General features: G+C 62.6%; 214 protein-coding genes, 2 tRNA genes, 1 pseudogene and 1 riboswitch (2 of these 218 running past the window's edge). Of the genes and pseudogenes, 115 read left to right on the forward strand and 102 right to left on the reverse strand.

What is annotated here, in order from left to right:
• Together ACQK2M_RS04090 and ACQK2M_RS04095 are read left to right on the forward strand one after the other, a co-directional pair.
• Positions 1 to 761, forward strand: the 3' portion of a protein-coding gene (locus ACQK2M_RS04090; protein ID WP_425416742.1) for a 1-acyl-sn-glycerol-3-phosphate acyltransferase. Its footprint begins 139 nt before the window's first position; 761 of the gene's 900 nt are visible here — the last part of the coding sequence; its start codon lies off the left edge, out of view; its stop codon occupies positions 759 to 761.
• A gap of 138 nt (positions 762 to 899) precedes the next feature.
• On the forward strand, positions 900 to 1421 hold the full coding sequence (locus tag ACQK2M_RS04095; protein WP_425416743.1) for a hypothetical protein: 522 nt from the start codon (positions 900 to 902) through the stop codon (positions 1419 to 1421).
• Positions 1422 to 1450: 29 nt separating this feature from the next.
• Here the strand turns inward: ACQK2M_RS04095 and fsa are convergent, their stop codons facing one another.
• Positions 1451 to 2104: a fructose-6-phosphate aldolase gene (fsa, locus tag ACQK2M_RS04100; protein WP_223477424.1), complete on the reverse strand. Its 654-nt coding sequence runs from the start codon at positions 2102 to 2104 to the stop codon at positions 1451 to 1453.
• An 85-nt stretch (positions 2105 to 2189) separates the two neighbouring features.
• Here fsa and ACQK2M_RS04105 point away from each other — a divergent pair, with 85 nt between their 5' ends.
• Entirely contained in the window at positions 2190 to 4376 is a 2187-nt protein-coding gene (locus ACQK2M_RS04105) for a primosomal protein N' (RefSeq protein ID WP_425416744.1), read from the forward strand.
• A 9-nt stretch (positions 4377 to 4385) separates the two neighbouring features.
• Here the strand turns inward: ACQK2M_RS04105 and ACQK2M_RS04110 are convergent, their stop codons facing one another.
• The 4 genes from ACQK2M_RS04110 to ACQK2M_RS04125 all read right to left on the reverse strand — a co-directional run bounded on the left by ACQK2M_RS04110 (position 4386) and on the right by ACQK2M_RS04125 (position 6441).
• A complete protein-coding gene (locus tag ACQK2M_RS04110) occupies positions 4386 to 5261 on the reverse strand; it encodes an SRPBCC family protein (protein ID WP_425416745.1) in 876 nt (291 codons plus the stop codon).
• The gene (locus ACQK2M_RS04115) at positions 5258 to 5731 is read right to left on the reverse strand and encodes an SRPBCC family protein (RefSeq protein ID WP_425416746.1); all 474 of its coding nucleotides are present in this window, start codon (positions 5729 to 5731) and stop codon (positions 5258 to 5260) included. Before ACQK2M_RS04115 ends, ACQK2M_RS04110 begins: the two co-directional genes overlap by 4 nt.
• Positions 5728 to 6069 (reverse strand): ArsR/SmtB family transcription factor, encoded by a 342-nt coding sequence (locus ACQK2M_RS04120; RefSeq protein ID WP_425416747.1) that lies wholly within the window; start codon positions 6067 to 6069, stop codon positions 5728 to 5730. Before ACQK2M_RS04120 ends, ACQK2M_RS04115 begins: the two co-directional genes overlap by 4 nt.
• A 162-nt stretch (positions 6070 to 6231) precedes the next feature.
• Entirely contained in the window at positions 6232 to 6441 is a 210-nt protein-coding gene (locus ACQK2M_RS04125; RefSeq protein WP_425416748.1) for a DUF2061 domain-containing protein, read from the reverse strand.
• A gap of 128 nt (positions 6442 to 6569) precedes the next feature.
• Between ACQK2M_RS04125 and ACQK2M_RS04130 the strand changes: the two genes are divergently transcribed.
• The 8 genes from ACQK2M_RS04130 (at position 6570) to ACQK2M_RS04165 (ending at position 13195) form a co-directional block, all read left to right on the forward strand.
• Entirely contained in the window at positions 6570 to 7406 is an 837-nt protein-coding gene (locus tag ACQK2M_RS04130) for a helix-turn-helix domain-containing protein (RefSeq protein WP_425416749.1), read from the forward strand.
• Positions 7407 to 7477: 71 nt separating this feature from the next.
• Positions 7478 to 7870 (forward strand): DUF4345 family protein, encoded by a 393-nt coding sequence (locus tag ACQK2M_RS04135; RefSeq protein ID WP_425416750.1) that lies wholly within the window; start codon positions 7478 to 7480, stop codon positions 7868 to 7870.
• A 223-nt stretch (positions 7871 to 8093) separates the two neighbouring features.
• Positions 8094 to 8651 carry a F0F1 ATP synthase subunit delta gene (locus ACQK2M_RS04140; protein WP_425416751.1) on the forward strand — a complete coding sequence of 186 codons (558 nt, stop codon included), beginning with the start codon at positions 8094 to 8096 and terminating at the stop codon, positions 8649 to 8651.
• Positions 8651 to 10180: a F0F1 ATP synthase subunit alpha gene (gene atpA, locus ACQK2M_RS04145; RefSeq protein ID WP_425416752.1), complete on the forward strand. Its 1530-nt coding sequence runs from the start codon at positions 8651 to 8653 to the stop codon at positions 10178 to 10180. Before ACQK2M_RS04140 ends, atpA begins: the two co-directional genes overlap by 1 nt.
• A gap of 35 nt (positions 10181 to 10215) precedes the next feature.
• Positions 10216 to 11097, forward strand: a complete 882-nt coding sequence (locus tag ACQK2M_RS04150; protein ID WP_425416753.1) for a F0F1 ATP synthase subunit gamma — start codon at positions 10216 to 10218, stop codon at positions 11095 to 11097.
• Positions 11098 to 11111: 14 nt separating this feature from the next.
• On the forward strand, positions 11112 to 12575 hold the full coding sequence (atpD, locus tag ACQK2M_RS04155) for a F0F1 ATP synthase subunit beta (RefSeq protein WP_425416754.1): 1464 nt from the start codon (positions 11112 to 11114) through the stop codon (positions 12573 to 12575).
• Between the two features lie 9 nt (positions 12576 to 12584).
• The gene (locus ACQK2M_RS04160) at positions 12585 to 12779 is read left to right on the forward strand and encodes a hypothetical protein (RefSeq protein WP_223477412.1); all 195 of its coding nucleotides are present in this window, start codon (positions 12585 to 12587) and stop codon (positions 12777 to 12779) included.
• An 8-nt stretch (positions 12780 to 12787) separates the two neighbouring features.
• Positions 12788 to 13195, forward strand: coding sequence for a F0F1 ATP synthase subunit epsilon (locus ACQK2M_RS04165; RefSeq protein WP_425416755.1), 408 nt, complete (start codon positions 12788 to 12790; stop codon positions 13193 to 13195).
• 60 nt (positions 13196 to 13255) lie between these two features.
• On the opposite strand, the gene ACQK2M_RS04170 is transcribed toward ACQK2M_RS04165, so the two are convergent.
• The 12 genes from ACQK2M_RS04170 to obgE form a co-directional block, all read right to left on the reverse strand.
• The gene (locus tag ACQK2M_RS04170) at positions 13256 to 13756 is read right to left on the reverse strand and encodes a GNAT family N-acetyltransferase (RefSeq protein WP_425416757.1); all 501 of its coding nucleotides are present in this window, start codon (positions 13754 to 13756) and stop codon (positions 13256 to 13258) included.
• A gap of 44 nt (positions 13757 to 13800) precedes the next feature.
• Entirely contained in the window at positions 13801 to 14517 is a 717-nt protein-coding gene (locus ACQK2M_RS04175) for an aspartate/glutamate racemase family protein (protein ID WP_425416758.1), read from the reverse strand.
• Complete coding sequence (locus ACQK2M_RS04180) at positions 14514 to 15044, reverse strand: RNA pyrophosphohydrolase (protein WP_425416759.1); 531 nt, start codon at positions 15042 to 15044, stop codon at positions 14514 to 14516. Before ACQK2M_RS04180 ends, ACQK2M_RS04175 begins: the two co-directional genes overlap by 4 nt.
• An 8-nt stretch (positions 15045 to 15052) precedes the next feature.
• Positions 15053 to 16288 (reverse strand): divergent polysaccharide deacetylase family protein, encoded by a 1236-nt coding sequence (locus tag ACQK2M_RS04185; protein ID WP_425416760.1) that lies wholly within the window; start codon positions 16286 to 16288, stop codon positions 15053 to 15055.
• Between the two features lie 86 nt (positions 16289 to 16374).
• Positions 16375 to 17700 (reverse strand): S41 family peptidase, encoded by a 1326-nt coding sequence (locus ACQK2M_RS04190; protein WP_223477406.1) that lies wholly within the window; start codon positions 17698 to 17700, stop codon positions 16375 to 16377.
• Positions 17701 to 17702: 2 nt separating this feature from the next.
• Positions 17703 to 19001, reverse strand: a complete 1299-nt coding sequence (locus ACQK2M_RS04195) for a murein hydrolase activator EnvC family protein (RefSeq protein ID WP_425416761.1) — start codon at positions 18999 to 19001, stop codon at positions 17703 to 17705.
• Positions 19002 to 19101: 100 nt separating this feature from the next.
• Positions 19102 to 19587, reverse strand: coding sequence for a 23S rRNA (pseudouridine(1915)-N(3))-methyltransferase RlmH (rlmH, locus tag ACQK2M_RS04200; protein WP_425416762.1), 486 nt, complete (start codon positions 19585 to 19587; stop codon positions 19102 to 19104).
• Positions 19588 to 19621: 34 nt separating this feature from the next.
• On the reverse strand, positions 19622 to 19939 hold the full coding sequence (gene rsfS, locus ACQK2M_RS04205) for a ribosome silencing factor (protein ID WP_223477706.1): 318 nt from the start codon (positions 19937 to 19939) through the stop codon (positions 19622 to 19624).
• A 192-nt stretch (positions 19940 to 20131) separates the two neighbouring features.
• Complete coding sequence (locus ACQK2M_RS04210; RefSeq protein ID WP_223477403.1) at positions 20132 to 20785, reverse strand: nicotinate-nucleotide adenylyltransferase; 654 nt, start codon at positions 20783 to 20785, stop codon at positions 20132 to 20134.
• 8 nt (positions 20786 to 20793) lie between these two features.
• Positions 20794 to 22080, reverse strand: coding sequence for a glutamate-5-semialdehyde dehydrogenase (locus ACQK2M_RS04215; RefSeq protein ID WP_425416763.1), 1287 nt, complete (start codon positions 22078 to 22080; stop codon positions 20794 to 20796).
• Positions 22081 to 22169: 89 nt separating this feature from the next.
• A complete protein-coding gene (gene proB / locus ACQK2M_RS04220; RefSeq protein ID WP_425416764.1) occupies positions 22170 to 23288 on the reverse strand; it encodes a glutamate 5-kinase in 1119 nt (372 codons plus the stop codon).
• A gap of 4 nt (positions 23289 to 23292) precedes the next feature.
• Positions 23293 to 24327, reverse strand: coding sequence for a GTPase ObgE (gene obgE / locus ACQK2M_RS04225; RefSeq protein WP_425416765.1), 1035 nt, complete (start codon positions 24325 to 24327; stop codon positions 23293 to 23295).
• An 84-nt stretch (positions 24328 to 24411) separates the two neighbouring features.
• Between obgE and ACQK2M_RS04230 the strand changes: the two genes are divergently transcribed.
• Positions 24412 to 25236, forward strand: coding sequence for an endonuclease/exonuclease/phosphatase family protein (locus tag ACQK2M_RS04230; protein WP_425416766.1), 825 nt, complete (start codon positions 24412 to 24414; stop codon positions 25234 to 25236).
• Positions 25237 to 25245: 9 nt separating this feature from the next.
• On the opposite strand, the gene ACQK2M_RS04235 is transcribed toward ACQK2M_RS04230, so the two are convergent.
• The 3 genes from ACQK2M_RS04235 to ACQK2M_RS04245 all read right to left on the reverse strand — a co-directional run bounded on the left by ACQK2M_RS04235 (position 25246) and on the right by ACQK2M_RS04245 (position 26955).
• Positions 25246 to 25842 carry a GNAT family N-acetyltransferase gene (locus ACQK2M_RS04235; protein WP_223477398.1) on the reverse strand — a complete coding sequence of 199 codons (597 nt, stop codon included), beginning with the start codon at positions 25840 to 25842 and terminating at the stop codon, positions 25246 to 25248.
• Between the two features lie 111 nt (positions 25843 to 25953).
• Positions 25954 to 26223: a 50S ribosomal protein L27 gene (rpmA, locus tag ACQK2M_RS04240; protein ID WP_223477397.1), complete on the reverse strand. Its 270-nt coding sequence runs from the start codon at positions 26221 to 26223 to the stop codon at positions 25954 to 25956.
• A gap of 81 nt (positions 26224 to 26304) precedes the next feature.
• Complete coding sequence (locus ACQK2M_RS04245) at positions 26305 to 26955, reverse strand: 50S ribosomal protein L21 (protein ID WP_425416767.1); 651 nt, start codon at positions 26953 to 26955, stop codon at positions 26305 to 26307.
• A gap of 262 nt (positions 26956 to 27217) precedes the next feature.
• On the opposite strand from ACQK2M_RS04245, the gene ACQK2M_RS04250 reads away from it, so the two are divergent.
• A tRNA-Ser gene (locus ACQK2M_RS04250) sits at positions 27218 to 27307 on the forward strand.
• A gap of 97 nt (positions 27308 to 27404) precedes the next feature.
• On the opposite strand, the gene ACQK2M_RS04255 is transcribed toward ACQK2M_RS04250, so the two are convergent.
• The 8 genes from ACQK2M_RS04255 to ACQK2M_RS04290 form a co-directional block, all read right to left on the reverse strand.
• Positions 27405 to 27623, reverse strand: coding sequence for an acyl carrier protein (locus ACQK2M_RS04255; protein WP_425416768.1), 219 nt, complete (start codon positions 27621 to 27623; stop codon positions 27405 to 27407).
• Positions 27613 to 28197: a GNAT family N-acetyltransferase gene (locus tag ACQK2M_RS04260; protein WP_425416769.1), complete on the reverse strand. Its 585-nt coding sequence runs from the start codon at positions 28195 to 28197 to the stop codon at positions 27613 to 27615. Before ACQK2M_RS04260 ends, ACQK2M_RS04255 begins: the two co-directional genes overlap by 11 nt.
• Positions 28198 to 28208: 11 nt before the next feature.
• Positions 28209 to 29636: a class I adenylate-forming enzyme family protein gene (locus ACQK2M_RS04265; protein ID WP_425416770.1), complete on the reverse strand. Its 1428-nt coding sequence runs from the start codon at positions 29634 to 29636 to the stop codon at positions 28209 to 28211.
• Positions 29637 to 29723: 87 nt separating this feature from the next.
• Positions 29724 to 30686 (reverse strand): nucleotidyltransferase family protein, encoded by a 963-nt coding sequence (locus tag ACQK2M_RS04270; RefSeq protein WP_425416771.1) that lies wholly within the window; start codon positions 30684 to 30686, stop codon positions 29724 to 29726.
• Positions 30667 to 31677 carry a hypothetical protein gene (locus ACQK2M_RS04275; RefSeq protein ID WP_425416772.1) on the reverse strand — a complete coding sequence of 337 codons (1011 nt, stop codon included), beginning with the start codon at positions 31675 to 31677 and terminating at the stop codon, positions 30667 to 30669. Before ACQK2M_RS04275 ends, ACQK2M_RS04270 begins: the two co-directional genes overlap by 20 nt.
• Positions 31674 to 32111: a lasso peptide biosynthesis B2 protein gene (locus tag ACQK2M_RS04280; RefSeq protein ID WP_425416773.1), complete on the reverse strand. Its 438-nt coding sequence runs from the start codon at positions 32109 to 32111 to the stop codon at positions 31674 to 31676. The genes ACQK2M_RS04275 and ACQK2M_RS04280 overlap by 4 nt, the downstream gene beginning before the upstream one ends.
• Before the next feature lie 11 nt (positions 32112 to 32122).
• Positions 32123 to 32398, reverse strand: a complete 276-nt coding sequence (locus tag ACQK2M_RS04285) for a PqqD family protein (protein WP_425416774.1) — start codon at positions 32396 to 32398, stop codon at positions 32123 to 32125.
• Positions 32399 to 33523: 1125 nt separating this feature from the next.
• Positions 33524 to 35026, reverse strand: coding sequence for a CoA-acylating methylmalonate-semialdehyde dehydrogenase (locus tag ACQK2M_RS04290; RefSeq protein WP_425416775.1), 1503 nt, complete (start codon positions 35024 to 35026; stop codon positions 33524 to 33526).
• A gap of 101 nt (positions 35027 to 35127) precedes the next feature.
• Here ACQK2M_RS04290 and ACQK2M_RS04295 point away from each other — a divergent pair, with 101 nt between their 5' ends.
• Both ACQK2M_RS04295 and ACQK2M_RS04300 read left to right on the forward strand, forming a co-directional pair.
• Positions 35128 to 36021, forward strand: a complete 894-nt coding sequence (locus ACQK2M_RS04295; protein ID WP_425416776.1) for a LysR family transcriptional regulator — start codon at positions 35128 to 35130, stop codon at positions 36019 to 36021.
• A 74-nt stretch (positions 36022 to 36095) separates the two neighbouring features.
• The gene (locus ACQK2M_RS04300; RefSeq protein ID WP_425416777.1) at positions 36096 to 36965 is read left to right on the forward strand and encodes a metallophosphoesterase; all 870 of its coding nucleotides are present in this window, start codon (positions 36096 to 36098) and stop codon (positions 36963 to 36965) included.
• Between the two features lie 140 nt (positions 36966 to 37105).
• Here the strand turns inward: ACQK2M_RS04300 and ACQK2M_RS04305 are convergent, their stop codons facing one another.
• Positions 37106 to 37915 (reverse strand): SDR family NAD(P)-dependent oxidoreductase, encoded by an 810-nt coding sequence (locus ACQK2M_RS04305; RefSeq protein ID WP_425416778.1) that lies wholly within the window; start codon positions 37913 to 37915, stop codon positions 37106 to 37108.
• 23 nt (positions 37916 to 37938) lie between these two features.
• A complete protein-coding gene (locus ACQK2M_RS04310; RefSeq protein ID WP_425416779.1) occupies positions 37939 to 38766 on the reverse strand; it encodes an NAD-dependent epimerase/dehydratase family protein in 828 nt (275 codons plus the stop codon).
• Positions 38767 to 38967: 201 nt separating this feature from the next.
• Here ACQK2M_RS04310 and ACQK2M_RS04315 point away from each other — a divergent pair, with 201 nt between their 5' ends.
• The 11 genes from ACQK2M_RS04315 to ACQK2M_RS04365 all read left to right on the forward strand — a co-directional run bounded on the left by ACQK2M_RS04315 (position 38968) and on the right by ACQK2M_RS04365 (position 51364).
• Entirely contained in the window at positions 38968 to 39975 is a 1008-nt protein-coding gene (locus ACQK2M_RS04315) for a BMP family lipoprotein (RefSeq protein ID WP_425416780.1), read from the forward strand.
• A 109-nt stretch (positions 39976 to 40084) separates the two neighbouring features.
• The gene (locus tag ACQK2M_RS04320) at positions 40085 to 41611 is read left to right on the forward strand and encodes an ABC transporter ATP-binding protein (protein ID WP_425416781.1); all 1527 of its coding nucleotides are present in this window, start codon (positions 40085 to 40087) and stop codon (positions 41609 to 41611) included.
• Positions 41608 to 42696 (forward strand): ABC transporter permease, encoded by a 1089-nt coding sequence (locus tag ACQK2M_RS04325; RefSeq protein WP_425416782.1) that lies wholly within the window; start codon positions 41608 to 41610, stop codon positions 42694 to 42696. Before ACQK2M_RS04320 ends, ACQK2M_RS04325 begins: the two co-directional genes overlap by 4 nt.
• Entirely contained in the window at positions 42684 to 43637 is a 954-nt protein-coding gene (locus ACQK2M_RS04330; protein ID WP_223477378.1) for an ABC transporter permease, read from the forward strand. Before ACQK2M_RS04325 ends, ACQK2M_RS04330 begins: the two co-directional genes overlap by 13 nt.
• On the forward strand, positions 43634 to 44650 hold the full coding sequence (locus tag ACQK2M_RS04335) for a nucleoside hydrolase (protein WP_425416783.1): 1017 nt from the start codon (positions 43634 to 43636) through the stop codon (positions 44648 to 44650). Before ACQK2M_RS04330 ends, ACQK2M_RS04335 begins: the two co-directional genes overlap by 4 nt.
• Before the next feature lie 10 nt (positions 44651 to 44660).
• Positions 44661 to 45590: a nucleoside hydrolase gene (locus tag ACQK2M_RS04340; RefSeq protein ID WP_223477376.1), complete on the forward strand. Its 930-nt coding sequence runs from the start codon at positions 44661 to 44663 to the stop codon at positions 45588 to 45590.
• Positions 45591 to 45624: 34 nt separating this feature from the next.
• Positions 45625 to 46293 carry a cysteine hydrolase family protein gene (locus ACQK2M_RS04345; protein WP_223477375.1) on the forward strand — a complete coding sequence of 223 codons (669 nt, stop codon included), beginning with the start codon at positions 45625 to 45627 and terminating at the stop codon, positions 46291 to 46293.
• Positions 46290 to 46799, forward strand: coding sequence for a MarR family winged helix-turn-helix transcriptional regulator (locus tag ACQK2M_RS04350; RefSeq protein ID WP_223477374.1), 510 nt, complete (start codon positions 46290 to 46292; stop codon positions 46797 to 46799). The genes ACQK2M_RS04345 and ACQK2M_RS04350 overlap by 4 nt, the downstream gene beginning before the upstream one ends.
• Before the next feature lie 29 nt (positions 46800 to 46828).
• Positions 46829 to 47413, forward strand: coding sequence for an amino acid synthesis family protein (locus tag ACQK2M_RS04355; RefSeq protein WP_425416784.1), 585 nt, complete (start codon positions 46829 to 46831; stop codon positions 47411 to 47413).
• A 125-nt stretch (positions 47414 to 47538) separates the two neighbouring features.
• The gene (locus ACQK2M_RS04360; protein WP_425416785.1) at positions 47539 to 49614 is read left to right on the forward strand and encodes a hydantoinase/oxoprolinase family protein; all 2076 of its coding nucleotides are present in this window, start codon (positions 47539 to 47541) and stop codon (positions 49612 to 49614) included.
• A complete protein-coding gene (locus tag ACQK2M_RS04365) occupies positions 49607 to 51364 on the forward strand; it encodes a hydantoinase B/oxoprolinase family protein (protein ID WP_425416786.1) in 1758 nt (585 codons plus the stop codon). The genes ACQK2M_RS04360 and ACQK2M_RS04365 overlap by 8 nt, the downstream gene beginning before the upstream one ends.
• A gap of 72 nt (positions 51365 to 51436) precedes the next feature.
• On the opposite strand, the gene ACQK2M_RS04370 is transcribed toward ACQK2M_RS04365, so the two are convergent.
• The 14 genes from ACQK2M_RS04370 to ACQK2M_RS04435 all read right to left on the reverse strand — a co-directional run bounded on the left by ACQK2M_RS04370 (position 51437) and on the right by ACQK2M_RS04435 (position 67094).
• A complete protein-coding gene (locus ACQK2M_RS04370; RefSeq protein ID WP_425416787.1) occupies positions 51437 to 52513 on the reverse strand; it encodes a Gfo/Idh/MocA family protein in 1077 nt (358 codons plus the stop codon).
• A 1-nt stretch (position 52514) separates the two neighbouring features.
• Positions 52515 to 53381: a carbohydrate ABC transporter permease gene (locus ACQK2M_RS04375; protein WP_425416788.1), complete on the reverse strand. Its 867-nt coding sequence runs from the start codon at positions 53379 to 53381 to the stop codon at positions 52515 to 52517.
• A complete protein-coding gene (locus ACQK2M_RS04380; protein ID WP_425416789.1) occupies positions 53378 to 54319 on the reverse strand; it encodes a carbohydrate ABC transporter permease in 942 nt (313 codons plus the stop codon). The genes ACQK2M_RS04375 and ACQK2M_RS04380 overlap by 4 nt, the downstream gene beginning before the upstream one ends.
• Before the next feature lie 8 nt (positions 54320 to 54327).
• Positions 54328 to 55248, reverse strand: a complete 921-nt coding sequence (locus ACQK2M_RS04385; protein ID WP_425416790.1) for a sugar phosphate isomerase/epimerase family protein — start codon at positions 55246 to 55248, stop codon at positions 54328 to 54330.
• 58 nt (positions 55249 to 55306) lie between these two features.
• Entirely contained in the window at positions 55307 to 56575 is a 1269-nt protein-coding gene (locus tag ACQK2M_RS04390) for an ABC transporter substrate-binding protein (protein WP_223477366.1), read from the reverse strand.
• Positions 56576 to 56866: 291 nt separating this feature from the next.
• Positions 56867 to 57964 carry an ABC transporter ATP-binding protein gene (locus ACQK2M_RS04395; protein ID WP_425416791.1) on the reverse strand — a complete coding sequence of 366 codons (1098 nt, stop codon included), beginning with the start codon at positions 57962 to 57964 and terminating at the stop codon, positions 56867 to 56869.
• Positions 57965 to 58276: 312 nt separating this feature from the next.
• Positions 58277 to 59230 carry a hypothetical protein gene (locus tag ACQK2M_RS04400; RefSeq protein ID WP_425416792.1) on the reverse strand — a complete coding sequence of 318 codons (954 nt, stop codon included), beginning with the start codon at positions 59228 to 59230 and terminating at the stop codon, positions 58277 to 58279.
• Entirely contained in the window at positions 59227 to 59970 is a 744-nt protein-coding gene (locus ACQK2M_RS04405; protein ID WP_425416793.1) for a TSUP family transporter, read from the reverse strand. Before ACQK2M_RS04405 ends, ACQK2M_RS04400 begins: the two co-directional genes overlap by 4 nt.
• Before the next feature lie 6 nt (positions 59971 to 59976).
• Positions 59977 to 61293 (reverse strand): TRAP transporter large permease, encoded by a 1317-nt coding sequence (locus ACQK2M_RS04410; RefSeq protein ID WP_425416794.1) that lies wholly within the window; start codon positions 61291 to 61293, stop codon positions 59977 to 59979.
• Positions 61294 to 61303: 10 nt separating this feature from the next.
• The gene (locus tag ACQK2M_RS04415; RefSeq protein WP_425416795.1) at positions 61304 to 61837 is read right to left on the reverse strand and encodes a TRAP transporter small permease; all 534 of its coding nucleotides are present in this window, start codon (positions 61835 to 61837) and stop codon (positions 61304 to 61306) included.
• Positions 61838 to 61889: 52 nt separating this feature from the next.
• The gene (locus ACQK2M_RS04420) at positions 61890 to 62864 is read right to left on the reverse strand and encodes a TRAP transporter substrate-binding protein (RefSeq protein ID WP_425416796.1); all 975 of its coding nucleotides are present in this window, start codon (positions 62862 to 62864) and stop codon (positions 61890 to 61892) included.
• Between the two features lie 41 nt (positions 62865 to 62905).
• On the reverse strand, positions 62906 to 64168 hold the full coding sequence (locus ACQK2M_RS04425) for an NAD(P)/FAD-dependent oxidoreductase (RefSeq protein ID WP_425416797.1): 1263 nt from the start codon (positions 64166 to 64168) through the stop codon (positions 62906 to 62908).
• 60 nt (positions 64169 to 64228) lie between these two features.
• Entirely contained in the window at positions 64229 to 65395 is a 1167-nt protein-coding gene (locus tag ACQK2M_RS04430; RefSeq protein WP_425416798.1) for an enolase C-terminal domain-like protein, read from the reverse strand.
• A 1-nt stretch (position 65396) separates the two neighbouring features.
• A complete protein-coding gene (locus tag ACQK2M_RS04435) occupies positions 65397 to 67094 on the reverse strand; it encodes a thiamine pyrophosphate-binding protein (RefSeq protein ID WP_425416799.1) in 1698 nt (565 codons plus the stop codon).
• Between the two features lie 101 nt (positions 67095 to 67195).
• On the opposite strand from ACQK2M_RS04435, the gene ACQK2M_RS04440 reads away from it, so the two are divergent.
• From ACQK2M_RS04440 to ACQK2M_RS04490, 11 genes are all read left to right on the forward strand, one after another.
• Positions 67196 to 67894, forward strand: coding sequence for a GntR family transcriptional regulator (locus tag ACQK2M_RS04440; protein WP_425416800.1), 699 nt, complete (start codon positions 67196 to 67198; stop codon positions 67892 to 67894).
• 1 nt (position 67895) lies between these two features.
• Positions 67896 to 68606, forward strand: a complete 711-nt coding sequence (locus ACQK2M_RS04445; RefSeq protein ID WP_425416801.1) for an aspartate/glutamate racemase family protein — start codon at positions 67896 to 67898, stop codon at positions 68604 to 68606.
• Positions 68607 to 68646: 40 nt separating this feature from the next.
• On the forward strand, positions 68647 to 69345 hold the full coding sequence (locus ACQK2M_RS04450; RefSeq protein WP_425416802.1) for a fumarylacetoacetate hydrolase family protein: 699 nt from the start codon (positions 68647 to 68649) through the stop codon (positions 69343 to 69345).
• Positions 69346 to 69475: 130 nt separating this feature from the next.
• Entirely contained in the window at positions 69476 to 70531 is a 1056-nt protein-coding gene (locus ACQK2M_RS04455; protein ID WP_425416803.1) for a TRAP transporter substrate-binding protein, read from the forward strand.
• Positions 70532 to 70600: 69 nt separating this feature from the next.
• A complete protein-coding gene (locus ACQK2M_RS04460; RefSeq protein WP_425416804.1) occupies positions 70601 to 71182 on the forward strand; it encodes a TRAP transporter small permease in 582 nt (193 codons plus the stop codon).
• Positions 71179 to 72495 carry a TRAP transporter large permease gene (locus ACQK2M_RS04465; protein WP_425416805.1) on the forward strand — a complete coding sequence of 439 codons (1317 nt, stop codon included), beginning with the start codon at positions 71179 to 71181 and terminating at the stop codon, positions 72493 to 72495. The genes ACQK2M_RS04460 and ACQK2M_RS04465 overlap by 4 nt, the downstream gene beginning before the upstream one ends.
• Positions 72496 to 72592: 97 nt before the next feature.
• The gene (locus tag ACQK2M_RS04470) at positions 72593 to 73090 is read left to right on the forward strand and encodes a MarR family winged helix-turn-helix transcriptional regulator (RefSeq protein ID WP_425416806.1); all 498 of its coding nucleotides are present in this window, start codon (positions 72593 to 72595) and stop codon (positions 73088 to 73090) included.
• Positions 73087 to 74691 (forward strand): acyl-CoA dehydrogenase family protein, encoded by a 1605-nt coding sequence (locus tag ACQK2M_RS04475; RefSeq protein ID WP_425416807.1) that lies wholly within the window; start codon positions 73087 to 73089, stop codon positions 74689 to 74691. The genes ACQK2M_RS04470 and ACQK2M_RS04475 overlap by 4 nt, the downstream gene beginning before the upstream one ends.
• 78 nt (positions 74692 to 74769) lie before the next feature.
• On the forward strand, positions 74770 to 78234 hold the full coding sequence (gene pyc, locus ACQK2M_RS04480) for a pyruvate carboxylase (protein ID WP_425416808.1): 3465 nt from the start codon (positions 74770 to 74772) through the stop codon (positions 78232 to 78234).
• A gap of 180 nt (positions 78235 to 78414) precedes the next feature.
• The gene (locus ACQK2M_RS04485) at positions 78415 to 78699 is read left to right on the forward strand and encodes a FitA-like ribbon-helix-helix domain-containing protein (protein ID WP_223477347.1); all 285 of its coding nucleotides are present in this window, start codon (positions 78415 to 78417) and stop codon (positions 78697 to 78699) included.
• On the forward strand, positions 78696 to 79121 hold the full coding sequence (locus ACQK2M_RS04490) for a type II toxin-antitoxin system VapC family toxin (protein ID WP_425416809.1): 426 nt from the start codon (positions 78696 to 78698) through the stop codon (positions 79119 to 79121). The genes ACQK2M_RS04485 and ACQK2M_RS04490 overlap by 4 nt, the downstream gene beginning before the upstream one ends.
• A 3-nt stretch (positions 79122 to 79124) precedes the next feature.
• On the opposite strand, the gene ACQK2M_RS04495 is transcribed toward ACQK2M_RS04490, so the two are convergent.
• Positions 79125 to 79274, reverse strand: coding sequence for a DUF3309 family protein (locus ACQK2M_RS04495; RefSeq protein WP_223477345.1), 150 nt, complete (start codon positions 79272 to 79274; stop codon positions 79125 to 79127).
• 147 nt (positions 79275 to 79421) lie between these two features.
• Here ACQK2M_RS04495 and ACQK2M_RS04500 point away from each other — a divergent pair, with 147 nt between their 5' ends.
• Together ACQK2M_RS04500 and ACQK2M_RS04505 are read left to right on the forward strand one after the other, a co-directional pair.
• Entirely contained in the window at positions 79422 to 80189 is a 768-nt protein-coding gene (locus ACQK2M_RS04500) for a DeoR/GlpR family DNA-binding transcription regulator (RefSeq protein ID WP_425416810.1), read from the forward strand.
• Entirely contained in the window at positions 80186 to 81400 is a 1215-nt protein-coding gene (locus tag ACQK2M_RS04505) for an MFS transporter (protein ID WP_425416811.1), read from the forward strand. The genes ACQK2M_RS04500 and ACQK2M_RS04505 overlap by 4 nt, the downstream gene beginning before the upstream one ends.
• Here the strand turns inward: ACQK2M_RS04505 and ACQK2M_RS04510 are convergent.
• Positions 81390 to 82295, reverse strand: coding sequence for a LysR family transcriptional regulator (locus ACQK2M_RS04510; RefSeq protein ID WP_223477342.1), 906 nt, complete (start codon positions 82293 to 82295; stop codon positions 81390 to 81392). The two genes, ACQK2M_RS04505 and ACQK2M_RS04510, sit on opposite strands and share 11 nt — an antisense overlap.
• 95 nt (positions 82296 to 82390) lie before the next feature.
• On the opposite strand from ACQK2M_RS04510, the gene ACQK2M_RS04515 reads away from it, so the two are divergent.
• The 3 genes from ACQK2M_RS04515 to ACQK2M_RS04525 all read left to right on the forward strand — a co-directional run bounded on the left by ACQK2M_RS04515 (position 82391) and on the right by ACQK2M_RS04525 (position 86097).
• Positions 82391 to 83374, forward strand: coding sequence for an NAD-dependent epimerase/dehydratase family protein (locus ACQK2M_RS04515; RefSeq protein ID WP_425416812.1), 984 nt, complete (start codon positions 82391 to 82393; stop codon positions 83372 to 83374).
• Between the two features lie 224 nt (positions 83375 to 83598).
• Complete coding sequence (gene acs, locus ACQK2M_RS04520) at positions 83599 to 85548, forward strand: acetate--CoA ligase (RefSeq protein WP_223477340.1); 1950 nt, start codon at positions 83599 to 83601, stop codon at positions 85546 to 85548.
• A 132-nt stretch (positions 85549 to 85680) separates the two neighbouring features.
• The gene (locus ACQK2M_RS04525) at positions 85681 to 86097 is read left to right on the forward strand and encodes a hypothetical protein (RefSeq protein WP_425416813.1); all 417 of its coding nucleotides are present in this window, start codon (positions 85681 to 85683) and stop codon (positions 86095 to 86097) included.
• 303 nt (positions 86098 to 86400) lie between these two features.
• On the opposite strand, the gene ACQK2M_RS04530 is transcribed toward ACQK2M_RS04525, so the two are convergent.
• Both ACQK2M_RS04530 and ACQK2M_RS04535 read right to left on the reverse strand, forming a co-directional pair.
• Entirely contained in the window at positions 86401 to 87717 is a 1317-nt protein-coding gene (locus ACQK2M_RS04530) for a vWA domain-containing protein (RefSeq protein ID WP_425416814.1), read from the reverse strand.
• Positions 87718 to 88012: 295 nt separating this feature from the next.
• Positions 88013 to 88264, reverse strand: a complete 252-nt coding sequence (locus ACQK2M_RS04535; RefSeq protein WP_223477337.1) for a DUF1674 domain-containing protein — start codon at positions 88262 to 88264, stop codon at positions 88013 to 88015.
• Positions 88265 to 88375: 111 nt separating this feature from the next.
• Between ACQK2M_RS04535 and htpX the strand changes: the two genes are divergently transcribed.
• The 4 genes from htpX to purH all read left to right on the forward strand — a co-directional run bounded on the left by htpX (position 88376) and on the right by purH (position 94265).
• Positions 88376 to 89371 carry a zinc metalloprotease HtpX gene (htpX, locus tag ACQK2M_RS04540; RefSeq protein ID WP_425416815.1) on the forward strand — a complete coding sequence of 332 codons (996 nt, stop codon included), beginning with the start codon at positions 88376 to 88378 and terminating at the stop codon, positions 89369 to 89371.
• A complete protein-coding gene (locus ACQK2M_RS04545) occupies positions 89335 to 90771 on the forward strand; it encodes an RsmB/NOP family class I SAM-dependent RNA methyltransferase (protein WP_425416816.1) in 1437 nt (478 codons plus the stop codon). The genes htpX and ACQK2M_RS04545 overlap by 37 nt, the downstream gene beginning before the upstream one ends.
• Before the next feature lie 80 nt (positions 90772 to 90851).
• A complete protein-coding gene (locus ACQK2M_RS04550) occupies positions 90852 to 92546 on the forward strand; it encodes a heparinase II/III family protein (RefSeq protein ID WP_425416817.1) in 1695 nt (564 codons plus the stop codon).
• Between the two features lie 102 nt (positions 92547 to 92648).
• Positions 92649 to 94265 carry a bifunctional phosphoribosylaminoimidazolecarboxamide formyltransferase/IMP cyclohydrolase gene (purH, locus tag ACQK2M_RS04555; protein ID WP_425416818.1) on the forward strand — a complete coding sequence of 539 codons (1617 nt, stop codon included), beginning with the start codon at positions 92649 to 92651 and terminating at the stop codon, positions 94263 to 94265.
• Positions 94266 to 94316: 51 nt separating this feature from the next.
• Here the strand turns inward: purH and ACQK2M_RS04560 are convergent, their stop codons facing one another.
• Both ACQK2M_RS04560 and ACQK2M_RS04565 read right to left on the reverse strand, forming a co-directional pair.
• Entirely contained in the window at positions 94317 to 95687 is a 1371-nt protein-coding gene (locus tag ACQK2M_RS04560) for an MFS transporter (protein ID WP_425416819.1), read from the reverse strand.
• 19 nt (positions 95688 to 95706) lie between these two features.
• On the reverse strand, positions 95707 to 100518 hold the full coding sequence (locus ACQK2M_RS04565; protein ID WP_425416820.1) for an NAD-glutamate dehydrogenase: 4812 nt from the start codon (positions 100516 to 100518) through the stop codon (positions 95707 to 95709).
• Positions 100519 to 100700: 182 nt separating this feature from the next.
• Between ACQK2M_RS04565 and ACQK2M_RS04570 the strand changes: the two genes are divergently transcribed.
• From ACQK2M_RS04570 to ACQK2M_RS04585, 4 genes are all read left to right on the forward strand, one after another.
• Entirely contained in the window at positions 100701 to 100958 is a 258-nt protein-coding gene (locus ACQK2M_RS04570; RefSeq protein ID WP_425416821.1) for a hypothetical protein, read from the forward strand.
• On the forward strand, positions 100955 to 101833 hold the full coding sequence (gene pdxY, locus ACQK2M_RS04575; protein WP_425416822.1) for a pyridoxal kinase PdxY: 879 nt from the start codon (positions 100955 to 100957) through the stop codon (positions 101831 to 101833). Before ACQK2M_RS04570 ends, pdxY begins: the two co-directional genes overlap by 4 nt.
• Before the next feature lie 56 nt (positions 101834 to 101889).
• Positions 101890 to 102609 carry a carbonic anhydrase gene (locus ACQK2M_RS04580; RefSeq protein WP_425416823.1) on the forward strand — a complete coding sequence of 240 codons (720 nt, stop codon included), beginning with the start codon at positions 101890 to 101892 and terminating at the stop codon, positions 102607 to 102609.
• 107 nt (positions 102610 to 102716) lie between these two features.
• Positions 102717 to 103100, forward strand: a complete 384-nt coding sequence (locus ACQK2M_RS04585; protein WP_425419978.1) for a hypothetical protein — start codon at positions 102717 to 102719, stop codon at positions 103098 to 103100.
• Between the two features lie 4 nt (positions 103101 to 103104).
• Here the strand turns inward: ACQK2M_RS04585 and ACQK2M_RS04590 are convergent, their stop codons facing one another.
• Positions 103105 to 103533: a GlcG/HbpS family heme-binding protein gene (locus ACQK2M_RS04590; RefSeq protein ID WP_425416824.1), complete on the reverse strand. Its 429-nt coding sequence runs from the start codon at positions 103531 to 103533 to the stop codon at positions 103105 to 103107.
• Between the two features lie 126 nt (positions 103534 to 103659).
• On the opposite strand from ACQK2M_RS04590, the gene ggt reads away from it, so the two are divergent.
• Positions 103660 to 105246 carry a gamma-glutamyltransferase gene (gene ggt, locus ACQK2M_RS04595; RefSeq protein ID WP_425416825.1) on the forward strand — a complete coding sequence of 529 codons (1587 nt, stop codon included), beginning with the start codon at positions 103660 to 103662 and terminating at the stop codon, positions 105244 to 105246.
• Between the two features lie 7 nt (positions 105247 to 105253).
• On the opposite strand, the gene phaR is transcribed toward ggt, so the two are convergent.
• Complete coding sequence (phaR, locus tag ACQK2M_RS04600; RefSeq protein WP_223477326.1) at positions 105254 to 105850, reverse strand: polyhydroxyalkanoate synthesis repressor PhaR; 597 nt, start codon at positions 105848 to 105850, stop codon at positions 105254 to 105256.
• Positions 105851 to 106088: 238 nt separating this feature from the next.
• On the opposite strand from phaR, the gene ACQK2M_RS04605 reads away from it, so the two are divergent.
• The 3 genes from ACQK2M_RS04605 (at position 106089) to ACQK2M_RS04615 (ending at position 108542) form a co-directional block, all read left to right on the forward strand.
• Entirely contained in the window at positions 106089 to 107264 is a 1176-nt protein-coding gene (locus ACQK2M_RS04605; RefSeq protein ID WP_223477325.1) for an acetyl-CoA C-acetyltransferase, read from the forward strand.
• A 73-nt stretch (positions 107265 to 107337) separates the two neighbouring features.
• Positions 107338 to 108063 (forward strand): acetoacetyl-CoA reductase, encoded by a 726-nt coding sequence (gene phbB, locus ACQK2M_RS04610; RefSeq protein WP_425416826.1) that lies wholly within the window; start codon positions 107338 to 107340, stop codon positions 108061 to 108063.
• 59 nt (positions 108064 to 108122) lie between these two features.
• Positions 108123 to 108542 carry a hypothetical protein gene (locus ACQK2M_RS04615; protein ID WP_425416827.1) on the forward strand — a complete coding sequence of 140 codons (420 nt, stop codon included), beginning with the start codon at positions 108123 to 108125 and terminating at the stop codon, positions 108540 to 108542.
• Positions 108543 to 108545: 3 nt separating this feature from the next.
• Here the strand turns inward: ACQK2M_RS04615 and ACQK2M_RS04620 are convergent, their stop codons facing one another.
• The 3 genes from ACQK2M_RS04620 to ACQK2M_RS04630 form a co-directional block, all read right to left on the reverse strand.
• Complete coding sequence (locus tag ACQK2M_RS04620; RefSeq protein ID WP_425419979.1) at positions 108546 to 110372, reverse strand: ABC-F family ATP-binding cassette domain-containing protein; 1827 nt, start codon at positions 110370 to 110372, stop codon at positions 108546 to 108548.
• A gap of 131 nt (positions 110373 to 110503) precedes the next feature.
• Positions 110504 to 110758: a hypothetical protein gene (locus ACQK2M_RS04625; protein ID WP_223477322.1), complete on the reverse strand. Its 255-nt coding sequence runs from the start codon at positions 110756 to 110758 to the stop codon at positions 110504 to 110506.
• A gap of 64 nt (positions 110759 to 110822) precedes the next feature.
• Positions 110823 to 111494 carry a thiamine diphosphokinase gene (locus tag ACQK2M_RS04630; RefSeq protein WP_223477321.1) on the reverse strand — a complete coding sequence of 224 codons (672 nt, stop codon included), beginning with the start codon at positions 111492 to 111494 and terminating at the stop codon, positions 110823 to 110825.
• Positions 111495 to 111582: 88 nt separating this feature from the next.
• Positions 111583 to 111683: riboswitch (TPP riboswitch) on the forward strand.
• Between the two features lie 50 nt (positions 111684 to 111733).
• Between ACQK2M_RS04630 and thiB the strand changes: the two genes are divergently transcribed.
• The 4 genes from thiB to ACQK2M_RS04650 all read left to right on the forward strand — a co-directional run bounded on the left by thiB (position 111734) and on the right by ACQK2M_RS04650 (position 116826).
• Positions 111734 to 112735, forward strand: coding sequence for a thiamine ABC transporter substrate binding subunit (gene thiB, locus ACQK2M_RS04635; protein WP_425416828.1), 1002 nt, complete (start codon positions 111734 to 111736; stop codon positions 112733 to 112735).
• 33 nt (positions 112736 to 112768) lie between these two features.
• Positions 112769 to 114385 (forward strand): thiamine/thiamine pyrophosphate ABC transporter permease ThiP, encoded by a 1617-nt coding sequence (locus ACQK2M_RS04640; RefSeq protein ID WP_425416829.1) that lies wholly within the window; start codon positions 112769 to 112771, stop codon positions 114383 to 114385.
• On the forward strand, positions 114385 to 115128 hold the full coding sequence (gene thiQ, locus ACQK2M_RS04645) for a thiamine ABC transporter ATP-binding protein (RefSeq protein ID WP_425416830.1): 744 nt from the start codon (positions 114385 to 114387) through the stop codon (positions 115126 to 115128). The genes ACQK2M_RS04640 and thiQ overlap by 1 nt, the downstream gene beginning before the upstream one ends.
• 204 nt (positions 115129 to 115332) lie before the next feature.
• Positions 115333 to 116826, forward strand: a complete 1494-nt coding sequence (locus ACQK2M_RS04650) for a M48 family metalloprotease (RefSeq protein ID WP_425419980.1) — start codon at positions 115333 to 115335, stop codon at positions 116824 to 116826.
• A 119-nt stretch (positions 116827 to 116945) separates the two neighbouring features.
• On the opposite strand, the gene ACQK2M_RS04655 is transcribed toward ACQK2M_RS04650, so the two are convergent.
• From ACQK2M_RS04655 to tlpA, 7 genes are all read right to left on the reverse strand, one after another.
• Positions 116946 to 117812, reverse strand: a complete 867-nt coding sequence (locus tag ACQK2M_RS04655; protein ID WP_223477317.1) for an RNA polymerase factor sigma-32 — start codon at positions 117810 to 117812, stop codon at positions 116946 to 116948.
• A 190-nt stretch (positions 117813 to 118002) separates the two neighbouring features.
• On the reverse strand, positions 118003 to 118578 hold the full coding sequence (locus ACQK2M_RS04660; protein WP_223477316.1) for a CarD family transcriptional regulator: 576 nt from the start codon (positions 118576 to 118578) through the stop codon (positions 118003 to 118005).
• A gap of 359 nt (positions 118579 to 118937) precedes the next feature.
• Positions 118938 to 119276: a ferredoxin FdxA gene (gene fdxA, locus ACQK2M_RS04665; RefSeq protein WP_425416831.1), complete on the reverse strand. Its 339-nt coding sequence runs from the start codon at positions 119274 to 119276 to the stop codon at positions 118938 to 118940.
• Between the two features lie 151 nt (positions 119277 to 119427).
• The gene (locus ACQK2M_RS04670; protein ID WP_425416832.1) at positions 119428 to 120759 is read right to left on the reverse strand and encodes a GH1 family beta-glucosidase; all 1332 of its coding nucleotides are present in this window, start codon (positions 120757 to 120759) and stop codon (positions 119428 to 119430) included.
• Positions 120760 to 120810: 51 nt separating this feature from the next.
• A complete protein-coding gene (locus tag ACQK2M_RS04675; RefSeq protein ID WP_223477313.1) occupies positions 120811 to 121197 on the reverse strand; it encodes an RNA-binding S4 domain-containing protein in 387 nt (128 codons plus the stop codon).
• A gap of 12 nt (positions 121198 to 121209) precedes the next feature.
• Entirely contained in the window at positions 121210 to 124197 is a 2988-nt protein-coding gene (locus ACQK2M_RS04680) for a helicase-related protein (RefSeq protein ID WP_425416833.1), read from the reverse strand.
• Between the two features lie 606 nt (positions 124198 to 124803).
• Entirely contained in the window at positions 124804 to 125493 is a 690-nt protein-coding gene (gene tlpA, locus ACQK2M_RS04685) for a thiol:disulfide interchange protein TlpA (RefSeq protein WP_425416834.1), read from the reverse strand.
• On the opposite strand from tlpA, the gene argH reads away from it, so the two are divergent.
• The 4 genes from argH to ACQK2M_RS04705 all read left to right on the forward strand — a co-directional run bounded on the left by argH (position 125492) and on the right by ACQK2M_RS04705 (position 131141).
• Entirely contained in the window at positions 125492 to 126904 is a 1413-nt protein-coding gene (gene argH, locus ACQK2M_RS04690; protein ID WP_425416835.1) for an argininosuccinate lyase, read from the forward strand. The two genes, tlpA and argH, sit on opposite strands and share 2 nt — an antisense overlap.
• Before the next feature lie 97 nt (positions 126905 to 127001).
• Positions 127002 to 127175, forward strand: a complete 174-nt coding sequence (gene lptM / locus ACQK2M_RS04695) for an LPS translocon maturation chaperone LptM (RefSeq protein ID WP_425416836.1) — start codon at positions 127002 to 127004, stop codon at positions 127173 to 127175.
• 28 nt (positions 127176 to 127203) lie between these two features.
• The gene (gene lysA / locus ACQK2M_RS04700) at positions 127204 to 128469 is read left to right on the forward strand and encodes a diaminopimelate decarboxylase (RefSeq protein WP_425416837.1); all 1266 of its coding nucleotides are present in this window, start codon (positions 127204 to 127206) and stop codon (positions 128467 to 128469) included.
• 107 nt (positions 128470 to 128576) lie between these two features.
• Complete coding sequence (locus ACQK2M_RS04705) at positions 128577 to 131141, forward strand: TIGR02302 family protein (RefSeq protein WP_425416838.1); 2565 nt, start codon at positions 128577 to 128579, stop codon at positions 131139 to 131141.
• 21 nt (positions 131142 to 131162) lie between these two features.
• On the opposite strand, the gene ACQK2M_RS04710 is transcribed toward ACQK2M_RS04705, so the two are convergent.
• The 4 genes from ACQK2M_RS04710 to ACQK2M_RS04725 form a co-directional block, all read right to left on the reverse strand.
• Positions 131163 to 131951, reverse strand: a complete 789-nt coding sequence (locus ACQK2M_RS04710; RefSeq protein ID WP_425416839.1) for a hypothetical protein — start codon at positions 131949 to 131951, stop codon at positions 131163 to 131165.
• Positions 131952 to 132040: 89 nt separating this feature from the next.
• The gene (locus ACQK2M_RS04715; RefSeq protein ID WP_425416840.1) at positions 132041 to 132406 is read right to left on the reverse strand and encodes a response regulator; all 366 of its coding nucleotides are present in this window, start codon (positions 132404 to 132406) and stop codon (positions 132041 to 132043) included.
• Complete coding sequence (hpt, locus tag ACQK2M_RS04720; RefSeq protein WP_425416841.1) at positions 132406 to 132954, reverse strand: hypoxanthine phosphoribosyltransferase; 549 nt, start codon at positions 132952 to 132954, stop codon at positions 132406 to 132408. Before hpt ends, ACQK2M_RS04715 begins: the two co-directional genes overlap by 1 nt.
• Before the next feature lie 4 nt (positions 132955 to 132958).
• Positions 132959 to 133516, reverse strand: coding sequence for a hypothetical protein (locus ACQK2M_RS04725; RefSeq protein WP_425416842.1), 558 nt, complete (start codon positions 133514 to 133516; stop codon positions 132959 to 132961).
• A 175-nt stretch (positions 133517 to 133691) separates the two neighbouring features.
• Here ACQK2M_RS04725 and ftsE point away from each other — a divergent pair, with 175 nt between their 5' ends.
• The 4 genes from ftsE to ACQK2M_RS04745 all read left to right on the forward strand — a co-directional run bounded on the left by ftsE (position 133692) and on the right by ACQK2M_RS04745 (position 137108).
• Complete coding sequence (ftsE, locus tag ACQK2M_RS04730) at positions 133692 to 134351, forward strand: cell division ATP-binding protein FtsE (protein ID WP_223477302.1); 660 nt, start codon at positions 133692 to 133694, stop codon at positions 134349 to 134351.
• A 16-nt stretch (positions 134352 to 134367) separates the two neighbouring features.
• On the forward strand, positions 134368 to 135387 hold the full coding sequence (locus ACQK2M_RS04735; RefSeq protein WP_425416843.1) for a cell division protein FtsX: 1020 nt from the start codon (positions 134368 to 134370) through the stop codon (positions 135385 to 135387).
• A 94-nt stretch (positions 135388 to 135481) separates the two neighbouring features.
• Positions 135482 to 136210: a YdcF family protein gene (locus tag ACQK2M_RS04740; protein WP_425416844.1), complete on the forward strand. Its 729-nt coding sequence runs from the start codon at positions 135482 to 135484 to the stop codon at positions 136208 to 136210.
• Positions 136211 to 136355: 145 nt separating this feature from the next.
• On the forward strand, positions 136356 to 137108 hold the full coding sequence (locus ACQK2M_RS04745) for a lysophospholipid acyltransferase family protein (protein WP_425419981.1): 753 nt from the start codon (positions 136356 to 136358) through the stop codon (positions 137106 to 137108).
• Here the strand turns inward: ACQK2M_RS04745 and ACQK2M_RS04750 are convergent.
• Complete coding sequence (locus ACQK2M_RS04750; RefSeq protein WP_425416845.1) at positions 137089 to 137616, reverse strand: gamma-glutamylcyclotransferase; 528 nt, start codon at positions 137614 to 137616, stop codon at positions 137089 to 137091. The two genes, ACQK2M_RS04745 and ACQK2M_RS04750, sit on opposite strands and share 20 nt — an antisense overlap.
• Positions 137617 to 137659: 43 nt before the next feature.
• Here ACQK2M_RS04750 and ACQK2M_RS04755 point away from each other — a divergent pair, with 43 nt between their 5' ends.
• The gene (locus ACQK2M_RS04755) at positions 137660 to 138661 is read left to right on the forward strand and encodes a DUF2125 domain-containing protein (protein ID WP_425416846.1); all 1002 of its coding nucleotides are present in this window, start codon (positions 137660 to 137662) and stop codon (positions 138659 to 138661) included.
• Positions 138662 to 138698: 37 nt separating this feature from the next.
• Here ACQK2M_RS04755 and ACQK2M_RS04760 read toward each other — a convergent pair whose 3' ends face one another.
• The 4 genes from ACQK2M_RS04760 to ACQK2M_RS04775 form a co-directional block, all read right to left on the reverse strand.
• Positions 138699 to 139214, reverse strand: a complete 516-nt coding sequence (locus ACQK2M_RS04760; protein WP_425416847.1) for a DUF1993 domain-containing protein — start codon at positions 139212 to 139214, stop codon at positions 138699 to 138701.
• A 65-nt stretch (positions 139215 to 139279) separates the two neighbouring features.
• Positions 139280 to 140233 (reverse strand): prephenate/arogenate dehydrogenase family protein, encoded by a 954-nt coding sequence (locus ACQK2M_RS04765; RefSeq protein ID WP_425416848.1) that lies wholly within the window; start codon positions 140231 to 140233, stop codon positions 139280 to 139282.
• Positions 140234 to 140236: 3 nt separating this feature from the next.
• Positions 140237 to 141349 (reverse strand): histidinol-phosphate transaminase, encoded by a 1113-nt coding sequence (gene hisC / locus ACQK2M_RS04770; RefSeq protein WP_425416849.1) that lies wholly within the window; start codon positions 141347 to 141349, stop codon positions 140237 to 140239.
• 94 nt (positions 141350 to 141443) lie between these two features.
• Complete coding sequence (locus ACQK2M_RS04775) at positions 141444 to 142184, reverse strand: class I SAM-dependent methyltransferase (RefSeq protein WP_425416850.1); 741 nt, start codon at positions 142182 to 142184, stop codon at positions 141444 to 141446.
• Positions 142185 to 142309: 125 nt separating this feature from the next.
• Between ACQK2M_RS04775 and gloB the strand changes: the two genes are divergently transcribed.
• Positions 142310 to 143053 carry a hydroxyacylglutathione hydrolase gene (gloB, locus tag ACQK2M_RS04780; RefSeq protein WP_425419982.1) on the forward strand — a complete coding sequence of 248 codons (744 nt, stop codon included), beginning with the start codon at positions 142310 to 142312 and terminating at the stop codon, positions 143051 to 143053.
• Positions 143053 to 143505, forward strand: coding sequence for a cupin domain-containing protein (locus ACQK2M_RS04785; RefSeq protein ID WP_425416851.1), 453 nt, complete (start codon positions 143053 to 143055; stop codon positions 143503 to 143505). Before gloB ends, ACQK2M_RS04785 begins: the two co-directional genes overlap by 1 nt.
• Before the next feature lie 12 nt (positions 143506 to 143517).
• On the opposite strand, the gene ACQK2M_RS04790 is transcribed toward ACQK2M_RS04785, so the two are convergent.
• The 3 genes from ACQK2M_RS04790 to ACQK2M_RS04800 form a co-directional block, all read right to left on the reverse strand.
• Entirely contained in the window at positions 143518 to 144207 is a 690-nt protein-coding gene (locus tag ACQK2M_RS04790; protein ID WP_425416852.1) for a lysoplasmalogenase, read from the reverse strand.
• A complete protein-coding gene (locus ACQK2M_RS04795; protein WP_425416853.1) occupies positions 144194 to 145120 on the reverse strand; it encodes a DMT family transporter in 927 nt (308 codons plus the stop codon). The genes ACQK2M_RS04790 and ACQK2M_RS04795 overlap by 14 nt, the downstream gene beginning before the upstream one ends.
• 64 nt (positions 145121 to 145184) lie before the next feature.
• Positions 145185 to 145967 (reverse strand): DUF3108 domain-containing protein, encoded by a 783-nt coding sequence (locus ACQK2M_RS04800; RefSeq protein WP_425416854.1) that lies wholly within the window; start codon positions 145965 to 145967, stop codon positions 145185 to 145187.
• A gap of 240 nt (positions 145968 to 146207) precedes the next feature.
• Between ACQK2M_RS04800 and rpmB the strand changes: the two genes are divergently transcribed.
• Both rpmB and ACQK2M_RS04810 read left to right on the forward strand, forming a co-directional pair.
• Entirely contained in the window at positions 146208 to 146501 is a 294-nt protein-coding gene (rpmB, locus tag ACQK2M_RS04805) for a 50S ribosomal protein L28 (protein WP_223479807.1), read from the forward strand.
• Positions 146502 to 146592: 91 nt separating this feature from the next.
• Positions 146593 to 147234, forward strand: a complete 642-nt coding sequence (locus ACQK2M_RS04810; RefSeq protein WP_425416855.1) for a queuosine precursor transporter — start codon at positions 146593 to 146595, stop codon at positions 147232 to 147234.
• 32 nt (positions 147235 to 147266) lie between these two features.
• Here the strand turns inward: ACQK2M_RS04810 and ACQK2M_RS04815 are convergent, their stop codons facing one another.
• The 4 genes from ACQK2M_RS04815 to ACQK2M_RS04830 all read right to left on the reverse strand — a co-directional run bounded on the left by ACQK2M_RS04815 (position 147267) and on the right by ACQK2M_RS04830 (position 151894).
• Positions 147267 to 148295 carry an esterase-like activity of phytase family protein gene (locus tag ACQK2M_RS04815; RefSeq protein ID WP_425416856.1) on the reverse strand — a complete coding sequence of 343 codons (1029 nt, stop codon included), beginning with the start codon at positions 148293 to 148295 and terminating at the stop codon, positions 147267 to 147269.
• 3 nt (positions 148296 to 148298) lie between these two features.
• Positions 148299 to 150197, reverse strand: a complete 1899-nt coding sequence (cobT, locus tag ACQK2M_RS04820) for a cobaltochelatase subunit CobT (RefSeq protein WP_425416857.1) — start codon at positions 150195 to 150197, stop codon at positions 148299 to 148301.
• 22 nt (positions 150198 to 150219) lie between these two features.
• Complete coding sequence (gene cobS / locus ACQK2M_RS04825) at positions 150220 to 151206, reverse strand: cobaltochelatase subunit CobS (RefSeq protein WP_223479803.1); 987 nt, start codon at positions 151204 to 151206, stop codon at positions 150220 to 150222.
• A gap of 61 nt (positions 151207 to 151267) precedes the next feature.
• Positions 151268 to 151894 (reverse strand): J domain-containing protein, encoded by a 627-nt coding sequence (locus tag ACQK2M_RS04830; RefSeq protein WP_223479804.1) that lies wholly within the window; start codon positions 151892 to 151894, stop codon positions 151268 to 151270.
• A 155-nt stretch (positions 151895 to 152049) separates the two neighbouring features.
• Between ACQK2M_RS04830 and ACQK2M_RS04835 the strand changes: the two genes are divergently transcribed.
• Both ACQK2M_RS04835 and ACQK2M_RS04840 read left to right on the forward strand, forming a co-directional pair.
• Positions 152050 to 152337: a BolA family protein gene (locus ACQK2M_RS04835; RefSeq protein ID WP_425416858.1), complete on the forward strand. Its 288-nt coding sequence runs from the start codon at positions 152050 to 152052 to the stop codon at positions 152335 to 152337.
• A 32-nt stretch (positions 152338 to 152369) separates the two neighbouring features.
• Positions 152370 to 153038 carry a class IV adenylate cyclase gene (locus ACQK2M_RS04840; RefSeq protein ID WP_425416859.1) on the forward strand — a complete coding sequence of 223 codons (669 nt, stop codon included), beginning with the start codon at positions 152370 to 152372 and terminating at the stop codon, positions 153036 to 153038.
• On the opposite strand, the gene ACQK2M_RS04845 is transcribed toward ACQK2M_RS04840, so the two are convergent.
• The 3 genes from ACQK2M_RS04845 to ACQK2M_RS04855 all read right to left on the reverse strand — a co-directional run bounded on the left by ACQK2M_RS04845 (position 152961) and on the right by ACQK2M_RS04855 (position 154809).
• Positions 152961 to 153818, reverse strand: a complete 858-nt coding sequence (locus ACQK2M_RS04845; protein ID WP_425416860.1) for a DUF305 domain-containing protein — start codon at positions 153816 to 153818, stop codon at positions 152961 to 152963. The two genes, ACQK2M_RS04840 and ACQK2M_RS04845, sit on opposite strands and share 78 nt — an antisense overlap.
• Before the next feature lie 87 nt (positions 153819 to 153905).
• Positions 153906 to 154367 (reverse strand): c-type cytochrome, encoded by a 462-nt coding sequence (locus ACQK2M_RS04850; protein ID WP_425416861.1) that lies wholly within the window; start codon positions 154365 to 154367, stop codon positions 153906 to 153908.
• A gap of 13 nt (positions 154368 to 154380) precedes the next feature.
• Positions 154381 to 154809, reverse strand: coding sequence for a c-type cytochrome (locus ACQK2M_RS04855; protein WP_425416862.1), 429 nt, complete (start codon positions 154807 to 154809; stop codon positions 154381 to 154383).
• Positions 154810 to 155097: 288 nt separating this feature from the next.
• On the opposite strand from ACQK2M_RS04855, the gene ACQK2M_RS04860 reads away from it, so the two are divergent.
• Positions 155098 to 155271, forward strand: a complete 174-nt coding sequence (locus tag ACQK2M_RS04860) for a hypothetical protein (protein WP_425416863.1) — start codon at positions 155098 to 155100, stop codon at positions 155269 to 155271.
• On the opposite strand, the gene ACQK2M_RS04865 is transcribed toward ACQK2M_RS04860, so the two are convergent.
• The 3 genes from ACQK2M_RS04865 to ACQK2M_RS04875 are packed head-to-tail and all read right to left on the reverse strand — an operon-like array spanning position 155268 to position 158262.
• On the reverse strand, positions 155268 to 156524 hold the full coding sequence (locus ACQK2M_RS04865) for an HlyC/CorC family transporter (RefSeq protein ID WP_223479768.1): 1257 nt from the start codon (positions 156522 to 156524) through the stop codon (positions 155268 to 155270). The genes ACQK2M_RS04860 and ACQK2M_RS04865 overlap by 4 nt on opposite strands.
• A gap of 2 nt (positions 156525 to 156526) precedes the next feature.
• Entirely contained in the window at positions 156527 to 157651 is a 1125-nt protein-coding gene (aroB, locus tag ACQK2M_RS04870; RefSeq protein ID WP_425416864.1) for a 3-dehydroquinate synthase, read from the reverse strand.
• Positions 157648 to 158262, reverse strand: coding sequence for a shikimate kinase (locus ACQK2M_RS04875; protein ID WP_425416865.1), 615 nt, complete (start codon positions 158260 to 158262; stop codon positions 157648 to 157650). Before ACQK2M_RS04875 ends, aroB begins: the two co-directional genes overlap by 4 nt.
• Before the next feature lie 153 nt (positions 158263 to 158415).
• Between ACQK2M_RS04875 and ACQK2M_RS04880 the strand changes: the two genes are divergently transcribed.
• From ACQK2M_RS04880 to ACQK2M_RS04900, 5 genes are all read left to right on the forward strand, one after another.
• Positions 158416 to 158565, forward strand: coding sequence for a histidine kinase (locus tag ACQK2M_RS04880; protein WP_223479765.1), 150 nt, complete (start codon positions 158416 to 158418; stop codon positions 158563 to 158565).
• Positions 158566 to 158614: 49 nt separating this feature from the next.
• Positions 158615 to 159532 carry a site-specific tyrosine recombinase XerD gene (gene xerD, locus ACQK2M_RS04885; RefSeq protein WP_425416866.1) on the forward strand — a complete coding sequence of 306 codons (918 nt, stop codon included), beginning with the start codon at positions 158615 to 158617 and terminating at the stop codon, positions 159530 to 159532.
• Between the two features lie 82 nt (positions 159533 to 159614).
• Positions 159615 to 160580, forward strand: coding sequence for an acetyl-CoA carboxylase carboxyltransferase subunit alpha (locus ACQK2M_RS04890; RefSeq protein WP_223479763.1), 966 nt, complete (start codon positions 159615 to 159617; stop codon positions 160578 to 160580).
• 148 nt (positions 160581 to 160728) lie between these two features.
• Positions 160729 to 161667: a L,D-transpeptidase family protein gene (locus tag ACQK2M_RS04895; protein WP_425416868.1), complete on the forward strand. Its 939-nt coding sequence runs from the start codon at positions 160729 to 160731 to the stop codon at positions 161665 to 161667.
• Between the two features lie 5 nt (positions 161668 to 161672).
• Complete coding sequence (locus tag ACQK2M_RS04900; protein ID WP_223479762.1) at positions 161673 to 161897, forward strand: sulfurtransferase TusA family protein; 225 nt, start codon at positions 161673 to 161675, stop codon at positions 161895 to 161897.
• A 9-nt stretch (positions 161898 to 161906) separates the two neighbouring features.
• On the opposite strand, the gene ACQK2M_RS04905 is transcribed toward ACQK2M_RS04900, so the two are convergent.
• Positions 161907 to 162944, reverse strand: a complete 1038-nt coding sequence (locus ACQK2M_RS04905) for a CobW family GTP-binding protein (protein WP_425416869.1) — start codon at positions 162942 to 162944, stop codon at positions 161907 to 161909.
• A gap of 7 nt (positions 162945 to 162951) precedes the next feature.
• Positions 162952 to 164145, reverse strand: a complete 1194-nt coding sequence (locus tag ACQK2M_RS04910; RefSeq protein WP_425416870.1) for a D-alanyl-D-alanine carboxypeptidase family protein — start codon at positions 164143 to 164145, stop codon at positions 162952 to 162954.
• 179 nt (positions 164146 to 164324) lie between these two features.
• Here ACQK2M_RS04910 and ACQK2M_RS04915 point away from each other — a divergent pair, with 179 nt between their 5' ends.
• The 5 genes from ACQK2M_RS04915 to ACQK2M_RS04935 all read left to right on the forward strand — a co-directional run bounded on the left by ACQK2M_RS04915 (position 164325) and on the right by ACQK2M_RS04935 (position 170805).
• The gene (locus ACQK2M_RS04915; protein ID WP_425416871.1) at positions 164325 to 165485 is read left to right on the forward strand and encodes a M20 aminoacylase family protein; all 1161 of its coding nucleotides are present in this window, start codon (positions 164325 to 164327) and stop codon (positions 165483 to 165485) included.
• A 58-nt stretch (positions 165486 to 165543) separates the two neighbouring features.
• Positions 165544 to 165620, forward strand: a tRNA-Arg gene (locus ACQK2M_RS04920).
• A 181-nt stretch (positions 165621 to 165801) separates the two neighbouring features.
• Positions 165802 to 165981, forward strand: a complete 180-nt coding sequence (locus ACQK2M_RS04925) for a helix-turn-helix transcriptional regulator (protein ID WP_425416872.1) — start codon at positions 165802 to 165804, stop codon at positions 165979 to 165981.
• Between the two features lie 76 nt (positions 165982 to 166057).
• Positions 166058 to 166189, forward strand: a complete 132-nt coding sequence (locus ACQK2M_RS04930) for a hypothetical protein (protein WP_425416873.1) — start codon at positions 166058 to 166060, stop codon at positions 166187 to 166189.
• Positions 166190 to 166425: 236 nt separating this feature from the next.
• On the forward strand, positions 166426 to 170805 hold the full coding sequence (locus tag ACQK2M_RS04935; protein ID WP_425416874.1) for an NACHT domain-containing protein: 4380 nt from the start codon (positions 166426 to 166428) through the stop codon (positions 170803 to 170805).
• Between the two features lie 316 nt (positions 170806 to 171121).
• Here ACQK2M_RS04935 and ACQK2M_RS04940 read toward each other — a convergent pair whose 3' ends face one another.
• Positions 171122 to 171367 (reverse strand): helix-turn-helix domain-containing protein, encoded by a 246-nt coding sequence (locus ACQK2M_RS04940; RefSeq protein ID WP_425416875.1) that lies wholly within the window; start codon positions 171365 to 171367, stop codon positions 171122 to 171124.
• A 323-nt stretch (positions 171368 to 171690) separates the two neighbouring features.
• Between ACQK2M_RS04940 and ACQK2M_RS04945 the strand changes: the two genes are divergently transcribed.
• Both ACQK2M_RS04945 and ACQK2M_RS04950 read left to right on the forward strand, forming a co-directional pair.
• The gene (locus ACQK2M_RS04945; protein ID WP_425416876.1) at positions 171691 to 172356 is read left to right on the forward strand and encodes a hypothetical protein; all 666 of its coding nucleotides are present in this window, start codon (positions 171691 to 171693) and stop codon (positions 172354 to 172356) included.
• Positions 172357 to 172695: 339 nt separating this feature from the next.
• Positions 172696 to 173256 carry a hypothetical protein gene (locus tag ACQK2M_RS04950; RefSeq protein WP_425416877.1) on the forward strand — a complete coding sequence of 187 codons (561 nt, stop codon included), beginning with the start codon at positions 172696 to 172698 and terminating at the stop codon, positions 173254 to 173256.
• Between the two features lie 64 nt (positions 173257 to 173320).
• Here ACQK2M_RS04950 and ACQK2M_RS04955 read toward each other — a convergent pair whose 3' ends face one another.
• Positions 173321 to 173641 (reverse strand): hypothetical protein, encoded by a 321-nt coding sequence (locus ACQK2M_RS04955; protein ID WP_425416878.1) that lies wholly within the window; start codon positions 173639 to 173641, stop codon positions 173321 to 173323.
• A 330-nt stretch (positions 173642 to 173971) separates the two neighbouring features.
• Here ACQK2M_RS04955 and ACQK2M_RS04960 point away from each other — a divergent pair, with 330 nt between their 5' ends.
• The 4 genes from ACQK2M_RS04960 to ACQK2M_RS04975 are packed head-to-tail and all read left to right on the forward strand — an operon-like array spanning position 173972 to position 178694.
• On the forward strand, positions 173972 to 175186 hold the full coding sequence (locus tag ACQK2M_RS04960; protein WP_425416879.1) for a type IV secretory system conjugative DNA transfer family protein: 1215 nt from the start codon (positions 173972 to 173974) through the stop codon (positions 175184 to 175186).
• Between the two features lie 55 nt (positions 175187 to 175241).
• On the forward strand, positions 175242 to 175601 hold the full coding sequence (locus ACQK2M_RS04965) for a hypothetical protein (protein WP_425416880.1): 360 nt from the start codon (positions 175242 to 175244) through the stop codon (positions 175599 to 175601).
• Positions 175598 to 177775, forward strand: a complete 2178-nt coding sequence (locus ACQK2M_RS04970) for a type IV secretory system conjugative DNA transfer family protein (RefSeq protein WP_425416881.1) — start codon at positions 175598 to 175600, stop codon at positions 177773 to 177775. Before ACQK2M_RS04965 ends, ACQK2M_RS04970 begins: the two co-directional genes overlap by 4 nt.
• Before the next feature lie 28 nt (positions 177776 to 177803).
• Positions 177804 to 178694, forward strand: coding sequence for a replication-relaxation family protein (locus ACQK2M_RS04975; protein WP_425416882.1), 891 nt, complete (start codon positions 177804 to 177806; stop codon positions 178692 to 178694).
• A gap of 342 nt (positions 178695 to 179036) precedes the next feature.
• On the opposite strand, the gene ACQK2M_RS04980 is transcribed toward ACQK2M_RS04975, so the two are convergent.
• The 8 genes from ACQK2M_RS04980 to ACQK2M_RS05015 all read right to left on the reverse strand — a co-directional run bounded on the left by ACQK2M_RS04980 (position 179037) and on the right by ACQK2M_RS05015 (position 191439).
• Positions 179037 to 180302, reverse strand: coding sequence for a benzoate/H(+) symporter BenE family transporter (locus ACQK2M_RS04980; protein WP_425416883.1), 1266 nt, complete (start codon positions 180300 to 180302; stop codon positions 179037 to 179039).
• 83 nt (positions 180303 to 180385) lie between these two features.
• Positions 180386 to 181192, reverse strand: a complete 807-nt coding sequence (locus ACQK2M_RS04985) for an enoyl-CoA hydratase/isomerase family protein (RefSeq protein WP_425416884.1) — start codon at positions 181190 to 181192, stop codon at positions 180386 to 180388.
• A gap of 35 nt (positions 181193 to 181227) precedes the next feature.
• Complete coding sequence (locus tag ACQK2M_RS04990) at positions 181228 to 182751, reverse strand: AMP-binding protein (RefSeq protein ID WP_425416885.1); 1524 nt, start codon at positions 182749 to 182751, stop codon at positions 181228 to 181230.
• The gene (locus tag ACQK2M_RS04995; protein WP_425416886.1) at positions 182744 to 183259 is read right to left on the reverse strand and encodes a (2Fe-2S)-binding protein; all 516 of its coding nucleotides are present in this window, start codon (positions 183257 to 183259) and stop codon (positions 182744 to 182746) included. The genes ACQK2M_RS04990 and ACQK2M_RS04995 overlap by 8 nt, the downstream gene beginning before the upstream one ends.
• Positions 183247 to 184074 carry an FAD binding domain-containing protein gene (locus tag ACQK2M_RS05000; protein ID WP_425416887.1) on the reverse strand — a complete coding sequence of 276 codons (828 nt, stop codon included), beginning with the start codon at positions 184072 to 184074 and terminating at the stop codon, positions 183247 to 183249. Before ACQK2M_RS05000 ends, ACQK2M_RS04995 begins: the two co-directional genes overlap by 13 nt.
• Complete coding sequence (locus ACQK2M_RS05005) at positions 184071 to 187040, reverse strand: xanthine dehydrogenase family protein molybdopterin-binding subunit (protein WP_425416888.1); 2970 nt, start codon at positions 187038 to 187040, stop codon at positions 184071 to 184073. The genes ACQK2M_RS05000 and ACQK2M_RS05005 overlap by 4 nt, the downstream gene beginning before the upstream one ends.
• A 94-nt stretch (positions 187041 to 187134) precedes the next feature.
• A complete protein-coding gene (locus ACQK2M_RS05010) occupies positions 187135 to 188001 on the reverse strand; it encodes an AraC family transcriptional regulator (RefSeq protein ID WP_425416889.1) in 867 nt (288 codons plus the stop codon).
• 570 nt (positions 188002 to 188571) lie between these two features.
• Positions 188572 to 191439 carry a PAS domain S-box protein gene (locus ACQK2M_RS05015; RefSeq protein ID WP_425416890.1) on the reverse strand — a complete coding sequence of 956 codons (2868 nt, stop codon included), beginning with the start codon at positions 191437 to 191439 and terminating at the stop codon, positions 188572 to 188574.
• A gap of 185 nt (positions 191440 to 191624) precedes the next feature.
• Between ACQK2M_RS05015 and ACQK2M_RS05020 the strand changes: the two genes are divergently transcribed.
• The 5 genes and pseudogenes from ACQK2M_RS05020 to ACQK2M_RS05040 all read left to right on the forward strand — a co-directional run.
• Positions 191625 to 192116 carry a hypothetical protein gene (locus ACQK2M_RS05020; RefSeq protein WP_425416891.1) on the forward strand — a complete coding sequence of 164 codons (492 nt, stop codon included), beginning with the start codon at positions 191625 to 191627 and terminating at the stop codon, positions 192114 to 192116.
• Entirely contained in the window at positions 192113 to 192814 is a 702-nt protein-coding gene (locus ACQK2M_RS05025) for a response regulator transcription factor (protein WP_425416892.1), read from the forward strand. The genes ACQK2M_RS05020 and ACQK2M_RS05025 overlap by 4 nt, the downstream gene beginning before the upstream one ends.
• 18 nt (positions 192815 to 192832) lie before the next feature.
• Positions 192833 to 194191, forward strand: a complete 1359-nt coding sequence (locus ACQK2M_RS05030) for a sensor domain-containing phosphodiesterase (protein ID WP_425416893.1) — start codon at positions 192833 to 192835, stop codon at positions 194189 to 194191.
• Between the two features lie 455 nt (positions 194192 to 194646).
• Positions 194647 to 195519: a replication-relaxation family protein gene (locus ACQK2M_RS05035; protein WP_425416894.1), complete on the forward strand. Its 873-nt coding sequence runs from the start codon at positions 194647 to 194649 to the stop codon at positions 195517 to 195519.
• A 121-nt stretch (positions 195520 to 195640) separates the two neighbouring features.
• Positions 195641 to 195871, forward strand: a pseudogene (locus ACQK2M_RS05040) (integrase core domain-containing protein); the annotation flags it as partial.
• On the opposite strand, the gene ACQK2M_RS05045 reads toward ACQK2M_RS05040, so the two are convergent.
• The gene (locus ACQK2M_RS05045) at positions 195858 to 196556 is read right to left on the reverse strand and encodes a GntR family transcriptional regulator (RefSeq protein WP_425416895.1); all 699 of its coding nucleotides are present in this window, start codon (positions 196554 to 196556) and stop codon (positions 195858 to 195860) included. The pseudogene ACQK2M_RS05040 and the gene ACQK2M_RS05045 sit on opposite strands and share 14 nt — an antisense overlap.
• Positions 196557 to 196864: 308 nt before the next feature.
• On the opposite strand from ACQK2M_RS05045, the gene torT reads away from it, so the two are divergent.
• From torT to ACQK2M_RS05095, 10 genes are all read left to right on the forward strand, one after another.
• On the forward strand, positions 196865 to 197938 hold the full coding sequence (gene torT / locus ACQK2M_RS05050; protein WP_425416896.1) for a TMAO reductase system periplasmic protein TorT: 1074 nt from the start codon (positions 196865 to 196867) through the stop codon (positions 197936 to 197938).
• Between the two features lie 70 nt (positions 197939 to 198008).
• Positions 198009 to 199562: a sugar ABC transporter ATP-binding protein gene (locus tag ACQK2M_RS05055; RefSeq protein ID WP_425416897.1), complete on the forward strand. Its 1554-nt coding sequence runs from the start codon at positions 198009 to 198011 to the stop codon at positions 199560 to 199562.
• 16 nt (positions 199563 to 199578) lie between these two features.
• The gene (locus ACQK2M_RS05060) at positions 199579 to 200592 is read left to right on the forward strand and encodes an ABC transporter permease (protein ID WP_425416898.1); all 1014 of its coding nucleotides are present in this window, start codon (positions 199579 to 199581) and stop codon (positions 200590 to 200592) included.
• Between the two features lie 497 nt (positions 200593 to 201089).
• The gene (locus tag ACQK2M_RS05065) at positions 201090 to 202976 is read left to right on the forward strand and encodes a PEP-utilizing enzyme (RefSeq protein WP_425416899.1); all 1887 of its coding nucleotides are present in this window, start codon (positions 201090 to 201092) and stop codon (positions 202974 to 202976) included.
• Positions 202973 to 204055: a PEP/pyruvate-binding domain-containing protein gene (locus ACQK2M_RS05070; RefSeq protein ID WP_425416900.1), complete on the forward strand. Its 1083-nt coding sequence runs from the start codon at positions 202973 to 202975 to the stop codon at positions 204053 to 204055. The genes ACQK2M_RS05065 and ACQK2M_RS05070 overlap by 4 nt, the downstream gene beginning before the upstream one ends.
• Positions 204052 to 204933, forward strand: a complete 882-nt coding sequence (locus tag ACQK2M_RS05075; protein WP_425416901.1) for an FAD binding domain-containing protein — start codon at positions 204052 to 204054, stop codon at positions 204931 to 204933. Before ACQK2M_RS05070 ends, ACQK2M_RS05075 begins: the two co-directional genes overlap by 4 nt.
• The gene (locus tag ACQK2M_RS05080; protein WP_425416902.1) at positions 204930 to 205574 is read left to right on the forward strand and encodes a CoxG family protein; all 645 of its coding nucleotides are present in this window, start codon (positions 204930 to 204932) and stop codon (positions 205572 to 205574) included. Before ACQK2M_RS05075 ends, ACQK2M_RS05080 begins: the two co-directional genes overlap by 4 nt.
• A 177-nt stretch (positions 205575 to 205751) precedes the next feature.
• A complete protein-coding gene (locus ACQK2M_RS05085; RefSeq protein WP_425416903.1) occupies positions 205752 to 206264 on the forward strand; it encodes a (2Fe-2S)-binding protein in 513 nt (170 codons plus the stop codon).
• Complete coding sequence (locus ACQK2M_RS05090; RefSeq protein WP_425416904.1) at positions 206261 to 208639, forward strand: xanthine dehydrogenase family protein molybdopterin-binding subunit; 2379 nt, start codon at positions 206261 to 206263, stop codon at positions 208637 to 208639. Before ACQK2M_RS05085 ends, ACQK2M_RS05090 begins: the two co-directional genes overlap by 4 nt.
• Positions 208639 to 209346: a hypothetical protein gene (locus ACQK2M_RS05095; protein ID WP_425416905.1), complete on the forward strand. Its 708-nt coding sequence runs from the start codon at positions 208639 to 208641 to the stop codon at positions 209344 to 209346. The genes ACQK2M_RS05090 and ACQK2M_RS05095 overlap by 1 nt, the downstream gene beginning before the upstream one ends.
• Before the next feature lie 736 nt (positions 209347 to 210082).
• Here the strand turns inward: ACQK2M_RS05095 and ACQK2M_RS05100 are convergent.
• Genes ACQK2M_RS05100 through ACQK2M_RS05120 form a run of 5 tightly spaced genes read right to left on the reverse strand, consistent with a single transcriptional unit; the run spans position 210083 to position 216308 of the window.
• Positions 210083 to 210853 (reverse strand): citryl-CoA lyase, encoded by a 771-nt coding sequence (locus tag ACQK2M_RS05100; protein WP_425416906.1) that lies wholly within the window; start codon positions 210851 to 210853, stop codon positions 210083 to 210085.
• An 11-nt stretch (positions 210854 to 210864) separates the two neighbouring features.
• Positions 210865 to 211998, reverse strand: a complete 1134-nt coding sequence (locus tag ACQK2M_RS05105) for a CaiB/BaiF CoA transferase family protein (protein ID WP_425416907.1) — start codon at positions 211996 to 211998, stop codon at positions 210865 to 210867.
• Positions 211999 to 212011: 13 nt separating this feature from the next.
• The gene (locus tag ACQK2M_RS05110; RefSeq protein ID WP_425416908.1) at positions 212012 to 213982 is read right to left on the reverse strand and encodes a tripartite tricarboxylate transporter permease; all 1971 of its coding nucleotides are present in this window, start codon (positions 213980 to 213982) and stop codon (positions 212012 to 212014) included.
• A 49-nt stretch (positions 213983 to 214031) separates the two neighbouring features.
• The gene (locus ACQK2M_RS05115) at positions 214032 to 215099 is read right to left on the reverse strand and encodes a hypothetical protein (protein ID WP_425416909.1); all 1068 of its coding nucleotides are present in this window, start codon (positions 215097 to 215099) and stop codon (positions 214032 to 214034) included.
• A 54-nt stretch (positions 215100 to 215153) separates the two neighbouring features.
• Positions 215154 to 216308 (reverse strand): acyl-CoA dehydrogenase family protein, encoded by a 1155-nt coding sequence (locus ACQK2M_RS05120; RefSeq protein WP_425416910.1) that lies wholly within the window; start codon positions 216306 to 216308, stop codon positions 215154 to 215156.
• 108 nt (positions 216309 to 216416) lie between these two features.
• On the opposite strand from ACQK2M_RS05120, the gene ACQK2M_RS05125 reads away from it, so the two are divergent.
• From ACQK2M_RS05125 to ACQK2M_RS05170, 10 genes are all read left to right on the forward strand, one after another.
• Positions 216417 to 217229, forward strand: a complete 813-nt coding sequence (locus tag ACQK2M_RS05125; protein WP_425416911.1) for an IclR family transcriptional regulator domain-containing protein — start codon at positions 216417 to 216419, stop codon at positions 217227 to 217229.
• A gap of 308 nt (positions 217230 to 217537) precedes the next feature.
• Positions 217538 to 218539, forward strand: a complete 1002-nt coding sequence (locus ACQK2M_RS05130) for a TRAP transporter substrate-binding protein (protein ID WP_425416912.1) — start codon at positions 217538 to 217540, stop codon at positions 218537 to 218539.
• Positions 218540 to 218620: 81 nt separating this feature from the next.
• Positions 218621 to 219133 carry a TRAP transporter small permease gene (locus ACQK2M_RS05135; RefSeq protein WP_425416913.1) on the forward strand — a complete coding sequence of 171 codons (513 nt, stop codon included), beginning with the start codon at positions 218621 to 218623 and terminating at the stop codon, positions 219131 to 219133.
• Positions 219130 to 220434 (forward strand): TRAP transporter large permease, encoded by a 1305-nt coding sequence (locus ACQK2M_RS05140; protein ID WP_425416914.1) that lies wholly within the window; start codon positions 219130 to 219132, stop codon positions 220432 to 220434. The genes ACQK2M_RS05135 and ACQK2M_RS05140 overlap by 4 nt, the downstream gene beginning before the upstream one ends.
• Before the next feature lie 18 nt (positions 220435 to 220452).
• Complete coding sequence (locus ACQK2M_RS05145; RefSeq protein ID WP_425416915.1) at positions 220453 to 222024, forward strand: long-chain-fatty-acid--CoA ligase; 1572 nt, start codon at positions 220453 to 220455, stop codon at positions 222022 to 222024.
• A 71-nt stretch (positions 222025 to 222095) separates the two neighbouring features.
• Positions 222096 to 222908 carry a p-hydroxycinnamoyl CoA hydratase/lyase gene (locus tag ACQK2M_RS05150; RefSeq protein WP_425416916.1) on the forward strand — a complete coding sequence of 271 codons (813 nt, stop codon included), beginning with the start codon at positions 222096 to 222098 and terminating at the stop codon, positions 222906 to 222908.
• Positions 222909 to 222970: 62 nt separating this feature from the next.
• The gene (locus tag ACQK2M_RS05155; RefSeq protein WP_425416917.1) at positions 222971 to 223468 is read left to right on the forward strand and encodes a MaoC/PaaZ C-terminal domain-containing protein; all 498 of its coding nucleotides are present in this window, start codon (positions 222971 to 222973) and stop codon (positions 223466 to 223468) included.
• A gap of 365 nt (positions 223469 to 223833) precedes the next feature.
• Positions 223834 to 224697 carry an SMP-30/gluconolactonase/LRE family protein gene (locus tag ACQK2M_RS05160; protein WP_425416918.1) on the forward strand — a complete coding sequence of 288 codons (864 nt, stop codon included), beginning with the start codon at positions 223834 to 223836 and terminating at the stop codon, positions 224695 to 224697.
• A 20-nt stretch (positions 224698 to 224717) separates the two neighbouring features.
• A complete protein-coding gene (locus ACQK2M_RS05165; RefSeq protein WP_425416919.1) occupies positions 224718 to 226649 on the forward strand; it encodes a TRAP transporter permease in 1932 nt (643 codons plus the stop codon).
• Between the two features lie 32 nt (positions 226650 to 226681).
• Positions 226682 to 227476, forward strand: the 5' portion of a protein-coding gene (locus ACQK2M_RS05170; protein ID WP_425416920.1) for a TAXI family TRAP transporter solute-binding subunit. 231 nt of this gene lie beyond the right edge of the window; only the first 795 of its 1026 coding nucleotides appear in the window; it begins with the start codon at positions 226682 to 226684; its stop codon lies off the right edge, out of view.

A 227476-nucleotide genomic window follows, 5' to 3' on the forward strand; every position in this document is an offset into this window, starting at 1 on the left:
CGCTGATCCGGCCGGCGCTCTACAAGGTCCTCTATTACGATCAGGCCGTTCGCATGGCCGACGAGGTCGCGGAGCTCAGCGGCATCGAGTGTTTCGAATATGTCAGCCGAATGCTGGAGCTCGATGTCACCGTCGAGGGCAAGGAAAACCTTCCCTCCGAAGGCGCGTTCATCCTCGTCTCGAACCATCCGACAGGCATTGCCGATGGCGTCGCCGTTTACGACATGATCAAGGACACGCGTCCCGATCTCGTCTTCTTCGCCAATCGCGACGCGATCCGGGTCAACCAGCGTCTGTCGGAAATCATCATCCCGGTCGAATGGCGGACCACCGAGAAATCGCATGCGAAAAGCCGCGAGACGCTGGTGCGCACCAGCCGGGCCTTCTCGGACGGCCGGGCGATCATCCTGTTTCCCTCGGGCCGCATCGCCTATTGGGCGAAGGGCGGGCTGCATGAGCGCGCGTGGCAGGCGACCGGCGTGCACATGGCCAAGCGCTACAATGTGCCGGTGATCCCGATGCATATGAGTTCGCGCAATTCGAAGCTCTTCTACCTGCTGTCGCATCGCACGCCCGAATTGCGGGACATGACGGTGTTCCACGAGCTGCTCAACAAGAAGGGCCAGAACTTCCGCATGACGATCGGCAAGCCGATCGAACCCGACATGCTGGAAGGCGACGTTCAGGACCTGACGGTTCGCATGCAAAACCATTGCGAACATGTTCTGCGCGACGACGCCGAAGCCGAATTCGCCGGCTGATACCCTCCGTCTCGGCGGGCGCTTCCATCATTTCAGACCGATAGCCGCCGGGGCCGCATGTGCGCTCGCGCACAGACCCGTTCCCGTTTTCCACGCAAGGCTGGGCGCAAATCCCGTTCTCAGCCGGAGGAAAACCGGATGCACGTCGTCATTACACTTCTCGGTCTGCTCGGCGCAGGCCTTTTCTGGTGGTATCGCCTCAGGGCGGCGGGGGTTGCGGTTCGCACTATCGCCGATGCGGCGGGGCGCGCCCATGGCGCGGCGAAGAGACGCAGATTCCGCAATCGCGCCGCGGAAAGCCCTTTCGCGGCCATTGACGATCCCGTCGTCGGCGCGGCGACCGTGGTCATCGCGATGGCGCAGGACCAGGGCGTGTTCGACGACACGGCTGAGCATCGATTGCGCGAGACGCTGTTGCCGGTCGCCGGCAGTCCGGCCCTGGTTGACGAGGCGGTGATCTATGGCAAGTGGGCGGCCGGCCAATGCGCCGAAGCCAGCACCGCGTTGCGTCATGTCGCGCCCTATCTCAAGCAAACGCTGACGCCCGCCGAACGCGGACAGCTTCTGGCGATCGCGGAGACGGTCATCGACCCGGCAACGGGAACGTCGGCGCATCGCGAGCAGCTGTTGCGAACGCTGGTCGCGCGTCTCGAGGTCTGATGAAAGGCGGAGGCCGAAGCCTCCGCGGGTCAGGCGATGGACTGGCCGGTCTTCGCCCAGTCGGCCATGAAGGCCTCGATGCCCTTGTCCGTCAGGGTGTGCTTGACCAGCGCCTTCAGCGTCGCGGGCGGAACCGTCGCCACATCAGCACCGATCAGGGCCGCTTCCCTGACATGGTTCACGGTACGGATCGACGCTGCGAGGATCTCGGTCTGGAACCCGTAATTGTTGTAGATCGTACGGATATCGGCGATCAGTTCCATGCCGTCGATGGCGAGGTCGTCGAGACGCCCGATGAAGGGCGAAATGAAGGTCGCGCCGGCCTTGGCGGCTAGAAGCGCCTGGTTGGCCGAGAAGCACAGTGTCACATTGACCTTGCGGCCGTCGCCCGTGATCGCCTTGCACGCCTTCAGGCCGTCGAAAGTCAACGGAACCTTGATGCAGATATTGTCGGCGATCTTCGACAGGATGTCGGCTTCCTTCATCATGCCTTCGAAATCGAGCGCCGTGACCTCGGCGGAGACCGGTCCCTCGACGATATCGCAGATTTCTTTCGTGACCTCCTTGATGCTGCGTCCCGATTTCATGATCAGGGACGGATTGGTGGTCACGCCGTCGAGCAGTCCGATCTCGTTCAGCTCGCGGATTTCCTTCACATCGGCGGTGTCGACAAAAAATTTCATGGATTGCGCCCTTTTATGATCCCGTCTTGAGGGTTTTGCGATCGGGCTTCCGTTTAGACCAAAGAGTGGGCAAGGTCACGGGCAAATGAAGCAAGATTCGCTGCTCGCTCCCGATACAGTCCCCGTGCTCGTCCCGACTCCGTCGGAGCGGCCCTATACCTATGCGGTTCCGCAGGGGATGCGTGTCGAGCCGGGTTCGATCGTCGCCGTGCCTCTCGGTCCGCGGCTGGTGCCGGGTGTCGTCTGGGACGCGGACCACAAGGACGATGTCGATGCGAAGAAACTGCGCGCGGTTGAACATGTGTTCGATTGTCCGCCGCTGAGCGAGGAGACGCGCCGGTTCGTGGATTGGCTCGCGCGTTACACGCTCGCCCCGCCCGGCATGGTGGCGCGCATGGTGCTGCGGGTTCCCGCCGCTTTCGATCCCGAGCCGCCGACGCCGGGGCTGCGGCGCACGGACATATTGCCGGAGCGCATGACGACGGCGCGAGAGCGGGTGATGGAAACAGCATCGGACGGTTTCGGCTGGACGCGATCCGGGCTGGCGCATGCCGCCGGCGTGTCGCTGTCCGTCGTCGACGGGCTTCTCAAGGCGGGCTCCTTCGAGGAAATCGATTTGCCGCCGGTGCCGGTCGTGGCGCGACCAGATCCTACATACGGTGCGCCGCGGCTGTCAGGCGATCAGCAAGCGGCGGCCGAAACGATCGCCGCCCCCGTCCGCGAAGGCGGTTTCTCGGTGTCGCTGCTTGACGGCGTGACCGGCTCCGGCAAAACGGAAGTCTATTTCGAGGCAATCGCGGCGGCTCTGGAAAAGGGCAGGCAGGTTCTCGTTCTCCTGCCGGAAATCTCGCTGACGCATTCCTTCCTGGAGCGCTTCCACGACCGGTTCGGCGCGCCGCCGGCGGAATGGCATTCCGATCTGGCGCCGAAGACGCGCGAACGGGTGTGGCGGCAGGTGGCGGACGGGCGCGTGCGTGTCGTTGCCGGTGCGCGCTCGGCATTGTTCCTGCCGTTCTCCGATCTCGGACTGATCGTCGTCGACGAGGAACACGACCCCGCCTACAAGCAGGAGGAACGCGTCGTCTATCATGCGCGCGACATGGCCGTGGTGCGCGGCCATATCGGTGGTTTTCCCGTCATCCTGTCGAGCGCCACGCCATCGGTGGAAACCCGGTACAATGCCGAGACAGGGCGGTATCGCCACGTGAAGCTGTCACGGCGATTCGCCGAGGCCGCCCTGCCGGAACTCGCCACCATCGATATGCGCCGAACGCCGCCGGCGCGCGGCAAGTTCCTGTCGCCGCCGCTTGTGAAGGCGGTCGGCGCGGCGGTGGAGCGTGGCGAGCAGGCGATCCTGTTCCTGAACCGCCGCGGCTATGCCCCGCTGACACTTTGCCGGGTTTGCGGGCATCGTTTCGAATGTCCCGACTGTTCGAGCTGGCTCGTCGAGCACCGGTTCCGCGGCCAGCTTCTGTGCCATCATTGCGGCCATCACGAGCCGGTTCCCGAGGCGTGTCCGGAATGCGGCACACTCGATCATCTCGTCGCCTGCGGGCCGGGTATCGAGCGCATCGCGGAGGAAGTCGTCGAAGCCTTTCCGGATGCGCGCGCCATCGTCCTCTCGTCGGACATGCTGGGCGGCGTGAAGCGGCTGCGGCTCGAACTCGAGGCGATCGCAAAGGGCGAGGTCGATATCGTGATCGGCACGCAATTGGTCGCGAAGGGGCACAATTTCCCGAACATGACGCTGGTCGGCGTGGTCGATGCGGACCTTGGCTTGGCGAATGGCGATCCGCGTGCCGCCGAGCGGACGTTCCAGTTGTTGAGCCAGGTGACCGGCCGCGCGGGGCGAACCGGCAAGAAGAGCCTCGGTCTGATCCAGACCTTCCAGCCTGAGCATCCGGCGATGCGCGCCATCGTGTCGGGCGATGCCGACGCCTTCTACGCCAACCAGATCGCCGAGCGGGAGCGCGGTCAACTGCCGCCATTCGGCCGGCTTGCCTCGATCATCATCTCGGCCAACAGCCGCGCCGAGGCGGAAAATCATGGCCGGGCCCTGCGCGCCGCCGCGCCGTTCGGCGAAATCATGGTGCTCGGCCCGGCCGAAGCGCCGCTGGCGCTGATCCGGGGCAGGCATCGATTCCGCATCCTGGTGCATGGGCCCGAACGCGCGAACATGCAGGCTTTCCTGCGCGCCTTGATCGCCAGTGCTCCGCGTCCGCGCGGCTCGGTGCGCGTCAGCGTGGATATCGACCCGCAGTCGTTCCTTTGAGAGTGCCGTTCAGGATGTGATGAAGCGCTCCAGCTTGCCGAGCGTCTGGTAACCCAGTTCCAGGGCGCCGAAGCCCTTGGCCTGCTGGAATTCGGCCGCGGAGCTGAACACCATGCCAAGCGTGACTTTCGTCGCCCCGTCCTGATCCTCGAACGAGGCCCAGGCATCGGCATGTTTCGGTCCGTTTTCTCCCCACAGCAGGGCGTAGCCGAACCGTTCCTCGGGCCGGACCTCGTTATAGAGGTGGTGGTTCGGAAAGACCGTGCCGTCGGGGCCGATCATGTCGAACACCCATTCGCCGCCCTCGCGCAGATCGATCCGCTGCGTTCGACAGGAAAAGCCTTCCGGTCCCCACCATTGCGGCAGCGTTTCGGGGTTCATCCATGCGCCCCAGACCACGGACCGGGGCGCTTGAATGACCCGCTGCAGCACCATGGTTCGCTCGGCCACGCCGGCAAGATTGTCCAGCCCGGCTCCGAAGCCCTCGCGGTAGCCGGCTTCCATATCCCCGGCCAGCGAGGAAAGCTGGACCGTTACGACGAGCCGGGTGCGGTCGCCGTCGCCGGAGACAGCGGCCGTCACCAATGCGGCCGACTGCGTCGCTCCTTCGCACGAGATCACCTCGTAATTCACGCTGGACGCAGTCGGCTCCAATGCGAGCCAGCCGATTTCGCAACGGAAATCGGGCTGTCCGGCGACCTTGCAGAGCGATATCTCCCGGCCGCCGACCCTGGTATCGGCTTCAAGGAACTCCACGGTGACCGAGGGCGATGGCGGTGCCCAGATCGCCCGCGCGGCAGGGGCAGTCCAGGCTTCCCAAACGGCGGTTGGCGGTGCGGCGATGTCGCGCTCGAATGTCAGGGTGGCAAAGTCGCGGGTCGTCACATCAATTCCTTCGCGTAGGCTTCGAGCTGTGTCGCAACGGTGCCCCAGCCGTCGTAAAAGCCCATGTCCTCATGCGTCTTGCAGCTGTCGGGATTGCGATGCCGGGCGATCGCCGTGTAGGTCGTGCCGCCGTCCGGCGCATCCGCCAGCAGCAGGATCGCGGTCATGAAAGGATCGGGCGCGGGCTTCCAGCCCTCCGTGTAGGCATCGGTGAAAACGAGCTTCTCGCCGTCCACGATTTCCAGATAGACGCCCCGGTTCTCCATCACCTGGCCTTCGACATCGAATGTCGTGTCGAACTTCCCGCCGACCCGCAGATCGATATCCACCGCTGTCACCTTGTGCGGGAGAGGGACGAAGAAGTGGGGAATATGCTCCGGCTTCGTCCAGCATTCCCAGATCAGCCGCCGTGGCGCCGCCAAGGTGCGGGTAAAGCTCAGGTCGGTATTTGGGTCGAGGTCCGGTTTCACGTTTCGCGTTCCTTCATCAGAGTCATCACATAGGCATCGAGGCGGTCGAGCCGCGCCTCCCAGATGGCCCGCTGTTCGTCGAGCCAGCGGCGGACCGGTTGAAATGCCTCGGGCACGATGGCGCAGGTGCGCACCCGTCCATCTTTGGACGTGGTGATCAGCCCCGCTTCCTCAAGCACCGAGAGGTGTCGCATCACGGTCGGCAACTTCAGGCCCGTCGGCTCTGCCAGTTCCGTTACCCGTGCAGGCGCTTCGGCGAGCCGGGTGAGCATCGCCCGACGGGTTGGGTCGGCAAGTGCGTGGAAGAGCGGCGAAAGATCGACATCATGCTTAGCCATGTCGCTAACTATCATCCGGTGGACGAGCGCGCAAGAAAAACTTCGTCGATCGGCTAAGTAATGTGGTGAACGGTCGGGACCGAGCGGTCGGTGGTCACGGCGCTATCGGGAAAAAGCTCGCAATCAAAAGTGGCTACGGATCGCGCGCTGGTCGCTTCATCCTCACGCCCGCGCGCTGCGTCCCCACCGGATGCGGCCCCAGGCGCGTTCGTGCAGGAAATAGACTCCGATGCTCATCAGGCTGGCGGAAAAGGCGAGCGTGAGCGCTCCGCCGATCGAGCCGGTCTGCCAGAATCCGAGTGCGCACATCGAGATGAGGCCGAGGATTTGCCAGGTGACTGCCTTGGCGATGGTCCGGATTTTCGTGTCCATTTGCTGTTGCTTTCGGTTCGGGGTTGCATCAGCGACCTAGGCGTCCGGGGCAATGACGGCAATTTGGTATTTTCGAAACTATTTTCGCGAATGTTGATAATAATCACCATGAGCGGTAATTATCCAGCATGCGCAAGCAAGAACGGGCAGACCTCTTTCGAAAACGCGTCAGCGAACGCATGGCGGCGAGCGGTTTGTCGCGCAGCGGGCTGGCGCGGGAATGCGGAGTCGATCGGTCGACGGTCGCGCAGCTGCTGAACGGTGACGATCCGCGCCTTCCGAACGCGCATCTCGCCGCGGAGTTCGCTTCGGCGCTCGGCGTCAGCGCCGATTGGCTGCTCGGCCTGACCGAGCGCAGCGAAACCGCCGCCGACCTGCTATCGGCCAGCTTTCGCATCGCCGACGCCAACCGGACTCCGGCGGACGACCAGATCATCGCCTGGCACCGGGAAGCGGCCGGACACAAGATCCGTCACGTATCGGCGACGCTGCCCGAAATGCTGAAGACGGAGGAGGTGCTGGGCTGGGAGTACGCCGCCTTTATCGCCAAGACGCCGGAACAGGCGATGCAGTCTTTGCGCGACACGGTGGAGTGGCTGCGCGCGCCGGGCTGCGACTACGAGATCTGTGTCGCGCGCGACATGGTGGAATCGCTGGCGCGCTGCGAGGGCTACTGGAAGGGCCTGTCGCGCGACGTGGCGCGGCGGCAGATCGAGGCCATGGCGGAGACCTGCGCCCGGCTCTACCCGTCGCTGAGGGTCTATCTCTACGATAGCAAGCGCGTTTTCTCGGCGCCTGTCACGGTTTTCGGCCCCTTGCTCGCCGTTGTCTATGTCGGGCAGTTCTACATGGTGTTCCGCGAGACCCGCCAGGTGCGCGCCCTGACACAGCATTTCGACCAGCTCGTGCGCGAATCGGATATCGATGCGCGATCTGTTCCCGAAGAAATCCTGTCCTATCTCTGACGGGTGGTCTTTACCCCGCGTATCCCCGATACATATTGCGCAGGCAGAAACCGGAAAGCCGATATCGCGTCATGATCTCCATTATCCCTCCTCAATCGCCTGGCGAATGGCTGGCCTGGGCTTCGGCCCTCGTTACACTGTTTTTCGGACTGCTGTGCTTCTTCGCGCCGCGCCTTTCCTTCCGCATCATGCGGCTGAGAACGGAGGAAGGGATTCCGGAGGCGGTATCCGAGAGCCGGGCGACGATCGCGGGCTTCTATCTCGGCACGTCGCTCGTCGCGATCGCGTTCAATCAGCCCTTCGTCTGGATGGTGCTGGGCGCGGGCTGGGCCTTCACCGCGCTCGGGCGGCTGGTCTCGATCGTGTTCGATCGGGGCAACTCGTCGTTCAACTGGATTTCCATTTCCATCGAGGCGACGCTGGCCATTGCGCCACTCCTTTACGCTTTCGGAATCGTGCGCTAGGCGCTTCTTTTCGCGCCAAAATCGGCGGTTCCTGCGACAAAAGGCGGGTGCCGTCGTGTTGCACCCGCTAAAAGCATGTGCTAGACGGCTCGCAATTCGCAGGCGGGGTGCGACTGCCGTACCATGTTGCGATTCTGAAATATCAACAAGATCAATGCGTTGCGCACAGCCCATCGGCTCCGTTTTGCGTGCGCATCGAGGTTAGACAGAGAAGCGATCGCCAGTGGCCAAATCATCTCTCACTTCCGGAGTTGCCTCACGATACGCTCAATCCCTTTTCGATATCGCTTTGGACTCCGGTTCGCTGGGCAAGGTCGAGGAGCAGCTGGGCGCTCTTGAATCCCTGATCGCGGAAAGCGAAGACCTGCGGCGCCTGATCGGCAGCCCGGTCTTTTCGACCGGCGAACAACTCCGGGCGATCACCGCGATCGCCGACAAGGCCGGCCTCGACGGGGTTTTCGGAAACTTCCTGAAAGTCGTCGCGTCGAATCGTCGCCTCTTCGCCCTGCCGGGCATGATCAAGGCGTTCCGGGCGATCGTCGACGATCACAAGGGTATCGTTACTGCGCAGGTCACCAGCGCCTTCAAGCTGACCGCCGCGCAGGAAAAGGATCTGAAGGCGACGTTGAAGGACGTCGCCGGCAAAGACGTGGAGATCGACCTGACCGTCGATCCTTCGCTTCTGGGTGGACTGATCGTCAAGATCGGCTCGCGCCAGATCGACACGTCGCTTCGCACCAAATTGTCTTCAATGAAGCTCGCGCTTAAAGAGGTCGGCTGATGGATATTCGCGCCGCGGAAATTTCCGCAATCCTTAAGGACCAGATCAAGAATTTCGGACAGGAAGCTGAAGTTTCCGAAGTCGGGTCCGTGCTGTCCGTCGGTGACGGCATCGCCCGCGTCTACGGTCTCGACAATGTCCAGGCCGGTGAGATGGTCGAATTCCCCGGCGGCATTCGCGGTATGGCCCTGAACCTCGAAGCCGACAATGTCGGCGTCGTGATCTTCGGTTCCGACCGTGACATCAAGGAAGGCGACACGGTCAAGCGGACCGGCGCCATCGTTGACGTGCCGGTTGGCAAGGAACTGCTCGGCCGCGTCGTCGATGCGCTCGGCAACCCGATCGACGGCAAGGGCCCGATCAAGTCGAAAGAGCGCAAGCGCGTCGACGTCAAGGCGCCCGGCATCATGCCGCGCAAGTCGGTGCACGAGCCGATGTCGACCGGCCTGAAAGCCATCGACGCCCTGATCCCGGTCGGCCGCGGCCAGCGCGAGCTCGTCATCGGCGACCGCCAGACCGGCAAGACCGCGATCATTCTCGATACCTTCCTCAACCAGAAGCCGATCCACGACAACGGCCCGGAAAAGGAGAAGCTTTTCTGCGTCTACGTCGCCGTCGGCCAGAAGCGCTCCACCGTCGCCCAGTTCGTGAAGGTGCTCGAAGAGCGTGGCGCGATGGAATATTCCGTCGTCATCGCCGCGACGGCATCCGATCCGGCTCCGATGCAGTATCTCGCGCCGTTCGCCGGCTGCACCATCGGCGAATATTTCCGCGACAACGGCATGCACGCCCTGATCGGCTATGACGATCTGTCCAAGCAGGCCGTGGCCTACCGACAGATGTCCCTGCTGCTGCGCCGTCCGCCGGGCCGCGAAGCCTATCCGGGCGACGTCTTCTATCTGCACTCGCGCCTGCTGGAACGCGCCGCGAAGCTGAACGAGGATCATGGCGCTGGCTCGCTGACGGCTCTGCCGATCATCGAAACCCAGGGCAACGACGTCTCGGCCTTCATTCCGACCAACGTGATCTCGATCACCGACGGTCAGATCTTCCTCGAGACCGACCTCTTCTTCCAGGGCATCCGTCCGGCCGTGAACGTCGGCCTGTCGGTGTCTCGCGTCGGCTCCGCCGCGCAGATCAAGGCGATGAAGCAGGTTGCCGGCTCCATCAAGGGCGAGCTCGCGCAGTACCGCGAGATGGCTGCCTTCGCGCAGTTCGGCTCCGACCTCGACGCCGCCACGCAGCGCCTGCTCAACCGCGGCGCGCGCCTGACCGAACTCCTGAAGCAGCCGCAGTTCTCGCCGCTGAAGACGGAAGAGCAGGTCGCGGTGATCTATGCGGGCGTGAAGGGATATCTCGACACCCTCGCCGTTTCCGATGTCGGCAAGTTCGAGCAGGGCCTGCTCGCGCATATGCGTTCGGAAGGCAAGGATGTGCTTGAAGCGATCCGCACCGAGCAGAAGCTCTCCGACGAGATCGAGGAAAAGCTGAAGGCTCAGATCGACGCATACGCGAAAACCTTCGCGTAAGGGCGGACCGAAACTAGCAAACGGAACGATCCGGCATGCCTTCACTCAAGGACCTTCGAAGCCGCATTTCTTCGGTCAAGTCGACCCAGAAGATCACGCAGGCGATGCAGATGGTGGCCGCGGCGAAGCTGCGGCGCGCGCAGGAAGCCGCGGAAGCGGCGCGTCCCTATTCGCAGCGCATGGGTGCGGTTCTCGCGAACATCGCCCAGACGCTTGGCGACGCCGACGATGCGCCGAAGCTGATGGCCGGTACCGGCGCGAGCGACACGCATCTGCTGGTCGTCTGCACCGCTGAGCGCGGCCTGTGCGGCGGCTTCAACTCGTCGATTGCGCGTCTTGCCCGTGACCACGCCCGCAAGCTTCTCGGCCAGGGCAAAACGGTCAAGATCATCACCGTCGGCAAGAAGGGCTACGATATCCTTCGCCGCGACCTCGGCAGCCACATCATCGACCGTGTCGATCTGCGCGACGTCAAGAGGCTTGGCTTCTCCGACGCGGACGCGATCGGCAAGCAGGTGATCGACCTGTTCGAAAAGGGCGAGTTCGACGTCTGCACGCTGTTCTATTCCGAGTTCAAGTCGGTGATTTCGCAGTTGCCGACCGCGCAGCAGCTGATCCCCGCCTCCGCCGGCGGCGACAGCGACGCCGAAACGGGCGGCGATGCAGCCTATGAATACGAGCCGGATGCCGCCGCGATCCTTTCGGATCTGATCCCGCGCAACATCTCGGTACAGGTGTTTCGGGCGTTGCTCGAGAATTCCGCGTCCGAGCAGGGCGCGCGCATGTCCGCCATGGACAACGCGACGCGCAATGCCGGCGAAATGATCGACAAGCTGACGCTGGACTACAACCGCCAGCGCCAGGCCCAGATCACCAAGGAACTGATTGAAATTATTTCTGGCGCGGAAGCGCTCTAAGGAAAGGTAACACGATGGCAAAAGCAGCAGCGAAAAAACCGGCCGCCGTGAAGTTGGCCAAGGGCCCCGAAGGCAAGGTCGCACAGGTCATCGGCGCCGTCGTGGACGTTCAGTTCACCGACCATCTGCCGCAGATCCTCAACGCGCTTGAGACCGACAACAATGGCATGCGCCTCGTTCTCGAGGTCGCGCAGCACCTCGGCGAGCACACGGTGCGTTGCATCGCGATGGACTCCACCGAGGGTCTCGTGCGCGGACAGACGGTTGTCGATACGGGCGCTCCGATCCAGGTTCCGGTCGGCCCGCAAATGCTCGGCCGCATCATCAACGTCATCGGCGAGCCGGTGGACGAAGCCGGCCCGGTCAATGGCGAAGAGATGCGCGGCATTCACCAGCCGGCGCCGGAATATGTCGACCAGTCGACGGAAGCCGAAATTCTCGTCACGGGCATCAAGGTCCTCGATCTCCTCGCTCCCTACGCCAAGGGCGGCAAGATCGGCCTGTTCGGCGGCGCGGGCGTCGGCAAGACCGTTCTCATCCAGGAACTGATCAACAACATCGCGAAGGCGCATGGCGGCTACTCGGTTTTCGCCGGCGTCGGCGAGCGTACCCGTGAGGGCAACGACCTCTACCACGAGTTCGTCGAATCCGGCGTGAACAAGGAAGGCGGCGGCGAGGGCTCGAAGGCCGCGCTTGTCTACGGCCAGATGAACGAGCCGCCCGGTGCGCGTGCCCGCGTCGGTCTGACCGGCCTGACCATCGCCGAGTATTTCCGCGATCAGGGTCAGGACGTTCTGTTCTTCGTCGATAACATCTTCCGCTTCACCCAGGCGGGTTCGGAAGTGTCGGCGCTTCTCGGCCGTATTCCTTCGGCCGTGGGTTACCAGCCGACGCTCGCGACCGACATGGGCGCGCTGCAGGAACGCATCACCACCACGACCAAGGGTTCGATCACCTCGGTGCAGGCCATTTACGTGCCCGCCGACGACCTGACCGACCCGGCGCCGGCGACCTCGTTCGCCCACCTTGATGCGACGACGGTTCTCAACCGCTCGATCGCCGAGAAGGGCATCTACCCGGCCGTCGATCCGCTCGATTCCTCGTCGCGCATGCTCGACCCGCAGGTGGTTGGTGAAGAGCACTATGAAGTGGCCCGTCAGGTGCAGCAGACGCTGCAGCGCTACAAGTCGCTTCAGGACATCATCGCCATCCTGGGCATGGACGAGCTCTCCGAAGAGGACAAGCTGACCGTGGCGCGCGCGCGCAAGGTCGAGCGCTTCCTGTCGCAGCCGTTCTTCGTGGCCGAGGTCTTCACTGGTTCGCCGGGCAAGCTGGTCGATCTCGCCGACACGATCAAGGGCTTCAAGGGCCTCGTCGAAGGCGAATACGACCATCTCCCGGAAGCTGCCTTCTACATGGTCGGCTCCATCGAGGAAGCCGTCGAGAAGGCACAGAAGCTGGCCGCCGAGGCGGCCTGATAGGACGCCATGAGCCGTTGGGTCCCCATAGCCGAAACCGCCCTGGCGGGTGCCTTGGTCGGTTACATGATCGGGCCGGAGTCGCTCGAACAGTTTTTCGGCATGACGTTTCGCAACGGCGTCGCGTTCAACATACTCACGGGAACCGCGATCGGCGCGGTTCTCGGCCTGATCATGACCGTATCGCAAACACAGTCCGAGTGAACTGACCCATGGCCGAAGCTTTCAAATTCGAACTGGTCTCGCCCGAGCGGCTTATGGTGTCCGAGGACGTCGAGGAAGTCGTCGTCCCCGGCCAGGAAGGCTATTTCACGGTTCTCGCGAAGCACGCGCCGGTGATGGCCACGCTTCAGCCGGGCGTCATCGAGGTGAAAACCGCGGCCGGCCAGACGGAGCGTTACTGCGTGTTCGGCGGCTTCGTCGATATCCTGCCGGAAGCCTGCACGCTGCTCGCCGAATCCGCCGTCAATGTAAACGACATCGACCCCGCCGATATCGAACAGCGCATTTCCAATGCCCGTGAAGATGTCGAGGACGCCAAGGACGATGACAGCCGCTCCAAGGCGATGATGTATCTCGATCAGCTGACCACGCTGCAGGGCGCGATCCTGCCGGCCTGATATCCGGTTGCTGATTTCAGAGTACTGACACCGGCCCGCCAATCGCGGGCCGTTTTCATTTCAGACGGCCTCGAACTCCTGCGGGTATCGGACAGCGCCACGATATTTCGCGACCGCGTCAGGGACCAGTTCCAGCGCCTGGAAGGCCGGTCCCGGCCATGGCGTCTCCACATGGCTGGCCAAGTCCGATTTGAAGCCGAAGCGTCCGTAATAGACCGGATCGCCGAGAACGAAGACGGCGTGCCAGCCGTCCTGTCGCGCCCTGTCGATGGCGCGGTTGGTCAATTCGGTCCCGATCAGGAAATCCCGCCATTGCGGGTCGACGCAGAGCGGCGCAAGGGCAAGCGACTTGTCGGGGCCGTCTAGACGGCTCAGCAGGACATGGCCGACGATCATTCCATCGAGTTCGGCCACCATGGATATCGTCTCGACAGGCCCTTCGATAAGCTGGTCCACAAGTTCGGCCTCGGCTTCCCGCCCGAAAGCGCGGCGCTGGAGCGCGAGGATGGCGATCCGGTCTTCCGGCGCGCCGGTTCGGAACTTCGTCTTCTGCAGTATCATCGCGCGTCCGCTCCTTCGGCTTTGCGTTGTCCGCTTTCAGGTCGTCAGTCCTTCAATCCGATCAGTTCGCCCTGCAGCGCCAGCGACACCGCGGAGCGGGCATGCAATGCCGTCGTGTCGAAGACCGGCAGCGCGGCATTTGCGGCCGACACAAGCATGGTGATCTCGGTGCAGCCGAGAATGACGGCTTCGCATCCCGCCCACTTCATATGGTCGATGACCTGCCGGAAACGTGCGGCGGATGCTTCGTTCACCGTTCCGTGGCACAGTTCCTCGTAGATAATGCGATGGATGTCCGCGCGTTCCTCGTCGTCGGGGATCACGACGTCCAGATGGAAGCGGTTTTCCAGCCGGTAGCGATAGAAGCGCTCTTCCATGGTGAAACGCGTCGCCAGCAAGCCGACCTTCTTGTGGCCCGCGTTGACCACGGCTTCACCCGTCGGATCGGCGATATGCAACACCGGCAGGCCCGAGCCTTCCTCGATCTCGTCGGCAAGCTTGTGCATGGTGTTGGTGGCGATGACGAGGAAAGACGCGCCGCCCGCCTTCAGCGAGCGCGCCGCCTCAACGAGGATGCGGGCACATTCCCCCCATTTCCCCTCGTGCTGAAGGCGCTGGATATGCTCGAAGTCGACCGAGTGCATCAGGATACGCGCCGAATGCAGCCCGCCGAGCGCGCGATTCGCGGCGAGGTTCATCTCCCGGTAATAGATCGCGGTCGATTCCCAGCTCATTCCGCCGAGCAGGCCGATCAGCATCATGACGCCTTCGTTCCCGCCAGATGGCCGAAGGCGCGCACGACCTTCTCGTAGACCTCGCGCTTGAAGGGCACGATCAGCTCCGGCAGGTCGGCCATCGGCAGCCAGTCCCATGCCTCGAATTCTCGCTCATGCCCGTCCGGCGGCGGGTCGATCTGGATTTCACTCTCGTCGCCGGTAAAGCGGAAAGCGAACCATTTCTGCGTCTGGCCGCGAAATTTGCCCTTCAGCCCGATACCGATCATGTCGTCGGGCAGATCGTAATTGATCCATTTCGGGGCTTCCTCGATCAGCTCGGCCGACCGGATTCCGGTTTCCTCGTAGAGCTCGCGCCATGCTGCTGATTGCGGATCCTCGTTCTTGTCGATCCCGCCCTGCGGCATCTGCCAGAGCTTGGCATGGCCGGAATATTCCGTGTTGCCTTCCTTCGCGCGTTTGCCGGCCCAGACGAGCCCGTCGGCATTCAAGACCATGATGCCGACGCATGGGCGGTAGGGCAGGTCTTCCGCTTTAATCTTTTTCTTGGCCATCTCTTTGCCTATCGCGTCAGGGAGGAAACGCCGACGATCTCGAAGCCGCGCTTCTTCGCCGCATTGGCCCAGCTGGCCACGGTATCGACGGTAACCTCAAGCGCCGATCCGCTGCCGATCGCGTAGCCGGTGACTTCGGCGATCTTTTCGAGTTCCGCCAGTTTCGCCTTGATCGCCGCCGGATCGCGTGTGGCGTCAAGCGTCGCGTTTGCCGCGACATAGGGCACGTCGAGCGCGGCTGCGAGCATGCCGAGTTTCTCGCCCCCGCCGGTCCCGTCATTGAAATAGAGAAGGCCCCGCTCGCCCACTTCGCGCAGAACGGGCGTCATCGCCGCGTCGGCCGTTGCGAGCCGCCCGCCGAGATAATTCACGATGCCGGTATAGTTGGTGATCTGTCCGAGCGCCCAGCGGAGATTATCGAGGTTGTCCTGCCTTTCGGCGTTGACGGTCAGCGTGTGCGGACCGGGGTCGGTGTCGGGATATCCGAAGGGCTCCATCGGCACCTGGACGAGAAGCTCGTGGCCCTGCCGGCGCGCCTCTCGCATCCACCGTCCGAGGCTGTTGCCCTGTGGGGAAAACGCCAGCGTAATTTCCGGCGGCAGCTTTTCGAGCGCATGCAGCGTGCCCGTCTGCGACAGGCCGAGTCCGCCGATGACGATCGCGATCCGCTTGCCGCCGGCCTGAGACCAGGGCCGCGCATAGATGTCCATCGGGCGCCTGCCGTCGGACGTGCGGACGGGAAGCGCGCCCCATTCACTGTCTTCGACCGCACCGTCATCGGGAAGGTGGGCGACCTGGACCGGCTGTCCCACAGCCGCGTCGCCGGGATCGCGAATGACGATGACCTTCGGGCCGCCCTCGGAAAGCCGGCCTTCGGGAATATCAGGGCGCGGTTCCGGGATGGCGGTGGCCGTATCGCCTCCGCTGGCCGGCATTTCGCGGGGTTCACCATAAACGACTTCGACGCCCGTATCGTTACCCGGCACCGTGTCGGCGGACGCGACCGAGCCGGTGGTGCGTGAGTCGGCGACGTCCGGAGCGGCCGCGGCAATGACGATCGGTGCGGTATCGGGCAGTGTGTCGCGTTGCAGGAAGGAAAAGACGTTCAGGCCGGCCACGCCGGTGATGACGAGAGCCGTGACGAGGGGAAATCCCGGACGCGCCTTCGGGCTTCGCGCAGTCCGGCGCCTGGCCGTGGCAGCTCTTCTGCCGGTCTGTCCGAGAGGTGCGTTCAGGTCGTTCATTATCGATTGCCGCCGCGAATCAAAAGGCCACCGGAAACGGTGGCCTCTTGTAACATGGCTGTTTGTCTCTTTGGCAACGGCCTGCCTCAGTTCGGCAGGGCCTTGGCCGGATCCGGCGGAAAGGCCGGGTCGGTCTTTTCGCCGCGGATCAGCGAGAGGGCGAAGGCGAGCTGGTCATCTTCTTCGGGATCCTGCGGTACATAGGCGATGGAGCCCGAGCCTTCCTCGTCCTCCTCGTCACCCGTGATATGGCCGCGCAGATCGGACTCGCCGCGCGACAGGTCCCGACCGAGCAGTTCCTCGGGGATCGTCTGGTCGACGGAGATGTCCGGCGTGATGCCCTTGCCCTGGATCGAGACGCCGGCCGGCGTGTAGTAGAGCGCGGTCGTCAAGCGCAGCGCGCCGCTCTCGCCGAGCGGGATGATCGTCTGCACCGAGCCCTTGCCGAAGGAGCGCGAGCCCAGAACGGTGGCGCGGCGATGATCCTGCAGCGCGCCGGCCACGATTTCGGAGGCGCTGGCCGAGCCGCCATTGATCAGGACGACGAGCGGCTTTCCGCCGGTCAGGTCGCCCGGCCGGGCCGAATAGCGCCGCGTGTCGCGGTCGTCGCGGCCGCGCGTCGACACGATCAGGCCCTTGTCGAGGAAGGCGTCGGACACGTTGATCGCCTGGTCGAGCAGGCCGCCGGGATTGAGGCGCAGATCGAGCACGAAGCCCTTCAGCTTGTCTTCGCCGATCTCCTCGGTCAGCTTCTCGATGCCGTTCTGGAGATTGTCGAAGGTCTGCTCCGTGAAGGACATCACCCGCAGATAGCCGATGTCGTCCTCGGCGCGGTAGCGCACTGCCTGCACCTTGATGACATCGCGGATGACCGTGATTTCGAGCGGCTTGTCGGCGCCTTCGCGCAGGATCGTCAGCTCGATCGGGGCGTTGACCGGGCCGCGCATCTTGTCGACGGCCTGTTCCAGCGTCAGGCCACGGACTTCCTCGCCGTCGATCTTGGCGATCAGGTCACCGGCCAGAACGCCAGCCTTTTCGGCGGGCGTGTCGAACATCGGCGTGATCACCTTGACGAGTTCGTCCTCCATCGTGACCTCGATGCCGAGGCCGCCATATTCACCCTTTGTCTGGGTGCGCATGTCCGCGGCATCCTCGGCGTTCATGAAGGAGGAGTGCGGATCGAGCGAGGCCAGCATGCCGTTGATCGCGTTCTCGATCAGCTCCTTGTCTTCGGGTTCCTCGACATAATTGGCGCGCACGCGCTCGAAGATGTCACCGAAGATCGAAAGCTGCTTGTAGGTGTCTGTGCCGGCCGCATTCGCGGGCATCATGAGGCCGTTGCCGGACAGGACCAGCATCGAGGCGGCGCCCATCAGGCCTCCGGCGAACAGCAGCGATAACTTGCGCATCATTTTCAGGTCCTTCCAGAACCGATCGATTCCCACCACGGGTCGGGATCGACGGGTTTGCCTTTTCTTCTGAACTCAACATAGAGCGTCGGGTTCTCGTTTTCAGCAGCCGCCGCCGAAACACTTGCGAGATGAACCCTGCCCATCGTGCCTACCGGTTCCCCGGCGAGGACAAATTGTCCCTGATCCACATCGATGCGCTCCATCCCGGCCAGCACCACATGATAGTCGTCTCCGACATTCAGGATCAAGAGTTGACCGTACGAGCGAAACGGTCCCGCATACAGGACCCATCCGTCCGACGGAGCGGTCACCCAGGCACCCGGTTCGGCTTCGATCGTGTCGCCCTGCGCCTTGCCGCCAAGTCCGTCATTATCGCCAAATGCGGTAATTGTGCGGCCTCCGACCGGCTGCGCCAGCTTGCCGCGCAACTCCGAAAAAGCATAGGCGGGCGCGATGCGCGCCGCGGAAAGGTCTTGGTTTTCAGCGCGTTCGCGGCCTTCTTCCAGCCGGCGCTGTGCCTCCTGTCGCGCCGCGTCGGCGGCCTCGCGGGCCGACTGGATTTCCTTTTCGATCGACGCGATCAGATCCTGCAGCGTGGAGGCCTGCGCCGCGAGTTCGGCGGCTCGCTTGCGCTCCGCCGCCAGATCCTCGGCCCGGCGATCCTCGATCGCCTTCTTTTCCTCAAGCAAAAGTGAAAGCCTGGCCTGCTCTTCTTTCTGTTCGACGAGGGTGCCGCGCAGTTCTTCGCGCTCGGCATTGAAGGTCGCGGTCAGGCGGCCGAGTTCCTTCAGGTCGGCGATGAGGACGAGGGTCTCGTCGCGCATGTCGGGGACGACCGCGCTCAGCAGGATCGAACTGCGCACCGAGGATAAAGCATCTTCCGGCGTTACGAGAATGGCCGGGGGCGGGTTGAGCCCCATGCGCTGAAGCGCGCCGAGCACTTCGGCGAGAAGTGCCTTGCGCTCGCGCAGGCTGGCGCGGACGGCATCGGCCTCGCGTCCGGTGGCGACCAGCCGTTCCTCGAGATCGAAGACGTCCGCCGCGAGTTTCTTCTCTGTTTTCGCCGCCTGGATGATGGCGGTGTTGAGCGAGGCGCGGTCCTTGCGGATGCGCGCGACCTCCTGCTCCAGTTCCTCGCTGCGCTTTGCGGAAACGGCGTGTTCGCGGAGAATGTCGGCGAGTTCGCCGGCGTTTTGCTCCAGGCTCATCGCCAGGGCGTCCGGATCCTGCTGCTGCGCGACCGCCGGCGTTCCGGCGAGACCGGCGACCAGCAGGCAAACAAGGCGGGGCGGAAGGCGCATCAGGCGTCGTTTCGACGAATCATTGGCGGTGTGAACACGAGTCTATCGCGGGACAGCGGCAATGGAACCGGCAAGTTCGGCCAGAACATGGCGGCAGGCGTCAATCGCGATGATAGGGATGCCCGGACAGGATGGTCACGGCGCGATAGAGCTGTTCGGCGAGCATGATGCGGGCGAGTTGGTGCGGCCAGGTCTGGTTGCCGAAGGAGAGAACGAGATCGGCCCGATCGCGCAGCGCGGGGTCATGGCCGTCCGGGCCGCCGATGGCGAAGATCGCACGCGATATGCCGGTGTCGCGATAATCCGCGAGCCGGTCGGCGAATTTCCGCGACGCGAGCGATTTGCCGCGTTCGTCGAGAAGGATCAGGACTGTCGAGGGTTCGCGCGCCATGGCGGCGCATTTGGCGCTTTCTTCGGATTTTCGCAGCGCGTCGGTTCGGGCACGGCTTTCGGGGATCTCCGTCAAGCCGTCAAAATCGAGGCCCAGCGCCTTTCCGGCCTTTGCAAGCCGGTCAGTGTAACGCGACACAAGCTCAGCGTCGGGGCCGGGTTTCATGCGGCCCACCGCAAAAATCGTCAATCGCATCGCGCCTCAGGTGCTGTTGGAAATGCCCGGTTCCCTAATGAAGGGTGTCGGCCGCTTCCTCAGGCTCCTGCCACATCTTCTCAAGCGCATAGAAGTCGCGGACTTCCGGACGGAAGACATGCACGATCACGTCGCCGGCGTCGATCAGAACCCAGTCCGCAGCGGACAGGCCCTCTACCTTCGCGGTTCCATGACCCGCTTCCTTCAATGCACGCAGCAAATGGTCCGCCACCGCGCCGACATGGCGATGGGAACGGCCCGACGCGATTACCATGTAATCGGCCATCGCGGATTTGCCCTGTATGTTGATGGAAACGATGTCCTCGGCCTTGGAGTCGTCGAGACTTTCCATGACCAGTTCAAGAACCCGATTCGCAGCGTCGGTTTCGCCGATATCGGGGGTAGAAGGCGCGAGGTCGGCCTTCTTCAACGTCGTTGTTCTCAAGTGCTTCCTTTCAATTCGGAACAAACGAGGGGAAAGATGATTCGCCTTTCCCACTCCAAAGATAGGCACGAGGCGGTAACAGATTCAAGACAGATGCGTTCAAGCCTTCTTGCGGGCCGATACCTCGCCGTTGCGAATCGCGGTCGAAGACACCGGAGAACGCGGGCCGTGCAGGAAAGTCCATGCGGGCGCGGGGAGGGTCGAAAGCAGCGCGGCGTCGGATTCGTCGATGCGGGCATAGGCGAAGGATTTCGCCATTTTCGAGGAGAGGTAGGACAGGGTCGAGCCGGGCCTGTCGACCACCGCGATCGGGAAGGTGAGCGCGATGTCCTGCCAGTTCTGCCAGCGGTGGAAGCTAGCGAGATTATCGGCGCCCATCACCCAGATGAAACGGACGCGCGGATTGTAACGCCGAACGAGCGCCAGCGTGTCGGCGGTGAACCGCACCTGGTGGCTGGCCTCGAATGCGGTGACCTTGACCCTCGGGTCGCCATTGATTTTCTCGGACCAGGCGATGCGCTCGGCGAGCGGCGGCAATTCGGTCGTGTCCTTCAGCGGGTTGCCGGGCGTCACGATCCACCAGAGCTGATCGAGCCTGAGGCGGCGGATAGCTGTTTCCGTGACGAGCAGGTGTCCTTCATGCGGCGGATTGAAGGATCCGCCGAACAGCCCGACCGTCATGCCGGGTTCCACATGCGGCATGCGCAGATGGTGTCGGGCGACGCCCGGAAAAAGTTCCGCGGTGTCGCTCATGGTTCTGCTCAGGGGCGGATCTGGCCGGTGCCGCGCACCCGGTATTTGAAGGATGTCAACTGCTCGACGCCGACGGGCCCGCGCGCATGCATCTTGCCCGTCGCAATGCCGATCTCCGCGCCCATGCCGAATTCTCCGCCATCGGCGAATTGCGTCGATGCGTTGTGCAGGAGGATGGCGCTGTCGATCTCGTTGAAGAACTTCTCGACGACCGCGGCGTCCTCGGCGATCACCGCCTCGGTATGGTTCGACGAATAGGTGGCGATATGGTCGATCGCACCCTCGATGCCGTCGACCAGCGCGACCGAGATCAGCGGGCCGAGATATTCGGTCAGCCAGTCGGCCTCCGTCGCGCGTTCTGCTTTCGGCCACATGGCGCAGACATCCGCGTCGCCGCGAATGGCGCAGCCGGCGTCATCGAGGGCGTCGAGGATCGGCACGAGATGGGTTTCGGCCACCGCGCGATCGACCAGAAGGGTCTCGGCGGCGCCGCAGATGCCGGTGCGGCGCATCTTGGCGTTGACGGCGATGGCGCGCGCCATGTCGAGATCGGCCGATTTATCGACATAGATGTGACAAAGCCCCTCGAGATGGGCGAAGACCGGGACACGAGCGTCCGACTGGACACGTTCGACCAGGCTGCGGCCGCCGCGCGGGACGATCACGTCGATCGTGCCGTCCAGCCCGGTCAGCAACTCGCCGACGGCGGCGCGGTCGGTGACCGGAACGAGCTGGATGGCATCGGCGGGCAGGCCGGCTGTTTCCAGCCCCTCGGCCAGGCAGGCATGGATGGCGCGCGAGGAGTTGGCGGAATCGGAGCCGCCGCGCAGGATGACGGCATTGCCGGCCTTGAGGCACAGCGCGCCGGCATCGGCCGTCACATTGGGACGGCTCTCATAGATGACGCTGATGACGCCGAGCGGCGTGCGCACGCGCTCGATCTGCAGCCCGTTGGGACGGTCCCAGGCGGCGATGATCGCGCCGACCGGATCGGTCAGGCCGGCGATGGCGCGTATCCCGTCGGCCATGGCCTGCACGCGATCCTTCGTCAGCTTCAGGCGGTCCCGGAACGCGTCGGTCAGGTCGGACGTTTCCGCGCGCTCCATGTCGATGGCATTGGCGGCGAGAATGTCGTCGCAGCCGGCCTCGATCGCGTCGGCCATTGCCGCAAGCGCGGCGTCCTTTTGCGCGGTGCTGGCGATCGCCAGTGGCCGGCTCGCAGCACGGGCGCGCGCGCCCATGTCCGCCATGAGGGCGGGAATGTCCTGCGAGTTGATTTCGGCCCTGGTGAGCATCGGTCCTGTTCCTGTTATTGCGAGCGGATTGTTTAGCGCTCAATGCGGCGAAGGGCAATGAGGGTGGATCGCGGCGATGTTCGCCGCGGTCAGACCTTAACCACCATGTCGTCGCGGTGGATCATGGCGGCGCGGGGAGCATGGCCGAGAATGGCCTCGATTTCCGGCGTCTTGTGGCCGGCGATCAGGCCGGCCTCGTCGGCATCGTAACCCGCGAGGCCGCGCGCGACTTCCTCGCGGGAGCCCTCCAGCACGACGGCGAGCGTGTCGCCGCGCTGGAACGCGCCCTCGACACCGCGCACCCCGGCCGGGAGCAGGCTCTTGCCCGAGCGCAGCGCGCGCGCCGCGCCTTCGTCGACGATGAGCCTGCCCTGCGGCTCCAACTGGCCGGCGATCCAGCTTTTCCAGGCGGAGACGGGCGCGGTCGATGCGTGGAACAGGGAACAGGCCGCGCCGCCGTCGAGCGCCGAGAGCGGATTGTCCACCGCGCCTTTCGTGATGATCATCGCTGTGCCGGCCTGGGTGGCGATCTTTCCGGCCTCGACCTTGGTGCGCATGCCGCCGCGCGACAGTTCGGACGCGGCCTCGCCGGCCATGGCCTCGATCTCCGGCGTGATCGCCTCGATTTCGGCGAGGTGGCGGGCATCGGGATCGAGAGCGGGCGAAGCGGTGTAGAGCCCGTCGACATCGGACAGGATGATCAGGAGATCGGCATTCATCATGGTCGCGACGCGCGCGGCGAGGCGGTCATTGTCGCCGTAGCGGATCTCGTTGGTCGCGACGGTGTCGTTCTCGTTGATGACCGGGACCGCGCCCATGCGCAGAAGCGCGCCGATGGTGGCGCGGGCGTTGAGGTAGCGGCGGCGCGATTCCGTGTCGTCGATGGTGACGAGAACCTGTCCGGTCGTGATGCCTTCTTCGTCGAGCGCCTCGTCCCAGGCGCGCGCAAGCGCGATCTGCCCGACCGCGGCCGCGGCCTGGTTTTCTTCCAGTTTCAGGGAACCGGAGCGCATGTCGAGAACGGTTCGGCCCATGGCGACCGCGCCGGAGGAGACGACGAGGATCTCGTGACCGTCACGGCGCAGCGCCGCGATGTCGCGGGCGAGGCTGTTCAGCCAGGCGCGTTTCAGGCCGGCCTTGCGGTCGACGAGAAGCGCGGACCCGATCTTGACGACGATGCGCCGGTAGGAAGCGAGACGACCCTGCATCGCATCACGCCTGCCAGCGCGGATCGGGCTCCGACTGCTCCTCGGGCTTCCGTTCTTCCTCGATATGGGTCATCAGGGCGCGCAGCACCTCGTCGAGGCCGTCGCGGCTGACGGAGGAGAAGGGCAGGGGCTCCTTCTTCGCGGCTTTCTTCAGCTGTTTCGTCTTGTCGGCGATCGTCGCCGCGTCGACCGTGTCGATCTGCGACAGCGCGAGGATTTCCGGTTTCTCCGTCAATCCGTGGCCATAGGCCTCGAGTTCCTTGCGGACAGTCCTGTAAGCGGCCGCCGGATCTTCCTCCAGCGCAGAAACGAGATGCAGCATGACATTGGTGCGCTCGACATGGCCGAGGAAACGGTCGCCGATACCGACGCCCTCATGCGCGCCCTCGATCAGGCCGGGGATATCGGCGAGCACGAATTCGCGCGCATCGATGCGTACCACGCCGAGATTGGGATGCAGCGTCGTGAACGGGTAATCGGCGATCTTCGGCTTGGCGGCCGTGACGCTCGCCAGCAGCGTGGACTTGCCGGCATTGGGCAGCCCGACGAGGCCGGCATCGGCGATCAGCTTCAGGCGCAGCCAGATGGTGCGTTCCTGTCCTTCGAGACCGGGGTTGGCGCGGCGCGGCGCCTGGTTGGTCGAGGATTTGAAATGGGCGTTGCCGAAGCCGCCATTGCCTCCCTTTGCGAGCAGGAAGCGCTGGCCCTCCTCGGTCAGGTCGCAGATCAGGGTTTCGTTGTCTTCCTCGTAGATCTGGGTGCCGACGGGCACTTTCAGCGTCACATCCGCGCCTTTCGCGCCGGTGCGGTTGCGGCCCATGCCGTGCACGCCGATCTTCGCCTTGAAATGCTGCTGGTAGCGGTAGTCGATCAGCGTGTTCAGACCCTCGACCGCCTCGGCCCAGACGTCGCCGCCACGCCCGCCGTCGCCGCCGTCGGGACCGCCGAACTCGATATATTTTTCGCGGCGAAACGAGACCGAGCCGGCACCGCCGTCGCCCGACCGGATGTAAACTTTCGCCTGATCGAGGAATTTCATGGTTTTGTTATCTGCCTGGTACAAGTTTGCGATGCTCTATCGCATAGACGCGCTCCGCGCGACAATGAATTCGGGGATTCCTGCATGGCCTTCACGGTAGCCACCTACAACATACAGTTCGGCATCGGACTGGACGGCGCCTACGATCTGGAGCGTATCGTCGATGCCGTGAAGGACGCCGACATCATCGCGCTGCAGGAAGTGACGCGCGGCTTCATCCGCAATGAGGGCCGCGACATGGTCGCCGAGATCCAGGCGCTCATGCCCGACCGGTTCGCCGTCCACCACATGCCGGCCGATGTCGATTGCGGCAGCGCCGTCGAGGACGGCGTGGCGGTAAACCGGCGGTTCCAGTTCGGCAACATGATCCTGTCGCGTTGGCCGATCCTCTCCGCACGCGGCCACCTTCTGCCGCGCTCGATGCGCACCGCCTCGCTGAATTTGCAGCGCGGCGCGCTGGAAGCGCTGATCGCGACGCCTTCCGGTCCCTTCCGTTTCTATTCCGTCCATCTCGATCACATCGATCCGCAGGAGAGGCTGAACCAGATCGCCGCCCTGAAGGAAATCGCCTTCGCCGTTCCCCATACCGGCATGGCCGTCACCGGGCTAAGCGAATACGGTTTTCCGGAACTGCCGCATGCCGAGGATTTCGTCCTGCTCGGCGATTTCAACATGGAGCCGGATCTCGCCGAATACCGCGACATGCTCTCCGAAACGGGGCCGCTCGTCGATGTGACGGCGACCGATTCCGGCTGGAGCTGGGTCGACCCCGACGATCGCGAGCGGGTCAAGCGCCTCGATTACGGGTTTGCCACCCAGGGCTTCGCCGACCACGTGACGAAGGCGCATGTGGATCAGAGCGCGGAAGGCTCCGACCACATGCCCGTCTGGATCCATCTCGGCGCGTAAAGGCCGGGCCTATGCCTGTTTGCGGGCCAGCCAGTCGGCGCGATCGAGCGTGTAGCGTTCGACCGGTACGCGGCCGGCAGTGAGACTGTCGATCTCGTCGAGCCCGACGAAGGAAAAGCCGCATTTGGCGATCACGTTGCGCGAACCCGGATTGACCGTGCGACACACCGCATGGATGCGTTCGGCGTCGGTCGAGCGGAACGCCTGATCGACGAGGGCATTTGCGGCCTCGGTCGCGTAACCATGGCCCCAATAGGCCTCGCCAAGCCAGAAGCCGACTTCGAAGCCGCCGCTGCGATCGCGAATCTCGAGGCCGGCAAAGCCGATGAGGTGGCCGGTATCGGCCAGCGTGATGGCGTAGATATAGCCCTCATGCTCCCCGGTGAGGCAACCCTCCAGGAACACTTCCGCATCGCTCTCGCGATAGGGATAGGGCATGCGCGACGTCATTTCCGCGATCTGCCGATTGTTGGCGATCGCGGCCAGGTCCTCGACGTCGTCACGGTGCGGCGGTCGCAGCACGAGACGCGTCGTCACGAGAACGGGCGTATCGTAGCTCAGGTCCGGAAGATCGGGACCGTAAAGCTGCTGTGCTGGCTGGATCATCGTTTCGTTGCCTTGAATCGAGAAGGGGAGATGGTGGCGTCCCATCTCCCCTTGTATCGCGGCTTTCGCCAAATCCGGGTCATGAGACGCCGGACCATATGGTTGTCCGGCTTATTCCGCTGCGTCCTGCATGGGCATTACGGAAATATAGGTTCGGCCATTGGCCTTCGCCTTGAATTCCACCGCGCCTTCGACTTTCGCGAAGATCGTGTGATCCTTGCCAATGCCGACATTGACGCCCGGATGCCACTTCGTGCCGCGCTGGCGCACGATGATGTTGCCCGGGACGACTTTCTCGCCGCCGAATTTCTTCACGCCAAGACGTTTGGATTCGGAATCGCGACCGTTACGCGACGAACCACCGGCTTTCTTGTGTGCCATTGTCTATCTCCTGTCGCGCCAACTGCGCGAATTTCCGTTCTTATGGTGGCTACGGGGCGTTTTTACAACCCCGGCCGGCTATCACTTCGCGATCAGGGCCTTGGCCTGCTCCTGCCAGTCGCGGATCTGATCCGCGCTGAAGGGCATGTTCTCGTCCACCGTCGCGATGTCCGCTTCGCTGAGAGCGGCAATCTGCGCGTAGGTGGTGATGCCCTGCTCGTTGAGCTGGCTTTCGGCAACCGGGCCGATGCCCTTGATCTTGGTCAGCTTGTCGGCCTCGCCTTCCGGCGCGGTGAACAGCGACGCGGCAGCGGCCGGAGCCGCCTTTTCTTCCTTGGCGGCGGGCTTCGGTGCTTCCGCCTTCGGCGCGGGTGCTGCCTCGGCCTTTTTCGGCGCGGCCTTCTTGGACGGCTTGGCGCCACCGGTCAGGATCTCGGCGATGCGCACGGTCGTCAGGTGCTGGCGATGGCCGCGGGTGCGCTTGGAGTTCTGGCGGCGGCGCTTCTTGAAGGCGATGACCTTGCGCGCACGGCCCTGCGAGACAACCTCGGCGGTGACCAGGGCGCCTTCGACGAAGGGCGCGCCAAACGTCGCATCGGCGCCTTCGCCGACCATGAGAACTTCGTTGAACTCCACCATGTCGCCGGTCTCGCCGTCGAGCAGTTCGATCTGGAGCGTGTCTTCGGTAGCAACGCGGTACTGCTTGCCACCGGTCTTGATGACTGCGAACATTTTTTTTCCTTCAGTGTTCGGTCCGGCTCTTGCCACTCGCCGCTGGTGCGGTCCGGGCAGGCCGTCTTTTTGGTCAGTCGTGACGGTTTCGGTTCGGTTTCATGCCCGGTCATTGCCGGACACAAACAAAGCGGCGCGGATTTCCCGCGCCAGCGGCACCCCTATGATGCGGGTGCGGTGAAAAGTCAAGCTTTTCGACAGCGAAGGCTTGTCTTCGCCGCCATTGAGGGCTATGGACCGGCCCGCTCATCGAAGCGGTCACGGAGAGGTGGCTGAGTGGTCGAAAGCGCCGCACTCGAAATGCGGTATAGGGGTGACTCTATCGTGGGTTCGAATCCCACCCTCTCCGCCATAGACCAGGACCGAATGCCGGCTTCTCTTGGGAGCCGGGGCGAAAGTGCCAATTTCTCGACAGATTGCTCGGATGTGAGTCGCAGCCGGGCCGCATCCTAAAGCAGTTCGGCGACGGATCTGACCGACAGGATGGAGGCGATTTCCTCGGCGCGAAGCTGGCGGTTCGTTTCGGCCTCGATCGTGAGCACGATCGACATATGGGCCAGGCTGTCCCACGCCGGCAGGGTTTCCATCGTGTCGTCGATCGATACGTGACCGCCCTCGATCTTGAGGGCTTTCGCGACGATTTCGCAGGCGCGGTCGTCAGGCGTCATCGTTTTTCTCCGCCCAGGGACCGGCCATCCATTTGTCCTTGAAGATCTCGAAATTCAGGAAATCAACGACCTCGCCTGTCTGCGGGTTCTGGTTGCTGCGGTGCCAGCTCCCGACATGGTCGTATCCCAGCCGCCGGTAGTTGAATATGGATGCGGTGTTGCGCGCCTCGACGACACCGTAGAAACGCTCGACGTCGGAACAGGAAAAGAAGTGGTTCATGAGCTTGGCGCGTACCTCCAGGACGACCCCCTTGCCCCACCATTCGCGATCCCCGATGGCGACGGAATTGAAGGCCGACCGGTATCCGCGCATCTTGACCTTGTGAAAGCCGATGGATCGGCCGCCCGATTTGGGCGTGATCGAGAACGCGAACTTGGTGCGGTTGTCCGGAAGGGACATGGTTCTCGCCCATTTCCACGCGGAGCGCGGTTTTGAAGTCTGGAACAGGCCCGCGAGGATTTCCGGGTCGCGGCGTATCTCGCGGGTTTCGATCATGAACCGTATCGGGCCCATCGGCTCGAGGATGAACCGTTCCGTTTCGAGCGGCCGGGCGAGCTTGCTTCTGGTTGTCATGAAGAACGCGCTCACGTTTCGCCGGCGACGAGGTTTCGCACATCGGCCCGCACGATCTTGCCGCGATCGTTGCGCGGGATGGCGTCGAGCCTGTAGAGGCGGGACGGCACCGCGTCGGCGCGGGCCTGCGTCCTGCACCAGGCCTTGATTGCCTCCGCATCGAAGTCCGATCCCGGTTTGAGCACGACCGCGGCCGCAACGGCCTCTCCCGCGACCGGGTCCGGGATGCCGAAGGCGCAGGCCTCCGCAATATCCGCATGGCGTTCGAGCATCATGTCGACCTCCTCGGCCTGCACCTTGATGCCGCCGCGATTGATCTCCGATTTAATCCGGCCGGCCAGCACAAGATGGCCCTCGTCGTCGATTTCGCCCGTATCGCCGGTACGGAACCAGCCGTCGCAAAAGGCCTCCGTCTGCAGATCGGGGCGCTGCCAGTAGCCCAGCATGATCGACGGCGTCTGCACCAGGACCTCGCCGCGTCCCTGGCCGGAAATACGGCCGTTTGCGTCGCGCACGGCGAGTGCGCCGCCCCATATCGGTCCGACATAGCCGTCGCATGCCCGGTCGTCACGCAGCGAGCCGCCACCGATCCAGTTCGCGGTCTCGGTCATGCCGAACATGTTGAAGACATTGTCGGTGCCGCCCCATTTCGCGATATCCCGCCACTGGCCGATCGAAAGCGGGGCCGAGCCGACATGGATCCTGGTCATGGGTATGGATGGCGAGTCGGAAACGCGCAGGGCGATCTTCCAGAAAGACGGAACGGAACTCATGAAGCCGATCCGGCGTGCCTCGATGACAGAGGAGAGTCCGCGCATTTCCGACATGTCCGGAACCGTCCATATGTGGACATGCCCGCCGGCGAAAAGCGGCGTCAGGCAATTGCCGATGAGCCCGTGGCCGAAGAACACCGGCAGCACGCACAGGACCTGGCTCAACGCGTCGCACCCGATCTCCACGATGTTCAGGGAAATCCGGGCCAGCAGGCTGCGCCGTGAATGGACGATGCCTTTCGGACGGCCCGTGGTGCCCGATGTCATCAGGATCAGAGCCGGTTCGTCCAGTCCCAAAGGCAGGACTGCGGATGAACTGTCCGGGTCCGGTCGCGGCATGTCGCAACGGCGTTCGCCGATCCAGTGCCTCGCGCCGGTGGCTTCGATGACATTTTCCTGTTCCGCGCCGGTCAGCGCCGAATTGACGCCGACGGCGACGAAGCCGGCTTCCCAGCACGCGAAAAGCGCGATCAGGAAATCGATGCCGTCGGACTCCGAAACGACAATGCGCGCCCCGTGATCGAGGCCGAGCGCCGACAACTCGACAGCGCCCTTCCGCGCCGCTCGCCCGATATCGGACGCCGACATCTCGCTGCCGGTCCGTACATCGGAAATCCGGGCGGAAACGGGCAGCATCGACAGGACGGAAGCGGTTTCGGAACTCATTGTCTTTGTCTTGCGGTCCTGTTTTGCGTGACTGTATAGCTGAACCGGGATCGAAAATGAACTTGGCCGGATGGCCGGCTAACGCAGCTAACGGCTCATCGTTCTCTGTATCCAGCGAAAAGCATGCCTGCGCAGTCGCGACATGCGCGAATACGGGGCCTCGATGACGACCTGCGCGGTAATCATATCCATGCCGAGCGACGCGAGCGGGCCAAAGGTAAAACGGCTCGCCAGTTCCGCCGCGGCCGTCTCATCGAACATTTCCGCGATCAGGCGAAGGCAAAGGGCCGTTTCGACGCTCAGATGCAGGTCGGCGGCCAATTGCGGCAGTTTATCCCGGTCATTGGTGTCGAGTTTTCTGAAAGCCTGCAGCACATCGACCAGGAAGCGTATCTGGTGGAGTTTGTGGCCGAGCGTTCCATGGACGACGGCCAGAAAGAACAGGCACAACGGCGCTTCCGGGTCGTCAGCGTCGATCCGCATCAGATCGTCAAAGGAAAAGCTCACGCGCCGGCGCAGCCCCTCGTAATGAACGAGGTTTCCATGGACTTCGATCAGCAATGCCGGAACGTCTTCATGCAGCCATTTTTCTTCCTGGTTGGCGACGGTGTTGTCGAATGCCGCCCGCTTGTGCAGCCGGAAACCGCGATCCGTCAGGAACCCGGCGAACGCTTCGCGCGCGTCCGGTGAAACGAGAATGTCGATGTCGGTGAAGGGGCGGTCGCCGGGGACCGGATAGAGACGCGTCGCAAAGCTCCGGCCTTTCACCATCGTCGCGGCGATGCCGTTTTCGCGGATGAAAGCGGAGACATCGTTCGCCAGACCGCGCAGGCGCAGGGTCAGCGCGATGGTCGCTTCGACTTCGCGTTTGAGGTCGGAGACGATCTCCGGATCGCATATTCCGGCCAGTTTGCGCAGCACGACCGGCCCGACATTGTGATCGCTCGCCATCTGCGCGATCCGGGGAAGGTGCCCGGAAGGCACGTTCGGGACCGGCGCTTCGGGATCCGCCAGCCGGCATAGCAGCGCTTCAGTTTGCCTTGACGTCACGGCGCTGCCGATCCTCCGCGATCGCTGTTTCGACCGCCGGTGCGATCGTGCTCAGGTCCGATCCGGCGCACAGCCTGAAGGTGGGGAGCGTCCTGGTGATGGCGGCCAGCAGGCTGAACTGCCTGATTTCGCCCTCGACCAGACCGGTCTTGCCTATCCGCATATTGTCGGCCGCGAGCGCCGCGAGGGTTTCGGTCGCGGCGAGCGCGAGCACGTCGCTCTCCGTGCGTCCGCTCCGCTCCAGTTTGAACAGGCCGGCGACCGGTCGCCGCCCGGTGGGTTCGATGCGAATCCGGTCCGCGATATCCGCCTGCAGGAGGCGGCGCTCGTCTTCGTCGCTCCAATCGCCCGAAAGCCGGGGCGCCACCCAATCCAGCATCTCCGCGGTCTTCCGGTGGACCTTCAGATTGCGCGGCAACCCCCAGGCGGTCACGCCATCGGCATCGACCCGGAAAACCATCACATCGTCCGAGCACAGGCCGAACCCCGCGTCGCAGAGCGCCAGGGTGGTGGTGGTCTTCCCCGAGCCGCTTTGGCCGAAAATGACGACGAGATCATCGCTGCCCGGCATCGTGACGCCAGCGGAATGCAGCAGGAATTGCCCGGTGGCGTTGGCCGCCGCGTGCAGAACAAGCATGGCAACCGACTGGCCCGCGCTTATTTCGCAGCCGGGCGCAACCGTGATCGACGCGTGGCGCTTGTCGGCGGCCAGTATGAGTGTCACGCGGTCGGGGAATTGCAGGTACTGCGTTCCATCATGTGAAGTGAACCGGCAGTCGCCTTCGTCGAAAACCGGTCCCGCATAGATCAAGGTTGCACCATCCGGCGCGGATTCGGGTTCGCCTTCACGGATCGTCAACGTGAATGCGGCGCTGTCGGCGGCAGCGATCGCTTCGTCGCTGAAAATGCGCGAAAACGAGTTCATCTGCAGCGCGTTTTGCGCATCGACCCGCAAGGCGCCGGCATGAAGATCGAACCAGCGAGTGATCATTGTCCTTCGGTCGCTCCGGTCTGCGAGGGATGCACGTATATCGTGACCTGGCCATCCATACGGTTGTTGATCACTTCCTCGCCATCGATCGATACCCAGCAATGCGCGGAGATCCGGGGCGAACCGATCGACACCTCGTCCACCGCGAAATGAAGCTGTGGCCGATAGCCGGCCCTGCGGAGGTATTCATAGCCGACCAGCCCGGCCCGCAGGCAGCGCCGATCGCGCATCAGGATCGGGTTGCGAACCGCCTTGCGGACAAACCGCGCGATGTCGGGTACCGGCAGATGCGGAACGTCGCCCTGGTTGCCGTTCTCGGCAAGTCTCAATATTTCGGAGAAGCTTTTTCCGCGAATGCGGAAGGGGAGGAATCGCGCCGCGATCCAGATATCGAGCAGGAGGCGCCATCGCTGCCAATGGCCGATTGCAGGCATGACCGTGCCCATCACTCTGCGCTAACGATGATTCCCTCGGATTCCAGTTCGGCGGCAAGCTCATTCAGGTCGCCGATCAGCGTTTCGAGCGCGACGTCGTACTCGCTCTCCATCAGCCGGGCGATCTCGTCGATCGAGCGCTGCCCGTCGACATTCCTCAGAAATGCTTCCGACGTGTCGTTGCATGAATAGAGCTGCCCGCTGTCGCCAAGGAGAATGACAGCGCCGTCGCCGACGGTTTCAAAGGAGGCGATTGGCGAAAGCGCGTAAACCTTGGACGCTGACATGAACTCTCACACCTGTCGGAAGTGTTTTTTCTGAAACGATCACAGAGCCGAAGCCGGCCGGATTTCGTCAGCCATTTCCGGAGGAAACTTGTGCGGTAACGGCCGACAGGACGCCGGATTTCGTGACCGCGGGTTTTTCGTATTTCTTTTTCGTCATTTTTTCTGTCCGATCCAGAACGGTAAGCGGCTTACGGTGACGAAAAGGAGTCGATCTCGAATAGTCGACTCTTCCTAATTTTAACGCGTGGAGCCGCCCGCCACAATCGCGGTCAGCGCCTGCTTTTTCAGGAGGACGGGTTTCGTATAGGTTTTCTTGGCTGACATCTGTTTCCCTTCCTTTTCCTGGTTTATGGATCGACGCGCTGAATTCCAGCGAGGACGATGGGAAGGTATTCTATTTCTCAGGTGATCCGGTCGCAACAACGCTGGCTAGCGTCGACTGCTTGACCAGCGTCGGCTTCACATAAATTCGTTTCGCTTGGCTCTTCATAAAATTCTTCCTTCTTACCGGAATTGGCCTGTCAGATCCGCAGCTTATCGCAACTCGCAGCGCTCCGCAAAGGGGCGGCGAATTGAAAGCCTAAGCGAAACGGGCGGTAAACTTTCTAGGCGGGATTGGAGTTGCGTGCGACAACGGTTGAAAGCTTTTCCTGCTTCACAAGCGCCGGTTTCACATAAATCCGCTTCGATCGGGTATCCATCGTTCTCTCCATATTCAGGAAATCTTGCTCTGGCGGGAATATCCCAGCCACAAATGCCGGACGTCAAGCGAAAATGGGGCGTGTCAGCCCCGAAGGCTCATACCCCGGTTGACGGTGCGGCAACCACTTTCGAGATCAGTGTTCTCTTTGCGATTGCAGGCTTGCGATATTCTTTCTTTTTCGTCATCAGTTTCGTTCCACTTATGTCAGAAATCGCTGATTTTCGTACATTCTAGCTGAACGAACGCCGATCGCAAACCCTTGGGCGATCTGAACTTGGCGGTCTCCGAGTGCCGGTCTTGGCCTTGCGGATACGGAACTGAACTTCCGATGAAAACTGACCTTACTTCACGATCATTGTTGGAGAGGGCGTCACGTGCCCTCTCGGATGTCGAATGGGTAATTCGCGCCGCGACAGCGCGTTTCAGCCAAGCGTCGGCATAGTGAACTGCGCGTCGTCGCGTATGCCGCCCGGCCACCGCGTGGTGGTCGTCTTGATGCGGGTGTAGAAGCGCACGCCCTCCATGCCGTGCATCGCGTGGTCGCCGAAGATCGAGGCCTTCCAGCCGCCGAAGGAGTGGAACGCCATCGGAACCGGGATCGGCACGTTGATGCCGACCATGCCGACCTCGATATCCTGCGAAAAGGCGCGCGCCGTGTCGCCGTCGCGGGTGAAGACCGCCGTGCCGTTGGCGTATTCATGGCAGTGGATCAGATCGACCGCTTCCTGGTAGGAATTGCGGCGTACAACCGACAGCACCGGGCCGAAGATCTCGTCGCGATAGATCGACATGTCGGGGGTGACATGGTCGAACAGCGTGCCGCCGACATAGTAGCCGTTCTCGTAGCCCTGCATTGGCTGTTTGAACTCGCGTCCATCGACGACCAGCTTCGCGCCCTCCTTTTCGCCCGCGTCGATATAGCCGAGGATTTTCTCCCGTGCCTGTTGCGTGACGACCGGACCCATCTCGGAGGACCGGTCGGCGGCCGGACCGATCTTCAGCGCCTGGATCTTCGGCACCAGCCGCTCGATCAGCGCGTCGGCGACGGCGTCGGTGACCGGAACCGCCACCGATATGGCCATGCAGCGCTCGCCGGCAGAGCCGAAGGCCGCGCCCATGAGTGCGTTGGCCGCCATGTCGAGATCAGCGTCGGGCATCACGATCATGTGGTTCTTGGCGCCGCCCAGCGCCTGAACGCGCTTGCCGTTGGTCACGCCGGTGACGTGGATGTATTTCGCGATCGGGGTCGATCCGACAAAGGAGATGGCCTTGACGTCCGGATGATGCAGCAGCGCGTCAACGGCCACCTTGTCGCCCTGGACGACATTGAACACACCCTCCGGCAGGCCAGCCTCGGTCAGCCATTCGGCGATCAGCAGCGAGGGGGACGGGTCGCGCTCCGAAGGCTTGAGAATGAAGGTGTTGCCGCAGGCGAGCGCGACGGGAAACATCCACATCGGCACCATGGCCGGGAAGTTGAACGGCGTGATGCCGGCGACAACGCCGAGCGATTGACGGATCGAGTGGGTATCGACACCGGTGCCGACGCTTTCGGAGAATTCGCCCTTGAGATGGGTCGGCGCGCCGATCGCGAACTCGACGACCTCGAGGCCGCGCGTCACTTCGCCGAGCGCGTCGTCATGGGTCTTGCCGTGTTCGGCGGAAATCGCTTCGGCGAGCTGGTCCGCGCGCTCCCACAGGATGGTCTTGAACTTGTCGAGTATGCGGGCGCGGCGCAGCGACGGCGTCTTCGACCATGCCGGCCAGGCTGCCTTTGCGGCGGCGACCGCATCGTTGACGTCCTTTTCTGTGGCGAGAATCACCTCTTTCTCCGCTTCGCCAGTGGCGGGGTTGAAGACCGGCTGGGTACGGTCGGCGGTGCCTCTGGCCGGCGATCCGGCGATGTAATGGGTAATCGTCGTCATGGAAGTGTCCTCCTTGGTTGGAGGCGATGTCCCATTTCGTTATTTTCATAACAATGAGATAATATTCAAAGTCGTTATGCAAAAACGCATAGGATGAAATCATGAACTGGGAAGACGGGCGATTGTTCTTGGCGGTGGCGCGGGCCGGGCAGATGCTCGGTGCCGCGAAGGCGCTGGGCATCAATCAGGCGACGCTCAGCCGGCGCATGGCGACGCTGGAGCAGCAATTGGGCGCCAATCTCCTGATCCGGCGCGCGACCGGATGCGAACTGACGGATGAGGGCGAGGCGCTGGCCGCGTCGCTCGAACGGGCGGAGGCCGAATTCCTGCAGGCGCAATCGCTGTTCGACCATTCGGGCCCGGAGGTTTCCGGCACGGTGCGCATCGGTGCGCCGGACGGTTTCGGCGTCTCGTTTCTCGCGCCGCGGCTCGCGACGCTTGCCGAGCGCCATCCGGGTCTCACGGTTCAGCTCGTGCCGGTGCCGCAGGCCTTCTCATTGTCGAAGCGCGAGGCCGATATCGCCGTCATGGTCGGCCGACCGGAGCAGGGGCGGCTGATCGCACAGAAACTGACCGACTACACGCTCGGTCTCTACGCGGCGCGCAGCTATGTCGAAAACCGCGGTCTGCCCGTGACGACCGAAGATCTTCGAACCCACCGTCTCGTCGGCTATGTCGAGGACCTGATCTATTCGGCATCGCTGAACTATGCCCCGACCTTCTGGTCCGGCTGGCGATCCCGGATCGAGATTTCGAGCGCGACCGGTCAGCTCGAAGCCGTGCGGGCCGGTGCGGGCATCGGCGTTCTGCACGACTACCTGGCGTCCGGCCACGAGGATCTCGTTGCGGTGCTCCCGGATTTGTCCGCGCAGCGATCCTACTGGATCGTCCATCACGAAAGCCTGCGCGGCCTCGCCCGCATCAAGGCCGCGACGGCATTCCTCGCCGATGCGGTGAAATCGGATGCGGGGCGGTTCGTCAGGTCGACCCGGTAATCCGGCCGGTCCTGTCACGGATATGACAAGCCGGGGGTCTATGGGACGGAAAATTCGCGACCTCGGATCCCGACATGAAACTCGTTCACATCTCCGACATCCACATCAATCCCGAACCGATCCTCGGTCTCGACCCCGTAGAGAATTTCCGGAAGTGCCTCGCGCATGTCGAAGCGCATCAGGGCGATGCCGACCGGATCGTCATCACCGGCGATCTGACACATCACGGTCGGCCGGGAAGCTATGCGATGCTTAAGAACATACTTGCCGGAAGTTCGCTGCGCGGCTCAAAGGCGCCGCGCCTTCTGATCGGCAATCACGACGACCGGGAGAATTTTACCGCTGCCTTTCCCGCTGCCGCGCGCGATGCGGACGGCTTCATCCAGTGGACCGAGGAGACCTTGGCCGGGATCTTCGTCTATTTGGACACGGTCATGCAGGGCGAGCATGGCGGATCCTTTTGCGAAGTCCGGCGCAAATGGCTGGAATCCGTGCTCGATGACGCCGCGGCGCAAGGCAAGCCGGCATGGCTCTTCATGCATCACAACCCGACGACTGTGCATGTCGCCAATGCCGACCTGATCGGCATTCGCGAGGAAGCCGAACTGAAGGCCCTGCTGGCGCGCTATCGCGACACGGTGCGCCACATGTTCTTCGGCCACTGCCATTTTACGCTGAGCGGTTCCACCGGCGGCATTCCGTTTTCGGCCCCTCGGTCGACCAACCACGCCTGCTGGCCGGATTTCTCCGGCAATGCGCACCGCATGGGCCATGGCGAATTGCAGCCGAACTACAATGTCTGCTTTCTCGAAGACGACGATGTCGTCATCCATTCGGTCGATTTCCTCGACGAGGACAAGGTGACGTGGCAGGAGACCGGCGAGGATGGCTGGATCCAGGAGCCGGACGGCGAGGCGTTCCCACGGCATTTGGGCCTGATGTAAAGCGCTTGCGCAATTCAGGTCCGGACCCCCTCCCGATTTCGGAGAGAGCCGTCATGATCAGAGAGACGGACGTATGAGGCGCACACGGAAGGGCGGTTCATCGGCGTCCGGCGTTTTCTCCCTGCTCGCCGCGACCAGGACTAATATCCGCCGGAATCCGGTCCGTTCGCGAAACTCTGCAGCGTCTGGCCGCCGTCGATGAGCCAGGCGGCGCCGTTGACATGGCGGGCGGCGTCGGAGGCGAGAAAGGCCACGACTTCGGCGACATCTTCCACCTGGCCGATGCGCTTGGACGGGATGCGGCTGGCGAATTTCTCCACCTGGGACTGGCCGTCCGTGTGGCCCTTGCGCAGGCCGGGCACCCCGAGCGTCGTTTCGATCACGCCGGGGCAGACCGCGTTGACGCGAATGCCGTGCGGCGCGAGGTCGAAGGCGGCGGACTTGGTGAGGCCCACCACCGCGTGTTTGGTCGACACGTAGCCGGCGCCACCGGCGAGAACATCCCATCCGGCCATTGACGAGCCCATGTTGACGATCGCGCCGCCCCTGCCTGACTTCACCATCTCGGCGGCGACCGCCTGCAGCGAGACGAACATCGAGCGCAGGTTGACGCGGACCATCCTGTCCCACTCGTTGAGCGGCAGTTCGTGAACGGGCGCGACCTCGCCGGAAATGCCGGCATTGTTGAAGGCCATGTCGAGCGCGCCGAAGGTTTCGACAGCGGACGCGACCGCGCCCTTCATCACTTCGGCATCGGAAACATCGCCGGCCTTGGTCTTGACCTTGCCGGGCGCGGCGAGCCCTTCGGCCACCTGTTCAAGGCCCTTGGCGTCGAGGTCGACGAGAAGGACATTCGCGCCGCGTTTGAGGAAGATCCGCGCGGTCGCGGAGCCGATGGCGCCGGCACCGCCGGTGATCAGCACGGTTTTGCCGTCGAAAGTGTCAGCCATGTCGTTTGCTTTCATTCGGTTTTTCAGTAGTCGCGCCAGCCATATTCCGGCGCGTAGCCGATCAATTCGGCCGCACGGTCGTTGCTCAGGAGCGCCGTGTGCCCGGGAAGGGGCGTCCGGCGTTCGACGGCCGGATAGGTTTCGTCGAGGAGGCTCGCCGTCTCGCGTTCGGAATAGGTGTCGGCGGCGGAAATGAAGAAGCGCTCATGGCCCGCGATATCGGCTTCGGCGGCTTGCACGAAGGCCCGGCCCGCATCGCGGGCATCGATATAGGCCCAGAGATCGAGGCCGGCTTCCTCGCGGTCGCGGCGCGGACCGACCTGTTCGGGAAAGCTCTTCGCGGTCTGGATCCACGGCATGCGGATGCTGGCGGCCGAATGGCCGGTGCGGCGCGTCCATGCGTCGACCATTTCCTCGCCGAGCCATTTGGTCACGGCGTAGACGTCCTGCGGCGCCTGCGGGTGATGCTCATCGACGGGAAAATAGCCGATCTCGACGGGCCTCGGCGCGAATGGCAGGCCGAGAACGCTGAAGGAGGAGGCGAAGATCATCTTCTCGATTCCGCTCCGTTCCATCGCCGTCAGCACGTTGAACATGAGCGTCATGTTGATGCGGAAAACGTCCTCGGTCTCGTAGCCGACCGGCCGCGGCAGAGAGGCGATATGCGCCATGCAATCGGCGGGACCGATCGCCTCCATGGCGGCGTCGAGCTTCGTCAGGTCGATCTGGTCGACGCCGGGCGCGCCCGTGACGTCCAGAGCGGTAACCGTGTAGCCACGGCTCCTGAAGGCAGAGGTGACGTGGCTGCCCAGAAGGCCGGCGGCGCCTGTCACAATGGCGTGCTTTGTCATCCCGGATCTCCGATCGAGAAGCGGTGGAAATACGTGTCCGGAAAGTGCATTTCCGGAGGTTTTTGTTGCGAAAGCCGACTTGACAACAGTCCGTCTTTGCTTCCAACTTTAATTCGTACACGAACAAATAAACTCGTCAAGAGCCACGCGAGACTGCCGGCAAACGGGCGTTCGGAGTATCTGTAGAAACGGAGAACAGACATGAAGGCGAACATCAGAAATCTGGCGGCCGGGACAGCGATGCTCGGTGCCATGACCGCAGGAATTTCGGCGGCTTCCGCCGACACGCTCAAGGTAGCGGCGATCTCGGGCTACTTTTCACAGGGCTTCGGCATCGCGATTGTCAACGGTCTGAAGAAGGCCGAGCAGGACTTCGACGTCGAGGTCAAGATCGTGGACACGGGCAACCGCGCGCTCGACTATGAAGAGCAGTTCAACAACATCGCGAAAGACGGTGAATACGATCTCGTCTTCGTCATGGGATGGGAGCTCGTGGACGCGCTGCAGAAGTCCAACGCCGCCTATCCCGACCAGAAATTCATCTTCATCGACGGCATCCTCGAGAGCGAAACGATGACCTATATCGACTTCGTCGAGGAGGAAGGCTCCTATCTCGTCGGTGCGCTGACGAGCATGCTGACCGAGCAGGGCGTCGAAGGCTTCGATTCCGGCAGCCAGGTCGGTTTCATCGGCGGTCGCGACATACCGGTCATCCGCAACTTCCTGATGGGCTACGAGCAGGGCGTCGACGAACAGTCCGACGGCGTATCCGTCTCGAGCGTCTTCTCGGGCACCTTCGACGATCCGGCCAAGGGCTCCGAACTCGCGATGACCCTCTACGGTCAGGGCGTCGATGTCATCTATCAGGCTGCCGGCCCGACCGGCGAGGGCGTGCTGCAGGCCGCCAAGGTCGCGGACAAATACGCTGTTGGCGTCGATATCGACCAGTGTCCGACGGCTCCCGGCCATATCCTCGCCTCCATGCTCAAGCGCGCCGATGTGGCCGTCTATGACGTGATCAAGGGCGAGGTTGACGGAAGCGCGCCGGTCAAGGCCGGCCCGGTCTCCTACGGCGTGGCCGCCGGCGGCATCGAGCTCAAGGTCTGCGACGATGTTGCGGACATGATCCCCGAGGACGTGATGACCAAGCTCGAGGAAGTTCGCGCGGGAATCGCGGACGGCTCGATCTCGGTGACGCTCAACCAGTAACAGAATCGGCCGGCGGGCGGCGTTGCTCCCTCCCAAACCACTGCGCAGAACGCCTGCCGGCCCGACCCATTACCGTTCGAATGACGTTGCAAACCTGGAATTGACCGCTATGGCCTTCGCCGTTGAGATGATCGGTGTGTCGAAGAATTTCGGTCCGGTCGCCGCAAACCGGGATGTCAGCTTCGGCGTCCGCCATGGCGAGATTCACGCCCTCGTCGGCGAGAACGGCGCGGGCAAGACGACGCTGATGAACATCCTCTTCGGGCTGATGCAGCCCGACAGTGGCGAAATCCAGATCGACGGCAAACCCGTGGTGATGGAATCGCCGCGCACCTCGATTGGCCTGGGGCTCGGCATGGTGCATCAGCATTTCAAGCTGGTGCCGTCGCTGACGGTCGCCGAGAACATCTTTCTCGGCATGGAAATCACCAAAGCCGGTCTGGTCGACCGCAAGGCCCAGTCGGACAAGGCGAGGGCGTTGTCCGAGGAGTTCGGTCTGCAGATCGATCCCGATCGCAAGATCCACGAGCTCTCGGTCGGCGCCGAGCAGCGCGTCGAAATTCTCAAGGTCCTGGCGCGGGGCGCCAATGTCGTCATTCTCGACGAGCCGACGGCGGTGCTCACGCCCCAGGAGAGCCGCGATCTCTTTCGTATCATCCGGCGCTTCGCGGATGCCGGAATGACCGTGATCTTCATCTCGCACCATCTTTCCGAGGTGCTCGAGGTGTCCGACACGGTAACGGTGCTGCGCGACGGGGCGGTGGTCGGCACGCGTCCGACGAAGGAACTCGACGAGGACTCGCTCGTCAACATGATGGTCGGGCGCGAGGTCAATTTCGACCGCCGCGACCGCAAGCCGATTTCCGGTCATGCTATCCTCGAACTGCGCGACGTCTTCGCGCGTGACGATCGTGGTCTGCCGGCGCTGCGCGGGATCGACCTCGAGGTCCGGTCTGGCGAGATCGTCGGGATCGTCGGCGTTGACGGCAACGGCCAGACCGAGTTGTCCGAAGTCGTTTCCGGCCTGCGCGCGCCGAGCCACGGCGAGATATTTCTGAACGGTCAGGCGGTTGAGGGCAGCGACCCGCGCCACATGCGCGCGGCCGGTCTTGCCCATGTGCCAGCCAATCGACTTGTTCGCGGGGTCAATGCGACCGCCAATATCAGCGCCAACATACTGATGGGGCGGCAGCGCTCCGAGCCATGGGCGAAGAACGGGTTGATCCGCTGGAGTGCGGTCAGGGATTTGGCGCGCGAACTCATGCAGCGTTTCGATATTCGCGCCAGGGACGAGAACGTCACAGTGAAAACCCTGTCCGGCGGCAACATGCAGAAGGTCGTCGTCGCCCGCGAGTTTTCGCAGCACATGCCGCTCATCCTGATCGACCAGCCCACCCGCGGCGTCGATATCGGCGCCATGGAAGGCATTCACGACGAGATCATTCAGCGGCGCGACGCCGGGGCAGCCATTCTTCTGATTTCCGTGCAAATCGACGAGATACTGGCGCTGGCAGACAGGGTTTTCGTAATGTTCGCAGGAAGCATTGCCGGCGCGGTCGATCCGGAGAACACGACCGAAGAGGAAATCGGATATCTTATGGCGGGCGGTTCGCGCAGCTCGGATCAAGCGGCATGAGCACTGAAGCCGACACCACGCCCACCGCGCGCGCGGGCAGGCAATTGCCTGCCTGGCTGGAAGGCCTTCTCGGGCAGATGGTCGCCCTGGTCATCGCCATTATAGGCGGCGGTATCATTGTCATGTTGGTGGGTGAGGATCCGATCCTGGTCTTCACCACGCTTCTGCGCGGCGCCTTCGGCAGCAGCGAGCGGATCGCCGGTTCGCTGCTGCAGGCGACGCCAATCATCATCGCTGGCGTGGCCGCCTGCATCGCGCTGCGCGGCGGGCTGTTTAACATCGGTGTTGAGGGGCAGCTCTACATGGGTGGTTTCGCCGCCGCCTTCGTCGGCTTCCAGTTCGCTCTGCCGGCGGGACTTCACATGGTCGTCGCGCTCGGGGCCGCGGTCGTTGCCGGCGGATTGTGGATCCTGATCCCGGCCTTCTTCCGCGCCCGCTTCGGCACCAATGAGGTTGTCTCCACGATCCTGTCCAACTACGTGGCGATCCTGCTCACTTCATATCTGACGATCGACGTGTTCAAGCGTCCTGGCGGATGGTCGGAAACCGCTCCGATTGCGACGACCGCCTACCTTCCGCAACTCTTCGACTTCTCGCGGCTCAATTTCGGGCTGTTCATCGGACTGGCGCTCGCCGTCGGGTTTCACCTGTTCCTTACCCGGACCTCGACCGGCTACGAAATGAACACGATGGGCTCGAACATGAAGTTCGCCGAGTATGGCGGTATCCCCGTGCGGCGGAACATCCTGATCGTGTTGCTTTGCTCCGGCGCGGTCGGCGGTCTGGCCGGCGGCGTCGAAACGCTCGGCGTCCACCATCGCTTCATGGAGGGCTTCGCTCCCGGCTTCGGCTTCGATGGCGTGATCGCCGCTCTTCTGGCGAACGGAAGCCCGATCGGCGTGATCTTCACCGCCATCTTCTTCGGTGCGCTGCGCGCCGGATCTCTGCTCATGGAGGTGGAAACCAACGCCTCGCGGGAGGTCATCACGGTTTTCCAGGCCTTCATCATCCTGTGCGTTTCAGCGCAAGTCCTTCTGCGCCGCCGGCGGGACAGCAACCAGGGAGAACGACGTTGGAGGTTCTAGAAACCATCTTCAATGTGTCGCTGATCTCGGCGACGCTGCGGACAACGGCCCCGATCCTGCTGGTTGCGCTCGGCGGTACCTTCACCACCAAGGCCGGCATTTTCAATATCGGCCTGGAAGGTCAGATGCTTATCGGCGCGTTCTTCGCGGTCCTGGGCTCGATCTGGACGCAATCGGCGTGGGGCGGAGTGGCGATCGGGGTGCTCGCGGCCATGTGCGTGGCGCTGACCTTTTCGATCTTCGTCGTCACCCTGCGTGCAAACGAGGTCGTCGTGGGGCTCGCCCTGAACATCCTCGCGGGCGGGCTGACGATCACCCTGACCAAGGCGATCTTCGGCACGCGCGGTTCAATCGTCAGCGGCGACATTGTCGGACTGCCCCGGATGCATATTCCGATTGTCGAAGACCTCGGCTCGCTCGGCAAGGCGCTCGGCAGTTTCACGCCGCTGATCTACCTCGCCTTCATCTTCGTTTTCGTGGTGTGGGTGATCATCTACCGTACGCGGCTCGGGCTCCATATTCGCGTTGCGGGTGAGAAGCCGGCGGCTGCGGAATCGCTCGGCATTCCAACAGGGCTCATGCAGCATATCGCCTCGCTGCTCTGCGGCCTGTTCGCGGGCCTTGCCGGCGCGCACCTTTCGCTCGGATATATAACGATGTTCGCCGAGAACATGTCGTCGGGCCGCGGCTTCATGGCGGTCGCCGTGTTGATCTTCTCCATCGGCGATCCCGTGAAGGTGCTGTTTGGCTGCCTGCTCTTCGGTTTCGCCGACGCGCTGTCGCTCCGGCTGCAGACCTTCGGGCTCTCCTCCTATCTGGTTCTGACGGTACCGTATCTGGTCACTCTCGGCGCGCTCTTCCTGCTGACCTATCGGCAGCGTCCGAAAACACTGCGCGAGACGGCGGAATCCCTTCAACTCATCAGGCGTGAGAAAGCATGACAGCCACCAAGCACAGGATCATTCTCGACGTGGACTCGGCTGGCGACGATATTCTCGCCATCCTTTTCGCGCTCGGATCCGATTTCATCCAGCTCGAGGGCGTCACCGCGGTCACAGGTGCGGCCGGCCCCATCGAACAGGTGACCAACGTGGTTCTCAACACGGCTACGCTGGCGGGCAGGGACGATCTGCCGGTCGCGGCGGGCGCCTGGCGGCCGATCGTCGGCAATTCGAAGGAGGACATGGAAGCTCCGGTCCACTTCGAGAAACAGCTCAAGGACCGTTTTGGCGAACGCCTGAAGAAGTTCAATCCGCCCGCGCCGACACCGATACGCAAGGCGATGGACAAGCATGCGGTCGACTTCATCATCGAGACCGTACGCGCCAATCCCGGCGAGATATCAATCGTGGCGACCGGGCCGCAGACCAATGTCGCCATGGCGCTCGACATGGCTCCGGATATCGCGCAACTGGTCAAGCAGATCGTCGTGCTCGGCGGTTGCTTCACGACGCCCGGCAACATCACGCCGGTGTCGGAATACAATATCTGGGCAGACCCCGAGGCCGCGCGCGTCGTGCTGCGCTCCGGCGCGCCGGTCGTTCTGGTGCCGCTCGACATCTGCGAGGACAACAGGGTCGCCCCGTCGATGCTGACACGCGACGATCTGGCGGATCTTGCCGCCGACCATCCCGACAGCAAGGTGGTCAGGCACATCTGCGAGAATTTCCCGATCTATATCGATATCTGGCGGGAGTTCTTCCATCTGGTCGGGTTCCCCCTCGATGACGCGATCGCGGTGGCGGCGGTCACGCATCCGGAGTTCTTTGAAATGACGGAACCGCTTTTCGTTGATGTCGCGCTGCACGAACGGCTGGTTCGGGGCCAGACCGTCGCTTTCACCGGACGGCAGATCCTGTCGTTCGATGGACCCGAAACGACGCGCATCTGCAAGGGGCTCGACGGCCGGTCGTTCCTCAAGCTGTTCAAGTCTTCCATCGGCACATTGGCGTAGGAGCGGGTTCGTGAAACCAATCAAGGTCATAATCGATTGCGATCCGGGTCATGACGATGCGATTGCGCTTCTGATGGCCCACAGGCTGCCCGAGATCGAACTTGTGGCCGTGACGACTGTTTGCGGCAATGCGCCACTGGCGCGCACGACCATCAATGCACGGCGGATCATGGAGCTTCTCGGCGCAAGCGACGTGCCGATCGCCGCCGGCTGCGCCTCCCCGCTGGCGCGTCCGCTGGTGCTCGGAACCGCCGACGGACCGAGCGGTCTCGACGGTTCGCCTTACCTCCCGGAACCGACGGTCGAAGCCGTCCCTGTGCATGGCGTCGATTTCCTCGCCGCCAAACTGCGCGAGGCGGAGGAGCCGATCGTGCTGGTCCCCACCGGACCGCTGACCAATATCGGCATGCTGGTTCTCAAATACCCGGAACTGCTTTCCAAGATTGAGAAGGTGGTGCTGATGGGCGGGGCGTTCTACCGCCGCAGCGAGATCATCACGCCGACGGAATTCAACATCTTCTGCGATCCGGAAGCCGCCGAGATCGTGCTCGCGAGCGGCCTCGACATCACCATGGTCGGCCTTGACGTGACGATGCACGTGCTGGTCGAGGAAGACGAATTCGCGGCCATCGAGAAGATCGACACGCCGCTGTCGCGCGTGGTTTTCGACTGGCTGAAATTCTATGAGAAGCTTCACCGCGGCCAGATGGGAATCGGCGGCGCGCTGCATGATCCGCTGGCGCTTGCCGTTGTTGTCGATCCGACGCTTATCGAAACGCGCGAGGCGCATGTCTCGATCGACCGGACCGGCACCCATACGTTCGGCGCGACGGTCGCGGACTATTTCAAGCTTAATGGTCTCGAGCCCAACGTAAAGTTGGCCTCGCAAGTCAACTCGGCTAAGTTTTTTGAGATGCTCTACCGGTCGCTGGAAGACTGAAACGGCAGCGGGCGATAGAAAGGGAGTAAAAGCGATGCAAGATGTATTTTCTGCACACCGGCAGGAAGGTTCGACGGTTCTCGATTCGAAGAAAACGGCCCTGATCGTCGTCGACATGATCAATGAATTCTGCAAGCCGGGCGGGAAAATGGTTCTGCCGGGCTATGAAAAACTGATGCCGCAGCAGAAGGCCTTGATCGCGGCAGCGCGCGCCAACGACGTGCCTGTCATCTTCGTGATCGACTCCCACCGCAAGAACATGCGGCAGGACCGGGAATTCCTCAAGCGCACGCCGCACGGCGTCGAAAATACCTGGGCGACCGAGATCATCGAGGATCTCGAGCCGCGCGAGGACGATCTCTACGTCATCAAGCATCGCTATTCGGCCTTCTTCCAGACGGATATGGATCTTCTGCTGAAAGACATGCAGATCTCCCAGGTGGTCGTTTGCGGTGTGGTGACCAACATCTGCGTCCGCTCGACGGTGCATGACGCCTTCTTCCAGGGCTATGACGTGGTCGTCCCGCACGATGCCTGCGCCGCCACCGGGCCGCGCGAGCATGTCTCGACGCTCTACGATATTGCCACGCATTTCGGCACGGTCGCCGAGACCGACACCGTCATAGAAGGCCTGTCCTCGGGCAAGACGATCCTTAATCAGGTGTTTGAGGAAGACATGGCTCCCGGAATGGCCGCCCAATGACAGAGCGCATCGAGGAGCGAGAAGGCGGCGAAAGTCCGGTTTTGGATGACAGGCCTTCGCCGGCGGAAATTGACCGGCGGCTCAAGGAGATCGGCTACGTTCTCGAAGACCACAATGCCCACCTGGTGCGCCTGGCGCACCAGCGGGGCACGGCGCTTTTTCAGAAGGCCTTCGAAGGGTACGCAGTCACGCCAACGCAGGTCGCGGTGCTGGCGACATTGCTCCGCTACGGCGATCTTCCGCAGAACCGGATCGGCAAGATCACCGCGATCGATACCGCCACGCTCAGCCCGCTTCTCAAGCGCCTGGATTCGCTCGGACTGACCCAAAGGGTGGTCTCGGAGCAGGACCAGCGCGTCAATCTCATCCAGCTTACCCCCAAGGGCTTCGATTTCACCTTCGAGGTTCTGCCGATCTCCCAGGCGGTGAGCGACGAATTGCTCGCGCCTCTCAATCAGCGCGACCGCAAGCGCTTCATCGAACTGATCAAGAAAATCGCGCGCTGACCGCGCGACAATGACCGAAAGGATACTGAATGCCCAATTTCGCGATCCGGAAGATCTCCGTCGTTACCGAAGAGATCTTCCATGACGGCGGCCCTGTCGCACAGACGCCCCGGCGCCGTGCGGCGGCCCTGGCGGTCGTCTCCAACCCCTATGCGGAGCGCTACGTCGAGGAAATCCAGGAAGGCATGGAAGACCTCAAGCCGCTCGGCGTGATGATGACGGAAAAGCTCATCGATGCGCTCGGCGGCGACAGCACCGCGATCGATGCCTATGGCAAGGGCGTGATCGTCGGCACGGCCGGCGAACTCGAACACGGCGCGCTGTGGCATGTTCCGGGCGGCTATGCGATGCGCGAGACGCTGGGCGAGGCGCTGGCGATCGTTCCTTCGGCGAAAAAGGTCGGTGGTTTCGGCGCGCGGATAGACATTCCGATCGGCCACATCAACGCCGCCTATGTGCGCAGTCACTTCGACGCGATGGAAGTCGGCATTCCCGACGGTCCGCGTCCCGACGAGCTTTTGCTGGCGCTCGTGATGGCTTGCGGTTCGCGCGTGCATGCCCGCATGGGCGGTCTGGCGGCTTCCGACATCAAGGTGCGGGACGGCCAGCGCTAGACGGGGGATATTTTTGCCAACGCGGTATCTCGCGTTGGAAAATTACTTCGTGTACAAACTAAATATGCCGGCCGTTCCAAACGGTTCGGGCCGGCCAACAACATACGGAAAGAATGAAAATTCCCATGGCTGAAGCTGAGGACAGATTTCGCGGAGTGGTCGCGGGTATCGATGTCGGCGGCACGTTTACCGACCTCATCGTGCTCGATTCCGAAAGCGGCGGCGTCAGGATCGGCAAGGTGCCGACGACCCCTGACGACCAGTCGCGCGCGGTTCTCAGTGTGATTTCGCAGTCGGGCTACAAGGCCTCCGACATCGACCTCGTCATCCACGGGACGACGACCACCACCAATGCGCTGCTCGAGCGCCGTCTCGCCAAAGCCGGCCTGATCACCACCAGGGGGTTCAGGGACGTCATCGAGCTTGGCCGGCGGACGCGACCTCAACCTTACGGCATGGTCGGCTCCTTCGTGCCGTTGGTGCCGCGCAATCTTCGCCTCGAAGTCAGCGAGCGGATGGAGGCCACCGGCCAGGTGCGTCACCCGCTCGACGAGGATGAGTTCCGCCTCGCGGTGCGCAGCCTGATCGACGCCGGGTGCGAAGGACTGGTGATCCATTTCCTGCATGCCTACAAGAATCCGGCCCACGAGATCCGGGCGGCGGAAATCGCGCGCGATATGTGGCCCAACGGTTTCATCACGACAGGGCACGCATTGCTGTCGGAAGCGCGTGAATACGAACGCGGGGTGACAGCGGCGGTCAACGCCTCGGTGCAGCCTATTCTGCAGCGTTACGTCGACCGGTTGCGCAACCAGCTTCTCAAGGACGGCTATTCCCGCGATTTCCTGATGATGAACGGAAACGGCGGGACGACCTCCTCCTCTCTCGTCGTCGGAGAAGCGGCGAAGACGGTGATGTCGGGGCCTGCGTCTGGCGTGATTGCGGCGGCGCGGACCGCCGCGCGCGCCGGCCATACGGATCTCATCACATATGACATGGGCGGCACGTCCTCGGACGTGGCCCTGATCCGTGGCAGCAGGCCGCTGATCTCCAACGAGATCGAAGTCGAATATGCGATGCCGATCCACGTCCCGATGGTCGACGTTCACACGATCGGGGCGGGAGGCGGCTCCATCGCCAAGGTCAATGACGCGGGTCTCCTCACGGTCGGGCCCCAGAGCGCGGGTTCGATGCCCGGGCCGATCTGTTTCGGCCGGGGCGGTGTCGAGCCGACGATCACCGACGCCAATCTGCTCCTCGGACGTCTCGATCCCGAGCGTCTTCTGGCTGTCGACAAAACGGTGTCGATCGACGCGCTGACGGCCATTTTCGAGGACAAGCTCGCCGGACCGCTCGGCGTCGATGCGATGGAAGCGGCAGGCGCGGTTCTCAAGATCGCCAACCTGAAAATGGCTGGCGCCATCCGCATGGTGTCGCTGGCCAAGGGCAACGATCCGCGCGAACTGATGCTTTACGCTTTCGGCGGAGCCGGCCCGCTCCATGCCGCGGACCTCGCGAAGGAACTCGGAATCCCGCGCGTGTTCGTCCCTGCCCGGCCGGGGATCACCAACGCCATTGGCTGCGTGGTGGCGGATCTGCAGCACGACTACGTCAACACGCTCAACATGCTCGTTCACGATGTCGAGCCGGCCGAGCTCAACAGCATGATCGAGACGCAGGTCGAAGCCGGACAAGCCGCGCTCTCCGCGGAAACGATCCGACCGGTCGAAATCCGCATGGAACACAGCCTCGACATGCAGTTCGCCGGCCAGACCCACCTCATTCGCGTGCCGATCGACGGCAAAGTCGATGACATGGACGCGATCCAGATGCTGTTCGAGGAAGCCTATTTCAAACGGTTCCGCGTCCGTTTGCCAGAGGTTCGGGCGCTGATCGTCAACGTCAACACTTCGGTGATCGGCTTGCGCGAGCCGGCGCCGCTCGCCGACCTCATACCGCGCGCCGAACGTGCCGAGACGATCGAGGCCGCGCGCATGGGCACGCGAAAAGTCTGGTTCGACGGCGCGTGGATGGACGCGGCGATCTACGAACGGGAGAAGCTGCCGCTTCTGGCACGCATCGAGGGGCCGGCGATCCTGGCGCAGTTCGACGCGACCACAGTGCTTCCGCCCGGCTGCGTCGCTGAGGGCTGCGGCGAGGGCAACATCATCATTCACATTCGGGGAGAAGCGCGTGACTAAGCTCGACTCCATCACGCTGTCCGTCATCCAGGCCGGCCTGCAGCAGGTTTGCGACGAAATGGACACCACGTTCTCGCGCGCGGCCTTCTCGCCCATCATTGCGGAGGCCGACGATCGGTCCGACGGCATCTATTCCGCCGAGGACGGTTCGCTGATCGCGCAGGGGCTCGGCGGTCTGCCGGTCTTTGTCGGCACCATGCAGGCCTCGACGCGAACGATCATCGAATTCATTCGCGACGGAAAGATCCTGCCGCCGGAAGAGGGCGACATCTATGTCGTCAACGATCCCTATCTTGGCGGCACCCATTTGATGGATGTGCGCTTTGCCATGCCGATCTTTCGTCATGGCAAGGTCTATTGCTGGCTCTCCAACATCGGTCATTGGCCGGATATCGGCGGCACGGTTCCTGGCGGATTCTCCGCCTCGGCGACGTCGGTCGAACAGGAAGGCCTGCGCATCCCGCCGGTCAAGCTTTTCAAACGCGGCAAGATGGACAACGAGATCTTCCAGATCATCACCTCCAACATCCGCGTCGCCGAGCAGCGTATCGGTGATATTCGCGCGCAGACCGCGGCGCTCGAGATCGGCCGGGAACGACTGATCGAGCTTCTCGACCGCTATGGCGACGACACCGTCGATCAGGCCGTCGCCGAGCTGCGTGTCCGCTCCGGCGAGCAAATGCGATCCTGCATCGCGCTGATCGAAAACGGCACCTATCACGGTGAAGCGTTCATCGATTCCGACGGCGTCGTCAACGAACCGCTGAAGATTGCCTTGTCGGTCACCAAGACGGAGGACAACCGGCTTGTCTTCGACTTCGCGGGCTCCAGCCCGCCCTGCCGCGGACCGATGAACTGCGTTCTGGCTACGACCCATTCATCGGTCTACCTGGCGATGCGGCATATCTTTCCCGATGTTCCGCTGAGCGCCGGTGCATTCGATCCCATGGACATCGTCGACCCGACCGGCACGTTCCTTTACGCCAAATATCCGCGCCCGGTGTCGGGCTGTGCGGCGGAAGTCTCGCAACGTATCGCCGAAGCGGTCTTCTCCGCCATGGTCAAGGCTCTGCCCGACCGGGTGACAGCGGCGCCTGCAGGTTCGAGCGGCAATTTCGCGCTTGGCGGCAGCGATCCGTTGCTCGGTCGCGATTACGTCATGTATCACATCTCCGGCGGCGGCTATGGCGGCCATGCGCACGGCGACGGTCTGACGAACGGATGCTCGACCATCGGCATTTCCAAGAGCCCGCCGATCGAGATCACCGAACAGGTCTTCCCGGTCTTCTTTCGTGAATATTCGCTGCGCGACGCCTCGGGCGGCGCGGGCGAGCATCGCGGCGGCTTCGGCATCACATATGAGGTCGAGCTGCTACGCGGCGACGCCACGGCTTCCTTCGTGATGGACCACGGCAAGTTCGGCCCGCAGGGTGCGATCGGCGGCGAGGACGGCATGCCGGGCGAGATCATCGTCGAACGCGACGGCGTCGTTCACCGGCCCGAGCATATCACCAAGGAACAGGATATTCCGATGAAGGCCGGCGACACCGTGCGCGTCGGCACGCCGGGCGGCGGCGGATACGGCAAGGCCCGTGACCGCGATCCCGCAGCGGTGCTTCACGATGTGCGGATGGAATACTACACGCGCGAGCAGGCCCGCGAATTGTTCGGGGTGGAGATCGGCGCGGACATGACCGTCGATGCGATCGCGACGCGCGATCTGAGGGAAGGGCGGGCGAACGTCGCCTGACACTTTCATATCTCGACATGAAAAAGCCGGCGACCCGCAAAGGTCGCCGGCTTCTTTCGTTTTAGAGGGACGTCAGCCCTTGAGCGGCGGCAATGCCTTGATGATGGCAAGCGCCAGTTCGAGATCGGACAGGCCGCCAGCAATCGGCGTGACGGGCGTTTCCTTGTCGCGAATGCAGCGGGCGAAATGCTGCCACTCGCGGCGGAAGGCGTCCTCGGGAAGGGGCGTCATCACGGTATCAGCGCCTTTGCCGTTTGCCGGCTTGCGCACCCTGACGGTCGCCGGGGCATTGCGCACGTAAGGATGCTGGAAGTCGATGCGGACGATGCTGGTGTCGCCGTGGACCTCCATCCACTCGTCCCACCATTCGTACTGCGCCCCGAAGGAGACCTCGAGCACCGCCGTCACGTCGTTAGCGTAGCCGAGCACGGCCATGATATGCGACATGTTCGGCGCGCGTGCATAGAGCACCGTTTCGGGCGCGCCGAACGCGCCCCGCAGGGCAGCGAGATCGTGGCTGCCGAGCATCAGGAGCATCTGGTAGAGATCGCGATATGCCGCGTGGTCGGGGCCGAGTTCCGCTTCGATCCGCGCGGCCGCGTCCGCGGGCTCCTTCGACAGGAGTTCCGGCGCGACGTCCGAACCCTGGCTCAGCGTGTAGAGCCCGTCATAGGGATCGAAGACACCGGCGAAATCATGGACCTGGATCGATTTCGGCTTGCCGGCCGCGCGGATCTGTTCGCAGCCTTCGACATAGCCTTCGTCGTAGAACTTCATGTAGCCGATCAGATTGACGGCGTCCGATTTCGCGGCCGCCTCGACGAGCGGCCTTCCTTCGGACGGCGTGAAGGCGAGCGGCTTTTCCACCAGCATGTGCTTGCCGGATTTCAGGCATGCCTCGACGACCTTGCCGTGGTCGAAATTGCAGATCAGCACCGCCTCGACGGCCGGATCGTCGATCAGCGCCTGGAACCCGGTATGGCGGCGCTCGACGCCGTACATTTCGCCGATTTCCCCGAGCACTTTTTCCGAGATGTCGCAGATTGCCGCGATTGTGAACTCAGGCAGTTCCTGCAGCGTCGGCAGGTGCATCATCTGGGCGATCTTGCCGCAACCGACCACGCCGACGCCAATTGGTTTCGCTGTCATTTCAACCTTTCGTCGCGCCGGCGGTAATGCCGGCGATAAACTGCCGCTGCATCAGCACGAAGATCAGGATGACGGGCAGCGTGGTCATCATGAGTGCCGCGAAATAGAGGTTCCAGAGGGAATCGTACTGCTGGAAAAAGGCCACGAGCCCGAGCGGGATGGTCTGGACCGCTGGCTGCCTGAGAAGCAGGAAAGCGAGAAAGAAATCGTTCCAGATCTCGATGAAGGCAAAGATCGTCACCAGCGCCATGCCGGGGCGCGCGAGCGGCAGCATGACCTTTACGAGAATGTCGAGCCGGCTGGCACCATCGACGCGCGCGGCGTCCTCGAGTTCCGTGGGGAGCGTGAGAAAGAAGCTGCGCAGTATGAAGACAGAAAGAGGCAGCGATGTCACGGCGTAGATGATCGAGATGCCGAAGAGGCTGTTGACCATCTTGAGCTGCGCCGCGACGACGAAAAGCGGGATCGCCATCACCTGGGGCGGCACCAGCATGGCGCCGACGATGATGGCGAGAACGATGGCCCGTCCGCGGAACCGAAGCCGGGCGAGCGCATAGGCACAGGGCGTTGCAACGACAATGAGGACGACCAGCGCCAGGGCGGTGACGGTCAGGCTGTTGAGGATACGGTCGCCCATGCCGGCGATCCGCCAGGCTTCCGAATAGTTCGACAGTTCGAGGCTGCGCGGCGGGCCCCAGATGTTGTTCATCATCCCGCCCTTGGTCTTGAGCGAGCCGAAAAGCACCCAGAGCAGCGGATAGATCGTCTGCAGCGCGAGCAGGCTCAGCGCCGCATAGACGCCGGCAGCCTCGAGAAACTTGCCGAGATCGCGCGGCGCGCGTTCTTCGTCGAACGTCGTGGCGGTCATACTTCCAGCCTCCAGCGCCGCATCAGCATCAACAGGCCGACGCTGAGGACGACGACGATCAGGAAGAGCACGTAGCCCATCGCCGCGGCATAGCCGATCGCCCCGTCCGAGAAGGCGCGGTTCATCATGTCGGTGAGCACGACCTCGGTCGCATGGTTCGGGCCGCCCTTGGTCAGCACATAGACGATGTCGAAGTTGCGGACGAAGGCGCCGGAGAAGGCGAGGATCGTGTTGATGAAAATGACCGGCATCATCAAGGGAACGGTGATGTAGCGGAAACGGTGCCAGGCCGAGGCGCCGTCGATCCGGGCGCTGTCATAGACCTCGGTCGGCAGCGCCTGCAGCCCGGCGAGATAGATAACAGAGTGAAAGCCGAGCCATTTCCACACATCGACCGCGATGACCGAGTAGAGGGCGACATTCGCATCTCCGAGCCAGGAGAGCTTGAGGCCCGACATGCCGGTAAAATCCAGGACGGCGTTGAGCAGGCCGAATATCGGATTGTAGATCCAGGACCAGAGCAGGCCAACGGCCACGAAGGACATGGTCACCGGCAGAAAGATCGAAGCCCTGAAAAAGGCGCGGCCGACGCCGGCGCGTTGAAGCAGGAGCCCGACGGCAAGGCCCAGCACGTTCTTCAGGATCACCACCCAGAAGACGAAGATGACGTTGTTCTCGAGTGCGCCGAGGAAGATCCGGTCCGACCACAGGCGGGTGAAATTGCGCAGACCGATGAAGGCCGGCTGGGAGAAGCCGTCCCAGTTGGTCATGCTCAGCCAAACGCCGTAGAAGAACGGCCACAGGAAGAACGTGCCGAGCAGAAGCGTCGCCGGCAGGATCATCACCGCCGCGGCGAACCCGTCGCTTTCGATGAGACGGGAGAGGCGCGACGGCTGCCACGCCTCCTCGTTGGCCTGTTCCGGTCCGCTCCGGGCCATGTCCTGACTCAGCCTGCCTTGGCGGGGTTGAGGGAGAGACCGAGTTCTTCCGTCACATAGGCGATGCTCTCGATCGTGCTTTGCTCGGCGGTCTTCTGCGAGACGTCGAGCTCGATGATGGCGAGCCCGTCATATTCGGCCTCGATCAGCACGTCCGCGAGGCCCTTCAGATCGACGACGCCGGCGCCGAGCTCGCAGAACGCGGCATAGCGGTCGAAGCCCTTGAGGGTCGGGTCGACGGCCGAATCCTTGAAGTGCATGTAGCGGATGGCCTCGATATAGGTTTTGGTCGCGTCCACCGGGTCGGAGTTTGTCTGCACCAGATGGGCCGGATCGATGCACAGGCCCGCGCAGTTGGTATCGAGTTCGTCCATCATCCGGTCGAGCTGTTCGCGGGTCTCGACAAAGGTGTCGAGATGCGGGTGATAGACGGTCTCGACGCCGAATTCCTTTGTGATGCGGCCGATTTCCTCCAGAGAGCGGCAGAAGGTCTTGTAGTCGTCGGCGGTGTGTTTGCCGGCGATGGCTTCCGAGGGGCCGCCGCCCATGACCAGAACCGGCGCGCCAAAACCGGCGAGGATGCGGGCGATGGCCTCGAACGCATCACGCTCCCACGGCCACATCTTCGGATCGGTGAAGGTGCCGTTGCAGTAGAGCGAGGAGAGGCGGATGCCCTGTTCCCGCTGCCCTTGCGAGAGTGTCGCCATGCGGCGCAGGAAGGTCGTGTCGGTGATGACCTCGGCCGGCTCCTGCGGGCCGAGGTCCATGTATTTGCGGGCGAAGACGTCCGACAGGGAGTTCCAGGCCAGGATCTCGAACCATTCGAAACCCTGCCCCTTGAGGAATTCCAGCGCGGGCTTGATGGGCAGCCCGGCCAGATCCCAGCTGTTGAGATGGTAGCCGATCGAAAAGAGCTGTTCTTTCTTCATTGTCGCAGTCGTCTTTTTGTTTGAGTTGAACGGTGTTTTCCGGTCGGCCAAGTGCCGCTTATTTCGGCGGCCACTGCCCCTGGTCGACGAGGTCGTCATAGGCCTGCTGCACGGTGTCGGCGGCCTCCTGCGGGGTCACCTCTCCGCCCACCACGCCGGCGATGCTGGAAGCAACCGCGCGGGTGACTTCCGACGGCCAGATCCAGTCGAGGAACTTGATGGTGGCGGGGAAGTTCTTCTCGCGCAGAACCTCGGCATAGTCGGCCTGCACGCCAGCGACGCCCTTGATGGAGGTGCCGAGCGGCTCCTCGGGGGCGAGGTAGAGCGTGGCGACTTCCGGACGGGTCAGGTATTCGATGAAGCCCAGTGCGGCATCCATCTTCTCCGGAGCGATGGAGGAGGAGATGCAGATACCGTTGTCGGGACCGCCGCCATGGCCCGGGTCACCCGGTGTGCCGGCCATCTTCGGGAAGGGGAACACGCCCCATTCGAAATCGCTGACCTGATCGCGCAGCGCGGGGATTTCCCAAGTGCCGCCGTAATACATCGCGGCCTTGCCGTTGACGAAAGCGGCGCGCATGCCGGCCTGGTCGACCGAAAGCGATTCCGGCGAAAGAATGCCGTCATCGACCCATTTCTTGATCAGCGCGAAGGCTTCCACGCCGGCCTCGTCGTTGAACTTGCCCTCGCCGGCGAGATTTGCGGAGGTTGCCTCGATGGGATCGCCGGAGGCCTGCGAGAAGGTCTCGAAATACCACATCGGCCAGAGCGGTGCATTGGCGCCCTGGTGGATCATCGGAATGACGCCCATTTCCGCGAACTTGGGAGCGGCGGCGACGACATCCTCATAGGTTTCGGGAACATCGATGCCGAGTTCGGCGAACATGTCCTTGTTGTAGTAGATGGTCGAGGTCGACATGGTCGAGATCGGCACGCCGTAGAGTTCGCCGTTCTGTTCGTAGGCGTTGAACGCGGAGGGTTCGACGCGGTCGGCGAAGGCGTCCGTCATGCCCGTGATCGGCTTGAGGAGGCCGCGGCGGATATAGGTGCCGTTGGTATGGTAGGCCGAGCAGCTGATCAGGTCGATTTCCTGCTGCGCGAGCATGGCGGTCACGAGCCGCTGGACGCCGTCGCCCTGCGGGCCCTGGGCATCCCATTCCACGGCCTCGACGTCCGGATAGGCTTCGAGGAAGCCGTCGATGACCTCTTTTTCGATGCGAGCCTGGTCGTCGGGTTTCTGGCGGGGGGCGAGCTTGTCGAGCGACGAGCCGCCGAAGACTTTCAGGGTCACGCCCTCGGCGTGAGCGAGCGGCGATGTTGCGGTCATCAGTGCCGCGGCAACCACGGCTGCAAGGCCGAACGCGCGAGGCGACCGGCGGGACTTATTCGGATCGGGGGACGATGATGTGAATGGCATCTGCGGGTTCCACCTCTTTGGGTTTATTAGTTTGTGTACGAAGTAATTCACGCAGGATATGCGGAATATGTCAATGGTGCGAATTCCATAAAAATGGCAAATTTTTCAATGCCTTAAATTGAGGCAAGTGACGCCTTTTGACCCGCGGCCGTGGAGCCGTAGGCGCAAAAATCGTGCGGATTTTTGCCGTATCCGCCGCGGTCAGGCGATACGGGCTACTGTCTCCTGGTCCGCCGTCAGTTCCATTCTCCGGCCGTTGTCGGGGGCGAAGAAATGAAGCTGTTCCGGGCTGACGGAAAGACCGATCCGTTCGCCATGGCGGGCATCCATCCGGTCGCGGACGAACACGGTGATCTGCTCTCCCTTCGCTTTCGCGAGGATGAGGGTTTCCGATCCGGTCGGCTCGGATACCGAGACCGCCGCATCGATGGTGTCGCCTGCAACGAGATGCTCGGGCCGGAAGCCGCAAATGACCGGGCGGCCGTCGAATGCCGCCGGCACGGCGCCGATTGGCAGCGAAAGCCCCTTGTCGGACGTGAAGGTGCCGTTTTCTCCCGCCGTGAGCTTTCCCGGCAGGAGGTTCATGGCGGGCGAACCGACAAAACCGGCGACGAAGGTGGTTTCGGGACGATCATAGACATCCAGCGGTGCGCCGATCTGCTCGACGCGTCCGGCGTTCATCACCACGATGCGGTCGGCCATGGTCAGCGCCTCGATCTGGTCATGGGTGACGTAGACGATCGTGGTGCCAAGCTTGCGGTGAAGCTCCTTGATTTCGCCGCGCATCTGTACCCGCAACTTGGCATCCAGATTGGAGAGTGGTTCGTCGAACAGGAAAACCTTCGGTTCGCGGACCACTGCGCGGCCCATGGCCACACGCTGACGCTGACCGCCGGACAATTCGGAGGGCTTGCGTCCCAGCAGCGGCTCGAGGTCGAGCATGCGCGCGGCCTCGCTGACGCGCGTGTTGATCTCGTCCTCCGCCATGCCCTTGAGCTTGAGCGAGAACGCCATGTTCCTGGCGACGGTCATGTGGGGGTAGAGCGCATAGCTTTGAAACACCATGGCGATGTCGCGGCGCTTGGGCGGAAGGAAATTGACGACATTGCCGTCGATCAGGATCTTGCCGCTGGACGGATGATCAAGGCCCGCGAGCAGTCTCAGAAGCGTCGATTTTCCGCAGCCGGAAGGGCCGACCAGGGCCACGAACTCACCGTCGGGAATATCGACGTTCACATCGTGCAGGATTTCCGTACCGCTGAAGGATTTGCGTATGCCTCTGAGTTCAACCTCGGCCAAATAACGTCTCCCTTGCGGAGTTGTTTGCCTCGGAGCTCGATTGTCTGGTCAATCACGATCGTGACCGAGGGCGCAATATAGTTCGTACACGAATGATATTCGACGGTGAAAGAAAGCCTGTCAATCCCTCTCGCGCAAAGAGGGCCGGCGAAACCAGACGATGATTTCGAACGCCGCTTTGCGCGATGATCTCCATCTTTGGCCATGTGGCCTTCTCAATCACCGGTGTCGCTGGGCTGCCGATTGACCCGGAATGGGGACCTTTGACCGACGTCCGGAAGTGACCACGTTTGGCTCGCCGGTGAGCGTCAGTCAGGCACGGACCGTGCGGCGCTCGATCCGGTTGTAGAAGCCACGCATCAACAAGGGCGTGAGATACATCGGGATCTGGTAGCAGCCGATGAAGAGCAGCACCGGGTCGGTCACATGCGCGGGCAGGGCGACCAGGAACAGCGCGATGTTGCGGTTGCCGGCGATGATCGCGAAGGGAACCGCCCGGTCGCGCAGCGATGTCCTCGTCAGAACGAGCGCGGCGAGCGCCTGCAGGCCGAAATTGGCGGCGAAGGCGATGGCGAGCCAGCCGAGAAAGGCGAGAGGCGTCCCGGTAACCGCCGGTCCGACGGCCGACATCAGTCCGACCACGACGACCGCCATGGCGATTGCCGACAGCCCGTCGAGCGCCTCGACGACGCGCGGAGCCGGATCGCGAAGCAGCACGCCGCGAACCAGGAAGGCCGCCGCGGTGGCGATCGCGATTGCCGCGAAGAGCCGGCTTGCCGCGCCGATCACCTCGGCGGCCGTGCCGAGTTCGGGCAGCAGCCAGAAGACCGGCAGTACTGTGAATGGCAGGATGGCCGTGCCGATGATCAGAAGGCGCAGCGCGGGTGCCGGGTCGTGGCCGGTCAGGATCGTCAGATTGGGGCTGCCGGAAATCGAGGAGGCGGCAAGCATCAGGACCAGCGCGGTGGCGAGAGGGGCGCCGGTCCATCCCGCCATGGTGAGGACCGCGATGGCGGTCAGCGGCAGGGCGAGCTGATAAACCGCCGCGATACCGACCACGACCGGAAGATTGCGGATCGCGCCCAATGCCTGACGCGGACCGATCCGCAGCGCGGCGATGAACAGCAGCGCGGCGACCATTTCCTGCAGCCAGGGCTTGAAGGCGATCGCCACGCCGGGCAGGGCGATGCCGGCGACGAGCCCGGCGACCAGAAGCATGCGGCCGTGGCGTGCGGCAAGCGTCAGAAGGGTGATGACGGGGTTCACGCCAGCCCCCGGGCGATCAGGATGATTGCAGCGGTGCCGCTGATCGCCAGAAGCGCGGGGCGGTAGCGCCGGTCGAACCGGCCTCCGATCCGCCGCGCGACGGCCAGCCCGGCCAGCATTGCGGGAGCCATGACGATGGCGAGCATAAAATTGCGCAAGTCCGCCCAACCGGAAAGATACAGACCCGCCAGCGAGATCCCGCAGCCCAGCGCGAAGAAGGCGGCCAGCGTCGGCCGGGCTTCGGCGGCGGGACGGTCCTGATAAACGATGGCGAGCGGCGGCGCGCCGACCGAGGTGATTGTGCCCATGATGCCCGAAACCGTCGCCATGGCGACGAGGCTCGGCGATTTGAAAGGCAGCCGCCAGCCGGCGACCGAGAGGAGGACGGCCAGCCCGATCATCACGCCGAAGACGAGGGTGAAGGTGTCGCGGTCGGCGAGGTTCGCGAGGATCACGGTGGCGAGCGCGACGCCGACGATGCGCGCGATCGAGGCGATGGTGACCTCACGCCAGTGGATCGACGCGCGCTCGGACCATGCGCCCCATGTCGCCGTGGAGAGGCCGAGAAACAGCACAGAGGCGGGGACGAGTTCGGGGTCGATCAGCGCGAGGAGCGGCGCGGCCGTGAGCCCGAACCCCATGCCGAGCTTGACCTGCACGATCGCGGCCGTGAAGACGATCGCGAGGATCGCCGCCGCCAGCCAGGGCGAGGCCCAGAAGTGGAAGAAGGCGTTTTCCAAGGGTTGCTAGCCGCCCCCGGGCCTCTGGCGCATGTTCTCCGGCAACCAGGTCGCGAGATCAGGAAAGGCGATCAGCACGAACACCATCAGCACCATGATGAGGAACATCGGGATCGCGGCGCGCGCGATGAAGTTCATCTCGTGATGCGTCATGCCCTGAAGGACGAAGAGGTTGAAGCCGATCGGCGGGGTGATCTGCGCCATCTCGACGACAACGACGATGAAGATGCCGAACCAGATGATGTCGATGCCCGCCTGCCGGATCATCGGTTCGACCACCGCCATGGTGAGCACGACCGAGGAAATCCCGTCGAGGAAGCATCCGAGGATGATGTAGAAGACGAGGAGCGCCATCAGCAGTTCGAAGCGGGTCAGGTCGAGCGAGTCGATCAGCGTTGCGAGGCCGCGCGGCAGGCCGGTGAAACCCATGGACAGCGACAGGAAGGCGGCGCCGGCCAGGATCAGGGCGATCATCGCGGATGTGCGCACGGCGCCCATGAGGCTTTCCGAGAAGGTCGAAAGCGTGAGCGATCGCTGACCGGCAGCCAGGACGAGCGAACCGATGACGCCGAAGGCCGCTGCCTCCGTCGCGGTCGCGTAGCCCAGATACATCGAACCGATCACCAGGAGGATCAGGCAGATAACCGGGATCAGGAAACGGGAATTCTTCACCTTCTCCCAAAACGTCATCGTCGGTTCCGGCGTCGGATTGTAGTCCTTCGATAGGCGTGAGTAGATCGCGACATAGCCCATGAACATCGCGGCCAGCACCAGTCCCGGAAGGATGCCCGCGATGAAGAGCTTGGTGATCGACTCGTTGATCGTCACGCCATAGACGATAAGCGTCAGCGATGGCGGGATCATCAGGCCGAGCGTCGCCGCACCGGCGAGCGTCCCGATGACCATCGTTTCGGGATATTTGCGCTTGCGCAGTTCCGGGATCGACATCTTGCCGACCGTCGTCAGCGTCGCGGCGGACGAGCCGGAAACGGCGGCGAAGACAGTGCAGCCGACGATATTGGTGTGGATCAGGCCGCCGGGCAGCCGCGCCATCCATGGCGACAGCCCCTTGAACATGTCCTCCGATAATCGCGTTCGATAGAGGATCTCGCCCATCCATATGAAAAGGGGCAGGGCGGTGAGCGTCCAGGAGGAGGAGGACGTCCAGATCTTGGTGATCATGGCGTCGCCGGCGGGCCGTGTTGTGAACAGTTCCATGCCGACATAGGCGACGCCGAGCAGCGCCAGTCCAACCCAGACACCTGAGCCGAGTAGCAGGAACAGGACGAAAAGGAAGATCGCGATCGGGGCCAGTTGTTCCAAGGCGCGTCTCCTATTCGGCGTGGCTTTGTTCGATGAGATCGGCCTTGATCCCGTGCGAACCGGTGAAAATAATGCGGATCAGGTGATCCCAGAAGCAAATGGCGAGCAGGATCGTCCCGATCGACATGGACAGTTGCGGTATCCAGACCGGCGTCGCGTCGAGGCCCTGGCTGATGTCCTTGAGTTTCCAGGACCAGTAGGTTCCGCGCACCGCGTACCAGGCGAAATAGGTCGTGGCGGCGGTGCCGATGAGGAAGCACCAGAGTTCGCCCCAGCGGCGCTTGCTGCCAAGCGCGTTGAGAAAGATCGACACGCGGATATGTGCGCCATGATTGAGCGCGTATGCGAACGCGAAAAAGGAGGCGGCGGCCATGCAGTAGCCGGCATAGTCGGTCGCGCCGGGAAACACCTGTCCGGTCCAGCGCGCCAGCATCTGCAGGACGATGATCACGAGGATGGCGATCAGGAACAGCGCCGCGACGACGCCGCCGGCGGTGTAGATCGTGTCGAGTACGCGCCTGAGCGCGCGGCCAGCGGCAAGCATGGGCCCCTCCGTCAGGAAAAACGGGCCGGATCGTGTGATCCGGCCCGGTTCGTTACATGGACTTGTACTCGTCGACGATGGCCTTGCCATCTTCGCCGGCGCTTTCCAGCCACTCATTGGTCATGGTCTCGCCGATGGCCTGCAGTTCCTCGACCAGCGTATCGCCGGCGCGCTGAACCGTCATGCCGCCTTCCTTGAGGCCATCCAGCGTGAACTGGGTGTAGTCCTTGGAGCGCTGCAAACCATCGGCCTTCGCCGCGGCGGCGCAGTCGTTCATGACGGCCTTGGTGGCATCGTCCAGACCGTTCCATGCGTCGTTGTTGACGAAGACGATGTTGCGCGGCAGCCACGCATCGACTTCGTAGAAGTGGCTGAGATGCTCCCAGACCTTGCGGTCGTAACCCGTCGCGCCCGACGAGATGAAGCTCTCGGCAACGCCGGTGGCCAGCGCCTGAGACAGTTCGGCGGCTTCGACCTGCACCGGCAGCATGCCGGTCAGTTCAGCCATGCGAGCCGTGGCGGTCGAATAGGAGCGGAACTTCACGCCCTTGAGATCCTCGATCGAGTTGATCTCCTTGTTCATGTAGAGGCCCTGCGGCGGCCACGGCACGGAATAGAGATAGTGCAGATTGTCCGCATCGAGCGCGGCGGCAACTTTCGGCCCGGCGATCGACCAGAGCTTTTCATGCTCATCGAAGGAGGAGACGAGGAACGGAATGGAATCGACGCCGTAGAGCGGGTTTTCGTTCTGATGCGCGGAGATCAGGCGTTCGCCGATATTGGCCTGGCCGGTCTGCACCGCACGCTTGATCTCGTTGCCCGAGAACAGCGAACCGGAAGGATGCGTGACGATCTCCAGTGCGCCATCGGTGCCGTCGGTCACGCATTTGGCGAATTCGGCGCCGACTTCCGAATGGAAGTTGGTGGCGGCATAGGCCATGGGCATGTCCCACTTTTCCGCCAGCGCGGCGCTTGTGCCGAGCGTGGCGATGGCCGTGGCGGCCATCAATGTCTTGACTGTCTTCATGATAGTTCTCCCTGTTGAACCACTTCTGATCTCCTGACGCCCTATTGAAACCGCGTTGGCGAATAGGGCGCAAGGTCCATGTTCGGGCTGAGGCCCGAGACAAGCTGTGCAAGCAAGCGACCGGTTTTCGGCCCGCCGGTCAAGCCGACATGATCGTGACCGAAGCCGAGGAAGGCGCCTTCGACGCCCGGTACCGCGCCGATGACGGGGATGGAATCGGCGACGGACGGGCGATGGCCCATCCATTCGCGCGTTTCCTTCCACGCGATTCCGGGGATCGCGGCCTCGATGTTTTTCTTCAAAAGCGCATATGGCGCGCGCGACGGCGGCGCATCGAGCCCGCCGAATTCGACGATGCCGGCCAGGCGCAGGCGGCCTTCCATCGGCGTCGCGACGAACTTGCCGGAAGCGACCATGACGGGCGAACGCGGCATGATGTTCGGCTCCCAGAGCTCGAGGTGGTAGCCGCGCTCGCTTTCCAGCGGCACGTCGATACCGAGTTTTTTCGCCAGCGGGCCGGACCAGACCCCGGTCGCCAGCACGGCAGCGTCGCAGGCGACCGTCTCGCCGCCGACGCGCACGCCGATCACGCTGCCGTTCTCGCGGACGATGTCGGACGCTTCTCCGATCAGGATGCGCGCGCCATTCGCCTCCGCATGGGCGGCAAGGTCCTTCACGTAGCGGCCAGGATCGGCGATGCGGCCATGGTCTTTCAGGCGTACCGCGCAGTCGAGCGCCGGTCCGTAGGCCGGATCGTATGCGCGGAAGGCTTCGCCTTCGAGGAGGTCCCATTCAAAGCCGTTCGCCTTGCGCACCGACCAGCCGAAAGCGTCGCTCTCGTAGTGGGCGCGGTCATTGTAGAGGAACAGGTAATCCGACGGCACGATCCATTTTTCCGCGCCGGTCCCCGCGGAGAGCGCCTGGTGATCGGCAAGGCTGTCACCGATGATCTGGTGAAGCGCCGCGGCGCGGCGATGGACGGCGTCGACATTGGCGTTGCCGAGATAGCGGATCAGCCAAGGCACGAGTTTGGGCAGGTAACTCCATTTCAGGAATAGCGGCTGGTTCGGATCGAACAGCATGCGCGGGGCTTTTGCCAACAGGCCGGGGACGGTGACGGGGACGATCGAACAGGAGGCGAGAACGCCGCCATTGCCGTGACTTGTGCCCTCGCCGGGGCCGGCCTTGTCGATGAGGATGACGTCATGGCCGTCGCGCTGCAGCCAGATCGCGGTCGAGACGCCGACAATGCCCGCGCCGATTACGGCGACCGTTTTTCCTGCTTTACTCGTTTTCTCAGGCATTCGGTTCGTCATCTCCGACCTGCACCCTATCGGGGCATCGTGGCACACATCTACATTTTGTCAACAATTTATCAGCGTTTTGTGATTCTGGTCCAAGGCCGCCTGAATCGCAAACCGTTCGATCCGTCCCATGTCGGGCGACATTCCAAGGCCTGGCGTGTCCGGCACGCGCACGCCGCCGCCCTCGCAGGGAAACGGTTTCTCGAGCAGGTCTTCGGCCAGGAAGTAGCGGGCCTGGTAGAATTCGCAGCCAAGCGTGATCTCCGGTGTCGTGGCGATCATGTGGACGCCGGCCAGATGGGCGAGCCCGGTTTCGAACATGTCGCCGCCATAGGCCGACAGCCCTGCCGCGAACGCCATGCCGGCCGTTTGCCTTGCCCGTTCGAGCCCGCCGGATTTCATGATCTTGATGGAAACGCCGTCGCAAATGCCCTCGTCGATGGCGCGCTGCATGTCTTCCGGACCGAACACGCTCTCGTCGGCGAGCAGGGGCACGTCGATCAGGCCGCGAAGTTCCGCCATGGTGCGATAATCGCCGGCGCGTACAGGCTGCTCGATGAAATCGGGCCGGAACCGCGCGGCGATGTCCGGCACCTGGACCAGCGCTGCTTCACGCGTGAGGCCCTGGTTGTAATCGACGCGGACAGCCATGCCCGGATGATGCTTGCGGATGTGTTCGAGCCGCATGACATCGAATGCGTGATCGCGAAAACCGGCCTTCAGCTTGACGATGGAGACGCCGTCGCCCTCCAGCCTTTCGAGGAGAGCACGGTCCGCCTCGAAATCCGGACTGGCGATGGAGCAGGACAGCGGAATTTCGTCGCGGCATTTTTCGCCGAGGAACGACCAGAGGGGATTGCCGGTGACCTGTCCCGCGAGATCGAGCAGTGCCGTATCGAGCGCGGCCTTGGCCTCGGTACAGTGGACCACCGTCCTGCTCGCCTCCTCCATGATCGCGCCGTGTTCCTTCAGCGACCGCCCGACGACCAGCGGCCGGAAATAGCGATCGAGCGCTGCGAAGCTCGCTTCCGGCGTGCCTGTAAAGACGGTCCATGGCGAGGCTTCGCCGAAGCCTTGGAGGCCGCTCTCGCCGGTCAGGCGCAGGATGACGACCTCGATCGTGCCGCCGACGGAACCAATGCCGTGGTCGCGGCGGCCGACAACCGGCAGCGCGCAGTGCCAGACGTCGAAAGCGATGATTCGTTCGTCCGGCAGCGTGCTCGTCATCTCACGCCACCCATTCCGAAACCGGGGCCTGGGCCTCGTGCAGCGGCTGCGAGATCACGTCGACAAGCGTTGGTCCATCATGGGCCAATGCCTCTTTCAAAACGGGTTCCAGATCGTCCGGGTCCTCGACGCGCCACGATTTCACACCGAAGGCGCTGGCGACCGCGGCATGGTCGGTCCGGTTGAAATCGACATTGTAGAAACGCTGGCCGAAGCCCGAATTCTGTCCGGCCTTGATCCAGCCAAAGGTGGAATTGGAAAACACGATCGAGGTGATCGGCATGTTGTAGCGTGTGATCGTCTCGTACTCGCCGCAGCAAAAGCCGAAGGATCCATCACCCATCGCCGCGATGGTCTTCACGCCGGGGCGTCCGATATGGGCGCCCATCGAGGCGGCGAGTGCGTAGCCCAGCGCGCCATGCGCGCGGTTGGTGATGAAATTCCGCCCCGCCCCGCGCCAGCGGTAATGCGCGGAAAAATAGGGGCAGGGCGTTCCGGGGTCCGCCACGACGACGGCATCGTCGTCGAGCAGGCGGGACAGGGTGGCGATGACCCGCTCGGGCCGGATCGGCGTTTCGCCGCTTGTCGCAAGCGGCGCGAAACCGGCAAGCTTGGCGTCCCATGCCGCCTTGGCGCGTGCCGCGCCGTCCTGACCCGGCAGGACGTTGCGGGTCTGCAATTCCGCCACGAGGGCGGCGAGCGCGAGGCGAGCGTCAGCGCAGATCGCGACGGCGGTCTTGTAGTTCGCGCCGATCACCATGGGATCGCTGTCGATATGGATGATCGTCTTGTCGGTGGTGGGCGACCGCCAGCGCTCCGTGGTCACCGAGCCGGCGCGGCAACCGATGAAGACAATCACATCCGCTTCGTCGACCAGCGCACGCGTCGCCGGGTTGCCGCCATTGGAACCCACGACGCCGACCGCATTGGGGTCGGTTTCCGCGATGGCGCCCTGGCCGGAAACGGTTGTCGCGACCGGCAGGTCGATCAGTTGCGCCAGCGCGCGCAATTCGTCGAAAGCGCTGGCGATCACCGGCCCGCCGCCGCAAATGGCGACCGCCCGTTTCGCGCCGGCGAGACATGTTGCGGCCTCGGCGATGGCGTGGGGATCGGGGGCGGCGGGCTCCGCAGGAAAGTGGTGATGCCGTTCGTCCGCCCATATCTCGGACGGATCCACCAGGCCCTTTTGCGTGTCGAAGGGCAGCGCGAGATGCGTGGCGCCCGGCCGTCCGGTCGTCATGGCGCGGAACGCCGCGCGGACCATGGCGGGAAGCCGCGACGCATCGTCGAGCGAGGCGTTCCACTTGGTGAGCGGCCGAAACAGAGCGGTCTGGTCGAGTTCGGTCAGCGGATAGCGGCCGCGTGACGTCGTCGCCACGTCCGTTGTGATCGCGAGGATCGGAACGGAGCTTTCGTTTGCTTCCACGACGCCCGGCAGAATGTAGGTCGCGCCGCCGCCGGACGGCCCTTCGCAAACGCCTGGCTTGCCGGTAACGCGGGCATAGCCGTCCGCCATATAGGCGGCGTGGCGCTCGTCGCGGGTCAGGAAATGGGTGATGCCGTGGTCAAGCCTAGCAAGCGCGTCATAGAAGGGCAGAGTCGTGTCGCCACACAGGCCGAACATGTGGGTGACGCCATGCGCCGCCAGCATCCGGACCATTGCCTCCGCGCCCGTCATCCGGTTCGTTGCTTCGCCCACGCCTTGCTCCCTCATTTGCGCACAGAGCTGTATACAGGCTTGTATCTTGTAAAGGACATCGGGCTGTGTCAACTCAGTTCGCGACAAACCGGTATGGAACGATGAGCGAAGGCCGCGTCGAGGCGCTGTACGGCAAACTCAAGGAAATGGCGGTGAATTTCCGCATCCGTCCGGGCGAGCGGATCAACGAGGTCGCGCTGGCCCGCGAGCTCGATGCGAGCCGCACGCCGCTGCGCGAGGCGTTGAACCGCCTCGTCGCCGAGCGGCTGATCGAGTTCCAGCCCGGCAAGGGTTTTTTCTGCCGGCCGCTGGATCCGAAGCGGATCTACGAACTCTACGAGTTGCGCGGGATCGCCGAGGAGGCGGCGGTGCGCCTTGCCTGCCGGCGCGGCACCGACGAGGACTTCGCGGCTCTCAAGGAAAGCCTCTACGCCAACGGCCTGACCTATGTGGGCAAGACCGTGCGGGAAGTCACGACCTTCGACGAGGCCTTCCATGTCGGTATCGCGAAATTGTCGGGCAACGAGGAACTCGTCCGTCAGCTCATGCAGATCAACGAGCGCATCCGCTTCATCCGCTGGGTGGACATGGCTGTTCGCGTCCGCGAGACCAAGGGCGAGCACAAGCAGATCATGGCCGCGCTCGAGGCGCGTGACGCCGACAAGGCGGCGTCGATCATGCGGACCCATATTGCCAAGCGCATGGACCAGGTCGTCGCGGCCGTGAAGGAAGGCTATTCCAGTATCTACATGCCCGGCGAACAGCGGCTGTTCGACCAGCCCATTCCGGCGGAGGCGTGACATGAAGATTCGTGGCGGCAAGTCGGTTTACGGTGCGTCGGTCGGCATCCTGATGCTGGATGCGCGCTTTCCGCGGATCCCCGGCGACATGGGCAATGCGACCACATGGCCGTTTCCCGTTCTCTACCGCGTCGTTCGCCACGCCACGCCCGATCTCGTCGTGCGCAACAGGGCGGCGGGAACGCTCGACGCCTTTATTGCGGCGGCGCGCGACCTCGTGCGCGACGGCGTCGACGGGATCACGACCAACTGCGGCTTTCTCGCTCTGTTCCAGGACGAACTGGCGGACGCCGTCGGCGTGCCCGTGGCCACGTCGTCCCTGATGCAGGTGGCGATGGTCAACCGGCTTTTGCCGCGCGGAAAACGTGCCGGCCTCCTGACGATTTCCGGTTCGACATTGACCGCGGAACACCTGTCGAAGGCCGGCGTTCCAGATGGCACGCCTCTCGGCACGACCGAGGGCGGGCGTGAGTTTACCCGGGTCATTCTCGACAACGAACTGGAGCTCGATATCGAACTCGCGCGCCGCGACAATGTCGATGCGGCGCTTGCGATGTGTTCCGCACATCCGGACTTGGGAGCCATCGTGCTCGAATGCACGAACATGACGCCTTATGCGGCCGATATCGCGGCCGCGACCGGATTGCCGGTGTTCACCATCGAGAGCTTCATCACCTGGTTCCAGTCGGGACTTGCGCCGCGCCGCTTCTAGGGTCAGTACTGCCCGAGGACTCATGACGGGGGAACTGCGGATGAGCGGATATCTGTTCGAAGCGCCGGAGATCAAATCCATCCCGGTCAGGGGTGAGGACAAGTCCTACCCCGTGCGCCGCATTTTCTGCGTCGGCCGGAATTATGCCGCCCACGCCGCCGAAATGGGCTTCGAGGTCGATCGCGAGGCGCCGTTCTATTTCACCAAGTCCGCGACGACGCTGACGCATACGGGCGCGACGATTCCCTATCCGCCCGGCACTTCTAATTTTCACCACGAGATGGAGCTCGTGCTCGCCATCGGCGCGCCGGCATTCCGGGTTTCTCCGGACGAGGCGATGTCGGCGATCTACGGCTATTGCTGCGGTCTCGACATGACGCGGCGCGACCTGCAGCAGGCTGAGCGCGTCAAGCAGCGGCCATGGGATCTCGGCAAGGATGTCGAGAACGCGGCTGTCGTCGGGCCGATCACCAAGGCTGCCGATTTCGGGGCGGTCGCCCGTCAGCGCATTCATCTCGACGTCAATGGCGAGACGCGGCAGGACGCGACGCTCGAGGACCTGATCTGGAAGGTCGGGGAGATCGTCAGCCATCTGTCGGGCTTCTATCACCTCGCACCCGGCGATCTGATCATGACCGGGACGCCCGCCGGGGTCGGCGCGGTCGTCGCCGGAGACAGGATTACCGGCGGTATCGAGGGCCTCGATCCGATCGAACTGACCATCGGCGACGCCGAATAGTCACAGTGCGGCTCCATGTCGCCTGTGGCAACGTGTTACGAAAAATGGCGCCAAAAGCAAAAAAATTGTAGCGCTTTGAGGAGAAAGCCGGTTAAACCGGCCTTCAGCTTCAAAACGGAGGAGGAGTCCAATGAAGTTTGTGCGTAGAAATCTTCTGGCCCTGGCGGGCGCTGCCGGTCTCGCGGCGCTCGCGAGCGGTTTCGGCGCGCCGCAGGCGATGGCACAGAACGTGACGCTCCGGCTGCACCAGTTCCTGCCGGCGCAGGCAAATGTTCCCAAATACGTTCTCGATGTGTGGGCGGACAAGGTCGAGGCGGAATCCGACGGACGCATCAAGATCCAGCGCTTCCCGTCGATGCAGCTTGGCGGCACGCCGCCCGAACTGATCGACCAGGCGATCGACGGTGTCGCCGACATCGTCTGGACCGTGGCGGGCTACACGCCGGGACGTTTCCCGCGCGCCGAGGTGTTCGAACTGCCCTTCATGATGACAAATGCCGAGGCCGCGTCGAAGGCCTATTGGGATATCGCCGAGAAATACATGCTCGACGACGATTTCAAGGATTTTCACACGATCGGTGTCTGGGTCCATGGTCCGGGCCTGATCCATTCGAAGGAGCCGATCAAGTCGGTCGGAGACCTCAACGGCGTCAAGCTGCGCGCGCCAACCCGCGTGACGAACATGATGTTCTCCTCGATGGGCGCGACGCCGGTCGGCATGCCCGTTCCGGCCATCCCGGAAGCGCTGTCGAAGGGCGTGGTCGACGCCACGGTCATCCCGTGGGAAGTGGCCGGTATCCTCAAGGTTCCGGAACTGGTGACCAACCACACCGAGTTCGGCGATGCGTCGCTTTATACGACGTCCTTCATCTTCGCGATGAACAAGGACCGCTATGAAGGCCTTCCCGACGACCTGAAGGCGGTGATCGATGCCAATTCCGGTCTCGAATTCTCCGCCTTCGCCGGCAAGACGATGGCCGCATACGACGCACCGGTCCGCAAGATCGCTGTCGATCGCGGCAACAACATCATCGAGCTGACCCCCGACGAGGTGCAGGAGTGGCGCGACGCCTCCGCCGGCACGATCGACGCCTGGGTCAAGGAGATGGACGAGAAGGGTGTCGACGGCACCGGGCTGCTCGAGGAAGCGCGCGGCCTGATTGCGAAATACACCGACGGAAACTAACACTAGACCGGCCCCGGCGCCTGGCGCCGGGACCGGCCGCGACATGCCGGGGCGCAGGGGAGGAGCGGCTTGATTCTCAGGTTGATGGAGCTGCTGGCGCGCGTCATGGCGCTTGTCGGCGGTATCGTGCTCACCGCGCTGGTCGTCCTGACCTGCGTCAGCGTCATCGGGCGCGGTTTTAATACGCTCGGTCATTCCGAGTTCCTGGAGGGGCTGGTTCCGGCTCTCGCCGACATGCTGAAAACCTTCGGCCCGGTGAAGGGTGATTTCGAGGTGGTCGAGGCCGGTATCGCCTTTTCCATCTTCGCCTTCCTGCCGATCTGCCAGCTGCATGGCGGTCACGCGACGGTCGATGTCTTCACCAACCTGATGCCGAAGGCGGTCAATCGCTTCATCGTCGCCTTCTGGGAGGTCGCGCTGGCCACCTTGCTCGTGGTCATTTGCTGGCGTCTCTATGAAGGACTGCAGTCCAAGTTCGGCAATGGCGAGACGACCTTTCTCCTGCAATTTCCGATCTGGTGGGCCTATGCGGCAAGTTTCGCCGGTTCGGTCGTGGCGGTCATCGTCGGGGTCTATTGCGCCATCGCCCGCGTTTTCGGGCTTATCACCGGCGGCCACTACCTGCCGCGGTCTGAAGGAGCGGCCCATTGAGCATGCTCGAAATGGGATATCTGTCCTTTCCCGTGCTGTTGGTGCTGATCTTCCTGCGCGCGCCGATCGGCCTTGCCATGATGCTGTGCGGCATCGGCGGGCTCTATCTCGCGATGGGCGGGCCGACGGTGTTCCTCGCCAAGCTCAAGACCGAAACCTACACGACATTTTCCAGCTACTCGCTGTCGATCATTCCGATGTTCCTTCTGATGGGGCAGTTCGCGACGCTTTCCGGCATGTCGTCGGCGCTGTTCAAGGCGGCTGAAAGCTGGCTCGGCCACCGGCGCGGCGGCGTCGCCATGGCAGCCGTCGGGGCTTGCGCCGGTTTCGGCGCGATCTGCGGCTCGTCGCTGGCCACCGCGGCGACGATGAGCCGTGTGGCGCTCCCGGAACTGCGCCGCTACGGCTATTCGGGCGGGTTTTCCACTGCGACGCTCGCCGCCGGCGGCACGCTGGGCATCCTGATCCCGCCTTCGGTCATTCTTGTGATCTATGCGATCCTGACCGAGCAGAACATCGCCAAATTGTTCCTTGCCGCCTTCATTCCGGGCGTGCTCGCCGCGATCGGCTACATGATCACGATCTCGATTTATGTGCGGCTTTATCCCGATGCGGCTGGCACGCGCGAGCCGCAGCCCTATGCGGAACGTATCCGCGCGCTGCTTGATGTCTGGCCCGTGCTGATCGTCTTTCTCGTCGTGGTGGGCGGCATCTATCTCGGCTGGTTCACGCCGACGGAGGGCGCGGCGGTCGGTGCGGCCGGCACCGGGCTGATCGCGCTTCTCTCGGGCAATCTCAACTGGAAGGTCTTCGCCGACAGCATCCTTTCGACGGCGATGTCGACGGCGATGATCTTCTTCATCGTTCTGGGTGCCGGCTTCTACAATTCGTTCCTGGCGCTGAGCCAGGTGCCGCAGGAACTGTCCAGCTTCGTCGTCAGCCAGGGGTTCAGCCCGTGGGGCGTGCTGATGCTGATCCTCGTCTTCTACCTGATCTTCGGCTGCCTGATGGATTCCCTGTCGATGATCCTGCTGACGATTCCGATCTTCTTCCCGGTCATCAGCGCGCTCGATTTCGGAATGACGCCGGAGCATCTGGCGATCTGGTTCGGCATTCTCGTCCTGATCGTGGTGGAGGTCGGGCTGATCACGCCGCCTGTCGGCATGAATCTCTTCATCATCAATGCGATGGATCGCGAAACCCCGATGACGTCGACCTACAAGAGCGTGCTGTTCTTTGTCGGCTCCGACATCGTCCGCGTGGCGATCCTCGTCATGTTCCCGGCCATCACGCTGTTCCTGCTGCCGGCCTGATCTGCGACGCGGCAATCGCGCGGCCTTCGTTCGGCGATATTGTTATGGCGTATAACAATTATCTCTGATATCGGAAATTCAGGAGGCCGATATCAAGATGACAGAGACAGCCGAACTGGCGCCTGATCCCGTATCCGACAGTGTTTTGCGGAGCTTCGCGGGCTACGCGCTCAAGCGCGCATCGAATGCCGTCCAGGCCGATCTGGTGCGGACGCTCGAGCCGTTCGGCCTGCGCATGATCACCTTCACCGCGCTACTTCTGATCGTCGAAAATCCCGATCTCAGCCAGACCCAACTTGCCGGCGTGCTGGCCGTCGAGCGTTCCAATCTCGTCACCATTGTCGACGAACTGGAACAGGCCGGCTGGATCGCGCGGGGACAATCGCCAAGGGATCGGCGCAGTCATGCCTTGCGCGCCACATCGGCCGGCGAACGCCTTTGCACCGCGGCGCGTCGCGCCGTGGAGGCGCATGAGGCCCGGCTGTTCTCGGCGATCGGCGCCGACGGCAAGGCCATGCTGGTCGCCGCCCTGGGTCTTGTCGAAAATGCAGGAAACAAGCCGCCGGTCGGCGCGATTTCGGGAGCTGCACGATGAAACCCTTTTCGACGCCAATCGCCGACCTCCTGTTCAGCCTGAACGATATTGCCGGCGCGCATCGCATTACCGATTGGGATGCCGATCTCGCTGCCGAGCTGGCCGGGCATTTCGCCGCCTTCGCGGAGGGCGAGATCGCGCCGCTCGACGAACCGGGCGACAGCCAGGGCGCAAGGCTCGAGAACGGCCGGGTCCGTCTGCCGGACGGGTTCAAACAGGCCTATGCGGCCTATGTCGAGCAGGGCTGGCCGGGGCTGACCGCGCCGGAGGACTTCGGCGGACAGGCGATGGGCGGCGCTGTCGCCGCGATCGTCAGCGAGATCTTTTCCGGCGCCTGCCATTCCATGCAGATGGTCGCCGGGCTGGTGCCGGGCGCAATCCGGACGATCATGGCATTCGGAACCGACGACCAGAAGGCGCGAATGATCCCGCCGCTCGCCTCCGGTGAATGGCTGGCGACGATGTGCCTGACGGAACCCGGCGCGGGCTCCGACCTGTCGCGCATCCGGTGTCGCGCCTCTGAAACCGGCGACGGCTGGCGGATCGCGGGAGAGAAGATTTTCATCTCGGGTGGCGATCAGGATGTCAGCGACGGCATTCTGCATCTCGTACTGGCGCGGACATCCGATGACGGCATTCGCGGCTTGTCGCTGTTCCTCTGCCCGTCGGAGACGGCAGGCGGCGTGCGCAATGCGGTTTCCGTCGCCCGGATCGAGGAGAAGATGGGCCTTCACGCGTCGCCCACCTGCCAGATGGTCTTCGACGGAGCCGAGGCCGAGCTGATCGGCCAGCCGGGCGAGGGATTGAAGGCGATGTTCACGCTGATGAACCATGCGCGCCTCGATGTTTCCCTGCAGGGCGTGGCGCACGCGTCGCGCGCCGTCGACATTGCCCGCGTCTATGCGGCCGACCGTGTCCAGGGCCGGCGTGCGGACGGATCTCCGGCGACGCTCGACAGCCACGCGGACGTTCGCCGCATGCTCGATGAGATGGACTCGCTGGCGATCGGTGCCCGCGCCATCGCGCATCTGGCCCTTGTCATTCTCGAAACCGGCGAAAATCCGGATCTGGTCGAATTCCTGACGCCGGTCGCCAAGGTGTTCTGTTCGCAGGCCGGCATGCGCGCGGCCGAACTCGGCACGCAAATCCTCGGCGGCTACGGCTATCTGCGCGAATATCGGGTCGAGCAGACCTATCGCGATGCGCGGATCACAGCGATCTATGAGGGCGCGAACGGCATTCATGCCGGTGCGCTCGCATCGCGGGGGCTTCGTGTGGGCACCGGCGCCGATGCGTTTGGCGAACTCATCAGCGGGATCGCGGAGGAAACGGGCGCGGCGTCGCTGGACGAGGCCGCCGATCTCTGGACGACGGCGCGCGACACTGTTCGCGCGGCGGACGATCCGTCCCGTCTGGCGCATGATTTCATGCAGTTGAGCGGACAGGTTCTGTTCCTGGCATTGTGGGCCCGGATCGCATCGAAAAGCGCCGCGTCGCCCGATCCCGACCGCTACGCCCGTGTCGCATCCTTCGTCGCGCGTCGCGCGCCGCATGAGATGCGGGCGCAATTCGGGCGTCTGATGGCCGAGGCCGAGAGCTGAACGCAAGCGAGTTTGCGCTGCACAAAAATAGCCGCTAAAGAATCTGTCTGACTTTCACGCCAGACCGGATCCATAGCCTTGTCCATCAAGAAAATTCTTGTCGCCAACCGTTCCGAAATCGCCATTCGCGTGTTCCGCGCGGCCAATGAACTCGGGATCAAGACCGTTGCAATCTGGGCCGAGGAGGACAAGCTTGCGCTCCACCGGTTCAAGGCCGACGAGAGCTATCAGGTCGGTCGCGGGCCGCATCTCGACCGCGAATTGGGGCCGATCGAGAGCTATCTGTCGATCGAGGAAGTTCTGAGGGTTGCGCGCATTTCCGGCGCGGACGCGATCCACCCGGGTTACGGCCTCCTGTCGGAAAGCCCGGAATTCGTCGAGGCCTGCGAAGCGGCAGGTGTCACCTTCATCGGGCCGAAGCCCGAGACCATGCGGGCGCTTGGCAACAAGGTCGCCGCACGCAATCTCGCCATTTCTGCGGGCGTTCCCGTCGTTCCGGCGACCGAACCGCTTCCCGATGACATGAACGCCGTGAAGACAATGGCGCTTGAGGTCGGCTACCCGGTGATGCTCAAGGCGTCCTGGGGTGGCGGGGGCCGCGGCATGCGCGTGATCCGCTCGGAAGGCGAGATCGAGCGCGAAGTTCTGGAAGCCAAGCGCGAGGCGCGCGCGGCCTTCGGCAAGGACGAGGTCTATCTGGAAAAGCTGGTCGAGAACGCGCGCCACGTCGAGAGCCAGATTCTCGGCGACACGCATGGCAACGCCGTTCACCTGTTCGAGCGCGATTGCTCGATCCAGCGGCGCAACCAGAAGGTCGTGGAGCGCGCGCCGGCACCCTATCTCAACGCCGAACAGCGCGCCGAGCTGGCCGAATACTCGCTGCGTATCGCCAATGCCACGAGCTATATCGGCGCGGGCACCGTCGAGTATCTCATGGATGCCGACACCGGCAAATTCTACTTCATCGAGGTCAATCCGCGCATCCAGGTCGAGCACACCGTGACCGAGGAGGTCACCGGCATCGACATCGTCAAGGCGCAGATCCACATCCTCGAAGGCGCGGCGATCGGCACGCCGGAATCGGGCGTTCCGAAACAGGAAGACATCAAGCTCAACGGTCATGCGCTGCAATGCCGGATCACCACGGAAGACCCGGAACAGAACTTCATTCCCGATTACGGCCGCATCACCGCCTATCGCGGCGCAACCGGCTTCGGCATCCGGCTCGACGGCGGCACGGCCTATTCCGGCGCGGTGATCACCCGCTTCTACGATCCGCTTCTGGAAAAGGTGACGGCCTGGGCGCCGACCCCGCAGGAGGCGATCAACCGCATGGACCGCGCGCTGCGCGAGTTCCGTATTCGCGGCGTGGCGACGAACCTGACCTTCCTCGAGGCGATCATCGGCCACGAGAAATTCCGCAACAACACCTACACGACCAAGTTCATCGACAGCACGCCGGAACTGTTCGAGCAGGTGAAGCGCGCCGACCGGGCGACCAAACTGGTGACCTATATCGCCGACGTGACGGTAAACGGGCATCCAGAGACCAAGGGCAGGCCGCTGCCGCCGGCGGACGCCGCGCCGCCGATCGTGCCGTGGCCGGGCATCAAGATCCCCGAGGGCGGCACCAAGCGCAAGCTGGACGAGCTCGGACCGGAAGGTTTCGCCAAGTGGCTGCGGGCGGAAAACCAGGTCTATCTGACCGACACGACCATGCGCGACGGCCACCAGAGCCTTCTGGCGACGCGCATGCGCACCGACGATATCGTGAAGATCTCGGGCTGTTATGCGCGGGTGCTTCCGCAACTCCTGTCGCTGGAATGCTGGGGTGGCGCGACCTTCGATGTCGCGATGCGCTTCCTCACCGAGGATCCGTGGGAGCGGCTGGCGAAAATCCGCGAGCAGGTTCCCAACCTGTTGCTGCAGATGCTGCTGCGCGGCGCCAACGGCGTCGGCTACACCAACTATCCCGACAATGTGGTCAAGCATTTCGTGCGCCAGGCGGCTGCCGGCGGGATCGACCTTTTCCGCGTCTTCGACTGCCTCAACTGGGTCGACAACATGCGCGTCTCGATGGACGCCGTGTGCGAGGAAAACAGGATCTGCGAAGCGACGATCTGCTACACCGGCGACATCCTGAATTCCGCGCGCCCGAAATACGACCTGAAATATTATGTCGAACTGGCGGGCGAACTGGAAAAGGCCGGCGCGCACATGCTGGCCGTCAAGGACATGGCCGGTCTTCTCAAGCCGGCGGCGGCGCGGGTGCTGTTCAAGGCGCTGCGTGAATCAACCGACCTGCCGATCCATTTCCACACCCACGACACGTCGGGCATCTCCGCTGCGACGGTGCTTGCGGCGGTGGACAGCGGCGTCGACGCGGTCGATGCGGCGATGGATTCCTTCTCCGGCAACACCTCGCAGCCCTGCCTCGGCTCCATCGTCGAGGCGCTGCGCGGCACCGAACGCGATCCGGGGCTCGACGCGGAGTGGATTCGCAAGATCTCCTTCTATTGGGAGGCGGTGCGCAACCAGTATGCCGCCTTCGAAAGCGACCTGAAGGGCCCCGCCTCGGAGGTCTATCTGCACGAGATGCCGGGCGGCCAGTTCACCAATCTCAAGGAACAGGCGCGCTCGCTCGGTCTCGAGACGCGCTGGCACGAGGTGGCGCGCGCCTATCACGACGTCAACATGATGTTTGGCGATATCGTCAAGGTGACGCCGTCCTCCAAGGTGGTCGGCGACATGGCGCTGATGATGGTCAGCCAGGACATGACCGTCGATGACGTCACCAATCCGGACAAGGACATCGCCTTCCCGGATTCCGTCGTGTCGATGATGCGCGGCGATCTCGGCCAGCCGCCTTCCGGATGGCCCGAGGGCATCCAGAAGAAGGTGCTGAAGAACGAGACGCCCTATACCGACGTGCCCGGCTCGCTGCTGCCGCCGGCCGATCTGGATGCGAAGCGTAGGGAAATCGAGGAGAAGCTGGAGCGCGAGGTCAGCGAGTTCGAGTTCGCGTCCTACCTGATGTATCCGAAGGTCTTCACCGATTTCGGGCACGCCCAGGCCATGTATGGCCCGGTCTCCGCACTGCCGACACCGGTCTATTTCTACGGACTCGGTCAGGAAGAGGAAGTGCTGGCCGAGATCGAGAAGGGCAAGACGCTTGTCATTCGCTGCCTCGCCGTCGGCGAGACGGACGAGAAGGGCATGGTCACCGTCTTCTTCGAGCTGAACGGTCAGCCGCGCCGGATCAAGGTGCCCGACCGGGCGCATGGCGCAGCCGGCTCTGCCGCACGCCGCAAGGCCGAGCCCGGCAACGAGGCTCACGTCGGAGCGCCGATGCCGGGCGTGATCTCCACCATCGGCGTCTCTGCCGGCCAGGAGGTCAAGGCGGGCGACGTGCTGGTTTCAATCGAGGCGATGAAGATGGAGACGGCCATCCACGCCGAACGCGACGGCACAATCGCCGAAGTCGCGGTCAAGGCGGGCGACCAGATCGACGCAAAGGACTTGCTGGTCGTCTACGAGGGCTGACGGCCGTTACGGATGAAGCGCACTTGGAAAACTTCGAGACTGGAACGTTAGCTGCGTGTGTCTTTGTGAAATGATGCGCTCGATCGGCAATACTCAGTGAAATGCTATATACTGCGTTAACAGAGAAGTTTTACAAAATCGAAACTCGATGATATCATCGATATCAAACCGAGGTTGACAGTGAGCGATCTTCTCATCCGCAATATCCCCGATCATCTGAAGGCCGATATCTCGCGCCGCGCGAGAGAGACAGGCCGCAGCCTTTCCGATGAGGTAAAGGAACTGCTTCGCAAGGGGCTTTTAGCCGATCTGGAGAAGCAGGCTCCGGCGGGCGAAACCGCCTATGACGCAATGCGCAGGGCATTCGCCGGTGCTCATCTCTCCGATGCGGACCATGGTAAGCTGATGGAAGGTGTCGAGGCCGGGCGCGAGGACATGGGCCGAACTGTTCCCGATCCCGGATGATCCTCCTCGACACCAACGTTATTTCGGAGATTGCGAAATCCGTTCCCGACGCAAATGTTGCTGACTGGCTGCGGCGCGTGGATCCGGGGGAGCTCTATCTTTGCGCTCCCGTCGTCGCGGAACTGGCCTATGGCGGGCAGCGCATTCGGCTACGCGATGGGTCAACCCGGTTTCTCGAAGCTCTGGAAGGATTACTCACCGGGCAATTCATCAATCGCGTGCTGGAGTTTGATCAGCACGTGGCGTTTCGATTTGGCGAAATTCGCGCTGCGCGGGAAGCGGCTGGGCGCCCGATTTCCGTTATGGACGCCATGATAGCCGCCATATGCAAAGCGTATGGCGCTAACCTCGCCACACGCAATGTACGTGATTTCGATTTACTCGAAATCGGCGTCTTAAATCCATTTGAAGTCCAACGTTGACTTCTAGATCATCCCAAGCAGCATAAGAATCACGACGATCACCAGGATCGTGCCGACAATGCCGAGCGGGGCGTTGCCGAAGCGTCCGCGCGCGGGGATGGCGCCGATCAGGAGCAGGATCAGGATAATCAGAAGAATAGTGCCGACGGTCATGGCGGTTCCTTTCAACGGGTTGCCACCCCATAACGTCAGGTGAGTTGAAACGGTTCCCACGCCGGTCGGCGCATCGTGATGCGAATGTCTGTTGACTCCGTGTTTCTGCACGTTTATGCGCGTTTCTGCACGATTTAGGAAACCGTCATGAGCATGCTCCCCGGCGAAAGGCTGGACCTCATCGCAAGCCGTCTTCAGACGGACGGAAAGGTCGTCGCCGTCGATCTGGCGCGCGAGCTCGACGTTTCGGAAGACACGATCCGTCGGGACTTGCGCGATCTTTCCGCGCGCGGCCTTTGCCAACGCGTCTATGGCGGCGCGCTGCGTCCCGCCGTTTCCACCGGCACGCTCGACGAACGCTCGCGACAGCAGTCCGAAGCCAAGTCGGCGCTTGCTCGCGCCGCCATCGACTGGATCGCGGAAGGGTCCAGCGTGTTCCTTGACGCCGCGTCGACCAATCTAGCCATCGCCGATGCACTGCCGCGCGATTTCGGCCTGACCTGCATCACCAACGCGCCGCAAATCGCCAGCGCGCTCACGCTGCGCGGCGATTGCGACGTCGTCTCCATCGGCGGCCTTGTGGACAGGACGGTCGGGGCGGCGATCGGCGCGGAAGCCATTAATGCGGCGCGCAATTTTCGTCCGGACATCTGCTTTCTCGGCGCCTGCGGCGTCGATCCACGGGCCGGCATCTCCGCGGTTCACGCCGAGGATGCGAGCTTCAAGCGCGCCATCGCCGGCGCCAGCGCGATGACCATCGTGCCGGTGACGACGGCCAAGCTGATGACGGCGGCGCCGTTTCACGTGCTGGAGCTTGCCGATTGCACCGCCGTTCTGGTCGAAGCGGATGCGCCCGAGGCGGCAGTCGAAGCCTGTCGCGCCGCCGGCGCGAACATAAGGAGATGCGGACAATGAGCGTGGCAAACACAACCGGAGACGGTGCGCTGCGCGCGCCGCAATACAGGTCTTCGTCGCGCTGGGCGGTTTCGGCCGCCTTTTACGCCAATGGTTTCGTCGTTGGCCACTGGGCACCGAAGATCCCCGTCCTGGCGGAACGGCTGGCAATCAGCGAATCCGTCCTTGGCGCGCTGGTCATCATGTTCGGGGTTGGTGCGCTGATTGCCCTGCTCACGGGCGCGGTCCTGACGACACGTTACGGGTCCGACCGTATCGTGCGATGGACATCGTTCCTTTTGGTGCCGGGCCTGCTGCTGATTTCCCTGTCGCCGAACGTTGCCGTCACGGCTTTTTCAATGCTCTGGCTCGGCGTTTTCATGGGCGCGATGGACGGCGCGATGAACGCCAATGCCGTCAGCGTGGAAAAGGCGCGCGGCCGGGCGATCATGTCGTCGTGCCACGGTTTCTGGAGCCTCGGCGGTTTGACGGGTGCGCCGTTGGGCGGCTGGATGCTGTCGCGCTTCGGCGACATGGGTCATTCGATCGGCGTGCTGGTCTTGACCGGAATCCTCGTGATCGGCGCGCAGTTCTTCTATTTCAAGGATGCCAAACTGCTGGCCGTCGAGGAGACCACAGAGAAGAAGGCATTCTCGTTCGGGCGTATTCTCGCCCTGCTTCCACGCGGTTTCGGTATCTATCTGCTCGGCATCTGCGCCTTCCTGTCCTTCGTGCCGGAGGGGTCCATCCTCGACTGGAGCGCTCTTTACCTCGCCAAGGATCACGGCGCGCCCGTGGCGATCGCGGGTTATGCCTTCGCGGCGTTTTCCGGGACGATGGCGCTGATGCGCTTCCTGGGGGATGGCATCCGAGACCGGTTCGGCGATGGACGGACGTTCCTCGTCTCGGCGCTGATCGCCAGCATCGGCTTTGCCTTCGCCGGCCTGTCGGAGGGTATGCCGATGGTGATTGTCGGCTTCCTGATCTGCGGCCTTGGCCTTGCCAACATGGTGCCGATCGTCTTTTCGGCCGGTGGCCGGTTTCCGGGCATTGAACCGGCCATCGGGATCGGGATCGTCACCGCCTTCGGGTATTCGGGCGCGCTGACGGCGCCTGCGGTTCTCGGCTTCGTCGCGGAGCATTTCGGCCTCGCGGTGATCTTCGCCGCTTTCTCCGTGGTGCTGATCGCGACCGCCGCCCTTTCGCTCTCATTGCGCTCGCTCAGGATCTGAGTTCGCCGAGCGGCAGGGCCGAGAACCGTTCGGCCAGGAAATCATAGACGCGGCGCACCTTGGCGCTATGGCGTAACTCGCGATGCGAGCAGAGCCAGTAGGGCAGCGGGTCGATCCGCAATTGCGGCAGGATGCGCACGAGCTCGGGCGCCCGGGCCGCGATGGCCACCTGCGCGAAGCCGATCCCGGCACCCGACCGCAGCAACTGCCATGACGCGATCGGATGGTCGGTCCGGAAGGTGAATGCCGAGCGCTCGCATGTCATGCCGAGAGCAGCCATTCCGCGCAGGACCAGGTCGCCCCTGTCCTGGCCGATGATGCGGTGGGAAAAGACGTCGTCAGGCCCGCTCGGCGTGCCGTGTCTCGCGAGATAGTCGCGATGCGCGAATGCGCCCATGGCGGCCTCGTTGACCTTGCGGACGATCAGGTCGTTCTGGACCGGGCGAACCATCCGCACCGCGATATCGGCATCACGGGCGATAAGGTTCTGCACCGAGTCGCTGGCGACGAGTTCTATCTCGAGCGCGGGTTCCTCCTCGGCGAGCGCGACAAGCATGTCGGGCAGAAGGAAGGTCGAGACGACTTCGGACGCGGTAATGCGGATCGTGCCCTCGACGGCGGTCTCCCTGCCGGCGGCTGCCATCGCGAAACTGTCGGCACCAGCCTGCATGGCGCGGGCTTCCGCTGCCAGCGCGAGGGCGTTTCGGGTCGGCGTCATGCCGGACCGGCCGCGTTCGAACAGCACCAGGCCGGTCAACGTCTCCAGTTCGTCGACATGGCGTCCGAGCGTCGGTTGCGAGGTTCCGGTCGCGGAAGCCGCACCGGAAAGCGTCCCGGCGTCGAGCACGGCGAGGAAACTCTTGATCAGGTTCCAGTCGAAGCGACGATCATCCATTCAATAATGAATAGCATAGATCAATTCTCATTCATATTCATTCGTTCATGAATTTCCTAGATCGTCTGCATCAATCGAATCCAAGGAGACGGATCATGCAGACAGTTGCAATTCTCGGAGCCGCCGGACGCAATGGCGACGCGGTGGCAAGGGCGTTTCTCGATGCCGGCTGGCGTGTGCGCGGCGTCGCGCGGGGCGCGAAGGTGAAGACTTTGGCGGCCGGCGTCGAGCCGGTGTCGGCGGATGCATTCGACCGGGATGCGCTGATCGCCGCCTGTGCGGGCGCCGATGTCATCGTGCACACGCTCAATCCGGCCTATGACGACTGGACCGACACGATCATCCCGCTGGCCGAAAACGTCCTGGCGGCGGCCGAAGCGGCGGGCGCGACGATCATGATCCCCGGCAATGTCTACAATTTTGGCTACACGATCCGGCCGGATACGGATGAAGACGCGCCGTTTTCCGGCGACACCGAAAAGGCCCGGCTGCGCATCGCGATGGAAGCGCTCTACGAGCGCGCAGCGCGGCAAAAAGGCGTCAGGACGATCATCATCCGTGCTGGCGATTTCTTCGGCGGCACACGGCCGGAAAGCTGGCTCGACCTGATGATCCTGAAGGACCTGAAGAAGGACAGGATGACATGGCCGGGCCCCTGGAACCTTGTCCATGCCTTCGCCTATCTGCCGGATCTCGCGGAGACCTTCGTGCGGGTGGCCGAAAGGCGCGGTGAAACGGATCCGTTCACCGTTCTGCATTTCCGCGGCCATGCCGTGACCGGCGAAGAGATGCATGCGGCGGCCGAGACGGCGGCAGGCCGTCCGCTGAAACGCGCGAACACGCCCTGGATCCTGCTGCGCGCCATCGGCCTGTTCAATCCCGTCCTGCGGGAAATTGTGAAAATGTCCTATCTCTGGCGCGTCCCGCATTCGCTGGCGAATGGCAGGCTGGAAGCGCTGATCGGCTCCGAGCCGCACCGCCCGCTCGAAACCGCACTGGCCGAGGCCATCGCCGACATGAAACTCGACCGTCCGTCCGCGGCAGGGACCGGGCCGGCGCAGCGCACCGTTGTTGCCTGAGCTGGATTCGCGGTCGGCCGCCTGGATTGACGTGGCGCACTGCAAGGTAAACTTGCGGTGCGTTTTGCCGCATGTTTCGCCCATGGATGAGCGCCCTTGGTCTAATTTACCTATGGACTCACTTCGCTATAAACCGCACACAATACGGGTACTTGGGCATGGAGGAGGCGTATTCCGTGCCTGCCCAAAACGTCGAAATCCTAGGAATCCCGGGGAGGTAATGAATGTCCAGTCCTGTCTATCGAGTTTTGCCGGACGCCAAGAAGCGCGCGCTGATCGACGATGACAAATACCTGAAATGGTACAAGCAGAGCATCAGTTCGCCGGACAAGTTCTGGGCAAAGCACGGCAAGCGCATCGACTGGTTCAAGCCCTACACGAAGGTCAAGAACACCTCTTTCAAGGGCAAGGTCTCGATCAAGTGGTTCGAGGACGGCGTCACCAATGTTTCCTACAACTGCATCGACCGCCACCTGAAAAAGCGCGGCAACCAGACCGCGATCATCTGGGAAGGCGACAATCCCTACGACGACAAGCACATCACCTATAACGAGCTTTACGACAAGGTCTGCCGGCTCGCCAATGTGATGAAGTCGAACGGCGTCAAGAAGGGCGACCGCGTCACCATCTACATGCCGATGATCCCCGAGGCGGCCTTTGCGATGCTCGCCTGCGCGCGCATCGGCGCGATCCATTCGATCGTCTTCGGCGGCTTCTCGCCGGACGCGCTCGCCGGACGCATCGTCGATTGCAAATCCAACTTCGTCATCACGGCCGATGAGGGATTGCGCGGCGGCAAGAAGATTCCGCTCAAGCACAATACCGACCTCGCCATCGAGATCGCGGAACGCGAGGAAGTGAAGGTCGACAATGTGCTCGTCGTCCAGCGCACCGCCGGCAAGATCGAGTGGTTCGAGGATCGTGATATCTGGTATCATGAGGCGATCGCCAGCGCGAAACCGGATTGCCCGCCCGCCAAGATGAAGGCCGAGGATCCGCTGTTCATCCTTTACACCTCGGGCTCGACCGGCAAGCCGAAGGGCGTGCTGCACACGACCGGGGGCTACCTCGTCTATGCGTCGATGACGCATGAATATGTCTTCGACTATCACGAGGGCGACGTCTATTGGTGCGGCGCGGATGTCGGCTGGGTCACCGGCCACTCCTATATCGTCTACGGACCGCTGGCGAACGGCGCTACGACGCTGATGTTCGAGGGCGTCCCGACCTATCCGACGCCGTCGCGCTTCTGGGACGTTATCGACAAGCACAAGGTCAATATCTTCTACACCGCGCCGACCGCCATCCGTGCCCTGATGGGAGCAGGCGACGAGCATGTGAAGAAGTCGTCGCGCAAGACGCTGCGCACGCTGGGTTCGGTCGGCGAGCCGATCAATCCGGAAGCCTGGGAATGGTATTACAATGTCGTCGGCGAGAAGCGCTGCCCGATCGTCGATACATGGTGGCAGACCGAGACCGGCGGCATCATGATCACGCCGCTGCCGGGTGCGACCAATCTGAAGCCGGGCTCGGCAACGCGGCCCTTCTTCGGCGTGCAGCCGCAACTGGTCGATGCCGATGGCGATGTGCTGGAGGGAACCGCCGACGGCAATCTGTGCATCATCGATTCATGGCCGGGCCAGATGCGCACGGTCTATGGCGACCATGATCGCTTCGTGCAGACCTATTTCTCGGCCTACAAGGGCAAGTATTTCACCGGCGATGGCTGCCGGCGCGATGCCGATGGCTACTACTGGATCACCGGCCGCGTCGATGACGTGATCAACGTGTCGGGGCACCGCATGGGCACCGCCGAGGTGGAATCCGCCCTGGTGAGCCACGACGCCGTTTCCGAGGCCGCCGTGGTGGGCTATCCGCACGACATGAAGGGTCAGGGCATCTATTGCTACGTGACCCTGATGGAAGGGACCGAAGGCTCCGACGAAGTGCGCAAGGAACTGGTCAAGCATGTGCGCACCGAGATCGGTCCGATCGCCTCGCCGGACAAGATCCAGTTCGCGCCGGGACTTCCGAAGACCCGTTCCGGCAAGATCATGCGCCGCATTCTGCGCAAGATCGCCGAGGACGATTTCGGCGCACTTGGCGACACCTCGACGCTCGCCGATCCGTCGGTGGTCGACGACCTGATCGAGAATCGCCAGAACAAGCGCTGATCCGCGCTCGGGTCGGCACCGACCTTGTGACCTCAAGCACAGGCGGCTTCGGCCGCCTGTGTCATTTTCGTCTCCAACACACAACGTGAATCCGCAGGCGCAGGCCTCGAGGTTCGTTTCATGGAGACGACAATGAAAAAATTCATCCTTGCCGCGGCGCTCGCCGCGATATCGACCGGCGCAATGGCCGGAGGCAATTTCCAGCAGGGCGGATCGGGACCGTTCGACGTCAAGTCGGCGATGCTCGCGATCAAGTCGCCGGCGACCAATGCCTGCCCGGCAAACGCCAAGATGAAGGCTTGGATCTACACGACCAAGGCCGGTCCGGTTCGCTACATGATGATCCGCCACGGCCAGGGCGCCGGTCCGATCCAGACGGTGATGGCCAAGAAGATCAACGGGAAATATGTCGCCGAGATCTCGCGGACGCTTTCCATTCACCACAAGATCGACGCGAAATACCGGATCGCGGCGCGCGGCGCGGGCGACTACCGGTTCTCGAACTGGGTGCCGCTGAAAGCGAATTGCACGATCCCGCTGGGCGGCTGACGCGCAGCCCGGACCGTCTGCCTGACGGATTTCGGCCAACCCCTTGCGAAATCGGAGATGTGCCTTCACATTAGGCTTGTCTTCAACAATCGAAAGGAGGTGATCCGATGTCGAGTGGTTCTATGGTTTCGGTGCGGTCTATGCGGGTCTCACTCCGTCGGAGCAGCCTCTGACGGACAGCGATGTCCCGTGCAGCCGGATTGGCGCGCAAGCGCCGCGGTCTGACGACCGACCGGCACCCGGAATTGCGAAGGCCGCCCTCTCGGGCGGCCTTTTCATTTCGTTGCATCGCATGCCTGCCGGTCAGTTGACCAGCCGCAGGCCCTTGATGTCGCGCGCGATCTCGAGGAACGCGGCTTCAAGGCTGTCTTCGTTCGTCGCGTTGTAATAGTTCTTCGATCCGTTGGAGGACGAAGCACAACTCTTCATCAGCGATTCGGCGGAGGAGCCGGCTGCGAAGGCGATCGAATAGACCTTGATGCCGCTGTTCTTCATCGCGCTGCACAGGCCGAGCGCGTAGTCCTCTGACAAGTTGGTGCCATAGCTCGAGCAGGAGTGACCGTTCGATTCGAAGGTGTTGAACTCGCCATCGGTCATGATGATGGCGTATTTGCTGGTGCCCGGCTCGTCGAAATCGGCCGCCTTCGAATCGGTCGGCCATGCCGAGTTCCATTTCGAGGACATCATGTAATAGGCCCAGGCGATGGCGATATGGCCCGCTGTACACCCGTCGGCTCTGAAGCTGTCGATTCGGTTGTTGAGCGTGCTCTGGCTGGCCGTCAACGGAAGGATCTTGGCGTTCGGGCAGCTATATTCGGACGAACCGATCTTCGCGGACGGGCTTGCGAAGGCATCCGTGAAGCGTTGCGGCCCGGTGCGTTCGCGCACGCAGTCCGGATATGTCGTCTCGGTCCAGCAGTTCTGGTTCCACCACCAGCCGCTGCAATAGGTTTTGGTGACGCCTGTGGTCGAAATCTTGTCGATCACCGGTTCCGCGTTGACCGCCTCCGAATAGGGGACGAGTCCGACGCGGATTCGGTCGCCGCTGTCCATATCCTCGAACAGCGTCTTGACGCCGAGCTTGGCGGCATCCTTGAGCGCGGACAGCTTCGTCGGCGAGTAACGGCCGCCGATCTTGCTGTCCATCGAGCCGGTGACGTCGAGCGCCATGACGACCTCGACCTCCGTGTTCGAGAACTGGGCCTTGGAGGTCGCGTCGATGCGATGATTGTCGTAGCCGACGATACCCGTGAAGGTCATCGGCATGAGCGTGTGCGCCTTGACCTCGAGCGAGCGGTTGACCTTGTCCACCTTGATGGAATCGATATCGACCGTTTTTGCGGTGATGTTGCGCTCGTCGAGATTGGCGTCGATGTATTTCCGCACAGCGGTTTCGGCATCCTTCAATTCGATGTCGCCAAGCGTCAGCCCCTGCGTCGTCGCGAGGACGGCCGCATCGACGGCGAAGACAAGCTTGTTGTGAACCTGGAACATCCGTGCCACGTCGATCGCCAGCGCGGACCCCATGAGAAGGGTTGTTCCCATCACGACGAACATGGTGGCGAAGTTCCCGCGCTTGTCGCGGGCGAAATCCTTGAGACAGTTCAATACGGTGCGCACGGCCAATCTCCTGCTAGGCTTGGTTTCGGTGTCCGCCGGGCAGACTCCATGCCTCTTGGCGCGCAAAATAGGGTGCACTTCGTTTTCGGATGGCTAATTTCGGCGGGCTTTAGGGATTCGATTATCAAACGCGCTAAACGTGGGGTTAACGCATAAGCCCGAATTCGCGTAATGGCGTTCAGATCCGCGAAATCATTGACCGGGAACCGTTGGAATTGCTTGCTTTATCGGATCCCTGTGGGCGCTGGAATCGGCGCCCGGTCTCCCGTTCCGGGACAGAGCCCTCGAACGGCGCTCAGAAGTCGACGGCTATGCCCTTGACCTCCCAGTCCCCGTATCGGGCTGGATCCTTGCCGCCACGCCCGCCGATTTCGCGGCGGCGCTTTTCCTCGGCGGCGGCCATTTCGGCGCGGCGCGCCTCGGCCTCGGCGAGTGCGCGACGCGCCGCCGGTGGCAGCATGTCCGGTGTCTTCGCCGGCGCGGATTCGGAGCCGGTTTCGCCGACGGCCGTTTCGTCCGCTCCGTCCTTGTCCATATCGTCGCTCATCCTATCCGTCCGGCCATGCCGCTTTGCCGTTGAAAATGCGCCTCGGCGCACACACTATTATAGGCCTGACACGGCCCGAGTCCAACGGGCACCGGACATGGAGACCGCGCGATGAACATGATGAAAACAGCGATGCTGATCGCCTTCATGACCGCCCTGTTCATGGCCATCGGCTACATGATCGGCGGCACGGGCGGCATGATGATCGCCCTCGTCATAGCGCTTGCGATGAACGCCTTTTCCTACTGGAATTCCGACAAGATGGTGCTGCGCATGCACAATGCCGTCGCCGTCAACCGGAAGAACGCGCCGGAATATTACGGAATCGTCGAAAGCCTGGCAGACCGCGCCGGCTTGCCCATGCCCGCGGTCTACCTGATCAAGAACGACCAGCCGAACGCCTTCGCGACGGGCCGCAATCCGCAAAACGCTGCCGTCGCGGCGACCACCGGACTGCTCGAACGCCTGAGCCAGGAGGAGGTCGCCGGCGTGATGGCGCATGAACTGGCGCATATCCAGAACCGCGACACGCTGACCATGACGATCACGGCCACGCTCGCAGGCGCGATTTCGATGCTCGGCAATTTCGCCTTCTTCTTCGGCGGATCGCGCGACAACAACAATCCGTTCGGCTTCATCGGCATTCTGGCCGCGATGATCGTCGCGCCGTTTGCGGCGATGATCGTGCAGATGGCGATCAGCCGGACGCGCGAATATTCCGCCGACAGGCGCGGCGCGGAAATCTGCGGCAATCCGGAATGGCTGGCGAGCGCTCTCGCCAAGATCGCCTCGGCGGCCGGGCGAACGGTCAATGTCGCGGCGGAACGCAACCCGGCGACCGCGCATATGTTCATCATCAATCCGCTGAACGGCCAGCGCGCCGATAGCCTGTTCTCGACGCATCCGGACACGGAAAACCGCATCCGCGCCCTGATGGCGATGGCCTCCGACATGGATGGCCGGGTCGACAGGGCGCAGCCCGCGCCTCAGCCGGTTGAGCTTCAGCCCGAGCGGCCTTCGTCGCGCCCCGCGCGGTCCGGCTCTTCCGGCATTCCCAAGACCGGCCGCAAATGGGGCCGTGGCGGCGACCAGGGACCGTGGGGTTGAGCGCGCCGGCCGGCAGGTGGAAAACGAGGCCGCGCGCAAAGTCCGGACCGTCCACGCAAATCGACAAACCGGGACTTGCGGCGCGCCAGGCGGCGCACCGTATTCTTGGCGCCATTCTCGACGCGAAGGCGTCGATGGACGGTCTTACCGACGAGGCGCACGGTCATCCGCATTACCTCGCGCTGGAGCCGCGCGACCGGGCGCTGGTCCGCGCCATCTTGCTGACCGCGCTGCGCCATTGCGGCGATCTCGACGACACGATCACGCGCTTTACGGAAAAGCCGCTGCCGGCCGGCGCGACGGCCCTGCGGGCCATCCTGCTTGCCGGTTTCGCGCAGATCCTGTTTCTCGACGTGCCGGACCATAGCGCCGTTGACCTCGCGGTCGCCTCGGCGCAGGCGGATCCCCGTTCGCGGCGATTTTCCGGTCTGGTCAACGCGTTACTGCGCCGCGCCGCGCGCGAGAAGGAGACATTGCTCGCGCGTTACGCGACCGCGCCGGTGCGCGCGCCGCAATGGTTCGCCGACCGCCTGGCCGCGATATATGGCCCCGAGACGGCGGTTGCCATCGATGCCTGTCATCGGCTGGAAGCGCCGATCGATCTGACGCTGAAAGCCGCGGAACGCGACAGGGCGGATGCCTGGGCCGAGCGGCTTGGCGCCATCGTCCTGCCGACCGGTTCGCTGCGGCTTGCCGGCCTGAGCCGCGATCTCGTCTCGCTCGACGGGTTCGACGACGGAGCCTGGTGGGTGCAGGACGCGGCGGCCGCCATGCCGGCGCGCCTCTTGGGGAACCTTTCCGGCAAGACGGCACTCGATTGTTGCGCCGCGCCGGGCGGCAAGACCGCGCAATTGGCGGATGCCGGCGCAAATGTGACCGCGCTCGACATGTCGGCGAACCGGCTCAAACGGCTGTCGGCCAATCTCGACAGGCTGGGGCTTTCCGGCAGCTGCCATACGGTCGCGACCGATATGTTCGCCTTTGCGCCCGACGAGTTGTTCGACGCCGTGCTTCTCGATGCGCCGTGTTCCTCGACCGGAACGGTCCGCCGCCATCCGGACGTGCCGTACACAAAGTCGCTTGCTGATATCGCGAAACTCGCCGATCTGCAGGCGCGAATGCTCGACAAGACGGCGGAATTCGTCGCGCCCGGGGGCATGATTGTCTTCTCCAACTGTTCGCTCGACCCGGACGAGGGCGAGGCCGTGGCGCGCCGCTTTGCCGGCAAGTGGACGGATTTCGAAATCGTCCCGATCCGGCGCGAGGAAGCGCCGGGGCTGGAGGATGCGATCACGTCCGACGGGTTCCTGCGATTGACACCGGCGCATCTCGATCTTGGCGATCCGGCGATCAGCGGCGTGGACGGGTTTTTCGCTGTCCGCTTCCGGCGTCTTGCCTAGTGTTCGAAGAAGCCCCTTGATTGTACAGTGTGGCGAATCGATAAACTTCGATTCGTCATGACTGGCGGGATGGAGAACTTTTGGGCCGACCCACATTGATGAACGATCCCGGCTATTGGCTGTCGGGCGTTCGTATCTTTTGGTCCGGATTGCGTCACCGCATCCAGAAGGGCCCGGTATTTGCCTGGCGGTTCATAGGACCGGTGCCGGAACGGCTGGTCATGGTCCCACCGGACCTGCGCCCTACCGACCCGCTTGTCGCCCGCGATATCTATGAGGGCCGCTATTCCTTTGCCGGTCGGGTCGTCGATACCGGTGGCGCGTCGCCCTTTTCGGTGACGCCTCCATCCATCGGATGGGAGGACTCGCTTCACCAGTTCCGATGGCTCCGGCACATGAAGGGCGCGCAGAGCGACCTTGCATCCAACAATGCCCGCGCGCTGGTCAACGACTGGATCCTGAGCCACGGGCGCAATCTCTCGGGCAATGCCTGGAAGATGAAGGTGACCGCGGCGCGCGTCATTGCATGGATGCAGTATTCGCGGTTGCTCCTGATCGACAGCGATGCGGTCTTCTACCGGCGTTTCATGGGATCGCTGGCGCGGCAGGTCCGTTATCTGCGCGGGCTCGCTTCATCGACGAATGACGACCTCGATGCCCTGAATGTGCGCATTGCACTTGCCTATGCCTCGCAGGTCCTGCCGCCGTCGGCGCGGTTCGAAAAGGCGGCGTCGAAGAATCTCGAGAACCAGTTGCGCCTGCAGATCCTGCCGGATGGCGGACATGCCAGCCGGTGCCCCGATGTGCTGCCCGGCCTGCTCGCCGACCTGCTGCCGCTCGCGCAATGCTACGTCTCGGCGTCGAAGCCGGTGCCGCAGGAACTGGTCCGCGCCATCGACCGGATATTTCCGGCGCTTCGGTTCTTCCGCCATGCGGATGGCCATATCGCGCTGTTCCACGGAGCGGGTGGCACCAATCTCAACCTGACCGCCGCCGTTCTCAGGCACGACCAGAACGGTGCGCAGCCGCTCGGCCACATGCCGCATTCGGGCTACCAGCGGCTTGCGCGCGGTGGCACGATCATCCTTGCCGATACCGGCGTTGCGCCGTCCGGCGCGTACGCCTTCGGCGGTCATGCGAGTTGCCTCGCCTTCGAAATGTCGAGCGGGCGGCAACGCCTGATCGTCAATAGCGGCATCGATGGCCTGCGTCGCGAACGCTATCGCGAAATGGCGCGCATGACGGCGGCGCATTCGACGCTTGTTCTGGACGACACGTCCTCGGCGCGCATCGCGGGGATCGCACGGTCTCCGGGCGACCGCCCGCCACGGATCGTGTCCGGCCCGTCCACCGTTCGCATCGAGCGTCGGGAAGACCCGGCGAAGCCGGGATTCGCGGCCCAGCATGACGGATATCTGCGCCAGTTCGGCCTTTGGCACGAACGCGCCATTTCGCTGCATGACGACGGAACACGCGTCGACGGCCACGACAGACTGATCCATCCGGGGCGGCAGGGCGGCGATCATCAGTACCAGTTCGATATCCGGTTTCATCTGCATCCGGTCGTTCATGCCTCGCGTGAGGATGCGCGGACGATCCACCTGTCGACCGACCAGGGCGAAAGCTGGCTCTTTTCGGCCAACAGGGGCGACGTGACGCTGGAGGATTCGGTGTATTTCGCCGGCATCGCCGGTCCGGTCCGGTCGCGTCAGATCGTGATCGCCGATTTCTGGCCGCAGACGGACACGGTCGAGTGGATCATCCGCAAGGTCTGACAGTCCATCTTTCACTGCAAAACGGGCCCCTGCGATAGGCAAGGCGCAGCCGTCATGCTAGCAGCGGCGGCAATTGCTTCCCTGTTACCGAAAGTTCGACTTATGGCCGTCGTTTCCAAGAAGATTCCCGCTCCCGACCGCGTGACGGTGCGCCGTGCGCTTCTGTCCGTATCCAACAAGGATGGATTGATCGACCTCGCGCGCGACCTCGTCGGGCGCGGCGTCGAACTGGTTTCGACGGGCGGCACGCGCAAGGCCATCGCGGATGCAGGGCTCCCGGTCGTCGATGTTGCCGAGGTGACCGGGTTTCCGGAAATCATGGACGGGCGCGTGAAGACGCTTCACCCGTCCGTGCATGGCGGATTGCTCGCCGTGCGCGACGATCCCGAGCACCTCGCCGCGATGGAGGCGAACGGGATCATGCCGTTCGACCTCGTGGTCATCAATCTTTACCCCTTCGAGGCGGTGGTCGCGGCGGATTCGGATTATCCGACCACCATCGAGAATATCGATATCGGCGGTCCGGCGATGGTGCGCGCATCCGCGAAGAACCACGCCTATGTCGCCATCGTCACCGATCCGGCGGATTACGGCGAAGTGACCGCCATGTTGGAAGCCAATGACGGCGCAACGACGCTCGACGAGCGCAAGCGGCTGGCCGCCAAGGCGTTCCAGCGCACCGCCAGCTATGACGCGATGATCTCCTCCTACATGGCGGAGCAGCTTTCGCTTCCGCCCGTCAGCCGCAACCATGCGACCGGCGGCACGCTTTCGCTCGCCATGCGCTATGGCGAAAATCCGCATCAGGCGGCGGGGCTCTATCTCACCGGCGAAAAGCGCCCGGGCGTCGCCACCGCCACCCTTCTGCAGGGCAAGGCGCTCTCCTACAACAACATCAACGACACCGACGCGGCCTATGAACTCGTCAGCGAGTTCGACCCGGCGAAACCGGCCGTCGCCATCATCAAGCACGCCAATCCGTGCGGCGTCGCGACCGGCGACACGCTGGCCGACGCCTATCGCAAGGCGTTTTCCTGCGACCAGACCTCGGCCTTCGGGGGCATCGTCGCGCTGAACGGCACGCTCGACGCGGAAGCCGCCGAGGAGATCGTGAAGATCTTCACCGAGGTGATCATCGCGCCGTCCGTCACCGACGAGGCGGCGGCGATCGTCGCGGCGAAGAAGAACCTGCGCCTCCTGACGGCGGGCACGCTCGCCGATCCGCGCGCCGGCGGCGTCTTGGTGAAATCGGTTGCGGGCGGCTTCCTCAAGCAGGAGCGGGACAACGCGGTCGTCGATGATCTCGATCTGAAATGCGTGACCAAGCGCCAGCCGAGCGAGGCGGAACTCGCCGACATGAAATTCGCCTTCCGCGTCGCCAAGCACGTCAAGTCGAATGCCATCGTCTATGTCCGTGATGGCGCGACCGTCGGCGTCGGCGCCGGCCAGATGAGCCGTGTCGATTCCGCACGCATCGCCGCGCGCAAGGCGGAGGACGCGGCCGAGGCGCTCGGCCTCGCCGAGCCGCTGACGAAAGGTTGCGTGGTGGCGTCGGACGCCTTCTTCCCCTTCGCGGACGGGCTTCTCTCCGCCGTCGAGGCGGGCGCGAAGGCGGTTATCCAGCCGGGCGGTTCGGTGCGCGACGACGAGGTGATCGCCGCTGCCGACGAGCACGGCATCGCCATGGTCTTCACCGGCGTCCGCCATTTCCGGCACTAGTGCAATTCAGGTCTGGATTGAAACACCTGCATCGGAATGCGCTGGCGCCGGTCAGGTCCGCGAGCGGACCGGGATCAGTAGCAGCATTCCAAGAACGAACAGGACGAGGATCGGCGTTATGCCGATCCGCTGGCTGTCGAAGGCGACGGTGACGACGCCGATCGACCATGGTGCCAGAAAGGCCGTGGCGCGGCCGGATAGCGCGTAGAGGCCAAAGGCTTCGCCGATGCGGTCCGGTGTCGTCTGATCGACGAGAAGAGGTCGCGACGATGCCTGCAGCCCGCCGCCTGCCGCGCCGATCAGCGCGCCGGCCAGATAGAAAGCGATGTCCGGGGCGCTCGACCCTTCCGCGACCGGCATGAACAGGATCTGCGTGTCCGTGATCGAGATGACCAGCGCGCTGGCCGCGATCAGCACGAGGATATTCACGATGACCACCGTCTTCGTGCCGATGCGGGTGTCCGCCCAGCCGGAAAGAATGCTGCCGCCGATGCCCGTCACGCTCGCCAGGATGCCGAAGACGCCGAGTTGCAGTGTCGTCCAGCCGATCACGCCGACGGCGTAGATGCCGCCGAAGGTGTAGAGGCCGTTCAGGGCGTCGCGGTAGATCATGCTCGACACCAGAAAGGAGAACAGGCTCTTTTCCTTCGAGATGTTGCGGACCGTTCGCCAGAGGTCCGCGAGCCCGTCGCGCACGGCGCCCGCGATGCGTTCTCGCCTTGGCGCGTCAGGGGTGAACAGGAACAGCGGAATGACGAAGATGACGTACCAGATGGCGGTCAGCGGGCCGGAGGCGCGGTCGCCTTCGAGCTGCGTCGCGTCCAGACCGAAAATCGGTGTCAGTCCGATCAGCGTCTTGCCGGATACCGGGTCGGCGACCATCAACAACAGCATGGCAATCAGGCAGATCAGCCCGCCCGCATAGCCGAGCGCCCAGGCGTTGCCCGACAATCCGCCGAGTTTCTCGCGGTCGACGAGGCCGGGCATCATCGCGTTGTTGAAGACGGCGGCGAATTCGAAGCCGATCAGGGCGACCACGAAAGCGGCGAGTCCGAGGACAATCGTAGATTGGCTGGCGTCGGGCGGAACGAACCAAAGCGCGAAAACGCCGAGCACGGCGAGCACCGAGAAGCCGAAGATCCAGGGTTTTCTGGGTCCGGTCGCGTCCGAGATGGCGCCAAGGATCGGCGAGAGGACCGCGATGAAGAGCCCGCCGAGCCCTGCCGCAAAGCCCCACATCGCCTGGCCCTGGGTCGCGTCGGGCGCGACCTGCGCGGCGAAATAGGGTGCGAAGACGAAGGTGATGACCAGGGTGTGGAAGGGCTGCGCCGCCCAGTCGAAGAACATCCAGCCGAGGATGCCCTTGCGGGAGACGGACGGCGAGGCCGCCGCCGACTTGTCATCGGAAACCGGCACGGTCATCGCCGTCGAACTCCTGTCGTCATGAAACGAGGTCCGCGAGAAGGCCGGCGGCGACCGTCAGGCGCGAGACCGTGAGGCCGCCCGATGTCGTCATGTCGCCGATGCGGTCCTGGACGCGCGCGATGCGCAACTCGTTGGTGTCGTGCCATTCGGCCACCGCGTCGCGCGCCGATTTCTTCTTGCCGGCGGCCGCGAGCGCCGCATTGGTGATCGAGATACGCGCGGAGTAGATATTGTCGAGCGCCCGGTTCTGCGCCAGCCCGTCGAAATAGTCGTCGGTCGATAGGTCGTAGGCGAGCCGTTCGAGACGGCCGATCCGGAACATCTCGGTGACGGCGAACATCGCATCGACCGAATCGAGGACGGAACGTCCGGAGACCCGCGAGACGCTGAGAATATCCGGCGTCATGGCGAGGATCGGCATCAGCGCGATCTTCCTCGCGACCGCTTCGGAGAGCCCGGCATCCTTCATGGCCTGCTGGCGTTCCCCGACCCAGTCGACCAGATAGGCCGGCATCACCGAAGGCAGTTTCGGCTCCAGCACCTTGGTCGCGTCGCGCAGCGCGGTGACGGACCCCTCGATCGGCGCATGGCTTTCGCCGGTCTTGATGAAATGCCCGGTCGCCTGGCGCAGCGCGTTGCCGAGTTCCTCGTAGATGGCAATCTGGCGTTCGCCGGATATCTTGTTGTCGAGCGCGTCGACGGCGGCATAGAGCGGTGGAAAGCCATAGCCGTCGCGCACGGCGACATGCGCGCGCACGATACCGCTCGGCAGCATGCCGGTGGCATCCTCGAAACGGCTGATCAGCGACGTGCCGCCGCGATTGATCGCCTCGTTGGCGAGTTGCGTGGCGATGATCTCGCGCCGCAGCCTGTGATTCTCGATCCGCCCGGCGAAGTTCTTCACCATGCGCGGCGGGAAATAGGCCATCAGGTCGCCATGCAGATACGGATCGTCCGGCAGATGGCTTTTGACGAGATCGTCGAAGAGCACGATCTTGGCATAGGAGAGCAGGACGCCGATCTCGGCGCGGGTCAGGCCGCGCCCCGATTTCTGGCGCTCCGCGATCACGTCGTTTTCGGGCAGGAACTCGACGGAGCGGTCGAGCGCGCCGCGTTCCTCCAGATATTCCATCAGGCGCTGCTGCAGCGACAGGATCGACAGGCCGCGCTTTTCGGCGAGCGAAATGGCGAGCGTCTGGTGATAGTTGTTTTCCAGCACCAGCGCGGCGACCGTCTCGGTCATTTCCGCAAGCAGCTTGTTGCGCTTCGGACGCGGCAGGTCGCCATCGTCCATCGCGGGCTTGAGCGCGATCTTGATGTTCACCTCGACGTCGGAGGAGTTGACGCCGGCGGAGTTGTCGATCGCATCGGAGTTGCAGCGGCCGCCATGCAGGCCGTATTCGATGCGCGCGCGCTGCGTCATGCCGAGATTGGCGCCTTCGCCGATGACCTTGGCGCCGACGTCCCGCGCGGTCACGCGGATCGGGTCATTGGCCTTGTCGCCGGCGTCGAGGTTGCTCTCGCCCGAGGCGCGGACATAGGTGCCGATGCCGCCGAACCACAGGAGTTCGGCATCCGCCTTGAGGATCGCGGTCATGATCTCGTTCGGCGAGGCCTTGGTCTTGTCCAGCCCGATCGCGTCGGCGGCCTGTTTCGACAGCGTGATCGACTTCTGGGAGCGCGGGAAGATGCCGCCGCCCTTCGAGAGTTTCGAGGTGTCGTAGTCCTGCCAGCTTGACCGGCCGAGCGCGAACATGCGCTGGCGCTCCGCGAAACTCGATGCGGGGTCCGGATCGGGATCGATGAAGATGTCGCGGTGGTCGAAGGCGGCGATCAGACGGATCTGCTCGGACAGGAGCATGCCGTTGCCGAACACGTCGCCGGACATGTCGCCGACGCCGACCACGGTGAAGGGCTCGGACTGGATGTCCTTGTCCATCTCGCGGAAGTGCCGCTTGACCGCTTCCCAGGCGCCGCGCGCCGTGATGCCCATCTTCTTGTGGTCGTAGCCGGCCGAGCCGCCCGAGGCGAAGGCGTCGTCCAGCCAGAAACCCATCTCCTGCGAGATCGCATTGGCGGTGTCGGAGAAAGTCGCCGTGCCCTTGTCGGCGGCGACGACGAAATAAGGATCGTCGCCGTCGCGGCGGACCATCAGTTTGGGCGGTACGACCGTGTCGCCCTCGAGATTGTCGGTGACGGAAAGCAGGGTCGAGATGAAGGTGATATAGGCGGCGCGGCCCGCCTCGAAGATCTCGTCGCGGCTGCCGCCGGCGGGCAGGCGCTTCGGATAGAAGCCGCCCTTGGCGCCGACCGGCACGATCACCGCATTCTTGACCTGCTGCGCCTTGACGAGGCCGAGCACCTCGGTGCGGTAGTCCTGGGCGCGGTCGGACCAGCGCAGGCCGCCGCGTGCGACGGGGCCGAAACGCAGATGGACGCCTTCGACCTCCGGCCCGAAGACGAAAATCTCGCGATAGGGTTTGGGATCCGGCAGCTCGGCAATGGCGCGCGAATTCAGCTTGAAGGCGAGCGAGGTCCGGGTTTCGCCGTTCGCGCCGGGGCTGAAATAATTGGTGCGCAGCGTCGCCTCGATCACCGTCAGGATGGAGCGCAGGATGCGGTCGTCGTCGATCGACGGCACGTCTGCGAGCTGATCGGCGATCGCGGCCTTGATGTGCTTGGCCGTGACCTCGGTGTCCTCGCCGGGATCCTCGGCGCGGGCCGGGTCGAACATTGCCTGGAACAGGTCGTGCAATTGCCGCGCGAGCAATGGGTGGCGGATCAGCGCATCGGCCATATAGGCCTGCCCGTAAGGCGTGCCGGCCTGACGCAGATAGCGCCCATAGGCACGCAACACCGTCACCTGCCGGCAGGTCAGCCCGGTCGCGAGGACGAGCCCGTTATAGGGATCGTTGTCGCTCTCGTTCTTCCACACCGACAGGAATGCATCCTCGAAGATGACGCCGTCGTCGTCGAGGGGCACGGATTTGCCGGACTGGCTTTCGATCTGCATTTCGTGCAGCCAGACGACGTTGCCGAGCTTGCCGGCGACGTCGATGGCGTAGGTCAGTTCGCTGATGACGCGGAAGCCCATGTTCTCCAGAAGCGGGACGCGCTCCGACAGCGCCACCGGCGAACCGTAGTGATAGATGCGGACGCCGACTTCCTTGTGCGATTGGCCTGTCGGGCGGAAGAAATCGACATCGATCGGATTGGCCGCGGACAGGCGGGCGATGCGCTGCAAATCCTGAACGGCCTGGGCGGGCAGGACCGTGTCCCGGTAGGTTTCCGGGAAATTCGCGTCGCGCAATTCGCGCGTCGCCGGGCTGATGCCCTCGGCCATCAGTTCTTCGAGGAAATGATCCTCCCAGGTGCGGGTGATCGCCTCGATGTCGCTTTCGAGCTTGGCCTGCGCCGGTGTCGGCGTCTTGCCCTCGCGCCGGCCGATGATGAAATGAACCCGCGCCAGCGATCCTTCGGGGAAGGCGGGATAATAGGCCGAGACATGCCCCTTGTAGGCGTCGGCGAGATAATCGGCGATTTCCTCGCGAACCTCGGAATTGTAGCGATCGCGCGGCACGAAGACGATCACCGAGACGAAGCGGTCGAACGGGTCGATCCTCGACAGGACGCGCACGCGCGGCCGATCGGCCAGCGCGACGATGGCGAGCACATTGTCTGTCAGCGTGGGGATGTCGATCTGGAAAAGCTCGTCGCGCGGATAGGATTCCAGCACGTTCATCAGCGCCTTGCCGGAATGGCCGTCGGGATCGAAATGCGAGCGTTTCATGACGCCGTCGATCTTGGAACGCAGATAGGGGATCCGCGTCACCGACCGCGTATAGGCGGTCGAGGTGAACAGGCCGACGACGCGCAACTCGCCCGACAGCCTGCCTTCCTCGTCGTATTTCTTGATGCCGACGTAATCCATGTAGGAGCGGCGGTGCACCTTGGACTTCAGGTTGGCTTTCGCGACGATGAGAATGTCCCTGGAGTTCAGAAACTCCCGGATTTGCGGCGTCGTCGTGACCGGTTCGTCGCCGCGGCGCATGACCCGAACGGTCGGATCGGACAGGATGCCGAGGCCATCCATGTCGGCGCGTTCCAGCTGGCCGCTCTTTTCGCCGCCGACATAGTCGTATTCGCGAATGCCGAGGAAGGTGAAATTGTCGTCGCGCAGCCATTCGAGGAAGGCCAGCGCCTCGTTGGCGTCGGCCTGGGAGACCGGCAGCACCCGGGTCTGCAGATCCTCCATCACGGAGTCCATGCGCTTCAGCATCGCGCGCCAGTCGCGCACGGCGGCCTTCACCTGCCCGATGATGGATGTCAGGTTTTCCTGCAGTGCCTTCGCCGTTTCGTCCGTCAGGTCTTCCAGCATGACGTGAATGACACTGGTGCGGATCGTGCCTTCCTCGGCCGTGCCGGCGGGCGACTGTTCGATGAGCTCGAATTCCGGCCCGTGGTGCTTCACGTCGAAGATCGGATGCACGACGAGGCGGACATGGTGCGACATGTCGTTGATTTCGCCCATCACCGAATCGAACAGGAACGGCATGTTCTCGTTGACGATGGAGACGACGCAGCAATTAGGCGCGCAGGCCGGCGTGACGCGGACGACCGATCCGCCGCGCGCGTGATTCGCCACCGCATCGGCTGTGTGAACCAGTGCCTTGGCCATACAGGACGGATCGACAAGGGCAAGGTCGTCCTCATGCGCTTCCGAGACCAGCGCTTGGACGAGTTTTTTCATTCGGTCATCGGGAGAGCCAAGATGCTCGATGACGGCTCCGATATATTTCTCGACCGCTTTGCTCGCGTTCTTCGCCATTGTCCCCTCCCGTCCGGTTCAAGGCTCTGTACCGCTCTTTTGGGCCGCTACCATAACAAAGCGATTACGGCTTGCAGCACATTTCTTTTTTCGTTCTCGCCGACTTCCGGCAACACCCCCGGTTGCCGGGCATTGCGGCCCGCGATAGTGTCCGCTTGGTTTCAGAGGATCGGCGGTTCGCCATGGCCAACAAGCATCCCGACGACATAAAAAGAGAAGAAGAAGCGCAGAGAACGCTCGAACGCGTCGCCGTCGATTCGGAGCTGCTCGGGCAATCGACCCTGGCGCGAACGGTCAATCGCGCGCGTGCCCACATGGCCGCCGACGATGCCGATCCGAACGATCCCGTCGAGGTCTGGGGCCGCCGGACGGGCCGGGCGCTCGGCCTGATCGCCTTTATCGTTCTCGCCATCTGGCTGGTCGGCTATCTCTCGAGATGAGTGTGGCGCAACGGTCTTCGCGGCCCGCGGTGGTCGCCATTTCGAGCCATGTCGCGCGCGGTTCCGTCGGCAATCGCGCCATCGTCTTCGCGCTTGAATCGCTCGGTTTCCCGGTCTGGTCGGTGCCGACGGTGACACTGCCGTGGCATCCGGGCCACGGGCCCGCGCCGCGCATCGTGCCCGACAACGCGACCTTTGCCGATTTCATGGCGGCGCTCGCCGCCTCGCCGCATCTCGGCGAAGTCGGCGCGGTGGTCACCGGCTATCTCGGTGCGGCCGAACAGGCCCTGCCGGTCTCTGATTTCATCGCCGCCGCGCGCCGCGCCAATCCGGATCTCCTGCATGTCTGCGATCCCGTCATCGGAGATCGGGGCGGGCTCTATGTGCCCGAAGCGGTCGCATCGGAAATCCGCGACGGGCTGTTTTCGACCGCCGATATCGTCACGCCCAACCGTTACGAATTCGCCTGGCTGACCGGCACGCAGGCGGGCGACAATTCGCAGATCATCCACGCCGCCGCCGAACTGGCGGCGCGCCATGTTCTCGTGACCAGCGCTCATTCGATGCTGGCCGGCGGGACCGGCAACCTTCTGGTGAGCGACGGCAAGGCCGTGCTCGCCGAGCACCGCAACATCGACAACCCGCCGAACGGGCCCGGCGACCTGACCGCCGCGCTGTTCCTCGCGCGGTTGCTCGAGGGAGGCGATCCGGAAAAGGCGCTGCAACTGGCGACCGCGTCCGTCTACGAACTCGTCGCGCGGGCATGCAAGCGCGGGGCGGACGAACTGATGCTGGAAACCGACCGGGACAGCTTCGCGCGTCCGATGGCCATGGTGCAACTGCGCCGGCTCGCGACACGGCCGCGCCGCGCATGAAGATTGGTGCGCCGCAACAACTTGAAAGCCCTGCGATCCGGCGCTAATTCGATTTCATGACGAAATTTCCGCAAAAGCTGCTCGACGGCTACCAGGGCTTCCTGCACTCCACCTACCGGAAACGGTCGGACAATTATCGCGAACTGGCCGCCAGCGGGCAGAAGCCGGAGGCGCTGGTGATCGCCTGTTGCGATTCGCGCGCCGCTCCGGAAATCATCTTCGATTCCGGGCCGGGCGAAATCTTCGTCCTGCGCAATGTCGCCAATCTCGTTCCCCCCTATAACGCGGAGGGGCGCTATCGCTCGTCGGTGGCCTCGATCGAGTTTTCCGTTGTCAGTCTCGGTGTCCGCCATATCGTGGTGATGGGCCACGGGCGCTGCGGTGGCGTTGCGGCGGCTTTGGACGAGCGCCGCGAGATGCTCGATCAGGGCGATGCGATCGGCCACTGGATCAGCCTGCTCGACAATGCCATCGAAAGCGTCGCCGGCGGGGAAGGACATGATCCGATCCGTCACATGCATGCCGATCATGCCGAAGAGGCGCATGTCCATTCCGATCACGATCCCCGGCAGACGGCCGTGGAGTGCATGTCTGTGCGCAAATCGATCGAGAACTTGCGGAGCTTCCCCTATATCCGCGAGCGCGAAGCCGACGGGCGGCTGACATTGCACGGTGCGTGGTTCGACATTTCCGAAGGGGTCTTGTGGGTCTACGACCCGGACGCCGACACGTTCGAACCGGCGCTTGAGCAGTCGGGATTGCGCATCGACAACTGACATCGAAGGAATTCGCGCGGGTAATTCCCTTTGGACCGGAAACGCTCTAGGAACGGCGCGACGGGACAAAGCCAGGAAAGGGGTTTCCGGTGTCGCACATTCCTTTGATGATCGTGCCCTTCATTCTCTACAATCTCGTAATCGCCGGTCTCGCCGGGTTTTCGGGCGGGGATCCGTGGTCGAGCCAGATCCTTTCGGTGACCATGCTGTCCGGTGGCGTTTGGCGGATGGATCTCGGCGAGTCGCTGATCCTTGCCGGCCTTGTCTTCATGTTCTTCGAGATCCTCAAATCGACCCGCACGTCCAATGCCTCGGTGATCGACCACCTTCTGTCGACCTTCGTGTTCGTCGCCTTCCTGGTGGAATTCCTGGTGGTCTCCGGCGCGGCGACCTCGGTGTTCTTCCTTTTGATGGTGATGGCGGCGGTCGACCTGATGGCCGGTTTCTCCGTCTCTATCCGGTCGGCCGGCCGCGACGTGTCGATCGGCTGACCCGTCAGCCGGGATCGGCCTCGAAACCGGCGGCCTCGATACCGGCGACAGCGCAAGCCTCGTCATTGTCGGACGTGTCGCCGGTAACGCCGACGGCGCCGATGATCATACCGTCTCGCTTGACGAGGACACCGCCCGGCACGGCGACGATCTTCCCGCCCGAGACGTTCGACAGGCCTTCGAGAAAATGCGGCCGGGTTTCCGCCTGGGCGTTGAGCCAGCGTGAGCCGGCTCCGACGGCAAGGGCGCCATAGGCTTTCCCGGCCGCGATCTCGAACCGCAGGAAGGACGAGTTGTCCGACCGCTGAAACGCGATCAGGTGGCCGCCCGGGTCAAGCACCGCCGCCGACAGCGGCTTGATGCCCATTTCGCGGCCCTTGGCCAGCGTGGCTTCGATGATCCGGTTTGCCTCGGCGAGCGGTATGGTTGACATGGTACTGGTTCTCTTGGGTTTTTGAGGTCTATTTCATGGGGCGCGGCGTGCTGCCGGGCTTCGACCCTAGCATGGTTCGGATTTTCCCGTTCGTTCAAACAGTTTTTCCCGGAGTGTCGAGAATCGATGCGTAATTTCCAGCTTCCCGGCCGTTCGCCGGTCTTCGCCGAGAACGGTCTTGTCGCGACGTCCCACCCGCTTGCCGCGGCAACGGCGCTGGAAATTCTCAAGGAGGGCGGCAACGCCGCCGATGCCGCCGTGGCCGCCGCCGCGACGCTTGGCGTGGTCGAGCCGCAGATGACGGGGATCGGCGGCGACTGTTTCGCCATCGTCTGCCGGCCGGACGGCGAAATCACCGGGATCGACGGCGCGGGCCGGGCGGCCGCCGGCGCCGCCGCGGACTGGTATGCCGACAACGGGTTCGACACGATCCCGCCGCACTCCGCCCATGCTGTCACGGTGCCGGGCATGGTGCGCGGCTGGGAGACACTTCTGGCGCTGCACGGCACGCTTGGTTTCGACCGCCTCCTGCGCGATGCGATCCGTTACGGCGAGGAAGGCTTTGCCATCGCGCCCCGTGTCGCCTGGGATTGGGCGAAAAGCGCCGAGACGCTCGCGAAAGACGACGGCGCGCGGCGTCATTTGCTGGTTGACGGCAGGACGCCCCGGATTGGCGAACGCCGGCGGGCGCCGGAACTCGCTGGCGTCCTGAAGCGTATCGCGCGCGAGGGCGCCGACGCATTTTACACCGGATCGGTCGCCGCCGAGATCGCGGCGACATTGCAGGCGAAAGGCGGATTCCTCACCGAGGAGGATATCGCCGCGTGCCGGACCTCCGTGGTCAATCCGCTGGATATCGCTTACTCCGGTCATCATCTGCACGAATTGCCGCCGAGCGGGCAGGGCATGGTCGCCATGATCCTGCTGAACCTGCTCGACCTGATGGGGACACGCGACCTGCCGGCGCTCAGCGCGGCCCGGTATCACCGCGAAATCGAGGCCGCGCGCCTCGCCTACAGCGCCCGTGACGCCTGGCTCGGCGATCCGGACACGATGCCGGTCTCGGCGGAGACGCTGATCCGGAAGGCATTCGCCGAAGAGCTTTTGCGGCAATTCGATCCCGACAGGCGCAACAATTCGCTCACCCTTCCGGAGCTCCCGACATCGGACACGGTCTATATCACGGTGGTCGACCGCGACCGCATGGCTGTTTCGTTCATCAACTCGCTCTATGGCGATTTCGGCGCGCAGATCGTCACGCAGGAAACGGGCATCGCGCTGCAGAACCGCGGCAACTGCTTCAACGCCGATCCGTCCCACCCGAACGCGATTGGACCGAACAAGCGCCCGATGCACACCATCATTCCGGCCATGGTCACCCGGGAGGGGCTGCCGGCGATTTCCTTTGGCGTGATGGGCGGACATTTCCAGCCGATGGGTCATGCCCATGTGCTGTCGAACATTCTCGATCACGGCATGGACCCGCAGGCGGCGATCGATCATCCGCGCATGTTCTGGGACGATCAGGGCGTGATCCGCGCCGAAGCTGGCATTCCGGGCGAACTGGCTGCTGAATTGCAGGCAATGGGCCACCCCGTCGAGGCGGCCGTGAAACCGCATGGCGGCGGTCAGGCGGTCGTCATCGACCGCGAAAGCGGTTTCCTGATCGGCGGTTCCGACCCGCGCAAGGATGGTTGCGCGCTGGGTTGGTAATTTCGGCTTACTTGTCCATCGAGTCGAGCTTGCGCTGCATCGCAGCGATCTGCTCGCGCATGGATTTGAGATCGTCCGGCGATGACTCTTCCGATGACGCCTCCTCGGTTGCTTCGCCAGCCGCTTCCGATGCCGCGAAGGGCGAGAACATCTGCATGGCGTTGCGGAACATCTCCATGTTGCGCCGCGTCTGTTCCTCGATCATCTGCTGACCGGACGCCATGATGTCGATCGGGGTCTTGCCGACCATCGACGTCATCTGCTCGCGGATGCGCTCCTGTTCCTTGGAAAACAAGGCCATCGAGTGTTCCAGATAGCTCGGCAGAACCATCTGCATTTGGTCGCCGTAAAAGGAGATGAGCTGCCGCAGCACCGAAACCGGCAGCATCGCCTGGCCGGTCTTGCCCTCCTGCTCGAAGATGATCTGGGTCAGCACTGCGTGGGTCAGGTCCTCGCCGCTCTTGGCGTCGTTGACGATAAAATCCTCGCCGTCCTTCACCATTTTGGCGAGGTCCTCGAGCGTCACATATGTGCTTGTGCCGGTGTTATAGAGGCGCCTGTTGGCGTACTTCTTGATAACGGTCGGCTCGCCGTTTCCTGCCATGACATAGTCTCCCGTTGGCTGCGCCTTATGTCGGCGCATTCCGCATGTGCGAAATACTAGTGACAAAATCGGCTCATATCAAAGCGTTTTGTTGCAGTGCAGCCAAAGGCGTAGGAACAAGTGCTATCTAGCGCCCGACGGGTTGGATTTATAAAGGCGGCATTGAGTGTTGCTCGCGAGGCTATAAGATATCCGTACGGTCTGGCGTGAGTCCGGACAATTAACGAGGAGTTCCCCTATGACATCAGTGGTTATTGCAAGTGCGGCGCGTACGCCGGTCGGATCGTTCAACGGCGCGTTTGCCAATGTCCCGGCGCATGAACTCGGCGCGGCCGCCATCCGCGGCGCGCTTGAGCGCGCGGGCGTCGATGCGTCCGAGGTCGATGAAGTCATCATGGGCCAGATCCTGACGGCCGGCGAAGGCCAGAACCCGGCTCGCCAGGCGTCGATGGCGGCGGGCTGCCCCAAGGAAACCACGGCCTGGAACCTGAACCAGCTTTGCGGCTCGGGCCTGCGCGCGGTCGCGCTCGGCATGCAGCAGATCGCCACGGGCGATGCCAGCATCATCGTCGCGGGCGGGCAGGAGTCGATGTCGATGGCGCCGCATTGCGCGCATCTGCGCGGCGGCGTGAAGATGGGCGACATGAAAATGATCGACACCATGCTCAAGGACGGCCTGATGGATGCCTTCAACGGCTACCACATGGGCACCACCGCCGAAAACGTCGCGAAGCAGTGGCAGCTGTCGCGCGACGAGCAGGACGCTTTTGCGGTCGCGTCGCAGAACAAGGCCGAAGCCGCGCAGAAGGCCGGCAAGTTCAAGGACGAGATCGTTCCCTTCACCGTGAAGACCCGCAAGGGCGAGACCGTCGTTTCCGACGACGAATACATCAAGCACGGCGTGACGCTGGACGGCGTCGGCAAGCTTCGTCCGGCCTTCGACAAGGAGGGCACGGTGACGGCGGCCAATGCGTCGGGCATCAATGATGGCGGCGCGGCGACCGTTCTGATGAGCGAGGAGGAAGCGGCGCGGCGCGGCATCACGCCGATGGCGCGTATCGTCTCCTGGGCAACCGCCGGCGTCGATCCGTCCATCATGGGCACCGGCCCGATCCCGGCGTCGCGCAAGGCGCTGGAAAAGGCCGGCTGGTCGATCGGCGATCTCGATCTCGTCGAGGCCAACGAGGCCTTCGCCGCCCAGGCTTGCGCGGTCAACAAGGACCTCGGCTGGAACACGGACATCGTGAACGTCAATGGCGGCGCGATCGCCATCGGCCACCCGGTCGGAGCGTCGGGCGCGCGCATCCTGAACACGCTGCTGTTCGAGATGAAGCGCAGCGGCGCAAGCAAGGGTCTTGCCACGCTTTGCATCGGTGGCGGCATGGGCGTCGCCATGTGCATCGAGCGCATGTGATCGGCATTCTCGAACAATAACGGACTTCGGGCGGAGGCACGCCTCCGCCCGCGATTTCAAGGGAGGACTTTTCATGAGCAAAACAACAATCGTCACCGGCGGATCGCGCGGCATTGGCGCCGCCATTTCCATCGCCCTGAAGGAGGCCGGGTATACCGTTGCCGCCAACTATGCGGGCAATGACGAGGCCGCCGCGAAATTCAAGGCGGAAACGGGCATTCCGGTCTACAAATGGTCGGTCGCCGACTACGACGCCTGCGTCGAGGGTATCGCCAAGGTAGAGGCGGATCTCGGCCCGGTAGAGGTGCTGGTCAACAATGCCGGCATCACCCGCGATTCCATGTTCCACAAGATGAGCAAGGAAAACTGGGACGCGGTGATCAACACGAACCTGTCGGGCCTGTTCAACATGACGCATCCTGTCTGGTCGGGCATGCGGGATCGCAAGTTCGGCCGCGTCATCAACATTTCGTCGATCAACGGCCAAAAGGGCCAGGCCGGCCAGGTCAACTATTCGGCGGCGAAAGCGGGCGATATCGGCTTCACACGCGCGCTCGCGCAGGAAGGCGCACGGGCCGGCATCACGGTCAACGCTGTCTGCCCGGGCTATATCGGCACCGAGATGGTCCGCGCCATCGACGAGGAAGTGCTGAAGTCGCGCATCCTGCCGCAAATCCCGGTCGGCCGGCTGGGTGAGCCGGAGGAGATCGCGCGTTGCGTCGTGTTCCTAGCTTCGGACGATGCCGGGTTCATCACCGGATCGACCATTTCGGCCAATGGGGGGCAGTTCTTCTCCTGATCGAAACGAGCGCCGTGAGCCGGCTTTATATGGCTCGCGGACCACAGAAACTTTTTGTAATGACCGGCATGAAAATGCCGGTCTTTCCATCAATGAGAGGACGGGCGAGTCACCATGGCGGGGCTCGCGGAAGACGTTCCGAAGACATGAAGACCATGCAACGACTCGCGCTGATCCTGCCCGCACTTTTGCTTTTCGCAGCACCCGCGCGCGCGCATGAAATCGACGGGAACTGGTGTTCCGCCGACGGCCGCATGTTGAGCGTTCATGAAGGAACCGCGAGTATTCCGTCCGGCGCGAAAGTTATCGGCGAACACAAGGACCACATATTTCGTTATGTCGGTCCGGCGGAGGATCCGGAGTCGGGACACGATGTGCGGATCCGCATTTTCCACGATGAGGATCTGGTGCTGGAGCGCATCATCGAGGGATCGCCACAGCCTGAAGAACGTTGGCATCGCTGCGGGCCGATTGCTTAGCCTCTAGCTGCTTTCGACTTCCTCGCGCAGCATTTCCAGTTCGAGCCATTGTTCCTCGAGGGCGGAATGGCGTTCGCGCTTTGCTTCGAGATCGGCGGCGATCCGGTTGAACGCGGTCGCATCGCTCGAAAACAGCTTGGGATCGGCAAGGTTCGCCTCGAGGTCTTCAATTTCGCCGCTCAGTTTCTCGATCTCGGCCGGCAGCGTTTCCAGCGCGTATTTCTGCTTGTAAGACAGTTTGCCCTTGCTCGACTGAGACGGCTTTGCCGCAGGCGCGGCCGGCGCTTTCGATGCTGCCGGTTTTGCCTTGGTTTTCTGTGACCGCGCGGTTTCGCCCTTCTGGGCGAGCATGTCGGAATAGCCGCCGGCATAGGCGATCCAACGGCCTTCGCCGGGGCGCGTGTCGTCGGGCGCGATGACCGCGTTGACCGTGCGGTCCAGGAAATCGCGGTCGTGGCTGACCAGCAGGACGGTGCCGGGAAAGCCCGAAACCAGTTCCTGCAGGAGATCCAACGTCTCCATGTCGAGATCGTTGGTCGGCTCGTCGAGGATCAGCAAGTTGGCTGGCCGGGCCAGCGTGCGGGCGAGAATGAGGCGTGCCTTTTCGCCGCCGGACAGTTCGCGAACCGGCGTGCGCGCCTGTTCCGGTTTGAACAGGAAGTCCTTCATGTAGGAGACGACGTGCTTCTGCTCGCCATTGACGATGAGCGACTGGCCGCGTCCGTCGGTCAGGAAATGCTCCAGCGATTCGTTCGGATCGAGCGCGTCGCGGCGCTGGTCGAGGACGGCCATGTCCAGATTGGCGCCATGGCGCACGGTTCCCGTGTCCGGCTTCAGGTCGCCCGTCAGCAGGTTGACCAGCGTGGTTTTCCCCGCACCGTTCGGGCCGATGAGACCGATCCGGTCGCCGCGATGGACACGCAACGAAAAATCGCGGACGAGCGACTTCTCGCCAAATGCCTTCGAGATATCCTTCGCCTCGATGACCAGCTTGCCGCTTTCCCGCGTCTCGGACGCCGCGAGCTTGGCCGTCCCCTCGGGCGACTGGTGCTCGCGAAATGATTTGCGCAAGTCCGACAGTTCGCCCAGCCGGCGCATGTTGCGCTTGCGGCGGCCGGAAACGCCATGCGTGACCCAGTGTTCCTCGCGCACGATCTTGCGGCCGAGCTTGTGGTGCTCGCGCTCCTCCTCCTCGTAGACCTTGTCGCGCCAGTCCTCGAAGGCGGCAAAGCCCGCGCCGTTCTCGCGAAGTGTCCCGCGATCTAGCCAAAGCGTCTTGCGAGACAGTTTTTCGAGGAAGCGGCGGTCGTGCGAAATCAGCACGATCGCGGACCGCGACCGGCCGAGTTCGTCTTCCAGCCATTCGATCGCCGGCAGGTCCAGATGGTTCGTCGGCTCGTCCAGAAACAGGATGTCGGGCTCCGGCGCCAGCGTGCGGGCAAGCGCCGCGCGGCGCATCTCGCCGCCGGACATCGCTTCGGGCGAGCGGTCGGCATCGAGCCCCAATTCGCCCAGCAGGTAGTCGACGCGGAACGGGTCGTCGAGCGGGCCGAGTTCGGCGCGCGCATAATCGCCCACGGTCGGGAAACCGGAAAGGTCCGGATCCTGCGGCAGGTAGCGGATCGTGGCGTTCTTCTCGGTAACGACATCGCCGCTCGTCGCGTCAAAAAGCCCGGCGGCGATCTTCAGCAAAGTCGATTTGCCGGACCCGTTGCGGCCAACCAGCGCGAGGCGGTCGCCGGCATGAACCGAAAACGAGATCTCGGAAAAAAGCGGCGCGCCGCCGAAGGTCAGTGTCAGGTTTTCAGCGCGCAGTAGCGGAGGGGAAATGGCCATCGTCAACCCGTTGGAGCTTGCGCCTTCTCGGACGGGCAGCAGTAAAAATCAAGGGTGTCAAAAAAGCAGAAGCCGTGGCGCGTGCAATGACGCGCCACGGCTTCAGACTGAGGTCAGGCCAGGTCTTACGGGCAAGCCGCGATGAAGACCGAACCGTCCGGACGCTGGTAACGGCACTGGCCGTTGGACGAGCGGCCGAGCAGGTAACCACCAACGCCGCCGATGAAGGCGCCGATCGCGGCTCCGCCGATCTTGCCGGTGGTTGCAGCGCCGATTGCGCCGCCGATCAGGGCACCGCCGGTGGCGGTCTGTTCGGCCGTGGTGCAGCCAGCGAGTGAACCGATAACCGCGAGCACGGCAATGGATTTTGCAACTTTCATTGGGCGATCTCCTTTTTTCCCGCCATACGATAGCCAGTCGAAAACAGCTTTAGTGTGACAAATGTCACATCTGAACCAGCGAATTGTCAAACCGACCGATCGCCGCAGCACTGCCTTCCGATAGCAGAATTTCCAAGTCGTCGCCAGAAACATTGGAAAGCGTCCAAGTCGATCCGAATGGAACGTTAACGCTATCCAAAGGCCATTTCGCGCTTTTGACCGTCAATCCCGCCATGAACGTGAAACCCACAACCGAGAAAAGGGTTCCATGCGGCCAGTCGGGAAAAAGCGATTGTCCGGGCTTCAGCGGGATTGCCTCCTCGTCGCCCGATGTCAGCATGATGGTCAGATCCGGCTCTTGCAGGGCCAGCGCGGTTGCGATCGCGAGGTTGAAGAAGGCGTGATCGCTCCGTTCGCCGCCCAGCGCGCCGACGACGACGATTTCGCGTGCGCCCTGATCCAGCGCATGGCGAATCGCGATATTGCCATCGGACACGGCCTTTTCGGCGGGATGGGAATCGCGTGGCACGCCGGCATGGCGTGCGCTGAGGTCGTCATCGACCGAATCGAAATCGCCCAGCCACATTTCCGGCGTCAGCCCGAGGCTTTCCGCGTGACGGATACCGCCATCGGCCGCGAGAACACGGCAGCCTTCCAGCTGTGCGCGCAGCCTGGCGGTCGGGCGCAATCGGCCGTCGAGAAGGATGGCGAAACGGTTCGAAGATCGTCTGGTCATGGCCAAGCACTACCCAAGCTTTGCGGAACCGCCAAGCGGCAATCGGTGTTTGCCTCTTGAAGGCCGGCGGTTCGCATTCTACAAAGGCCTCGCTCTAACGGGGTGCTGCCACGGCAGCTGAGAGGCGAAAGCCAACCCGTCGAACCTGATCCGGTTTGCACCGGCGTAGGGATTAGACGCCTCTATCCGCATAGACGGACAACGCGCCTCGATCCCCATTCGAACCAAGGAGGTGCGTGATGCACAGAACGTCGATCATTCTTGCCGCCGCAGCGTCGCTCGCGGCAACCGTCTTTCCTTCGCAGGCCGAGGGAACGCTAACGGTCTATACCTATGAGAGCTTTACCGCCGAATGGGGCCCCGGCCCGAAAATCGAGACCGCCTTCGAGGCGCAATGCGGTTGCGACGTCGAATTTGTCTCGGTCGCCGACGGCGTCGCCCTTTTGAACCGGCTGCGGCTCGAGGGCGGCAGCACAGATGCCGATATCGTGCTCGGACTCGACACGAACCTCACCGCCGAAGCCCGCGAGAGCGGATTCTTCGCGCCGCACGGCATCGACACGCAAGCCGTTACTGTTCCAGGCGGCTGGAGCGACGACACCTTCGTCCCGTTCGACTACAGCTATTTCGCCGTCATCTACGACACGCAGGCCATCGCGGAGCCGCCGCAAAGCATGGAAGAGTTCCTTTCGGGCGATTACGGCAAGATCGTCGTTCAGGATCCGCGGACGTCCACGCCGGGCCTCGGCCTGATGCTGTGGATCAGGAAACTCTATGGCGACGACGCCCCGGAAGCCTATGAGCAGCTGAAGGAAAGCGTGCTGACCGTGACGCCGGGCTGGTCGGAATCCTACGGCCTGTTCACGTCGGGCGAAGCCCCCATGGTGTTCTCCTACACCACGTCGCCGGCCTATCACATGATCGCCGAGGAAACGGACCGCTATCGGGCGGCGGCCTTCTCCGAAGGTCATTACCTGCAGATCGAGGTCGCCGGACAGACCAAGAAGGGGGCGGACAATCCGCTCGCCGCCGAGTTCCTCCAATTCATGATCAGCCCCGCGTTCCAGGATGTCATTCCCGAAACGAACTGGATGCTGCCCGCCGCGCCGACCTCCGAACCGCTGGACGAGGCCTTCGGCAAGCTGGTGGAACCGGCGCAGGCGCTGCTTTTTACGCCGGAGGAAGTCGCCGAGAACCGCAAGGACTGGGTCGATGAGTGGCTCGAGGCGATGAGCCGGTAGTTAGCCCCGATGTCAAGGAAGCAGGAACGGAGTGTGGCGGGCGGCCTTGCGTTGGTGCCGGCCGCCTTCCTCGCCCTCGTGGCGGCCGGCGCCTTTCTGCCGCTCGCGGTGCTGGCGCTGCCGGACGCGGGCGCGGAGATCGGCGATGCGCTCGGCGATCCGGTGATCTGGCGGGCGTTGCGGTTCACCCTTCTCCAGGCCGCCCTGTCGACGGGAATTTCGCTTGCCTTTGCGGTGCCGGTCGCGACCGCGTTCTACGAACTGCGCCGTTTTCCCGGAAGCGGCGCGCTGCTGCGCCTGTTCGTCCTGCCGCTCGCCCTGCCGCAGATCGTCGCCGTTCTGGCGATCGTCGGCCTCTACGGGGAGCAGGGGATGTTCAGCCGGCTGGCGGAAAGCGCGGGTCTGGGTTTTCCGTCGATCTACGGTCTGACGGGCATCCTGATCGCGCATGTCTTCTTCAATATGCCGCTTGCCGTGCGTGTCGTCCTTGGGGCTCTCGGCTCGATGCCGGCGGAATATGATCGCCTCGCGCACCAGCTCGGCATGGATTTCGTTTCGCGGTTCCGCTTCGTCGTGTGGCCTTTCATGCGGCCGGCACTGATGTCGGCGTCGTCGCTGATCTTCATGCTCTGCGTGACCTCGTTCACCGTGGTCCTGACGCTTGGTGGCGGCCCCCGCGCGACGACGCTGGAAGTGGCGATCTACCAGGCGCTGACCTTCGATTTCGATATCGCGCGCGCAGTGCTGCTCGCCGTCATCCAGGTCGCCGTCACCGCGCTTGCCTTCATCCTTCTGACGCGCGCCGGCGGCGAGGTCTCCGCCGGCTTGACGCTGGGCGGGCTCCGGTCGTTCCCGATGCGCCGCGGTCTCCTGTTGCGGGTGGCGTCCTTCGCCGTGATCCTGATTGGCGCCCTGTTCGTTCTCGCGCCCTTCCTCGTCATCATTTGGCGCGGTGTCGCCGCCGACCTGCCGGGGCTCGCGGGTCAGGCGAGCGTGCGTGCGGCCGTGATGACGAGCCTGGTGCTCGCCACACTGGCGGCGCTGCTGGCGGTCACAATGTCGCTGATGCTTGCGACAGGCATCGCAAAGGCGGCCGCCGCGCGGCGTTTTTCGGGCGCGCCCGGGAAAAGCGAGCGCCTGCTCGGACAGACATCGAGCCTGATCCTGGTCGTGCCGCCCGTGGTGATCGCGGCGGGATGGTTCATCGTGATCCGTCGCTTCGGCGACGTCTATGCCGCCGCGCCGCTGATGGTGGTGATCGTCAATGCGGCGATGGCTATCCCCTTCGCCATGCGGCTGCTGCTGCCGGCCGCGATGAGCGCGTCCGAGCGCTATGACCGTCTGTGTCGCCAGCTCGGGCTCGCGGGGTTCGCGCGCTTGCGTCTCGTGACGTGGCCGCTGTTGCGCCGCGTTATGTGGCTTGCGCTGGCCTTCTCGCTGGCCCTCTCACTGGGCGATCTCGGCGTGATCGCGATATTCGGATCGCAGGATGTCCAGACGCTGCCCTACCTGATCCTGCAACGCATGGGCAGCTACCGGACCCAGGATGCCGCCGGCCTCGCCCTGATCCTGTGCGTGATGACCATGGTTCTGATGATGATCGCGGATCGCGGCGGGCGGCAGAACGAAAGAGACCGGGAGAACGGATGATGACGGAACAAAGGGTCGCGATGACCTGCGAGGATGTGCGGTTTCGCTACCGTGGCGACGCGCCCGAGATGCGGTTCGATTGTGCGTTTCCCACCGGCGCGGTGACGGCGCTGATCGGGCCGAGCGGATCGGGCAAATCCACCTTGATCAATCTGATTGCGGGCTTTGAGACGCCGGATGAAGGCGCGATCCGTTTCGGTGATCGCGACATTACGCAGGAGCCGGTCTCCGAGCGGCCGGTGTCGATGGTGTTTCAGGAAAACAACCTGTTTTCGCATTTGTCCGTTTTCGACAATGTCGCGCTCGGGGTCTCTCCGTCCCTGCGGCTGACCGGGGAAGATCGTGGCAGGGTCGAAGTGGCGCTGGCCGGTGTCGGTCTGTCCGGCTATGGAAACCGGCTGCCGGCGCAGCTTTCCGGCGGCGAGCGGCAGAGGGTCGCGCTGGCCCGGGTGATCGTCCGGCAAAAGCCCGTGTTGCTGCTCGACGAGGCATTCGCCTCGCTCGGTCCGGCGCTTCGGGCCGACATGCTCGACCTGCTGGCCTCGATCCATGACGAACGGCACATGACCACCGTCATGGTGACCCATTTCCCGGAAGATGCGCGGCGGATCGCGGCGCATACGGTCTTTCTCGCAGACGGGGCAGTCATCCTGGAGGGCGATACGGCGTCGCTGCTCGATTCGGAGACGGCTCCGGCGCCGGTTCGTGCCTATCTCGGCGAGAAAGAGGAAGTTTCCGACTGACCGTCGCGGGGACGGTCGGACGCGGTTTCGCCCAATTTGAATGGCAGTGCGTCCTCCATGAGGGACATGTTCGCAGCTGGGCCTGCGCAAGGGACTTGTCGTCGGCATGGGCTTGCCTGTAAGCCGGCGCAAGGGATCTTGGGGCAAGTCCCGCCGATTCGAGTGCCGGATATTGTTACCCGCATGAAGTGCAAGACGTTCACGATGAAAGCGGCCCCGGGACGCAGCGCCACGCCTCTGCGCGGCGTACGGTTGGCGTTTGTCGCCACAGCTTCGCTTCTGGTCGCGTCTTGCCAGAACCTGTCGGAATTGATGGGCGATTCCTCGATCAAGCCCTCGAACAATCCGGTCATTGCCGAGAATGTGCGCTCCGGAAAGCTCGCCCGCGTCGGCGAGGCCCAGCATCCGAAGATTCTCGCCACCTATGGCGGCGAATATTCCAATCCGAAACTGGAGCGGATGGTCGCGGGCATCGTCGGCAAGCTTGTCACGGTTTCCGACAATCCGAGCCAGGTCTACCAGATCACCATCCTCAACTCGCCGAACGTCAATGCGTTCGCCTTGCCGGGCGGGTATCTCTACATCACGCGCGGCCTGCTTGCGCTTGCCAACGATACGGCCGAACTCGCTGCCGTGATCGCGCATGAGATGGGCCATGTCACGGCCAATCACGGTATCTTGCGCCAGCAGAAGGAAGCCGAGGTCGAACTGGCAAGCCGCGTCGTGTCGGACGTGCTGTCGGACAAGGACGCCGGGCGGCGCGCGCTGGTGCGCGGCAAGTTGCGTCTCGCGCAGTTCTCGCGCAACCAGGAGCTTCAGGCCGACGCGATCGGGATTGCGGCCATCGGCGAAGCCGGCTTCGACCCCTATGCCGCCGCCGATTTCCAGAAGACCATGGCGGCCTATATGGAATTTCGCAACAAGTCGGGTGACGGCGACACGAGCCTCGATTTCCTCGCGACGCATCCCTCGACGCCGCAGCGTATCGAACTGGCGATCGGCCATGCGCGCAAGTTCGGCTCGCGCGGCCAGGGCGAGCGGAACCGCGAGAGCTATCTCGCCGGTATCGACGGAATGCTGTTCGGAGACACGGCCGAGGAAGGCTATGTGCGCGGACAGGTCTATTCGCACGCCGCGCTCGGCATCACCTTCACCTTCCCGAAAGGCTTCGACATCGACAACCGGGCGGAGGCGGTGCTCGGTTCGCGCGAGGCCGACAACGCCGCGATCCGCTTCGACGGCGCTGAGGTGTCGTCCAACCAGTCGTTGGCGGCCTATATCGCAAGCGGCTGGGTGGAAGGGCTTGATCCGACATCGATCCGTCCGATCACCGTCAACGGCATGAATGCGGCGATGGCCCGCGCCACCGCCGACCAGTGGGATTTCGACATTACCGTGGTTCGCGCCGGCAGCTCGGTTTACCGAATCCTGACCGCAATGCCGCGCGGCTCATCGCAACTCGGCGCGCTCGCCCAGTCCGTGCGCGGCAGTTTTCGGCGGTTGTCCGCGGCCGAGAAGAAGGCGCTGAAGCCATTGACGCTGGACATCGTCAAGGCCGTGCCCGGCGAGACCGACAGGTCTATCGCCGCCCGCATGCGCGGCGTCTCGCGCCCGCTCGAACTGTTCCGGGTACTCAACGGGCTCGCCGCCGGCGAGAGGGTCGAGACCGGGCGATCCTACAAGATCGTGACAGACTGAACCGGAACCGTGGTTCCGGGTGCAGTTCAGGTTTGGATTGAAACAACCGCATCGAGAATGCGCGTTCGCGCCAAAGGCAAGAGGCAGCGCATTTCGATTCTATCGCAACCTGACATGCACTAGGCGTGCATGGCCGCCATGTCGGGATTGCCGCTGACGAGTGCGCCGCGCAGCTTTTCCAGAGCCCGGTTCTCGATCTGTCGCACGCGCTCCTTCGAGATACCAAGCTCCGTTCCGAGCGTTTCCAGCGTCGCGCCGTCCTCGGTCAGGCGCCGCCTGACGATGATCCGTTTTTCGCGGTCATTGAGAATCTCCAGCGCGTCCTGCAGCCACTCGGAGCGCCGCTTGTCGTCGATCATCCCTTCGACCACCTCGTCCTGCAGCGGACGATCGTCGACGAGAAAATCCATGCGCGCGGCACCGGCTTCATCCTCGGAGGAGACCGGAGCGCTGAGTGAGGTGTCCGGCCCGGACAGGCGCGAATCCATCAGGGCGACATCTTTCTCCGAGACGCCGAGCGCGTCGGAAATCTGCCGGTACATCGACGATTGGGACGATGTCGAGCCGCCTTGCGCGAGGCGCGCGCGCAGCCGACGCAGATTGAAGAACAGGGATTTCTGGGCGGAACTCGTGCCGCCGCGCACGATCGACCAGTTGCGCAGGATGTAGTCCTGCATGGAGGCCCGTATCCACCATGTGGCATAGGTGGAAAAGCGCACGTCGCGTTCGGGCTCGAAACGCGCGGCCGCCTCGAGCAGACCGACATGGCCCTCCTGGATGAGATCGTTCATCGGAAGGCCGAAATTGCGGAATTTCGACGCCATGGAGATGACGAGGCGCATATGCGCGGTCGTGATCCTGTGAAGGGCGTTCTGGTCCTGCTTCTCTTTCCACAGGACGGCGAGATCGTGCTCTTCTTCACGTTCGAGGTAAGGGGCGGCCATTGCGGCCTTGACCATCGAACGTCTTGCCAGTTCCGAACCCATGCCGCTCTCCCGATCGTTTGAATTTGGAATGTTTATCCACGATACGCCTTTTTATGGCGATTAGATCACGTTTCGGCTGGACGGGCCGTCAATGCCGGCTGAACAACGCGCGCAAGTTGTTCTCCGCAAAAGAAAAACCCGGCCGCAGGGGCCGGGCTTCACGATTTCGTGACGAAGGTTCGTCGGCCTGTCAGGCCGCTTCTTCCTGTGCGTCGGACTCGTCGTTTTCCGCCTTGGCGCCGCGCTTCGGACCCTTGTTGAGATTGGTCTCGATCAGGCGGACGGCCTCGGTGTCGGAGATCTTGTTGACGGCCGCGATTTCGCGCGCCATCCGGTCCAAGGCAGCCTCGTAGAGCTGACGCTCGGAATAGGACTGCTCCGGCTGGTTCTCGGCGCGATAGAGATCGCGAACAACCTCGGCGATGGAGATCAGGTCGCCGGAATTGATCTTGGCGTCATATTCCTGCGCGCGGCGCGACCACATGGTGCGTTTCACGCGGGCACGGCCCTGAAGGATCTTCAGCGCGCGTTCGACGAAATCCGGCTCGGACAGCTTGCGCATGCCGATCGCCACGGCTTTCGCAACCGGCACCTTCAGGCGCATCTTGTCCTTCTGGAACTCGACGACGAACAGTTCGAGCTTGTGGCCCGCTACTTCCTGCTCTTCGATGGCCGCGATCTGGCCAACACCGTGAGCCGGATACACGATGAACTCGCTGGTCTTGAAACCCTGCCGTTGAGACGTCTTTTTCGAGGCAGTCGCCATACTTCGCTTACTCCCTGTCGGGCGCCCGCCGGACCATTCCGCCGGAGCCGCAACTCGTTTCTTGCCATTCCCGCACATGCGCATGCGCCAAACCGGAGCCGACTGGAGTCGTAAAGACCTACCCGATAGACTACCGGTTGCAGAGGCGTTCCTTCATAGAGGGAGCGTCAAACAGCCCAAAAGCGTGACGTGCGATGACATTCTTGTGTGTATAGCACAAAAATGCGCGTTTTTCAATGCGTTGCACAAATATCAGGCCGAAGGGTCGCGGCTTTCACGGAATTGCCTTAACGGAAATGGAAATCCCGCGCCCGTTTTTCAAGGCGCTTTGGCCTTCCGGAACGCGCGCGTCCGGGCGGTCAGTCGCCTTCGCCCGGTTCGGGAGAGAAGTATTTCTCATATTTCCCGTCAACGCCGTCGAGGTCCTTGGCGTCGGCCGGCAGTTCGCGCCGAACGGTGATATTCGGCCACTTCTCGGCATATTCCGTGTTGATCTTGAGCCAGTTTTCCAGACCGGGCTCGGTATCCGGGCGGATCGCGTCGGCCGGGCACTCCGGTTCACAGACGCCGCAATCGATGCATTCGTCCGGGTGGATGACGAGCATGTTCTCGCCTTCATAGAAGCAATCCACCGGGCAAACTTCCACGCAATCGGTGTATTTGCAGCGAATGCAGTTGTCGGTGACGATGTAGGTCACAGCCACGCTCCAGTACGGTCGGGGGCCGGCGGAGAGCCGGCGAAACAGTCGCGCGGATGGGTAGCGGCTTTGCCAGAAGCGTGCAAGAGGGCAAAAACGCGCGGTGCCGAACCATTTTTCGACGGATCGGGCCGCGCGCGCAATCTGGTTCTCAGTTGCCGCCGATGGCCTGCCGGAAGGCCTCGAAAGAGGCTTTCGGCGTGCGGAGCTGCGTCTCGTAGTCGACATGGACGAGGCCGAAGCGCGGCGCGTAGCCCTCCGCCCATTCGTAATTGTCGAGCAGCGACCAGCCGAAATAGCCCTTCACAGGCGCACCGTCCGCGATCGCACGATGCACAGCCTGGAGATGGGCGTCGAAATAGGCGACACGCTCGCTGTCGTCGACGCGGCCGTTTTCGATATTGTCCGGCCAGGCCATGCCGTTTTCCGTGACGATGATAGGCGTCTCGCCGGTGTAGTCGCGGGCGAGCCGCGTCAGGAACCCGCGTAGACCTTCCGGATAGATCTCCCAGCCAAGCCCCGTTTTCGGCAGCGGGCCCGGCACCGGTTTGAGCGACGGCCATGCGCTTGCGGGATCATGGGCGATATTGGAGCGGGTGTAATAGTTCACGCCGAGCCAGTCGATCGGCGCGCCGATGGAGTCCAGATCGTTCTCGTAGCCATCGGGCATGTGCCCGGCGAAGCCTTCCAGGATGTCCTCCGGATAGCTCTTTTGCGTCAGCGCCTGGATGAACCAGCGATTGTAGTGCCCGTCCTGTCGCCTCGCCGCGGCGATGTCTTCTTCTATGTCCGATGCCGGGTTGGCATGTTCGAAATTCAGCACGATGCCGAGATTCTTCTGGCCGGCGGCGCGGAGCGCCTCGGTCGCGCGGGCATGGGCCACAAGAACATGGTGCATGGCGCGGGCCGTCGCGCGGATATCGCGCATGCCGGGCGCGTGGATGCCAAGGAAATGCGAGAGCCAGGCGACGCACCATGGCTCGTTGATCGTGGCGACGCTTTCCATGCGGTCGCCGATACGGGCGATGACCGTTTGCGCATAGTCAGCGAAACGGGACGCGGTGTCGCGGTTGCGCCAGCCGCCGAGATCGGCGAGGGCGGCCGGAAGGTCCCAGTGATAGAGCGTCAGATACGGTTTCAAACCGCGCTCAACGATGGCGTCGGCGAGCCGGTCGTAGAAATCGAGGCCTTCCGGATTGACCGATACGCCGTCCGGCATCACCCGCGCCCAGGAGGTCGAGAAGCGGTAGGCGTCGAAACCGCCCGCGCGCATCAGGTCGAGATCGTCCGCGTAGCGGTGATAGTGGTCGCAGGCGACAGCGCCAGTATCGGCATTCCGGACATTTCCAGGTGTCGCGGCAAACGTGTCCCAATGCGAAGGGCCGGCGCCGCCGAAGGACGCGCCCTCGATCTGGTAGGCGGCCGTCGCCGCTCCGAAAATGAAATCGTCGGGAAAGTCGGATCGGCGCAAGGAGAAGGTCATCGGGCTCACTTTATCGTTACAGTTGGCTTATCGCGGCGAATCCGCGACGCGTCAATCGTCATCGCCGGTCAATTTGTCGAGCGCGCGCCTTTCCTTCTTGGTCGGCCTGCCTGCGCCCGGCTCGCGCTTGCCGGAAACGCGATCGAGCGCATTGTCGGGCTTTGGCGGCGGTGGCGGAGAATGGTCTTCGTAAAGCAGGCGGGCTTCCGGCGCGGGGCCGCGCCGGGTGCCGCAATCGATCACCTTGTAAACGATGACGCGCCGGGGCAGCGTGACAGTCAGGACGTCGCCGGGCCTGACCTCATGGCTTGCCACCGAAATCTTGGCGCCGTTGACCCGAACATGACCGCCCTGGGCAAGCTTGGCGCCGAGCGTCCGCGATTTCGCCACGCGGGCGAAGAACAGCCATTTGTCGATGCGCTGGCGATCAGCGCTCATGGCCTTTGCGGATCATTTCTTCATCTGGTCCTTCAGGGCGGCGAGTTTCGCGAAGGGCGAATCCGGATCCATCGGCTTTTCGCGGCGCGGCGGGCGGGCAGATGCGGCCACGTCGCCTTTCGGCTTGCCCTTCTGGCCATGATCGCGCTTGCCTTTCGGCTTGCCGTGACCGCCCTTGCCCCTCCGGTCGCCGTCGGGCCGCTGGCCTTGCGGGCGCTGGCCGCGCCGGTTGCGGTCGCCGCGCACCTGGTACCAGACCATGACCGGCTTCGGCTCCTCGGCCTCTTCCGGTTCGGCGGCCTGTTCCACCGGTTGTTCGGTGGGCGTCTCGACAGCCTCGGCCGGTGCCGGGGCGTCCTGCGCCGCCGTTTCCGGGGCCGGCTCGGCTGCGCCGGCTTCGGGCGCGGGCGTTTCCGGTTGCGTTTCCGCGGGTGCGGGCTCTTCGGCTGGCGCCTCCGGTTGGGCTTCGGCGGATGCGGCCGCTGGCTCCTCGGTCGGTGTCTCCGGTGCGGCGGGCGCGTTGGCGGCCTTCAGCGCCGTGAGCTTTTCATCGAATTCCGCCGGTTCCACCTTGTCGTGGCGGTAGCCGAGGCTGCCGAGCACGGCTTCCATGTCTTCCGCCGTCGCGCCGAGGATCGACATCATCGCCGGAGTGACGAAGAAGCGGCCGCCGCCGGCGGCGCCGTCGGGCAACGTCCCGGAGCCTTCGCGCCATTGCAGCGCCGGGCGGATCAGGTCGGCCAGCCGCTCGAGTATATCGACACGCACCGCGCGCGATCCCAGATGCCGGTAGCCGGCGAGCTTGTAGAAGGCGGTGTCGTAGGACGGGTCGGGCACGAGCGACGTGCGGCCTGTCGCCAGCTGCTGCACGACGTCGCCGTAGCCCGGCTTGTCCTTCCCGTCGTTCTGCAAGGCCCAGAGCAGGGTCAGAAGGCCGGCGGGCGCCGGTTTGACGAGTGACGGAACGAAGATGTGGTAGAATCCGAAACGCGCGCCATAGCGGCGCAGCGCGGCGCGGCCGTCCTGGTCGAGCGATTTGATCTCGTCGGCGATCTCGCGGCGCGGAACGATGCCGTAATTCTCGATCAGGCGGAACCCGATGCCGCGCGCGATCCCGGACAGTTCGTCAGCGCGGCCGAGATCGACCAGCGGCTTCAGATGCGTCTCGATGTGATGTCCGACGAAACGCTCGGCGCGGGCGGCGACCTTGTCGCGCGCCGGGCCGGTCAATTGTTCGTCGGCCAGCAAGACGAGGCGGGGCTTCAGCCATTCCTCGCCCGACGTCAGCGTTCCGACCGGCTGGCCGAGCCAGCGCAGCACGCCATCGGAACCGAGGGCGAAATCGGAATTGCCCGCCGCGGCAAAGCGATCGGCGCGCGCCTCGAACTCGGTTGCGAGCGCCTTCGCGGCGGCTGCCTTGACGGCCTTCGCATCCTCGCCCTCGGCGGATTTGTCCGCTGAAAAACGGAATCCGTCCAGTTGGCCGATATGATGGCCTTCGACAGTTACATCGCCGCTAGGGCTTATTTCTGCTTCCATTGTCACGTTCTCTCGCAACCGCTTCATGAGCACGGATGTCCTGCGGTCTACGAAGCGTTTCGTCAACCTGTCATGCAACGCGTCGGACAGCTTGTCCTCGATGGCGCGCGTCTTTTCCTGCCAGTGTAGCGGATCGGCAAGCCATCCGGGCCTGTTGGCGACATAGGTCCAGGTGCGGATTTGCGCGATTCGCGCCGACAGCGTGTCGATCTCGCCGTCGGCGCGGTCGGCGCGAAGCACCTGCTCGGCCATATAGTCCTCGTCGACATGGCCGCGCCGGACCAAATCGAGGAAAATCTGTGAAATGATATCGGCATGCTGGGCCGGCGCGATCTTGCGATAGTCGGGCAGGACGCAGGCGTCCCACAAAAGCGAGACCTCGTCGCGGCCCCGGCATGTGTCGGCGACGGTCGCGTCGCGCGACAGGAAGTCGAGCGCCCGCTGATCGACCGCCGGCAGCGCCTTGGTCAGGCCAGGTGTCTCCGGCGGCACTTCCAGCGAGCGGAGCAAATCGGCGATCGACCCGAAGTCCAGTTCGCGCGAGCGCCACTGCAGGACCTTCACGGGGTCGAACTCGTGGCCCTCGATGCGCTTCACCGTCTCGTCGTCGAGCGGGTGGGCGTGGCCCGACACGCCGAATGTGCCGTCGCGCATGTGGCGGCCGGCGCGGCCGGCGATCTGGCCCATCTCGGCGGGGTTCAGATCGCGAAACGCATAGCCGTCGAATTTGCGCAATTGTGCGAAGGCGACATGGTCGACATCCAGGTTGAGGCCCATGCCGATGGCGTCTGTGGCGACGAGGTATTCCACGTCGCCATTCTGGTAGAGTTCGACCTGGGCGTTGCGCGTGCGCGGGCTCAGCGCGCCCATCACGACCGCCGCACCGCCGCGCTGGCGGCGGATCAGTTCGGCGATGGCGTAGACCTCGTCGGCGGAGAAGGCGACGATCGCCGAACGGCGGGGAAGACGCGTGATCTTCTTCGAGCCCGCATAGGCGAGGTGGGACAGGCGCGGGCGCGAAACGATATCGATGCCGGGTATCAGGGCGCGCAGGATGCCGGTCATGGTTCCCGCGCCGAGCAGCAGCGTTTCCTCGCGGCCGCGCAGGTTGAGGATGCGGTCGGTGAAGATGTGACCCCGTTCGAGATCGCCGGCCAGCTGAACCTCGTCGATGGCGACGAAGGCCACGTCGGTCTGCGACGGCATCGCCTCGACGGTGCAGACCGAGTAACGCGCCTTGGGCGGCACGATCTTTTCCTCGCCGGTGATCAGCGCGACCTGGCCCGCCCCGACCTTCTGGGCGACGCGGCCATAGACCTCGCGTGCGAGCAGGCGCAACGGCAGACCGATGACGCCGCTCGAATGGGCGACCATGCGCTCGATGGCGTAGTGGGTCTTGCCGGTATTGGTGGGGCCGAGTACCGCCTTGACCGTATGGCCGTCAAAAAAATCGGGAGGCATTGACTCTGTCTTGAAGTTCGAGTCCGGGGATTCCGGCGCTGATGAGCGTCCCGGAGAGCTGACTCCGCGTTTAGCACGCCGTTTCGGCAATTACAGGGCGAAAATCACGCGAAAATGCATGGGTTCTACCGCTCCAGGGTTGTGGAAATTAACAACCAGAACGAGTCTGGAACGAATCGGCGACGAATCGGTGACTGTCATAGGTTGCAGCTTTGTTCCCTACCAGATGTGGTGGCGCAGTGACCCGTCCCTACCAGTACGTGAATCATTGCGTGAGTCATTCGAGGTGTTCCGGTCCGGTTTGTTAACACTTGGCGAAAGCCCCTGTGCCGCCAATTGCGATGCTCGTTAACGAATTGAATTTAATCGACTTTCTTCATGTCTTGTTAACCATGCGGGTTAACCTCCCGGTAAGTTTCCGTTAAGAAACGGAACCGAGGCGGAACGAATCGGCGACGAATCGCTGTTTCCGATGATTTCCCGTTTTGTTCTCACCACATATAGCGTGTCCGCTGTCGCGATGGGCACAACTTTAACGATTCATCGCGGCGAGGCGGGGTGCTTGTGTCGCCTGCTGTTAACCTTTGGCGGTTCGGCGCGGCCCGATCATTCGCTTTTTGCCTTAACGGCGTCGATCAGGCGATAGGCGTCTTCGCTCGCCCATTCGGCCGGGCCGTTCATGTTGGCGACGACGCAATTTTGCGAATCGACCAGCACCGTGACCGGCAATCCGAAGGCGAGACCTTCCTTTTTCATCGTATTGAAGGCCCCGATGGTCGGATCGTGGTAGAAGCCGAGCGTCTCGATGCCGATCTCCTCGAAGAAGGCGCGCGGCTTGGCGTCGTCACCGCCATCGACGGATATCGCCACGACCTCGAAATCATCGCCGCCCTTCTCGGCCTGCAATGCGTCGAGCGCCGGCATCTCGGCGCGGCATGGCGCGCACCACGTCGCCCAGAGATTGACGAGGCGGGGCTTGCCGCCCGTATCGGCGAGCGTGATCGCGTTGCCGTCTCCGTCATTGAATGTCAGCCCGGAAAGATCGTTGGCCTGCGTTCGCGGCGCCATTGCCGCGACCTCGCCGGTCAGGAGCGGTTTCAGCGATGCGCCGGTCTCGATCGCGGCGGCACAGGCCGTCCCGGTCCCGCCGGCATTGCCAGAGAGCATTCCGGTGGCGTATATCCCGCCCGCGCCGGCGATCGCCCCTATCGCGACCGCGATTGCCGCGATTTTCAGGATGGAGGGACGGCTCTCCGCCGACTTTCCGTCACTCGTTTCCGGGATTTTTTCGTTCATGTCCGACGATACCAAAAAAAGCGCTTCCAATCAGATGTGGGGCGGACGTTTCGCGTCCGGCCCGGCGGCAATCATGGAGGAGATCAACGCCTCCATCGGTTACGACCGCAAGCTCTACGCCCAGGATATCGACGGATCGATCGCGCATGCCACCATGCTCGCCGACTGTCACATAATTTCGGCGGAGGATCGCGACAAGATCGTTCACGGCCTGAACACGATCCGGTCAGAGATCGAGTCCGGCGAATTCGCCTTCTCGCGCAAGCTCGAAGACATCCACATGAATATCGAGGCCCGCCTGTCCGAGCTGATCGGTCCGACGGCCGGGCGGTTGCACACCGCGCGGTCCCGCAACGACCAGGTCGCGCTCGATTTTCGCATGTGGGTGCGCGGCGAGGCCGAAAAGGCGGCCGGGCTTCTCAAGAGCCTTGTCGAGACGCTTTTGACCCGCGCCGAGGAACACCGCGCGACCGTGATGCCGGGCTTCACCCATCTCCAGACGGCGCAGCCGGTCACCTTCGGCCATCACCTGATGGCCTATGTCGAGATGTTCTCGCGCGACCGGTCGCGGATGGCGGATTGCCTCGAACGCATGAACGAGTGTCCGCTTGGCGCGGCGGCGCTGGCCGGCACTGGCTTTCCCATCGACCGTCACCAGACGGCGAAGGCGCTCGGCTTTGCCGCGCCGACGCGCAATTCCATCGACACGGTGTCCGACCGCGATTTCGCGCTGGAATACATGGCCGCCGCCTCGATCTGCGCCACGCATCTTTCGCGCTTCGCCGAGGAAATCGTGATCTGGTCGACGCCGCAATTCGGCTTCGTCACGCTGTCGGATGCGTTCTCGACCGGCTCGTCCATCATGCCGCAGAAGAAGAATCCCGACGCCGCCGAGCTGGTGCGCGCCAAGACCGGGCGCATCAATGGCGACCTCGTGTCGCTTCTGACGGTGATGAAGGGCCTGCCGCTCGCCTATTCGAAGGACATGCAGGAAGACAAGGAAGCCGTGTTCGACGCGGCGGAGGCGCTGGAACTGGCGCTGGCCGCGATGACCGGCATGGTCGCCGACCTCACGGTCAACGAGAAGGCGATGCGCGAGGCCGCGGCGTCCGGCTATTCCACGGCGACCGATCTCGCGGACTGGCTGGTGCGCGAACTGGGCATCCCCTTCCGCGAGGCGCATCACGTTACGGGACGCGCTGTGGCGCTCGCCGAGGAGAAGGGCGTGCGGCTCGACCGGCTGACGCTGGACGACCTCAAGTCGATCCATGACGGCATCACGGATGCGGTATTCGACGTGCTGACAGTGAAAAAGTCCGCGGCGAGCCGCAAGAGCTTCGGCGGCACCGCGCCGCAGGAAGTCGGCCGCCAGATCCGCTATCACCGGCGCAAGCTCGACAAGGAAGGCTGAGCGTTTCGCCGGGGGTGTTCATTCACGCATGGCCGCGCTAGGAAAACGATTGTTCGGGTCCGGCGCGCGCCGGAAACAGCGGAAAAGGTTGACGACGATGGGTATCGGCATCACGCGCATTCTCCTTCTGGCGGCGTTGGCCGCGACGCTTACCGCCTGCGGGCGTGCGGGCGATCCGGAATTGCCTCCGGCGGCGGCAGCGGCGCAGAAGGAAAAACCCGCCGACGCGCCCGCCGAGGACCGTCCCTTCATCCTCGATCCACTGATCTGATTTCGCCTCTTCGCAGCAGGGCTTTCCGGTGAACCATTTCGACTATCGCGATGGCGTGCTTCACGCCGAAGACGTGCCCCTTCCGCTGATCGCGGAGGCTGTCGGCACGCCATTCTATTGTTATTCGACCGCGACGCTGGAGCGTCACTACCGTGTCTTCGCCGAGGCCTTCGATGATATCGATGCGCTGGTATGCTACGCGATGAAGGCCAACTCCAACCAGGCGGTGCTTAAGACGCTGGCCGAACTGGGCTCCGGCGCCGACGTCGTGTCCGAGGGCGAGTTGCGGCGGGCTCTCGCCGCGGGCATCCCGGCGGAGAAGATTCTTTTCTCCGGCGTCGGCAAGACAGCGCGGGAGATGGATTTCGCACTTGCCGAGGGCATCCATTGCTTCAACGTTGAATCGGAGCCCGAGCTGGAGCAGCTTTCGGCGCGGGCCGTCGCGGCCGGCAAGACCGCGCGGGTTTCGCTGCGCATCAACCCGGATGTCGACGCGAAAACGCACCACAAGATTTCGACGGGCAAGAAAGGCGACAAGTTCGGCATTTCCTGGCTCCGGGCGCGCGACGTCTATCGCCGAGCCGGGGCGTTGCCGGGCCTGCGCGTCGCCGGCATCGACATGCATATCGGCAGCCAGATCACGCAGTTGCAGCCGTTCGATGACGCGATCCGCCTTCTGACCGACCTGGTCGCGCAGCTGCGCGCCGACGGGCACACGATCGAGCATGTCGATATGGGCGGTGGTCTCGGGATTCCGTATCGCAACGACAATGCGCCGCCGCCGCTGCCGGCCGCCTATGGCGAGATCGTCAAGAAGCACATCCTGCCGCTCGGTGTGAAGGCGATTTTCGAGCCTGGACGGATGATCGCCGGCAATGCGGGCATCCTCGTCACCTCGGTGATCTTTGTGAAGCAGGCGGAGGAGAAGAATTTCGTCATCGTCGATGCGGCGATGAACGACCTCGTCCGCCCGACGCTCTACGAGGCATGGCACGACATGATCCCGGTTCGCGAACCGGTCGCGGACGAAACGCGCATGACGGCCGATATCGTCGGTCCGGTCTGCGAATCCGGCGATTACCTCGCAAAGGACCGCGATATCGCGCAGCTGGCTCCCGACGATCTGATCGCCTTCGGATCGGCCGGCGCATATGGAGCGGTGCAGGCGGGGACCTACAATTCGCGGCTTCTCGTCCCCGAGGTGATCGTGAAGGGCGGAGACTATCACGTCTGTCGGCCGCGCCCGAGCTACGAGGAGCTGATCGGCCTCGACAGCGTGCCGGACTGGTTCTGAGCCGCATTTCCCGTTCGCTCTGACAAGAGTGTGATCGCAATACCGGGTATTGGGCCTCGCATTTGCTATGAAGAGTGCTACTCTTTTGGTCAGGAGAAACGAGGCGCATGGCACCAGACACCAAGCATTCCGCCCCGCAGGACCTTTCGCGCAGGCTCAGGCTTGTCCGCGCGGCGACACGCGCCGCCATCATCGGCGAGCGCCTCTTGCCGCGCCTTTTGCCGCTGGCCGGCGTCATTGCGCTCTTCGCGATCCTGTCGTGGTTCGGCCTGTTCAGGTCCATGCCCGATACGATGCGTCTCGGGCTCATCGCCGTCTTCGCGCTTGCGGGTCTTGCGAGCCTCTGGCCGCTGCGCTCGATGCGGATGCCCGGTGTGCTCGAAATCGACCGGCGGCTCGAACGCGAGAACGCGCTGTCCCATGCGCCGATCACCACGCAGGACGACCGGCTGTCCGGCGCTTCGGACGACGCATTCGCCGGCGTGTTGTGGCGCGAACACCAGCGGCGCATGGCCGAGCGCGTCGATGGCGTTCAGGGCGCGAACGCCCGCACCGACATTCCCCGGCGCGATCCCTTTGCCCTGCGCGCCGCCGTCGCGCTGCTTCTGGTGACGGCCTTCGCATGGTCCTACGGCAATTCCGGCGGGACGCTCGGCGATGCGTTCCGCAGTCATCAGGTCGCGGAGGCCGTGCCGGCGCGCATCGACGCCTGGGTCACGCCGCCCGCCTATACGGGCATGGCGCCGATCTTCCTGACCTCCGAACAGAACGCCGCCCGGAGCGACTTCACCGTGCCGGAAGGCAGTGTCGCCGTGGTGCGCATTGCCGGCGGCACCGGGCAGGAAAGCGTGACATGGCCGGGTCCGCAGACGCCGCTGGGCACATCGACCGGGGACGGACGTCCCGAGTCCGCGACGTCTCGGCGCTTCGAGGTGACGCTCGAACAGTCCGGCTCGCTGTCGATTTCCGGCGGCGCGGAGGACGCGCAACGCGACTGGTCCTTTGCCGTCTCGCCGGATGATGCGCCGACGATCGAATTTGCGGGCGACCCGGTGCGCGCGGCCAACGGCACCATGACGCTCGAATATTTCGCCAAGGACGACCATCGTGTCACCAAGGCGCGTGGCATTGTCGAACTGGCCAATGACGACGCCGAGGGCGCACGTCCGCTCTACGAGGCGCCGGACCTGCCGCTGTCGCTTCCCCGACGCTCGTCGAAAGACGGCGCGGCCAAGACGATGCGCGATCTCAGCGAACATCCATGGGCCGGCGCGCGCGTTGCGATGACGCTGGAGGCCGAGGACGATCGCGGACAGACCGGCCGCAGCGAGACCAAGACGCTGGTGTTGCCGGGTCGGCCTTTCTCCAATCCGCTCGCCCGCGCCATCATCGAACAGCGCCGCAATCTGGCCCTCGATGCCAATTCGGTTCCCGACATCGTCGACGTGATCGACGTCCTGACCCTGTGGCCGGAAGAGACGATCAAGGATGCGAGCCATTTTCTCGGTCTCGTGACCGCCCGGGCGCGGCTTCTCGAAGCGCGCGGAAACGACGAGGCGTTGCGCGGCGTCGTCGATTATCTGTGGGAATTCGCGCGGACGATCGAGGACGGCAATCTGTCGGACGCCGAGCGCCGCATGCGCCAGGCGCAGCAGGCGCTCAAGGAAGCGCTCGAAAACGGCGCGTCGGACGAGGAGATCGAGCAGTTGATGGCCGAGTTGCGCGAGGCCATGCAGGACTATCTGCGCGAACTGGCGCGGCAGATGGAAAACAATCCGAACATGGCCCAGCAGCAAATGCCGGAGAACATGCAGGAAATGGACATGCAGAGCCTGCAGGACATGCTCGACCGGATCGAGGAACTGGCGAAGTCCGGCGCGCGCGAGCAGGCGCAGGAGATGCTGTCGCAGCTTCAGGACATGATGAACAATCTGCAGATGGGCCAGCACCGCAATCAGCAGGGCGACCAGCAGAACCAGGCCCAGCAGCAGATGAACGAGCTGGGCGAAATCCTGCGCGAGCAGCAGGAATTGATGAACGAGACCTACCGCCAGAGCCGGCGCGGACAGGGTCAGCCCCGGCAGGAGGGTCAGGAAGGCCAGGAAGGCCAGCAGGGTCAGCAAGGCCAGCAGGGCGACCAGCAGATGGGCGAAAACGGCGAGCAGGGCCAGCAGGGGCAGGGCCAGAACGGTCTTCAGGGGCTCGCGCCCGGCCAGCAGGCGCTGCGCGAGCGGTTGGAGCAGTTCATGGACGGCCTGCGCGGCATGGGCATCAATCCCGGCGAGGAGTTCGGCGAGGCCGGCCGCGAGATGGGCGAAGCCGGACAGGCGCTTGGCGAGGGCGAGGGCGAGCAGGCCTTTTCCGACCAGGGCCAGGCCATGGATGCGCTCCGGCGCGGCGCCGACAGCATGATGCAGCAGATGCAGCAGGCGATGGATGGCGGCACCGGTGCGTCGGAACCCGGCGGCAGTCGCAACGCGCTCGACCGTGATCCGCTCGGCCGGCCGCAACGCTCGGCCGGACCGGATTTCGGCGAATCGGTCGAGATTCCCGACGAGATCGACATTCGCCGCGCCCGCGAAATCCTCGAGGCGATCCGCAGACGTCTCGGCAACGCGCTATCGCCGCAGCTGGAGAAGGAATATCTCGAGCGTCTGCTTGAGCTGAACTGATCCGCGCCCGGCCGGCAGCGCCTATTGGCTGCCGGGCTTTCCCAGAAGATCACCGGTGCCCGCGGAGACCGGAACCGGAGCGAAGCCGTATTTGGCGTCGCAGGCGCGCGCATTTTCGTAGGCGTCGCGCACCGCGCTGCGGTTGGGCGCGGATCCGATCCACAGAGCGTCCGCCGCCCTTTGTGCCGCCGTGTCGATGATCAGGAAGATTTCCTGTGGCGACAGGTCGGGATTGGCGGCCTTGATCGCGTTCGCCGCATGGGAGGACCGTTGGGTGAAGATCTGCCGGGAAACGGCTCCGGCATCGTGATGCAAGAGCGTGGCGTAGCGAATGCCGCATTCCCGGTCGGTCGGTATGCGTGCCGGCGGCGGTCGTTTGAACCGGACGGTCACGGGAATCTGGAAATATTTCTGGCATTCGCGCAGGATCGCGAAGACTTCCCTTGCGATCCCGACCTGCATGAACAGGTCCTCGTCCCTTGTCAGGTCGTTTCCGATCTGCAGCGCCAGCATCGTCGTCAGTTCCGGCGTGTTGTCCTGCTCCAGGCGCATCGCCTTCGCCCTGATCGTGAAGATGTCGCGTTCGAGGTCGAAACCCGTCAGGTCGTTGCCGTCATGTTCGAACAGGCGCGTCAGGTACGAGAACTCCCGGACGGCGGCGTACGCGCCGAGGCAGTTCTGGCCGATCTGGGATTCGGCGATCGCCGTGTCGGACGCCCAGATGTGATAGCGCTCGCTGAACTGCGCCCTGGCTGTCGTTGCGGACAGCATGAGCGCAATGATCGCAAGGATGGAAAACCTTATCTTCATCGCATGACCTCGGCCGGGTTCGCATCGACCTTACGCGGCAAGACACGATCCCGCCAACTCCGATCGGGCCTTGTCGGGAGCCCGGCTCTCTAGGCCGCGAGCGCCCTGGAAACAGCCGAGCGGATTTCCGCCAGCGTGAAGGGCTTCTGCACGACATCGACGATGATCGCCGACACCTCGCGCGCTCGCTCGCGCTGCTCGGCATAGCCGGTCATCAGCAGGATCTTCAGGTCGGGAAAATCCCTCGCCATCTCGGTCGCCATGGCGATCCCGTCCATCGCCGGCATGCGGATATCCGACAGGACGAGGTCATAGGCGCCACCTTTTTCCGCCGCGCGGGCAAGGCCGATATCGCCGTCTTCCGCCTGATCGACCGAGTGGCCATCGATCTGCAAGGCGCGCGCCGTGAATGTGCGGACCGAATCATCGTCCTCGACAAGCAGGATGGAAGCCATCATGCGTCTCCCGCGACCACGCCGACGAAGGGCAACTCGCGAAAAGCGTGGCCGACATCCATGCCGTATCCGACGACGAAATGGTCGGGGCATTCGAAGCCGACGAAATCGGCCTGCAGTGGTGTCGCGGCCTGGCGGCGCATCGATTTGTCGAGCAGCACGCAGAGGCCGACGCTCTTTGCGCCGCGCTGCATGATCAGGTCGCGGGCGAATGTCAGCGTCTTGCCGGATTCGAGAATGTCGTCGACCAGAAGCACGTCGCGCCCGGCGACATCGGAATCGATATCGCGCAGGATTTTCACGTCGCCCGCCTCGGTCCCGGCGCCGTAGGTCGACAGCATAATGAACTCCACATCCGGCTCGAGCCCGGCATCGTGCATGGCGCGCACGAGATCGGCGGAGAAGATGAAGGAACCCTTCAGCACGGAAATTACCAGAAGGTCCCGGTAATCGCGTTCGCCGATTTCCTTGGCGAGTTCCAGATTGCGCGCTGCAATGGTCGATGCGGAATAGAGAACCTCTATTCGCTTGCCCCTGACGACCGCCATGTTGTCAAACCCCGCTATTGTCGAACCTCAGGCTCGGCGCCTGACCGTAACCGGGTTTTTTCGGCATTCTCACGGTAAACGCAAGGCTTTTGCCGGGTTCGAGCGTCTCGCCGCGCGCCACGCGGTAGACGAGGCTGGCCTGACCGTCGGGGGAACGGAAGGTGAGAAGGACATCGGGAATGCGCTTCGCATCGCCGGTCGCGTTGCGGACTGTGGCGCTCACGGTCATGACATCGTTGCGTCCGATGAGGGGTCGAACCGGATCGGCGGCGATTTCGAGCGCCGGCGGGTCGAGCGCGGCGGCGCCGGCCTGGAACAGGACATGGCCGCCGGAAATCAGGAAGGCGGCGACGGAGGAAAACAGGACGGAGAGCGCGTAGAGGATCTGCGCGCGCCGGCCGGGCATCTCGCTTTTTCCGGCCTCCGATTTCAGGATCTCGATCTGGTCATCATCCGCGATATCGATACCGGGAGCGGGCTCGACCGGCGTTTTGCGGACCGGGTGCCCGTCGTCATCGCGGCGGATTGTCTCGAATTCCGCGTCGATAATATCCTGCGCCACGCGCGCGCTCCTCGATATTCGGGCCGCGCAACGCGGAACCGCCATGATTGAGATGTACGCGGCTTTGGTTAATCGAAGGTTTTGGAAGGCCGTTGCGCATGCGGGGTCGGTTCCATTCGCGGGTCGCCTGCTCTATTCCTTCCCCATTGCTGTTCTTGCGAATCGGACGGGCCGCTTGATCAAATTCGAGAATGTCGGACTGCGCTACGGAATGGGACCGGAAGTCCTGCGCGACGTCTCGTTCCATATTCCCAAGCAGTCGTTCCAGTTCCTGACCGGGCCGTCCGGCGCGGGCAAGACGACATTGCTGCGTCTGCTGTTCATGTCTCTGCGGCCGACACGCGGGCTGATCACCATCTTCAACAAGGACATGGCGATGATCGAGCCGGCCGAACTGCCGCTTCTGCGGCGGCGGATCGGCGTGGTCTTCCAGGATTTCCGCCTCCTCGATCACATGACGATTTACGAGAATGTCGGCCTGCCGCTGCGCGTGCGCGGCAAGGAGGAGAGCTCCTATCAACACGATGTGCTGGAACTGCTCAAATGGGTCGGGCTCGGTGAGCGCATTCACGCGCTGCCGCCGGTCCTTTCTGGCGGCGAGAAGCAGCGCGTCGCAATCGCTCGCGCTCTCATCGACCAGCCGGAAATCCTTCTCGCCGACGAGCCGACCGGCAATGTCGATACGCCGATGGCGCAGCGCCTGCTGCGGCTTTTCCTCGAACTGAACCGTCTTGGCACGGCGGTGGTGATCGCCACCCACGATCTAGGCCTGATGGATCAGGTCGATGCGCGGCGCATGATTCTCTCGAACGGGCAGCTCGAAATTTATGAATGAGCGCCCGGCCATAAGGATGAAATTACCCAAGGGTGCCGGGCCGCGCATGCCCCGGTCCGTCGGCCCGTGGAAAAAGGGCACGGGCGAGAAGTCACGCGTTCCGGGCCTGCGGACCCTTGCGCCGATCGTGCCCAACGCCAACGCCGCCAGCCAGGCGCTCATCCTGGTCATCGCGATCATGTCATTTCTCGCCTGTCTCGCGGTCGGGGCGGTCTCGCTCGTCAACAAGAGCGCGGAAACATGGCAGAGCCAGATCGCGCGGGAGGCGACCATCCAGATCCGTCCCGGCGACGATTTCGACATGGATGCCGCGCTGGAAAAGGCGCGGTCTCTGGCAGCCGGTTTCCCCGGCGTCCGCGGCGCGCGGATCATCGGGCGCGATGAAACCGTGGCCCTGCTCGAACCGTGGCTCGGCTCCGGCCTCGGCTTCGACGAACTGCCTGTTCCGCGCCTTGTCGTCGTCACGGTGGACGAGGCCGCGCCGCCCGAATTCTCCGCATTGCGCGATACGATCATCGGCTCGGTGCCCAACGCCTCGCTGGACGATCACCGCGCCTGGGTCGACCGGCTCGTCAGCATGGCCCGAACGACCACGGTCATCGGTGTCTGCATTCTGGTCCTCGTCCTGACCGCGCTGGTCCTGACCGTCATCTTCGCCACGAGGGGCGCGATGTCCGGCAGTCAGCACGTCATTGAGGTGTTGCATTTCGTCGGCGCACGGTCCGGCTTCATCGCGCGGCAGTTCCAGACGCGTTTCCTTCTGTCGGGTATCTGGGGCGGGCTTATCGGCGGCGGCGCGGCGACGGTGGTCTTTCTTCTGGTGAGCTGGTGGGCGGCGCGCAACATCATCACGCCCGAGGGCGAACAGGCGTCGGCGTTTTTCGGCGATTTCGCCATTGGGGCCGGCGCCTATGCCGGCGTTTTCGCCGTCATCGTGCTTGTCGGGTTCCTGACCGCGCTGACGACGCGAATCACGGTCTTGCGCACTCTGCGCGATATCGACGACCGGCGCGCCGATCCCGGCCGGCTGGATTAAATCGCTTTGTCTAATCGATTTTTGCCGCCAGGCGACCCAATCCCGTCTGATTTTGGTCTATCGCGTGCCCCATTTCAGGGCTATCGATTTTGGCATGATCGAAGCAGCTGACACCGATGGGCAAGGTGCGACGTCAGTTTATGCGGGCAATGCGGTGACGGAATCCAGGCAGGCTCCGCACCGGTTGCGCCGGTTTGCGCGCTTTGCCGCGGCGGCGGCGCTTGTCGGCGTCGTGGCCTATTGCGCCGGCTTCTTCGTGTTCCTCGCCGATGTATCCGCCTTCAGAACGCCGACGACCGACCGACAGGCGGACGGTATCGTCGTTTTGACCGGAGGATATTCTCGCGTCGACGAGGCCGTGCGCCTGCTCGATGCGAAGAAGGGCGAGCGCCTCCTGATCAGCGGGGTGCATCCGTCGGCCTCTCCCGCCGTGCTGGCGAAGGCTTTCGCGGTGGACGAGGACCGCTTTGACTGCTGCATCGACATCGATCACGAGGCGTTGGACACGATCGGCAACGCCACCCAGACCGCCGAATGGGCCCGCGACAACGGCTTCTCGTCGCTTCTTGTGGTGACAAACGATTATCACATGCCGCGCAGCCTGCTCGAACTGGGCGACGCGATGGACGGCATAGAGCTCATTCCGCATGCTGTCGTGGCGAGCCAGCGCGACCCCGAGAGCGCGGAGGCGCAGGCGGATCGCTACAGGGTTCTTTTCGGCGAATATCTCAAATACAGCGCGGCGCGGTTGCGGACGCTGGTTACGCCGCATGCCGGATCGAGCTCCACCTTCGCCAAGGCATCGCTGTCGCCGTCGGAGTGACGAAACCACTTTGCCGCCTTTGCGTTCTCGTCATGTGGCGTGTATCGCCTGAACCACGTTCGATCAAAGAAATCCGGGTGCGGCATTGCTGGTAATTCGATCCTTCCTGTTCAATTTCCTGTTCTACACGGTCACGCTGATCGAGATGATCGTGTTCACGCCGTTCTTCTTCCTCGCGCCGCGCAAGATGGCCTGGTTCGTCCCGAAATTCTGGGCGAAGACGCATCTGTGGCTGATGAAGATCGTCGTCGGCACGGACCATGTCGTCATCGGACGCGAGAACCTGCCCGACGGCCCCTACATCATCGCGCCGAAGCACCAGTCCGCCTGGGACACGTTCGCGTTCCTTCCCTGGCTTCCGGACCCGACGCTGATCCTCAAGCGCGAACTGATGTGGATTCCGCTGTTCGGCTGGTACGTCAAGAAGATGGACATGATCGCAATCGATCGGGGCAACCGCTCTCAGGCGATTGCGTCGGTCAATCGCGGCGCGGCGCGCGCCGTCGCGCAGGGCCGGCAGATCCTGATCTATCCCGAGGGCACGCGCCGCCCGCCGGGCGCGGAGCCGTCCTACAAGAAGGGCGTCGTCAATCTCTACGAGAAACTGGACGTTCCGGTCGTGCCGATCGCGCATAATGCCGGGCTCTACTGGCGGCGGCGCTCCTTCATGCGCTATCCGGGCACGATCAAGGTCGAGGTTCTCGAACCGATCCAGCCCGGTCTCTCCGGCAAGGACTTCCAGCAGGCGCTGATCGCGGCGACAGAGGGCGCCTGCGACCGGCAATTGCTCGATCTCGCCGACGACCCGTCCGCGCCGCCACTGCCCGAATCGGCGCGCAAGCGTGTCGAGGAGCTTCGCGCCGGATCTTCGGGCGATGTCAGGGCGTCCGCTTCCTGATTTCGGCCACGACCTGTTCCAGCCAGTGATCGCGTATGCCGAGCAGGCGGATATGCTCGGCGGTGTTGATCACGTAGTCCTCGTTCGGGCCCATGCCGCCGACGGCGCCGCAAACGCGTTCGACCGCATCGTCGACCGTCAGACGTCCCGCATATTGCCCGTGGGCGCGGTCGGCCACATAGGCGACGGCTGGCGCGTTCCGCCCGTCACCCAGCGCCAGCATGCTGGTGCGTTCCAGATAGACATTGGTGACGAGTTCGCGGGCGCGCAGATAGGCCATGACAGGCTCGCGGTCGGCGGCAGCAACGCGAAACGCCACGCCGACACAGGAGCCGCCGCGATCGAGCCCCATCACGAGACCCGGCCTTTCGCGTGTGCCGCGGTGCTCGTAGGAGGCGATGCACAGGCTGCGATGATAGCCGAAAAGCCGTGCCCGGCGCTGTTCGACAAAATCGAAGCCCGGCTTCCACATCAGCGACGCGTAGCCGAATACCCAGAAATCTTCCATAAGCCCTTACTGATTCCACAATCGGAGGCGATGGGCGTCTAGCATGGAACAAGCCAAAGCCAAACCGCGCTACAATGCAGGCAAGCGCATCCGCCGTCTCGGCATCGGTATCGTCATCGCCATCGCGGTGTGGACCGCCGGCTGGTACTGGATTGCCGGCAGGGTGGATGCCGGGGCGGATCATCTTCTCGCGGCGCAGCGCGAACGCGGCACGGCGATCGACTGCGTCGATCGTGAGGTGCGCGGATATCCGTTCCGGCTGGAGGTTTTCTGCACTTCCCTCGATTTCGCCCGGCCTGCGGATGGGCTCGCGATCGAGGCGGGCGGATTGCGCGGCGCGGCGCAGGTCTACGACCCGCAACGCATCTATGCCGAACTCGACTCACCGGTCACGGTCGAAAGCGCGCTGGCGGGATCGGCGCGGATCGACTGGTCATTGGCGCGGGCGACCGCGACGCTTGCCGATCCGGTTCCGCAGCGCGGTTCGATTTCCATCGACGACATCGAGGTCGCCTTTGATGGTCTGGAGGCGGCGATTTCAGCCGCCCATGCCGAGGCGCATATGCGCCTTAACGACGCGGATCTCGACCTGGCCCTGCGCTATGAGGGCCTCGTCGTCGATCCGGCACTTTCGGGCGGCCGCCGATTGCCGGTCCTTGCCGGTGATGCCGACCTGTCGGTCGATGACGGCGCGGCGTTTGCCGCCAGCGGGATTACCTCCCTGCGCGGCCTGTCGGGCGACCTGCGGCGTCTCGCGCTGCTGTTGACGCCGAAACAGGGCCTTCTGGTCAGCGGCACCTATGCCGTCGGCGCGGATGGCCTGCTGGACGCGGAGCTGGAAGCCATCATCGTCGATCCGGACGGCGTCGCCGGCACGATGAAGCCGGTCTTTCCCGAATACGCCTCGCAAATCGAAATGCTCGGCGCCCTGCCGGTGCAGGACGGGCCGGACGGGACACCGGAGGTCAAGGTGCCGGTAACCGTGCGCGACGGGCGCATCGCGCTCGGATTTATCCCGATCGGACAGCTTCCCCCGCTCGACTAGTGCGGTGCATTCCGATGCTGTTGCGACCTGAAATGTACTAGGAGACTTCCGCCCCGCCGATGAAATCCGGCTCGCGCACCGGCACGCCATTGTGGCGCAAAAGGGCGTAGACCGTCATGTCGTGGAAGAAGAAATCGGGAATGGCGAACCGCAGCACATAGTCGCGGGCGGTAAATGTCAGTTCCCGGTTGGGCGTCGCCAGGACGACCGTGTTGTCCTCCTTGCCCTCCATGCTTTCTTTCGGAACCGCTTCAAGGAACGCGCGCGTCCGCACGATCCGCGCCTTGAGATCATCGAAACCCGTTTCGGTCGCCGGCAGGTCCAGCCGCTCCACGCCTCCGACGCGTACCGCGGTAAGCCGGGCAGTGTCGCAGGCGAGGCGGACATGGTGGATCAGCGGTTTCATGTCGGGATAGAGCTGCGCCTGCAGCAGTTCGTCATGTTCGAGGCCGCTTTCGTCGGCCCAGGTGCGTCCGGTATCGAGCAGCCCCGACATGGTGTGCAGCGCGCGCGTGAAGACCGGTATGGTCACGTCATATAGCGACAGGGTCATGGTTCGCCCTCCGGTGACAGTCGAACATGGAGCCTGCCGTGTTTGCCGGCAGGCAGCCGAGTCGGTCAGTCCGCCTCGGATTCCTTCGTTTTCGCGATTTCGCCATGACGACCGAAATCCGGTGCGTCGACTTCCTGCCCGGCCTCGATGATCGAGCGGCGGACGGCGCGGGTATGCGTGAACAGGGTGAACAGCGCATCGCCGTCGCCCCAGCGTATCGCCCGCTGCAACGCCGCGAGGTCTTCCGAGAACCGGCCCAGCATCTCGAGGATCGCGTCGCGATTGGAAAGACAGACATCGCGCCACATGGTCGGGTCGGACGCGGCCAGGCGGGTGAAGTCGCGGAAACCGGAGGCGGAGTATTTGATCACCTCCGATTTCGACACCGCTTCCAGATCGTCGGCCGTGCCGACGATATTGTAGGCGATGATATGCGGCAGGTGGGAGACGATGGCGAGCACCCGGTCGTGATGCTCCGAATTCATCGTATCGACTTTGGCGCCGCACCCCGTCCAGAATGCCGTGAGCTTGCCGACGGCAGCTTCGTCCGCACCGGGGAGCGGCGTCAGGATCGTCCAGCGCCCCTCGAAAAGCGATGCGAAACCGGCATCGGGGCCGGAATGCTCTGTGCCGGCGATCGGGTGGCCGGGGATGAAATGCACGCCGTCGGGCACGTGGGGTGCGACGTCGCTGATCACGGTGCCCTTGGTCGAGCCGACATCGGTCAGGATGGCGCCCTGTTCCAGATGCGGGCCGATCTGCGCTGCAACGGCGCCGCAGGCGCCGACGGGCACCGAGAGGATGACGAGATCGGCGCCCTTCACGGCTTCAGCCGCGTCGGCCTCGTAGCGGTCGCCGAGCCCAAGTTCGCGGGCGCGGTCCAGCGTTTCAGGGCTGCGGGTGGAGACGACGATTTCGCCGGCGAGGCCGTCGCGGCGTATCGCATGGGCGAGCGACGAGCCGATCAGCCCGATGCCGATCAGCGCGACCCGCGCAAAGAGAGGTTCTGATCCGGGCATGTCTCAGCTTTCCATGAAGCTGGTCAGTGCGGCGATCACGCCCTCATTGGCTTCCGCCGTGCCGATCGACATGCGTAGCGCGTTCGGCAGTCCATAGGACGTTACGGCGCGCAGCACGTAGCCGCGCTCGGTCAGATAGTCGTCCGCGGCGGCGGCGGATTTCGCCGGATCGTCCTCGGGGAAGTGGATCAGGATGAAATTGCCCACGCTCGGCGTCACGGTGAGGCCGATGCTCGTCAGCGCATTGGTCAGCGTCGGCAGCCACTGTTCGTTGAACAGCGCCGCCTCGTCGACATGCTTGCGGTCGCGAATGGCGGCCGCGCCGGCGGCGATGGCGGCCGAGGTCAGGTTGAACGGCCCGCGCACCCGGTTCAGCGCGTCGACGACATGCGCCGGCCCGTACATCCAGCCGATGCGCAGCGCGGCGAGGCCGTGGATTTTCGAGAAGGTGCGCGTCATCACGACATTCTCGTTGTCGGAAACCAGTTCGACGCCGGCGGAGTAGTCGTTGCGGCGGACATATTCGGCATAGGCCGCGTCGATTACCAGCAGGACGTGCTTCGGCAGGGCGGCGTGCAGGCGCTTGACCTCGGCGTCGGAAACGTAGGTTCCGGTCGGATTGTTCGGATTGGCGAGGAAGACGATCTTCGTGCGTTCGGTCACGCAGTCGAGGATCGCATCGACATCGGCGCGCAGATCCTTTTCCGGGGCGACGACGGGCGTCGCGCCGTTGGCGAGAATCTGGATCTTGTAGACGAGGAAACCGTGCTCGGTGAAAATCGCCTCGTCGCCGGGGTCCAGGTAGACATGGGCCAAAAGTCCGAGCAATTCGTCGGAGCCGTTGCCGCAGATCAGGTTGTCCGGATTGAGGCCATGGGTTTCGGCGATCGCCTCGCGCAGCTGTGTCGAGGATCCGTCCGGGTAGAATTCCAGCGTGTCAGCCCCGGCCTTGTAGGCCTCGATCGCTTTGCTGCTCGGGCCAAGCGGCGTCTCGTTGGAGGACAGCTTGTGCAGCTTGACGCCCGGCTTCGCCTTGCTCTTGCCCGGCACATAGGCCGCGATCTCCATCACGCCTGGGCTCGGGACGGGACGGGACAGGTTTTCGGGCGCGGACATTGCCTTGGTCTTTCTGTTCTCGGGCCTCTCGCGGCCCTGTTGCCGACCGCTGCGCAATAGCGCCGGCGGGCGGAAATGTCGAGACGGGTTTCGGTCAGTCGCTGCGGTCTCGCGCCGCGCCCTGCGGCGCCAGCACCGGCACGAAGACGCGGCGCGACTGGCGTTCGGCGACCGGCAGGCCCTGGAACATGCGCTTTTGCGCCTCGATGATCAGCACGCCGGAAAACACCGGCCAGAGCCTGAGCCCGATCCGTTCGGTACGCGCTGCGAGACGCAGCAGCGAGGCGGATTTCACCGGCGGGAAGGCGAGCGCCTCCGTCATCGGTCCGGGCGTGAAATTCGCCTCGCGCAGAAGCCTCGAAATCTGCCCCTTGGAGAAAGGGCGTCCGGTGCCGAACGGAGTGTGTTCGAATCTCGCCCAGATGCCGCGCCGGTTGGGCACGACCAGCACGATCCGGCCGTTCGGGGCGAGCACGCGCCAGGCCTCCATCAGCGACTCGCGCGGATTTTCGGCGTGTTCGAGCGCATGCACCATCAAAATGCGGTCGACGGCGGAATCGGGCAGCGGCAATTCTTCGTCGAAGACCAGCGCGGAGCGCGACGGCCCGTTGCGCGGCCATTTGACCGCGCCCTGGGCGGCCAGCATGAAGGACAGGGTACGCTCCGTGTCGGGCTCGAAACGGTCGAGCCAGGGCCGCGCATAGCCGAGCCCCAGCAGGCGTTCATTGGTCATCGGATGCCAAATGCGGGTCAGGCCCATGGCGATGGAGCGCGTCGCCATCTCGCCGAGCAGGCTGTGATAGAAGCCGCGGATTTCGACGATGTCCATATGCATGGTTTGCCGATGCTCCCCCGGTTGCGTCAGGTGCTGACAGGTGCAACAAATCGCATCGCGGCGGCAAGGGCAATGCCGCGAATGACGCCGAGGGAGATGTCAGCGTGTTGCAGATCGAACAGTTCATGTGCCTGTCGGACAATTTCGGCGTGGTGATCCACGATCCCGAGAGCGGCCGCACCGCGAGCATCGACGCTCCGGATGCCGAAACGATCGCGGATGTCGTCAGGCGCAAGGGCTGGACGCTGACCGACATCATGGCGACGCATCACCATCACGACCACACTGGCGGCAATCTGGCGCTCAAGCAGGAATTCGGCTGCCGCATCACCGGGCCGAAGGGCGAGGCGGACAAGATCCCCGGTCTCGACGAGGCGCTCGGCGAGGGCGATGTGTTCTCGTTCGGCGGCTATGATTTCCAGGTCTTCGAGACGCCGGGGCATACCGCCGGCCATATCGTCTATTATTCGCCGAAGGCGGGCGTGCTGTTTGCCGGCGACACGCTGTTTTCAATGGGGTGCGGGCGCCTTTTCGAGCGCGGCGCGGCGGAGATGTGGAGCGCGCTGACGAAACTGAAGGCGCTGCCCGGCGACACGATGCTTTATTGCGGTCACGAATACACGCTGGCCAATACCCGTTTCGCCGTCACGGTCGATCCGGACAACACCGCGTTGCGGGAGCGCGTGGCGGAGGTCGAGGCGCTGCGCGAGACGGGCCAGGCCACGCTGCCGGTATCGCTTTCGACGGAGTTCGCGACCAATCCCTTTCTGCGGGCCGACGATCCCGCGATCCGGGCGCATCTCGGCATGACGGATGCCGGCGACGAGGAGGTTTTCGCCGAGATCCGCCGGCGCAAGGACAATTTCTGATGCAGAACCTGGCCGCGGAGCGGATCAGGAAGGAACTCGGCCTCAAGCCGCATCCGGAGGGCGGCTGGTATGCCGAAACGTTCCGCGATGCGGACGGTCCCGAGGGGCGCGGTCATTCCACGGCAATCTATTTCCTGCTCGAGGCCGGCGACGTGTCGCACTGGCACCGCGTGACCGACGCCTCCGAGGTCTGGCACTTCTATGCCGGTTCGCCGCTGGTGATCACGCTGTCGCCGAACGGGCATGACGCGCGGGCGCTGCGGCTCGGACCCAATCTCGCCATGGGCGAACGCCCGCAGGTCGTCGTGCCGGCGAATTGCTGGCAGACCGCGACCTCGCTGGGCGCGTGGACGCTGGTCGGATGCACCGTCGCGCCGGGCTTTGACTTCGCGAAATTCGAACTCGCTCCACCGGACTGGAAGCCGACACCCCGCGCGCCAAAGGGGCGCTGAGGCGCGCCGGCATCAGGCCCGGAACACGCCCCACACCGTCAGCACGCCGAACAGGATCAGCACTTGCGCGCCGAAATAGGTCACCCAGACGACCGGGCCGGCGAACTGGCCGTAGACGCCGTCCTTCTTCAAAAGGAACCGCTCGGAGGCGAGCACGGTATCTGAGATCATGAAGCTCGCCGCGCCGGCGACGATCAGTCCCGCGCCGTTCGACAGGGCTGCCAGCCCCATGACAAGGATCGCCGCGATATAGACCATCACCGGCCAGCGCAGATCGCCGGCCGCACTGAAGAGCCTGCGGCCCATGACAAGGGCAATTGCCGCCATCGCGATCCCCACGACGGCGAGGACGGGCAGCGGAAGTGGCGTTTCGGATGCGGGGAGGGCAAAAAACAGCAGGATATAGGCGATGTGACCGGCCAGAAACGCGCCGAGACCGGCCAGAAAGAACTTCTCGCTCATCTGTTCGATGGCAAGGAAGAAATCGCCAATCGCGCACAGAACCAGCGCCAGGGTCAGCAGCCATGGCCCGCCAGCCGAGGCGGACAGGCCTGCCAGAAGCATCACGGATAGCTTTTTCGCCGCGACCTTGAGGGGTGTCGTCCGGCGTTGCCCGTAGAAGAGATAGGCGATGGCCAGCAGGACAGCGAAGACAAGGGTCCCGTTGTCGGTATGCGTAATTCCGCCTTCAAACGGCAACATGGCGCTTCCTCCTGGTTAAAAACATGTCCTTGGCCGCAATCGCCGCGCCGCCGGTGATCAGCAGGCAGGCCAGAGCGATTGTCCAGCTCGCCTCCGACATGCCGACGGCGATCAGGATGACGGTGGAGATCAGCGGCGCGGCGTAGCTGGATGCGCCGAGCACCTGGATGTCGCCATGCTTGACGCCATGGTCCCAGATATAGAAAGCCGCGCCGACGGGCAGGGCGCCGAGGCCCGCTACCGCGAGCCACTCGACGACGGTTTGTGGCCACACGGTCGTCTCAAGTGCGAAATGCGCGACTAGCGACAGGATCGCGGTGGCGAGGCAGTACCAGGCGACGATTCTTGTCGGGACGGCGGCAAAGCGGCGCGACAGCAGCGAATAGCCGGACCATGTGAAGGCGGCGGCGATCGCCACGGCGTAGCCATAGGCGTATTCCGCCTTGAGTGAGAAGCCTTCTCCGCCGGTGACGATCAGTGCCGTGCCGATAAAGCCGCAGGCGACGCCGGCGAGATGATGCCAGCCGAGCCGCTCACCTGGCATCAGCGCGGAGCCGGTGACGATCAGCATCGGCCACAGATAGCAGATCAGGCTGGCTTCGACGGCAGGCGCGTGGCGCAGCGCCGTGAAATAGAGGAAGTGATAGCCGAACAGCCCGCCGATCCCGAGCGCATAGGCCTGCCAGGGGACCCGCGCCTTCGCCTCCCGGCGGTCGCGCTTGCGGGCATTGGCGGCGAAACCGATCGCCGCGCCGATCGCAAAGCACATCGCTGAAAGCTGGAATGGCGGCACATCGCCCGAGGCGGCGGTGAACAGCGCGAGAAGGGCCCACATGAGGACGGCGCCAAAGCCGATCAGCGTCGCGACGAAACGCTTGCGTCCGGCGGTCATGGAGAGGGATGCGTCGGTCATGGCATCCCGTCGCCGGGGGCGCGGTTTTTGTCAAGGGCGCGTCGGAACGGGGCCGGCGACCGGTTCATTCCATCCGGCGTTCGAGGCGCGTCGCATAGATGCGTACCGGGCCGAGTTGCGTCGATACCGTCGCCTTGACCGGTGCATAGAGGTCGGTGCCCTCGATCGGCGCAAAGGCCACGACGATGCGGCCCTTGTCGCGCAGCCACGCGATTTCCTTCTTGCCGCCGGGATAGCCCGAGACAGGCAGGAATTTCGCTCGGCAGGTGACGACGTCACCGGAATAACCGTCGGCGGAAAAGCGCTCGGTACGCAGGAAGTTCAGCCTGATGTCAGAGCGCATCGCGCCGTCGAAGACGCGCACCGTGCGGTCGCAGACCGCGCCGGGCGTGTCCGCCTTCACGAGCATCGCGCTGATCGGATCGACGGTATTGCGCAGATGCGCGGCATCCACCTCGATCCAGCCTTTGCGTTTCTTGACTTTCGGCTTGTTGACGGCGCTCGTCACGTTGCCGCCCGAAAAGCCGATATCGGTGGTTTGCCGGTCTCCGCCCGAAACATAATCGAGCGCGAAGCGTTCGGCCTGCACGCCATTCCTGCCGAAACGTCCGGAAACGCTCATGCTGCCGGTGGTCGGCTTGAATAGCGCCACCAGCCCGCTTGCCTTGAGCGTTCCGGTCATCGAATAGCTTCCCGGCGATATCCTTGTCTCGAACTTCGAGACGCCGACCGGCAGGCCAAGCGCCGAGATCGCGTATCGGGAGTGGATGACGCTCGTTTCCGCATGCGCGGCCGTCGCGCACAGGATCGGGACAAGCAGGGCGAGTGCATTTGTTGTGATGCGCATTTCTCGAAATCCGTTTCTATGTCCCTCAACCGGCCTTCGACCGTAATCGCGACATTTCTGTGATGACGCGTTGCGGCGCGCAAAATGCACCGGGACGGTTGACGAAAATGCCGGTTGTCACTATAGGACGCTGACTTTTCCGCTCCAGCCGTTTCCGTCCGGCGACGCCGCCAAGCCCGGCGCGACACGAGACTGCGTTCGGCAAGCGGCATTATGAAACAGAATTCGAAGGTGATCATCATGTCTCGCGCATGTGAACTGACCGGCAAGGCTGTCCAGTCCGGCAACAATGTGAGCCACGCCAACAACAAGACCCGGCGTCGGTTCCTTCCCAATCTTTGCCAGGTCACGCTGATGTCCGAGGCGTTGGGCCAGAGCTATCGTTTCCGCGTGTCCGCTGCGGCACTGCGCACGGTCGAGCATCGCGGCGGCCTCGACGCGTTCCTCGTCAAGGCGAAGGAAAACGAGCTGTCGCAGCGCGCCCGCCTGCTGAAGCGCCAGATCGCGAAGAAATCCGCCGAGCAGGCCGCCTGATCAAGGCGCCTCTTCGCTGAGACTGCACAGGCCGGACCTCCGGCCTGTTTTCCGTTGAACCCTAGCTGGTGGCATCACCCAGGATAAAAAAATGCGTAAAGCACAGTCTTACCTTCCCTTCATTCTCGCGATGTGCGCGGTTGTCGCCGCATCGAACTTTCTCGTCCAGTTTCCGGTCCAGGCGACGCTCGGCTCGATCAATCTCGCCGATCTCCTGACCTGGGGCGCGTTCACCTATCCGGTGGCCTTCCTCGTTACCGACCTCACCAATCGCCGGTTCGGTCCGTCCGCGGCGCGTGTCATCGTTGCCTTCGGCTTCGTGCTCGCGGTGGCGTTCTCGATCTGGCTGGCGACGCCGCGCATCGCCATCGCCTCCGGTTCGGCTTTCATCGTCGCGCAGTTGCTCGACGTTTCGGTATTCGAAAGCCTGCGCCGCTCGGCCTGGTGGAAAGCACCGCTGGTCTCCTCGCTTATCGGATCGGTGATCGACACCGTGCTGTTCTTCGGTGTGGCCTTTTCGGCCGGCTTTGCATTCCTCGACACAGGCTTGGGTCTGGAGGACGGCTCGCTGGGCTTCCCCGTGCCGTTTCTCGGTGTCGGCGGCGAGGTGCCGCTGTGGGTGTCGCTCGGTGCCGGCGATTTCTGCGTGAAGATCCTGGTCGCGCTGGTCCTGCTCGCGCCTTACCGGGTGCTGCGCGGCCTGATCGCCGACCGGTCCGCGGTCACCGCCTAGTGCAATTCAGATTTGGACTGAAACCATCCGCATCAACCTGAACTGCCCTCACCGGCGTCTCCGACCAGCCTGAATTCAAGCAGCAGGTTGCGCTGCAGGATGGAATGGTTGTCGTCGGAGACCACGGTCAGCCGCGGCACGCCGTCTGGATCGATGGTGACGGACAGGCCTTCCATATTGTCGATCTGGTAGAGCAGATTGGCTTCCAGCAGGACTTCGCCGTCGACCGTCGCCCCGGCCGCTATGTCGGAGCCGTCGATCCGCCGCAGCCGCATCGCCACGCCATCGGTGAGGTTGAAACGGCGCTCCAGCAGAACCAGATCGCCATCCGGCAGGAACTGGCCGTCGGTGATGTCGAACTCACCGCTGCGCTTCACCGAGAATTCGAAGCTTTCGCCGCCACGCTTGCGAACGAACGCCATGATGTTGCGGTTCTTGTCGAGGCTCTTCTCGCTGACGCCGACAAGCGCGCCGGGAAAGGCCGTGGTCGCGGGGGCGACGGTGACCGTCTCGAAGCCGCGATTCTCCCGCAATTCGTAAAGCGGAACTGGCGGCTCGTACTGGCGCCTCAGCGCCGGAAAGCCGCTGTCGTCGAGATCGTATTCGGCGATCCTGTGCCGGCGTTCGAAGCTGACATAGACAGTATCGCCGCCGATGGTGATGCCTTCGGCGTCGCTCGCCCACTTGCCGGGACCGAACTCCGTCATCTCCCACATCGTTGTGTCGGACAGGCCGGTCGCCCGACCGGTTTCGTCGCGCTCGATCCGGGAGGCAAGCCAGAACCCTGTGTCGGCGACGCCCAGTACGCGGGACTGGTCGTCGAAAAGATGGATTGCCGAAATCGCGCCGAAATGCCGGGAAGAGGCGGTCATTTCCAGTCCGCCGGCGAATTCCAGCTTGCCGAATCGCTGCTGGTCCGAGCCGATGCGGAAATTCGTGATGGGACGGGCCTTGACGGTCATCGCGACGATTTCGGGCGCGGCTTGCGCCGGCGAAGCCACTGCCGCGAGAGGCATGGCCACGAGAACTATGGCCTTGACCGCCTGAAGGCGTGACCGCACGGTCTAGCCTGCCCGTTGGCGGCGTGCGTCGCGGGATTTCTGCTCCTCGAACAGGCCCGCGAGCTGTTCCGTCATCGCGCCGGCCAGTTCCTCCGCATCGACGATCGTGACGGCGCGGCGATAATAGCGTGTCACGTCGTGGCCGATGCCGATCGCCAGCAATTCGACTTCCGAGCGGGTCTCGATCTCCTCGATCACGGCGCGCAGGTGCCGTTCGAGGTAGTTGCCCGGATTGACCGACAGCGTGGAATCGTCGACCGGCGCGCCGTCGGAGATCATCATCAGGATACGGCGCTGTTCGGGACGCGCCGCCAGCCGGCGATAGGCCCAGGTCAGCGCCTCGCCGTCGATGTTTTCCTTCAGCAGGCCTTCGCGCATCATCAGGCCGAGATTGCGCCGGGCGCGCCGCCAGGGCGCATCCGCGCTCTTGTAGATGATGTGGCGCAAATCGTTGAGACGGCCGGGCTCGGCGGGCTTGCCGCCCTTCAGCCATGCCTCGCGCGATTGCCCGCCCTTCCAGGCCCGCGTGGTGAAGCCGAGGATCTCGACCTTGACGCCGCAGCGTTCCAGCGTGCGCGCAAGAATGTCCGCGCAGGTTGCCGCGACGGTGATCGGGCGGCCGCGCATCGAGCCGGAATTGTCCAGCAGCAGGGTGACGACCGTGTCGCGGAAATTGGTGTCGCGCTCGCGCTTGAAGGACAGCGGAGCGAAGGTGCCGGCCATTTCGTCGATGATGATGCGCGGCAGGCGCGCCGGATCGAGATAGCCTTCCTCGAGATCGAAATCCCAGGAGCGGTTCTGCTGCGCCATCAGGCGGCGCTGCAGCCGGTTCGCAAGCCGTCCGACGACGCCCTGGAGATTGGCGAGCTGCTTGTCGAGGAAGGCGCGCAGGCGTTCCAGTTCCGCCTCGTCGCACAGTTCCTCGGCGGAGATGGTCTCGTCGAATTCGGTGGAATAGACCTCGTAGTCGATGCCCGACAGGATGTCGTTGAAGGACTGGTCGGGGCGGATCGCCTCGCCGGGCTCTTCCGCGTCGGCGTCGAGATCCTGCTCCATGTCGTCGGCGGTCGCGTCGGCGGCGTCCATCTCGCCCGCTTCGGGTTGCTCGCTCTCGGCCTGGCTTTCCTCGGCCTCGGACTGTTCCTCGCCCGAATCCTCCTGGCTGCCGCCTTCGGTATCCTCGTCGGCGTCCGGCTCGTCGTCATTGTCGTCGTCTGAATCTTCCGGTTCCTCGCCGGACATCTCGTCGGCGAGCTCCATAGAGACGAGCATGTCGCGAACGGCCCGCGCGAAGGCGTTCTGGTCGTCGATCGCGGATTCCAGATTGGCGAAGTCGTCGCCGGCCTTTTCCTCGACCCAGTCGCGCCAAAGATCAGCGACGGCGGCCGCGCCGGGGGGCGTCGGGCGTCCGGTCAGTTTCTCGCGCACGATCAGCGCCACGGCTTCCGACAGTGGCGCGTCGTCGCGCTCGGTCACGGTGGCGAGATTGTTGCGGGTGAACTTGTCGTCGATCATCGCGGTGAGATTGTCGCCGACGCCCGGCATGCGGCGCGCGCCGATCGATTCCACGCGCGCCTGTTCCACGGCGTCGAAGATCGCCCGCGCATCGGCCCCGTCCGGCGCCGTCGCGGCATGGACGCCCGGATTGTGGCAGGCGGTGCGCAGGGCCATGGAATCGCCGACGCCGCGTGTCACCATCACGTCGCTACGCGTGATGCGTTTCGGCAGGTCGGGCAGGCGGGCGTGCTTGCCCGCAAAGGCTGGCTTGTCGGCGGCGAAGACGACTTCCAGCTCCGGTTCGCCGGCCATGGCGCGCATGCAGCCGGTCACCGCCCGCTTGAACGGTTCGGTGTCGACCGGCTTGCCCGGCTTCTTGCGGTAATTGTCTCCCGGACCCGCCATCTTGCCTGGTGCCTCTGTCCGCCTAGCTCAGCACCACATTGGCGGCGCTTTCGGCCAGTTCCTCGCCGAAGCAGCGCTGGTAGAATTCCGCCACCAGCGTGCGCTCCAGATCGTCGCACTTGTTGAGGAAGGTCAGCCGGAAGGCAAAGCCGATATCCTTGAAGATGTCGGCGTTTTCCGCCCAGGTGATCACGGTCCGCGGGCTCATCACGGTCGAGAGATCGCCGTTCTTGAAGGCTTCACGCGTCATGTCGGCGAGACGGACCATGTTGCTGACGATCTCGCGGCCCTTGGCGTTCTGGTAGTGTTTCGCCTTGGCCAGGATGATCTCGACTTCCTTGTCATGCGGCAGGTAGTTCAGCGTCGTGACGATGGACCAGCGGTCCATCTGCGCCTGGTTGATCTGCTGCGTGCCGTGATAGAGGCCGGTCGTATCGCCGAGGCCGACCGTATTGGCGGTGGCGAACAGGCGGAAGGCGGGGTGCGGGCGGATGACGCGGCTCTGGTCGAGCAGTGTCAGGCGGCCCGAGGATTCGAGCACCCGCTGGATCACGAACATCACGTCGGGCCGGCCGGCGTCGTATTCGTCGAAGCAGAGCGCGACATTGTGCTGATAGGCCCAGGGCAGGATGCCGTCGCGGAACTCAGTGACCTGCTTGCCCTCATGGACCACGATGGCGTCCTTGCCGACGAGGTCGATACGGCTGACATGGCTGTCCAGATTGACGCGCACGCAGGGCCAGTTGAGACGGGCCGCGACCTGTTCGATATGGGTCGACTTGCCGGTGCCGTGATAGCCGGACACCATGACGCGGCGGTTGTGCGCGAAACCGGCCAGGATCGCCAGCGTCGTCGCGCGGTCGAAAATATAGTCCGGGTCGATTTCCGGCACATAGGCGTCCGCGTCGGAATAGGCGGGGACCTGCATGTCGACATCGATGCCGAACACCGAGCGCACGTCGGCGGTGGTGTCGGGCATGTTGGCGATGTCGAGTTCCATCTTGTTCATCTTGCCTCCTTGATGCGGCGGGAGACCGCATGCCGGGGTGTCTCGGGATTCGATTGCCGGACTAGCACAGCCCGGCGGTTTTCAACAATTGATAGGCTTGGACAACTTCGCGGAATCGTTCCTCGGAGGTCCGGTCGCCGCCATTTGCATCGGGATGGTGCTTTTTGACCAGAGCCTTGTACTGCGTCTTGATGTCCTCCGACGTCGCCGAGGCCTTCAGGCCGAGCGTGGACATCGCCTTGGCTTCCAGCGGCTTGAGCTTGCGCATCGGCTTGACCGTCGCATCGGGGCGCCAGTTCGGGTCGCGCATGCGCATCGACCGTGCCGATCCGGAGCGCATGTCCGAGAAGACGGGCGCCGCGGTCGCTTCCTCGATATGGGCGGTGCCCATTTTCCAGGTCGGCCGGTTGCCGGTCAGCGCGTCCTTCTGGAACTTGGCGATCGCGTCATCGCCAAGGCCGGAGAAGTAATTGTAATTCTTGTTGTATTCGCGCACGTGGTCGATGCAGAAATGCAGATACTGCCCCTCCCGGTCGCGGCCGGCCGGCGCCTTGTGGGTGCCCGGCTTCTCGCAGCCGGCCCATTGGCAGGTCTGCGCGACGGTCGGTTCCTCGCGCTTGGCGGATTTCTTTTTCTTTCCGCCGGGATTGATCCGGATGGAATCAAAATATTTCGAACTGGGCTTCATGTGACCGTGGTTATGGGGCGGCAGAGCGCCACAAACAAGCATTGACAGTGGAAGATTCGACGCGGCAAGTGGCGCCGCAGTGCCCTCTAAAAAGGACGCACTGGTTTACCTGCCTATCGGCGGGGTGGCAAGGCAAGATACAAGGTAGGTTGCAGATGGGGCCGATTGAAGAACGCATCGTGAAAAAGATCGAGGAGGCTTTCTCGCCCGAGCGGCTCGCCGTCATCAATGAAAGCCACCTGCACGCGGGTCATCAGGGCGGCTCGGTCGACGGGTCCGGCGAGACGCATTTCCGCGTTCGCGTGATCTCGGAAAAATTTGCCGGACTGGGCCGCATCGACCGCCACCGCGCCCTCAATGAATTGCTGGCCGCCGAGATCGCCGACGGCGTTCACGCGCTCGCGCTGGAGCCCTCGGCTCCCGGCGAAAGCGTCAGATGGTAGTCTGAAGATTGCAGGACGCAGGCGAAACCGACATGACGACAATTCCGTCATCCGATCTGGCGCGCAAGGGCATGCTCGCCGATCCGGGGAATCACTTTAGCGGCCGATACGAGGTCGAACGCAAATATGCCGTCGACGGGCTCGATCGCATGGTCGCGCTGCTTCAAGAGCGCGGCGCGATTCCTTTCACGCTGGGGAACCGGGAAACCGATATCTTCCTCGACTGGCCGGATGGCCGCCTCGCGGCGGCGGGAAAGACGCAGGTCGTCCGCTCGATGCAGCCGTCGGACCGCGTTTTGTGGTTCGTGAAGGGTCCGGACCCGGACGAATGCATCGCGACCGATCTGGAGGATTTCGACAAGGCGCAGGCCATGCTCGCTGCGCTCGGCTTCGTCGAAATCGACCGCGTTGAGAAACACCGCGACATCTGGTTCCTGGGCGATTTCCACATCACCCTGGACCGTGTACCGGGCCTCGGCGAATTCGTCGAACTGGCGGTGATGACGGACGATTCGCAAAGCCTGCCCGGTTGGGCGCAGCGCGTCGAATCCCTGGCGAGCGACCTTGGCCTTTCGGCCGACGCGCTGCAGACGCAGTCCTATCGCGCCTTGCTCCGAACGTCCCTACGAACCGCAGGCGTAAAAGCCGCGATAACCGACCGTGGGCCCGTCTTCGAGGGCAAAGACGAGTTCGGCGTCTGATCGCCAGTTCGCGTCCTCGCCGAGGGGGCGGACCGTCATCGTGACACCGGGTGCTTCGAACCCGATTCGCTCGTCTTCAGTCTCCACACCGGAAAGCGGCACGATCACGCCGTTCAGCTTCATGACGCCGTCGTTTCCGTCGGCCGATGTCCAGAGGATCGGATCGGTTTCCGGACCGCGGTTGAAGGCGCATCGTCCATCTGCGCCGAGGATTTCGTCGGCCCGGTCTCGCGGCACGGGCGCGGGGTCGAGCTCGGCGACCAGCGTGTTGGCCAGCGCGTCGGCCACGGTCCCGACCTCGGTCGGCGGATCGCGGTAGATTTCGTCCACGCTGTTCCCGGCGGAGATGTCGGCGATCAGATAGCGCATTTCGGCGATTTCCCGGCGCTGTGCGGCGATGATCTCGTCGGCGAGCTTGCGGGCCCGGCTATCCTCGATCCCCGCCCTTTCCGACGTCATGACGGCGATCGAATGATGGGGGATCATCGCACGCATGTAGCTGGGGCCCGAAACCGTGACCTGGCTGCGGACGAGCCAAAGCGAACCGGCGAATACGAGGATCGCGCCGATGAATATGGCGATGTTCAATCCTGTGTTCCGATACATGCCGAGCATGAAGCCAAGCATGATGAAAGCCATGGTCGCGCCCATGAGGACCGCCATATAGGCGCGCGTCTCGGAAAAGAAGACATGCTCGAACGCATAGGTGTTGAGGTACATCAGGATGAACATCACCAATGTCGAGGTGAGGATCATCAGGCCGAAACGAATGTAGGACATCGGACTCCTCCTGTCGTCATGCGCCTGCCAGGCGGCGCTTGCGGAGTCGAACGCGTCCCGTCCGGAACCGTTCCGGCTGGCCCGGGTCTATTTCTCCAGGCGGAAATCCTCGTGGCACTGCGAGCAGGTGCGTCCCATATCGGCGAACAGGGGCCTGATCTCATCCACGCTTTCGGCCTCTTGCGCCGCGCTCGACAGTGCCGAGGCCTTTTCCTCGAGCGCGCCGGCAAGCCCCTCGAACTCCTGCCAGTCCACCCAGATGGCGGGGCGCGCCTCGCTGGTGCCGCCCGCCGATCCTACCGGGAACAGGGAAAGCATCTCGCCGGCATGGCCGGCCAGCGCGTCGGCGGCAGAGCCTGCGACTTCCGGGTCGAAGTTTTCCCGTCCGCGAATCATCGCGCCAAGTTCCTTCATCCGATCGGCGATCTCCCCCATGAGGTCCATTCGTTGCCTGACGATGCCGGTCGCCCCGGAATGTGCGAGAGCCGTTCCGGAAACGGCCGAAACGATCAGTGCGGCCGCGATCAGGGGGCCTGCGCGTTCATGCATGGTTGAATTCCTGTCAGTGGATTCCGTTGGCGCGTTGCAGCGTGCGGACATAGGAGACGATCTGGTCGATCTGCCCGGGGTCGACGCCTTCGACGGGCGGCATGTCGCCGAACGGCCAGTGATGGGCCCTTACGCCGCGCTGGGCCGCGAGCTGGAAGGCGGCGTCGCCGTGATGGTTCGGTTCGTAGATGACGTGGACGAGCGGCGGTGCGACCCCGTCCCGACCGGCGGCGTTCACGCCGTGGCAGGACGCGCAATTCCGGTTGAACAATGCTTCACCGGAAAGGGCGTCGCCCGAAAGCTCCGGCACCTCGACCCGGACGATCGGAGGTCCTCCCGCCGCGCTCATCCGCATGGGCGAAGGCCGCAGTGCGAACCACCAGACAAGAAAAGCGGCAACCGCGACGAGCAGAAACGCCATAAAGTAGTTCTTTGCGGCCATCGAAATTCCCGGTTCAGTTCGGTGTCGGTATTGCTGTTGGCCGGTCGTCGCCTAGCGCGAGCGCCCGATGAGATATCCGACCGCCATGCCGGCGAGAAATATCAGGGCGACCGTGAGCAGCATTCCGAGACCCATCCCGAAGAACATCCCGTTTTCGAACCCGTACATCATGGCGACACCTCCTCATTACGTAAGGTCATAAAGCTTCCACCCACTGGAAGCTCAAGACCAAATTGCGGATGATAGTGCTGTACGGAGTTTGCCGGCATTCGCCGTTGCGCCATTTACGTGCGGCTAGCAGGGTTCGGCGCGGTGACGCTTGAAATGGCGCGCAACGAGATGGCCGGATACGCGATCTTCCATGGCGGGCTCGCCTCGCGGGACAGGCACTCATGGTCGAGCGCGGTTCCGTCGCGTCTCACCATGCATGGCGCCGCCGATGCGGCCCTGCCGATTTCCTAGATCGGCCGGATGCGCAGCTTGGTGATCCGGTTTCTCTCGCGCTTCATGACCACGAAGCGCTTGCCGTGGAAGGTGAAGGCCTGTTTCTCGGCGGGAATGGTCTGCGCCTCGTGGATGACGAGGCCGGCTATGGTCGTCGCCTCCTCGTCGGGCAGGTGCCAGTCCAGCGCGCGGTTGATGTCGCGGATCGGTACCGAGCCGTCGACGACGATCGACCCGTCGGCTTCCTGGCGCAGGCCCTGGATATCGACATCGTGCTCGTCGGCGATGTCGCCGACGATTTCCTCGATGATGTCTTCCAACGTGACGAGGCCTTCCACCTCGCCATATTCGTCGACCACGATGGCGACATGGGCTTTGCGGCGCAGAAACGCGTCGAGCTGGTCGCGCAGCGTGGTCGTATCCGGCACGTACCACGCCTTGTTGGCGACCTTCATGATGTCGATGCGGGTCGGGTCGTTGTCGACGCCGTGCAGCGCGCGCAACAAATCCTTGGCATGCACGATGCCGACGATGTTGTCCGTTCCGCCGCGCCATACGGGCATGCGGGTGTAGGGGCTTTCGAGGATTTCCGAGACGATCGCGGCCGGCTCCAGGTCGGCGTTGACCATTTTCATGTTGGTGCGGTGGACCATGATGTCGGAGACTTCGAGCTCGGCGAGATCGAGCAGGCCGCCCAGGCGGTCGCGCTCCTCCTTCACCACCGATCCTTCCTTGTGCAGCACCTCGACGGCGCCGCGAATCTCCTCATGCGCGGTGAGCATGGATTCGCGGTCGGTCAGATCGACGCCGAAGACTTTCAGCATGCGCCGCACGATCATGTTGACGAGGCTCGACAACGGTCCGACCACCAGGACGAAACGGCGGATGATCGGCGCGACTGCGAGGGCGAAGCGGTCGGGATTGGAAATCGCCCATGATTTCGGCAGCACCTCGGCGAAAATGACCAGCATCACCGTCATGGCGATGGTCGCATAGGCGACGCCGGATTGACCGAACAGCGTCAGGAAGACGCTGGTGGCAAGCGCCGAGCCGAGGATGTTGACGAGGTTGTTGCCGATCAGAAGCGCGCCGATCAGCCGGTCCTGCCGTGTCATCAGCGTGTTGACGGATTTCGCGCGCGGATCGCCCGCGCCTTCCAGGTGGTGCATGCGCGCGCGCGACGTCGCCGTAAGCGCCGTCTCCGAACCGGAGAAAAATGCCGACAGGACCACAAGGGCGAGTACCACGACCGCGATGATCCAAATTCCCATGACTAACTTCCTATCTTGTCCCGGAGAAAGGCGTGCACCTCCGATTCCGGCACATTCTTCGCGATGAAGGACTGACCGATTCCGCGTGTCAGGATGAAGTTGAGCGCACCGCGGGTCACCTTCTTGTCCTGCCTGATATAGGTCAGCATCGTGTCGGCGTCGCGCAGATACGGCTTCATGGCATCGAGGTCGGTCGGCAGGCCGACCGCCTTAAGATGCGCGGCGACGCGCTTTGCGTCGTCCGGACTGGCGAGGTTCATGCGCGCCGAAAACTCATGCGCGAGCACCATGCCGATGGCGACGCCCTCGCCATGAACGAGAATGTCTGGGTTGTATTTCGCCGCTGCTTCCAGCGCATGGCCGAATGTGTGTCCCAGATTGAGCAGCGCCCGGTCGCCGGCCTCGCGTTCGTCGCGGGCGACGACGGCGGCCTTGGCGCGGCAGGATTCCGCGATGGCATGGATACGCTCGCTGCCGCCGGCCTCGATCTTCGCCCAGTTTTCCTCCAACCATGCGAAGAAATCGGGCCGGTCGATCAGCCCGTATTTCACCACCTCGGCGTAGCCGGCTCGGAATTCACGCGGCGAGAGCGTGTCGAGCGCCCCGGTGTCGGCGATCACCAGCCGCGGCTGGTAGAACGCGCCGATCAGGTTCTTGCCGTGCGGCGCGTTGATTCCGGTCTTGCCGCCGACGGACGAATCCACCTGGGACAGCAGGGAGGTGGGCATCTGCACGAACTGCATGCCGCGCCGGACGATCGCGGCCGCAAAACCCGTCAGATCGCCGATCACACCGCCGCCGAGCGCGATCACGACGTCGCCGCGTTCCAGCCGGGCGTCGAGGATGCGGTAGACCACGTCCTGCAGTATTTCGAAGCGTTTCGTCGGCTCGCCGGCCGGAAGCACGATATCCGTCGCTTCGATCCCGGCATCCGCCAGGCTCGCGCGGACAGTCTCGAGGTGATGGGCGGCGACATTCTCGTCCGTGACGATCGCCGCACGGACGCCCGGCAACGTCTCGGCGATGCGGCGCCCGCTTTGTTCGAGCAGGCCCGGGCCTATCAGGATGTCGTAGGAACGATCGCCGAGATCGACAGTCACGGTCTCGGCGCAATGTGCGTCATTCATCGGTCACTCGCTTCCGTCGCGCTGTGTTCGCGCGGGGTTTCCGCGTGGCCGTCGAGCCATGCCGCGATGGCGGCGACCACATTGGCGGCCATGTCTTCCTTGGATATGTCGCGCGACCGCACCTCGATATCCGCATTAGCGTAGACCGGATATCGCTCATCCATGAGGCGCTGCATGACGGCGCGCGGATCGGCCGTGCGCAGGAGCGGCCGGTTCTTTCGGCGCGAGACGCGTTCCATCAGCAGGTCGATATCGGCGGAAAGCCAGACCGATATTCCGTCCTGCGCGATTTCGCTGCGTGTATTCTCGTTGATGAAGGCGCCGCCGCCGGTCGCCAGCACCTGCGGTCCGGTCTTCAGCAGGCGCGAGATAACGCGTTGTTCCAGCGACCGGAATTCCGGTTCGCCATAGTGTTCGAACAGCTCGGGAATGGTCATTTTCGACACGGTCTCGATTTCCGTGTCCGCGTCGGCGAACGGCAGGCCGAGGCTGGCCGCGACCTTGCGGCCGACCGCCGATTTCCCGGCGCCCATGAGGCCGACCAGAACGATCGAGCGATGGCCGATCCGGTTGCGAACGGTCTCGCAATTGGCTTTGATTTCAGGCGTCATGACTCGTCGTTTCCGTCCGAGTTCCGCTTAGCGCATGAACCCGCGCGCCCTGTCAAGAATTGTAAAGACGGGCCGTTTAGGGTTTGATTTTAATGATATGGAATCGCATACCCGCTTCACGAGACAAAAGGCGTGCCGTAAGATCGAAGTCCGATGCCAAGCCTGATCCGGTTTCTATTCACGCTCGCCGTCCTCGGCGGGATCGCCTATGGCGCCATGTGGGCGCTGGTTTCCTATGTCGAACCGACCCCGCGCGAAATGACGGTGCGCATCCCGGCCAACAAGATCAATCCGGATTTCTGATCCCGGTTCGCGAAACCGCCGGTAAACCTTCGCGTGCCAGACTGATGGCATGATCGACGCATTTCTCGAAATGATGAGCGCCGAGCGCGGCGCATCCGAAAACACGCTCGCCTCCTACCGGCGCGACCTGGAGGAAGCGGAACGTTTCGTGCGCCGCGCGAGCGCGCGTCGGCTCTCCGACGCCATCTCGACGGATATCAGCGCATATCTGTCAAGCATGGACGCCTCGGGATACGCGGCTTCCTCGCAGGCGCGCCACCTGTCCGCGTTGCGGCAGTATTTTCGCTTTCTCTATGCGGAGAACCTGCGCGGCGACGATCCGACCGGGGTGATCGCCTCGCCGAAAAAGGCCCGGGCCCTGCCGAAGGTGTTGAGCGAGGAAGAGGTGTCGCGTCTGCTCGAACGCGCCGGGGAGGAAGCCACGGACGAGATGCAGCCGGCGAAAATCCGGATCACCGCGATCCGCACGCGCGCCTTGCTCGAACTGCTCTATGCAACAGGTCTGCGGGTCAGCGAACTGGTTTCGCTGCCGGTCAGCGTCGCATGGCGCGACGACCCGTTCTTCATGGTGCGCGGCAAGGGGTCAAAGGAGCGCATGGTTCCGGTCACCGACACCGCCCGCGCCGCGGTGACCACCTATCTGGAGGCCCGCAATCGCGATCCGCGCGCCGATGACTGCCCCTGGCTGTTTCCCGCCGAAAACTATGTCGACCATGTCGCGCGGCAGGTCTTCGCGCGCGATCTCAAGGCGCTCGGCGCGCGATGCGGCCTGTCCGTCTCCAAGCTTTCGCCGCATGTGCTTCGACACGCCTTCGCCAGCCATCTGTTGCAGAACGGCGCCGATCTGCGCGTCGTGCAGCAGCTTCTGGGCCATGCCGATATCTCGACGACGCAGATCTACACGCATGTGCTGGAAGAGCGGTTGCACCGGCTTGTCACAGAGCATCATCCGCTGGCCGGCGCCTGAGCCCAAGTGGGGCTATGCTTGACATCCAGCCCGTTTACCTCCACCTCCACGCCAAACGAAAGACCGAACGGACAGCGTTCCCATGTCACTTTACAGCTATCTCGATTTCGAAAAGCCGATCGCCGATCTGGACGGCCAGATCATGGAATTGAAGAAGCTTTCCGAGGGCGAGAATGGCGGGGTCGACGTTGCCGAGGAAGTTGCGCGGCTGGAGAAACGGTCCGCCGAGGCGCTGGTCGAGATCTACAAGAAGCTGACACCCTGGCAGAAGGCGCAGGTCGCGCGTCATCCTGACCGGCCGCATTGCTCGCAATATGTCGATGCGCTGTTCGACGAGTTCACACCTCTCGCCGGTGACCGCAAATTCGCCGAGGACGCCGCTGTCATCGCCGGTTTCGCGCGTTTCGACGGCAACCCGGTCGCGGTGATCGGGCAGGAAAAGGGGTCCGACACGCAGTCGCGCCTGAAGCACAATTTCGGCATGGCGCGGCCCGAGGGATATCGCAAGGCGGTCCGCATCATGGAGATGGCGAACCGGTTCGGCCTGCCGGTCATCACGCTGGTGGACACGGCGGGCGCCTATCCGGGCATCGGCGCGGAAGAACGCGGCCAGGCCGAAGCCATCGCACGCTCGATCGAGATCAGCCTCAACCTCGAGGTGCCGCTGGTTTCCGTCGTGATCGGCGAAGGCGGATCCGGCGGTGCGATCGCCATTGCGACGGCCAACAAGGTCTACATGCTCGAACACGCCATCTACAGCGTGATCTCGCCCGAGGGTGGCGCGTCGATCCTGTGGCGTGACGCCGCCCGCGCCCGCGACGCCGCGACGGCGATGAAGGTCACCGCGCAGGATCTGCTGGCGCTCAAGGTCATCGACGGCATTATCAGCGAGCCGCTTGGCGGCGCGCACAGGGACCGCGATGCGGTCGTCCAGGAAACCCGCAAGACGGTCGAGGGGGCGCTGGCCGATCTCGCCGGGCTCGACGGTCCGGCGCTGAAAAACGCCCGGCGCGAGAAATTCCTCGCCATCGGCCGCAATCTCGGCTGATCGGGTTCCGGTCAAATCCGCCATATCCGTGCCGTATTTTGTCCCGATGCGTGACGCTGACAATCGCGTGAGCGGGGGCCAGGCAACCTTGCGGCAAGTCGCGGTCGTCTATAATCCGGGTCCAATGATTTTTCCGAGGCATTCTCGAATGGCGTATCGACGGGCGATGATCGCGATAATGGTGGCTGCATCCACCGCGCTCGCCGGTTGCGAGACAAGCGACGTTCTTTCGCTCAAGGCCAATGCGCCGATCCCCGAAGACGTGCGCAGTTTCATGTCCGCGAACGGCATGACCAAGTCGTCGCCGATCATGGTCCGCATCTTCAAGGACGAAGCGGTCCTCGAGGTCTGGAAGCAGAAAGACACCGGTCGCTTCGTTCTGGTGAAGAGCTACGAGGTCTGCGCCTATTCCGGAAAACTCGGGCCGAAGATCCGGGAAGGCGACCGTCAGGCGCCCGAAGGGTTCTATTCGATCTCGAAACATCTGCTCAATCCGAAATCCAGCTATCACCTGGCGTTCAATACGGGCTTCCCCAATCGCTACGACCGTGCCAATGGCCGCACCGGCTCCAATCTCATGGTGCACGGCTCCTGTTCGTCGGCCGGTTGCTATTCGATGACGGATGAGAGCATCGCGGAAATCTACGCCTTCGCGCGCGAGGCGCTTTCCGGCGGCAAGCAGGACGCGTTCCAGGTCCAGGCCTATCCGTTCCGGATGACGCCGGAAAACATGGCCAAGCACCGCAACGACAAGAATTTCGAGTTCTGGTCGATGCTCAAGGAAGGCTACGACCATTTCGAGCTGACCAAGATACCGCCCAAGGTCGATGTCTGCGGCCGCCGTTATGTCTTCAACAGCCTCCCCGAGGAAGGCGAGTTCAAGGCGACGGCGGAATGCCCGCCGATGACGATGCCGACCGGTCTCGCAACGGCCTATCAGTCGCTGCAGTCCAAGCAGGCCGTTGCCTTCCAGCAGGCAGTGGCCGCGATGGAAGGCGGATCGGCGGCAAGCGCTTTGCAATCGAAACCGGCTTCTCCGCTCGGCAACCTGTTCCGCGGATCGTCGGCCTCCGCATCGACCCAGTAAGCGACATGGCGGACATCTACGACCTGCGCGGCCTGAATTGTCCGATGCCGGTTCTCAAGACGCAAAAACGCATGCAAAGCCTCAAGCCGGGTGACCGGCTGTGGGTCCGCACCAGCGATCCGCTGGCCGTCATCGACATCCCCAATTACTGCCGCGAAAGCGGCCATCCGCTCGTCGAAAGCGAGAAGGACGAGGACGGTCACCGTTTCCTGATCGAGCGGGGCGCGTAGAGCGCCGGTTCACATTCCCGGGATCGCCAGCGGATTGTCGGTCAGCGCCTGCCGGTCGGGCCGGTCGGGGGCGATCTGGCCGGTGAAGGCCGCGAACAGGCCCTCGATATGCGCCCTGTTGCCGTTTCGCGCGATGACGACGAGGCGCGTTTCCGGTTCGCGCCCTTTCCATGAGTCGAGCCTGACCGGCGGATGAAACACCGACTGCACGCCGTGAATGACCAGCGGCCGGTCCGGCTTCTCCGTGGTCCACACAACACCCTTCATGCGCAGCAATTCGCGCGGCATCGAGGAGCGCAACAGGTCGGCGAACATCTCCACCGTCGCCGCCGTGATCTGTGCGTCATGCGTCAGCGTGAAAGCCTCGATCGACGCGTCATGCCGGTTGACGTCATGATGGTGGTGGTGATGGCCGTGCGGTTCGCCGGCGGCCGGGCGCGCCTGCGCCAGTGACGAATCGTCGAGCGCCAGAACGAAGCCGTCGCCTGCCGCATCGACCGGTTCGACCAGCGGATTGATCGCCGCGAGCCTGGCGATCAGCGCGTCGCTTGCCGGTTCGAGATCGGTCTTGGTCAGGACGATGCGGTCCGCGAGCGCCACCTGGCTTCGCGCTTCCTCGTGGTCTTCCAGACTGGCCAGCCCCGTCGCCGCGCAAACGACCGTGACGAGGCTCGCCACGTGGAAGCGTTCATTGAGGCCCGGCGTCGCCATCACCGCCTGCAAGACGGGCGCGGGATCGGCCAGTCCCGTCGTTTCGATGACGACACGGTCCAGCGCGGCGCCCGCCTCGATGCGCTCATTGATCTGGAACAGCGTGTCGACGAGATCGCTTCTGACGGTGCAGCACAGGCAGCCATCCGACAGTTCGATCATCGGTTCGCCGCCCTCGACTGCCTCGACCAGCAGGTGGTCGATGCCGACATCGCCGAACTCGTTGATGATCACCGCCGTGTTGGCGAAGCCGCCTGCGGCGAGCAGGCGGTTCAGGAGCGTCGTCTTTCCCGCGCCGAGAAAGCCGGTCACCACATGGACGGGTACGGAGGCCATGGCCGTATCAGGCTCCCTGATCGGGCCGGAATTCGGGGACAGGGATCGCCCGTTCGGCGGCAAGGTCGATGCCCTCGGCGCGGCGCGCCTCCGCCACTTCGTCGCTCAGCCGCACCGGCCGGAAATCCGGAACCGGGACCGCGTCGATATATTGCCCGGCCAGCAGGATGGCGGACATGCTCGCGCCTTCCGCGCCGCCGATAAAGATCGGCACGGGCACCGGGTCGCGGGTCAGCGGTGTGATCGCCGGGCTCGCGAAACTGTCGAGCGAGCGGTCCGCCCAGCGCGCATCGTTGGCTTCCTGCGAACACACGATGTCGCGGACATTGGCGATTTCGGTCGAATGGCCCTCGGGCGGCGTCATCGAGGCGAGGACTGGTTCGAATTCGGCCTCGTTCATCTTGGCAAAGCCTTCCTCGAGCAGGTCGGCGGCACGTTCGGAGCGGCCCTTGGAGCTCATCTCGCCAAGAACGACCGCGATCAGGGTCACGCCCTTGCGCGTCGCGGAGGCGACCAGGTTGAAGCCGCCTTCGCAGATATAGCCGGTCTTCATGCCGTCGGCGCCGTCAAAGCGCCCGAGCAGCAGATTGTAGGATTTGTAGACCTTGTCGCCGTCCTTCAGCGCCTCGGTCGAGAAATAATGCGCGTGCTGCGGATATTCGAGGCGGATCGCCCGGGCGAGTATCGCGAGGTCGCGCGCCGTCGAATACTGGCCCGTATCGTGCAATCCGTGCGGATTGACGAAATGGGAGTCGGTCATGCCGAGGCGCTTCGCCTCGGCGTTCATTTTCTCGGAGAACGCCTCGACGCTGCCGGAAACGGATTCCGCGATGGCGACGGCGATGTCGTTGGCCGATTTGACGAGCAGCATCTTGAGCGCATTGTCGAGCGTGAGGATCGTGCCGACCGGATAGGCCATGTGGCTCGGCGGCTTGCGCGCCGCTTTGAGAGAGATGCGCACCGGCGATTTCATCGTCAGCGCGCCGCGCTCGATCTCGCGGAATGCGACCCAGGCCGTCATCAGCTTGGTCAGGGAGGCGGGACGCCAGCGGTCGAACTGACGCTCGGCTTCGAGCACGCGTCCTGTGGATACTTCGATCACCATGGACGGCATTGTCGAGGCGTCGGCCCTGTTCGCGCCGAGCGCGATCAACAGGACGAGGGCAATTCCGAGAATGGGCGATCTTTGTCCGGCGAACATTGACTTTCCCTGATCGATGACGAGGCCCCCGCGATTGTGTAGGCGAATGTCGCGGGCTAGACAAGGATTGTGCCGAAGGCATGACGCCGCGAGGCCGATATGTTCGAAACCGGACTTGTCCGGGGCGGCCCGCACCGCCATTTTCGAGGTGACGAACCCGGTTCCAGGAAGGGAAACGAATGCCGATTCTCAATCGTGCCCATGAAATGCAGGCGGAAGTGGCCGGCTGGCGCCACCACCTGCACCAGCATCCGGAATTGATGTTCGACGTGCACGAGACGGCGGCTTTCGTCGAGGAGAAGCTCAAGGCGTTCGGCTGCGACGAGGTGGTGACCGGGCTCGGCCGCACCGGTGTCGTCGGCGTGATCAGGGGCAACCGGGGCGAGGGCGAGACGCTCGGCTTCCGCTCCGACATGGACGCGCTGCCGATCAAGGAGATGACCGGCAAGCCCTATGCCTCCACGGTGCCCGGCAAAATGCATGCCTGCGGCCATGACGGGCACACCTCGATGCTGCTCGGCGCCGCGCAATATCTTGCCGAAACGCGCAATTTCGCGGGCACGGTGGTGGTGATCTTCCAGCCCGCGGAGGAAGGCGGCGGTGGCGGACGCGAGATGATCGAGGACGGGCTGATGGACCGTTTCGGCATCGACCGCGTCTACGGCATGCACAACATGCCGAGTTTGCCCGCCGGCCGTTTCGCGACCCGCCCTGGCCCGCTTTGGGCGGCGACGGACGAATTCCTTGTCCGGATCACCGGGCGCGGCGGGCACGCCGCATGGCCGAACCAGACCATCGATCCGATCGTCATCGGCGCGCAACTGGTGCAGGCGATGCAGACCATCGCCTCGCGCAATGCCGATCCGATTTCGGCCATGGTGGTCTCCGCGACGCAGTTCCACGCCGGCTCGGCGCATAATGTCATTCCCGAGGAGGCCGAGATCGCGGGCACGGTGCGCACGCTGTCCCCGGAAAACCGGGAACTCGGCGAAAGCCGGATCAAGACGCTCGCCGCAAACATCGCGGCCGCGCATGGCGCGACGGCGGAGGTGACTTGGAGGCGGGGCTATCCGGTGATGGTCAATCACAGCGCGGAGACCGACATTTGCGCCCAGGCTGCGGCCGCCGTGGCGGGCGAAAGCGCGGTGGACGTGTCGGCTGCACCGATGATGGGCGGAGAGGACTTTGCCTACATGACCGAGGCGCGGCCCGGCGCGATGATCCTGATCGGCAATGGCGACACGGCCGGACTTCACCACCCTGCCTATGATTTCAATGACGAAATCATCCCGCTCGGCATCAGTTACTGGGTGGCGCTGGCCGAGGCGAACGGGGCCTGAGAGGCGGCGTATTGCTTGTTTTCAAACCGGACCGATTTTGATATCTGTCCGCCCGGACGGTCCCGTAGCTCAGCAGGATAGAGCATCAGATTCCTAATCTGAGGGTCACAGGTTCGAATCCTGTCGGGATCACCATTCTTTTCAATGACTTATTTATTCGTAAATTGCAGGTTTTTCCGAAAGAGTCGCATAAGGTAGCGTATAGGTAGCAGTTCCCGGCGTATTTACGGCCGCGAATCTGCTGCTACAATTTCTCCTGCTCTGGGGCAGTCGTACCACCGGAGCATCCGGATGCTCCCTATTTGGGAGAATTCGGATGAGGATTTTATCGAAACGGCAACTCAAGGAGCTTGTTCTTTACTCGCCGCAACACATCGCTCGCCTCGAGGCGGCAGGCAAATTCCCGAAGCGGATTAAGCTCGGCCCCAACAGGGTGGGATGGATTGAGGAAGAGGTTTTGGATTGGCTCCAACAACGAATTGACCGTCGAGATTGAGCCTGCTCGACACTCCTGAAAAGGAGCGAGCGGTGTCGCGTAAGTGGCACCGCTCATTTCATGATAGAATGTATTCATGGATGAAGACCAAATTATTTATGAGCCGATCGATGCTTTTCGGCAGGACGACACAGATTTCGGCCAATGGCCGCAAAATAGGATCGGCGGACCTGTCTCCGGCGAAATGATGCCGACAATTGAGTGGTAGCGACCCTCACTTGTCATGGCCATAATTGGCAGGCGTATTCAAAAATGACATCAATCCAACGATGACGCCATGGAGTCGTCTAATGAATGGCAGGATTGCGCCCCCTTTCCGCTCATTCCGAACTGAGGTTCAATCTCCTAGAAGCGGCCTTTGCAATGAGGTCTCTGGCATCGATCACCGAATACCCCCTTGCGACAAGAGCCTGGAATTCATCCCGGATAACCGAGCAACCTTCGATGGCAAAGAAAAGCAACAGAGATGACTTTTCTCAGGCGACAAAGAATCGTCTAGCAAAGCAAGCCCGGTATCATTGCAGCAATCCTAGCTGCAGAAAGTTGACATCGGCGCCTACGAGCGACGGTGTAAAGGAAGTGAACATTGGAGTTGCCGCCCATATCTGCGCTGCAGCCCCCGGACCTGGCTCGCGCCGCTATCGCGCCGATATGACGCCCGAGCAACGAAAATCGCATGAGAACGGAATTTGGCTTTGCCAAGACTGCGCCAAAGCGATCGATTCGGCTGATCCCGCTTTTTCCGAGTCGTTCTTGCAAGAGTGGAAAAAGAAGCACTCGGAGGACATGTGGCGCAGCGTAATTGACAAGATCGCTTTCGGCCCGTCAATGCCGCCAACTGTTGGGGAAATCAGCGCTCGCCTGCAAGTCGCCGCCGCCGCCGACTTGGCCGTGTTCCGCCGAACACCCAAATGGCCGGGCACAAACGTGGCGCTCACGCTCACATTGAAGGTGAAGCATGTGGATGAGGCGCTGAGCACTCGCGCGCTCGCTAACGTTGTGACGACGTTGGACGACCTGATGCTTGTCGCGGCGCCTGGAATGGGAAAGACGACGACACTCTTTCAGATCGCTGAAGGAGTGTTGGAGATCGGCAGCTGCACACCGCTTATCGTACCCTTGGGCGATTGGGCCACCGGCGCCGACACGCTGCTGGTATCCATCCTGAAACGTCCTGCATTCCACGACATTTCGGAAAAGGATTTCCGCACCGTCGCGACGAATCCTGGCGTCGTGCTGCTTCTTGACGGCTGGAACGAACTGGATCCCGCCGCACGCGAACGCGCGCGCGTGCAAATCACTGCGCTCAAGACTGAATTGCCGGAGCTCGGTCTTGTCATTTCCACGCGCAGGCAGGCCCTCGACATTCCCTTCGGTGGGACGCGGGTCGATTTGCTGCCGCTTGACGACGAGCAGCAAATGGAGATTGCGCGAGCCATGCGCGGCGAGGATGGCGCACAGCTCGTCGATCAAGCCTGGCGGACAGCGGGCGTCCGCGAACTCGTCACCATCCCACTCTATCTCACGGCACTGCTGTCGCTGCCAGAGGGCGCACCTTTTCCGACCACGAAGGAAGAAGTGCTACGGCGCTTCGTTGCCGTGCACGAGCAGGAAGCCCGCCGTGCGGCGGCGCTTCATGCCGTGGCCCTCGGCTTCCAGCAGGACTATTTGGATAATCTCGCCGTGTTCGCCACGACAACGGCTAACACGGCGATTACGGACAGCAACGCGCGCAAAGCGGTTGCCGAGACCGCACGGTTCCTGGTGGCCGATGGGCAGATGATCATCACCACACAGCCCGACGCGTTGCTCGACACGCTTGTCAGCAATCACGTTCTTACTCGCTCCGGCGACACGCCGGGCTATTCGTTCCAGCACCAGCAATTTCAGGAATGGTACGCCTCGCACTACGTCGAACGACTGATGATACAAGCCGTCAGCGATCCGGCAGCACGGGAGAAACTGAAGGCCGACGTACTCGATCAGCGCCCGTGGGAGGAAGCAGTCCTGTTCGCCGTCGAACGGAGCGCCCGCGGCGACGCCGCGCATAAGGCCGCATGCAGCGCCGCCATCCGCACAGCTTTTGATGTCGATCCCGTCCTCGCGGGCGAGATGATCTTCCGCGCCACCGACGAGGTATGGGCGCCAATCGGCGCCGAAATGCGGAGCCTCGCCGAGCAGTGGCACGCGCCCGGCAAGGTGGATCGCGCGGTGCGTTTCATGATCGCGTCCGGCAGGCCGGAATTCGGCGATCTTCTTTGGCCGCTTATTTCGCACGCGAACACCCAAGTGCACCTGCCCGCCCTCCGAGCGGCGAAGCGATTTCGCCCATCCGTGCTTGGGAACGACGCGCCGGCGCGCATCGCAGCGCTGCCACCGGAAATCCGCAAGAACATACTGCATGAAATCGCATCGCATGGCGGAATCGACGGCCTCGACCTTGCGACCGCAATCGCGAAGACTGACAGCGATCCGGACGTGAAGGCGACAGTGGTCGATGCGCTCTCATTTCGACGGGCGGATCGCCACGTCGCCGACTTGCTCGCTGACGCGGGCGACGAGACCTACGATATCCTCACCGAAAAGGGTCACCTCGACGACATTGCAGTCGATGCCGTCCAGCAGGAACTCCGGCGAGCGCGCGAACGGCGCAAGGTTGCTGGCATTTCGCACTTTCAGCGCTTGCGCACGCTCGTTCACGCGCCGGTCGGAGATGACCACGATACCAAGGTTACTGAGATTGTTGCCGAAATGGAGATCGACCGGAAACGCGATGGCGAAATGCACTTGTTGTATGAAGCGCGAAAGCGATATCCGGAGGCTCTCGCAAAGGGGCTACTGCGCCGCGTGCGCGAGCACCGCGAACTCTTCTACGGCGCAGACGATATTCTTGCGGCGGCCGGGTTTGCCCTTGAGGACGACGCGCTGCTCGGGATCGCCCTCGAAGAAACAAGCCGCCACGACGACCGCGCCGAGGCCGCCGCTTCAGTGCTGGGACCAAACGCTGTTGGTCGGCTGATCGACGCATATCTTGCAGCTGGGAAAGTCGTGCGCGACGCCAGCGGGAAGTACAACCAGGCGGCGGGTGATCGCTATCACGATCTGCGCGGCCGTATCGGCCACACGCCGGGCGCAAGTTTGGTGGCCGCCGTTCAGGCGCGGTCGGTAAACGCTGACAATGAGGAAATCGTCCAACTGGCCGAGCTGTTTTCCCGTGAGACCTACGGCGACGAAGAGCGGGCGCGACCCTTCAATGAGGAAGGCTTGGCCGCAATCGGAGTGCTGGCGCGCGAATGGGCAGAGCGCATGCTCGCCGCTGGGGATGAGAAGCGTCGGCGAGTGGCTACCATTGCAACGATGATGAGCTACGCGCCGTCCGTCGATCATCTTCCGCTCTTGAAGAGAATGCTTGACGACAATTTACGTCGCTATCGAGCTTTCCGCGAAAAAGCTACCGCGAGCGGCTGGAAGGATCGCGACGCTGTGCACGAAGCGCAGCATCCACACATGCACGAGTACCAACGTGCGTTCTTGGCGATCAATGCGCCAGAGACCGCTGCGCTGATGCGTGAATACCTGACGGATGAGCATTTTGGCGAGTTGGCTGCGCGTGTGCTGGCCTTCCAGTGGTTTGAGGCCAACGAACCCAAGGACGACAAGAAATTCCGGAGCGGCGAAGATTTCTCGCGCGTGGAAGAGCGCCGTGAGGTCCGCGCCGCCGATCCCGCCGCGACATCAGACGAGGCGGAGGCGATCTTCGGCGCAATCGACACGTTGATTGTCGATGGTTCGACGGATGCGCAGATGAAGCTGGGCGTTGCGCTCGGCATTGTCGGATCACGGCTCCCGCACGGCCAGCGTGACGTGACGATCCAGAAGCTCATTTCTCTGGCGCCGAGGCAGGCGCGCGCAGCCTTGCTGTTGTCGCTGATCCTCTCTGGCGAGGACATCGACATCAAGCTCGTGGCCGACGGCATAGCTGAGACCTTTGAGGCGGCCAAGAAGGAGACCTGGATTCTGACTCAGAGCGACGCGTATCAGCTACGCGATTGGTTGCGCCTTTTGCCATTCGCCACACCTGTCACCGATCTGCCCGCCATCGTGCGCGTCATGCCGGACGCGCAGCGCGACCCACGAATGCTTGAAGAGATGGTCGGCGGACTCAGCAGTTCGTGCTCAGACGACGCAGAAGGCGTGACTTTCACGCTCGCAGAAGAAGACCCGCGTCTCTACCAGAACCATCAGTGGCGCGCGACCGCGTTGAGGTTCGGCACCGTATCCGCCGCGCGCCGCCTTGTTGACTTGACCGTCAGCGGCGCGCTCGACGGCAAGTCATACGACGGGTGGCATTGGCAACGCGAATTGGGTGGTTTGATTTCGGAGTTCTCCGAGGTCCGCGCCTATGTCTATGACCTCCTGAAGGATGGGCCGACGACGAAGCAGCTTGCCTTGCTAGCTAGCGCAGTTGCCGAAGACCCTGACACGGACGGCGTATTGATGCTGATTGATTTTGAGATGAAGACCGGACGTTCGTTCATGACGTGGCAGTCGATCCAAAGGGCCGTCACGGAGCACGTGCCGGCCGAGAACTGGGAAGGCGCTTACAATGTCGTGCCCGTCCCGGCGGTCGAGCTGCGCCGGAAGTTGCTGGCGATGACGGGCAGCGGCGGCAAGGATGACCCCGCCACCCGCTGTCTCAACATCATAGATAAGCTCCGGGACGAGTACGGTGCGCCAGAATCGGAACCACGTCATCCCGATCTTGCATCAGGGCGCCCTTGGCCGATCTTGACGCCCGATCCCGACGCCGAGGACGGGAGCTGAATCTGTAGGTGAACGATCCGGGCGAAATGTCGGCCCGAAAGGGAGCGCGCGTCTGCTTTTCCGGCTCTCCCATCGCAAAGCCGCCAGTCTGTTCACGGCCCCGAAGCTGCCTGTTGGGAAGGCGCCCTCACTTCTGCCGTAGTTGGTCTCGGTCAGTTGCGGAACCAAACTGGTAATCGCCGAAGAACTCTGGGTTTTTCATGGGTGCGGCGCAATCATTGTCTGCTTCGGCTGGCTACGCTTGCGAGGCGCCAGACTGCAATCGGCATTAGCCTGTTCCATAGCAATTAACTGAAACGTGTCCCTGGTAATGGACCTAATCAGCTGCTGCGCCCAAGAGCCTTCGCACGGCATCATGCGGATCGAAACCAATGGCTTCAGCCAGATCGAGCAGCTCGACCACATCGACCCGACGCTGGCCTGTCTCGATGCTGGCTATGAATGACTGGGGGCGGTCGAGTTGCGCCGATACTTCGTGCTGCGTGAGGCCTGCTTGCTCTCGCTGCTCGACGATGAAGTCCCGCAAGGCTTCGTGACGCGGCCGTCCGAGTGTTCGAGGCATGCTCCACCTCCGGTGTGGTAAATAGCAGCCTCAATACGATCACAGCGGTTCTAGTCGAAAATCCACTAAGTCCTCTTGCATGGTTAGTGGAAAATCCATTAGGATTCGCCCTGTGACGTACGAACCGAGGATACTCCATTGAGCATCGTTCTGGCATCCAGCGGCGGCGGTAAAGGCTAAGTCGCCGACCCGACGCCTTTCAGCAGGCTGTGGATTATGGCGCGCCTCCACCCCGGTGGTGCGCCATAATTGTAGGAATGGTCACTGGATGGGACAGAGTCTATGAGATCGTCGCGGGAAATGCGTGGGCGGCATTTGTTGCCGTGGCTGCGTTGCTTGCCGCTGCAATCGGCGCCTACGCCGGCGACCAGATCCGATCCGGCACCTATTGGGCGCTCAAGCCCGTCTCGCGACAATTACCATGGAATCGTGGATCGGGTGCTCCAAATTCGTCAGCCGAGCTGACGTCGGTATTCACCCTCGTTCAGGTGTTTCTCCTCGATGCCTCAGGCTGTCGAGCCCGATATCGCAAGACGACATCGTTCGTCGCACATCACCCCACGACGACCTACCAGGAAGCGGTGACTGCGGAGCATGCTGCGGCGGGCTTTGCCACGATGCGTGGCACGATCGTCGACACTGTCGTGGAGCGCGGCTTTTACGTCTCGCAGATCAATCTCGGCAATTCGATAAGCCGCGGTGAGCATTTCGCGAATGTCTACTCGGCCGACCTGCTCGGCTCGTTCACGCGTCCGCACGAGCACTGGACGCAGGAGTTCACCTATCCGACTGGACACCTCATCCTTCAAGTTCATTTCCCCGCGGAACGGCCCCCGAAGTTGGTTGCGTCAAAGATCATCGAAGGCGCATCCGAGAAACCAGCCAGCACGCCGGCACGCCTGATCGACCTGTATGGTCGAAAGTCGATCCTGTGGGATATCGCCAGGCCCAAACCGCATCAGGCGTTCAAGCTCGAATGGACCTGGTGAGCGTACAAACCTTCACCGTATCTTGCAGGGCATAATCTCAGACGTCTCCTCCGATCGTTTTCCCGTGAGCTAACATTCGTCGGCGTCATTTCTTCGTTACCCAGCAAATTCGTCTTGCCTCCAGAAATTGCGTTGATTCTAGAAGAACTCAGTTATCCTGGATTTGTTTGATGCAACCTGACACCAATACCTCAAGGAGTTCTCGTTATAGAATCTCTTTGTATTATTAGAAACTTATTCTGATCAAGCGTCTTGGAGTTGCTGGGCATTCACTGATCCATATTGACTCGCTGCTAGCCAATAGATGATCATTTGTGTGCTCTAAACGGGGAGGGGGATATGTCAAGGCATTATGGAACAGCCAGGTCTCTTCTTTCATTTGCCGAGTTTGTAGCCTGGATTGGGATTCTCGTGGGCGTAGCTTTTGCTTTTTTTGCCTTCGATAAGGGGCTGCATTCGATCTACGGCGGTACAAATATTGCGGCCGGTGTTATCGCTTCGATGCCGGGCGCCGCGATCGCCTTTATGGGCATTATCGTAGTTGCATTTGTTCAAATGGGCAGAGCCGGTATCGACACTGCGGAGATGACCAGAGAGCTTGTCACTCTCAATCGCAGACAGCTGGAGATTGCGTCATCGTCATATGGGCTATTTCAGCGCGCCAGCGAGGCGGCTAAGACTTCAGGACCGCAGGCGCCATTGAATCAGCCAGGCGATCCGGCGACGCCAGGCAGTATCGACCCTTCCGGCGTGCAACAACCGCAAGCCACCTACAAGCCGAATTGGCCATCCGATTCAAACAAGCCGGCGATCGAGAACCGCGCCGGCGTCTATGTCGTCAACGGACAGCAATTCCGGACAGAGCAAGCCGCGATCGAATACCGGGATTCGCTGGGCTGAGATCGTGCAGACCGGCGGTGCCATCATGATGGGTCTTGGCGGCCTGTTGGGCCTGATCGGGCTGCTAACAGCCTGGATACCATTCCTTGGCTTGCTGCTCCTGATGGCAGGGTTTGGCCTCTTCGTCGCGGGCCGTTTTGTTCGACGCCAGGGTCGTCACGATGCTGTCTTGCGCAAGCAGGGCGGGCGCGGTCTGTTCTGATCCCGTCTGGAATAAGCCATTCTCCAGATGGTTTGGTTGGATCTCGTCTGAATGGTTTCCGTCTGCGTCGTCTTCATGGACATTGCACCCGGCACGCTGCTTGTTCAGCGTGACCGTTTGCCCGTTGCAGCGGGAAAGCCGCCAGGCAATTACACATAGGCGATACCCATAGGAAATACCCAACCTCTATGGGTATTTCCTATGGGTATACGGCACAGTACATAGCACCACATTCCGTCACCAGTCGTCAGGGCATCCGCCCATGACTTCACCCCGTCATGCTGTCGGCATGACGCCTCCAGACCCGGCTGCGCGTCCCGCGCAGACCGGCAGACGGGGTGAAGTCATGGCCAATAGGCCAGACGACTGGTGACGGGACTTTACTGACGACTTTCCCTTAAGGGGAAAAAGGACTGGTACAATTAAGATGGACTGTTCCTTGACGACACGTCCTCACATCATGTCCCCTTGCTACCACACGAGGAGAGACCCGGTCCTTGGGGACGTGTCCTTATGGAATTGCCTCACACCAACCGCTTCCAGCATCGCTACATTCTCGGCAAGACCGGGACAGGGAAGTCGACCTTGATGCGGGCGATGATGCTCGACGACATCGCCCGCGGCGACGGGTTGTTTTATGTCGATCCGCATGGCGAAGATGCCGATGCGCTCCTCGAACAGATTCCTTCCGCGAGACGGACGGACGTGATCCTGTTCGATCCGTCCGACGACGAGAACGCGGCGCCGATCAATCTCATCGCCGATGTGCCGACGACGTGGCGGCCATTCGTTGCGTCGTCGATGGTCGATACGTTCAAATCGATCTGGGGCTACGACACGCTCTCGACGCCAGTGCTCGACCAATACCTGTACAACACAGTTGCCGCGCTGCTCGCGATGCCAGGCGCGACGCTTATGGATATCCGCTTCATGCTGACCAGCGAACCGTTCCGACAGAAGGCGATCGGTTATGTAACGGATCCGGCGATCCGGTCCTTTTGGACCTACGACTTTACCGCGCTGTCGGAGCGCGAGCGTCGCGAGACGACGCGCTCGACCCTCAACAAGATCGGCGCCCTTGTCGCCGATCCGCGCGTCCGGGGTGTGATCGGCTATCCCAAAAGCACGATCCGGCTCGAACAAGTTCTCGGCGGCAAGATCCTGATCGCCCGCCTGCCGCAGGGCAGGCTTGGTCTGCAAAAGACGCAAATGCTCGGCAGCCTGCTCTTGGCGCGCCTGCATATGGCCACGCTGGCGAGGGAAGATCGACAACCGTTCCACATCTATCTCGACGAATGCCACCATTTTGCACCCGGCACGCTCACCGAGATGCTGTCCGGTATTCGCAAGTTCAATGTCAGCCTGACGCTCTGCCACCAATATATCGCACAGCTGCCTGTCAGGCTGCGGGATGCGATTCTTGGGACGGTCGGTACCAAGATCGTGTTCCGCGTCGGCGAAGCCGATGCAGAGGCGCTCCGCCACGAGTTCCCGGTCAACCAGGTTTGGCATGCCGTATCCGAGACGCCGGTCTATGCGGCCCAGGTTTCGCTTCCGGCCGGCCGCACCAGCCTCAAGGTCGATCCGGACATAGAGGCTGCGCCGAGGCCTGAGATAGCGCGGCGTATTCGCGCCCATTCGCGCCGCCACCACACGATCCGGCGGACACGTGTCGAGCGCTTCGTCGCCAGACGCTTCCGCGAGGCCGAAGGCGGCCCGCGGACTTGACAGGCAAAACCGGATGCCGGTCCAATGTCGATGGGGAAGTGGGGGCGAGACCGACTTGCGGATCAGCATTCGCCATGAAGAGATCAAGGAAGGCGTTGTCTTCAGAAACGTCTGGCACGACGTCTGCGTCACGGTCGACTTCACCCAGGAAGAACGCCAGATTATTGTTGAGCGGCGACTGACCGGGCATGTCCTTTTGGAGCGTATGCCGGCGGGTGTCGATCCTGACGACAATCCCGACTGGTATCATCTGCGCGTCGGTCATCTCCTGGAGCGCAAGCCGGATCGCCATCGAACGGCCAATCCTTCCGATGCCAAGGCCTATGAGGCAAGGCTGCTGGCCGCGTTGCAGGCGATGAAGGACTGGCTCGCAAGCAATGCCGATCCCGGTGAGGACAAGGTGATCGAGCTATGATCCCGGGCCTGAGGACCGACACCGTCGAGGGCGCTTTCGTCCTCTTCCTCGGGCTTGCCTTGCTTATTGTGCTCGCGCTGTTTGTCACACCGATCGCGCTGGTCGGCATTCCGAGCTATCTGTTCTACCGATTTTGGCGTGACCATCCGGCTCGCCTTGAACGACTGGCTCGCGAGCAGACCGAAGCGCTGTTGGCGTCGGTGCGCAATGCCAATGTGGTATTCACCGAGACAGAGATCGAACGTGCCCTGCTGGCCGAGGTGCCTGCGAAAACACCGCCCGCGGTCAGGGCGCAGCTTGCCGAGATGGGCAAACGGCTGTTTGAAGCAGAACACATCTCCGCCGATATTCCGCCGCCGCCGCCGGTATTGAACTCAATCGAGGGCGCGCGGTATCGCGATATGGTCGCACGGGCTGCCCAAGCGGGTCTCGACCGCAACATGGCGATATCGGCGCTGGCGACGATCTCCAGGAGCCTTGCCGCGATCGCGCGCGATCTACCTGCCATGGAGGGAGAGCTGCTGGTTCCAGCTGCCCAGTTCCTCGACAAGACCAACCTGATCGTTGCCGATGTGATCGCGCCGTTCTTCGAGCAAAACGACTATAACCATTTTGCTAAGCTGCGCGAGCGACTGAACGCCAACTTCGCTGAGACTCATCGCACCAATCCGGTCCATCCCTCCGACTACAAGGGCGACGATGCGCCAGAGATCTATCTGAAAGGCACGCCGCTGATCGACCTGTTCGCGATCCGGATCCCATTCGGTATTCCCGAAGCGACGCGCTTTGAACACACCCACATCATCGCCGGTTCGGGGCACGGCAAGACGCAGACGCTGCAGTATCACATCGTTCGCGATCTCGAGGATATCAGCCGCGGCGACAAGAGCGTCATCGTCATCGACAGCCAGGGCGACATGATCTCCAACCTGCTGCGCGCCAAGACCGTGCCGCCGGAGCTTATCGTTCTCATCGATCCTGAAGACATTGCCTTCCCGGTCTGCCTGAACCTGTTCGGCGTCGGCAAGGAACGCCTTGCCACCTACGGCGACCTGGAGCGCGAGCGGCTGACCAATTCGATCATCGAACTCTATGACTTCGTGCTCGGTACGCTACTGTCGGCGGCGATGACGCCGAAGCAGAGTGTGGTCTTCCGCTATCTGACCCGGCTGATGCTGCATATACCGGATGCGACCATCCATACATTCCGCGAACTTTTGGAGCCGGGCGGCACCAAGACTTATGCGAATGCGATCGCCGAACTCGACGGGACCGCGCGCAGTTTCTTTGCCAATGAGTTCGACACGAAGGAGTTCGATCAGACCAGGCGGCAGGTACTACGGCGATTGTATGCCGTTCTTGAGAACCGGACCTTCGAGCGGATGTTCACCCATCCGCGTTCCAAGTTCGACATGTTTGCCGAGATGAACGCGGGCAAGCTCATCCTGATCAACACGGCAAAGTCATTGCTCAAGGAGGATGGAACGGAGATCTTCGGTCGGTTCTTCATCGCGTTGATTGCACAGGCTGCACAGGAACGTGCGACAATCCCGTCTGGCGAGCGCACGCCGGTCATCTGCTACATCGATGAGGCGCATGAATATTTTGATCAAAACATCGCGGTCATTCTCTCCCAGGCTCGCAAATATAGGGTCGGCATGGTGATGGCGCACCAGTTTCTGGGCCAGTTGGACTCAAAGCTGCAGGAGGCGTTTGAGGCCAACACCTCGATCAAAATGGCCGGCGGCATCTCCATGCGCGATGCGCGCACGCTTTCAAGCCAGTTCAATTGCGATCCCGATCTACTGCATCGTCAGAAGAAGGGGAGCCTCGTCACCTATGTTCGCGGGTTCACCCTCAAGGGAGTGCCCATCGATTTTCCGTTCTTTGCTCTTGAGAACCTGCCGCGCGCCAGCCGCGAGGAGATGGAGATGATCCGCAAACTGAGCCGGGCTCAGTACGCAGAACCCCACGCCAAGAAGGACGCAGAGCACCAAGACGGGGACGGGGAGTACGAGGCGCCCAGTCGGGACGACACTTTCGACCAAGGCGACGACACTGACCCCGGTCAGCGTTCTCGTCCGTCCAAAACCGCCAAGGACGACAAGAACCAATCGAAGAAGTCTGATGACAATGATGATGACGATCCGACTTCCAGCGGGAGTTCCTGGTAGGAGTAAAATCTGGTAATATCAATGGGTTATGAGAACCCATGATGCCATAGGACGTGCAACATTCCATCACATAGAGTACCGCTGCGGAATACGGCCGACGCAGCGAGAAACGCGCTGGCTGAAGTTTATCGAGCGTCACGGGCCGCAAAGTTCGCTCTATTTGCATGAACTGACCAGCGATACGCATCGCGATCGCGATACGTCCCTGCGCCAACTTCAGAAGCTGAGAAGCGGCGACTACCTGACTTGTCCGGTCCAGCAGCGTGCAACAGAGAACGCCAGCTTCAATCCATATATCTATGAGCTGACACCGCGCGCTCGCGCTTGGCTCGAGGGTAATGATCTCGCCGAGAACACCATCCGGCCGTCAGGCCACTGGGTACATCAGTACATGGTTAGCTGCATCACCGCCTCGATAGACATATCACTTCAACGTTCCGGCATGTCTTACATACCGGCGCATGCAATCCTGGAGCGATCAGGCTCGACGCTCTCTGTCGAGCTTGGCCGCAAGAAGCTTACACCGGATCAGTTGTTCGGCATCGACTATGGTGGGCGCTATCGGTTCTTCTGCGTCGAGGCAGATCGCGGCAGCGAACCCAAGGACAGCAAGGCTGCCCGAAAGAGCTATCGCAGCATGATCGAGGACTACGCCAACTTCATCGGCGACGGTGTTTACAAGCAGCACTTTGGCCTTACTGCAGGGATGCTGCTGCTCTGTGTGTTCTCTTCAAAGACCAACGAGCGGAGGTTCCTGGAGACTGTCCGAGCGGCTCTCGGAAAGCGGTCGGCTTACATTCTCACCCAGACTGTTCCCGGGTTCCATGGGTGTTTCCGGCCGCCTGAGCTATTTGCCAATCTGGCAAACGGCGGATGGGCAAGGGCTGGACAGACAGAATTCGTGATCAGCGACACATGAATCGGCTACGTGGGCTGGCTCCGGCAGCCGCGTTCCTATGGCTTGCTTCGCAGACCTGACTCCGCACCTGATCGGTATCCGCCGACGATCCGTCCAGCCTAATGTCCGCTTCATTGACTCAGCAGCCAAGAGCGGCCGGTCGGAAAGCGGCCCCATAGCGGGCTCCCCGCGTCGTCGCTGTTGCCGGCAGTTTTCGGGAGTTGAGCGGATGTTCATCCGCCTGCAGGAAACCGGCGGCTTTTGACCTACCGCAGTCTTAGGCCATCCAAGTCTAAGACGTGGTCAGGATCGGACGGCCGCCTGCCTCTCAAGCGGGCAAGCGGCCATACGTGGGATTTGTGCTTAACCAGCACGGCCGGCGGATGGCTTGGGGCTTGGTTGGAGACTTGATGTCTCGATGACCGCTGACACAATGACACCCGCAACGAGCGCCCAGAAGGGTGCGCTAATGCCGAGCAACGAGATGTTCGACAGCGAAACCGCCAAGGCCACGAAGGCGCCAGTCTGATTGCCGAGGTTCTTGCCAAATGCGTTCTGGAGAGCGGCCAGAAGCACCCCGATCATCGCAAGGCCGGCGACGGTGCCGATGAGGGCGCCGGGCAGCGACATGATGACCGGAACGGCCGCGCCGGCAACGAGGCCGAAGGCACCGAAGAGGATGCCGTTGACAACCGTCGCGGCGTAGCGTCCCTCCTTGTCCTCGCCGGCCTGCTCGGACGAGCAGATCGCCGTCATCGGCCCGGCGATATTGGCGTTGTGCCCGCCGAGGAACCCGGCCGCGATCCCGCCGACGCCGGAGAGGATCGTCATCATGTTGATCGGGGGATTATAGCCTTCCGCCATCAGGACGCCCGTCGCCTGCGCATTCTCGGCACCGATGACGAGAAGCGCCAGCGGTATCGAGATCGCCAAAAAGGCGTCGAACGTGAAAGCCGGGGCGGTGAACTCGGGGAAGACAAACGAGATCTCGGCGGCGCCGCCACCGATCGATCCCGTCGCGAATGCGGCGACGAGGCCCGCGACGAGGGCGGGAAGTACCGGCGGCACGTTCTTCGACCACCGCATGGACACAAAGAAGGCGACGATGGCCGCGCCGGCGATCCACGGCGCCGTGCCGAGCGACCCGACCGCGCCGGTTGCAAAGCGCATCAGCGCGCCTGCGATCATGGCCATGACGATCGGCATCGGAATCCAGCGCATCACCCTTCCGATCAAGCCTGAAACGCCCAGAAGCAGCACGATCACGCCCGCCATAATGAAGGAGCCGACGGCCTGGTCGAACGAGAATGTCGCGAGCGATCCGGCGACGAGGGCAGCCCCCGGTATGGAATAGGCGCCCGTAACGGGCTGCTTGTAGCGCAGCGCCAGAAAAAGACTGATCAGCCCGCCGAGAAAATAGATTGCAAACAGCCAGGCGACCGCCTGCCCGTTCGACAGACCGGCGTTGTTCGCCGCGCCGATGACGATGAGCGCCGGGCCGGAACAGCCGAAAATCGCCGCGACGACGGCCGCACTGACCGTCTTCACGTTGAGATGCCGTGGCAGGTCCCTGAGCCCCGCGCGGAAGCCGGGAGCCGGCTCGATGATGTGCCTACGTTGCGTTTCCATTCCTCATTTCCTCCCTCGATGTGATGCCGCTGTTTCCCAGATGCGGCGTGTGGCGCCCGGCCGGAACGCCGGGCAATGACTGGTCACGAACCGACGAACTGCGCCGAGCGCTTCTCGTGGAAGGCCGTCACGCCCTCCCGGAAGTCGTCGGAGGCGCGAAGGCGGCTATAGCAGTGGCCCTCGAGCTCGATGGCCGTCGTCAGCAGCGCGTCGTCGGTGTCGTTGAGAAGCTTCTTGGCCGTGCGTTGCGCGAGCGGCGAAAAGGCGAGCAGTTCCTCGACCAGCGCGTCGACGGCGGATTCGAGATCGGCGTCCGCGACGATCTCCGAGGCGATGCCCCAATCGTAGGCCTCCTGGCCCGTGACCCGCCTGGACCGCATCACGATGTTCTTGGTGCGTGTGACGCCGACCATCTTCTGAAGCCGCGCCGAGCCGCCCGAACCGGGGATCTGGCCGAGTTTCTGCTCCGGCAGGGCGTAGCGCGTGGTCTCGGTGGCGACGCGGAAGTCGCAGGCGAGCGACAGTTCGAATCCGACCCCGAAGCAATAGCCGCGGTTTGCCGCGATCACCGGCTTGGAGCAGCGCGCCGGCGCCGCAATGTTCCAGGCAAGGTGGGACACGTGCTCGGGGCTTGCTTCGAGAAATCCCTTGATGTTGCCGCCCGAGGAGAAATGCTCTCCCGCCCCGGAAACGACGATGATGCGCACGCGGTCATCCGCGTCCAGCGCCTCGAACACGAGGCGAAGCTGATCGCGCGCGGCCATCGAGACGACGTTGTAGGGCGGGCGGTCCAGCGTGATGTCGGCACGCTGGCGCTCCGCGTCGATGGAAACTGTGAAGCCGTCGAGTTCGGCCAGGCGCTTGTCGTCGAATGTGGCTGCTTCGGCCATTGCTTATTGTCCTTTCGGTCGGTGTTTCTTGGGTGTTAGTTCTGGTGCTCGGGCGCGGGCGCCTCTTCCCGGTAGTCTCCGGCGACAAGCATGCGCCGAAGGATCTTGCCGACGGGCGACTTCGGAATTTCCTCGACGAAGACGATGCGGCGCGGACGACGGAAGTTGGCGAGGCCGGACGCCTTGCAGTGTTCGTCGAGCTGCGCGGCGGTCAGGTCGCCCTTGCGCTTGACGAAGGCGGTGACAACCTGGCCCCAGCGCTCGTCCGGCAGGCCAACCACGGCGACCTCTGCGACATTGTCGTGCAGCGAGAGGCAGCTCTCGACCTCGACCGGCGAGACGTTCTCGCCGCCGGTGATGATCATGTCGTCGGCGCGGCCGGTGACGAAGAGGTCGCCGTCTTCGTCGAAAAATCCCGTGTCGCCGGTGAAGTACCAGCCGCCGCGCAGCGCCTTTTCCGTGGCCGCGGGCCGCTTCCAGTACCCTTCGAAAGCCTCGTCGCTCTTGGCGAGCGCGATGATTTCGCCTTCCTCGCGCGGGGCGGCCAGTTCGTCGGGGCCAGCGGCGTTCAGCTTGACCACCCTGATCATTTGGTTGATGCCTGCGCGCCCGGCCGAGCCCGGCTTGGCCGCGGCCTTCTGTTCGATGGTAAAGGTGTAAATTTCCGACGAGCCGTAGTGGTTGACAAAAAGCTCGGGTTTGAAAGCCTCGTCGAGCTTTTTCAAGAGACCGTCCGTCATCGACGCGCCGGCATAGCCAAGCTTGGTGACTGATCGCACCCGTTCCGGCGAGAAGCTCGCGTGGTGGAGAACGTCGTGATAGAGCGTCGGCACGAGGTAGAGGTTGGTGATTCTCTCCGCCTCAATGAGGTCGATGGCCTTTCGCGCGTCAAAGCGCGGCAGGCAGATGAACGCGCCGCCCGTCAGCGACGAGGCAATTAGGGATCTGACGCCCATTGTGTGATAGAGCGGCATGACGCCGAGCGTCGTTTCGCCGTGGCGGTAGAGGTTCTGGGCGACATGGGCGAGCGCGCCCGCACGCTCCGCGCGATGCCGGCGGGGCACGCCCTTCGGCTTCGACGTGGTCCCGGAGGTGTAGAGCATTAGCGACCAGTCGTCGGCCCCGGCGCGCGGCGCCGGCTCGTCACCGCTGCGGTCCATGATCTGCGCAAGATCTCCGTCGGAGACCCTCGGCAAGTGGGTGGCTGCCGGCGCCGCGTCCACGACGTCCGCCGTCGCGGCCTCGAAGAAGACCGCCTTGGCCTCCGCGTCCTTCACCCCGTAGTCTACCTCGTCCGGCTTGGCGCGCCAGTTGAGCGGCGTGACGATGAGGCCCGCGAACTGGCAGGCCCAGTGGAGCGAGGCGTTTTCCCACCGGTTCTGCATGGCCGTCAGGACATGGTCGCCATGCTTCAGGCCGAGCCGGTCAAGTTCGTCGACGAGAGCACCGATTCTGGCAAGCCATTCGGCGTAGGTCAGCCGCGTCCCGCCATCGACGACGGCCAGCGCATCAGGGTCGCGGGCCACACTGGCAAGGAAACTCGTTCCCAGGTCAAACATTCTCCGATACCTCCTCTTTTCTAATCTCCTCCGCCGCCGACAGCGCCGCCTCGACGATCGAGGCGTAGCCGGTGCAGCGACACAAATGTCCCGAGAGTTGCTCCCGGATCTCGTCGGAGCCGGCCTCCGGTCTGTCGCGCAGCAGCGCGTCGAGCGACATTAGGATGCCGGCCGTACAGAACCCGCACTGAAGGCCGTGGTGGCGCCTAAAGGCGGCCTGCAGGGCCGAGAGCCGGTCCGGCGCCGGGGCCAACGCCTCGACGGTTCGGACATCCGCCCCCTCGACCTGCGCCGTCAGCGTCAGACAGGCGCGCGCCGGCTGGCCGTCGATCTGCACCGTGCAAGCTCCGCAGACGCCGTGTTCGCAACCGACATGCGTGCCGGTCAGTCCGAGTTCGTGACGGATGAGATCCGTCAGCAGCATCCGGTTTTCGGCGACTGCCGAGACCGGCCGGCCGTTCAGCGTGAAGTGCACGCGATGTTTCTGATCGGCGGTTAGGCGCGGCATGATGCTGCCTCCTCGAGCGTGCTTCGTCCGAGCCGCCGCACAAGATCGCGTCGGTAGCGGGCGGAGGCGTGGAAGTCGTCGCGGGCGTTGAGGCTCCATGCGATCTCGTTGAGCGCGTCCTCGAGCCCGTCCTCGTCTGGCATGGGCACCTCGAAACGGCGCGGCTGGTCGTCGACGCCGGCAATGGAAAGGCTGGCGGAATCGGGACCGACGACCGCCGCGGCCGCCACGATCGCGAAGTCGCCATGGCGCCGGCTGATCTCGCGGAAGGCATAGCCGGAGCCCTTCGCGCGGACGGGAATCGAGACCGCCTCGATCAATTCCCCCTCGCCGAGATCGGTGGCCATCATTCCAACGAAGAAGTCTGCGGCGGCGACGGTACGCCGCTTGCGGCTCGTGCGCAGATGGACGGAGCCGCCGAGGGCGATCATCGCAAGCGGCAATTCCGCGCTCGGATCGGCATGGGCGATCGAGCCACAGATCGTGCCCCGCGTCCGCGTCTGGGGATGACCTACCCATGGCATCATCCGCGCGACTAGCGGAAGTTCATCGGAAAGATCGGGCCAGGCATGCAGAATGGCTTGGCGCACGCCGGCGCCGATGCGGATTGCACCCTTGCTCTTCTCGATCCGGCCTAGTTCGGTGAGACCCATGACGTCGACAAGGACGGCCGGGCTGGCAAGGCGCATGTTGAGCATGGCCACGAACGATTGGCCACCGGCGATGACACGTGCATCGCCACCGGCCCTGCCGAGCTCCTGCAGCGCCTCTTGCAGCGTTTCCGGACGGACGAAATCGAAAGCGGCGGGCTTCATGTGCGCCTCCCGAACAGGGAGGCAAGCCGGGTGCGAAGAGACCACCGTCCTCCGGCCCCGCCGCCGGCCTGGCGGGCGAGCGCCTGGAAGAACTGGCTGATGACCACGCGGGCGGCGCCGTCGAGCAGCCTGCCGCCGACGGACGCCACCTTGCCGTCGATTCCCGCCTCGTACCGGTAGGCGACTCGAGTTCCGTTCTCCGTCTCGCTGAGCGTGATTCGGCCCTGTCCGTGGCCGGAGCCAAGCGCACCCGTCGTCTTTCCCGATAGCGTGACGGCTTCCGGCTCGTCCATGTCGGACAGCGATATCTCTGCGCGGTAGCGACCCTTCACAGGCCCGACGCCGAGCGTGACGTCGGCGCGGAATTCCGTGTCGGAGATCTTCTCGACCTCGTGGGCGCCCGGAATGATCGCCTCCAGGGTCTTCGGGTCGAGAAGCATGGCCCAGACCTCGGCACGCGATGCGGGTACGTCGGCGGCCCCTTCGCCGGTCAGGGCGCGCCCGCCCGGGGCAGCGCCGGAGGGTTCGGGAGCGGAGTGCGGCCTGGCCGGTTGCGGCTCGTCGCCCGCAAGGAGGGCGGATATGCGGCTCGGCGAGAGCGGCAGGGTCAGATCCTCGATGCCTGTTGCGTCGGCGATCGCATTTGCAATGCATGCCGGCGTCGACATGCAGTTGCCCTCGCCCACGCCCTTGGCGCCAAGCGGCGTGAAGGGCGACGGGCTTTCGTAGTGCAGGATCTGCGGCTCCGGAACCTCCATCACCGTCGGGATCAGGTAGTCCGCGAGCGTGCCCGTCAGGAAGGCACCGTCGGTTCCGTAGGCGTATTCCTCGTAGAGGGAGGCGCCTATCGCCTGCGCGAAACCGCCGCGCACCTGGCCATCGACCATGCCGGGGTGCAGGATCCGCCCGCAATCGTGCATCGTCACGTATTTGTCGATCGTCACGGCGCCGGTGTCGCGATCGATCTCGACGCCGCAGAAATCAAAGATGAAGCCGTGGCAGAGGGAGGAGTTGATCTCGTCGGCCGCGGTCGGCGCCGTCAGTTCCTCGGGCGTCCAGAAGACAGTTTCGCGGATCGTCTGCTCTGTTCCCTCGGGCACCGTGCCGGGCGCCCAGTGGCTGGCGGCGGCGACGCGGCTGAAGGAGACGGAATTCTGCGGATTGCCGCGATCGAAGATCTTGCCGTCGGCAAACTCGATCTGGTCGGCCTTCACGTTGAGCTGAGAGGCGGCGATCGCGGCCAGGCGGTCGCGTACGCGCTCCGCGGCCAACTTCGCCGTGCCGGCGACGGCCGGGGCGAAGCGGCTCGAATAGTTGCCGGACGCGATCGACCAGGCGTCGCGGCCGGTGTCGAGTTCCGTGTTGACGCGGATCGCCTCCATCGGCAGGCCGAAAGTGTCGGCGGCTACCTGCGCGAGGACAGTGCGGTGGCCCTGCCCCTGTGGAACGGACGCGACCTTGACGGAAACCGAGCCTAGCGGATCGATGGCTACGGTCGCGACCGCCTGCGCGCCGTTCTTCGGACCGGCCTTGGCCCGGGCCTCGGGCGTCAGGACGGTGGTGATGTAGCCCATGTTGGAAACGCTCGGCTCGACCGCCGCCACCATGCCGATGCCGTAGAGACGGCCTTCGGCGCGGGCGGCCTTTCGCCGCTCGACCAGTTCGTCCAGACCTCCCGCTCCCACCGCGCTGTCAATCGCGGCGTGGTAGTCTCCCGAGTCCAGCAGCGCGCCGGTGGCGGTTCGATAGGGGAAGGAGTCCGCCGGCACCAGGTTGCGGCGAATGACGTCGAGGCGGTCAAGGCCAAGGGTATCGGCGATCTTGTGTACGAGACGTTCGAGCGGGAAATAGACCTGCGGGCCGCCGAATCCGCGATTGAGGCCCGTCGGGCACTTGTTCGTGAGCACCACCCGGTTGCGAATCGAGACATTCTCGATCGCGTAGGCGCCGGTCATGTTACCGTGCATGCGATAGAGCGTGGCCGGCTCGGGCGCCCGCAAATGCGCCCCGCAATCCTCGATCTGGTCCCAGGCGAGAGCGACGATCTTTCCATCCGCTTCGACAGCCGCTTCCAGCCTGGTCTCGCGGTTCGTTGCCGAAACCGATGCGGTCAGGTGCTCCAGCCGGTCCTCGATCCATTTGACCGGACGCCCGGCGACACGCGCTGCGACCGCGACCATGACAACATAGGGGAAGACACCTTGTTTGATTCCGAAAGAACCACCGGAGTCCGGTGGCGTTCTCAGCCGCATGCGGTTTCCGGGCACGTTGAGCGCGCGGGCGAGAACCGCGTGGATCGAGAACGGCCCCTGGAAGTTGGCGGTGACGTCGTAGGCGTCCTCGCAGGGATCGAATTCGGCGATGACCCCGTAGGTCTCGATCGGCGTGCACGAATTGCGAGGATAGGCGGTCGTGATGGAGATGCGGTGCGGCGTGGTCTCGAATGCGCCCTCCGGATCGCCGTATCGGAAGGAGCGCTCATTAATCAGGTTGGTACCCAGCGAGGGATGCAGCACGGGCGCATCTTCGGCGAGCGCGGCGCCCGGCTTGATCACCGGGGTGAGCACATTGTAATCGACGTCGATCAGATCGAGCGCGTCCTCGGCGGCGTAGCGGTTCTCGGCAACGACGAGCACCACCGGCTCGCCGACGTAGCGCACCCGGTCGCGGGCCATCGGCCAGCATTCGACGTCGGCCTTGACGCCAACGACGAGGCTATGTGTCAGCCGGGCGATGTCGTCGCCGGTAATTACGGCGAGGACCCCGGGAAGGACTTTCGCGCGGTCGGTGTCGAGGCGGCGGATTTCGGCGTGGGCGTGGGGGGAGCGCAGGAAGGCCGCATGAGCGGTGTCGCGACGTGTCGCCAGGTCGTCGATGTAGCGGCCGCGCCCTGTGAGAAGGCCGGCGTCCTCGACGCGTTCAATCGATTGTCCAACGAAGCCCGTGGGCGCCGAATGTTCGTTCATCGGTCTCCTCCCGCGTATCCGATAGGAACGGATGTAGCGAAAGGCATCGATGAGCCAAAAATGGTTCGCCGGCGATACCGCCGTGTCTCATGGCTTACCCTAGAGTCTCAAATTCCGTGCGGGCAAGTCTCGTTACAGACCGGAACACGCTTGGAGACGAGCCGGCATGGTCGTGAAAGAAGCGCGAGAAATGGGCGGGCACGGAGAAGCCGAGACTTGAGCCGATGGCTGAGAATGTCTCTTCCCCATCGGATATCGCATTGACGGCGCGTTCAAGCCGCTGGACGTTCAGATAGACGCGCGGGCTGACACCCATAGTGGTCTCGAACTGGCGGAAGAAATGTGCGCGCGACAGCCCGACATCTGTTGCCAGACGGTTCATGTCGGTGATGCCGCCAGGGTCGGCCTTGATCATGGCGACCGCCTTGCGAATGCGGAAATCGGCGGCCCCACGACGCGCCATGTCACTGACGGAATACGGCAGGGTGCGCCAGGCGGCGAACCGTTCGATGACAGTTATCATCAAGCGCCCCAGCATATCTTCGTGCAGCGCCGCGTCGTGCGGTGCGTGCACCATGGCATCGGCCAGTTCGCGCGACAGCCGCCGGATGTCTGGCGAGATCGAACCGACGGACGTCTCGAAAAAGTCCGGCGCATGGCTGGCACCCCAATTCGTTCGGAAATGCTCCAGCCAGCGCGGCTCTATATATAATGCGAGAATGACTGTCTTCGGCCGCAAGAGATCGTGCTCATAGGCATGCGGCTCCCAGGCGTTGATAAGCACGGCGCTCTCGTCTGTCAGCGGGACCATTCGGTCACGCACCGAAAACTGGGTGTCGGCACCTTCCACCTTCAGAAGCACATGGCAATGGGGATGCGCATGACGGACCAGCGGTCTGTCCATGTCCAGAAGGGCCACTCGGCCGAACTGGCCTCTCGCAATGCGCAATGCGTCAGACATCGCGCAATTATCGTGAGTTTCGTCGTTTTTTGCAAACTTTGATGGGTCTTTAAAGGCTGATGTTCCATCTGCCGTCTGGCTGCATAGGTTTTTGATCCGACCTTATGTGGACCCGTTGGGAGCTGCCGCCTGCAGCTGCGGCCGGACATTGTCGGCCTATCTCTAAATTTCGTTACGAGCGGACCGTCTGCTCTCGGCCCCGAACTGCTTTGAAAAACCACTGGCGAGTTTCAGCAGTTCGGGCAGACGCCAGAGGTACAGTTGGGTGAGAAGCTGGTTGTCTGCTTTTGGACAGTTGTGCTGAGAAAGTTGCCCTTCGCCCGCTAAACAGGATCGAGGGCTACGTGCACCGTATTTCGCTGTTAGTTCTTCCGTGGATCCGCCAAAAAACGGCCGTTTATCGACTCCAATATCCGTGACGGCTGCTTCCGGGGGAGTTTACGGTGATCGGTCGGTCGAACTGCGTCTGATGCAGGCGAATTGATCAGCGCTGAGTCTGAACGGGCGAGTGTTCACCTGTGCAAGTCGGCGCTGGCGTGCGCCGGCCTCAGCAATCTGACGTTCGGCTTATCACCGCACAGACCCTCTTCGATTGTCGCGCGAAACGAAGATCGCCTCCCGTATGGCTTCCGCGAGCTGCTGCCGAGTATAGGGCTTTGATAGCGGCCCGAATCCCGACGTGGCCCCGATGCTTTCGATATCGGCGTAGCCGGTCGCCAGGACGACCGGGAGGTTCGGATGGTGTGCCTTGATCTCACTCGCCATGGCGCGGCCGTCGATCTGGCCGGGCATGACCACGTCGGAGAAAACCAGATCGAACGGGCCTTTCGTTTCCAATGTTCGTAACGCCTCCGTTGCATCGCCCGCGCACGTGACTGAATAGCCGAGCGAGACGAGTGTTCCGGCGGCGAAATCACGGACCATCGGATCGTCCTCGACGACGAGAATGCGCTCACTGCCTCCTTCAAGAACCTTGGTCGAGGCGGGCTTGGCAGGAAGGTCGGTGGAAGCCAGCCGGGGAAACGAAAGCGAAATTGTTGTTCCCTTGCCCGGCTCCGATTCAATGTCGATGCGACCGCCCGATTGGCGCACGAAGCCGTACACCATGCTGAGACCCAACCCGCTGCCTTTGCCGAAGGGCTTCGTGGTGAAGAAGGGTTCAACGGCCTTTGCGCGCGTCTCCGCGTTCATGCCAAGCCCGTCATCGCAGATGCGGATCACAGCATCGTCGCCGTCTCGCGCCGTCGAAATTGTCAGCCTGCCACCTGCGGGCATGGCGTCGCGGGCATTGATGCAGAGGTTCATGATGGACGCTTCCAATTGCGCCGCATCCGCTTTCACGTGACCCGCTGCGGGCTCGAACTCAAGGTGCAGGATGATCGTTTCGCCAAGCGCAGTGCCCAGCAACCCCTCCATGGCCCGTATGGATTTGTTGATGTTCAAGGGAGCCGGTTCCAGAGGCTGCCGTCCCGCGAAGGTGAGAAGCTGGCGCGTGAGGGCAGCACCTTGCCGCGATGCCTTGTGGTTCAGCTTTGCGATCGCGGAAAGTCGCGGGTCTGCAATTTCGTCGGCCAAGGTCTCCGCCGTCCCCAGGATGACCGTCAGCAGGTTGTTGAAGTCATGGGCGACGCCCCCCGTCAACTGGCCGATGGCTTCCAGCCGCTGCGCCTGCAGTCGTTTAGCCTCGATCAGACGTGTCTCGGTGATATCGCGGACGCCACCGACCATTCGGGTTGCCTCGCCTGCGGCATTGCGGATGATATGGCCCTGATCGAGAACTTCGGCATAAGTACCCGTTCCACGGCGGAAGCGATACTCTTCCAGCCAAATGGTCGCCTTCCCATCGACAGCGGTAAGTACGCTGGACACGACGCGCGCGCGATCGTCCGGATGTATCTTGGTTTCCCATTCCCGAAAGCCGTCCTCGACCGGGACATCATCATGCCCGAAGACGGATGCGATGTTGCTGTTCCATTGCACGCGGCCGGTCGAAACGTCCCAATCCCAGATTGCGTCGGTCGTCATCATGGCGACGATCGAGAAGCGTTCTTCGCTTTCGGCCAGCCGTTCCTCCGCCCGCTTTCTATCGGTGATGTCGCGACCCGTCGCGACGAAATGGGTGGCGCGACCATCAGGCCCGACAATAGGCGCGATGCTCATGTCCACCCAGAATTCGCGGCCGTCCTTTGTATAATTGAGAAGTTCTGCTCGGATCGCCTTCGACTGCGCGATCGCGCGATTGATCACTTCGGTGGTGGCACCGTCGGTTCGATGACCCTGGAGAAAGCCGGGGGAGCGGCCAAACGCGTCATCAGGTAAATAGCCTGTGATCCGAACGAAGGCGTCGTTGACGTAAACAATCTTTTGTCCGTCCTCGGGCTGTGATGCGGCCTTCGTGATTATGACGAAATCCTCGATTCTCGATATCGCCATTTCAAGTAGGTGCAAGTGCTGATCGGCTGCGTGCCGCTTCGTCACATCTCGGAAATAGACGGTCAGCCCTGCCGAGCCGGGATATGCGGTGACCGAGAACCAAACGCCAAGGGATTCATAAAACACTTCGAATTCGGTCGTCTTGCCCTCGCGAACGGCGCGCTCGTAGTGCTGGCGGATAACCCCCGAGGAAGCCTCCGGGAACTCTTGCCAGATCAGGCGGCCCAGAAGTGCCGAACGCGGGCGCTCAAGTAGCCGTTCGGCCTGATTGTTGAGGTAGGTGAAGCGCCAATCGACATCGAGTTGAAAAAAGGCATCGCTGATGTTCTCCATCGACTCGGCAAAACGACGCTCGAAATCTCTGGCCGCGTTCTCCAACCGCTTACGCTCATCGATATCCTGCAAGGCACCCTGGATGCGGGAAATTCGACCCATGTCATCGCGAATCGCTACGCCGATTGCTCGAACCCATTTCCGCCGGCCCGTGCCCGTAACGATCTCCACCTCGGAATCATAGGAGAGGCCGGTCGCGACGCTCGCCTCGAAGTGCCGGACGATCGTATCTCGCCATTCCGGCGCAAAATAGACTAGCCCCTCCTCGAACGTTATTGTTTCGCCCCTTGGCCTCTCGTGGATCGCCCACGTCTCATCCGACAGTTCGATTCTCAGATCCGGCAGGTGCACCACCCACCCACCGAGCTTGGCGGTCTTGCCGGCGATTTCGAGTAGAGCCTGGTTCTTATTGAGTTCATCCAGCTGTTGGCCCGCCTGAGAAGACAACGCCCGAGATTGACGGAAACGCCACGTGATCAACAGCGTGATTCCGACGAACCAGAGCCAGGCATCTTTAAGGAACCACGTGAGAACGAATGCGGAGATGCCACCAACGAGAAGGCCCGCAGAAAACCGATCCACTGCGCGCCTGAAACCGGACACGAGAGCGGGAAAGCCTTTGCCAGCAACTATGTTTTCCCGTTGCATGCTTTCCGTGCTCTCGGTCGTCATCGATTCCTGACCCTCGATAGTCTCCACGAGCGCGGCGATCCATGAGATAACTTGGCATTTTAACCTTTTTTAAATTTGGCGCGGCGCTCGCTTAAGGCTGGGCCGGTTTTAGTCGATGCAACCAACTGCCGCGTTTCCTGCTTTCCGATAGGCGACGGGATTTCGGCAAGCATCGAGGTCACCCTATGAAATCCAAAAAGAGAACGACCTATCTCAGCCGCATTGAATCCGAATATTTCAACCGGAAATGCTACCACCGCAGGGTCAAGCTCTTCTGCAATTTGTTCTTTCCCGGAAAATGGATGCGCAAGACACAGGCCATCCGCTGCCTCATTGTTGAATTGAGCGAGGGCGGCGCGATTGTGCGCATAGGTAAGTCGCAGATACCGGATCAACTATATCTCGTTATCGGCAGCTTTGACGTCGTGATTGGCAGTATCGTCGTTCAACGGGGTCCGGGGGTCTTGCACCTTTGCTTCCTAAGGGAGTTGAGGCAGGACTTCGTCAACCGCCTGGCGCGCATGGACTCGCCGTTTTCCACCTTGGAAAGCCTCAGCCCAAGAACCATATCAGCAAGCAAGAACGTGCAGCCGATGCTGCGGCCAATTCCATCCGCGCCCAATGGCACTCGGGAAGGAAACATGGCCAAAACACCAAGTGTCAGAAAAAGTCCATGAACATAATGATCATCGAAGATCAGCGCGACGTCGTTGATATGTTACAACTAAACTGGTCGGATACGCGGGACAGGCTCGACTGCCTCACATCCGCTAGGCAGGCGAACCGTTTCATTCATTCCAACGAGCTGGCAGCCTATGATTGTATCCTGATCGATATCAACCTGACAGACGGAAGCGGACTGGAACTGCTCCGCCATGCGCGCTTACGCTCCGACGTGCCCATCATTATTATCTCGGGAGCCGGAGACGCCGATAGCCGGGCGGACGCCATCAGTGTTGGTGCAGACGACTATGTGATGAAGCCCTTCAGCGTGAAGGAACTTCGCGCCCGGGTGCATCGCCTGCACGAGGCGCGGTTGGGCCGGAGCGCTCTGCGGCAGAGCGTTGCTTTCAAGATTGGCAATATCGATTGCGACATCGAGCGGCTCTCGATGGATTTCGGCGGCGCAAGTCGGCAGCTTACCGCACTCGAAGGACGGATATTGCAGGTTCTTCACGCCAACGTCGGTGAGGATTGCCCGAAGTCGAGCATCGCGCGGAAGGCGCTCTTTCGCGAACACGACCCGCGCGACAAGACGATCGACGTCTACATAAACCGGCTGCGCGGCAAGCTTGCGGAGCTGGATGGCGCGAGCGGCGACGTCATAAAGACGATCCGCGGTGTGGGCTATCGCCTGAGCGCTATCCAACATTAGCACAAGCAAAAGAACCTCATGCTTGAATATGCAGATCAGGATGTGACCTCCGCAGCGACCGCCGGAACCAGGGGATATCAGCCAGACGAAGCTGCTCGCCTCAAACGCCTGAGAGAACTAGCCATTGTCTCAACTGGCCCGGATCCAGTGCTTGATGGGCTGGTCGATGCGGCCTGTCTTGCGGCGGATACACCGATCGGGCTTATCACTTTGGTTGACGGTGAGCGCCAATGGTTCAGGTCGAAACGGGGCATTGAAGGTGAGGGTTCTTCCAGGGCGGACGCCTTCTGCGACTACACGATTCGATCATCTAGGCACTTCGTCGTGCCGGATGCCTTTCGCGATGTCCGCTTTGCCGACAACCGTTTCGTGACAGGAAGCAACCGGATTCGTTTCTATGCTGGCGTGCCGCTGGAGATTGAGCCGGGGCTTCGACTCGGCTCGCTGTGCGTTCTCGATCGGGTGCCGCGGCGCCTCGGTTCCGACGTTCTTGGCTTGCTGGATCGTTTGGCGCACTGCGCTGTGGAACGTTTTCTGCAATCCGAAGACAGGTATCTTTTGTCACGGATCGACGCCGGCCGGGTGAATCGTGCAAAAGTCGACAAAGCGGCGATGGCACTTGCAGAAGAGGCTCTCACGCATCGCCTCTTCAGGCTCCATTACCAGCCGAAGATAGCGCTCGATACGGGAAGGCGCATCGGCTTTGAGGCTCTGCTGAGATTGATCAAGCCCGATGGAACGTTGTTCGATCCCTCGGCTTTTTCCGTGGCTTTCGACGAACCGATACTATCCAAGCGCATCGGCAGCTATGTGCTCCAGAGCGCCATCGCACAAGCCAAGGCTTGGGAGACAGCTGGCATTGATTTCGGTCATATAGCAATTAACGTTTCATCGTCACAGTTTATCGCGTTCCCGGGTCGCCCCTGCCTCGCGGATGAAATTCTTGACGCAATCCGGTCGGCAGGACTGTCGCCTCGTCGTATCCAGATAGAGGTCACGGAAGGTGTCATGCTGTCAGAGCAGGGTGGCGATATCGGCACACAGCTTGAAGCGTTGCGGGCGGCCGGCTTTATCATTGCTTTTGACGATTTTGGAACCGGCTTTGCTTCCCTCGTGCATCTGAAGCAGTTTGCCTATGACCAGATCAAGATCGACGGTTCCTTTGTACGTGCGATGACCGGCTCCCGCGCCGATCATGCCATTGTAAAGGCAATCATTGATATAGCCAAAGCAACGGGGAAGCACGTGGTCGCCGAAGGTGTCGAAACTTTGGCAGAACGCGACGCGTTACAAGCGCTAGGGTGTCACTATGGCCAAGGGTACCATTTCGGCCGACCTTGCGGTGCATCTGAAATAAGTTTCCCGCCCCAGCGCTGAAGAGAAACGCGGGTCGCCGACCCCCGTATTGCAGGGGATGAAGTTGTCTCTTTCGGTGTTCTGCCGGGAGCCGCCCTCGGGTTTCCGCATGATTGCCGACAACGAGTTCCGCTGCACCGATAACTGGCAGCAGACTTTTCCGTATCCGTAGAGGCGAATATTTTGCTGCCAGCGCGACTGCGCCCGTAGCGGGGGCGGGAAGGGCGGCTTTAGGAGAACGGTCTGCAACCCCGGAATGACCGAAATGAGGTCGGAAGCGGTCGTTGAAACTTAACCGCGTCGAACGGCTGCCTTGCGGCGCTCGACACCCGAAACCGGACTGTCGGCAAGCGGCCCCGAAGCTGCCTGTCGGGAATGCGCCTTCATTTCTGCCGTCGTTGGTCTAGGTCAATGCGGAACCAAACTGGTGAATCGCCCAAGAACTATGGGTTTCTCAAAAGGGCGCAGCACAGTCGGTGTCCACTTCGGCTGGTCCGCTGACCTCATCCATGCTGCATGCGTATTCGGCTCATATCTGTCGCAGCGAAAAGCGGGCACGTGATCGCCTGACCGATCTGTTCAATGAGGACCAGACGCCGCATGGCGGGCCGTATCTGTCGCGACCGCTGCAGCAGTTCCAGACCATCGATGCGGGCTACAAGGAGCTGGTCTATGACCTGGCGCCAGCGGGCGAGCAGGCCTTAAACGACGAAGGTCTTTGGCAAGAGCGGGCGGGGGGCGCGTCAGGTCCGTGGAAACACCGGCATATGGTTTCGACGATCACGGCTGCGATCGAATTGGCGACACACGCGCGCGACGATGTCGCGTACATCCCTCAGCACGCGATCCTCGATCAGGCAGAGACGACGTTGCGCTATCCGGTGCCGGTCCGAAATCCGAAGACCAACAAGACCGAGACACGTTACCTGATCCCGGACGCCTTGTTCGGGATCGAGTATCGGCAGGGCAGCGAGAGGTCATACCGCTTCTTTGTCGTCGAGGCCGATCGCGGCACAGAGCCGACGCGTGCGTCGCGGTTCAACCGCAAGAGCCATTTGCGGACATTCCTGCAATACCGTGAGTATGTTGGCAGAAGGCTTTACAAAGAGCATCTGAAACTGACTGCCGGGCTGATTGTGCCTAATGTGGTCGCCCATGAGACGACAATAACCGCGATGCTTGACCTAATGAGGGCGATCTATCCGCGGGGATGCAGCTATCAGTGGTTTCAGACGTCGAAGCGGCTTGACTGTGCTTATAAATCCGCAGTCACAGATATTGGCATAGCCAGCACACCCTACTTACGGGTAGGACACGTTTCTAGTTCGATTCTGGCAGCCGGCCCCTGATCAGCGGGTTATAGGTTCGAATCCTTTATGAGCCACCAAACAGTTTTCTCATTTCACGGTTTCTCCAGAGCTCCAGGAATAGCCTCAACGTATTCGCGGGTTACCGGAGCGGAGACGAATAGGATATTGCGAGAGTTTCAATGCCCGGCTGCGAAACGAGCCGCTGGACCGTGAGATCTTCTACAGCCTGCACGAAGCGAAGGTCCTGATCGTGCAATAAAGGAAGCCTCACAACACCAATAGACCCCACAGCGCCTTGGTCACTGCCTGTCGGCGCCAGAAACCGTCGCCCCGATGGACCGAAGATCGGTCATGCACCAGCAATCAAACTGGGCCGCTCAGGCGGGGCTGATCAAGCCCTTCGTCGGTTTCACAATGGATTTTTCCACGTACAGGGTCGATGAAACGATGTGATCTGACATCAATTCTGATGCTTTTTGCGGATTTCGTGCTTTAATTGCATCGAGAACTGCCTTGTGCTGCGCGAGTGCTTTCTTCGTTTGCGTTGCATCATATTTTACGCTTGAGCGAAGTGCTGCAGTATAAGCAAGTACTTGATGCACTACTGTTTGTAGTATTTGAGATCCTGACGCCTCAGCGATCGCGGCGTGAAAAGCGAGATCTGCATCTGTCTGCTCAAGTGCTGTGCATTTCTTATCAAGCATTTTTTGGCGCATATATGCTGTTTGAATTGCTAGAATCGCGGTGTTATCTGCATATTTTGCTGCATTTTCAGCCGAATGCGACTCAAGTACTCTACGAAGGGCATATATTTGCGAGATGTCATTATATGTTACTTTTCGAACACGAGCATATTTCCGTGGTATCAATTCCACGAGACCTTCGCCTTGAAGAGTAAAAAGTGCTTCGCGCACTGGGGTCCGGCTAACACCGAGTTCTTGAGCGATGCTTCGTTCCATTAACGGCTGATCTGGTTTGAGATTGCCGGCAAGTATTTCGCGTCTGATGATATCGGCGATACCGGCACTGGTCCGGACAGAAAGGGGACCGGGACTGGCGAACATGTTTTCGGTCACTTGGAATTCAACTCAAACTTATCCGAGAGGGTTGTCATGCTCGCTAGCACCATATCGTAGTTTCAACAAGCCGGGCTTCAGCGCAAGCGCATCCGGAGCCGATCGGGTTGCCATCGAAAACGGAGTTTCCCGAATGTGGGTAGCCGCTCGACCGATCGTCGCATGTTGGAAATCGGGTAACCACAATGCGAGGACGCTCCCTCGTTTTCTCGCATGTCGGGGCTTGCCAAAGATTTTATGGTATGCTGGTATACCAAAGCTAGTCGATTAGCAGCGTCAAACAAACGGATTTACCGAGGAATGAGAAAATGAAGTCACTCGTGACAGCCCTGTTGGTTTCATCGCTCGCGATGATTGCAGGCTCCGCTTCGGCGGATAACAATTGGAGCATGACGATCAAGAGCCGTTCGCCGGCTTTCGACGTGCAAGGAGAGTGGACGGAGAAGAAATACACACCGCTGCCCGCTTCGGAGGTAACGGAAAAATGGGAAATTTGTGTACTCTTTCCGCATACCAAGGATCCCTACTACATCGCAATGACATATGGTGCGGTCGCCGAGGCCGAGGCGAAGGGGTTGTCGATGTCGGTCTTTGCGGCGGGCGGGTACACCGAACTGCCGACACAGATCTCGCAAATGGAAGACTGTATAACGCGAGGAGCCGACGCGATCATGATGGTTGCGATTTCGGCGACCGGGCTCAATCGCACTATCTCCGCTGCGGCAGAGAAGGGAATTCCCGTGGCCATTACCGGCGGTGAAGTGGATTCGGACGATGTGGCCGCGCGATCTCTCGGCAACTGGTTCGACTCCGGCCGTATCGCCGGAGAGTACCTGAATAGTCTTCATCCGGCTGGAAGTGAGCCGGTCAAGGTGCTCTGGATGGCCGGGCCTGAGGGTCCGAATTGGTCGCGGGATTCTGCCGATGGTTTCGTTAAAACCGTTGAAGGCAATGACGCCATCGAGGTGGTGAAGGTGATCTGGGGTGATTCCGGCAAGGCGACCCAAATTCCGCTGATCGAGGATGCTTTGCAGGCATACCCAGATATCAAATACATAGGCGGGATTGCTCCGGCGATTGAGGGTGGCATTCAGGTGTTGAAAGAAAAGGGACGCGAAGACATCAAACTGATCGCCTCCTACATGACTCCCGAGCTGGAGAAGGCTTTGCGTAACGGTGAAGTGCTTGGCGTTGTCACAGACTATACTGCGGCCCAAGCACGTATCGCCATCGACCAACTCGTGCGCATCCTCGAAGAAAAGGATGTCGATGCCGATGTCGACACCGGATTTGGCATGATCGACGCCAAGAACGTCAACGCAGTCGACCGTTCGCTGTCATTGGCACCGGAAGGCTGGGAGCCCTACTTCCGCGTCGAATAGGACGTTTATGGAAATGTGCAGCGGCGACGCTGCACATTCTTGCTATTCTATGGGTGAAAGTAGGCAGGCGATGCGACGTGAAGATTCCGCGTATACGGAAAATGCGGACGACCTTGGTACGAACAATGCTGGCGGAAAAACGCTTTTACGGGTCGATCGACTGACGAAATCCTATTCGGGATTTCTTGCTCTCAAAGAGATGAACTTCGATCTGCGCGCAGGTGAGGTGCATGTCCTTTTTGGGGAAAATGGGGCAGGAAAGTCCACGCTGATCAACATCATAGCGGGTGCTCTGGACGCAACTGTTGGCACTGTTGTCCTCGACGGCAAGCCATTGCACATGAATTCGGTCCGCGATGCCCGAAACCAGGGAATTGCCGCAGTGTTCCAGGAATTCAGCCTCGCGCCCGAATTGACGGTCGAGGAAAACCTGTTCCTCGGAAGCGAACTGACGAAAGGTGCGCGTTTACGCAAGTCGGCGATGCACCGCTTGGCTGCCGATGTCCTGCGCGATCTTGGCTTTGATATCGATCCAAAGGCGACGGTCAGTCGCTTGTCGCGGGCGGAATGCCAGATGGTCGAAATCGCGAAGGCGTTCATGACTAATCCGCGGGTTCTTATCTTCGATGAACCGACGGCTTCGCTGACCGAAGCGGAAACTCGTACGCTGTTCGATCTGATCTCCCGATTGAAGATGCGTGGCGTCGGGATTGTGTACATCACGCATCGTATTGACGAGATCCGCCAGATCGGCGACCGGGTAACAGTGATGCGCGACGGTGAGTATATCCAGACTGTCGACGCCGCCGATACCACGAAAGAGCAACTGGTCGAGGCGATGACCGGTCGTAAGTTCGGTGATTTCTATCCCGAAATCGAATTTCACCCAGGAGAAACGGTTCTTTCCATTCGCAAGCTTGCGACGCGGGATCGCAGGGTTTCCGATGTCAGTATCGAGGTTCGCGCCGGCGAAATTGTCGGACTCGCGGGCTTGGTTGGTTGCGGCAAGTCGGAAATAGGCCGCGCCTGCTTCGGAATCGAAGCGCTCGCTTCGGGCGAGATCGTGTTCCTCGGCCAGCAGTTGAAGCATCCTCATCCTGGCCAATTGATCGACAGGGGGATGGGGTATGTTCCCAGCGACCGAATCCGGGAGGGGCTGCTGCTGGGACGTTCCACGCGTGAGAATATCAGTTTGTCGGCGCTTGGCACCGATCGGTTTTCGCGGCGAGGCTTGTTGCGCCGACGAAATGAGCGCCGATATGCGAGTGAGATGGGCGAGAAGCTGGGTGTGCGCCCTTTGCAGATCGAAGGACCCGTGGCGCATTACTCGGGCGGCAACAAACAGAAGGTACTCTTGGGCCGGGTAATTACATCGCCTTTGAAGCTGCTAATTCTCGACGAACCGACGGTGGGTATCGATGTCGGAGCGAAAGCCGAGCTTTACGAATTGTTTGCCGAATTGGCGAGTGCCGGAATGGCAATCCTCCTCATTAGTTCCGACTTGCCGGAGGTGCTTAGCTTGTCGAACCGAGTCTACGTGGTCCGGCACGGGCACATATCGGATGAACTCGTGGGCGAACGCAAGACCGAGGAAGTAGCGCTGCAGAACTTTTTTGGCGCATAATACAGGAACACTTAAGATGGCCGCAGTAACTCAAAAAGTCACAAAATCACAGCTGTCGGGTATGCTTGGCGGGATCGGCGCGATGCCCTTGGTCGTAGCCTCGTTTTTCCTGTTTTTTGCCATACTGGAACCAAATTTCGTGTCGGTGGACAATTTGTTCAACCTCACGCGGCAGTCAAGCTATCTGATACTTGTTTGCATGGCTCAGTTCGTCATTCTCCTAACAGGCGGCATAGACCTCTCAGTCGGATCGACAGTTTCCTTGGTGAGCGTCGTTTGCGCGACCACGATGAAATTCATGGCCGCGGCCTATCCGGATTCGATTACTCTCGCTGTTTTCGCCAGTGTGCTGATCGGGATTGGCGCCGGCGCTTTGGTTGGGTTGGCTAACGGAATCGGCGTTGCTATTTTCAATGTCACGCCCTTTGTAATGACGCTTGGCACGTTGTCGATGGCACTTGGACTGGCGCTGTTTATTTCCGGCGGGTACAGCATCGCCGGGCTGCCCAGCGCATTCGGCGATGTATTCTCCTACAACTCGCTGGCGGGAATTCCGGTTCCTATCGTCTATGCGGCCTTGGTTGCAATCCTGCTGTATTTTCTACTGAACTGGACTCGTGTGGGGCGATATATTTATGCCATCGGGAGCAATCTCCAGGCGGCGAGGTTGTCAGGTATTCGAACGCGTCTGTACCTTGTAGTCGCTTATGCGATTTCGGGGGTGATTGTGGGGTTCTCGGCGGTGTTGATGACGGCTCGTACCGAAAGCGGCGAGGCCAGCCTCGGTGGCGCGGACCTCGTCTTGCGCGCTGTCGCTGGCTGCATCATCGGTGGGGTGGCGCTAACAGGCGGTAAGGGCATTCTACGAAATGTCATTCTTGGCGCTTTTTTCATTACCCTGCTCTCGAACGGTATGAATCTGTTGCGGGTGAACAGCTACCTCCAGACATTCATCATGGGTGCGGTACTCGTCCTCGCGATCGCCATCGACCAGATGCGTGAACGTTATGTCGGTCGAAAAACGGTGTAGGGGTGGTGCGGGACGGTATTTCGTCGCCGAAGCGCTTCTGAAGTAATCTTTGTAAAATACCACTTTGGCCAATACCGCGCCAACGCTTCAGTATGCGCGGAAGTCGCTTTCCTCGTGCTCGGAAACTTGCCAGCAACGTTCAATTTGTCGTTGACATTTGGTATTCTGGTATACCAAAATGGGTTCGTTCCGCTTTGTTGAATTTGGAGATTGAGTGAACTTAGAATGTCTTCGCCGCAGGAAATCTACGGGACTAATGTTTCAAGCAAATCGGCAGGAGGAGGCGCATACCTCGCGGTGGCCAGTTTTCCTTGCAATCTCCGGGGTATCGCCTGTCCGACAAATGCCAAGATGGAGCCCGAGGAAACATCACTTGCCGGGCTTTCTGAAATAGTGCGCGAGGTCAATCGGTCCGCCGTCATCTACTCAATTGGCGGTGTGTCGGGGGTTGCCGAATTCGAAACTCCTGTGTCGCATGAACGCCAGGCTGATCGCACATGGCCGCTATCAACAAACAGACCAAACAGTTGAAATCTATGGAGTCCCTAATGTCCGGATCTGGCAATTCCTTTCAGAGTCCTTTCGATGTCGAAACACCGTCAGGCGCGGAGGGCTGGGAAAGTCTCTATCGTTACTATGCGTTGTTGAGTGAGGAGCGGAGAGAATTCGAAGAATCAAAGTTTTGGTTCTTTGACGGAATGCATAACCCCGAACCGCTCTATCCGTTTGACACGATCATGACCGAAAACTGGTGGGTGGCCGCCAGCCAGATGTCTACGCGAGTGTGGGCGCTCCCTCCGGCGCTTGGCATCGATCATCGCATCATCAATGGCTATCTCTATATAAGTCCCAATTCTGTGTCGGATCCGGACAAAATTGCGGAGCGCCAACAGTATTTTGCCAAGCGCGCGGGTTATTACTTCGAAAACTGGGACCAGATCTTCCTCAATTGGAAAACCAAGGCACAGGACTGTATCGATCGGCTGAAGGAAATCGAATTCAAGCCTTTGCCTGAATACGAGCCAGAAACGAGTGTGACCGAGCACAGGGGCGTCTATTCCTCCCTTGATATGCTGAAAAGCTATAGCCGGATGATCGAGAACATGCTCGAGATGGGGTCATACCATTTCGAGATGCTCAATCTCGGATATGGCGCTTACCTGACGTTTCGCGAATACTGCCAGAGCGCGTTCCCTGGCATTGCCGATCAGACGATCACCGACATGGTGTCGGGTATCGACATCCTGCTGTTCCGTCCCGACGATGAATTGCGCCGGCTTGCTCAACTCTCGGTCGATCTGGGTGTCGATAGAGTTATCGAAGAAAACCGAGCCCCTGACGAAACGCTTAAGGCGCTCGAAACATCCGATGCCGGTCAAGAATGGATCGCGGCACTGAACGAGGCCAAGGATCCTTGGTTCTGGTATTCGACCGGGTCGGGCTACTGCCATGCTGACGCGGTCTGGATGACAGACCTTCGCTTGCCGTTTACGGCGTTGCGCGGCTATATCACCGCCATCCGCAACGGCGAAGATGTTCGCCGTCCGCTCGACCAGATCCTGGCCCGGCGAGAAGAAGTGACGGCGGAATATCGCGCACTTCTTCCGACAGACGATGATCGTTCCAGCTTTGACAGCCTTATCGGATTGGCGCGCAAGGTGTTCCCGTTCGTGGAGGATCACAACTTCTATGTCGAGCATCTGCATCACTCGATTTTCTGGTCCAAGGTCCGGGAGCTGGGTGATGTCTTTGTTGCGCACAAATTCTTCGATGATCGTGAGGATATCTTCTATTTGCATCGGCACGAACTTTACGATGCGCTTTACGACCTGATTATCGGCTGGGCCGTCGGTACGCAGCCGCGCGGCGAACTGCATTGGAAGCCGATTATCGCTGAGCGGCGGCGGATACGCGACACTCTTGCCAAATGGACGCCGCCGCCGGCGCTTGGCACGCCGCCGGACACCATCACCGAACCGCTGACGATCATGCTTTGGGGAATTACCCAAGAGACAATCGAGGAATGGCTGGGCGTTGATGTGTCCTCCGCGACTGAATTCCGGGGTGTCGCGGCCTCAGCCGGAAAGGTCAGGGGAAAAGCGCGTGTGATTTCAGATACAGATCAGCTTTACGAGATCGAAGACGGGGAGATCCTTGTTTGCCGCATCACGGCGCCGAGTTGGGCTCCCGTCTTTCCCCGCATTCAGGCAGCCGTGTCGGATGTCGGCGGGATGATGGCTCATACCGCCATTATTTGTCGTGAATACGGGCTCCCGGCCGTCGTTGGAACCGGCTTTGCCACCGCCCGGGTCAAGACGGGCGACACTATCGAAGTCGACGGCAATATCGGCATCGTTCGCATCCTTGAAGAGGCAGCGGCATGACCAACACTCCACATATCATTTGGCTTGATGATCCGAATGCGTCGCGCAACCCCTTGTTGGGTGGCAAGTTCTCCAGTCTCGCCGAATCGATTTCTTCGGGGCTTCCCGTGCCGCGTGGTTTCGGCATTACGACTTCGGCATATCGCGAATTCATGGCGGATGCAGGCCTGGAGGCGGAAGCTCGGCGTATTCGGAAGACTTGCGCGTCGCTTCCGCCAGAGAAGATGGGGGCGGAAACGGCGCGCCTACTTGAGGCAATAGCGACCTCGCCGCTACCGGCGACGTTGGAACAGTCCGTACGCGAGGCCTATGCGGAACTTGAAAGGCGGACGGGTGTCGAGGGAGTTCCGGTGGCGGTGCGCTCCAGTGGTGAGTCCGAAGACCTGGCCGGTGCTAGCTTCGCAGGTCAGTATGAGACCTTCCTGTGGATTTCCGGCATTGAGGCAGTACTGGAAAACATGCGCAAATGCTGGGCCGGCATGTTTGGCGACGCGGTGCTTTCGTACAAGCATGAAGGCGAGTCTGTCATTTCGAAAGGCGACTTTGCGATTTGCGTCGGTATTCAGCAGATGGTCCAGGCCCGGTGCGCCGGCGTCATGTTCACGCTCGATCCGATTACCGGAGATCGATCCAAGATATCGATAGAAAGCTGCTGGGGCCTCGGCGAAGGAGTTGTCAAGGGTGACGTTACACCCAGTCAATTTCTTGTTGACAAGGTGACGATGGAAATCCTGAAGCGAAAGATCTCCTCTCAGGACGAAGAATATCGTTTCGACAACCAGCTTGGCACGGTCGGCTTGTTCCCTGTCGAAGAAGAGCGGCGCGAAATTCCTTGTCTTTCTGATGCCGACACTCTCGCTCTGGCCCGCCTCGCGAAGGGCATCGAAACAGACCGGGGTGTCCCGCAGGATATCGAATGGGCGATTGGAACGGACGGCGAAATCGCAGTGTTGCAGGTTCGTCCCGAGACGGTGTGGAGCGGCAAAACTGCCAAACCTATTCTCAAGGTATCCTCACCCATCGACCACGTCCTCATGCGGATGTCTGGTGGAGGTGCCGGTCCTGGGAGCGGGCGATGAAATCCTCGGATTTTCTCTATCATCGACCTGGTTCGGTGGAAGAGGCAATAGTGCTTCTGAAAGAGTATGGCGGCAATGCCCGGATACTTGCCGGTGGCCAGAGCCTGATGCCGATGATGAATCTGAGGATTCTGCGGCCTTCCGCACTGATCGATATCTGCGATCTTGGCGACCTGGATCGTATCGACGTGCGTGGAGCGGCGACGATATTAGGCGCGCGCGTGCGCTATCATCGTATCGAATTCGATCCGCTTGTCGCCGAGCGCCTGCCCTTGCTCGCGCAAATGATCCGCCATGTTGGCGATCGCCAGGTGCGTAATCGCGGGACCGTCGGCGGCAGTCTCGTACAGGCTGATCCGACGGGGGAAATGCCGCTTGGCGCACTCGTTCTCGGTGCAGTAGCTCATGTGCGTGGTCCGCAAGGGCAACGGGAAATCCCGATTGAGGAATTTTTCATTGGCTCGTACGCGGCAGCGGTAGAGCCGGACGAAATGATCACGGAAATCCATTTTCAGCGCCACCCGGACCATTTCGTTTTCTTCGAGGTCAACCGCCGCCACAACGATTTTGCGGTCATATCCGTCGCCGCAGTGGGTGACCGAGTCGATAGCGGCCATTGGAGTAATCTACGCATAGGTCTCGGTGGAGTTGATGAAACGCCGATTTTAGCGACGGCCGCAATGGATATCATTGAGGGAACAGACTTGAGTCCGGATGTAATTGGGCGGGCCGCGAAGGCCGCGGCCGACTCTGTGTCTCCTCCATCGGACATCCGTGCTTCGGAAGAATATCGTAGGCATTTGTGTGAAGTTTACGTCGCACGCGCCTTGGGGGCGCTCCGCGACGACACCTGTAAAAGGAAGCGAGTCGTATTGTGAAGTTTCAGCAGGAATTTGACGTCAATGAGCCAATTGACGTCCTTTGGACGTTCTTCGAAAAGCCGCAGTCGGTCGCGCAATGCATGCCCGGTGTGGAAGACATCACCGAATTGGATCCCGAAACCTTTCTTGTTCAGGTAACGCAACGCGTCGGCCCGATTTCGGCGACTTTTGAGTCCCGGGTGCATATCACCGAGAAGGTCGAAAGGGAAAAGATCGCATTCAGTGCCACTGGTCAGGCGGTCCGCGGCGCAATCGGCAATTTCCGCGCGGAAAGCGTCGTTCGACTGATCGATAAAGGAAATCAAACCGGGGTGCGTGTCGAAAGCGAAGCAGCCTTGGCGGGTGTACTGGGGAGTGTGGGGCAGAAGATCATAGCGCGCCAGGCACAGAAGATAACTGAAGAATTTGCGGGGAACCTCGAGGCGCGTCTAAGCGGCTCGGATATTGTCGAGGGAGAGGTGGCATCGTCTACATCTGAATCGTCACGGCTTGTGGTTCCCGCGCGGTTTGTCAGCAGAAAAACTGCGGCGAATGCCGCTCCGGTTTCTGTCGCGAGCGATGGATGGTCGAAGGTGGCGGCCGCATTCGGATTGGTGAATTTCGCAATCGGCTTGGCAATCCTTCTGAAGATTGCATGAGGAAGGGTTTCGTATCTGACCGGAAATCGTGAATGCGGAATGTACTTTCATCCGTTTTTTCCACAAATCTTAAGATCTACATAGATGACGAGAGATTATATCTTTGAATGCGCGAATATCCATTCGATCGTTTGGAGCGGTCCTGTTGCTACTTTGAGGGCGCGGAAGGGTTTTTCTGTGAATAATACAACCAACGAGCTTGAAATCACTGTCACGGTAAATGGTCAGACATTCACCGATACGGTGCCGGTCCGAATGCATGCCGCCGACTATATCAGGCATACACTCGGGCTGACGGGAACGCATGTTGGCTGCGAACAGGGAGTTTGCGGTATGTGTACCCTCGAGGTTGACGGTGCGGTTGTAAAATCCTGCCTCCTTCTGGCTGTGCAATTAGACGGCGCGGCAGTGAGAACCGTGGAGGCGTTAAGCGACGCCGATCGCTTGAGCGCACTGCAGGAGGCGTTCAGACGTAATCATGCCTTGCAATGTGGCTTCTGTACGCCGGCTTTCCTCGCGATTGCGAAATCACTAGAGCAACACGACAGGCAGATAGCCGAAAGCGAAATTCGTGACGAAATCAGCGGTGTGCTGTGTCGCTGTACCGGTTACGAGGGAATTGTCCGGGCCATTGCGAATTATCTGGAGAGCTCTGGAAAGACTCAGAAAATTCCGGAGATGAGCTCATGAACGCTCCCCAGTCGAAGGTTGCGGAGAACGATCCGAAGCCCGGCCAATGCCTGGTTGGGAAGCCGGTATACCGCAAGGAGGATGACAGACTGTTGCGCGGTGGAGGTCTGTTTGTTGATGACGCGCAATTCCCCCGACAGCTTGAGATGGCGATCGCGCGATGTCCTTTCCCCAGCGCCAGAATTCGTTCGATCGATACGTCGGCGGCTAGGGCCATTCCGGGAGTCATCGATATCCTGACAGGGTTCGATATCGTCGCAATCAGCGATCCTCTCACCGTTTTGCGGCCGGTTCCAGGGGCGCCGAAGCTTCCCTATTATGCCCTTGCAGTAGATCGAGGGGTGCATGAGGGGCACGCAGTTGCCAGCATCGTCGCAACAAGCCGTGCAGTTGCAGAGGACGCATTGGAGCAACTTGAGATCGACTACGAACCCCTGCCGCACATAACCGATACATGCGAATTACTCGATCCTTCCGCGGTGGTTGTTCATGATGAGATACTCAAAGACAACTTAATGGCATCGAATATCGACCATGCTGGCGAACCGGAAGAGCGGATTGAGGATGCGCCAAATGTCCTGCGGGACAGGTTCATCGTCAACCGCGTTGCGCCGCTGTCGATGGAAACGCGAGGTATCGTTGTGAATTGGCGCAGCGGCGCTCGTGAGCTCGACGTCCGGTGCTCGACCCAAGTGCCACATCTCGTTCGCAAGCAGCTCGCCGAGTCGCTGCGGCTCGACGAGAGTTGCATTCGTGTCGTCGCGTCCGATGTCGGCGGGGCCTATGGCATGAAGCTTGGCGCGTTTCCTGAAGACGTTCTTGCCTGCCTGCATGCCATGCGGCTCAGTCGTCCCATCAAATGGATCGAGGACCGGATGGAATACTTCCGCGCCTCGACGCATGGACGGGAGTCTGTGCATGACATGTGCATTGCCGTAGACGAAAACGGAATAATCCAGGCAATCGTCAACGATTATGTTACGGACATCGGAGCATGGAACTCGCCCTTCGGATCCGCGCAATTATCGTCGGTCGTGTTTACCGGCCCTTACAAGGTTCGCGACGCACAGGTTCGCCGTTCAGTTGCGCTTAGCAATAAGACGCCTATTGGCGCTTATCGTGGATATGGACAGCCCGAGGTCAATTTTGCTCGGGAGGTCTTACTTGACCGCTTGGCGCGCAAGCTCGACATGAGCCCGCTCGATCTGCGGCGACGGAATCTGCTGACACCTGGAGATTTGCCGTGGAAAACACCAAGCGGTGCCGTCTATGATAATGGCGATTATCTCAAGCCGTTACAGATGGCCGCTGATGCTGTAGATTACGAGCGGCATTGGTCGACTGCGCGCGAACCACGTTCGGATGGACGCATCGTCGGTGTCGGGTTGTCTTCTTTCGTCGAACGCACCGGCTATGCCAGCGCGAGGTTCCTTGCTCATCGTGGATCGCAGTTCGGCGCTCATGAAAGTGTCACACTCAGGGCTAACCGCTCCGGGGGGATCGACCTTTATACCGGCGTATCAACTTTCGGACAGGGGACGGAGACCGCGTTTGCGCAACTTTGCGCCCACATAGTAGGTGTAAATTATGAGGCGGTGAGGGTTCATGCCGGCGATACGGCATCATCGCCGCTAAATACCGGCGCCTTTGCCTCGCGCACGCTGATCGCTGGTGCTGGAGCCGTCAAACAGGCGGGCGAGGCATTCCGATCCAAGATTCTAAAGATTGCCGCGATGGCGTTGCAGACCGCACCGGACGATCTGGAGATTGGCGGCGACAAGGTCCACGTCGCGGGAGATCCTGGTCGCTACATTGAAATCAAGGATGTTTTCATTCGCGCCATCACTGGCCAGGGGATTCCTCCGGAGCTTGATCCGGGACTTGAGACGACGGCGCATTTCGAGCCGCCGGAAGCTTCATTTTCGTTTGGGACCGCTGCCGCAGTGGTCGCGGTTGATCCATCGACGGGAGAGTTCGCTATCGAACGTTTCGTTCTGGTTCATGATTGCGGTGTGGCGGTCAATCCGATGATTGTTGACGGACAGGTACGCGGCGCGCTCGTACAGGGGCTTGGCGCCGCGCTCGGCGAAGAACTGCGATACGATTCCGAAACAGGACAATTGATTAATGGCTCTATGATGGACTACTTCGCACCGATGGCGGCGGACATCCCGCCTATCGAGTTATTACATACCTCCGTACCTTCCGACGTGACGACCCTCGGCGTGCGCGGCGTAGGAGAGGTTGGTACTATTCCGCCGGCCGCGGCCATTGCGAACGCGATATGTGATGCCTTGTGTGACTATTCCGTAGAACTCTCGCAACTGCCGTTGACACCGGAACGTGTTTGGCGGGCACTAAAGGCTTCGCAATAATGACTTCATCCATCCAAGCGGCCTGTCACCTTTCGCATGAAGAAGGGAGTCCACGCGGACGTTATGCGGATCCGACCTTCTCCGAACTTGAACTGGCGGCGCTAGACTGGCTCGATGGCTTTTACCAATTGGAGCATCTCTTGTCGGCGCGCAAATGGGTCATACGTCTTGCCGGGAATGCGTCAGAGGAATTGAGATTCGCCGCTCTTACCCATGATGCGGAGCGGTTCTTCCCAGGTGGCCCGAGCGACAAGCCGCAGAACGGATTCGACAATCCTGATTATCTGTTCGAACACTCGAAACGGTCAGCCGATATTGTGGAGGAATGGCTGCGGCAACGTGATCCACAATTACCGGACAGATTTATCGAACGTGTTCGGGCTTTGATCCTTCGCCATGAAATCGGGGGCAATCCAGAGGAAGATATAATGCAGGCGGCCGATTCGCTCGCATTTCTCGATTCCTTCGAATGGTTAATCGTCTCCTGGATACAGGACGGCCATTATTCATTCGAACGCGTATGCGAGAAACTCGACTGGATGACGACTCGGATCAGAATACAAGAGGCATTGCAGTTAGCACTTCCGATCTATGCGCGGATTGTTGCTGTGGCGAGAGCTGCAGGAAAGACAGATATTAACCCGGCTAACCGCAGGGCTCAGGCAGCGAACCGTGCTTTCCTCTTGGGTGAGGAATTCTCCGGCTAAGGCCAGCGCTGATCTGTTGGGCACTTCGGATAGAAACTTAGAAAACCACTCGCTTTCTGTGGAGTGCGGTTGGGCGTCAGGTCGAGCCAAGCGGCGCAGTTTCGGCGCAACTGAAACTGCCGACATCCGGCGTTGTTGCCGCGACGATCGTCGCCGACAACATCTCAAGGGGGGGCGTAACCACACGCTGGTTTGGCTCGCCTTGCGCGTTGGTCTATGTGGTCGCGTCGGTTAACCGTTGGATTTGCTTGTTCGTTTAGGTCAACTAATCAAAAAGCAAGCTGATCGTCTGGGCCGCTTCTGGAGGCCGGTGAATATGCTCCCGCAGTTGACCGACATTCAAGGCAACCTTCGCCGCTATGCAACCAGGCTTCGCGAGGTGTGCTCGCAGACTGTGCGAGGAGTGTTCGGATCGCGTAATGGATCTGTGTGCGCTGGCGACGCAGAAAGCCCTGGGTGCGCTGAGGAAACAGAACCGATAGGCAGGCTTGGGTATTCAACGGTTCCTTAAAAGGCGCGGGAGATAAAACATACCGTTGATCGCATCTCACTTATCGGGGAGCATGCCGAAGCGTTCTTCGCGAGGCTAGACTGATCGATAGGCTGGAGCTGGTTCTCGGCATGAGGTCAATCCGGAATACTGGATGGCCTTCGCCACAGGGGCACTCAACTCGATATGGTGCGCCCAGGGCTGGAAGAGAAGATGCGGATGGCCGTATCTTGAAGGCTAGCCATTTCAGGTCTCGGGCGCTTGTGGCGGCTGATATTGAAACATCGATTCCACATTGAGCCAGATGTGACGGCCCGACGCCGTTTCCTGATCTTCCTTGATATGTCCGACCAAACCGCCGGCGCGGGAAACGACGGCGATGCATCGCATGATCGACACCGGAATTTGGATTTCCAGCATCAAGGCGGCCAACGCGCCGGTCGCGTTTACGGTGACGTGGCGTTCATAGGCGCGGTCGACTTCCTCGGACAGCAGCCGAATCAGCCCTATGGCGTCACCCTTCGCTCCGGCCTTTTCGGCCAGTTCGAACAGGCGCGCCGAACGCGGATCGTCGGGCTTGTGCAGATTGTGGCCGAAGCCGGGAAGCCGCTTGCGTTGCGACCTGTGTTCCGCGACCACCTGCGCGCAATAGTCCCGCTTGTCGGACGCCTTCAGCCCGGCCTCGAGAATGTCACCGCAACCATCCATGGTGCCGGCGAAGACGTCGCCGACGCAGGTCAGTCCCGCCGCCATTGCGACCTGCACCTGATCCGGATTGCAGTCGCGGACGAGCCGCGTGACGATGGCATGGGGCGTCATTCCGTGTTCCATCAGGGTGATGAGGCAGAGATCGAATATTCTCGTTTCGGTTGCGTCCGGCATCCGCCCGGTCGACAGGAAATAGAGGACCTCGGTGAAACTGTATTCGCCCAGTAGTTCGTTCACCAGGTCCATCCCGCGCCAGGTGATCGACGTTTCGTCATAGGTGGCGATATTGGTGATCAGGTCTTTTGCCATCGGGGATTTCCTTACTTCGTGTGGGGAGGGCGGATGTAGAGATCGTTATGCTCGCCAAGCATTGGCGGCGCGCCCTGCGGATCGGTGCGTTTGCCGTCAAACCAGACCGGGCAATGCATCGAACGCACCTCCGTCCCGTCTGAAGCCCTGGATTCGTAGAATGTAGCCAGATGCCGCACCTGCGGGTCTTCCGCCACTTCCTGTACGGAATTGATCGGCGCGAAGGGGATATCGAAGCGCGAGAGCCTCTCGATCCATGCATCGCGGTCCTGTTCGACGAACACCTCCGCCAACCGCTCCGCGAGCACGGAATAGTTCTCGTATCGCAGAGCGCGGGTCGCGAAACGCGGATCGTCGCGGATATCGTCCTGTTCGATCGCCTCGCAAAGCGCGTCCCAGAACTTCGGCAGGGAGGAGAGGTGAAGCGCCAGCCCCTTGCCGTCCCGGCAGCGCATGGCGAAACTCTGCGAAGCGGCCACACGCGTCGTCGGCGTGACCTCTATGTCGTTGTCGGCAAATGCGAAGGGGTCGGGAATGAAGGCCATGGAGGCCTCCAGCATGCTGACGTTGAGACGCCGCCGGACACCTTTTCGCTCGCGTTCGAACAATGCGGCCATGATTCCCAGCGCGGCGTACATTCCGGTGACATTGTCCGAAATCGTGGGCCCGGTGAGGCGCGGTTTCGCCGGATCGACAAACAGCCCGGCAATGCCCGCGAGCGACTGCGCGACCGCGTCGTAGGCGGGCCGGGACGAATAGGGCCCATCGGTCCCGAAACCGGTGATGGAGCAGCAGATGATATCGGGGTTCAGCGACCGGACGGCTTCGTCGCCATATCCCAGCCTGTCCAGAACGCCGGGCCGGAAATTGTCCAGCATCACATCGGCGCTGCGCACGAGATCGTTCAGCGCGTCGCGTCCCTCGTCCTGCGAAAGGTCCAGCGTCACGCTTTTCTTGTTCTTGTTGTAGGCCTGGAAATGCGGGCTGTACAAACCGCCGAGAAAGCTGCGGAAAGGGTCGCCTCCGTCCGGCCGTTCGATCTTGATGACCTCGGCGCCCATCTCGGCCAGCAGCGAGCCCGCAAGCGGCCCGGTTATGACCGTCCCGAGTTCAAGAACACGAATGCCGTCCAGCGGTTTGTTCATCAGTACACCTTCCTTAAAATGTAATCAGCGACGGATGCCACAGCACCCCGCCGAGACGTTCGAACATGACATAAAGAACCACGGCGCCACCGGTGGCCTGGGCGAGCGCGAGCTTCCAGCGTCCCCCGAAAGCGGCGAGGCTGTAAGCGGCCATGGCGACTACGATCACCAAGGCTTGCGGCATCAGGTAGCTCGTCGCCACGATGGCGAGAAACCAGGCGAGTGTAGCGCTGTCGCGCCAGTCGCCGAATAGCTCTCCCGCCGACGGCCATTTGGGTCCTATCGCAGCGTAGTCCTGCTTGACTGACCATGCCGCGAACAACACGAGTGGCGCGCTGGCTGCGAGCGGGAAGAAGCGGCTGTCCCATGGCCAGTCGATGGACATCAGCGCCGCACCGACGGCCAGGATCGCGACGGCCGACGCGAGGATGATCGAGTTCGCGGCCTGCAGGGACAGATCATCGCGGTGCGGGGGCGGGGCGACATCCGGTTCACTGCCCGAATCTGATGCGCGGCGCTTGCGGATTTCGCGGCGGACGTTGAGGAACAGCGTCGCGACAAGCACGAATGCGAGAACCAGGCAGGCCGGCCGTGACAGCCATGCAAAGCCGTGGATCTGCACGGCGAGATGCAGGGAACTTTCGATGATGGGGCCGATGATGAAGCCGAGGATGAAAGCCGGCCGCGACCAGCCCGCACGCTTCATGATGACGCCGATGACGCCGAAGGCCAGCAGCGTGATCCAGTCCCCCATCTGGTTGCCGGCCATCCAGGCGCCCATCAGGACGAAGAGTGTAACGCCGGGCACGAGGACGCGGCCGGGCACATAGGCAAGGCGTGCCAGCTGCCGGCTCCAGAACATGAGGACCGCAGCGCCGACAATGTTGGCGATCACGAGGATGATCACCAGGCTCAACGTGACATCGAGATGGCGGCTGAGCATGGCCGGTCCGGGTGTCAGGCCCTGGATCAGAAATGCGCCGAGCAGGATCGCCATGGGCGGGCTGCCGGGAATGCCGAAGACCAGCGTCGGCACCAGCGCGCCTCCCTTGGCGGCATTGTTGGCGGTTTCGGGGGCGATGACGCCACGGACATCGCCCTTGCCGTACGATTCCCGGTCCTTGCTCGTTTGCACGGCGTGACCGTAGGCGACCCAGTCGACGATGGCGCCGCCGAGCCCCGGAAGCATGCCGATATAGGTGCCGATCGCGCCGCAGCGCAGGACCAGCCACCAGTTGCGCATCGCGTCGCGAACGCCGTCCATGAGCGTGCTTTTTGAACCGGCGCCGTAATCCTCGCGCGCGATGGGCTTGCCGTGGCGCGAAAGGTTGATGATCTCGGGAAGCGCGAACAGCCCGAGCACGACCGGGACGAGCGGCAGTCCGTCGAGAAGATAGACGAAGCCGAAATCGTAGCGCGCGATCGCGCCCTGCGGCGCGTAGCCGACCATCGAGATGAGCAGGCCGAACGCCGCCGCCGACAGGCCAGTCAGGATGGAGCGGCCGCTGACGGAGCCCACCATGAAGAGGCCGAGCAATCCGAGCATGACGAATTCCGGCGCGGCGAAGGTCATGATCAGCGGCTTGACGATGGGAATCGAGACGGCGAGGGCGAGCGCGCCGAGCACGCCGCCGATCGCCGATACGGTGAATGCGGCCCCGAATGCGCGGGGCGCTTCCCCGCGCTGGGCCATGGGATAGCCGTCGACGACGGTGGCCTGCGAGGCCGCCGTGCCGGGCACGCCCAGCAGGACGGAGGCCAGCGTGTCGCTGGTGGTCGTCACGGCGAACATTCCGAGCAGGAACGCCATGGCCGACCCCGTGTCCATGGTGAAGGTGTAGGGCAACAGGATGGCCATCCCGGTCAATCCCGAGAGCCCCGGCACGATGCCGAGGCACAGGCCGATGCTGATGCCGGCGAGCAGGAAGGCCGGCGCTGGCCAGGTAAAGACAAGGGAAGCGCCGGACAGAAAGGCATCCAACATCTGGACTGTGCCCCGGGTTCGTGGAGAAAAGGCTAGGTGCGACTGGCGATCATTCGCCCGCCTTCGCGACAAAATCCTTGAGGAAAGTCTTGGTTTCCTCCGGCGCGTTGAGCTGCTCCCTGATCAGGGTTTCCGCTTCGTCGCCAAGGACGAAGACCGGCACGAAGTTGAGGCTCTTCATCGCATCCGCCTTGAATTCCTCGTCGGTCGTGAGCTCGGTCAGGGCCTGGCGCAGATCGGCGACGGCTTCTTCCGGCGCGCCCGGCGGCAACGCGATCAGGCGCAGCATGCGGGTCGAAAGCCTGTTGATCGTGTCATAGGAGTCCCAGAGCGGACCGGACGGCTCCTCGCCCTTCGCCTTCACGTAGAGATCGTAGAGCGTCGGAATGCTGTCCGGCACGCCTTCGGCGCCGGTCGGCTTGCCGTCGCGCCAGACTTCATGCTGGAAGACCGGGATCACCATGCCGGTCTCGACCATCGTCGGCACGACGACGGACATGTAGGCCGGAACCGTCTCGGAATAGAACTGCACCTCGTTCTGCTGGACCGCCTGCCTGGCGGGCGCATTACCCTTGAAGCCGGTGATCACCCTGTGCTCCACGCCCAGAAGGTCGAGCGAGAGGCGGATGAGCAGGTCCTTCGAGACTGTGGGGCGAAGGCCGCCGGCCAGGAACGGCTCCGCATTGACGATGTCCTCGGGCTTTTCCATGCCGGGGGCGACGTCCTTGCGGATATAATTGACCGGGACGCCTTCGACGCCGCCGACGATTTCGAGGTCGCGCAGGTCGATGCGCAGAGCCGGATCCTCGAGCAGCTGGAACTCGTAGACCGATGTGAAATAGGACATGGTCAGGCCGTCAGGCGCGGCCGCCTCGCCGAGAAAGTTGGTCGCCAGCAGGCCGCCCGCGCCAGGCATGTTCTTGATGATCAGGTCGGGCGAGCCCGGTATGTGCTTGGCGAGATGCTTGCCGACGAGCCGGCCTTCGATGTCCGTGGAGCCGCCGGCGCCGTAATTGATCAGGACGTCGAGCCGTTTTCCCTTGTAGAACGGATCGTCCGCCTGCGCCGATGTCGCGGCAAGCAGCATGGCGCATGTCATCAGAAGAGTCTTTTTCATCACTTCCTCCCAGTTTGCTTCGAAAAAGGGCCGGTACGGCCCGTTTGTGGTGCCCTAGGCGCTCTCTTCCAGAACGCTTCGGGCAATTGCCATCCGCATGACTTCGGATGGACCTTCCGTGATCATGAAACTGCGCTGGTCGCGCCACATCTTCTGGATGGGCAAGTCCAGCGTCAGCCCCATGCCGCCGTGAAATTGCATGCAACGATCCGCGACCCTGAAGCCCATCTCGTCGCCATAGACCTTGACCATGAAGCTCTCGAGGCGGATGTCCTCGTGGTTGTCGAGCTTCCATGCGGCCTGTCGTGTCATCACCTGCGTGGCGTGGAGTTCGGTCCGGCTGTCGGCGAGAACCCACTGCAGCGACTGCCGGTCGGCGAGCCGTTCGCCGAAAGTGCGCCGTTGCAGGGCATAGCGCGCGGTCATGTCGATGCAGCGCCGCGCCACGCCGCAGGCGCGTGCGGCATGCCGGATCCGACCGAGATTGATCCACTTCTGCGCCAGCGCGAAACCCTCGCCCTCGGCGCCGACGCGGTTGGCGACGGGGACGCGGGCGTCTTCGAACATAATCTCGCAGGGCGCGTCGCCCATCATCGTGCGGTGCCGCGCCGTGATCCGGACGCCCGGCGTGTCCATGTCGACAAGAAGGCAGGTGATTGCATCGCGGCCGCCATCCGGGGAGGGGGTCTTGACCATGACCTGGGCGAAATCCGCCGTTTCGGCATGGGTGATGAAGCGCTTGACGCCATTGACCACATAGGCGTCGCCGTCGCGAACGGCTCGTGTTCGCATGCCGCGCGGATCGGCGCCGGCATCCGGCTCGGTCTGCGCGAAACAGGCGTTCTTCTCGCCCCGGCACACCGGATCGCGATAGCGCTCGGCGAGGTCTCCGGTAAGGCTTTCCAATATGGGCCCCACGGCGGGGCCGAACATCGTGTAGTCGCGCGCGGGCACCGCTGTCGTGCGGCTGACCTCCTCCCAGAACAGCGTCATGCCAAGGGCGCCAAGCCCCGCGCCGCCGAGTTCCTCCGGTACATCGAGGAGCCAGATGCCGGCTTCCTTCGCCTTGGCTGTCACTGCTGCACGGTCTTCTTCGGGAAGGTGGCCGTTATCGTCGAGCCGTCCCTCCAGTGGAATCAACTCGCGATCGACAAATCGCGCGAACATGTCGCGAAACGCCGTCAGCTCTTCCGGCAACGCCAAATCCATCCGTCTCCTCCCCGTCAGCGCGTGCCGGACAGTTCCGGTCTCTCGGCGCTTGACTGCGCGCATAGCGCACACTATTTTCGGTATACGCACAAAGCCTATGGAGCCAAATTGGACTCGTCAACACAAAATCCGTCCGTTTCGGAGGACTGGTTCGTCACCTCGCTCGATCGCGGGCTGCGGGTGCTGAGCACGTTCGACCGTGATGCGCCGATGCTCCGCGTGGGTGAGGTCGCCAGGCGAACGGGTATCTCGCGCGCCGCCGCCCGGCGGTTTCTCCTGACGCTGGAAAGCCTCGGCTATGTCGGCTGCGACGCCGAACAGCGCTATTTCCTCAAGCCGCTCGCGCTCACGCTCGGCTATTCATACCTGGCTTCGATCGGGACGGCCGAGCTGGTTCAGCCGATCCTCGATTCGACCATGGCGGCGACGGGCGAATCTTGCAGCCTCTCCATTCTGGTGAACAACGAGATCCTCTATATCGCCCGCGCGATTTCGGCCCGGCCGGTGCAGATCTCGGTTCGCCCCGGCGACCGGCTTCCCGCCAATGCGACGTCGATGGGGCGGGTTCTACTGAGCGGCCTTTCGCAGGAAGAGCTCGACCATTATCTGGATACGACCGAGTTCAAGGCCTTTACCGATCACACGATCACGGACCCGGACCGTTTGCGCGAATGCATCGCCGCCGTGCGCACGCAGGGTTACGCAATCGTGGACAGCGAAGTGGGCAACGGCATCGTCTCCATCGCCGTGCCCGTGCGCGGGCCGCGAGACGAAATCCGCGCCGCGATCAACATCAACACCCAGACCGGACGAAAATACGAGACGGATTCGATCCGTAGGCATCTGCCGACGCTGCAGGTCGCGGCCGATCAGGTCGGAAAGGTCCTTGCCTCGTTGCCCGCCGCATTCTTCCGCAGCTGAACTTGCCGCTTCGGTCGGCGTCCGAATGCCGAACCCTAATTCCCGCCGGGCATCCTCGCCGATCGGGATCGGCGGGCGAAAACGGACCCGCCGGATCATCAGGGCATCCTTTTTCGCGTTGGCCGGCCTCCTCGCAAAACACGGTAACTGCCTAGGAAACAGCCATTATCGCCAATCGTGATAATACATGGGAAACAATCTCGATTTGACAGATTTAACTCGCGGAGTTCCATTCACGGTTGCTGGCTGACCGACAAATAGCGCCAGCCAAGCGAAAAAATCCGCAGTAACACCGGGAGGAGACTGTCATGTTTTTCAAGAAAGGCGCGCTCGCCTGCGCAGCCTTGGTCGCCCTTGCGGGATCGGTGTCCGCCGAACCCCAGAAGCTCACATTTTCGGTGTTCGAACCGCCGCAGGCATTTGGCCCGTCCAAGGTCTATGGCCCCTGGGCGAAGGAAGTCAGCGAGGCTTCCAACGGAACGATCGAGGTGGAAATGCTGGCCGGCGGGCAGCTAGGCGCTCCGGCCGCGCAGCTCGAAATCGTCCAGAACGGCGTCGCCGATCTCGCCATCATCATTCCGTCATTCACGCCGGGCCGGTTTCCCGGCAACGAGATCGCCGAACTGCCGTTTCTGTGGAGCGATCCCAGCGTCGCCGGCGTGGCGATCACGAAGCTCGTCGAGGACGGCGATCTCGAATATCCGGGCGTCCACGTTCTGGCCGCCGACGTGACCGGTCCCTATCAGGTGCATGCGTCCAAGTCTGTCGGCTCGCTCGACGACATGGCCGGCCTCAGATTGAGGGCCGCGGGCCCCGTCTTCGCCGCGGCGGCCGCGGCGCTCGGCGCAACCCCTGTCGGCGTGCCGACCCCGTCCGTTGCGGAGAACATCAGCCGCGGCGTTCTCGATGGCACCCTGCAGGACTGGACGCTGCTCGACGCGTTTCGCATCATCGACGCCACACCCAATCATTTCGATTATCCGCTCGGCGGCGTCACCGCTCTTCTGGTCATGAACCAGAAGGTCTTTGACGGGCTCCCCGACGACGCAAAGGCCGCCCTGAAAGAACTTGGCGGCGCGTCCTTCGCCCGCCGATGGGGCGAGGTCCTGAAGGCGGAGGAGCGGGTGGTCCGCGAAAAGGTCGACAACGACCCGAAGCAGACCGCGGTTTATCCGGAGGAGGCAGAAGCCAGGCGATGGCAGGAAGCCCTTCAGCCGGTGGTCGACGACTGGGCGTCCAAATCCGACGGAAATGCCGCGCTTCTCGAGGCATTCAAGGCCGCGCTCGCCGCTTCTGCGAACGCCGAGTGAACCTGTCCCGCGGTCCGGGCGGATGACCGTCCGGACCGCGTGGAAGCTCCCGCCCGTTGCAGCCGAACCAGTGGTCTAGCCATGCAGAAGACAACCAACATCCTGGCCGCGGGTAGCGTCGGCCTGCTGCTGATCGTCGCGCTGATGACAGTCGGCGACGCGCTGCTCAGAACCTATTTTACCAGCCCCATCATCGGCGTATCCGAAGTGGCCGAACTGTTGAGCCTGGTGGCCGTTGCGGGGTTCATTCCGCTGTCGCTTCAGAGGCGTCATCACCTGTCGATCGATTTCGTGGCGGGTGTGTTCGGGCCGCGTATCTACCGGCTGCTGGGCATATTCGGGTCCTCCGTCGCGCTGGCGTTCTTCGCGGTCGTCGTCTGGCGCCTGCTCATACACAGTCTTGATCTGGCCCAATCGGGCGCGTCCACATGGTTTCTCGCCTGGCCGCTTGCGCCCTGGTGGCTGGTCGCGACCGGATTCCTCGCCCTGTGCCTGCCTGTCCAGTTCCTGGTTGTCCTCAGCGAGATCCGCGACGGCGACAAGGCTGACGGCGCCGAGGCGCCGGCTCATGGCCTGGATGGAGAAGCCTTGTGAGCGGTCCTATCGCCATGACCGCACTGGGCTTTGCCGGCCTGTTCGTGCTGATGATCCTGCGGATTCCGATCGGTGTCTCGATGGGAATCGCCGGGTTCCTCGGTTTCGGGCTCCTGTCCGGTTTCGAACCGGCAGTCACCCTGTTCGGCACGGAGTCGGCACAGGTGCTCTCCAATCCGAACCTCGCCGTCGTTCCGCTGTTCATCCTGATGGGATCGCTCGCCACCATCAGCGGCCTTTCCGACGACATATACCGCCTGATCTACGCGCTTGTCGGCCATTGGCCGGGCGGTTTGGCCTGCGCGACCGTCGGCGGCTGTGCCGGGTTCGGCGCGGTCTGCGGCTCGTCGCCGGCGACAGCCGCGACGATGGGCCAGATCTCGCTGCCGCAGATGTTGAAGCGCGGCTATTCGCCTGCGCTCGCGACCGGCACGATCGCGGCCGGCGGTACGCTGGGAATGCTCGTCCCGCCCTCGATCGTCATGGTCATCTATGCCTTCCTGGCCCGCGAATTCGTCATCGACATCTTCCTTGCGGCCTTGATCCCGGCGCTGCTCGCGGTTGTCCTGCAGGTTCTGGCCGTTCTCGTCTTCGTGAGGCTTTGGCCGGATTCCGCCCCGGCCGGAGAGCGGCTGTCCTGGCGGGAGCGCCTGCAGATCGCCGGCCGCAGCTGGGGCGTTCTGGCGATGATCGGCGCAGTCATGGGCGGTCTTTATTCGGGCATCTTCACGGTCAACGAGGCTGCCGCGGTCGGCGTTCTCGTCGCGGCCCTGTTCGCGGTTGGCCGGCGCGCGCTGAACCGCGAGAACCTAATGCGAATGGTTGGCGAGACGGCCTCGAACACTGCGATGATCTACGTCATCATCATCGGAGCGTCGATTTTCACCTATTTCATCACGGCCACGCGCCTGCCGGGCGCGCTCACCGCGATGTTCACCGATCTGGACGTGCCGCCCCTGGTCGTCATCGCGGGTATCCTCGCGATGTATCTGGTGCTGGGATGCGTCTTCGAGACGATCTCCAGCATGGTGATCACCTTGCCCTTCATCCTGCCGGTCGTGACCGGACTGGGCTATGACGCCGTCTGGTGGGGCATCGTCCTGATCATGGCGATCGAGCTCGGCATGATCACGCCGCCGGTCGGCATCAACGTCTTCGTGCTTCACGGCATCGACCGGTCGATCCCGATCCGAACCATTTTCGCAGGGATTGTTCCCTTCGCCATCGCCGATCTCATCCGGATCGCGATCGTCGTCATCTTTCCCGCGCTGGCGCTTTGGCTGCCCAGCGTCTTGCGTTGACCTCAGGACCGAAAAGCCATGCATCAACTCGACAAAATAGAGACATTGCGAGACGTCTTCGACCGAAATCTCGCGCTGAACGCCGACAGCACAGCCTATGTCTACGAGGATCGTGCGGTCAGCTATCGCGCATTCGCGGAGGCGGTCTTTCGGTTGGCGAACGGCCTGTCCGGCCTCGGAGTGTGCCGGCAGGATCGCGTCGCGATCCTTGCGCAGAACGGTCCCCGCTACCTGGAGGCCTATGCGGCCTGCGAAACGGCGGCATTCGTCCTCGTGCCGATCAACTATCGGCTGTCGGCTCCGGAAATCGGCTACATCCTGAAAGATTCCCGGCCGCGCGTGCTTCTCTACGAGGCGGAATACGCCGCCATGGTCGAGGAAATGAAGCGCGAAAATCCGGGTATCGTCGCCTGTTTCTGCATTGACGGCGAGGGCGCCGGGACCTCCTACGATGCGCTGCTCGAAGCGGCATCGCCGGAGCCGCCGAAGACGCGGCCCGAACCGACCGATCTGGCCTATCTGATCTACACCAGCGGCACGACCGGCCGGCCCAAGGGCGCCATGCACGATCACCGCGGACAAGTGCGTTTCTCGCAAATCATCGCGAGCGAAATGGGCGTTGGCCCCGCCGACAGCATGCTCCTCGTCATGCCGTTCTACCACATCGGAGCGAAGTGCTCGCATCTGGGCTGCGCTTACCGCGGCGCGTCGATCATCTTGATGCGAAAATACGATATCGCCGTGGTTTCGGAGCAACTGGAATGCCATCGCGCGACAATGGCGCATCTCGCGCCATTGATGGTGCAGGATTTGGTTGCCCACCAGAAGAGCAACCCGCGCGACCATTCGGCGCTTCGCCTCGTGGAATACGCATCCGGCCCGCTGGCGGTCGGCCCGCTGCGCGAGGCGATCGACACATACGGCCTGATCTTCCTTCAGATCTACGGAATGACCGAGACCGGGATGGGAACGGTTCTTCAGCCCCATCATCACCGTCTCGACGGCGATGGAGCGAACAGCGCGCGCCTGGCGTCGGCGGGCCAGCCGGCTCTGCATTTCGCGATACGGATCGTCGACGGGGAGGGGCGCGACCTGCCCGCCGGAGAGACGGGCGAAATCCTGATCGCGGGCCCCTCCATGATGCGCGGCTACTGGAACAACGAGGAAGCGACGCGACAGGTTCTCAAGAATGGCTGGATGCATTCCGGCGATGTCGGAAGCCTGGACGAAGATGGTTTCCTGACGATCCTCGACCGCAAGAAGGACATGATCATCTCGGGCGGCGAGAACATTTACCCGCGCGAGGTCGAGGAAGCGCTCTATCTGCATCCCGCCGTCGCCGAGGCCGCGGTCATCGGCATCCCGGACGAGCGATGGGGAGAGGCGGTCAAGGCGTTTGTCGTCCTGAAAGGCGACGACCGCCCCTGCGAACAGGACCTCGTGGAGCACTGCCGCGCTCATATCGCGAGCTACAAGAAGCCGAAGAGCATCAGTTTCCTCGCAGAGCTTCCCCGTCTGCCGAACAAAAAAATCGACAAGAAGGCCCTTCGCGAGCCGTTCTGGAAAGGGCGCGCCCGCAACGTTAACTAGCCGGGCCGCTCCATGGTCCGGCCGGGACGAATACTTCCGTATTGAACATCGAAACGAAAAGGAGAGAAACGATGATGAAGCTGGAAACCGTCGTGGTCGAACAACACGACAAGGTCGCGGTGGTGACGCTGAACCGCCCGGACAAGCGCAACGCCATGAGCCCGCAATTGCATCTGGACATGGTCGAGGTGCTCGAGGCTTTGCGCGATCGCCCGGACATCAACGTCGTCGTCATCACCGGCAGCGATCCCGCCTTTTGCGCCGGAATGGACCTGAAGGAATTCTTCCTCGCGAACCGGGAGGACAATACACGCTTCGAGAAAGCCTATCGGGCCGCAGTCGAATGGCGCGGCCGGACGCTGCGATACTATCCGAAGGTCACTATCGCGATGATCAACGGCGATTGCTTCGGCGGTGCGTTCTCGATCGTCGAGGGAGCCGACCTCGCGATTGCCGCAAACGAGGCCCGGCTCGGATTGTCCGAGATCAACTTCAAGATCTTTCCCGGCGGCTCCGTCAGCAAGTCGCTGGCCAACCTTCTGCGTCCGCGCGACGCGCTGTTCTACGGCCTGACCGGTCGCCCGTTCGACGGAGTGGAAGCCGCTCGCATCGGCCTGGTGAACTATTCCGTGCCGAAGGCTGAGCTGAAGCAGAACGTCATGGAACTGGCTGCCGAGATCGGATCGAAAGATGGCGAAGCCCTGCGCGCCACGAAGGATGGCTACCGGCTTTCGCTGGAAATGAGCTGGGAAGCCTCGATGGACTACACGCTCGCCAAGCAGGATCAGTTGACGCTGCGCCAGCGCGGCGCCTGGCAGGACCAGGGCATCGGCAACTTCCTCGATAAGAAGTACAAGCCCGGTCTCGGAAGCCTGGACAGCTAGGGAACTCGGTACGGAGCGGCCCCGGAAACGGGAGCCGCTCCGGCCGCGGAGGAGACTGTCGAATGGCCCTTCTTTCCTATGGCACGCTCGAAATCGACCAGCGGCTCGCCGGTCCGGGCCGCACGCTCGGCGAAGCTGACTTTACAACGGCCTGCATGGTGACCGGAGACTGGCATCCGGTTCATTGCGACAAGGTTTTCGCGCGCTCGACACCGGCCGGAAAGCCTCTTCTCCACGGCGGCTACCTGACGGCGATCATGCTCGGGATGACGGCAAACCTGCTGGAATTCGAGGAGCCGGTGGTTTTTCTGCTCGGACTGGAAAATTGGGCGTTCAAGGCGGCGGTCGTCGCCGGCGACACGGTTCACCTCGAACTGACACTGCAATCGAAGCGGCGAACCTCGTCCGGCGACCGCGGTATTCTCCAGTTCCGCCAGAGGCTCGTCAATCAGCACGGCGAAACGGTGGTGGAGGGCACCTCCAGTCACATGGTTGTCGATAGCGCTTCCGGGAAGCCGGAAGACATGCCGGCCCCGGCTGGCGGGCAACTCGACGAATAGCCGGGCGGACGCGTGGAGAAGAATATCCGTATCAATCGAATGGGAGAACACCATCACGATCTGAAAACGTCCTGCGACTGAAGGCTTCGGGCCGTTAAGCCGCAACGTCTATGGCGCTCCCTCGGCCGCAGGCCTGAGGGCGAGTCTGAAGTATCGGATCTTGGCAACCCGAAAACAACAGTCTTCTTGAATGCCGCTTGGACAATTAAATTGCTCCAATCAGCAGTATTAATATTGCTATTTAAATATATAATCGGCATAAAGAAATAAAAATAAGTAAAATATTGCTGATTTAAATTTAGGGTGCTAAGCTCTGCAGGGAGGAGTTGTGTGCGTTTCGCATGCGGCTTGAGGAGGAAAACAATATGATCGGCGTTGACTGCGCGCTCAGGATTCGTGCGCAACTGGGCGAATGCCCACGATGGCACGAAGGCGAGCAGAAGCTCTACTGGGTCGATATCTTCGGCCAGACCTTCAATGTCTTCGATCCCGCAACCGGACAAAACCAAGCGGTCGACACGCCGGAACGGATCAACAGCTTCTCCTTTCGCAGCGCCGGCGGGCTGGTCGCGGGGTGCTGGGACGGTTTCGCCATTGTCGAAGACCTGGGGCAGGCGCCGCGATGGCTTTGGAGCACGCCGGACCATCAGCCGGGCTATTTTCTGAATGACGGACGCTGCGACCGGCGCGGCCGTTTCTGGGCCGGAACGGTCAACCAGACATACGAGACCGACGGAGGCACGCTCTACTGCCTGGAGCCGGACGGAACCATCACGGCCAAGGCGAGCGGCGTCAAGGCTTCCAACGGAATTGCGTTCAGCCCGGATGACAGGACGATCTACTTCGCCGATTCCCAGCAGCACACCGTCTGGGCATTCGATTTCGACCTTGATACCGCATCGCTCTCCAACAGGCGCGTCTTCGCCGAGATGAACCGCCCGGACGGGGCGGCCATGGACGAAGACGGTTGCTACTGGGTCGCCTCCTACGAGGCGGGGTGCGTGCTGCGCTGGACGCCGGAGGGCAAGCTGGACCTGCGTATCGACATGCCCGTCAGTAATCCAAGCATGTGCGCATTCGGCGGACCGAACAGGGACGTCCTCTATGTCACGACGGCGACCTACCGCCTCGATGACCGGCAGAAAGCCGAACAGGAACTCGCCGGTTCGCTCTTCGCCATCACCGGCCTCGGCACCAGAGGCCTTCCCGAACCCGAATACCTCGGCTGAGGCGAGGGGCTTTAAGAACCATGCAGGAAATTTCACAACGGACCCGCAAACGCGCGCTTCAGGGTATCCACGCCTGGATCGCGACAGCGCTGTGCATGCTGATCGTGGCGCTCGGCACCATCTACGCGCTCGATGTCGCGCGAATGGCGGGATACGCCTTTTACAAGGAGCAGTATCTCGCGCTGTTCTTCGGCCTGACGATGGCCGTCGGCTTCCTGCATCGTTCGGGCCGCCTTCGGGAAATCCCCGAGAGGACGGTTCCCTTCTGGGATTACGGCGCGGCGGCCGCCTCCGTGGTCTGCGGTGCATATCCGGCCCTCAAGTGGGACTGGATCCTGATGGTATCGTTTCAACGGCCGGTCGAACTGATCGTTCTGGGAACGCTTACACTGATACTGCTGTTCGAGGGGATCAGGCGATATGCCGGCTGGACCCTGATCATAGTCGGGGCGGTGTTCCTCAGCTATGCGTTTCTCGCGCCCTACATGCCGGGCGTGCTCTACGCGGACTCGACCTCCTACCCGCGGCTGGCGGTGTATCTCTATTCCGATGTCAATGCGCTGTTCGGCGTGCCGATCGCGATCGTGATCGGCGTGGTGCTGTCCTTCGTCCTGTTCGGGCAGATCCTGTTTACGACGGGCGGCAGCGATTTCTTCAGCGATATTTCCAGATCGCTCATCCGGCGTTCGGCCGGAGGGCCGGCCAAGGTGGCGGTGCTCGCGTCCGCATTGTTCGGCAGTATCTCCGGCAGCGCGGTGGCCAATGTCGTCAGCACCGGCACGGTGACGATCCCGCTCATGAAGAAATCCGGCTACACGCCGGTCCAGGCAGGCGCGATCGAGGCCGCCGCATCCTCGGGCGGACAACTCATGCCGCCGATCATGGGCGCGACGGCGTTCCTGCTGGCCGAGTTCCTTGGCCTGCCTTATGCACAGGTGGCGCTCGCCGCCCTTGTCCCGATCGGACTTTATTATTTCTGTCTGCTGCTGCAGGTGCATCTGATCGCGCGCCGCGACGGTATCGGCGTGTCCGAGGACACCGGCAAGCCGGTGTTGCGTGTCCTGCGGCAAAGCGGCGTCTACGCACTCCCGCTCGTCATTATCGTCTATGCGATGTTCGGCCTCAATTTTCAGCCCGAGAAGGCGGCCTTCCTCGGCATCGGAGCGATCTTTGTCGTGCACGCGCTGAAGACGCGAAGCCTGAATTTCCGCATCCGCGAGATTGTCGACACGGCCGGCGCGGCGATCGTCGAGATCGCGTTGATCTGTGCCTTCGCCGGCATCATCATCGGCGTGCTGAACATCACCGGGCTCGCATTTTCACTGTCGCTGCTTCTCACCCAGGTCGGGCAAAGCAGCCTCATGCTGCTGCTGATCCTCGGTGCGGGCATGTCGGTCCTGATGGGAATGGGCATGCCGACGACGGGTGTCTATCTGTTGCTGGCGGTCCTGATCGGCCCGGCCCTGATCGATCTCGGCGTCCAGCCGCTCGGCGCGCATCTGTTCATCCTTTATTTCGGTGTATCGAGCCAGATCACGCCGCCGATCTGTTTCGCGGCCATCGCGGCGGCGTCGATCGCCGGGGCGAGCGGCATGGCGACCGGCTGGACGGCGGCGCGGCTCGCGGCCACGGCCTATGTCGTGCCGTTCCTGTTCGTCTACTTCCCGGGTCTGATCCTCTCCGCCGACTGGTTGACCAATCTGGTCACGATCGGATTCGCGATCTGTGGCATCGGCGGGCTGGCCGTTGTCGCGACGGGCTACGGGCTTGGCGCGATGAAATGGCCGTCCCGCGCCTTGCTCGCGGCCGCGGTCCTGCTCGTCTTCCTGAATCTGATGCCGGTCGATGGCGTGGCATTCGCCACGGTGACGGGCGCCATACTCGTCGGTCTGACCGTGCTGCTCTTCAACCGAAGTCCCTCGGCCCAAGCGATCGCTTCGGCCGGGAAGTGAACTACCAAGCCAACAAAAAGGGAGGAAACACCATGTTGGGAAACACCTTGCTAAGGACGACCAGCGTCGCGGCGACCTTGCTCGCAGGCGTCTTGACCATCGGCGCGCATGCGCAGGAGCGTATGTCCGCCGGGATCGGTTCGACGGCCCAGGGCTCGTTCGCCTACACCTCGGCCGCGGCCATCGCCAAGACGATCTCCGAACACAGCAAACTGCAGATGCGTGTCCAGCCGATGACGGGATCGAGCGTCTATCTGGGTCTGCTGGATAATGGCGAACTGCCGTTCGCGGTGAACTCGGCACCCGATCTCGCGCTGGCCTATCGCGGCAAGGAGCCGTTCATGCACAATCCGAACCTGCGGATCATCGGAGCCATCACGCGCTTCGACGCGGCATTCATCGTGCGTGCGGATTCGCCCTACAAGACACTGGAGGACGCCAAGGGCGCCCGCCTTGCCGGCAAATATCCGAGCCACCTGATCTCGCTTCTGTTCACGACAGCGACGCTGGCTGCGAATAACGACACAGAAGAAGACTTCAAGATCATTCCGGTTCCCAATTCGGGGTCCAGCCTGCAGGCGTTGAAGGAGGATGCGGTGGATATCGCTTTCAGCACGATCAACAACAGCGGCGTGCAGGAAACCGCGGCCGCGGTCGGTGGCGTGCGATACCTGCCCGTTATTCCCGATGGCGATCCGGAGGCGATTAAGCGGTTCCAGGCCGAAATGCCCGGTTCGGTTGCCACCACGCGCAAGGCCGGATCGGTGGCCGGTGTCGAGCAGGACATGACGGCGATGGGCTGGGATCTCTATTTCACGACCGGAGCT

The sequence above is a fragment of the Oricola indica genome, from assembly GCF_965227485.1.
Lineage (GTDB): Bacteria > Pseudomonadota > Alphaproteobacteria > Rhizobiales > Rhizobiaceae > Oricola > Oricola indica.

Excerpts from the sequence above, each read along its gene's own strand:
- ACQK2M_RS05120 (WP_425416910.1), bottom strand. The coding sequence starts at position 216,308 with ATGGATTTGGCGTTGCCGGAAGAGCTGACGGCGTTTCGCGACATGTTC.
- ACQK2M_RS04905 (WP_425416869.1), bottom strand. The coding sequence starts at position 162,944 with ATGGCCTCCGTACCCGTCCATGTGGTGACCGGCTTTCTCGGCGCGGGA.
- ACQK2M_RS04290 (WP_425416775.1), bottom strand. The coding sequence starts at position 35,026 with ATGACGACGATTACCCATTACATCGCCGGATCGCCGGCCAGAGGCACC.
- htpX (WP_425416815.1), top strand. The coding sequence starts at position 88,376 with ATGAACATGATGAAAACAGCGATGCTGATCGCCTTCATGACCGCCCTG.
- ACQK2M_RS05135 (WP_425416913.1), top strand. The coding sequence starts at position 218,621 with ATGCAGAAGACAACCAACATCCTGGCCGCGGGTAGCGTCGGCCTGCTG.
- obgE (WP_425416765.1), bottom strand. The coding sequence starts at position 24,327 with ATGAAATTCCTCGATCAGGCGAAAGTTTACATCCGGTCGGGCGACGGC.
- ACQK2M_RS04755 (WP_425416846.1), top strand. The coding sequence starts at position 137,660 with ATGGAACAAGCCAAAGCCAAACCGCGCTACAATGCAGGCAAGCGCATC.
- atpA (WP_425416752.1), top strand. The coding sequence starts at position 8,651 with ATGGATATTCGCGCCGCGGAAATTTCCGCAATCCTTAAGGACCAGATC.
- ACQK2M_RS05095 (WP_425416905.1), top strand. The coding sequence starts at position 208,639 with ATGACTTCATCCATCCAAGCGGCCTGTCACCTTTCGCATGAAGAAGGG.
- ACQK2M_RS04345 (WP_223477375.1), top strand. The coding sequence starts at position 45,625 with ATGCAAGATGTATTTTCTGCACACCGGCAGGAAGGTTCGACGGTTCTC.
- ACQK2M_RS04840 (WP_425416859.1), top strand. The coding sequence starts at position 152,370 with ATGACGACAATTCCGTCATCCGATCTGGCGCGCAAGGGCATGCTCGCC.
- ACQK2M_RS04810 (WP_425416855.1), top strand. The coding sequence starts at position 146,593 with ATGCGTAAAGCACAGTCTTACCTTCCCTTCATTCTCGCGATGTGCGCG.
- ACQK2M_RS04420 (WP_425416796.1), bottom strand. The coding sequence starts at position 62,864 with ATGAAGACAGTCAAGACATTGATGGCCGCCACGGCCATCGCCACGCTC.
- ACQK2M_RS04325 (WP_425416782.1), top strand. The coding sequence starts at position 41,608 with ATGAGCACTGAAGCCGACACCACGCCCACCGCGCGCGCGGGCAGGCAA.
- ACQK2M_RS04650 (WP_425419980.1), top strand. The coding sequence starts at position 115,333 with ATGAAAGCGGCCCCGGGACGCAGCGCCACGCCTCTGCGCGGCGTACGG.
- ACQK2M_RS04565 (WP_425416820.1), bottom strand. The coding sequence starts at position 100,518 with ATGGCGAAGAACGCGAGCAAAGCGGTCGAGAAATATATCGGAGCCGTC.
- ACQK2M_RS04655 (WP_223477317.1), bottom strand. The coding sequence starts at position 117,812 with ATGGGTTCGGAACTGGCAAGACGTTCGATGGTCAAGGCCGCAATGGCC.
- ACQK2M_RS04880 (WP_223479765.1), top strand. The coding sequence starts at position 158,416 with ATGCCAAGCCTGATCCGGTTTCTATTCACGCTCGCCGTCCTCGGCGGG.
- atpD (WP_425416754.1), top strand. The coding sequence starts at position 11,112 with ATGGCAAAAGCAGCAGCGAAAAAACCGGCCGCCGTGAAGTTGGCCAAG.
- ACQK2M_RS04245 (WP_425416767.1), bottom strand. The coding sequence starts at position 26,955 with ATGTTCGCAGTCATCAAGACCGGTGGCAAGCAGTACCGCGTTGCTACC.
- ACQK2M_RS04175 (WP_425416758.1), bottom strand. The coding sequence starts at position 14,517 with ATGATGCTGATCGGCCTGCTCGGCGGAATGAGCTGGGAATCGACCGCG.
- ACQK2M_RS04925 (WP_425416872.1), top strand. The coding sequence starts at position 165,802 with ATGAGGATTTTATCGAAACGGCAACTCAAGGAGCTTGTTCTTTACTCG.
- ACQK2M_RS04320 (WP_425416781.1), top strand. The coding sequence starts at position 40,085 with ATGGCCTTCGCCGTTGAGATGATCGGTGTGTCGAAGAATTTCGGTCCG.
- ACQK2M_RS05015 (WP_425416890.1), bottom strand. The coding sequence starts at position 191,439 with ATGACGACCGAGAGCACGGAAAGCATGCAACGGGAAAACATAGTTGCT.
- ACQK2M_RS05110 (WP_425416908.1), bottom strand. The coding sequence starts at position 213,982 with ATGTTGGATGCCTTTCTGTCCGGCGCTTCCCTTGTCTTTACCTGGCCA.
- ACQK2M_RS04705 (WP_425416838.1), top strand. The coding sequence starts at position 128,577 with ATGGCACCAGACACCAAGCATTCCGCCCCGCAGGACCTTTCGCGCAGG.
- ACQK2M_RS04790 (WP_425416852.1), bottom strand. The coding sequence starts at position 144,207 with ATGTTGCCGTTTGAAGGCGGAATTACGCATACCGACAACGGGACCCTT.
- ACQK2M_RS04995 (WP_425416886.1), bottom strand. The coding sequence starts at position 183,259 with ATGCCGCGCCTAACCGCCGATCAGAAACATCGCGTGCACTTCACGCTG.
- ACQK2M_RS05055 (WP_425416897.1), top strand. The coding sequence starts at position 198,009 with ATGCGACGTGAAGATTCCGCGTATACGGAAAATGCGGACGACCTTGGT.
- ACQK2M_RS04265 (WP_425416770.1), bottom strand. The coding sequence starts at position 29,636 with ATGAGTTCCGAAACCGCTTCCGTCCTGTCGATGCTGCCCGTTTCCGCC.
- ACQK2M_RS04950 (WP_425416877.1), top strand. The coding sequence starts at position 172,696 with ATGTCAAGGCATTATGGAACAGCCAGGTCTCTTCTTTCATTTGCCGAG.
- ACQK2M_RS04170 (WP_425416757.1), bottom strand. The coding sequence starts at position 13,756 with ATGATACTGCAGAAGACGAAGTTCCGAACCGGCGCGCCGGAAGACCGG.
- ACQK2M_RS04510 (WP_223477342.1), bottom strand. The coding sequence starts at position 82,295 with ATGGATGATCGTCGCTTCGACTGGAACCTGATCAAGAGTTTCCTCGCC.
- ACQK2M_RS05150 (WP_425416916.1), top strand. The coding sequence starts at position 222,096 with ATGATGAAGCTGGAAACCGTCGTGGTCGAACAACACGACAAGGTCGCG.
- ACQK2M_RS04445 (WP_425416801.1), top strand. The coding sequence starts at position 67,896 with ATGAAGATTCGTGGCGGCAAGTCGGTTTACGGTGCGTCGGTCGGCATC.
- ACQK2M_RS04360 (WP_425416785.1), top strand. The coding sequence starts at position 47,539 with ATGGCTGAAGCTGAGGACAGATTTCGCGGAGTGGTCGCGGGTATCGAT.
- thiQ (WP_425416830.1), top strand. The coding sequence starts at position 114,385 with ATGACGGAACAAAGGGTCGCGATGACCTGCGAGGATGTGCGGTTTCGC.
- ACQK2M_RS05000 (WP_425416887.1), bottom strand. The coding sequence starts at position 184,074 with ATGAAGCCCGCCGCTTTCGATTTCGTCCGTCCGGAAACGCTGCAAGAG.
- tlpA (WP_425416834.1), bottom strand. The coding sequence starts at position 125,493 with ATGAACGAAAAAATCCCGGAAACGAGTGACGGAAAGTCGGCGGAGAGC.
- rpmB (WP_223479807.1), top strand. The coding sequence starts at position 146,208 with ATGTCTCGCGCATGTGAACTGACCGGCAAGGCTGTCCAGTCCGGCAAC.
- purH (WP_425416818.1), top strand. The coding sequence starts at position 92,649 with ATGGCCGTCGTTTCCAAGAAGATTCCCGCTCCCGACCGCGTGACGGTG.
- ACQK2M_RS04130 (WP_425416749.1), top strand. The coding sequence starts at position 6,570 with ATGCGCAAGCAAGAACGGGCAGACCTCTTTCGAAAACGCGTCAGCGAA.
- ACQK2M_RS05010 (WP_425416889.1), bottom strand. The coding sequence starts at position 188,001 with ATGTCTGACGCATTGCGCATTGCGAGAGGCCAGTTCGGCCGAGTGGCC.
- ACQK2M_RS04775 (WP_425416850.1), bottom strand. The coding sequence starts at position 142,184 with ATGCATATGGACATCGTCGAAATCCGCGGCTTCTATCACAGCCTGCTC.
- ACQK2M_RS04985 (WP_425416884.1), bottom strand. The coding sequence starts at position 181,192 with ATGGCCGAAGCAGCCACATTCGACGACAAGCGCCTGGCCGAACTCGAC.
- ACQK2M_RS04430 (WP_425416798.1), bottom strand. The coding sequence starts at position 65,395 with ATGACGAGCACGCTGCCGGACGAACGAATCATCGCTTTCGACGTCTGG.
- ACQK2M_RS04940 (WP_425416875.1), bottom strand. The coding sequence starts at position 171,367 with ATGCCTCGAACACTCGGACGGCCGCGTCACGAAGCCTTGCGGGACTTC.
- proB (WP_425416764.1), bottom strand. The coding sequence starts at position 23,288 with ATGCAGGGTCGTCTCGCTTCCTACCGGCGCATCGTCGTCAAGATCGGG.
- ACQK2M_RS04660 (WP_223477316.1), bottom strand. The coding sequence starts at position 118,578 with ATGGCGACTGCCTCGAAAAAGACGTCTCAACGGCAGGGTTTCAAGACC.
- ACQK2M_RS04590 (WP_425416824.1), bottom strand. The coding sequence starts at position 103,533 with ATGTCAACCATACCGCTCGCCGAGGCAAACCGGATCATCGAAGCCACG.
- ACQK2M_RS04280 (WP_425416773.1), bottom strand. The coding sequence starts at position 32,111 with ATGCCTGCAATCGGCCATTGGCAGCGATGGCGCCTCCTGCTCGATATC.
- ACQK2M_RS04710 (WP_425416839.1), bottom strand. The coding sequence starts at position 131,951 with ATGAAGATAAGGTTTTCCATCCTTGCGATCATTGCGCTCATGCTGTCC.
- ACQK2M_RS04570 (WP_425416821.1), top strand. The coding sequence starts at position 100,701 with ATGGCCAACAAGCATCCCGACGACATAAAAAGAGAAGAAGAAGCGCAG.
- ACQK2M_RS04150 (WP_425416753.1), top strand. The coding sequence starts at position 10,216 with ATGCCTTCACTCAAGGACCTTCGAAGCCGCATTTCTTCGGTCAAGTCG.
- ACQK2M_RS04495 (WP_223477345.1), bottom strand. The coding sequence starts at position 79,274 with ATGACCGTCGGCACTATTCTTCTGATTATCCTGATCCTGCTCCTGATC.
- ACQK2M_RS04740 (WP_425416844.1), top strand. The coding sequence starts at position 135,482 with ATGATCGAAGCAGCTGACACCGATGGGCAAGGTGCGACGTCAGTTTAT.
- ACQK2M_RS05090 (WP_425416904.1), top strand. The coding sequence starts at position 206,261 with ATGAACGCTCCCCAGTCGAAGGTTGCGGAGAACGATCCGAAGCCCGGC.
- ACQK2M_RS04670 (WP_425416832.1), bottom strand. The coding sequence starts at position 120,759 with ATGACCTTCTCCTTGCGCCGATCCGACTTTCCCGACGATTTCATTTTC.
- ACQK2M_RS04715 (WP_425416840.1), bottom strand. The coding sequence starts at position 132,406 with ATGGCTTCCATCCTGCTTGTCGAGGACGATGATTCGGTCCGCACATTC.
- ACQK2M_RS05100 (WP_425416906.1), bottom strand. The coding sequence starts at position 210,853 with ATGGCAAAAGACCTGATCACCAATATCGCCACCTATGACGAAACGTCG.
- ACQK2M_RS04105 (WP_425416744.1), top strand. The coding sequence starts at position 2,190 with ATGAAGCAAGATTCGCTGCTCGCTCCCGATACAGTCCCCGTGCTCGTC.
- ACQK2M_RS04160 (WP_223477412.1), top strand. The coding sequence starts at position 12,585 with ATGAGCCGTTGGGTCCCCATAGCCGAAACCGCCCTGGCGGGTGCCTTG.
- ACQK2M_RS04750 (WP_425416845.1), bottom strand. The coding sequence starts at position 137,616 with ATGGAAGATTTCTGGGTATTCGGCTACGCGTCGCTGATGTGGAAGCCG.
- ACQK2M_RS04535 (WP_223477337.1), bottom strand. The coding sequence starts at position 88,264 with ATGAGCGACGATATGGACAAGGACGGAGCGGACGAAACGGCCGTCGGC.
- ACQK2M_RS04865 (WP_223479768.1), bottom strand. The coding sequence starts at position 156,524 with ATGGGAATTTGGATCATCGCGGTCGTGGTACTCGCCCTTGTGGTCCTG.
- ACQK2M_RS05115 (WP_425416909.1), bottom strand. The coding sequence starts at position 215,099 with ATGAAAAAGACTCTTCTGATGACATGCGCCATGCTGCTTGCCGCGACA.
- ACQK2M_RS05105 (WP_425416907.1), bottom strand. The coding sequence starts at position 211,998 with ATGAACAAACCGCTGGACGGCATTCGTGTTCTTGAACTCGGGACGGTC.
- ACQK2M_RS05020 (WP_425416891.1), top strand. The coding sequence starts at position 191,625 with ATGAAATCCAAAAAGAGAACGACCTATCTCAGCCGCATTGAATCCGAA.
- ACQK2M_RS04900 (WP_223479762.1), top strand. The coding sequence starts at position 161,673 with ATGGCGGACATCTACGACCTGCGCGGCCTGAATTGTCCGATGCCGGTT.
- ACQK2M_RS04935 (WP_425416874.1), top strand. The coding sequence starts at position 166,426 with ATGGCAAAGAAAAGCAACAGAGATGACTTTTCTCAGGCGACAAAGAAT.
- ACQK2M_RS04895 (WP_425416868.1), top strand. The coding sequence starts at position 160,729 with ATGGCGTATCGACGGGCGATGATCGCGATAATGGTGGCTGCATCCACC.
- ACQK2M_RS04560 (WP_425416819.1), bottom strand. The coding sequence starts at position 95,687 with ATGACCGTGCCGGTTTCCGATGACAAGTCGGCGGCGGCCTCGCCGTCC.
- phaR (WP_223477326.1), bottom strand. The coding sequence starts at position 105,850 with ATGGCAGGAAACGGCGAGCCGACCGTTATCAAGAAGTACGCCAACAGG.
- ACQK2M_RS04835 (WP_425416858.1), top strand. The coding sequence starts at position 152,050 with ATGGGGCCGATTGAAGAACGCATCGTGAAAAAGATCGAGGAGGCTTTC.
- xerD (WP_425416866.1), top strand. The coding sequence starts at position 158,615 with ATGATCGACGCATTTCTCGAAATGATGAGCGCCGAGCGCGGCGCATCC.
- ACQK2M_RS05030 (WP_425416893.1), top strand. The coding sequence starts at position 192,833 with ATGCTTGAATATGCAGATCAGGATGTGACCTCCGCAGCGACCGCCGGA.
- ACQK2M_RS04370 (WP_425416787.1), bottom strand. The coding sequence starts at position 52,513 with ATGACAGCGAAACCAATTGGCGTCGGCGTGGTCGGTTGCGGCAAGATC.
- ACQK2M_RS05130 (WP_425416912.1), top strand. The coding sequence starts at position 217,538 with ATGTTTTTCAAGAAAGGCGCGCTCGCCTGCGCAGCCTTGGTCGCCCTT.
- torT (WP_425416896.1), top strand. The coding sequence starts at position 196,865 with ATGAAGTCACTCGTGACAGCCCTGTTGGTTTCATCGCTCGCGATGATT.
- ACQK2M_RS04855 (WP_425416862.1), bottom strand. The coding sequence starts at position 154,809 with ATGGCCGCAAAGAACTACTTTATGGCGTTTCTGCTCGTCGCGGTTGCC.
- acs (WP_223477340.1), top strand. The coding sequence starts at position 83,599 with ATGTCCAGTCCTGTCTATCGAGTTTTGCCGGACGCCAAGAAGCGCGCG.
- hisC (WP_425416849.1), bottom strand. The coding sequence starts at position 141,349 with ATGTCCGCGCCCGAAAACCTGTCCCGTCCCGTCCCGAGCCCAGGCGTG.
- ACQK2M_RS04960 (WP_425416879.1), top strand. The coding sequence starts at position 173,972 with ATGGAATTGCCTCACACCAACCGCTTCCAGCATCGCTACATTCTCGGC.
- ACQK2M_RS04135 (WP_425416750.1), top strand. The coding sequence starts at position 7,478 with ATGATCTCCATTATCCCTCCTCAATCGCCTGGCGAATGGCTGGCCTGG.
- ACQK2M_RS05025 (WP_425416892.1), top strand. The coding sequence starts at position 192,113 with ATGAACATAATGATCATCGAAGATCAGCGCGACGTCGTTGATATGTTA.
- ACQK2M_RS05145 (WP_425416915.1), top strand. The coding sequence starts at position 220,453 with ATGCATCAACTCGACAAAATAGAGACATTGCGAGACGTCTTCGACCGA.
- ACQK2M_RS04625 (WP_223477322.1), bottom strand. The coding sequence starts at position 110,758 with ATGAAAGTTGCAAAATCCATTGCCGTGCTCGCGGTTATCGGTTCACTC.
- ACQK2M_RS04525 (WP_425416813.1), top strand. The coding sequence starts at position 85,681 with ATGAAAAAATTCATCCTTGCCGCGGCGCTCGCCGCGATATCGACCGGC.
- pdxY (WP_425416822.1), top strand. The coding sequence starts at position 100,955 with ATGAGTGTGGCGCAACGGTCTTCGCGGCCCGCGGTGGTCGCCATTTCG.
- ACQK2M_RS04475 (WP_425416807.1), top strand. The coding sequence starts at position 73,087 with ATGAAACCCTTTTCGACGCCAATCGCCGACCTCCTGTTCAGCCTGAAC.
- ACQK2M_RS04385 (WP_425416790.1), bottom strand. The coding sequence starts at position 55,248 with ATGAAGAAAGAACAGCTCTTTTCGATCGGCTACCATCTCAACAGCTGG.
- ACQK2M_RS04875 (WP_425416865.1), bottom strand. The coding sequence starts at position 158,262 with ATGACGCCTGAAATCAAAGCCAATTGCGAGACCGTTCGCAACCGGATC.
- ACQK2M_RS04785 (WP_425416851.1), top strand. The coding sequence starts at position 143,053 with ATGCAGAACCTGGCCGCGGAGCGGATCAGGAAGGAACTCGGCCTCAAG.
- ACQK2M_RS04980 (WP_425416883.1), bottom strand. The coding sequence starts at position 180,302 with ATGGAAACGCAACGTAGGCACATCATCGAGCCGGCTCCCGGCTTCCGC.
- ACQK2M_RS05155 (WP_425416917.1), top strand. The coding sequence starts at position 222,971 with ATGGCCCTTCTTTCCTATGGCACGCTCGAAATCGACCAGCGGCTCGCC.
- ACQK2M_RS04760 (WP_425416847.1), bottom strand. The coding sequence starts at position 139,214 with ATGACCCTGTCGCTATATGACGTGACCATACCGGTCTTCACGCGCGCG.
- ACQK2M_RS04350 (WP_223477374.1), top strand. The coding sequence starts at position 46,290 with ATGACAGAGCGCATCGAGGAGCGAGAAGGCGGCGAAAGTCCGGTTTTG.
- ACQK2M_RS04230 (WP_425416766.1), top strand. The coding sequence starts at position 24,412 with ATGGCCTTCACGGTAGCCACCTACAACATACAGTTCGGCATCGGACTG.
- ACQK2M_RS04285 (WP_425416774.1), bottom strand. The coding sequence starts at position 32,398 with ATGTCAGCGTCCAAGGTTTACGCGCTTTCGCCAATCGCCTCCTTTGAA.
- ACQK2M_RS04545 (WP_425416816.1), top strand. The coding sequence starts at position 89,335 with ATGGGGCCGTGGCGGCGACCAGGGACCGTGGGGTTGAGCGCGCCGGCC.
- ACQK2M_RS05075 (WP_425416901.1), top strand. The coding sequence starts at position 204,052 with ATGAAATCCTCGGATTTTCTCTATCATCGACCTGGTTCGGTGGAAGAG.
- ACQK2M_RS04295 (WP_425416776.1), top strand. The coding sequence starts at position 35,128 with ATGAACTGGGAAGACGGGCGATTGTTCTTGGCGGTGGCGCGGGCCGGG.
- ACQK2M_RS04380 (WP_425416789.1), bottom strand. The coding sequence starts at position 54,319 with ATGGCCCGGAGCGGACCGGAACAGGCCAACGAGGAGGCGTGGCAGCCG.
- ACQK2M_RS04195 (WP_425416761.1), bottom strand. The coding sequence starts at position 19,001 with ATGCGCCTTCCGCCCCGCCTTGTTTGCCTGCTGGTCGCCGGTCTCGCC.
- argH (WP_425416835.1), top strand. The coding sequence starts at position 125,492 with ATGTCCGACGATACCAAAAAAAGCGCTTCCAATCAGATGTGGGGCGGA.
- ACQK2M_RS04450 (WP_425416802.1), top strand. The coding sequence starts at position 68,647 with ATGAGCGGATATCTGTTCGAAGCGCCGGAGATCAAATCCATCCCGGTC.
- ACQK2M_RS04675 (WP_223477313.1), bottom strand. The coding sequence starts at position 121,197 with ATGAGCGCTGATCGCCAGCGCATCGACAAATGGCTGTTCTTCGCCCGC.
- aroB (WP_425416864.1), bottom strand. The coding sequence starts at position 157,651 with ATGAATGACGCACATTGCGCCGAGACCGTGACTGTCGATCTCGGCGAT.
- ACQK2M_RS04515 (WP_425416812.1), top strand. The coding sequence starts at position 82,391 with ATGCAGACAGTTGCAATTCTCGGAGCCGCCGGACGCAATGGCGACGCG.
- ACQK2M_RS04355 (WP_425416784.1), top strand. The coding sequence starts at position 46,829 with ATGCCCAATTTCGCGATCCGGAAGATCTCCGTCGTTACCGAAGAGATC.
- ACQK2M_RS04490 (WP_425416809.1), top strand. The coding sequence starts at position 78,696 with ATGATCCTCCTCGACACCAACGTTATTTCGGAGATTGCGAAATCCGTT.
- ACQK2M_RS04630 (WP_223477321.1), bottom strand. The coding sequence starts at position 111,494 with ATGACCAGACGATCTTCGAACCGTTTCGCCATCCTTCTCGACGGCCGA.
- cobS (WP_223479803.1), bottom strand. The coding sequence starts at position 151,206 with ATGAACAAGATGGAACTCGACATCGCCAACATGCCCGACACCACCGCC.
- ACQK2M_RS04210 (WP_223477403.1), bottom strand. The coding sequence starts at position 20,785 with ATGAGCGACACCGCGGAACTTTTTCCGGGCGTCGCCCGACACCATCTG.
- ACQK2M_RS04890 (WP_223479763.1), top strand. The coding sequence starts at position 159,615 with ATGTCACTTTACAGCTATCTCGATTTCGAAAAGCCGATCGCCGATCTG.
- ACQK2M_RS04390 (WP_223477366.1), bottom strand. The coding sequence starts at position 56,575 with ATGACCGCAACATCGCCGCTCGCTCACGCCGAGGGCGTGACCCTGAAA.
- ACQK2M_RS04275 (WP_425416772.1), bottom strand. The coding sequence starts at position 31,677 with ATGATCACTCGCTGGTTCGATCTTCATGCCGGCGCCTTGCGGGTCGAT.
- ACQK2M_RS04845 (WP_425416860.1), bottom strand. The coding sequence starts at position 153,818 with ATGTCCTACATTCGTTTCGGCCTGATGATCCTCACCTCGACATTGGTG.
- ACQK2M_RS04615 (WP_425416827.1), top strand. The coding sequence starts at position 108,123 with ATGACCGGCATGAAAATGCCGGTCTTTCCATCAATGAGAGGACGGGCG.
- ACQK2M_RS04605 (WP_223477325.1), top strand. The coding sequence starts at position 106,089 with ATGACATCAGTGGTTATTGCAAGTGCGGCGCGTACGCCGGTCGGATCG.
- ACQK2M_RS05005 (WP_425416888.1), bottom strand. The coding sequence starts at position 187,040 with ATGAACGAACATTCGGCGCCCACGGGCTTCGTTGGACAATCGATTGAA.
- ACQK2M_RS04235 (WP_223477398.1), bottom strand. The coding sequence starts at position 25,842 with ATGATCCAGCCAGCACAGCAGCTTTACGGTCCCGATCTTCCGGACCTG.
- ACQK2M_RS04930 (WP_425416873.1), top strand. The coding sequence starts at position 166,058 with ATGGATGAAGACCAAATTATTTATGAGCCGATCGATGCTTTTCGGCAG.
- rpmA (WP_223477397.1), bottom strand. The coding sequence starts at position 26,223 with ATGGCACACAAGAAAGCCGGTGGTTCGTCGCGTAACGGTCGCGATTCC.
- ACQK2M_RS04260 (WP_425416769.1), bottom strand. The coding sequence starts at position 28,197 with ATGACAACCAGAAGCAAGCTCGCCCGGCCGCTCGAAACGGAACGGTTC.
- phbB (WP_425416826.1), top strand. The coding sequence starts at position 107,338 with ATGAGCAAAACAACAATCGTCACCGGCGGATCGCGCGGCATTGGCGCC.
- ACQK2M_RS05065 (WP_425416899.1), top strand. The coding sequence starts at position 201,090 with ATGGCCGCTATCAACAAACAGACCAAACAGTTGAAATCTATGGAGTCC.
- ACQK2M_RS04375 (WP_425416788.1), bottom strand. The coding sequence starts at position 53,381 with ATGACCGCCACGACGTTCGACGAAGAACGCGCGCCGCGCGATCTCGGC.
- ACQK2M_RS04335 (WP_425416783.1), top strand. The coding sequence starts at position 43,634 with ATGACAGCCACCAAGCACAGGATCATTCTCGACGTGGACTCGGCTGGC.
- ACQK2M_RS04120 (WP_425416747.1), bottom strand. The coding sequence starts at position 6,069 with ATGGCTAAGCATGATGTCGATCTTTCGCCGCTCTTCCACGCACTTGCC.
- lptM (WP_425416836.1), top strand. The coding sequence starts at position 127,002 with ATGGGTATCGGCATCACGCGCATTCTCCTTCTGGCGGCGTTGGCCGCG.
- ACQK2M_RS04255 (WP_425416768.1), bottom strand. The coding sequence starts at position 27,623 with ATGACGCCTGACGACCGCGCCTGCGAAATCGTCGCGAAAGCCCTCAAG.
- ACQK2M_RS04830 (WP_223479804.1), bottom strand. The coding sequence starts at position 151,894 with ATGAAGCCCAGTTCGAAATATTTTGATTCCATCCGGATCAATCCCGGC.
- ACQK2M_RS04470 (WP_425416806.1), top strand. The coding sequence starts at position 72,593 with ATGACAGAGACAGCCGAACTGGCGCCTGATCCCGTATCCGACAGTGTT.
- thiB (WP_425416828.1), top strand. The coding sequence starts at position 111,734 with ATGCACAGAACGTCGATCATTCTTGCCGCCGCAGCGTCGCTCGCGGCA.
- ACQK2M_RS05165 (WP_425416919.1), top strand. The coding sequence starts at position 224,718 with ATGCAGGAAATTTCACAACGGACCCGCAAACGCGCGCTTCAGGGTATC.
- ACQK2M_RS04795 (WP_425416853.1), bottom strand. The coding sequence starts at position 145,120 with ATGACCGACGCATCCCTCTCCATGACCGCCGGACGCAAGCGTTTCGTC.
- ACQK2M_RS05160 (WP_425416918.1), top strand. The coding sequence starts at position 223,834 with ATGATCGGCGTTGACTGCGCGCTCAGGATTCGTGCGCAACTGGGCGAA.
- ACQK2M_RS04215 (WP_425416763.1), bottom strand. The coding sequence starts at position 22,080 with ATGCTCACCAGGGCCGAAATCAACTCGCAGGACATTCCCGCCCTCATG.
- ACQK2M_RS04975 (WP_425416882.1), top strand. The coding sequence starts at position 177,804 with ATGAGAACCCATGATGCCATAGGACGTGCAACATTCCATCACATAGAG.
- ACQK2M_RS04095 (WP_425416743.1), top strand. The coding sequence starts at position 900 with ATGCACGTCGTCATTACACTTCTCGGTCTGCTCGGCGCAGGCCTTTTC.
- ACQK2M_RS04300 (WP_425416777.1), top strand. The coding sequence starts at position 36,096 with ATGAAACTCGTTCACATCTCCGACATCCACATCAATCCCGAACCGATC.
- gloB (WP_425419982.1), top strand. The coding sequence starts at position 142,310 with ATGTGCCTGTCGGACAATTTCGGCGTGGTGATCCACGATCCCGAGAGC.
- ACQK2M_RS04425 (WP_425416797.1), bottom strand. The coding sequence starts at position 64,168 with ATGCCTGAGAAAACGAGTAAAGCAGGAAAAACGGTCGCCGTAATCGGC.
- ACQK2M_RS04125 (WP_425416748.1), bottom strand. The coding sequence starts at position 6,441 with ATGGACACGAAAATCCGGACCATCGCCAAGGCAGTCACCTGGCAAATC.
- ACQK2M_RS04505 (WP_425416811.1), top strand. The coding sequence starts at position 80,186 with ATGAGCGTGGCAAACACAACCGGAGACGGTGCGCTGCGCGCGCCGCAA.
- ACQK2M_RS04315 (WP_425416780.1), top strand. The coding sequence starts at position 38,968 with ATGAAGGCGAACATCAGAAATCTGGCGGCCGGGACAGCGATGCTCGGT.
- ACQK2M_RS04585 (WP_425419978.1), top strand. The coding sequence starts at position 102,717 with ATGATCGTGCCCTTCATTCTCTACAATCTCGTAATCGCCGGTCTCGCC.
- rsfS (WP_223477706.1), bottom strand. The coding sequence starts at position 19,939 with ATGGAAAGTCTCGACGACTCCAAGGCCGAGGACATCGTTTCCATCAAC.
- ACQK2M_RS04680 (WP_425416833.1), bottom strand. The coding sequence starts at position 124,197 with ATGCCTCCCGATTTTTTTGACGGCCATACGGTCAAGGCGGTACTCGGC.
- ACQK2M_RS05070 (WP_425416900.1), top strand. The coding sequence starts at position 202,973 with ATGACCAACACTCCACATATCATTTGGCTTGATGATCCGAATGCGTCG.
- ACQK2M_RS04745 (WP_425419981.1), top strand. The coding sequence starts at position 136,356 with ATGATCGTGTTCACGCCGTTCTTCTTCCTCGCGCCGCGCAAGATGGCC.
- hpt (WP_425416841.1), bottom strand. The coding sequence starts at position 132,954 with ATGGCGGTCGTCAGGGGCAAGCGAATAGAGGTTCTCTATTCCGCATCG.
- ACQK2M_RS04910 (WP_425416870.1), bottom strand. The coding sequence starts at position 164,145 with ATGTTCGCCGGACAAAGATCGCCCATTCTCGGAATTGCCCTCGTCCTG.
- ggt (WP_425416825.1), top strand. The coding sequence starts at position 103,660 with ATGCGTAATTTCCAGCTTCCCGGCCGTTCGCCGGTCTTCGCCGAGAAC.
- cobT (WP_425416857.1), bottom strand. The coding sequence starts at position 150,197 with ATGGCGGGTCCGGGAGACAATTACCGCAAGAAGCCGGGCAAGCCGGTC.
- ACQK2M_RS04310 (WP_425416779.1), bottom strand. The coding sequence starts at position 38,766 with ATGACAAAGCACGCCATTGTGACAGGCGCCGCCGGCCTTCTGGGCAGC.
- rlmH (WP_425416762.1), bottom strand. The coding sequence starts at position 19,587 with ATGCGATTGACGATTTTTGCGGTGGGCCGCATGAAACCCGGCCCCGAC.
- ACQK2M_RS04800 (WP_425416854.1), bottom strand. The coding sequence starts at position 145,967 with ATGCGCATCACAACAAATGCACTCGCCCTGCTTGTCCCGATCCTGTGC.
- ACQK2M_RS04415 (WP_425416795.1), bottom strand. The coding sequence starts at position 61,837 with ATGCTTGCCGCTGGCCGCGCGCTCAGGCGCGTACTCGACACGATCTAC.
- ACQK2M_RS04970 (WP_425416881.1), top strand. The coding sequence starts at position 175,598 with ATGATCCCGGGCCTGAGGACCGACACCGTCGAGGGCGCTTTCGTCCTC.
- ACQK2M_RS04850 (WP_425416861.1), bottom strand. The coding sequence starts at position 154,367 with ATGCATGAACGCGCAGGCCCCCTGATCGCGGCCGCACTGATCGTTTCG.
- ACQK2M_RS04455 (WP_425416803.1), top strand. The coding sequence starts at position 69,476 with ATGAAGTTTGTGCGTAGAAATCTTCTGGCCCTGGCGGGCGCTGCCGGT.
- ACQK2M_RS05060 (WP_425416898.1), top strand. The coding sequence starts at position 199,579 with ATGGCCGCAGTAACTCAAAAAGTCACAAAATCACAGCTGTCGGGTATG.
- ACQK2M_RS04165 (WP_425416755.1), top strand. The coding sequence starts at position 12,788 with ATGGCCGAAGCTTTCAAATTCGAACTGGTCTCGCCCGAGCGGCTTATG.
- ACQK2M_RS04735 (WP_425416843.1), top strand. The coding sequence starts at position 134,368 with ATGAAATTACCCAAGGGTGCCGGGCCGCGCATGCCCCGGTCCGTCGGC.
- ACQK2M_RS04500 (WP_425416810.1), top strand. The coding sequence starts at position 79,422 with ATGAGCATGCTCCCCGGCGAAAGGCTGGACCTCATCGCAAGCCGTCTT.
- ACQK2M_RS04915 (WP_425416871.1), top strand. The coding sequence starts at position 164,325 with ATGCCGATTCTCAATCGTGCCCATGAAATGCAGGCGGAAGTGGCCGGC.
- ACQK2M_RS04765 (WP_425416848.1), bottom strand. The coding sequence starts at position 140,233 with ATGCCCGGATCAGAACCTCTCTTTGCGCGGGTCGCGCTGATCGGCATC.
- fsa (WP_223477424.1), bottom strand. The coding sequence starts at position 2,104 with ATGAAATTTTTTGTCGACACCGCCGATGTGAAGGAAATCCGCGAGCTG.
- ACQK2M_RS04180 (WP_425416759.1), bottom strand. The coding sequence starts at position 15,044 with ATGGCCAAGAAAAAGATTAAAGCGGAAGACCTGCCCTACCGCCCATGC.
- ACQK2M_RS04580 (WP_425416823.1), top strand. The coding sequence starts at position 101,890 with ATGACGAAATTTCCGCAAAAGCTGCTCGACGGCTACCAGGGCTTCCTG.
- ACQK2M_RS04440 (WP_425416800.1), top strand. The coding sequence starts at position 67,196 with ATGAGCGAAGGCCGCGTCGAGGCGCTGTACGGCAAACTCAAGGAAATG.
- ACQK2M_RS04305 (WP_425416778.1), bottom strand. The coding sequence starts at position 37,915 with ATGGCTGACACTTTCGACGGCAAAACCGTGCTGATCACCGGCGGTGCC.
- ACQK2M_RS04990 (WP_425416885.1), bottom strand. The coding sequence starts at position 182,751 with ATGTTTGACCTGGGAACGAGTTTCCTTGCCAGTGTGGCCCGCGACCCT.
- ACQK2M_RS04190 (WP_223477406.1), bottom strand. The coding sequence starts at position 17,700 with ATGATGCGCAAGTTATCGCTGCTGTTCGCCGGAGGCCTGATGGGCGCC.
- ACQK2M_RS04185 (WP_425416760.1), bottom strand. The coding sequence starts at position 16,288 with ATGAACGACCTGAACGCACCTCTCGGACAGACCGGCAGAAGAGCTGCC.